Annotated in this window: 214 protein-coding genes, 7 tRNA genes and 1 other RNA gene (2 of these 222 running past the window's edge); 115 read left to right on the forward strand and 107 right to left on the reverse strand. The window is 62.1% G+C overall.

Features of this window, described 5'->3' with window-relative positions:
• Window positions 1-21 carry the start of a molecular chaperone DnaK gene (dnaK, locus tag MUY37_RS08315; protein WP_499194874.1) on the reverse strand. Its footprint begins 1,908 nt before the window's first position, so 21 of the gene's 1,929 nt are visible here — the first part of the coding sequence; it begins with the start codon at window positions 19-21; its stop codon lies off the left edge, out of view.
• 178 nt (window positions 22-199) lie between these two features.
• On the opposite strand from dnaK, the gene MUY37_RS08320 reads away from it, so the two are divergent.
• Together MUY37_RS08320 and MUY37_RS08325 are read left to right on the forward strand one after the other, a co-directional pair.
• Window positions 200-679 (forward strand): copper chaperone PCu(A)C, encoded by a 480-nt coding sequence (locus tag MUY37_RS08320; RefSeq protein ID WP_499194875.1) that lies wholly within the window; start codon window positions 200-202, stop codon window positions 677-679.
• An 80-nt stretch (window positions 680-759) separates the two neighbouring features.
• Entirely contained in the window at window positions 760-1,218 is a 459-nt protein-coding gene (locus tag MUY37_RS08325) for a vgr related protein (RefSeq protein WP_499195136.1), read from the forward strand.
• On the opposite strand, the gene MUY37_RS08330 is transcribed toward MUY37_RS08325, so the two are convergent.
• Genes MUY37_RS08330 through hrcA form a run of 3 tightly spaced genes read right to left on the reverse strand, consistent with a single transcriptional unit; the run spans window position 1,215 to window position 4,643 of the window.
• Entirely contained in the window at window positions 1,215-2,966 is a 1,752-nt protein-coding gene (locus tag MUY37_RS08330) for a DUF885 domain-containing protein (protein WP_499194876.1), read from the reverse strand. The genes MUY37_RS08325 and MUY37_RS08330 overlap by 4 nt on opposite strands.
• Before the next feature lie 23 nt (window positions 2,967-2,989).
• Window positions 2,990-3,586, reverse strand: coding sequence for a nucleotide exchange factor GrpE (locus MUY37_RS08335; protein WP_499194877.1), 597 nt, complete (start codon window positions 3,584-3,586; stop codon window positions 2,990-2,992).
• Window positions 3,587-3,599: 13 nt separating this feature from the next.
• Window positions 3,600-4,643: a heat-inducible transcriptional repressor HrcA gene (hrcA, locus tag MUY37_RS08340; protein ID WP_499194878.1), complete on the reverse strand. Its 1,044-nt coding sequence runs from the start codon at window positions 4,641-4,643 to the stop codon at window positions 3,600-3,602.
• 84 nt (window positions 4,644-4,727) lie between these two features.
• Here hrcA and rph point away from each other — a divergent pair, with 84 nt between their 5' ends.
• Together rph and rdgB are read left to right on the forward strand one after the other, a co-directional pair.
• Entirely contained in the window at window positions 4,728-5,444 is a 717-nt protein-coding gene (gene rph / locus MUY37_RS08345) for a ribonuclease PH (RefSeq protein WP_499194879.1), read from the forward strand.
• A complete protein-coding gene (gene rdgB, locus MUY37_RS08350) occupies window positions 5,441-6,067 on the forward strand; it encodes an RdgB/HAM1 family non-canonical purine NTP pyrophosphatase (RefSeq protein ID WP_499194880.1) in 627 nt (208 codons plus the stop codon). Before rph ends, rdgB begins: the two co-directional genes overlap by 4 nt.
• A gap of 3 nt (window positions 6,068-6,070) precedes the next feature.
• Here rdgB and MUY37_RS08355 read toward each other — a convergent pair whose 3' ends face one another.
• Window positions 6,071-6,667 (reverse strand): CAP domain-containing protein, encoded by a 597-nt coding sequence (locus tag MUY37_RS08355; protein ID WP_499194881.1) that lies wholly within the window; start codon window positions 6,665-6,667, stop codon window positions 6,071-6,073.
• A gap of 47 nt (window positions 6,668-6,714) precedes the next feature.
• On the opposite strand from MUY37_RS08355, the gene hemW reads away from it, so the two are divergent.
• Both hemW and MUY37_RS08365 read left to right on the forward strand, forming a co-directional pair.
• Window positions 6,715-7,869: a radical SAM family heme chaperone HemW gene (hemW, locus tag MUY37_RS08360; protein ID WP_499194882.1), complete on the forward strand. Its 1,155-nt coding sequence runs from the start codon at window positions 6,715-6,717 to the stop codon at window positions 7,867-7,869.
• On the forward strand, window positions 7,866-8,762 hold the full coding sequence (locus MUY37_RS08365) for a tyrosine recombinase XerC (protein WP_499194883.1): 897 nt from the start codon (window positions 7,866-7,868) through the stop codon (window positions 8,760-8,762). The genes hemW and MUY37_RS08365 overlap by 4 nt, the downstream gene beginning before the upstream one ends.
• Here the strand turns inward: MUY37_RS08365 and MUY37_RS08370 are convergent.
• The 4 genes from MUY37_RS08370 to rsmI are packed head-to-tail and all read right to left on the reverse strand — an operon-like array spanning window position 8,759 to window position 11,572.
• Complete coding sequence (locus MUY37_RS08370) at window positions 8,759-9,352, reverse strand: DedA family protein (RefSeq protein ID WP_499194884.1); 594 nt, start codon at window positions 9,350-9,352, stop codon at window positions 8,759-8,761. The two genes, MUY37_RS08365 and MUY37_RS08370, sit on opposite strands and share 4 nt — an antisense overlap.
• 19 nt (window positions 9,353-9,371) lie before the next feature.
• Window positions 9,372-10,340, reverse strand: a complete 969-nt coding sequence (gshB, locus tag MUY37_RS08375; protein WP_499194885.1) for a glutathione synthase — start codon at window positions 10,338-10,340, stop codon at window positions 9,372-9,374.
• A 33-nt stretch (window positions 10,341-10,373) separates the two neighbouring features.
• Window positions 10,374-10,724 (reverse strand): YraN family protein, encoded by a 351-nt coding sequence (locus MUY37_RS08380; protein ID WP_499194886.1) that lies wholly within the window; start codon window positions 10,722-10,724, stop codon window positions 10,374-10,376.
• Window positions 10,721-11,572 carry a 16S rRNA (cytidine(1402)-2'-O)-methyltransferase gene (gene rsmI, locus MUY37_RS08385; RefSeq protein ID WP_499194887.1) on the reverse strand — a complete coding sequence of 284 codons (852 nt, stop codon included), beginning with the start codon at window positions 11,570-11,572 and terminating at the stop codon, window positions 10,721-10,723. Before rsmI ends, MUY37_RS08380 begins: the two co-directional genes overlap by 4 nt.
• Before the next feature lie 37 nt (window positions 11,573-11,609).
• Between rsmI and MUY37_RS08390 the strand changes: the two genes are divergently transcribed.
• The 3 genes from MUY37_RS08390 to MUY37_RS08400 all read left to right on the forward strand — a co-directional run bounded on the left by MUY37_RS08390 (window position 11,610) and on the right by MUY37_RS08400 (window position 16,019).
• Window positions 11,610-12,770: a penicillin-binding protein activator gene (locus MUY37_RS08390; protein ID WP_499194888.1), complete on the forward strand. Its 1,161-nt coding sequence runs from the start codon at window positions 11,610-11,612 to the stop codon at window positions 12,768-12,770.
• Between the two features lie 65 nt (window positions 12,771-12,835).
• Window positions 12,836-14,812 carry a DNA topoisomerase IV subunit B gene (parE, locus tag MUY37_RS08395; RefSeq protein WP_499194889.1) on the forward strand — a complete coding sequence of 659 codons (1,977 nt, stop codon included), beginning with the start codon at window positions 12,836-12,838 and terminating at the stop codon, window positions 14,810-14,812.
• A gap of 226 nt (window positions 14,813-15,038) precedes the next feature.
• Window positions 15,039-16,019, forward strand: coding sequence for an alpha/beta hydrolase (locus tag MUY37_RS08400; RefSeq protein ID WP_499194890.1), 981 nt, complete (start codon window positions 15,039-15,041; stop codon window positions 16,017-16,019).
• Here MUY37_RS08400 and MUY37_RS08405 read toward each other — a convergent pair.
• Window positions 16,016-17,230, reverse strand: a complete 1,215-nt coding sequence (locus MUY37_RS08405; protein WP_499194891.1) for a bifunctional alpha/beta hydrolase/OsmC family protein — start codon at window positions 17,228-17,230, stop codon at window positions 16,016-16,018. The genes MUY37_RS08400 and MUY37_RS08405 overlap by 4 nt on opposite strands.
• Before the next feature lie 102 nt (window positions 17,231-17,332).
• Between MUY37_RS08405 and MUY37_RS08410 the strand changes: the two genes are divergently transcribed.
• Together MUY37_RS08410 and MUY37_RS08415 are read left to right on the forward strand one after the other, a co-directional pair.
• Window positions 17,333-18,187, forward strand: a complete 855-nt coding sequence (locus tag MUY37_RS08410; RefSeq protein ID WP_499194892.1) for an AAA family ATPase — start codon at window positions 17,333-17,335, stop codon at window positions 18,185-18,187.
• A complete protein-coding gene (locus tag MUY37_RS08415) occupies window positions 18,187-18,636 on the forward strand; it encodes a GFA family protein (protein WP_499194893.1) in 450 nt (149 codons plus the stop codon). The genes MUY37_RS08410 and MUY37_RS08415 overlap by 1 nt, the downstream gene beginning before the upstream one ends.
• Here the strand turns inward: MUY37_RS08415 and MUY37_RS08420 are convergent.
• On the reverse strand, window positions 18,621-20,024 hold the full coding sequence (locus tag MUY37_RS08420) for a methyl-accepting chemotaxis protein (protein ID WP_499194894.1): 1,404 nt from the start codon (window positions 20,022-20,024) through the stop codon (window positions 18,621-18,623). The genes MUY37_RS08415 and MUY37_RS08420 overlap by 16 nt on opposite strands.
• Window positions 20,025-20,150: 126 nt before the next feature.
• Here MUY37_RS08420 and MUY37_RS08425 point away from each other — a divergent pair, with 126 nt between their 5' ends.
• Both MUY37_RS08425 and MUY37_RS08430 read left to right on the forward strand, forming a co-directional pair.
• Window positions 20,151-21,335, forward strand: a complete 1,185-nt coding sequence (locus MUY37_RS08425; RefSeq protein ID WP_499194895.1) for a vWA domain-containing protein — start codon at window positions 20,151-20,153, stop codon at window positions 21,333-21,335.
• Window position 21,336: 1 nt separating this feature from the next.
• Entirely contained in the window at window positions 21,337-22,170 is an 834-nt protein-coding gene (locus MUY37_RS08430) for a DUF817 domain-containing protein (RefSeq protein WP_499194896.1), read from the forward strand.
• Here MUY37_RS08430 and MUY37_RS08435 read toward each other — a convergent pair.
• From MUY37_RS08435 to MUY37_RS08445, 3 genes are all read right to left on the reverse strand, one after another.
• Window positions 22,167-23,453: a spinster family MFS transporter gene (locus MUY37_RS08435; RefSeq protein ID WP_499194897.1), complete on the reverse strand. Its 1,287-nt coding sequence runs from the start codon at window positions 23,451-23,453 to the stop codon at window positions 22,167-22,169. The two genes, MUY37_RS08430 and MUY37_RS08435, sit on opposite strands and share 4 nt — an antisense overlap.
• Before the next feature lie 153 nt (window positions 23,454-23,606).
• Entirely contained in the window at window positions 23,607-24,809 is a 1,203-nt protein-coding gene (locus MUY37_RS08440; RefSeq protein WP_499194898.1) for an exo-beta-N-acetylmuramidase NamZ family protein, read from the reverse strand.
• Window positions 24,806-25,348, reverse strand: a complete 543-nt coding sequence (locus MUY37_RS08445) for a DOMON-like domain-containing protein (protein ID WP_499194899.1) — start codon at window positions 25,346-25,348, stop codon at window positions 24,806-24,808. The genes MUY37_RS08440 and MUY37_RS08445 overlap by 4 nt, the downstream gene beginning before the upstream one ends.
• A gap of 32 nt (window positions 25,349-25,380) precedes the next feature.
• On the opposite strand from MUY37_RS08445, the gene tyrS reads away from it, so the two are divergent.
• From tyrS to MUY37_RS08470, 5 genes are all read left to right on the forward strand, one after another.
• Window positions 25,381-26,610 carry a tyrosine--tRNA ligase gene (gene tyrS, locus MUY37_RS08450; protein ID WP_499194900.1) on the forward strand — a complete coding sequence of 410 codons (1,230 nt, stop codon included), beginning with the start codon at window positions 25,381-25,383 and terminating at the stop codon, window positions 26,608-26,610.
• Between the two features lie 113 nt (window positions 26,611-26,723).
• Window positions 26,724-27,062 carry a PilZ domain-containing protein gene (locus MUY37_RS08455; RefSeq protein ID WP_499194901.1) on the forward strand — a complete coding sequence of 113 codons (339 nt, stop codon included), beginning with the start codon at window positions 26,724-26,726 and terminating at the stop codon, window positions 27,060-27,062.
• A 74-nt stretch (window positions 27,063-27,136) separates the two neighbouring features.
• Complete coding sequence (locus MUY37_RS08460; RefSeq protein ID WP_499194902.1) at window positions 27,137-28,447, forward strand: MFS transporter; 1,311 nt, start codon at window positions 27,137-27,139, stop codon at window positions 28,445-28,447.
• Window positions 28,444-29,361 carry a cysteine synthase A gene (gene cysK, locus MUY37_RS08465; protein ID WP_499194903.1) on the forward strand — a complete coding sequence of 306 codons (918 nt, stop codon included), beginning with the start codon at window positions 28,444-28,446 and terminating at the stop codon, window positions 29,359-29,361. Before MUY37_RS08460 ends, cysK begins: the two co-directional genes overlap by 4 nt.
• Window positions 29,361-30,056: a dienelactone hydrolase family protein gene (locus tag MUY37_RS08470; RefSeq protein ID WP_499194904.1), complete on the forward strand. Its 696-nt coding sequence runs from the start codon at window positions 29,361-29,363 to the stop codon at window positions 30,054-30,056. Before cysK ends, MUY37_RS08470 begins: the two co-directional genes overlap by 1 nt.
• Window positions 30,057-30,108: 52 nt before the next feature.
• On the opposite strand, the gene MUY37_RS08475 is transcribed toward MUY37_RS08470, so the two are convergent.
• From MUY37_RS08475 to MUY37_RS08490, 4 genes are all read right to left on the reverse strand, one after another.
• On the reverse strand, window positions 30,109-31,914 hold the full coding sequence (locus MUY37_RS08475; protein WP_499194905.1) for an acyl-CoA dehydrogenase C-terminal domain-containing protein: 1,806 nt from the start codon (window positions 31,912-31,914) through the stop codon (window positions 30,109-30,111).
• A gap of 49 nt (window positions 31,915-31,963) precedes the next feature.
• Window positions 31,964-32,422, reverse strand: a complete 459-nt coding sequence (locus tag MUY37_RS08480; protein WP_499194906.1) for a MerR family transcriptional regulator — start codon at window positions 32,420-32,422, stop codon at window positions 31,964-31,966.
• Between the two features lie 32 nt (window positions 32,423-32,454).
• Complete coding sequence (gene hisI / locus MUY37_RS08485; protein WP_435867815.1) at window positions 32,455-32,787, reverse strand: phosphoribosyl-AMP cyclohydrolase; 333 nt, start codon at window positions 32,785-32,787, stop codon at window positions 32,455-32,457.
• Between the two features lie 410 nt (window positions 32,788-33,197).
• Window positions 33,198-33,950, reverse strand: a complete 753-nt coding sequence (locus MUY37_RS08490; protein WP_499194907.1) for a double zinc ribbon domain-containing protein — start codon at window positions 33,948-33,950, stop codon at window positions 33,198-33,200.
• A gap of 55 nt (window positions 33,951-34,005) precedes the next feature.
• Here MUY37_RS08490 and MUY37_RS08495 point away from each other — a divergent pair, with 55 nt between their 5' ends.
• Complete coding sequence (locus tag MUY37_RS08495) at window positions 34,006-34,764, forward strand: class I SAM-dependent methyltransferase (RefSeq protein ID WP_499194908.1); 759 nt, start codon at window positions 34,006-34,008, stop codon at window positions 34,762-34,764.
• A 67-nt stretch (window positions 34,765-34,831) separates the two neighbouring features.
• Here MUY37_RS08495 and ppdK read toward each other — a convergent pair whose 3' ends face one another.
• The 3 genes from ppdK to MUY37_RS08510 all read right to left on the reverse strand — a co-directional run bounded on the left by ppdK (window position 34,832) and on the right by MUY37_RS08510 (window position 41,186).
• The gene (ppdK, locus tag MUY37_RS08500) at window positions 34,832-37,498 is read right to left on the reverse strand and encodes a pyruvate, phosphate dikinase (protein WP_499194909.1); all 2,667 of its coding nucleotides are present in this window, start codon (window positions 37,496-37,498) and stop codon (window positions 34,832-34,834) included.
• A gap of 162 nt (window positions 37,499-37,660) precedes the next feature.
• Complete coding sequence (gene glyS, locus MUY37_RS08505; RefSeq protein WP_499194910.1) at window positions 37,661-40,135, reverse strand: glycine--tRNA ligase subunit beta; 2,475 nt, start codon at window positions 40,133-40,135, stop codon at window positions 37,661-37,663.
• Window positions 40,136-40,250: 115 nt separating this feature from the next.
• Entirely contained in the window at window positions 40,251-41,186 is a 936-nt protein-coding gene (locus MUY37_RS08510; RefSeq protein ID WP_499194911.1) for a glycine--tRNA ligase subunit alpha, read from the reverse strand.
• A 142-nt stretch (window positions 41,187-41,328) separates the two neighbouring features.
• Between MUY37_RS08510 and MUY37_RS08515 the strand changes: the two genes are divergently transcribed.
• The 11 genes from MUY37_RS08515 (at window position 41,329) to MUY37_RS08565 (ending at window position 50,710) form a co-directional block, all read left to right on the forward strand.
• Window positions 41,329-42,258 (forward strand): TraB/GumN family protein, encoded by a 930-nt coding sequence (locus tag MUY37_RS08515; protein ID WP_499194912.1) that lies wholly within the window; start codon window positions 41,329-41,331, stop codon window positions 42,256-42,258.
• 67 nt (window positions 42,259-42,325) lie between these two features.
• Window positions 42,326-43,213 (forward strand): TraB/GumN family protein, encoded by an 888-nt coding sequence (locus MUY37_RS08520; RefSeq protein ID WP_499194913.1) that lies wholly within the window; start codon window positions 42,326-42,328, stop codon window positions 43,211-43,213.
• Window positions 43,214-43,346: 133 nt separating this feature from the next.
• Window positions 43,347-44,027: a 50S ribosomal protein L25/general stress protein Ctc gene (locus MUY37_RS08525; RefSeq protein WP_499194914.1), complete on the forward strand. Its 681-nt coding sequence runs from the start codon at window positions 43,347-43,349 to the stop codon at window positions 44,025-44,027.
• 87 nt (window positions 44,028-44,114) lie between these two features.
• A complete protein-coding gene (pth, locus tag MUY37_RS08530) occupies window positions 44,115-44,678 on the forward strand; it encodes an aminoacyl-tRNA hydrolase (RefSeq protein WP_499194915.1) in 564 nt (187 codons plus the stop codon).
• Window positions 44,679-44,795: 117 nt separating this feature from the next.
• Window positions 44,796-45,008 carry a PEP-CTERM sorting domain-containing protein gene (locus MUY37_RS08535; protein ID WP_499194916.1) on the forward strand — a complete coding sequence of 71 codons (213 nt, stop codon included), beginning with the start codon at window positions 44,796-44,798 and terminating at the stop codon, window positions 45,006-45,008.
• Window positions 45,009-45,154: 146 nt separating this feature from the next.
• A complete protein-coding gene (locus MUY37_RS08540; RefSeq protein ID WP_499194917.1) occupies window positions 45,155-46,156 on the forward strand; it encodes an SDR family oxidoreductase in 1,002 nt (333 codons plus the stop codon).
• Window positions 46,157-46,220: 64 nt separating this feature from the next.
• Window positions 46,221-47,321 carry a redox-regulated ATPase YchF gene (gene ychF / locus MUY37_RS08545; RefSeq protein WP_499194918.1) on the forward strand — a complete coding sequence of 367 codons (1,101 nt, stop codon included), beginning with the start codon at window positions 46,221-46,223 and terminating at the stop codon, window positions 47,319-47,321.
• Window positions 47,322-47,331: 10 nt separating this feature from the next.
• A complete protein-coding gene (locus MUY37_RS08550; protein ID WP_499194919.1) occupies window positions 47,332-48,600 on the forward strand; it encodes an alkaline phosphatase family protein in 1,269 nt (422 codons plus the stop codon).
• A gap of 63 nt (window positions 48,601-48,663) precedes the next feature.
• A complete protein-coding gene (locus MUY37_RS08555) occupies window positions 48,664-49,461 on the forward strand; it encodes a DUF1206 domain-containing protein (RefSeq protein ID WP_499194920.1) in 798 nt (265 codons plus the stop codon).
• Window positions 49,462-49,497: 36 nt separating this feature from the next.
• Window positions 49,498-50,235 (forward strand): MauE/DoxX family redox-associated membrane protein, encoded by a 738-nt coding sequence (locus MUY37_RS08560; protein ID WP_499194921.1) that lies wholly within the window; start codon window positions 49,498-49,500, stop codon window positions 50,233-50,235.
• Window positions 50,236-50,251: 16 nt separating this feature from the next.
• Entirely contained in the window at window positions 50,252-50,710 is a 459-nt protein-coding gene (locus MUY37_RS08565; protein ID WP_499194922.1) for a MaoC family dehydratase, read from the forward strand.
• Between the two features lie 21 nt (window positions 50,711-50,731).
• Here MUY37_RS08565 and MUY37_RS08570 read toward each other — a convergent pair whose 3' ends face one another.
• Together MUY37_RS08570 and mutL are read right to left on the reverse strand one after the other, a co-directional pair.
• A complete protein-coding gene (locus MUY37_RS08570; protein ID WP_499194923.1) occupies window positions 50,732-51,217 on the reverse strand; it encodes a hypothetical protein in 486 nt (161 codons plus the stop codon).
• On the reverse strand, window positions 51,217-53,019 hold the full coding sequence (mutL, locus tag MUY37_RS08575; protein WP_499194924.1) for a DNA mismatch repair endonuclease MutL: 1,803 nt from the start codon (window positions 53,017-53,019) through the stop codon (window positions 51,217-51,219). The genes MUY37_RS08570 and mutL overlap by 1 nt, the downstream gene beginning before the upstream one ends.
• 195 nt (window positions 53,020-53,214) lie before the next feature.
• Here mutL and MUY37_RS08580 point away from each other — a divergent pair, with 195 nt between their 5' ends.
• From MUY37_RS08580 to MUY37_RS08625, 10 genes are all read left to right on the forward strand, one after another.
• Window positions 53,215-54,258: a rod shape-determining protein gene (locus MUY37_RS08580; RefSeq protein ID WP_499194925.1), complete on the forward strand. Its 1,044-nt coding sequence runs from the start codon at window positions 53,215-53,217 to the stop codon at window positions 54,256-54,258.
• Between the two features lie 14 nt (window positions 54,259-54,272).
• Entirely contained in the window at window positions 54,273-55,163 is an 891-nt protein-coding gene (mreC, locus tag MUY37_RS08585) for a rod shape-determining protein MreC (protein WP_499194926.1), read from the forward strand.
• On the forward strand, window positions 55,163-55,714 hold the full coding sequence (gene mreD, locus MUY37_RS08590) for a rod shape-determining protein MreD (RefSeq protein ID WP_499195137.1): 552 nt from the start codon (window positions 55,163-55,165) through the stop codon (window positions 55,712-55,714). The genes mreC and mreD overlap by 1 nt, the downstream gene beginning before the upstream one ends.
• Window positions 55,714-57,795 (forward strand): penicillin-binding protein 2, encoded by a 2,082-nt coding sequence (gene mrdA, locus MUY37_RS08595; protein ID WP_499194927.1) that lies wholly within the window; start codon window positions 55,714-55,716, stop codon window positions 57,793-57,795. The genes mreD and mrdA overlap by 1 nt, the downstream gene beginning before the upstream one ends.
• Window positions 57,792-58,910: a rod shape-determining protein RodA gene (gene rodA, locus MUY37_RS08600; RefSeq protein WP_499194928.1), complete on the forward strand. Its 1,119-nt coding sequence runs from the start codon at window positions 57,792-57,794 to the stop codon at window positions 58,908-58,910. Before mrdA ends, rodA begins: the two co-directional genes overlap by 4 nt.
• Window positions 58,911-59,207: 297 nt before the next feature.
• Window positions 59,208-59,480: a hypothetical protein gene (locus tag MUY37_RS08605; protein WP_499194929.1), complete on the forward strand. Its 273-nt coding sequence runs from the start codon at window positions 59,208-59,210 to the stop codon at window positions 59,478-59,480.
• An 87-nt stretch (window positions 59,481-59,567) separates the two neighbouring features.
• A tRNA-Lys gene (locus MUY37_RS08610) sits at window positions 59,568-59,643 on the forward strand.
• Window positions 59,644-59,756: 113 nt separating this feature from the next.
• Window positions 59,757-61,001, forward strand: coding sequence for a 3,4-dihydroxy-2-butanone-4-phosphate synthase (gene ribB / locus MUY37_RS08615; protein WP_499194930.1), 1,245 nt, complete (start codon window positions 59,757-59,759; stop codon window positions 60,999-61,001).
• 5 nt (window positions 61,002-61,006) lie between these two features.
• A complete protein-coding gene (gene ribH, locus MUY37_RS08620; protein WP_499194931.1) occupies window positions 61,007-61,429 on the forward strand; it encodes a 6,7-dimethyl-8-ribityllumazine synthase in 423 nt (140 codons plus the stop codon).
• Window positions 61,430-61,650: 221 nt separating this feature from the next.
• Window positions 61,651-61,896 (forward strand): hypothetical protein, encoded by a 246-nt coding sequence (locus MUY37_RS08625; RefSeq protein WP_499194932.1) that lies wholly within the window; start codon window positions 61,651-61,653, stop codon window positions 61,894-61,896.
• A gap of 75 nt (window positions 61,897-61,971) precedes the next feature.
• On the opposite strand, the gene eno is transcribed toward MUY37_RS08625, so the two are convergent.
• Window positions 61,972-63,261, reverse strand: a complete 1,290-nt coding sequence (gene eno, locus MUY37_RS08630; protein ID WP_499194933.1) for a phosphopyruvate hydratase — start codon at window positions 63,259-63,261, stop codon at window positions 61,972-61,974.
• Between the two features lie 162 nt (window positions 63,262-63,423).
• Here eno and MUY37_RS08635 point away from each other — a divergent pair, with 162 nt between their 5' ends.
• From MUY37_RS08635 to MUY37_RS08660, 6 genes are all read left to right on the forward strand, one after another.
• Window positions 63,424-64,074 (forward strand): hypothetical protein, encoded by a 651-nt coding sequence (locus MUY37_RS08635; RefSeq protein WP_499194934.1) that lies wholly within the window; start codon window positions 63,424-63,426, stop codon window positions 64,072-64,074.
• Window positions 64,075-64,096: 22 nt separating this feature from the next.
• Complete coding sequence (locus MUY37_RS08640; protein WP_499194935.1) at window positions 64,097-64,531, forward strand: phage holin family protein; 435 nt, start codon at window positions 64,097-64,099, stop codon at window positions 64,529-64,531.
• Window positions 64,528-64,845, forward strand: coding sequence for a hypothetical protein (locus MUY37_RS08645; protein ID WP_499194936.1), 318 nt, complete (start codon window positions 64,528-64,530; stop codon window positions 64,843-64,845). Before MUY37_RS08640 ends, MUY37_RS08645 begins: the two co-directional genes overlap by 4 nt.
• Before the next feature lie 48 nt (window positions 64,846-64,893).
• Window positions 64,894-65,424 (forward strand): hypothetical protein, encoded by a 531-nt coding sequence (locus tag MUY37_RS08650; protein WP_499194937.1) that lies wholly within the window; start codon window positions 64,894-64,896, stop codon window positions 65,422-65,424.
• Between the two features lie 106 nt (window positions 65,425-65,530).
• The gene (locus MUY37_RS08655; protein ID WP_499194938.1) at window positions 65,531-65,761 is read left to right on the forward strand and encodes a DUF4170 domain-containing protein; all 231 of its coding nucleotides are present in this window, start codon (window positions 65,531-65,533) and stop codon (window positions 65,759-65,761) included.
• Between the two features lie 8 nt (window positions 65,762-65,769).
• Complete coding sequence (locus MUY37_RS08660) at window positions 65,770-66,258, forward strand: GNAT family N-acetyltransferase (protein WP_499194939.1); 489 nt, start codon at window positions 65,770-65,772, stop codon at window positions 66,256-66,258.
• Here MUY37_RS08660 and greA read toward each other — a convergent pair.
• The 4 genes from greA to carA form a co-directional block, all read right to left on the reverse strand.
• On the reverse strand, window positions 66,251-66,718 hold the full coding sequence (gene greA / locus MUY37_RS08665; protein ID WP_499194940.1) for a transcription elongation factor GreA: 468 nt from the start codon (window positions 66,716-66,718) through the stop codon (window positions 66,251-66,253). The two genes, MUY37_RS08660 and greA, sit on opposite strands and share 8 nt — an antisense overlap.
• A 114-nt stretch (window positions 66,719-66,832) precedes the next feature.
• The gene (gene carB, locus MUY37_RS08670; protein WP_499194941.1) at window positions 66,833-70,156 is read right to left on the reverse strand and encodes a carbamoyl-phosphate synthase large subunit; all 3,324 of its coding nucleotides are present in this window, start codon (window positions 70,154-70,156) and stop codon (window positions 66,833-66,835) included.
• Window positions 70,140-70,904 (reverse strand): hypothetical protein, encoded by a 765-nt coding sequence (locus MUY37_RS08675; RefSeq protein ID WP_499194942.1) that lies wholly within the window; start codon window positions 70,902-70,904, stop codon window positions 70,140-70,142. Before MUY37_RS08675 ends, carB begins: the two co-directional genes overlap by 17 nt.
• Entirely contained in the window at window positions 70,901-72,079 is a 1,179-nt protein-coding gene (carA, locus tag MUY37_RS08680; RefSeq protein ID WP_499194943.1) for a glutamine-hydrolyzing carbamoyl-phosphate synthase small subunit, read from the reverse strand. The genes MUY37_RS08675 and carA overlap by 4 nt, the downstream gene beginning before the upstream one ends.
• A gap of 152 nt (window positions 72,080-72,231) precedes the next feature.
• Between carA and MUY37_RS08685 the strand changes: the two genes are divergently transcribed.
• The 6 genes from MUY37_RS08685 (at window position 72,232) to rpoD (ending at window position 78,478) form a co-directional block, all read left to right on the forward strand.
• Window positions 72,232-72,684: a GatB/YqeY domain-containing protein gene (locus MUY37_RS08685; protein ID WP_499194944.1), complete on the forward strand. Its 453-nt coding sequence runs from the start codon at window positions 72,232-72,234 to the stop codon at window positions 72,682-72,684.
• On the forward strand, window positions 72,681-73,439 hold the full coding sequence (locus MUY37_RS08690) for a hypothetical protein (protein ID WP_499194945.1): 759 nt from the start codon (window positions 72,681-72,683) through the stop codon (window positions 73,437-73,439). The genes MUY37_RS08685 and MUY37_RS08690 overlap by 4 nt, the downstream gene beginning before the upstream one ends.
• A gap of 4 nt (window positions 73,440-73,443) precedes the next feature.
• Window positions 73,444-74,136 (forward strand): hypothetical protein, encoded by a 693-nt coding sequence (locus tag MUY37_RS08695; protein WP_499194946.1) that lies wholly within the window; start codon window positions 73,444-73,446, stop codon window positions 74,134-74,136.
• A gap of 89 nt (window positions 74,137-74,225) precedes the next feature.
• Window positions 74,226-74,564, forward strand: a complete 339-nt coding sequence (locus MUY37_RS08700; RefSeq protein WP_499194947.1) for a GIY-YIG nuclease family protein — start codon at window positions 74,226-74,228, stop codon at window positions 74,562-74,564.
• Between the two features lie 3 nt (window positions 74,565-74,567).
• Window positions 74,568-76,421: a DNA primase gene (dnaG, locus tag MUY37_RS08705; RefSeq protein WP_499194948.1), complete on the forward strand. Its 1,854-nt coding sequence runs from the start codon at window positions 74,568-74,570 to the stop codon at window positions 76,419-76,421.
• A gap of 53 nt (window positions 76,422-76,474) precedes the next feature.
• Window positions 76,475-78,478, forward strand: coding sequence for an RNA polymerase sigma factor RpoD (gene rpoD / locus MUY37_RS08710; protein ID WP_499194949.1), 2,004 nt, complete (start codon window positions 76,475-76,477; stop codon window positions 78,476-78,478).
• A gap of 27 nt (window positions 78,479-78,505) precedes the next feature.
• On the opposite strand, the gene MUY37_RS08715 is transcribed toward rpoD, so the two are convergent.
• Window positions 78,506-79,741, reverse strand: coding sequence for a sensor domain-containing phosphodiesterase (locus MUY37_RS08715; RefSeq protein WP_499194950.1), 1,236 nt, complete (start codon window positions 79,739-79,741; stop codon window positions 78,506-78,508).
• A 117-nt stretch (window positions 79,742-79,858) separates the two neighbouring features.
• On the opposite strand from MUY37_RS08715, the gene rpiB reads away from it, so the two are divergent.
• From rpiB to MUY37_RS08740, 5 genes are read left to right on the forward strand one after another with little or no spacing between them, the layout of a single operon-like run.
• The gene (gene rpiB, locus MUY37_RS08720) at window positions 79,859-80,296 is read left to right on the forward strand and encodes a ribose 5-phosphate isomerase B (protein WP_499194951.1); all 438 of its coding nucleotides are present in this window, start codon (window positions 79,859-79,861) and stop codon (window positions 80,294-80,296) included.
• A gap of 37 nt (window positions 80,297-80,333) precedes the next feature.
• Window positions 80,334-81,611 carry a serine hydroxymethyltransferase gene (gene glyA, locus MUY37_RS08725; RefSeq protein WP_499195138.1) on the forward strand — a complete coding sequence of 426 codons (1,278 nt, stop codon included), beginning with the start codon at window positions 80,334-80,336 and terminating at the stop codon, window positions 81,609-81,611.
• Between the two features lie 11 nt (window positions 81,612-81,622).
• Window positions 81,623-81,847, forward strand: a complete 225-nt coding sequence (locus MUY37_RS08730; protein WP_499194952.1) for a hypothetical protein — start codon at window positions 81,623-81,625, stop codon at window positions 81,845-81,847.
• Window positions 81,848-82,318 (forward strand): transcriptional regulator NrdR, encoded by a 471-nt coding sequence (nrdR, locus tag MUY37_RS08735; RefSeq protein WP_499194953.1) that lies wholly within the window; start codon window positions 81,848-81,850, stop codon window positions 82,316-82,318.
• Window positions 82,305-83,033 carry an RNA methyltransferase gene (locus MUY37_RS08740; RefSeq protein WP_499194954.1) on the forward strand — a complete coding sequence of 243 codons (729 nt, stop codon included), beginning with the start codon at window positions 82,305-82,307 and terminating at the stop codon, window positions 83,031-83,033. Before nrdR ends, MUY37_RS08740 begins: the two co-directional genes overlap by 14 nt.
• Here the strand turns inward: MUY37_RS08740 and MUY37_RS08745 are convergent.
• Entirely contained in the window at window positions 83,023-83,334 is a 312-nt protein-coding gene (locus MUY37_RS08745; RefSeq protein ID WP_499194955.1) for a chorismate mutase, read from the reverse strand. The genes MUY37_RS08740 and MUY37_RS08745 overlap by 11 nt on opposite strands.
• A gap of 206 nt (window positions 83,335-83,540) precedes the next feature.
• Here MUY37_RS08745 and rpsD point away from each other — a divergent pair, with 206 nt between their 5' ends.
• On the forward strand, window positions 83,541-84,155 hold the full coding sequence (gene rpsD / locus MUY37_RS08750; protein WP_499194956.1) for a 30S ribosomal protein S4: 615 nt from the start codon (window positions 83,541-83,543) through the stop codon (window positions 84,153-84,155).
• Window positions 84,156-84,267: 112 nt separating this feature from the next.
• Window positions 84,268-84,900 (forward strand): NAD(P)H-dependent oxidoreductase, encoded by a 633-nt coding sequence (locus MUY37_RS08755; RefSeq protein WP_499194957.1) that lies wholly within the window; start codon window positions 84,268-84,270, stop codon window positions 84,898-84,900.
• Between the two features lie 220 nt (window positions 84,901-85,120).
• Here the strand turns inward: MUY37_RS08755 and MUY37_RS08760 are convergent, their stop codons facing one another.
• The 8 genes from MUY37_RS08760 to MUY37_RS08795 form a co-directional block, all read right to left on the reverse strand.
• The gene (locus tag MUY37_RS08760; RefSeq protein ID WP_499194958.1) at window positions 85,121-87,124 is read right to left on the reverse strand and encodes an alpha/beta hydrolase family protein; all 2,004 of its coding nucleotides are present in this window, start codon (window positions 87,122-87,124) and stop codon (window positions 85,121-85,123) included.
• A 246-nt stretch (window positions 87,125-87,370) separates the two neighbouring features.
• Complete coding sequence (locus MUY37_RS08765; RefSeq protein WP_499194959.1) at window positions 87,371-88,132, reverse strand: M50 family metallopeptidase; 762 nt, start codon at window positions 88,130-88,132, stop codon at window positions 87,371-87,373.
• A 25-nt stretch (window positions 88,133-88,157) separates the two neighbouring features.
• A complete protein-coding gene (gene tgt, locus MUY37_RS08770; protein ID WP_499194960.1) occupies window positions 88,158-89,282 on the reverse strand; it encodes a tRNA guanosine(34) transglycosylase Tgt in 1,125 nt (374 codons plus the stop codon).
• Between the two features lie 2 nt (window positions 89,283-89,284).
• Window positions 89,285-90,232 carry a DUF481 domain-containing protein gene (locus MUY37_RS08775; protein ID WP_499194961.1) on the reverse strand — a complete coding sequence of 316 codons (948 nt, stop codon included), beginning with the start codon at window positions 90,230-90,232 and terminating at the stop codon, window positions 89,285-89,287.
• 91 nt (window positions 90,233-90,323) lie between these two features.
• A complete protein-coding gene (locus tag MUY37_RS08780) occupies window positions 90,324-90,884 on the reverse strand; it encodes an outer membrane protein (protein ID WP_499194962.1) in 561 nt (186 codons plus the stop codon).
• 104 nt (window positions 90,885-90,988) lie between these two features.
• Window positions 90,989-91,753: an ABC transporter permease gene (locus tag MUY37_RS08785; RefSeq protein ID WP_499194963.1), complete on the reverse strand. Its 765-nt coding sequence runs from the start codon at window positions 91,751-91,753 to the stop codon at window positions 90,989-90,991.
• Window positions 91,750-92,691 (reverse strand): ABC transporter ATP-binding protein, encoded by a 942-nt coding sequence (locus tag MUY37_RS08790; RefSeq protein WP_499194964.1) that lies wholly within the window; start codon window positions 92,689-92,691, stop codon window positions 91,750-91,752. Before MUY37_RS08790 ends, MUY37_RS08785 begins: the two co-directional genes overlap by 4 nt.
• A 6-nt stretch (window positions 92,692-92,697) precedes the next feature.
• Window positions 92,698-94,128 carry an 8'-apo-carotenoid 13,14-cleaving dioxygenase gene (locus MUY37_RS08795; protein WP_499194965.1) on the reverse strand — a complete coding sequence of 477 codons (1,431 nt, stop codon included), beginning with the start codon at window positions 94,126-94,128 and terminating at the stop codon, window positions 92,698-92,700.
• A 45-nt stretch (window positions 94,129-94,173) separates the two neighbouring features.
• On the opposite strand from MUY37_RS08795, the gene MUY37_RS08800 reads away from it, so the two are divergent.
• Window positions 94,174-94,740, forward strand: coding sequence for a TetR/AcrR family transcriptional regulator (locus MUY37_RS08800; protein WP_499194966.1), 567 nt, complete (start codon window positions 94,174-94,176; stop codon window positions 94,738-94,740).
• On the opposite strand, the gene queA is transcribed toward MUY37_RS08800, so the two are convergent.
• The 5 genes from queA to MUY37_RS08825 all read right to left on the reverse strand — a co-directional run bounded on the left by queA (window position 94,741) and on the right by MUY37_RS08825 (window position 98,246).
• On the reverse strand, window positions 94,741-95,769 hold the full coding sequence (gene queA, locus MUY37_RS08805) for a tRNA preQ1(34) S-adenosylmethionine ribosyltransferase-isomerase QueA (RefSeq protein WP_499194967.1): 1,029 nt from the start codon (window positions 95,767-95,769) through the stop codon (window positions 94,741-94,743).
• Window positions 95,770-95,810: 41 nt separating this feature from the next.
• A complete protein-coding gene (locus tag MUY37_RS08810) occupies window positions 95,811-96,494 on the reverse strand; it encodes a peptidylprolyl isomerase (protein ID WP_499194968.1) in 684 nt (227 codons plus the stop codon).
• Between the two features lie 80 nt (window positions 96,495-96,574).
• Window positions 96,575-97,087: a pantetheine-phosphate adenylyltransferase gene (coaD, locus tag MUY37_RS08815; RefSeq protein ID WP_499195139.1), complete on the reverse strand. Its 513-nt coding sequence runs from the start codon at window positions 97,085-97,087 to the stop codon at window positions 96,575-96,577.
• Complete coding sequence (locus MUY37_RS08820) at window positions 97,084-97,974, reverse strand: polyprenyl synthetase family protein (RefSeq protein WP_499195140.1); 891 nt, start codon at window positions 97,972-97,974, stop codon at window positions 97,084-97,086. The genes coaD and MUY37_RS08820 overlap by 4 nt, the downstream gene beginning before the upstream one ends.
• A gap of 14 nt (window positions 97,975-97,988) precedes the next feature.
• On the reverse strand, window positions 97,989-98,246 hold the full coding sequence (locus MUY37_RS08825) for an exodeoxyribonuclease VII small subunit (RefSeq protein ID WP_499194969.1): 258 nt from the start codon (window positions 98,244-98,246) through the stop codon (window positions 97,989-97,991).
• A gap of 160 nt (window positions 98,247-98,406) precedes the next feature.
• On the opposite strand from MUY37_RS08825, the gene MUY37_RS08830 reads away from it, so the two are divergent.
• The 4 genes from MUY37_RS08830 (at window position 98,407) to MUY37_RS08845 (ending at window position 102,579) form a co-directional block, all read left to right on the forward strand.
• Window positions 98,407-99,087: a metal-dependent hydrolase gene (locus MUY37_RS08830; protein WP_499194970.1), complete on the forward strand. Its 681-nt coding sequence runs from the start codon at window positions 98,407-98,409 to the stop codon at window positions 99,085-99,087.
• Window positions 99,088-99,136: 49 nt separating this feature from the next.
• Window positions 99,137-101,371: a phosphoribosylformylglycinamidine synthase subunit PurL gene (gene purL / locus MUY37_RS08835; RefSeq protein WP_499194971.1), complete on the forward strand. Its 2,235-nt coding sequence runs from the start codon at window positions 99,137-99,139 to the stop codon at window positions 101,369-101,371.
• A gap of 4 nt (window positions 101,372-101,375) precedes the next feature.
• Window positions 101,376-101,783 carry a DUF3052 family protein gene (locus MUY37_RS08840; RefSeq protein WP_499194972.1) on the forward strand — a complete coding sequence of 136 codons (408 nt, stop codon included), beginning with the start codon at window positions 101,376-101,378 and terminating at the stop codon, window positions 101,781-101,783.
• Window positions 101,784-101,907: 124 nt separating this feature from the next.
• Entirely contained in the window at window positions 101,908-102,579 is a 672-nt protein-coding gene (locus MUY37_RS08845; protein WP_499194973.1) for a nitroreductase family protein, read from the forward strand.
• Between the two features lie 10 nt (window positions 102,580-102,589).
• Here the strand turns inward: MUY37_RS08845 and MUY37_RS08850 are convergent, their stop codons facing one another.
• Both MUY37_RS08850 and serB read right to left on the reverse strand, forming a co-directional pair.
• The gene (locus tag MUY37_RS08850; protein WP_499194974.1) at window positions 102,590-103,435 is read right to left on the reverse strand and encodes a Coq4 family protein; all 846 of its coding nucleotides are present in this window, start codon (window positions 103,433-103,435) and stop codon (window positions 102,590-102,592) included.
• Between the two features lie 56 nt (window positions 103,436-103,491).
• Window positions 103,492-104,388 (reverse strand): phosphoserine phosphatase SerB, encoded by an 897-nt coding sequence (serB, locus tag MUY37_RS08855; RefSeq protein WP_499194975.1) that lies wholly within the window; start codon window positions 104,386-104,388, stop codon window positions 103,492-103,494.
• Here serB and miaA point away from each other — a divergent pair.
• The 8 genes from miaA to MUY37_RS08895 all read left to right on the forward strand — a co-directional run bounded on the left by miaA (window position 104,381) and on the right by MUY37_RS08895 (window position 111,498).
• A complete protein-coding gene (gene miaA / locus MUY37_RS08860) occupies window positions 104,381-105,334 on the forward strand; it encodes a tRNA (adenosine(37)-N6)-dimethylallyltransferase MiaA (RefSeq protein ID WP_499194976.1) in 954 nt (317 codons plus the stop codon). The two genes, serB and miaA, sit on opposite strands and share 8 nt — an antisense overlap.
• Before the next feature lie 108 nt (window positions 105,335-105,442).
• The gene (gene ilvB / locus MUY37_RS08865) at window positions 105,443-107,194 is read left to right on the forward strand and encodes a biosynthetic-type acetolactate synthase large subunit (RefSeq protein WP_499194977.1); all 1,752 of its coding nucleotides are present in this window, start codon (window positions 105,443-105,445) and stop codon (window positions 107,192-107,194) included.
• Complete coding sequence (locus MUY37_RS08870) at window positions 107,194-107,493, forward strand: hypothetical protein (protein WP_499194978.1); 300 nt, start codon at window positions 107,194-107,196, stop codon at window positions 107,491-107,493. The genes ilvB and MUY37_RS08870 overlap by 1 nt, the downstream gene beginning before the upstream one ends.
• Window positions 107,490-108,005, forward strand: coding sequence for an acetolactate synthase small subunit (gene ilvN / locus MUY37_RS08875; RefSeq protein ID WP_499194979.1), 516 nt, complete (start codon window positions 107,490-107,492; stop codon window positions 108,003-108,005). The genes MUY37_RS08870 and ilvN overlap by 4 nt, the downstream gene beginning before the upstream one ends.
• 5 nt (window positions 108,006-108,010) lie before the next feature.
• A complete protein-coding gene (locus MUY37_RS08880) occupies window positions 108,011-108,661 on the forward strand; it encodes a class I SAM-dependent methyltransferase (protein WP_499194980.1) in 651 nt (216 codons plus the stop codon).
• A 12-nt stretch (window positions 108,662-108,673) separates the two neighbouring features.
• The gene (gene ilvC / locus MUY37_RS08885; protein WP_499194981.1) at window positions 108,674-109,708 is read left to right on the forward strand and encodes a ketol-acid reductoisomerase; all 1,035 of its coding nucleotides are present in this window, start codon (window positions 108,674-108,676) and stop codon (window positions 109,706-109,708) included.
• A 30-nt stretch (window positions 109,709-109,738) separates the two neighbouring features.
• Complete coding sequence (locus MUY37_RS08890) at window positions 109,739-110,347, forward strand: DUF6151 family protein (RefSeq protein ID WP_499194982.1); 609 nt, start codon at window positions 109,739-109,741, stop codon at window positions 110,345-110,347.
• Complete coding sequence (locus MUY37_RS08895) at window positions 110,344-111,498, forward strand: alpha-hydroxy acid oxidase (protein ID WP_499194983.1); 1,155 nt, start codon at window positions 110,344-110,346, stop codon at window positions 111,496-111,498. Before MUY37_RS08890 ends, MUY37_RS08895 begins: the two co-directional genes overlap by 4 nt.
• On the opposite strand, the gene MUY37_RS08900 is transcribed toward MUY37_RS08895, so the two are convergent.
• From MUY37_RS08900 to MUY37_RS08910, 3 genes are read right to left on the reverse strand one after another with little or no spacing between them, the layout of a single operon-like run.
• Window positions 111,495-112,448, reverse strand: a complete 954-nt coding sequence (locus tag MUY37_RS08900; protein WP_499194984.1) for an alpha/beta fold hydrolase — start codon at window positions 112,446-112,448, stop codon at window positions 111,495-111,497. The genes MUY37_RS08895 and MUY37_RS08900 overlap by 4 nt on opposite strands.
• Before the next feature lie 19 nt (window positions 112,449-112,467).
• Window positions 112,468-113,595 (reverse strand): epoxide hydrolase family protein, encoded by a 1,128-nt coding sequence (locus tag MUY37_RS08905; protein ID WP_499194985.1) that lies wholly within the window; start codon window positions 113,593-113,595, stop codon window positions 112,468-112,470.
• 2 nt (window positions 113,596-113,597) lie between these two features.
• Window positions 113,598-114,020, reverse strand: a complete 423-nt coding sequence (locus tag MUY37_RS08910; RefSeq protein WP_499194986.1) for a PaaI family thioesterase — start codon at window positions 114,018-114,020, stop codon at window positions 113,598-113,600.
• Between the two features lie 229 nt (window positions 114,021-114,249).
• Here MUY37_RS08910 and leuA point away from each other — a divergent pair, with 229 nt between their 5' ends.
• Window positions 114,250-115,932 (forward strand): 2-isopropylmalate synthase, encoded by a 1,683-nt coding sequence (leuA, locus tag MUY37_RS08915; protein WP_499194987.1) that lies wholly within the window; start codon window positions 114,250-114,252, stop codon window positions 115,930-115,932.
• Here the strand turns inward: leuA and MUY37_RS08920 are convergent.
• Window positions 115,929-117,731, reverse strand: coding sequence for a sensor domain-containing diguanylate cyclase (locus MUY37_RS08920; RefSeq protein ID WP_499194988.1), 1,803 nt, complete (start codon window positions 117,729-117,731; stop codon window positions 115,929-115,931). The two genes, leuA and MUY37_RS08920, sit on opposite strands and share 4 nt — an antisense overlap.
• A gap of 327 nt (window positions 117,732-118,058) precedes the next feature.
• Between MUY37_RS08920 and MUY37_RS08925 the strand changes: the two genes are divergently transcribed.
• Both MUY37_RS08925 and MUY37_RS08930 read left to right on the forward strand, forming a co-directional pair.
• Window positions 118,059-119,120, forward strand: a complete 1,062-nt coding sequence (locus MUY37_RS08925; protein WP_499194989.1) for an amidohydrolase family protein — start codon at window positions 118,059-118,061, stop codon at window positions 119,118-119,120.
• A gap of 81 nt (window positions 119,121-119,201) precedes the next feature.
• Entirely contained in the window at window positions 119,202-120,170 is a 969-nt protein-coding gene (locus MUY37_RS08930; RefSeq protein WP_499194990.1) for an NAD(P)H-dependent flavin oxidoreductase, read from the forward strand.
• Here the strand turns inward: MUY37_RS08930 and MUY37_RS08935 are convergent.
• From MUY37_RS08935 to MUY37_RS08945, 3 genes are all read right to left on the reverse strand, one after another.
• Entirely contained in the window at window positions 120,167-120,709 is a 543-nt protein-coding gene (locus tag MUY37_RS08935; RefSeq protein ID WP_499194991.1) for an AHH domain-containing protein, read from the reverse strand. The genes MUY37_RS08930 and MUY37_RS08935 overlap by 4 nt on opposite strands.
• Window positions 120,710-120,716: 7 nt before the next feature.
• Window positions 120,717-121,523 carry a hypothetical protein gene (locus MUY37_RS08940; protein ID WP_499194992.1) on the reverse strand — a complete coding sequence of 269 codons (807 nt, stop codon included), beginning with the start codon at window positions 121,521-121,523 and terminating at the stop codon, window positions 120,717-120,719.
• Window positions 121,524-121,624: 101 nt separating this feature from the next.
• Window positions 121,625-122,110: a flavodoxin family protein gene (locus tag MUY37_RS08945; RefSeq protein ID WP_499194993.1), complete on the reverse strand. Its 486-nt coding sequence runs from the start codon at window positions 122,108-122,110 to the stop codon at window positions 121,625-121,627.
• A 79-nt stretch (window positions 122,111-122,189) separates the two neighbouring features.
• On the opposite strand from MUY37_RS08945, the gene recJ reads away from it, so the two are divergent.
• From recJ to MUY37_RS09005, 12 genes are all read left to right on the forward strand, one after another.
• A complete protein-coding gene (recJ, locus tag MUY37_RS08950) occupies window positions 122,190-123,968 on the forward strand; it encodes a single-stranded-DNA-specific exonuclease RecJ (protein WP_499194994.1) in 1,779 nt (592 codons plus the stop codon).
• A gap of 84 nt (window positions 123,969-124,052) precedes the next feature.
• Window positions 124,053-124,127, forward strand: a tRNA-Glu gene (locus MUY37_RS08955).
• 46 nt (window positions 124,128-124,173) lie between these two features.
• Window positions 124,174-124,248 (forward strand) — tRNA-Glu (locus MUY37_RS08960).
• Window positions 124,249-124,310: 62 nt separating this feature from the next.
• On the forward strand, window positions 124,311-125,498 hold the full coding sequence (locus MUY37_RS08965; protein ID WP_499194995.1) for an ATP-binding protein: 1,188 nt from the start codon (window positions 124,311-124,313) through the stop codon (window positions 125,496-125,498).
• Window positions 125,499-125,634: 136 nt separating this feature from the next.
• Window positions 125,635-126,978, forward strand: a complete 1,344-nt coding sequence (locus MUY37_RS08970) for an OprO/OprP family phosphate-selective porin (RefSeq protein WP_499194996.1) — start codon at window positions 125,635-125,637, stop codon at window positions 126,976-126,978.
• A gap of 88 nt (window positions 126,979-127,066) precedes the next feature.
• A complete protein-coding gene (locus MUY37_RS08975; RefSeq protein WP_499194997.1) occupies window positions 127,067-128,113 on the forward strand; it encodes a substrate-binding domain-containing protein in 1,047 nt (348 codons plus the stop codon).
• A gap of 15 nt (window positions 128,114-128,128) precedes the next feature.
• Entirely contained in the window at window positions 128,129-129,514 is a 1,386-nt protein-coding gene (gene pstC / locus MUY37_RS08980) for a phosphate ABC transporter permease subunit PstC (RefSeq protein WP_499194998.1), read from the forward strand.
• Window positions 129,507-130,757: a phosphate ABC transporter permease PstA gene (gene pstA, locus MUY37_RS08985; protein WP_499194999.1), complete on the forward strand. Its 1,251-nt coding sequence runs from the start codon at window positions 129,507-129,509 to the stop codon at window positions 130,755-130,757. Before pstC ends, pstA begins: the two co-directional genes overlap by 8 nt.
• Before the next feature lie 38 nt (window positions 130,758-130,795).
• Complete coding sequence (pstB, locus tag MUY37_RS08990) at window positions 130,796-131,542, forward strand: phosphate ABC transporter ATP-binding protein PstB (RefSeq protein ID WP_499195141.1); 747 nt, start codon at window positions 130,796-130,798, stop codon at window positions 131,540-131,542.
• 13 nt (window positions 131,543-131,555) lie between these two features.
• Window positions 131,556-132,227: a phosphate signaling complex protein PhoU gene (gene phoU / locus MUY37_RS08995; RefSeq protein ID WP_115417876.1), complete on the forward strand. Its 672-nt coding sequence runs from the start codon at window positions 131,556-131,558 to the stop codon at window positions 132,225-132,227.
• 70 nt (window positions 132,228-132,297) lie between these two features.
• Window positions 132,298-132,984 (forward strand): phosphate regulon transcriptional regulator PhoB, encoded by a 687-nt coding sequence (gene phoB / locus MUY37_RS09000; RefSeq protein ID WP_499195000.1) that lies wholly within the window; start codon window positions 132,298-132,300, stop codon window positions 132,982-132,984.
• A gap of 63 nt (window positions 132,985-133,047) precedes the next feature.
• On the forward strand, window positions 133,048-134,025 hold the full coding sequence (locus MUY37_RS09005; RefSeq protein ID WP_499195001.1) for an META domain-containing protein: 978 nt from the start codon (window positions 133,048-133,050) through the stop codon (window positions 134,023-134,025).
• Here the strand turns inward: MUY37_RS09005 and MUY37_RS09010 are convergent.
• The 4 genes from MUY37_RS09010 to MUY37_RS09025 form a co-directional block, all read right to left on the reverse strand.
• Window positions 134,022-134,747: an extensin-like domain-containing protein gene (locus MUY37_RS09010; protein ID WP_499195002.1), complete on the reverse strand. Its 726-nt coding sequence runs from the start codon at window positions 134,745-134,747 to the stop codon at window positions 134,022-134,024. The two genes, MUY37_RS09005 and MUY37_RS09010, sit on opposite strands and share 4 nt — an antisense overlap.
• Before the next feature lie 141 nt (window positions 134,748-134,888).
• Window positions 134,889-138,623, reverse strand: coding sequence for an error-prone DNA polymerase (locus MUY37_RS09015; protein ID WP_499195003.1), 3,735 nt, complete (start codon window positions 138,621-138,623; stop codon window positions 134,889-134,891).
• Between the two features lies 1 nt (window position 138,624).
• Entirely contained in the window at window positions 138,625-140,088 is a 1,464-nt protein-coding gene (locus MUY37_RS09020; protein ID WP_499195004.1) for a UdgX family uracil-DNA binding protein, read from the reverse strand.
• A gap of 91 nt (window positions 140,089-140,179) precedes the next feature.
• A complete protein-coding gene (locus MUY37_RS09025; protein ID WP_499195005.1) occupies window positions 140,180-141,436 on the reverse strand; it encodes a putative DNA modification/repair radical SAM protein in 1,257 nt (418 codons plus the stop codon).
• Window positions 141,437-141,661: 225 nt separating this feature from the next.
• On the opposite strand from MUY37_RS09025, the gene MUY37_RS09030 reads away from it, so the two are divergent.
• Complete coding sequence (locus tag MUY37_RS09030) at window positions 141,662-142,384, forward strand: carbonic anhydrase (protein WP_499195006.1); 723 nt, start codon at window positions 141,662-141,664, stop codon at window positions 142,382-142,384.
• Between the two features lie 43 nt (window positions 142,385-142,427).
• Here the strand turns inward: MUY37_RS09030 and MUY37_RS09035 are convergent, their stop codons facing one another.
• Window positions 142,428-143,933: a Y-family DNA polymerase gene (locus MUY37_RS09035; protein ID WP_499195142.1), complete on the reverse strand. Its 1,506-nt coding sequence runs from the start codon at window positions 143,931-143,933 to the stop codon at window positions 142,428-142,430.
• Window positions 143,934-143,998: 65 nt separating this feature from the next.
• Window positions 143,999-144,742: a hypothetical protein gene (locus MUY37_RS09040; protein ID WP_499195007.1), complete on the reverse strand. Its 744-nt coding sequence runs from the start codon at window positions 144,740-144,742 to the stop codon at window positions 143,999-144,001.
• 172 nt (window positions 144,743-144,914) lie between these two features.
• Between MUY37_RS09040 and MUY37_RS09045 the strand changes: the two genes are divergently transcribed.
• Complete coding sequence (locus tag MUY37_RS09045) at window positions 144,915-145,400, forward strand: pyridoxamine 5'-phosphate oxidase family protein (RefSeq protein ID WP_499195008.1); 486 nt, start codon at window positions 144,915-144,917, stop codon at window positions 145,398-145,400.
• Between the two features lie 68 nt (window positions 145,401-145,468).
• On the opposite strand, the gene MUY37_RS09050 is transcribed toward MUY37_RS09045, so the two are convergent.
• Entirely contained in the window at window positions 145,469-146,899 is a 1,431-nt protein-coding gene (locus tag MUY37_RS09050) for a sodium-dependent transporter (protein ID WP_499195009.1), read from the reverse strand.
• A gap of 127 nt (window positions 146,900-147,026) precedes the next feature.
• Here MUY37_RS09050 and panB point away from each other — a divergent pair, with 127 nt between their 5' ends.
• Both panB and MUY37_RS09060 read left to right on the forward strand, forming a co-directional pair.
• Window positions 147,027-147,899: a 3-methyl-2-oxobutanoate hydroxymethyltransferase gene (panB, locus tag MUY37_RS09055; RefSeq protein WP_499195010.1), complete on the forward strand. Its 873-nt coding sequence runs from the start codon at window positions 147,027-147,029 to the stop codon at window positions 147,897-147,899.
• 18 nt (window positions 147,900-147,917) lie between these two features.
• Window positions 147,918-148,985 carry a DUF475 domain-containing protein gene (locus MUY37_RS09060; protein ID WP_499195011.1) on the forward strand — a complete coding sequence of 356 codons (1,068 nt, stop codon included), beginning with the start codon at window positions 147,918-147,920 and terminating at the stop codon, window positions 148,983-148,985.
• Here the strand turns inward: MUY37_RS09060 and MUY37_RS09065 are convergent.
• The 7 genes from MUY37_RS09065 to MUY37_RS09095 all read right to left on the reverse strand — a co-directional run bounded on the left by MUY37_RS09065 (window position 148,918) and on the right by MUY37_RS09095 (window position 158,461).
• Window positions 148,918-149,919 carry a bile acid:sodium symporter family protein gene (locus MUY37_RS09065; protein WP_499195012.1) on the reverse strand — a complete coding sequence of 334 codons (1,002 nt, stop codon included), beginning with the start codon at window positions 149,917-149,919 and terminating at the stop codon, window positions 148,918-148,920. The two genes, MUY37_RS09060 and MUY37_RS09065, sit on opposite strands and share 68 nt — an antisense overlap.
• A 40-nt stretch (window positions 149,920-149,959) precedes the next feature.
• The gene (locus MUY37_RS09070) at window positions 149,960-151,720 is read right to left on the reverse strand and encodes a tetratricopeptide repeat protein (RefSeq protein WP_499195013.1); all 1,761 of its coding nucleotides are present in this window, start codon (window positions 151,718-151,720) and stop codon (window positions 149,960-149,962) included.
• Window positions 151,704-153,071: a PEP-CTERM-box response regulator transcription factor gene (gene prsR / locus MUY37_RS09075; protein ID WP_499195014.1), complete on the reverse strand. Its 1,368-nt coding sequence runs from the start codon at window positions 153,069-153,071 to the stop codon at window positions 151,704-151,706. Before prsR ends, MUY37_RS09070 begins: the two co-directional genes overlap by 17 nt.
• Window positions 153,071-155,182 carry an XrtA/PEP-CTERM system histidine kinase PrsK gene (gene prsK / locus MUY37_RS09080; protein WP_499195015.1) on the reverse strand — a complete coding sequence of 704 codons (2,112 nt, stop codon included), beginning with the start codon at window positions 155,180-155,182 and terminating at the stop codon, window positions 153,071-153,073. The genes prsR and prsK overlap by 1 nt, the downstream gene beginning before the upstream one ends.
• Entirely contained in the window at window positions 155,179-156,564 is a 1,386-nt protein-coding gene (locus MUY37_RS09085) for a TIGR03013 family XrtA/PEP-CTERM system glycosyltransferase (protein ID WP_499195016.1), read from the reverse strand. Before MUY37_RS09085 ends, prsK begins: the two co-directional genes overlap by 4 nt.
• 136 nt (window positions 156,565-156,700) lie before the next feature.
• A complete protein-coding gene (locus MUY37_RS09090; protein ID WP_499195017.1) occupies window positions 156,701-156,994 on the reverse strand; it encodes a hypothetical protein in 294 nt (97 codons plus the stop codon).
• 84 nt (window positions 156,995-157,078) lie between these two features.
• Window positions 157,079-158,461: a helix-turn-helix domain-containing protein gene (locus MUY37_RS09095; RefSeq protein WP_499195018.1), complete on the reverse strand. Its 1,383-nt coding sequence runs from the start codon at window positions 158,459-158,461 to the stop codon at window positions 157,079-157,081.
• A 149-nt stretch (window positions 158,462-158,610) separates the two neighbouring features.
• Here MUY37_RS09095 and MUY37_RS09100 point away from each other — a divergent pair, with 149 nt between their 5' ends.
• Together MUY37_RS09100 and MUY37_RS09105 are read left to right on the forward strand one after the other, a co-directional pair.
• Window positions 158,611-160,209, forward strand: coding sequence for an isocitrate lyase (locus MUY37_RS09100; protein WP_499195019.1), 1,599 nt, complete (start codon window positions 158,611-158,613; stop codon window positions 160,207-160,209).
• Between the two features lie 20 nt (window positions 160,210-160,229).
• A complete protein-coding gene (locus MUY37_RS09105) occupies window positions 160,230-160,412 on the forward strand; it encodes a hypothetical protein (RefSeq protein ID WP_103023479.1) in 183 nt (60 codons plus the stop codon).
• 94 nt (window positions 160,413-160,506) lie between these two features.
• Here the strand turns inward: MUY37_RS09105 and MUY37_RS09110 are convergent, their stop codons facing one another.
• The 7 genes from MUY37_RS09110 to efp form a co-directional block, all read right to left on the reverse strand.
• Window positions 160,507-161,838: an amidohydrolase gene (locus MUY37_RS09110; RefSeq protein ID WP_499195020.1), complete on the reverse strand. Its 1,332-nt coding sequence runs from the start codon at window positions 161,836-161,838 to the stop codon at window positions 160,507-160,509.
• A gap of 115 nt (window positions 161,839-161,953) precedes the next feature.
• Window positions 161,954-163,654, reverse strand: a complete 1,701-nt coding sequence (locus MUY37_RS09115) for a sulfatase-like hydrolase/transferase (protein WP_499195021.1) — start codon at window positions 163,652-163,654, stop codon at window positions 161,954-161,956.
• Entirely contained in the window at window positions 163,651-165,414 is a 1,764-nt protein-coding gene (locus tag MUY37_RS09120) for an SLC13 family permease (RefSeq protein ID WP_499195022.1), read from the reverse strand. Before MUY37_RS09120 ends, MUY37_RS09115 begins: the two co-directional genes overlap by 4 nt.
• An 84-nt stretch (window positions 165,415-165,498) precedes the next feature.
• A tRNA-Leu gene (locus MUY37_RS09125) sits at window positions 165,499-165,583 on the reverse strand.
• A 67-nt stretch (window positions 165,584-165,650) separates the two neighbouring features.
• Window positions 165,651-165,989 carry a hypothetical protein gene (locus MUY37_RS09130; protein ID WP_499195023.1) on the reverse strand — a complete coding sequence of 113 codons (339 nt, stop codon included), beginning with the start codon at window positions 165,987-165,989 and terminating at the stop codon, window positions 165,651-165,653.
• 87 nt (window positions 165,990-166,076) lie between these two features.
• Window positions 166,077-166,898, reverse strand: coding sequence for an inositol monophosphatase family protein (locus tag MUY37_RS09135; RefSeq protein ID WP_499195024.1), 822 nt, complete (start codon window positions 166,896-166,898; stop codon window positions 166,077-166,079).
• A gap of 79 nt (window positions 166,899-166,977) precedes the next feature.
• Entirely contained in the window at window positions 166,978-167,541 is a 564-nt protein-coding gene (gene efp / locus MUY37_RS09140; RefSeq protein WP_499195025.1) for an elongation factor P, read from the reverse strand.
• 142 nt (window positions 167,542-167,683) lie between these two features.
• Here efp and MUY37_RS09145 point away from each other — a divergent pair, with 142 nt between their 5' ends.
• Window positions 167,684-168,052, forward strand: a complete 369-nt coding sequence (locus MUY37_RS09145) for an elongation factor P (protein WP_499195026.1) — start codon at window positions 167,684-167,686, stop codon at window positions 168,050-168,052.
• Here MUY37_RS09145 and MUY37_RS09150 read toward each other — a convergent pair whose 3' ends face one another.
• The 3 genes from MUY37_RS09150 to thiE are packed head-to-tail and all read right to left on the reverse strand — an operon-like array spanning window position 168,053 to window position 170,690.
• Window positions 168,053-168,748, reverse strand: coding sequence for a M23 family metallopeptidase (locus MUY37_RS09150; RefSeq protein WP_499195027.1), 696 nt, complete (start codon window positions 168,746-168,748; stop codon window positions 168,053-168,055).
• Window positions 168,749-168,765: 17 nt separating this feature from the next.
• Window positions 168,766-170,001, reverse strand: a complete 1,236-nt coding sequence (locus MUY37_RS09155) for a L,D-transpeptidase family protein (protein WP_499195028.1) — start codon at window positions 169,999-170,001, stop codon at window positions 168,766-168,768.
• A gap of 53 nt (window positions 170,002-170,054) precedes the next feature.
• Window positions 170,055-170,690: a thiamine phosphate synthase gene (gene thiE / locus MUY37_RS09160; RefSeq protein ID WP_499195029.1), complete on the reverse strand. Its 636-nt coding sequence runs from the start codon at window positions 170,688-170,690 to the stop codon at window positions 170,055-170,057.
• Window positions 170,691-170,771: 81 nt separating this feature from the next.
• Between thiE and MUY37_RS09165 the strand changes: the two genes are divergently transcribed.
• Window positions 170,772-171,161 carry a hypothetical protein gene (locus tag MUY37_RS09165; RefSeq protein ID WP_499195030.1) on the forward strand — a complete coding sequence of 130 codons (390 nt, stop codon included), beginning with the start codon at window positions 170,772-170,774 and terminating at the stop codon, window positions 171,159-171,161.
• A 3-nt stretch (window positions 171,162-171,164) separates the two neighbouring features.
• Here MUY37_RS09165 and MUY37_RS09170 read toward each other — a convergent pair whose 3' ends face one another.
• Window positions 171,165-172,052: a fructose bisphosphate aldolase gene (locus tag MUY37_RS09170; RefSeq protein ID WP_499195031.1), complete on the reverse strand. Its 888-nt coding sequence runs from the start codon at window positions 172,050-172,052 to the stop codon at window positions 171,165-171,167.
• A gap of 258 nt (window positions 172,053-172,310) precedes the next feature.
• On the opposite strand from MUY37_RS09170, the gene MUY37_RS09175 reads away from it, so the two are divergent.
• The gene (locus MUY37_RS09175; RefSeq protein WP_499195032.1) at window positions 172,311-173,069 is read left to right on the forward strand and encodes a flavodoxin family protein; all 759 of its coding nucleotides are present in this window, start codon (window positions 172,311-172,313) and stop codon (window positions 173,067-173,069) included.
• A 31-nt stretch (window positions 173,070-173,100) separates the two neighbouring features.
• On the opposite strand, the gene MUY37_RS09180 is transcribed toward MUY37_RS09175, so the two are convergent.
• From MUY37_RS09180 to tkt, 4 genes are all read right to left on the reverse strand, one after another.
• The gene (locus MUY37_RS09180) at window positions 173,101-173,556 is read right to left on the reverse strand and encodes a PaaI family thioesterase (protein ID WP_499195033.1); all 456 of its coding nucleotides are present in this window, start codon (window positions 173,554-173,556) and stop codon (window positions 173,101-173,103) included.
• The gene (locus MUY37_RS09185) at window positions 173,553-174,752 is read right to left on the reverse strand and encodes a phosphoglycerate kinase (RefSeq protein ID WP_499195034.1); all 1,200 of its coding nucleotides are present in this window, start codon (window positions 174,750-174,752) and stop codon (window positions 173,553-173,555) included. Before MUY37_RS09185 ends, MUY37_RS09180 begins: the two co-directional genes overlap by 4 nt.
• 92 nt (window positions 174,753-174,844) lie before the next feature.
• Window positions 174,845-175,852, reverse strand: coding sequence for a type I glyceraldehyde-3-phosphate dehydrogenase (gap, locus tag MUY37_RS09190; protein WP_499195035.1), 1,008 nt, complete (start codon window positions 175,850-175,852; stop codon window positions 174,845-174,847).
• A gap of 16 nt (window positions 175,853-175,868) precedes the next feature.
• Window positions 175,869-177,848 carry a transketolase gene (tkt, locus tag MUY37_RS09195; protein WP_499195036.1) on the reverse strand — a complete coding sequence of 660 codons (1,980 nt, stop codon included), beginning with the start codon at window positions 177,846-177,848 and terminating at the stop codon, window positions 175,869-175,871.
• A 178-nt stretch (window positions 177,849-178,026) separates the two neighbouring features.
• Here tkt and MUY37_RS09200 point away from each other — a divergent pair, with 178 nt between their 5' ends.
• The 6 genes from MUY37_RS09200 to MUY37_RS09225 all read left to right on the forward strand — a co-directional run bounded on the left by MUY37_RS09200 (window position 178,027) and on the right by MUY37_RS09225 (window position 181,182).
• On the forward strand, window positions 178,027-178,233 hold the full coding sequence (locus tag MUY37_RS09200) for a hypothetical protein (protein ID WP_499195037.1): 207 nt from the start codon (window positions 178,027-178,029) through the stop codon (window positions 178,231-178,233).
• Window positions 178,230-178,553, forward strand: a complete 324-nt coding sequence (locus MUY37_RS09205; RefSeq protein WP_499195038.1) for a cell division protein ZapA — start codon at window positions 178,230-178,232, stop codon at window positions 178,551-178,553. The genes MUY37_RS09200 and MUY37_RS09205 overlap by 4 nt, the downstream gene beginning before the upstream one ends.
• Window positions 178,554-178,563: 10 nt before the next feature.
• Window positions 178,564-178,734: non-coding RNA, 6S RNA (ssrS, locus tag MUY37_RS09210), on the forward strand.
• A gap of 176 nt (window positions 178,735-178,910) precedes the next feature.
• On the forward strand, window positions 178,911-179,483 hold the full coding sequence (locus MUY37_RS09215; RefSeq protein WP_499195039.1) for a 5-formyltetrahydrofolate cyclo-ligase: 573 nt from the start codon (window positions 178,911-178,913) through the stop codon (window positions 179,481-179,483).
• Window positions 179,480-179,695: a DUF2842 domain-containing protein gene (locus MUY37_RS09220; protein ID WP_499195040.1), complete on the forward strand. Its 216-nt coding sequence runs from the start codon at window positions 179,480-179,482 to the stop codon at window positions 179,693-179,695. The genes MUY37_RS09215 and MUY37_RS09220 overlap by 4 nt, the downstream gene beginning before the upstream one ends.
• A gap of 50 nt (window positions 179,696-179,745) precedes the next feature.
• Window positions 179,746-181,182 carry an MFS transporter gene (locus tag MUY37_RS09225; RefSeq protein ID WP_499195041.1) on the forward strand — a complete coding sequence of 479 codons (1,437 nt, stop codon included), beginning with the start codon at window positions 179,746-179,748 and terminating at the stop codon, window positions 181,180-181,182.
• Window positions 181,183-181,210: 28 nt separating this feature from the next.
• Here MUY37_RS09225 and MUY37_RS09230 read toward each other — a convergent pair.
• The 5 genes from MUY37_RS09230 to MUY37_RS09250 all read right to left on the reverse strand — a co-directional run bounded on the left by MUY37_RS09230 (window position 181,211) and on the right by MUY37_RS09250 (window position 186,168).
• A tRNA-Asp gene (locus MUY37_RS09230) sits at window positions 181,211-181,287 on the reverse strand.
• Between the two features lie 199 nt (window positions 181,288-181,486).
• Entirely contained in the window at window positions 181,487-182,779 is a 1,293-nt protein-coding gene (locus MUY37_RS09235; protein ID WP_499195042.1) for a dihydrolipoamide acetyltransferase family protein, read from the reverse strand.
• Window positions 182,780-182,784: 5 nt separating this feature from the next.
• On the reverse strand, window positions 182,785-183,846 hold the full coding sequence (locus tag MUY37_RS09240; RefSeq protein ID WP_499195043.1) for an alpha-ketoacid dehydrogenase subunit beta: 1,062 nt from the start codon (window positions 183,844-183,846) through the stop codon (window positions 182,785-182,787).
• Window positions 183,846-185,162: a 3-methyl-2-oxobutanoate dehydrogenase (2-methylpropanoyl-transferring) subunit alpha gene (locus MUY37_RS09245; protein WP_499195044.1), complete on the reverse strand. Its 1,317-nt coding sequence runs from the start codon at window positions 185,160-185,162 to the stop codon at window positions 183,846-183,848. Before MUY37_RS09245 ends, MUY37_RS09240 begins: the two co-directional genes overlap by 1 nt.
• A gap of 79 nt (window positions 185,163-185,241) precedes the next feature.
• Window positions 185,242-186,168 carry a thymidylate synthase gene (locus tag MUY37_RS09250; protein WP_499195045.1) on the reverse strand — a complete coding sequence of 309 codons (927 nt, stop codon included), beginning with the start codon at window positions 186,166-186,168 and terminating at the stop codon, window positions 185,242-185,244.
• Window positions 186,169-186,310: 142 nt separating this feature from the next.
• On the opposite strand from MUY37_RS09250, the gene MUY37_RS09255 reads away from it, so the two are divergent.
• Window positions 186,311-186,387: transfer RNA gene (locus MUY37_RS09255), tRNA-Pro, on the forward strand.
• A 152-nt stretch (window positions 186,388-186,539) separates the two neighbouring features.
• On the opposite strand, the gene MUY37_RS09260 is transcribed toward MUY37_RS09255, so the two are convergent.
• The 8 genes from MUY37_RS09260 to MUY37_RS09295 form a co-directional block, all read right to left on the reverse strand.
• Window positions 186,540-187,760 (reverse strand): esterase/lipase family protein, encoded by a 1,221-nt coding sequence (locus MUY37_RS09260; protein WP_499195046.1) that lies wholly within the window; start codon window positions 187,758-187,760, stop codon window positions 186,540-186,542.
• Between the two features lie 23 nt (window positions 187,761-187,783).
• Window positions 187,784-188,788: an alpha/beta hydrolase gene (locus tag MUY37_RS09265; RefSeq protein WP_499195047.1), complete on the reverse strand. Its 1,005-nt coding sequence runs from the start codon at window positions 188,786-188,788 to the stop codon at window positions 187,784-187,786.
• On the reverse strand, window positions 188,788-191,058 hold the full coding sequence (locus MUY37_RS09270) for a TonB-dependent receptor (protein ID WP_499195048.1): 2,271 nt from the start codon (window positions 191,056-191,058) through the stop codon (window positions 188,788-188,790). The genes MUY37_RS09265 and MUY37_RS09270 overlap by 1 nt, the downstream gene beginning before the upstream one ends.
• Before the next feature lie 69 nt (window positions 191,059-191,127).
• A complete protein-coding gene (locus tag MUY37_RS09275) occupies window positions 191,128-192,141 on the reverse strand; it encodes a helix-turn-helix domain-containing protein (protein WP_499195049.1) in 1,014 nt (337 codons plus the stop codon).
• 84 nt (window positions 192,142-192,225) lie between these two features.
• Window positions 192,226-193,593 carry an efflux transporter outer membrane subunit gene (locus MUY37_RS09280; RefSeq protein ID WP_499195050.1) on the reverse strand — a complete coding sequence of 456 codons (1,368 nt, stop codon included), beginning with the start codon at window positions 193,591-193,593 and terminating at the stop codon, window positions 192,226-192,228.
• Between the two features lie 2 nt (window positions 193,594-193,595).
• The gene (locus MUY37_RS09285; protein WP_499195051.1) at window positions 193,596-194,714 is read right to left on the reverse strand and encodes an HlyD family secretion protein; all 1,119 of its coding nucleotides are present in this window, start codon (window positions 194,712-194,714) and stop codon (window positions 193,596-193,598) included.
• Window positions 194,711-196,396 (reverse strand): MFS transporter, encoded by a 1,686-nt coding sequence (locus MUY37_RS09290; protein ID WP_499195052.1) that lies wholly within the window; start codon window positions 196,394-196,396, stop codon window positions 194,711-194,713. The genes MUY37_RS09285 and MUY37_RS09290 overlap by 4 nt, the downstream gene beginning before the upstream one ends.
• On the reverse strand, window positions 196,389-197,021 hold the full coding sequence (locus MUY37_RS09295; protein WP_499195053.1) for a TetR/AcrR family transcriptional regulator: 633 nt from the start codon (window positions 197,019-197,021) through the stop codon (window positions 196,389-196,391). The genes MUY37_RS09290 and MUY37_RS09295 overlap by 8 nt, the downstream gene beginning before the upstream one ends.
• 262 nt (window positions 197,022-197,283) lie before the next feature.
• Here MUY37_RS09295 and MUY37_RS09300 point away from each other — a divergent pair, with 262 nt between their 5' ends.
• Window positions 197,284-197,406 carry a hypothetical protein gene (locus tag MUY37_RS09300; RefSeq protein ID WP_255703634.1) on the forward strand — a complete coding sequence of 41 codons (123 nt, stop codon included), beginning with the start codon at window positions 197,284-197,286 and terminating at the stop codon, window positions 197,404-197,406.
• 5 nt (window positions 197,407-197,411) lie between these two features.
• On the opposite strand, the gene MUY37_RS09305 is transcribed toward MUY37_RS09300, so the two are convergent.
• The gene (locus MUY37_RS09305; RefSeq protein ID WP_499195054.1) at window positions 197,412-199,421 is read right to left on the reverse strand and encodes a TonB-dependent receptor; all 2,010 of its coding nucleotides are present in this window, start codon (window positions 199,419-199,421) and stop codon (window positions 197,412-197,414) included.
• A gap of 104 nt (window positions 199,422-199,525) precedes the next feature.
• On the opposite strand from MUY37_RS09305, the gene acs reads away from it, so the two are divergent.
• The 4 genes from acs (at window position 199,526) to MUY37_RS09325 (ending at window position 204,064) form a co-directional block, all read left to right on the forward strand.
• Window positions 199,526-201,475, forward strand: a complete 1,950-nt coding sequence (acs, locus tag MUY37_RS09310; protein WP_499195055.1) for an acetate--CoA ligase — start codon at window positions 199,526-199,528, stop codon at window positions 201,473-201,475.
• 83 nt (window positions 201,476-201,558) lie between these two features.
• Window positions 201,559-202,758, forward strand: a complete 1,200-nt coding sequence (locus MUY37_RS09315) for a diguanylate cyclase (RefSeq protein WP_499195056.1) — start codon at window positions 201,559-201,561, stop codon at window positions 202,756-202,758.
• A 39-nt stretch (window positions 202,759-202,797) separates the two neighbouring features.
• Window positions 202,798-203,271 carry a low molecular weight protein-tyrosine-phosphatase gene (locus tag MUY37_RS09320; RefSeq protein ID WP_499195057.1) on the forward strand — a complete coding sequence of 158 codons (474 nt, stop codon included), beginning with the start codon at window positions 202,798-202,800 and terminating at the stop codon, window positions 203,269-203,271.
• A complete protein-coding gene (locus MUY37_RS09325) occupies window positions 203,258-204,064 on the forward strand; it encodes a fructosamine kinase family protein (RefSeq protein WP_499195058.1) in 807 nt (268 codons plus the stop codon). Before MUY37_RS09320 ends, MUY37_RS09325 begins: the two co-directional genes overlap by 14 nt.
• Here the strand turns inward: MUY37_RS09325 and recG are convergent.
• Entirely contained in the window at window positions 204,061-206,124 is a 2,064-nt protein-coding gene (gene recG, locus MUY37_RS09330) for an ATP-dependent DNA helicase RecG (RefSeq protein WP_499195059.1), read from the reverse strand. The genes MUY37_RS09325 and recG overlap by 4 nt on opposite strands.
• 162 nt (window positions 206,125-206,286) lie before the next feature.
• Between recG and MUY37_RS09335 the strand changes: the two genes are divergently transcribed.
• Together MUY37_RS09335 and mfd are read left to right on the forward strand one after the other, a co-directional pair.
• Window positions 206,287-206,565, forward strand: a complete 279-nt coding sequence (locus MUY37_RS09335; RefSeq protein WP_499195060.1) for an FAD assembly factor SdhE — start codon at window positions 206,287-206,289, stop codon at window positions 206,563-206,565.
• Window positions 206,566-206,682: 117 nt separating this feature from the next.
• On the forward strand, window positions 206,683-210,174 hold the full coding sequence (mfd, locus tag MUY37_RS09340; RefSeq protein WP_499195061.1) for a transcription-repair coupling factor: 3,492 nt from the start codon (window positions 206,683-206,685) through the stop codon (window positions 210,172-210,174).
• Here the strand turns inward: mfd and MUY37_RS09345 are convergent.
• Complete coding sequence (locus MUY37_RS09345; RefSeq protein ID WP_499195062.1) at window positions 210,171-211,493, reverse strand: EAL domain-containing protein; 1,323 nt, start codon at window positions 211,491-211,493, stop codon at window positions 210,171-210,173. The genes mfd and MUY37_RS09345 overlap by 4 nt on opposite strands.
• Before the next feature lie 131 nt (window positions 211,494-211,624).
• Between MUY37_RS09345 and MUY37_RS09350 the strand changes: the two genes are divergently transcribed.
• On the forward strand, window positions 211,625-212,407 hold the full coding sequence (locus MUY37_RS09350) for an NAD kinase (protein WP_499195063.1): 783 nt from the start codon (window positions 211,625-211,627) through the stop codon (window positions 212,405-212,407).
• A 96-nt stretch (window positions 212,408-212,503) separates the two neighbouring features.
• Window positions 212,504-212,578, forward strand: a tRNA-Asn gene (locus MUY37_RS09355).
• 6 nt (window positions 212,579-212,584) lie between these two features.
• Here the strand turns inward: MUY37_RS09355 and MUY37_RS09360 are convergent.
• Window positions 212,585-213,325 (reverse strand): sulfite exporter TauE/SafE family protein, encoded by a 741-nt coding sequence (locus MUY37_RS09360; protein WP_499195064.1) that lies wholly within the window; start codon window positions 213,323-213,325, stop codon window positions 212,585-212,587.
• Window positions 213,326-213,389: 64 nt separating this feature from the next.
• On the opposite strand from MUY37_RS09360, the gene MUY37_RS09365 reads away from it, so the two are divergent.
• Complete coding sequence (locus tag MUY37_RS09365) at window positions 213,390-214,007, forward strand: GNAT family N-acetyltransferase (RefSeq protein WP_499195065.1); 618 nt, start codon at window positions 213,390-213,392, stop codon at window positions 214,005-214,007.
• A gap of 21 nt (window positions 214,008-214,028) precedes the next feature.
• Here MUY37_RS09365 and secA read toward each other — a convergent pair whose 3' ends face one another.
• The gene (gene secA, locus MUY37_RS09370) at window positions 214,029-216,788 is read right to left on the reverse strand and encodes a preprotein translocase subunit SecA (RefSeq protein WP_499195066.1); all 2,760 of its coding nucleotides are present in this window, start codon (window positions 216,786-216,788) and stop codon (window positions 214,029-214,031) included.
• A 97-nt stretch (window positions 216,789-216,885) separates the two neighbouring features.
• A complete protein-coding gene (locus MUY37_RS09375; RefSeq protein WP_499195067.1) occupies window positions 216,886-217,194 on the reverse strand; it encodes a hypothetical protein in 309 nt (102 codons plus the stop codon).
• Between the two features lie 50 nt (window positions 217,195-217,244).
• Between MUY37_RS09375 and argJ the strand changes: the two genes are divergently transcribed.
• Both argJ and MUY37_RS09385 read left to right on the forward strand, forming a co-directional pair.
• Entirely contained in the window at window positions 217,245-218,471 is a 1,227-nt protein-coding gene (gene argJ, locus MUY37_RS09380) for a bifunctional glutamate N-acetyltransferase/amino-acid acetyltransferase ArgJ (RefSeq protein WP_499195143.1), read from the forward strand.
• Window positions 218,472-218,515: 44 nt separating this feature from the next.
• On the forward strand, window positions 218,516-219,280 hold the full coding sequence (locus MUY37_RS09385; RefSeq protein ID WP_499195068.1) for an inositol monophosphatase family protein: 765 nt from the start codon (window positions 218,516-218,518) through the stop codon (window positions 219,278-219,280).
• Between the two features lie 77 nt (window positions 219,281-219,357).
• Here the strand turns inward: MUY37_RS09385 and trxA are convergent, their stop codons facing one another.
• The 7 genes in view from trxA to MUY37_RS09420 are tightly spaced (at most 51 nt apart) and all read right to left on the reverse strand, a layout consistent with a single transcriptional unit that may run on beyond the window.
• The gene (gene trxA / locus MUY37_RS09390; RefSeq protein ID WP_499195069.1) at window positions 219,358-219,678 is read right to left on the reverse strand and encodes a thioredoxin; all 321 of its coding nucleotides are present in this window, start codon (window positions 219,676-219,678) and stop codon (window positions 219,358-219,360) included.
• 51 nt (window positions 219,679-219,729) lie between these two features.
• Window positions 219,730-223,206 (reverse strand): double-strand break repair helicase AddA, encoded by a 3,477-nt coding sequence (gene addA, locus MUY37_RS09395; protein ID WP_499195070.1) that lies wholly within the window; start codon window positions 223,204-223,206, stop codon window positions 219,730-219,732.
• Window positions 223,203-226,214 carry a double-strand break repair protein AddB gene (addB, locus tag MUY37_RS09400; RefSeq protein ID WP_499195071.1) on the reverse strand — a complete coding sequence of 1,004 codons (3,012 nt, stop codon included), beginning with the start codon at window positions 226,212-226,214 and terminating at the stop codon, window positions 223,203-223,205. The genes addA and addB overlap by 4 nt, the downstream gene beginning before the upstream one ends.
• A complete protein-coding gene (locus MUY37_RS09405; protein WP_499195072.1) occupies window positions 226,207-226,929 on the reverse strand; it encodes a nucleotidyltransferase family protein in 723 nt (240 codons plus the stop codon). Before MUY37_RS09405 ends, addB begins: the two co-directional genes overlap by 8 nt.
• Window positions 226,926-227,915: an aminoglycoside phosphotransferase family protein gene (locus tag MUY37_RS09410; protein WP_499195073.1), complete on the reverse strand. Its 990-nt coding sequence runs from the start codon at window positions 227,913-227,915 to the stop codon at window positions 226,926-226,928. The genes MUY37_RS09405 and MUY37_RS09410 overlap by 4 nt, the downstream gene beginning before the upstream one ends.
• Window positions 227,912-228,349 (reverse strand): tRNA (adenosine(37)-N6)-threonylcarbamoyltransferase complex ATPase subunit type 1 TsaE, encoded by a 438-nt coding sequence (tsaE, locus tag MUY37_RS09415; RefSeq protein WP_499195074.1) that lies wholly within the window; start codon window positions 228,347-228,349, stop codon window positions 227,912-227,914. Before tsaE ends, MUY37_RS09410 begins: the two co-directional genes overlap by 4 nt.
• Window positions 228,346-228,868: the 3' end of a sensor histidine kinase gene (locus MUY37_RS09420; protein ID WP_499195075.1), read on the reverse strand. Its footprint extends 1,823 nt past the window's final position; 523 of the gene's 2,346 nt are visible here — the last part of the coding sequence; its start codon lies beyond the right edge, outside the window — the gene reads right to left on this strand; the stop codon is at window positions 228,346-228,348. The genes tsaE and MUY37_RS09420 overlap by 4 nt, the downstream gene beginning before the upstream one ends.

Here is a 228,868-nt window from a genome sequence, read left to right on the forward strand (position 1 = left end):
GATACCGATAACTTTGCTCATGGTTTCCCCATCTGTTTCAAGTCGTTGGACACCGCTTCGTTGGCTCCCCTTGTCCTGGCGGAACCGGTCGGCGGCTCTATCCGGTGGTGTGTTACCCGGGCGATATAGGTGCGGTTTTTCTTGGCACAAGGGAGAGGCGGCGCTAGTTTTTCGACACTACCAAGAGGGGATCAAATCCATGAAAATGACGCATTTCGCGCCCGTTGCGCTCGCTTGTGCCGCGATTGGACTGGCCGGTTGCGCCAGTGAAGGGGAAGAATCCACCGCTCCCGCAGCCGAAGGGGTTTCGCTGGAGGTCAGCAATGCACGGCTGATGCTTCCGGCGGTTTCGGACAGGCCCGGTGCGATTTATTTCGATGTCGAGAACACTGGCGACAGAAACTACGCGATCCGCCGTGCCGATGTGGAAGGCGCAGGGAATGCGGAGCTGCACGGCTCGATGGAAATGGACGGCCAGATGATGATGGACAGCGTCGGCCAGGTCCTTGTGAATGCCGGTGATACCGAAAGCTTCGAGCCCGGTGGATTTCATGTCATGGTCTTCGATCTCGATCCGTCGCTGGAAGCCGGGGGAACGACCGAGATGACGCTGACGGTTGTCGGCGGGAAGAAAAAATCCTTCCCGGTGGAAATCCGCGCGGCGGGTGACGAACGCTGAACGATGCGCGCGACAGCTTCGGGCTTGAGACTCACGACGAAGCTGTCGCGCCTTCTTGTCCGGCGGGCGGCGAACGTGCCCTGACACCGGGCGAAATTGCACTTGCACGGTCGGTGTTCGGCGACGTGATCGACTATGAAAAGGTCACGATCCGCCGCCGTAAATGGTTTCCGTTTCAGCCCCGCACGATCACCATGGCCCCGCGCGGCCACGTCCATTTCCACCCGCGCGCAGATGCCTATTGCGATGACTTCTCCAAGGCCGACATTCTGCGTCAGGGACTGCTGATTCACGAACTGGTGCATGTCTGGCAGGTCCAGACGCGCGGCAAGTGGTTCCTCGTTACCCGGCGCATGCCCTGGGCGCGATACGATTATTCGCTCAAGCCCGGATGGCCGCTCGAACGCTACGGCATCGAGCAGCAGGCCGAGATCGTGAAGCATGCTTTCTGGCTCCGCAACGGCATCAAAATCGCGGGGATTGCTGATCCCGCAGCCTACGATCTGCTTGTTCGCTTCCCCGGCGCGGATCGAGCCTAGTCGTATGTCACACCGGCAAGGCCCTGCCCGCCATCTGCAATGAAGGCATCGATCCGGGCTTCGAGCGCGGGCAGCGGCACCGAACCAAGCGAGAGCACGACATCATGGAATTTGCGGATGTCGAAATCCTTGCCCAGCGCCTCTTCAGCCTTAGCGCGCAGGCGGCGCATGGTCATTTCGCCCAGCTTGTAAGCCAGGGCCTGTCCCGGCCAGCTTATATAGCGATCGATTTCGGTCCCCACTTCCCGGTCCGAAAGGGCCGTATGGCGGGAAAGGTACTCAACCGCCTGCTCGCGGGTCCACCCATAATGGTGAATCCCGGTGTCGATCACCAGCCGCGCGGCACGCCACATCTCGTAGGATAGTTGGCCGAAACGCTCATACGGATTGCGGTAAATTCCCATCTCATTGCCGAGATACTCGACATAAAGCCCCCAGCCCTCGCCGAAGCCGGAGAAATAGGTTTGGCGGCGGAAGCGCGGTGCATCGTCGCGTTCGAGCGCGATGGCTGCCTGAAAGGAATGACCCGGCGCGCATTCATGCATCGTCAGCGCGGGAATGTTGTAGACCGGACGCGAGGGTAGATCGTGGGTGTTGATCTGGCAGAACTCCAGCCCACCCCTGCCCGCCGTATAGTAAGGCGCGATGGCCGGATCGACCGGTCGCAGGCCATGGCGATAGCGCGGCAAGAAACCGAAATATTCATCCAGCTTGTCGTCGACTCGCTTGGCCGTATAGGCCGCCACGCCCATCAGTTCGTCCGGCGTATCGGCCACGAATTGCGGATCGCTGCGCAGGAAGGCGATGAATTCGTCCAGCGTCCCGTCAAATCCGGCCTCTTCCTTCGCCGTTTCCATTTCGGCGGTGATCCGCGCCACTTCGTCGAGGCCGATCTGGTGGATCTCCTCAGCCGTCAGATCCAGTGTCGTGTATTGGCTGATCTGCTGGGCGTAATAGGCCGGGCCGTCGGGAAATTCGCTCGCCCCCAATGTGGTGCGGGTGTTGGGCAAATACTCATCGCGGAAGAAGGCCAGCCAGGCGGCATAGGCAGGGGTGACGCTTTCACGAATCGCTTCGTGTCCGGCTGCGCGCAAACGCTCCTGTTCCGCCTGGGGAATGTTGCGGGGCATATCGGCGAAAGGTGCCCAGAAGGGGCTCTGTTCCGGGTCTTCGACGACATAGGAACTGATCGAGACATCGCGCCCCTTCAGCGTGATCCGGGGAACGGAGAATCCGCGTTTGAGCCCTGCTTTTGCATTGGCTGTATGCTCGGCAAAATAGCGCGGAATATCGCGCATCCGGCCGATATAATTCTCATATTCCTCAGCCGTGGGAAAGCTGCTGCGCGCAGCAAGGTAAGACCAGAAATTGCTATCGCTGTCGAAAGGCATTTCCCATTCGGCAAAGCGCGCATCGCCAATTTCAGCTTCGAGCAGAGTGCGCAAAACCAGCGCATTGGTCTGCTCCGTCTCGCTCAACTTCGAGATATCGATCTTGTCGAGCTGGGCCAGATATTCGGCATATTGCGCAGCGCGCGCCCGCTGCGCTTCCGGGGCAACCGACCACAGCCGATCGCCCTGTTCGGTGCTGCCACTGGCATTTTCCGTCAACCCGAATTGTTCGAGCTGATAATCGTAATAGGCATCCGCCAGCGCCTCGAGCCGCTCATCGGCGCTCTCTTGCGCGGCAAGCGGCGTGGTGCAGGTGGCAGCGACGAGGACCGCCGCTCCGAAAATAGCAGTCCTCATCGTCTCTCCCCTACCCTATCGGATCAGTCTGGCTTCTTGGCCACGCCGACCATGGCCGGGCGCAGCAGACGATCCTTGATCATGTAGCCGGCCTGCATTTCCTGCACGATGACGCCAGGCTCCTCCTCGTCAGTCGGCACTTCCATCATCGCCTGATGCTGGTTCGGGTCGAGAGGCAGGCCCTTGGCTGCGATACGGGTGATACCGTTCTGGCCGAAAACCTTCTCCAACTCGCGCTGTGTCGCCTCGATCCCGGCAATGAAATTCTTCGCCTTCTCATGCTCACGAAGCTCTTCCGGCACGTGGTCGAGCGCACGGGCGAGGTTATCGGCCACGCTAAGAATATCGCGAGCGAAGCTGGTCGCACCATAATTGCGTGCGTCCTGAACGTCCTTTTCGAGGCGGCGGCGCACATTCTGCGTTTCCGCCCGGGCATACAGCACGTCCTGCATCGCGCTATCGAGATCGCCCTTGAGCTTGGCCAAAGCGTCTTCGAGGCCACTGTCTTCCTCGACCGCTTCGCCATCGTCGCGCAGATGTTCGGGCACACCTTCCATTTCGCGCGCCACTTCTTCGTCGACCGCCTTGTCGTGCGGCTCTTTGTTGTTCTCGTCGTTCACTGGAAAAACCCTGTTAGCCTATTCGTTTGCCCAAGGATCGGGCCGTGAAATCCACCATGGGGACGACCCGCGCGTAATTCAACCGGGTCGGACCGATCACACCCAGCACGCCGACCACTCTGCCCTCGCGATCGCGATAGGGCGAAGCGATCACCGAGGACCCGGAAAGCGAGAACAGCCGGTTCTCGCTGCCGATGAATATCCGCATCGCCTCCGCACGCCGCGCGCGATCGAGCAGGCTGGCGACCGATTGCTTGCTTTCCAGATCGTCGAGCAGCGAACGCACACGTTCGATATCCCCCAGGGCCACCTCATCGAGCAGATTGGCTTGGCCGCGCACGATCAGCACCGGTCGGTTGGTTGCATCCTCGCTCCAGGTTGCAAGTCCGCGCTGGACCAGGTCGCGGCTCGCTTCGTCGAGAGCGGATCTTCCGCTGGCGATTTCCTCTTCGACCGTGCTGGCGGCCTCGGCCAACGTCCGGCCGGAAGTGTGCGCGGTGAGATAATTGCTGGCCTGCTCAAGCGAGGTGCCGAGCGTTTCTACCGGCAGCGACAGAATGCGGTTCTCGATATGCCCATCTTCGCCGACGAGCACGGCGAGCACGCGGTTGGAATCTAGCGCGGTCAGCGAAACCTGAGACAACCGAGGTTCGCGCGTGGGCACCATGACCATCCCCGCAGCGCCCGAAAGATCGGAAAGAAGCGCGCTGGTTTCCTCAAGAGCGCGCTCGATTGGTCCCGGTTCGGCCAACCGCTGTTCGATGGCTGCGCGCTCCTGTTGAGACGGTTCGGCAACCTGCATCATCGCATCGACGAAAAGACGCAGGCCGCTTTCGGTCGGCATCCGTCCGGCACTGGTATGCGGCGCCGCCAACAGGCCGCGTTGTTCGAGCTCTGCCAGAACCGAACGGATTGAGGCCGGCGAGAGGTTCACTCCGCTCTCGCTCGCGAGAGCTTTCGATCCCACCGGCGCGCCGCTGTCGAGATAGCCTTCCACCACGAGACGGAAGATATCCCGTGCGCGGTCCGACAAATCAGTGAGCGGTGGAGAATTCATGGTGCCTATCTAACCACTCCCCTTGCGGCCTCAAGACCCATGCGCCACACGCGTCCCCGAGATTCGACTGCAATGGAGACCCCCATGCGACCTTCCGGCCGTGCGCCCGACGAAATGCGCGCCATCACCATCGAAACCGGTTACACCAAGCATGCCGAAGGTAGCTGCCTTATCAGCTTCGGCGAAACACGCGTGCTGTGCACCGCCAGCGTCGAAGAACGTATTCCGCCGTGGCTGCGCGGCAAGGGCGAAGGCTGGGTCACCGGGGAATATTCGATGCTCCCCCGCGCGACTCATACGCGCGGCCAGCGCGAGGCGGCCAAGGGAAAGCAAAGCGGCCGGACGCAGGAAATCCAGCGCCTGATCGGGCGGAGCTTGCGCGCCGTGGTCGATCACAAGAAGCTCGGCGAACGCCAGATCACGCTCGATTGCGATGTGATCCAGGCCGACGGCGGCACGCGCACGGCCTCGATTTCCGGCGCTTGGGTTGCCTTGCGTCTTGCGGTCGACGGGCTGATGAAATCCGGTGCAATCACCCAGGATCCGATTACGGCCAAGGTCGCCGCGATTTCCTGCGGTATCTATGACGGTACGCCGGTGCTCGATCTCGACTATCCCGAAGACAGCAATGCCGATGCAGACGCCAATTTCGTGCTCATCGAAGGCGGCAAGATCGCGGAGGCACAGGCCACGGCCGAGGGCGCACCCTATGACGAGGAAGCCTTCCTCCGGCTTCTGCGCCTGGCCCAGATGGGCTGCGCGGAAATCTTCAAAGCGCAGGACGCGGCGACGCGCTCGTGACTCGGCGCATCGGTTCGGGCTCGCTGGTCATCACCACGCATAACGAGGGCAAGCTGAAGGAAATTTCCGCTCTGCTCGAACCGCATGGCGTCAAATGTATCTCGGCCGGATCGCTGGGCCTGCCCGAACCGGCCGAGACCGGGACCACCTTCGTCCAGAACGCGCTGATCAAGGCACGTGCTGCGGCGGAGGCATCGGGTCTCGTCGCTCTGGCGGATGATAGCGGTTTGTCCGTCGATGCACTCGACGGACGACCCGGCGTTTACACCGCCGACTGGGCCGAACGACAGTGGTTCGAAGGCGATCCGGGGCGCGACTGGTACATGGCGATGGGCAAGGTCGAAGGCATGCTGCAGGAGAAAGGCGCCGAGGTCGATCGTTCCTGCGCTTTCCATTGCGTCCTCGCGCTTGCCTGGCCCGATGGCGAGCAAGCGGTCTATGAAGGCACCGCCCCCGGCACGTTAACCTGGCCGCCGCGCGGCACCATGGGGTTCGGATACGATCCCGTCTTCGTGCCCAGGGGGCGCGAGCAGACGTTCGCGCAGCTCGATCCGGCAGAGAAACACGCCATCAGCCACCGCGCCGATGCCTTTACCAAACTTGTTGCCGATCAATTCGACTAAGGGTCAGAAAGCTTTCCGACCCCAGACATTCCCCGCAGGCCAATACCGGCATACCAAGACATCATTGCCATGAGCTGTCGCCAGCGCGCAGCCGACCTCTTCGGTTTCGCGCCACACCACCTGGGTATAGTGTCCGACATCGGCCCAGTTCCCGGTCTTCGAGATGTTCGGGAAGTGGGCGTGGCGATAGTGCTTCTTTTCCTCGATGAACATGCCGACCATGGTTTCCACGGGCCAATGTCCAGCCGTGCCCATCCAGAGATTCTCGCCCGTCTGGTTGCGGGCCTGGCTGTCGGCATGCTGGAGCCTGCCTGTGCGTGAGAGACGATGCGCCCATTCCCGGGCCTCGCGTTCGAGGTGGACATTCCATTTCAGCGGGCGCAAGCGCAGTCGGGTCCGCTCCCTATTATGGACATTCAGAATGCGGGCCGCCATTGGCAGGTCGGACGTTTTTCGGGTATCGATCGAGTGTGATGCTGCATGGGCGGCGCGCAAGTCGAGCGGTTTCGACGCCCCGCTTGCGGCTGCAGCAGTCACCGTGGCACATAGCACGGCAATGGCGCCGCCCAGCGACGCGATCCACTTTTTCGACCCATCCATGACAGGTGGAATTCCGTTCCGATGATTAAGATTAGCTGAAGACATCCTTGGCCCGCGCTCTCTACATTCACTGGCCATTCTGTATCGCGAAATGTCCTTATTGCGATTTCAACAGCCATGTCCGGAAAACTGCGGATATCGAGCAATGGGAAGCTGCGCTGGTGGCGGATATGCAGCATGAGCATGGCCAGACACAGTCGCAAGAACCCCTCGCAAGTGTCTTTTTTGGCGGAGGAACTCCGTCTCTCATGCCCCCCACCCTCGTTGCCGCCCTGCTGGGACAGGCAGAGCGCTTGTGGGGGTTCGATCCGGCGATCGAGATTACGCTCGAAGCCAATCCCAGCAGCGTGGAGGCGAGCAATTTCGCCGAACTCGCGGCAGCGGGGATCAATCGCGTTTCGATGGGCGTGCAGAGTCTGCGAGACGAGGTGTTGCGTTTTCTCGGCAGGCTGCATGGTGTCGATGAAGCGCTGGAGGCGGTAGCGGTGGCGCAGCGGCATTTCGCCCGCGTTTCGATCGACCTGATCTATGCCCGGCCGGACCAGACGGAGGCGGACTGGCAAGTAGAACTGGGCGAGGCACTGGCGCTCGGTACCGATCATATGTCGCTGTATCAGCTCACGATAGAGCCCGCGACGCGCTTCGCGACCGATGTGCGGCGCGGCGTGTTTGAACCGCTCGGCGATGATTATGCGGCCGATCTGTTTGCTCTGACTCGCGAGATGACCGAAGCTGCCGGCCTCCCGGCCTATGAGGTCAGCAACCACGCGCGGCCGGGCCAGGAAAGCCGCCACAATCTGACATATTGGCGCTATCAGGACTATGTCGGTATCGGTCCCGGTGCCCATGGACGGCGGCGCGGCGTCGCGACCGTACGCCACCGCAAGCCCGAGAACTACCTCTCCGCAGTCGCGACGCAGGGGCACGGGATCGCCGAAGCGCGTCCACTCGCGCACGGAGAACAGGCCAGCGAAGCGTTGCTGATGGGACTGCGACTGGCCGAAGGGGTCGATCTCGCGGCACTTGCCCGCCGGTTCGACGCAGCGCCCGCGGCGTTGGTCGACGAGGCCAAACTGGCCCTGTATCGCGATCTCGGCCTGGTCTGGGCGGAGCAAGAGCGGATCGGCGTCACGCCGCAGGGCATGCCGCTGCTCGATGCCTTGCTTGGCGAAGTGGTCTGCAGCGACCTCGTGACATCATGAACAGGGCCGATCTGCTCGCGGCCTGGCACGATCACCTGGCGCTTGGATTGCGCCGCTCCCATCACACAGTGCGCGCTTATGACAAGGCGGCGGAGCGTCTTCTTACGCGAATGGGCCTTTCGTCCTGGGACGCCGTCGCCGAAATCACGGCAACACGTCTGCGCACGCATCTCGCCTCGCGCCGGGCAGAGGGACTTTCCAATGCCTCCGCCGCGCGTGAGCTGTCGGCGCTGAAGGGCTTCATTGCCTTCGCTCGGACGCAGGCGGGACATGCCGTTTCCGACCCGCCACGCCTGCGGGGGCCGAGGATAAAGAAAGGCCTGCCTCGCCCGGTCACGCCCGACGATGCAATCGGGCTCGCCGATGCGGTCGAGGCGCTGGCCGCTGAAGACTGGATCGGCGCACGCGATCGCGCGGTTCTGCTGTTGCTCTACGGCGCGGGGATGCGGATCGCAGAGGCGCTGTCGCTGACCGGCAGCGCGCTGCCGCTGGGCGAGAGGCTGACCGTCAGCGGCAAGGGCGGCAAACAGCGTGTCGTGCCGCTGCTCCCAATCGTGCGCGAGGCTGTCGCGGACTATGCCGCGCGCTGTCCCTACCCCATGGCGAAGGACGATGCGCTGTTTCGCGGCGCAAAGGGCGGGGCGCTGTCGCAAGGAATGGTTCAGAAGGCGACGGCACGAGCGCGCAAAGTACTGGGCTTGCCCGACAGCGCCACGCCCCACGCGCTACGGCACAGCTTTGCCACTCACCTGCTTGGCGCAGGCGCGGATTTGCGGAGCCTGCAGGAACTGCTCGGCCATGCCAGTCTGGGCTCGACGCAAATTTACACCAAGGTCGACGCGGCTCGGCTGCTCGATACGTATCGCAGCGCACACCCACGCGAAAAGGACTAGTCGCGCTTCCGCGGTTTCCAGGTCAGTACCCGCCACACATACCCACCGAACGCGGCCACGAAGATCGCCAGGACGAGCCAACCCAGCAATTCCTGCGAACGGGCCAGCCTGCGGCCCAGCTCGACCATCGCCAGGTTCCATACAAAGGCGCCTGCGAAGGTATAGACCAGGAACCGAACAGCCCCCATGTGCGATAATCCCGCGGGGATCGAGATGAGTGTGCGCAGGACCAGTGTAAATCGCATGGCGAAGACCACCCACGAACCATGCCTGCGAAAGAACGCCTGCGCGCGTTCGACATCGTGCCACTCCATCGTCAGCCAGCGACCGTGGCGGGTCACGAAGGGTTCGAGCCGCGTCCGCCCCCAGCGGTCGCAAATCCAGTACCACCAGTAATTGCCCAGCGTCGTTCCCGCGCTGCCCACCAGGAGAAGCGGCCAATACTCCATCGTGCCGCGCGCCACCGCAACCCCGCCCAGCCCCATGATCACTTCGGACGGCAGAGGCGGGAAGATGTTTTCCAACGCCATCAGCACGAAAATTCCCAGCAGACCGCCGAGCTCGATCGTGCGGATGATGAATTCGGTCATCGCACGCCAGCCGGCCAGGTCACATTGCCGCGTGACGCCGCTCGATCGCGTCCCAGATGAGGCCCGCCGTATCGGTGCCATTGAATTTGTCGATCGCAACAATGCCAGTGGGCGATGTTACGTTGATTTCGGTCAGCCATTTGCCGCCGATCACGTCGATACCGACGAAGACCAGACCGCGGCGCTTCAATTCCGGCCCCATTGCGGCGCAGATCTCTTCTTCGCGCGCCGTCAGCGTTGTCGCCTCGGCATGCCCCCCCTGCGCCAAGTTCGAACGAAACTCACCTTCGCCAGGGAAGCGATTGATTGCCCCTGTGAATTCTCCATCGACGAGCACGATCCGCTTGTCGCCTTCGCTGACTTCGGGAATGAAGGGCTGGACCATATGCGGTTCGGGCCAGGTCTGGTCGAAAACTTCGGACAGAGCCGAAAGGTTGGTCCCCTCCGCATCGATCCGGAAGATCGCCTTGCCCCCATTGCCGTGCAACGGTTTGACCACCACCGAACCGTGCTTCTTCTGAAAGTCGCGCAAATCGTCCAGATGCCGGGCGACGAGAGTTGGCGGCATATACTGGGCATAATCCAGCACGAACATTTTCTCGGGCGCGTTCACGACTTCGCGCGGGTCGTTGACCACCAGCGTTGTGCCCTTGAGCCGATCGAGCAGCAGAGCGCTGCTGATATAGCCCAGATGGAACGGAGGGTCCTGCCGCATCAGCACGACATCGATATCCCGCGCTAGGTCGATCCGCCGACGTTCGCCGGTGCTGAAATGGTCGCCCTCCACCCGCTGCACGCGCACCGGGGCAGCATGGGCCGTGATGTGGCCGCCGGGTGTCCCGTCGCTTTCATAGGCAAGGCTGGCGACATCGTAGTGCCACACTTGGTGCCCGCGCGCCTGCGCGGCCAGCATCAGCGCGAATGAACTGTCGCCCGCTATATTGATTGTATCGAGCGGGTCCATCTGGACGGCGACACGTAGCGGCATTCTAGTCTCCGATTATCATCGCCTGCCTTGCGGTTACGGCTGCCAGGCATTGGCGATGTGGCGAGGGAAGCTGCCCGGCGCAAGCAGGATCACGTCGATGCGGATGTCTTCGCCGTCCAGCGCGTAGCGATGCGCCACCGCTTCGGCGGCGGCGGCGACGCGCGACAGCCGGTATTCGTCGATCGCATGGTCGAGGTCGGCGCGCCTGCGTCGCCATTTGACCTCGACGAAGGCAATCACCCCGCCCCGCCTGGCGATCAGGTCGATCTCCCCCGCCGCTGTTTTCACGCGGCGGTCGAGGATCTGCCAACCCTTGGCCCTGAGCCACATTGCAGCGCGGGTCTCGCCTTCGCGGCCGCTTTTCTCGGCCAGTTGGCGTTTCATGCCGAGCGTAATTCCATCGCTCTGGCATAGAGGGTCTTGCGATCCATCCCCGTGGCCTTGGCCACCTGCGCCGCGGCTTGCGAAACCTTCATCGTGCGCAAGGCGTCGATCAGCATGGCGTCGGCATCCTCTTCACGGGCAACGCTTTCGGGCGGCGGCCCGACCAGCAAGACGATTTCCCCCTTGGGCGGATTGGCTTCGAAATAGGCGATCAGCCCGGCGGGAAGCCCGCGCCGCACTTCCTCGTGCAGCTTGGTGAGTTCGCGTGCGACGGCCACCTCACGGCCGTGAAAGGTTTCGGCTATCGCTGCCAGCGACTTACCGAGCCGGGGAGCCGTGTCGTAGAATATCAATGTCGCATCGACACCGGCCAGTTCCTCCAGCGCCTCGCGCCGGGCTTTGTCCTTGCTGGGCAGGAAGCCGCCGAACAGGAAGCGATCATTGGGCAGGCCCGACAGCGCAAGACCCGCAATGGCGGCACAGGCCCCCGGCACTACGGTCACTGGAATGCCCTCGGCACGGCAATCATTGACCAGGCGATAGCCAGGGTCGGATATCATCGGCGTGCCTGCGTCGCTGACCAGTGCCACCGCACGCTGACGCATCGAATCGACCAAGCGCGAACGGTCGCGATGTTCGCTGTGATCGTCGTAGCGCCACATCGGCCTGGAAATGCCGAGATGCTTGAGCAGTTTGCCGGTAACGCGCGTATCTTCGCAGGCGATGCCATCGCAGCGCCGCAACACGTCGACGGCCCGCAGCGTTATGTCACCAAGGTTGCCGATCGGGGTGGCGACGATATAGAGCCCCGGTGTAAGGCTATCTTCGGGAGGGGCTTTTTCGTTCACCCTCCTTCAATGAACATCAATGAGGGACGCGGCAAGCATGAAGCGCTGGAGTTTGAACCGTCGGACGATCGTCACCGTGGGCCTCGCGGCGTTGCTCGCCGGGTGTTCCACGATTCTCCCACGCGGGGCCGAGCGCGCCGAGCCTGTCGATCCCACACCGACACCGCAGCCGACCGAGGCGCTGCCCACCGACCAGACGCGACATCGTATCGCCCTGCTCGTCCCGATGTCGGGGCGGAATGGCCCGGTCGGCCAGGCGATCGCCAATGCCACGACCATGGCCTTGCTCGACACCAATGCGAGCAATCTGCGGATCACGACTTACGATACCGCGAAAGGCCCCGAGGCTGCCGCGCGTCAGGCAATCACAGAAGGAAACAAGCTGATTCTCGGTCCGCTGCTGGGGTCGAACATTCCGTCGGTCCTCGCTCCGGCGCGGGCGGCCGACATTCCGGTAATCTCCTTCTCGAACGATACCGGCGCGGCAGGCCCCGATGTCTTCATCATGGGCCATATTCCCGAACAGTCGATCATGCGCACCGTCGAGTATGCGCGCGAACGCGGATCGCAGAACTTCGCAATCATCGCGCCCGATGGCGAATACGGCGCGCGGGCCGAGGAAGCCATGCGGCGAGCAGTTTCGACTTATGGTGGTACGGTCACCTGGACGGAACGCTATGCGCGAGGCAACACTTCGGTGGTGAGCGCCGCCGAGAGGCTCAAGGCCCATGGCGGTTTCGATACCGTGCTGATCGCCGACGGACCGAGGCTTGCTGCGCAAGCCGCGGGCGTGCTGTTGCCTGGCGGTGGCGGTGCAACCCAATTGCTCGGCACGGAACTGTGGAGCGGTGAAGGCTCGGTCACGCGCGCCTCGGCGCTTCAGGGTGCTCTTTTCTCGGCCGTTTCCGATGATCGCTACAAGCGTTTCGTCGACAGTTACGAGGCCCGGTTCGGCAGCCAGCCCTATCGCATCGCGACGCTCGGATACGATGCGGTCCTGCTGACCTTGCGGGTCGCGCGCGACTGGCGGGTGGGGCGCGACTTCCCCGACCGGGCGCTACGCACCAGGGATGGCTTTCTCGGGCTCGACGGTGCCTTCCGCTTCGGACGCGACGGCCTGGTCGAGCGTGCTTTCGAAGTACGCGAGGTACGTGATGGAACGGTCGTGATTGTGGACAATGCGCCGACTCGGTTCTGAGCAGGGCGGATAACCCGCCTCGTCCGCTTGTGGCGCGGCGAAGCAGCGCGATATAGCTGGCAGTCATGTCCGACGATCTGTTCGAAAACACGCCCACCTCCAGCGGCGATTACGATGCCTCCTCGATCGAGGTGCTGGAAGGCCTCGAACCGGTGCGCCGCCGCCCCGGCATGTATATCGGCGGGACGGACGATCGGGCATTGCATCACCTCGTCGCCGAAGTGCTCGACAATGCCATGGACGAGGCGGTTGCAGGCCATGCGACGCGCATCGAAATGCGGATCGAGGAAGGCAACCGAGTCATTATCGCCGACAACGGTCGAGGCATCCCGGTCGACGAGCATCCCAAATATCCGGGCAAGTCGACGCTCGAAGTTATCCTCTCGACACTCCACTCGGGGGGAAAGTTCTCGGGCAAGGCCTACGCCACCAGTGGCGGCCTGCACGGCGTTGGTGTCTCGGTGGTCAATGCCCTGTCGAGCGATACGCGGGTCGAGGTGGCACGCGACAAGCAGCTCTATGCGCAGAGCTTCTCCAAGGGGCAGACGCTCGGCCCGATCGAACAGCTCGGCCCGACGCCCAACCGGCGCGGCACGACGGTCAGCTTCGTGCCCGACACCGAAATTTTCGGCGACCGCCAGTTCAACCCGAAGCGGCTGTTCAAGCTCGCGCGGTCCAAGGCCTATCTTTTTGCCGGGGTCGAGATCCGCTGGAAATGCGCGGACAGCCTTGTCAGCGAGGGCGTGCCTGCCGAGTCCGTGTTCAAGTTCCCCGGCGGCCTCGCGGATCACCTGGCCGAGCAAATCAACGGCCGCGAATGCGTAACCGCGCAGCCCTTTACCGGCAGTCAGGATTTCCCGGAAGAAGCGGGGCGCGTCGAATGGGCGATCGCCTGGCCGCTCTATTCGGACGGTTCCACGAGCTGGTACTGCAACACCGTGCCCACCCCCGATGGCGGGACGCACGAACAGGGCGTGCGCGCGGCGCTGACCAAGGGCCTGCGCGCCTTCGGCGACCTGACCGGGGTGAAGAAAGCCAAGGATCTGACCGCGGACGACATCATGGTCGGCGCCGAGGTGATGCTGAGTGTCTTCATCCGCGATCCGCAGTTCCAGAGCCAGACCAAGGACCGCCTGACTTCCCCGGAAGCTGCACGCCTGGTCGAGAATGCGGTGCGCGACCATTTCGACCATTTCCTCGCCGACAACATGGATCGCGGCAAGGCCCTGCTCGGCCAGGTCATGGAACGGATGGACGAGCGCCTGCGCCGCAAGCAGGAACGCGAGATCAAGCGCAAGACCGCGACCAATGCCAAGAAGCTGCGCCTGCCGGGCAAGCTCACCGATTGCTCGGGAGAAGGCGATGGCGAGACCGAGCTGTTCATCGTCGAAGGCGACTCAGCAGGCGGCAGCGCCAAGCAGGCGCGCAACCGGAAAACGCAGGCGATCCTGCCCATCCGCGGCAAGATCCTCAACGTCGCCAGCGCATCCGCCGACAAGATCCGCGCGAACAGCGAAATCGCCGACCTGACACTCGCCATGGGCTGCGGCACACGCAAGGATTGCGACCCGGAAAACCTGCGCTACGACCGCATCATCATCATGACCGATGCCGATGTCGACGGCGCGCATATCGCCACGCTGCTGATGACCTTCTTCTTCCAGGAAATGCCCGAAGTCGTTCGTGGCGGGCATCTCTATCTCGCCCAGCCCCCGCTCTATCGCCTGACCGCAGGCAAGGAGAGCCGCTATGCCCGCGACGACGCGCACCGCGCGGAGCTGGAAGAGACCGTGTTCAAGGGCAAGAAGGTCGATGTCGGCCGCTTCAAGGGTCTGGGCGAAATGAACCCCGCGCAATTGCGCGAGACTACCATGAATCCCGACACGCGCAGCTTGATCCGTATCACCCTGCCAGCGGAATTCGAACAGCGCGCCATGGTCAAGGAACTGGTCGACCAGCTCATGGGCCGCAATCCGGAACATCGGTTCAACTTCATCCAGAACAATGCCGGTGACATGGACCGTGAGATGATCGACGCGTAACAAGTCTATTGAACAGGTTTGCTACGCGGAGCATTTGTTCGATATGGTCTTCGCCGGCCAATAAAGGGGACGGATCATGAACGGTCGACTTTCCCTAATCGCAATTGCCATGGCCGGGGCGCTGGGTTCTTGCGGGGTCCCTGCCCCGAGCCTTTCGCTACGAAGTGCCGATTGCGACGCTCAATTCTCCTCAGGCGATGTCGTGCGCAGTCCGGACGTCTTTTTCATGGCCAGCAGCATGGCGGATTGTCGCAAACCGGAACTGCGGTTCGCCCCCTTCCGGTCGAACGCGCTTTCTTACGGTTTCGTAACGCCGAGAGGGAGCAATGATGAGCCCTGGCAGACCCACGACGCCAAGCTCTTGCGCGAAGGCGACTGGGTCGAAACCCTGGTCGACCAGGTCAATTCGTTGGGAGAGCAGCAGGAGCTCCTGATATTCATCCACGGTTATCGGAACAATTTCCACGACGGACTACAACGTGCTGTCACCGTCAGAAATCTATATCCGTATACGGTCCCGACCGTTTCGATCGTTTGGCCGTCCCGAAAGCGGTATCTTGGCTACATCTACGACGCGTCAAGCATCGGATGGGCGCAGAGCCATATAGATCGCCTCCTCCGAATGCTGGTTCACGAGGTAGACAACGTTACGCTGGTTGCGCACAGCATGGGTAGCCGTGCGCTGATCGGAGCGGTTGAGCGGTTGAACATGGAAGACGAAGCGGCGGCGGCCAGAATTCGAAAAATCATACTCGTTTCTCCCGATGTCGATCGCGACCGGGTATTGCGAAACGAAGGGTCAGTTGAAGCGCTGCTTCATGGAGGACGTTCCGTAACGATTTATTCCTCCCAGAAGGATTTCCCGCTTCGCACCTCCCGCCGTTTGCATGGATACAGCCGTTTGGGGAGTTCCGACTGCCGGTATTCCGTGAACTACGAGGAACGGGACCGGGGGCGCTACGGCGAGTGTCATCTCGGGCCGAATTTGCCGGGTCTCAGCATCGTGGAAACATCGGGTGCCGCATCGGGCGGCTTCAACCGGCATTCCGACGTGTTCGACACCTGTATCGGGCGCGCCGACCTCAAGGCCGTGCTCACGGATGAACCGACACCCTGGCGCGAGCGGGTAGAGCCGAGGGACGGGCGCACCGGCTATCGGCTGACGCAGGTGGCATACGATGCCGAGCGGGATGATTGCCCGCGCTAACTTCGAGTATGCACGTGCAGGTCCCCTTCAAGCGTGCGGTGTACCGGGCATTTGTCGGCGATTTCGACGATCTTGCGACGCTGATCTTCGTCGAGCGCATCGCCATGTAGTTCGATTCGGCGATTCAGTGCCTGCATCTGTCTGCCTTCTTTCATGGCCTCGACGTGATCGCATTCATCCCGGTGATTGCGTTCATGCGTTACCTGCACCGTCACACCCTCCAGCGGCCAGCCCTTCTTATCCGCATACATCTTCATCGTCATCGCCGTGCAGGTGCCCAGCGCGGCATTGAGCAGATCGTAAGGCGTCGGGCCGGAATCGTCGCCGCCATAGCTCTTCGGCTCGTCGGCGATGAAGCGGTGTGTCCTGGTATGAACCTCGGTGCCGAATTTGCCGTGCCCGGTCTTTATCACCACGCCCTGATCCGGCATGGGCCAGTCTTCCCGCATCGGGATGTAGCGGCTCGCCCAGGCGGCAATCACGCTGGCGGCGAATTGGGCGTCAGCCTGCTCCAACAGAAGATGATCGGCCCCTTCCAGGCTGACGAAACTCTTGGGATGCTTCGCGGCGCCGAACAGGGCGCTCGCATTTTCAATACCCACCACGGCATCGGTGGGAGAATGGAGAAACAGCAAAGGGCACCTCACTCGACCGACTTCCTCCAGCAGGTCGATATTCTCGACCTTCTCCAGGAAATCGCGGCTGAGCGCGAAATCGCGGCCGCCAATGGTCACCTGGCCCTCCCCCTCGCGGCGGATAGCCTCGATATCGCCATCGATTCGCTGAAGGACATGCGGTACGTCGCTCGGCGCGCCGATGGTCGCGATCGCCGCGACCTTGTCGAAACCGAGGTCGTTCGCCGCCGCGAGTACCGCTGCCCCGCCCAGACTGTGCCCCACCAGCAGAATAGGCTGCGCAAAGCGATCGAGCAGGGTTTCCGCCGCCGCGACCAAATCCGCGACGTCCGTCGCGAAACCGGCACGCCCGAAATCGCCTTCGCTGCCGCCCAGCCCGGTGAAATCGAACCGCAGGCAGGCAATGCCCTCATTCGCCAGCGCTCGCGCAACGCTCACGGCAGCCTTGCTCTGTTTGGTGCAAGTGAAGCAATGCGCGAACAGGGCCGCGCCGCGCACCAGGCCGGTGGGCAGTTCTATCGAACCTTCCAGAGCGTGTCCGGCATCGGTGGCGATGGTGATCTTTTCGGTCGGCATAGTTTCTCCACATCCGTAGGTCGGGGCCATCCGGTTACAACGCCCCCTTGCGTGTCTCGTGCCCGGCCCCTAACGCTTACGTAAAGTTGCAAGGGAAAACCGATGGCCGAACCGACCCGTTTCGAAGGTACGAAATCCTATATCGCCACAAACGACCTCAAGGTTGCGGTCAATGCCGCAGTCACGCTGCGCCGTCCGCTGTTGGTCAAGGGCGAGCCGGGTACGGGAAAGACAGTCCTCGCGCACGAGATCGCCAAGGCGATCGATGCACCGCTGATCGAGTGGAACGTCAAGTCCACCACCAAGGCCCAGCAGGGCCTTTACGAGTACGATGCGGTCGCTCGCCTGCGCGATGGCCAGCTGGGCGACGAGCGCGTTCATAACATTTCGAACTACATCAAGAAGGGCAAGCTTTGGGAAGCCTTCACCGCACCACAGCTTCCCGTTCTGCTGATCGACGAGATCGACAAGGCCGATATCGAATTTCCCAACGATCTGTTGCAGGAACTCGATCGCATGAGCTTCGACGTCTACGAAACGCATGAACGCATCGAGGCGAAGGAGCGCCCGATCGTGGTGATCACTTCGAACAACGAAAAAGAACTGCCCGACGCCTTCCTGCGCCGCTGCTTCTTCCATTACATCAAATTCCCCGATACCGAGACGATGCGCGAGATCATCGAGGTCCACTTCCCCGGCATCCAAAAGAGCCTCGTCACCAAGGCGATGGAAATCTTCTACGAAATCCGCGATGTGCCAGGCCTCAAGAAGAAGCCCTCGACCAGCGAATTGCTCGACTGGCTCAAACTGCTCCTCAACGAGGACATGCCGCTCGAGGTGCTGCAAGACGCGAACCCCAATGCCGCGATTCCGCCACTGCACGGCGCACTGCTCAAGAACGAGCAGGACGTGATGATGTTCGAACGTCTCGCCTTCATGGCGCGGCGGCAAAGCTGATGTCGCATCAAGGTGGCTGCCTTTGCGGCGCCGTTCGGTTCGAGATTGCCTCGGACCCGATCGGAGCACGGTACTGCTGGTGCCGCGACTGCCAGCGGATCGCGTCCGGAATGGCCACTGTGAATGTGTTGTTTCCGGCCGAAGCGGTCACCTATTTGGGCGAAATGACGGCGATGCGCCGGGTCGCGGACAGCGGCAATACCGTTGAACGGGCTTTCTGCGCAAAATGCGGTTCGCAAATGTATAGCAAGACGGTCATCGGTCCCGAGCAACCGATGCGCGTGCGCGCCGGAACGCTGGATGATCCCGAAATCTGCCCGCCGAGCATGATCATCTGGGGATCGAGCGCGCCGAGCTGGGCGCCCTTCCCCGATGGCATGCCGGTGCTCGAGGCCGGTCCGGGATCGCCAGAGTGGCGCCGCCCGGATTCCCCTCAAGAGAAGCTGTAAGCCAGCTCGAAATCGCCCCAACGGCGCCCGTTGACGATAAGCGGGACATAAACATTGCGCACTACGCGATAGGACTGGCCGTCATTTTCGTGACGATAGACCGCCATCATATAGCTCGCATCGCTCTTTTTCGCCTTCTGATCTATGGGATTGAAGATGATGCGGCCGTTACGGCAATACTTGGTGTCGTGAGCCAGATCACCGGTTGGCGCTTTTGAGTTCCGCGTGAGATGCGTCGGAAGATAACCGTTCACATCACTGCATACAGAACCGAGAATGTCGCCGCCCTCCGCGCCTGCCGCTGCGTCGAGCACGGGGCGCCAATGCTCGTTCGCCCATTCCATCAACCCGGTCCGGAAGCGTTGGGGGTTCGATCCTTCGATTGGGCGATAGTCCCGGTCGAAGAGCTGCTCGAGTGTCAGTTCGCCTTTGGCGATGGCTTCCTCGGCCATAACGATGATGTCCTGCGCATGGTCTTGCGCTTTCTCGACCATCGCGCTGTCTTGCGGCGAAAGGCCCGCCTTGACCAGCTTGTCGAACATTTCACTGGCGATCAGTTCAAGGCTTTCCATCCGGTCATGCGCATTCGCGAGGTTGTTCTCGTTTTCCTTGACCGAGCCATCGAAATTGCCGAGCACGTCCTGCACGCTGTGGACATGATCCGAGATCGTCGCGGTATTGCGTGCGATCTGGTCTTGCTGTCCATCGACTTCGAGCAGCAGCGCCGTAACACTGCGCATCGTATCCTCGATCGAACCGACCGAGTTCTTGGCCTGGCTGCTGGCGGCGGCACCGCTCTCGATTTTCTCGATCACCTGGCCGGCCTCTTTTCCGAGCATGTCGACCGTGCGGCCAATTTCTTCGGTCGCCTTGCGGGTTTCGCTGGCGAGCGACTTCACCTCGTTGGCGACGACCGCGAAGGTGCGCCCCTGCTCACCGGCGCGCATCGCCTCGATCGTGGCATTGAGCGCGAGGATATTGGTCGTCTCGGCGATTTGGTCGATTTCCTGGCTCGAACGGCGTACCTGATCCATCGCCGCAGCAAAGCCGGTGACATGCTCGGTCAGAGTCTCGACTAGGCTGAGCAGATTGCCGATCTCGTTGAGCGAATTGCTGATCATCAGCGAGCCATCGTTGAGCCGTTCGATCGCGCGTTCAGACAGCAGGCGCGCTTCGTCGCTAGCCTCGAGAACCTTGCGCTGATCGTCGTCAAGCGCGCGGACGGTTCCCTGCAGTTCGACATATTCTCGGCGCAAATGCCCGAAGGAATCGATGACGTCCCGCACTATGCCGGCGACATCCGAGCAGCCCACGGCAACTTTGCCGCAAGTCTCGGGTATCTGGTCGAGTGCCGATGCGCCCGGGGCATCGATCGCGCTAAGTTCCATTGTCCAAGTGACCCCTGAGTGGATTTTTGTGCGACCTGCGTAGGACAGGATGGTTAGCGGACGGTAAAGACAAAGTCGTAAATCGGGCACTGGTGCGGGCCGCAGGCACGCGCTAGACCCTCGTACATGTTCTTCAATTTCGTCGACGAGCTGCGCGCTGCGGGCATTCCCGCAAGCTTCAAGGAACACCTCACGCTGATCGAAGCGCTGGATCGCGATGTGATCGAGCAATCACCGGAAGCGTTCTATTATCTCAGCCGCGCGACCTTCGTGAAGGACGAAGGCCTGCTCGATCGGTTCGATCAGGTTTTCCAGAAGGTCTTCAAGGGTATCCTGACCGATTACGGGCAGAACCCAGTCGATATTCCCGAAGACTGGCTGAAGGCCGTCGCCGAGAAATTCCTCTCCGAGGAAGAGATGGAGAAGATCAAGAGCCTGGGCGACTGGGACGAGATCATGGAGACGCTCAAGAAGCGGCTCGAGGAACAGGAAAAGCGCCACCAGGGCGGCAATAAGTGGATCGGCACCGGGGGCACCTCGCCCTTCGGCAATTCGGGCTACAATCCCGAAGGCGTGCGGATCGGCGGCGAGAGCAGGCACAAGCGCGCGCTGAAGGTGTGGGACAAGCGCGAGTTCAAGAATCTCGACAACACCAAGGAACTGGGCACGCGCAACATCAAGATGGCGCTGCGCCGCCTGCGCCGCTTTGCCCGCGAAGGCGCGGCGGACGAGCTCGATCTCGACGCGACGATCGAAGGCACTGCCAAGCAGGGCTGGCTCGACATCCACATGCGGCCAGAACGGCATAATGCGGTCAAGCTGCTGTTATTCCTCGATGTCGGCGGCTCGATGGACCCGTTCATCAAGCTGTGCGAGGAGCTGTTCAGCGCCGCCACCGCCGAATTCAAGAACCTCGAATTCTTCTACTTCCACAACTGCCTCTACGAAGGCGTGTGGAAGGACAACCGCCGCCGCTGGCAGGAACGCACCAAGACATGGGACGTGCTCCACAAATACGGGCACGATTACAAGGTGATCTTCGTCGGTGATGCGGCGATGAGCCCCTATGAAATCACCCATCCGGGCGGCAGCGTCGAGCATATGAACGAGGAAGCCGGCGCCACCTGGATGCAGCGCGTGACCAACACCTATCCCGCGACCGTGTGGCTCAATCCGGTGCCCGAGAAACAGTGGGGTTATTCGCAGTCGACCAAGGTGATGAAGCAACTGGTCAACGACCGCATGTATCCGCTGACGCTCGACGGTCTCGACGATGCCATGCGTGAACTGAGCCGCAAAACAGGCGCCTGAGTTGAGACACAGCCGCTTCGAGGCGGTTCGCCTCCGCCTCGAACGCTTCGATCCGGGCACGGGCTGGCGGCTCTGGCTCTACGAATTCGTGCTGTTCGGTTTCAAACAGGCATGGGCTTGCCTGTTCGGCGGGTTGCTGCTGGCCCTGCTGCTGGCAACGCATTTCTTCTACCCGGAGAGCGCTGCGCTTCATCGCTACGACTTTCTCACCCTCTCCGCGATTTCGTTACAGGCGGCGATGCTGGCCTTCCGGCTCGAGACCTGGGCCGAGGCGAAGGTCATCCTGATATTCCATATCGTCGGCACTGTGATGGAACTGTTCAAGACCGCCGCCGGATCGTGGATTTACCCCGAGGCAAGTGTTCTCCACATCGGCGCGGTGCCGCTGTTCTCGGGCTTCATGTATGCGGCCGTCGGGAGCTATATCGCGCGCGTCTGGCGGATCTTCGACTTCCGCTTTACGAACTATCCCGCGCGCTGGGCCACACGGCTGCTGGCCGCCGCGATCTATATCAACTTTTTCGCCCACCACTGGCTGCCCGACATCCGCATGCTGCTGTTTGCGGTCACGATCCTCCTTTTCTGGCGAACGCGTATCCATTTTCGTAACTGGCGCGACCATCGCTGGATGCCCTTATTGCTGGGTTTCCTACTGGTCGCACTGTTCATCTGGGGCGCGGAGAACATCGGCACGTTCGCAAGAGCCTGGACCTATCCCGGACAGGAGGATGGCTGGAAAATGGTCAGCCTGGCGAAGCTCGGCAGTTGGTTCCTGCTGATGTTGATCAGCTTCGTCCTGGTCGAACTGGTTTCGCCCGCGCGAAAGCCCGATTAGCCCTTCTGGTCGAGCTCCTCGTTCAGCCGCAGCGAGCAGCGCCAGAAGAAGAATGCGGGAAGCAGGCCGAGGAAGGCCGCGCCATACAGCACGTAACGTACGCTTTCCTCGCCGAATTCCGGGCGCAACCAGTCCGACAACATGCCGAAGAAGAGCGGCCCCAGACCCAGCCCGATCAGGTTCTGGAAGAACAGCAGCACCGCCGCCGCGATCGCCCTTGCGCGCAACGGCACAAGCCCCTGAGCCGCCGAATAGGTCGGTCCATAGTAAAGCGAGTTGAACAGCGTGGGCAGAAACAGCAGCGTCAGCGCGAATAGCCAGTTTTCCGCCTGATAAGCGAAAAAGGCGAGCGGCACTGCCAGAGCCATGCCCACCGCCGGCGCAGTGAGGACGTGACGTCGATTTTCCGCCCCGTAGCGATCCGCCAGCCAGCCTCCGAGAAACGTCCCTGCGATGCCGGCGGCGCCGTTGACGACGCCGAACCAGAAGCCGACTTCACCCGGCGTCAACCCGTGGGTGCGCTGAAAGAAAATCGTGGTCCAGGTGGTCTTCCCGTAAGCAAGGAAAGCTGCGGCCGATCCCGCCACCAGCAGCAGTACGAATGCCTTGGACCCCATAACCGACCGAACCGCTTGCCCCAGGGGCATGGTTTGCTGCGCGTTCGACGCGGCTTGTGCTTGCGTCAGCTGCCGCCGCGGCTCCTTGAGTACCCAGGCGACGACAATCGCCAGCAGGACACCCGGCACTCCGACAATGAAAAACGCCATGCGCCAACCCACGAAATCGGCAAGCAGGCCACCGATCATCATGCCCAAAAGCGTGCCAACAGGTATGCCCAGGGCGTAGAAGGCCAGAGCCGAACTGCGCTTTTTCGGTTCGACCATATCGGCGATGAGCGAATGCGCGGGCGGTGTGCAACCGGCCTCCCCAATCCCTACCCCGATGCGGGCGAGCAGCAGTTGGACGAAATTCTGCGCCATGCCGCATAGCGCGGTCATTGCCGACCAGGTTGCGAGCGCCGCCGCGATCAACTTGGGCCGATGCGTCGTCGGACGGTCGGAAAACCGCGCGATCGGCAGGCCGAGAATGGTGTAGAACAGCGCGAAAGCCAGCCCTGTCATCAGCCCGATCTGCGTATCGCTCAGCCCCAGTTCGAGCCGGATCGGTTCGGCCAGAATGTTGACGATCTGCCGATCGATAAAATTGAAGATATAGACAATCAGCAGAATCCACAGGGTGACCCTGACCGATCCGCCGGTCTGGCGCGCTGCCGCAGTGACCATGAAAACTCTCTCCCGAAGCGCGGGTATGCCCGTCGCCGGGGCACAAGCTCTATGTCCAAGGCAATTCCGTCAACCCCGTTCGTCGAAAATCGAAGATCGGGTCGGTCAGCGCCCTACCGATATGGGGCGCCTCTTCATGGCTACGGTGCCGGATCAGCTATAGATCAGGTGGGGGGCGATCGCTTCGCGCCAGGCAGCCTCATCGGCTGCGGCGAGTTCATCGAGATCGTCGGGCATGGCCTCGCCGTCGTCGACCCATTTGCGCAGGCTTGGCCCCCCGTTGATGACATCGATGGCAAGCCGGTCGAACTCGTATTCATAGGGGAAGTCGCGCCAGATCGTATAATCCGGGTAAAGAGAGCGGATCGCCTTGAATGCCAGCGCCTGCAAGCGCCACGGCCGGAAAGCATGATGATCGTAGAACTTGCCTTCCGCATGGATCATCAAGCCGTTGCACAATGTGCCGGCATGTTTGTGGAAAGTCGGCTCGAACCAGCATTCGCGCAAGGCACAGCCGCGCAGCCATACGGGGGCCATGCGCTGCATTTCCGCAAGCACCGCCTTGGCATCGATGTCGGGCGCGCCGAACAGCACTTCGAGCGGCCTGGTCGTCCCCCGCCCTTCGCTCAAGGTCGTACCCTCCAGCATGACCGTCCCCGCATAGGCGCGGGCCATGTTGAGATTGGCGGCATTGGGGCTGGGATTGATCCAGATGCGATCTTCGGGCCAGCCATAACCCGGCGCCTTGCCCGGTTTCCAGCCTTCCATCTCGATCACCCGCAGCTCGACATCGAGCTTGAAATGATCGACGAACCAGTGCGCCATCTCCCCCATGGTGAGGCCGTGACGCATGACCATCGGTCCGGCTCCGACGAAGCTTTCCTGCCCCGGCAGGAGCAGAGTTCCCTCGACTGGCCCACCGGCCGGATTGGGACGGTCGAGCACCCACACGCTCTTACCCGATTTAGCGGCTTCTTCCAGCAGGTAGAGCAGCGTCGTGACGAAGGTGTAGATGCGGCAGCCAAGGTCCTGCAGATCGAACAGGAAGATATCGGCGCTGGACATCATCTGGCCGGTCGGACGCCGCACTTCGCCGTAGAGACTGAAAACGGGGATACCGTATCGCGGATCGGTCTCGTCCCCGGTTTCGACCATATTATCCTGCTTATCGCCCTTCAGCCCGTGCTGCGGCCCGAAAGCCGAGGACACGGTCACGCCGCGTTCGATCAACGCATCGAGCGAATGGTCGAGATTGGCGGTGACCGAGGCAGGATGGGCGATCAGCGCCACCCGTTTGCCCTCCAGTGGCTTGCGCAGTTCCTCTTCCGTGAGGAGGCGATCGATACCGAATTTCATGCGTCGTTCGGTGCCCCAAGCCGTGCGGTGAAGCAAGCCGGATCGTGAAAATCGGGCGCGGGGCCGTCATGCTCCAGCGCCCAGTAACTCTTTTGGCCACCGGCCTCCTCGATGACGCAGGCGAGCGCCATAGCACATTCTTCCTGCGGCAATCCTGCTGCCGGAATTGCCGCATCGAAGATGGCGAAAGCGCTGCCCGGTCGCATCGTGCACACCGGAGCTCGGGGCATGGTCCGTTCGGTCATGCCCGTCCGCCGGGCCGCGAAATCGTAAGCGTTCCAGCGTTCGGAAGGCGACAGGTTGAACTCCGAATAGGAACTGTCTCCCGGGGGCCTAAGAAACATTTCGAAACAGGTCGTCTGCCAGAGGTCATCTGCCCTGCCCTTGCCCGCAAATGGCGGGACCACCAGTTTGCCCGATCCTTCGATGCGCCAGCGAAGGTGCAACCAGTTCCGATCACGCCCGACGATCCGCGTTTCCACACTCGAAACAGCCAAAGGTGGATGGGCCGGATGCGGGCGCAATCGATACGTTTTCATGCCGCCTCTTACCTGCTAGCGGGCGCTTCGTCATGAGCAACTACTCCTCCGATCTCCTGCGCCTGCTCGAAGAGCGTGGCTACATCCACCAGATTACCGATTCGGAAGGCCTCGATGCGCTTGCCGCAAAGCAGATCGTGCCCGGCTATATCGGGTTCGATGCGACCGCGCCCTCGCTCCATATCGGCAGCCTGGTCCAGATCATGATGCTGCGCCGGTTGCAGCAGACCGGTCACAAACCCATCGTTCTGATGGGCGGAGGGACGACGCGGATCGGTGACCCCACGGGCCGCGACGAAAGCCGCAAGATGCTGACCGACGAGGCGATCGCGGCCAACATCGCCGGTATTCGCACAGTCTTCGAGAGGCTGTTGAAATTCGGTGACGGACCGACCGATGCGGTCATGGTCGATAACCAGGATTGGTTGAGCAAGCTGGGCTATATCGAGATGCTGCAGAAGGTCGGCACGCATTTCACGATCAATCGTATGCTGACGTTCGATTCGGTGCGCCTGCGGCTCGAACGCGAACAGCCGATGACCTTCCTCGAATTCAACTACATGATCCTGCAAGGCTACGATTTCCGGTACCTGTCGCAGGAAATGGGCGTACGTCTGCAAATGGGCGGCAGCGATCAGTGGGGCAATATCGTCAACGGGATGGAACTCGGTCGTCGGATGGACGGCGCTGAGCTGTTCGGGTTGACCACCCCGCTTCTGACCACCGCCGACGGCGCCAAGATGGGGAAGACCGCCGCCGGGGCCGTGTGGCTAAACGAAGCGCAGTTGCCGAGCTACGATTTCTGGCAGTACTGGCGCAATGTCGACGATCGCGACGTGGGCCGTTTCCTGCGCCTGTTCACCGATCTCCCGCTCGAGGAGATTGCGCGTCTCGAATCGCTCGGAGGTGCTCAGATCAACGATGCGAAGACGGTTCTCGCCAATGAGGTAACCAAGCTGGTGCGCGGCGAGGAAGCCGCCGTCCTGGCCGCGAGTACCGCTGCCGAAACTTTCGCCGGAGGCGGCGCCGGGGCCGACCTTCCATCACTCGACGTGGGCGATGACGGTATGCGGATCGGTGCGGTGCTTACTGCGCTTGGCTTCACCGCCTCAAACGGGGAGGCCAAGCGGAAGCTGGCGGAAGGCGCGGTCAAACTGGATGGAAAGCCGGTGACCGATCCGGGCTTTCTGGTCGCAATCGATGAAGGCACCGAATCGAAGCTCAGCCTGGGCAAAAAGAAACACGCGATCATTCGCCGCTAATTGTCGGTGAACCGTTCATCCATCGGGGATGAACCGCTGGACCGGTTTACCAATTGGCAGCCTTTTACGCCCATAAAGTCGGGCAATCGTTTCATCGCAGAGGGGCCGCCCGCATGAGTGCCGGAGCACAACTGAGCGTTACCGACCAGCGGCGCATGACGCGTCACCCGGTCGATTACCCGGTCATCGCCGAACATTTCGGCAAGGGCGATGTGCGCCTTCATATTGCCAATATTTCCGCCAATGGCTTCATGATCGACAATGCGGAAGCTATCGAGCGCGGTGAACGAGTGATCGTGCGCCTGCCGGTGATCGGCCGTATCGAAGCCTATTGCATCTGGACCCGCGACAATCGCGCGGGCTTTCAGTTCGAACGCATCATCCGGGTCGACGATTTTCTGGCGATGATCGACACGCTGCAACCCAATCCTCGCCTGCGTAAGCTGCGCTGATCCGCAACGCCTTCTACTAGAACGACAAGCAGGCCCGTCTTCACAAGTGAAGGCGGGCCTGTCATGCGTCCGGCGTGACCGAAACCGCCACCCCCGCCCCCGACCGATCGCCACTGCGGATCGCCAATTTCAGAGCGTACTGGGTCAGCCGCCTGTCGATGACTCTGGCGCAATACGCGATGATGCTGATCATCGGATGGCAGACGTACAATATCGCACGCGATGGGGGGATGAGCGTTGCCGAAGCCTCTGGCCAGCTCGCGCTTATCGGCCTGCTGCAATTTGTGCCGCTATTCCTGCTCACACCATTTTCGGGCTGGGCCGCGGACCATTTCGACCGCCGCAATATCGCGCGGCTTACCGTGCTGGCGCAATTGGGATGCGCAGGAGCTCTTGCCTGGCTGACCTGGAGCGGGAATCTCACCCTTCTCGCCCTGTTCGGGGTTGCCATCGTGCTGGGTATAGTCCGGGCCTTTAACGGACCGGCCCTGTCCGCTCTCGCGCCCAATCTCGTGCCCAAAGCCATCCTGCCCAATGCGATCGCGCTGTCCAGCATCGCCTGGCAGGTCGGGATGATCGTCGGCCCCGCGATCGGCGGATACACCTATGCGATCCTGCCTGCCCTTCCCTATCTGACCGCCTGCGTTCTCTTCGTGTTATCGCTGATTGCACTGACCTTTATCGGCAAAGTCCCGCAGCCGCCGAGGGAAGCCAACAAACGCCCGATCCATCAGATGGTAGAGGGGCTGCGCTATGTCGTGCGCAACAAAATGGTGCTGGGTGCGATCACGCTCGATCTGTTCGCCGTCTTCCTGGCCGGGGCGACCGCGCTGTTCCCGGTCTATGCGCGCGACATACTGGAGGTCGGCGAGACAGGGCTGGCCCAGCTCGCCATGGCGCCCGCCGTCGGCGCCGCGCTCACCGCATTGTGGTTCAGTTTCCGTCCCCTCAAGACCAATGTCGGCCCGAAGATGCTCTGGGCCGTTGCCATATTCGGACTGGCCACCGTAGTCTTCGGCCTCTCGACCTCGATGCCGCTCAGCCTCGCCATGCTGTTCATCGTAGGGGCGGCGGATATGTTCAGCGTCTATATCCGGCAATCGCTGATCCAGCTACACACGCCCGATGACAAGCGCGGCCGCGTGTCCTCCGTCAGTCTGCTCACGATCAGCGCCTCCAACGAATTCGGCGATTTCTTTTCCGGCAGCCTCGCTTTCCTGGTCGGCCCCGTGCTGGCGGTCGTCGGCGGCGGCGCGGGGGCGATCGTCACCGTCGCGATTTGGGCGCGCATTTTTCCGGTTCTGCGCACGACGCGAACCTTTGACCCACCAGAAGAATTGCTAGACACTCCCCCTGAAGAAAAATTGAAGGAGCAGATGCCATGAAAGCCGACTCCGTCCTCGCCACAATCGGCGGCACCCCCCACATTCGCCTGTCGCGCCTGTTTCCGGATCACGAGGTCTGGGTGAAGAACGAGCGCGCCAATCCGGGCGGTTCCATCAAGGACCGGATCGGCCTAGCCATGATCGAAGATGCCGAGCAGGCAGGCAAGCTGAGGGAAGGCGGCACGATTATCGAGCCGACCAGCGGCAATACCGGCATCGGCCTCGCCATGACGGCTGCGGTCAAGGGCTACAAGCTGGTCCTCGTCATGCCCGAAAGCATGAGTGTCGAGCGTCGCCGCCTGATGCTTGCCTATGGCGCGACCTTCGACCTCACGCCCAAGGAAAAGGGCATGAAGGGCGCCATCGAGCGCGCACAGGAGCTGGTCGAGCAGACCGAAGGGGCTTGGATGCCCAGCCAGTTCGACAATGAAAGCAACTGGAAAGTCCATGCCCGTACCACGGCCAGGGAGATCCTCGAGGACTTCGCCGACACGCCGATCGATGCTCTGATCACCGGCGTCGGCACGGGCGGCCATCTGACCGGCTGCGCCGAGGTCTTGAAGGAGACCTGGCCTGAAATGAAGGCCTGGGGCGTCGAGCCGGAACTTTCCCCGGTCATCAGCGGCGGCCAGCCCGGCCCGCACCCGATTCAGGGTATCGGAGCCGGCTTCATACCCGGCAATCTCCACACCGACGCAATCGAAGGGGCAATCCCTGTCGATGCCGCCGATGCCAAGGACATGGCCCGCCAATGCGCGGTCAAGGAAGGCCTGTTGGTCGGAATTTCGAGCGGTGCGACGCTGGCGGCAATCAAGCAGAAGCTGGCCGAGCTGCCTGCCGGTTCTCGCGTGCTCGGTTTCAATTACGACACCGGCGAACGGTATCTGTCGGTGCCGGACTTCCTGCCGGAGTGATGGAATTCGCGAAGGTCGGATACAGCGATGGGGCGCTCGGCCTGACCGGATTTCACGCGCGCCCTTCCTCGCCGCCGCGGGCTGCAGTTGCGATTTATCCGACCTTCATGAATTCGACGCCCGCCGTCGAAGCGAAAGCGCGGCAACTCGTCGATTCGGGTTTTGCCGTCCTGATCGCCGACTATTACGGACCGGAAGCGCCTTCCACCATCGATGAGGCCTTCACCGCGATGCGTATGCTGCGGGGCAATCCGCAGGCGATGCGGCAGAGATTGCGCCCTTCACTCGATCTTTTGCGAAAGCTCGAACCGAGCGCTCCGCATTTGGCCATCGGCTTCTGTCTGGGCGGCATGGCGGTGCTCGAAATGGCGCGCGACGGGCAGGATCTGGTTGCAGTCTGCAGCTTCCACGGCCTACTCGATACCGCTCTCCCCGCGAAGGAAGCGATCAGGCCGCGCATCCTGATCTGCCACGGCGATGCCGATTCCATGGTTCCACGGGATCGGGTTGTGGCATTCTGGGAAGAGATGGATGCAGTGAAGGCCGATTGGCATTTTCACAGCTATGCCGGGGTGGAGCACGGCTTTACCAATCCGCATACTCTCGATGGCGCACTGAACCCGGCCTACAATGCTAGCGCTGACCGCCAGAGCTGGGCGGCCATGCTCAGTCTATTCGACGAAGTTCTCGACTGACAAAAAAGCCCGGACGTTTCCGCCCGGGCCTTTCTTTCCGACAATGCGGAACTTACGCAGCGGTCGTGAAGGCGTCTTCACCCAACGCCATCATGCTGTCAGCACCGCTTTCGAGCTTGCGGCGCAGCGCGCCGACGTCGGGCAGGAACCGGTCCATGTAATAGCGCGCGGTGGCGAGTTTGGCTTCGTAGAACGCCTTGTCCTCGGTGCCGTCCGCCAGAGCGGCCTGGGCGACCTTGGCCATGCGCAGCCACATCCAGCCCAGCGTTACGATGCCCATGATATGCATGTAGTGATGCGCGCCAGCCCCCAAATGGTTGGGGTTCTGCATCGCATTGTTCATGAACCACATCGTCGCCGCCTGCTGCTGTCCGAGCGCCTTTTCGAGTTGCTCGGCCATCGCGCCGAGATTCTCGTCACCCTTGGCAGCGGCGATTTCGTCACCAACCGTCTTGAAGAAGGCCTGGATCGCAGCGCCACCTTTGCTGGCGAGTTTGCGGCCGCACAGGTCCATGGCCTGCACACCATTGGTCCCTTCGTAGATCTGGGCGATGCGCGCATCGCGGACGAACTGGCTCATGCCCCACTCTTCGATATAGCCGTGGCCGCCGAAGACCTGCTGCATATTGGTCGCGACCTCGTAACCCTTATCCGTGCCGTACCCCTTGATGACCGGGGTCAGCAGACCAATCATCTGGTCGGCTTCGGCGCGCTCTTCCTCGGTTTGCGCCTTATGGGTAAGGTCGACCTGCAGCGCGCCCCACAGGCACAGGGCACGCATGCCTTCGGTAAAGGCCTTCGCATCCATCAGCATGCGGCGCACGTCGGGGTGGACGAAGATGGGATCGGCCTGCGCGTCCGGATCGGCGGGGCCAGTGAGCGCGCGGCCCTGGCGGCGGTCGAGCGCATAGGCAACCGCGTTCTGGTACGCGACTTCCGCCTGGCTCAGCCCCTGGATGCCGACGCCGAGGCGCGCAGCATTCATCATGATGAACATTGCGGCGAGCCCCTTATTCTCCTCGCCGACCATCCAGCCTTTCGCCCCGTCATAGTTGAGCACGCAGGTCGAATTCGCGTGGATGCCCATCTTGTGTTCGATCGAACCGCACATGACGCCGTTGCGCTCGCCCACCGAACCATCTTCGTTGACGAGGAATTTCGGCACGACGAAGAGCGAGATGCCCTTGGTGCTGTCGGGCGCGCCGGGAGTCTTGGCCAGCACGAGGTGGATGATATTCTCGCTCATGTCATGCTCGCCGGCCGAGATGAAGATCTTGGTGCCGGTTATCGAATAGCTGCCATCGCTCTGCGGCTCGGCCTTGGTCCGGATCATGCCCAGATCCGTGCCGCAATGCGGCTCGGTCAGATTCATGGTGCCGGTCCATTCATTGGAGATCATCTTGGGGAGATATTTCTCCTTTTGCTCCTGCGATCCCTTGGCGATGAGCGCCGAGACCGCGCCGTTCGTGAGGCCCGGATACATGCCGAAAGCCTGGTTGGCGCTGGAAATGAACTCTTCTAGCACGAAGCCCAGCACGTGCGGCATGCCCTGCCCGCCGAATTCTTCCGGCTGCGACAGCGTTCCCCAGCCCGCCTCGCGAAACTTATCGAAGGCTTCCTTGAAGCCTTTCGGAGTGGTGACCGACCCATCGTCATGCCGGACGCATCCCTCCTGATCGCCCGACTGATTGAGCGGAGCGAGAACCTCCGCGCAGAACTTGCCGCCCTCATTCAGGACCGCGTCGGTCACATCGGGGCTGACCATCTCGAATCCCGGCAGATTTCCATAGCCGGCGAGATCGAGCAGTTCGTTGACGACGAACCGGGTATCGCGGGTGGGCGCTGAATAGATGGGCATCGGCGTGTCCTTGGATTTTGGGGCTGTTTAGGTGAGAATGGGGACTGGATCAGTCGAGATCGAGAGTTTCGATGTGTTCGATGAACTCGCTGAGTTCATTGATGGAGCTGTCGATATCGTCCCGCTGTTCCTTGAGCTTGGCGACATGCGCCTTGCACTTTTCGATCGTGACGCGGCGCTGCTCCACGCGACCATCGCCGAGATCGTAAAGGTCGATCATCTCGCGAATCTCGGTCAACGAAAAGCCGACATTCTTGGCGCGCATGATCCATGCAAGCCGTGCGCGGTCGCGTTTGGAATAAATACGCGTCAGGCCGACCCGCGACGGCGCGATCAGGCCCTCGTCTTCGTAAAAGCGCAAGGCTCGTGCCGTGCAGTTGAATTCGCTGGTAAGGTCCGAGATCGAATATTGCTCGCGACCGAGTTCGTCCGGCCGTTCGATATGGGCACCGGCATGACGCCGGTCGCCCGTTTCGGAAGGAACATCCTTGGGAAGCGGCTGTGTCATGCCCCTTCCATAATCGCACGTTTACGTAAGCGTCAAGTCTTGACGGGTTCGAGAACACCCTTGTCGAGACGCCGATAGAAACAACTGCGCGCTCCAGTGTGGCAAGTCGGGCCTGCCGGCTCGCACGCCATGACAAGCGCGTCCTGATCGCAATCGACCAGGATTTCCCGCACTTCGAGAACATCTCCGGATGTCTCGCCCTTCTTCCACAGCCTGCCGCGCGAACGGGAATGGAAATGCGCAAAGCCCGTTGCCTGCGTGGCCTCCAGCGCCTCGGCGTCCATGAAAGCGACCATCAACACCTCGCGCGTTTCATGATGGACCACGACTGCGCTCAGCAGCCCCTTCTCGTCAAATTTGGGCATGAAGGTTCTGCCCGCTTCGCGTTCGGTCGGTTCGCTCACCAAGGCGCCTTTCGATGTATTCCGGAACAAGATGTTTGTTGCAATATAACCACAAAGTCGACCCAAAATTAGGAACATCGGTAGATGACTGTTTGATGAAGGCCGCTTTTGGGGAACAAACGGTCTTGCAGGCAAGTGAGGCCTGCCCACCGGAGCAGCGGCGTCGCAGAGCGCCAGGTTCAGGGGGTCAATGGATCCGCTGCCGCGAACGAGGGTGTACGCGGCGCATCCGACAACGATGAGGGATGGACCCAGGTGCATGCTGGGGGGCTGCACCGCCGCCGCGAGGCAGGTCCGGTAATATTCGTCACGTGGCGCCCGGGATCGCAAGGTTCCGGGCGTTTCGTTTGTCGGTTACATCCCGCGCAATCTTAGTTCACAAGCGCTTCGTCGAGTACCCGCGAGAAACAGGCGATCGTCACCCGCCGGGCGCCGGCTCGCTTGAGCGCCTTGACGCAGGCCGTGCTGGTCGCCCCGCTGGTGAGCACATCGTCGACTAGCAGAATCTCGCGGCCAGCGATCGCCATCCCGCGCTTGGGATTGATCTTGATCGCCCCCGACAGCGCCCTTGCGCGCGCCTTGCGCCCGAGCCCGCCGAGGCTCGGTGTCGGCTTCGTGCGGAGCAGAGCGTCGACCTGCATGGTTCCGTGCCCGGCTTTTTCCAATTGCCGACCGAGCAAGACCGCCTGATTGTAGCCGCGCTGCCACAACCGGCGACGGTGCAGGGGCACGGGCACGATCACCCGGCTGTCATCCGGTTCGGGCAATCGCGCGGCGATAAGCCTGGCCAGCATCGGTGCGAGCGCGATTCGGCGGCCATGCTTGAGGGCCAGCACCAGCTTGCGCGATACCTCGGTGTAGAGCGTGGCCGCCGCGATCCCGTCATGCACGGGCGGATGGGCAAGACAGGCGGCACAGGTCGCGCCTTTGCCGGGGCCGCGATCGCCAAACGGCCTCTGACAGCTTTCGCAGCAGGGATCGGACGGGATGACCAGTTCGTCCCAGCATTCGGCGCACAGCCCGCCCTGCTCGCCGACCGCACTGCCACAGGCCGGACAGCGGGGCGGATAGACGAAGTCGAGCAGCGGCGCGAGGCTGGCGGCGAGGAGGCGGCTTGTCGACACATTGGCATGCTGCCCCGCTTGCGCCAGGCTGGCAAGCGCGGCAGGGCGTGGCGCGATGGCAAACCAGGTCCCTCCGCAGATTTTCTCACGCCGCCGCCGGATCGCCGGATTGCGCCGCGCCCGCGTGAGGCAGGCGAAGCGCGATGCGGCGCGCTACATCCTCGACGACATGGTGGAGGACGTGCTCGACCGGCTCGAATTCATCCGTATGTCACCGACCCGCGTTCTGGTTATCGGCGACTGGACCGGAACGCTGGCCCTGTCGCTGCGCGGCGGCGGATCGGATGTAACCGAACATGACGTCGCCACGCTCGACGAAGAACATCCGGTGGAGAGCAAGCCCTACGACCTCATCGTCAGCCTGTGCTCGCTCGACCGGGTGAACGACCTTCCCGGCGCGCTGGTCCACCTGCGCAATGCGCTGGCGGAGGGCGGGATGATGATCGCCAGTTTCCTCGGCGCGGGAAGCCTCGTCAATCTCCGCCGCGCCATGCTGGCCGCCGAGCCGGACAGGCCCGCGGCCCGCATGCATCCGCTGGTCGACAATCAGGCGGCTTCCGCGCTGATGCAGCGCGCGCTGTTCAAGCGGCAGGTGGTCGACAGCCGCACGCTCACTGCATCCTTCGGCTCACTCGACCGGCTCGTGTCGGACCTGCGCGATCAAGGCCTGGGCAGCGCCTTGGCAAATCCGCCCCCTGCTCTCGACAAAGCGGCGAAAGCGCGTGCGGCGGCAGCGTTTCTTGACACTGCCAACGATAAAGGTCGGGTCCTCGAAAGCTTCGAGATAATGACCTTAACCGGCTGGAAAAATTAACTTCTTTCTATTTTCTCAGCCGTCGCCGTTCGGCATTTCAGGCTGAGTTCCCTGGCTTCGCAGGCGATCAGTCTTTCAGGCTCGCCTGTGCCGCTGCCAGTCGCGCGATCGGCACGCGATAGGGCGATGCGCTGACGTAATCGAGCCCGGTCGCCTCGCAGAAAGCGATGCTGGCGGGATCGCCGCCGTGTTCGCCGCAAATGCCCAGCTTGAGCCCGTCGCGTGTCGCCCTGCCCCGCTCCGCCGCCAGTTCGACCAGTTGGCCAACCCCGTCGATATCGAGGCTGACGAACGGATCGCGCGCGAAAATGCCCCTGTCGACATAGGTCGTGAGGAAGCGCCCTGCATCGTCGCGGCTGACGCCCAGCGTCGTTTGCGTCAGGTCGTTGGTGCCGAAGCTGAAGAACTCGCCCACTTCGGCAATCTCGCCCGCCATCAGCGCGGCGCGCGGCAGCTCGATCATCGTACCGACGAGATAATCCACCGTGCAGCCCGTGGCTTCGAACACCTCGCTCGCGACACGGTCGACCACTGCCTTGAGCAGTTCCAGCTCGCGGCGAGTGGCCACGAGCGGGATCATGATTTCGGGCACCGGCGCTTCGCCGCTTTCCTTGGCGACCTGGCAGGCGGCTTCGAAGATCGCCCGCGCCTGCATCTCGTAGATTTCGGGATAGGTGATCCCGAGCCGGCAGCCGCGATGGCCCAGCATCGGGTTGAACTCGTGCAGTTCGCCAGCACGGCGACGCAGCTTCTCGATCGGTACGCCGGTGGCCTCGGCCAGTTCCTCGAACTCGGTATCGCCATGCGGGAGGAACTCGTGCAGCGGCGGGTCGAGCAGGCGGATCGTACACGGCAGGCCCGCCATGACCTCGAAGATGGTCACGAAATCGCTGCGCTGTTCGGGCAGCAGCTTGTCGAGCGCGGCGCGGCGACCGGCCTCGCTGTCGGCGAGGATCATCTCGCGCACTGCACTGATCCGGCTAGCATCGAAGAACATATGCTCGGTCCGGCACAGGCCGATGCCTTCGGCGCCGAACTGACGCGCCATGCGGCATTCGGTTTCGGTCTCGGCATTGGTGCGGACCTTCATCCGGCGATGCCGGTCCGCCCATTCCATCAGCGTGGCGAAATCGCCCGCGAGTTCGGGCTCGATTGTCGCAACTTCGCCCGCCATGACCTGACCGTTGGCGCCATCGATGGTGATGACATCGCCTTCCTTCAATTCGCGCGAGCCGATTGCAAGCGTGCGCCCTTCGCGTGCGATCGAGACCTGCGAGGCGCCCGAAACACAAGGCCGCCCCATACCGCGCGCGACCACGGCGGCGTGGCTGGTCATGCCGCCGCGCGCGGTGAGAATACCGGTCGCCGCGTGCATACCGTGAATATCCTCGGGGCTGGTCTCGACACGCACGAGGATGACCTTCTCGCCGCGCCCCGCCCACAGTTCCGCCGTATCCGCATCGAGCACGATCTTGCCGCTAGCCGCGCCGGGCGAGGCCGGCAGGCCGGTGGTCAGCACATCGCGCGGTGCATCCGGGTCGAGCGTCGGGTGGAGCAACTGGTCCAGCGCCATCGGGTCGACGCGCAGGATCGCGGTCTTCTCGTCGATGAGCCCCTCGTCCACCATGTCGACCGCCAGCTTGAGCGCGGCCTTGGCAGTGCGCTTGCCATTGCGGGTCTGCAGCAGCCACAGCTTGCCCTGCTGCACGGTGAACTCGATATCCTGCATGTCGCGATAGTGCTTTTCGAGCAGGTCGAAGAGATGTGCCAGTTCGGAAAAAGCCTCGGGCATGGCCTCCTCCATGCTCGGCTTGTCGGCCCCGGCTGCCTCGCGCGCCGCCTTCGTCAGATATTGCGGCGTGCGGATGCCCGCGACCACGTCCTCGCCCTGCGCATTGACCAGCCATTCGCCGTAATAGGCCTTCTCGCCGGTCGAGGGATCGCGCGTGAAAGCGACGCCGGTGGCACTGGTTTCGCCCATATTGCCGAAGACCATCGCCTGCACGTTGACCGCCGTGCCCATGTCATGCGGTATGTCGTTCAGGCGGCGGTAAATCTTGGCGCGTTCGGTATCCCAGCTATCGAACACGGCGCTGATCGCGCCCCAGAGCTGTTCGACCGGGTCCTGCGGGAATGGCTTGCCCAGCTCTTCCTCGACGATGGACTTGTACTGCGCGACCAGGGCCTTCCACTCCTCGGCGGAAAGCTCGGTATCGGCGTAATAGCCATTGTCTTCCTTGGCGATTTCGAGCGCTTCCTCGAACAGGCCGTGATCCACGCCGAGCACCACATCGCCATACATCTGGATGAAGCGGCGATAGCTGTCCCAGGCGAAGCGTTCGTCGCCGCTGGTTTTGGCAAGGCCTTCGACCGTCTCGTCGTTGAGGCCGAGATTGAGCACGGTGTCCATCATCCCGGGCATCGACACTGCCGCGCCCGAGCGGACCGAGACGAGCAACGGATCGGCGGGATTGCCGAAATCCTTGCCCACGGTCTTCTCGACATGGTTCAGCGCTGCGGCGACGTCGCTGCGCAGCTTTTCCGAAAAGTCCGAACCGCCCGCGAGATATTTGAGGCATTCCTCGGTCGCGATGGTGAAGCCGGGAGGGACGGGCAGGCCGATGCTGGCCATTTCGGCCAGATTGGCGCCCTTGCCGCCGGTAACGGTCTTGTCCTTCTGCCTTGCATTCGTATGCGGCGCGTCGCCGCCGAAGGTGAAGACTGTTTCCGACATGAAAGCTCCTGTCCCGGTGCCTGTAGGTGACACGGGGTTACAGGGGTGTCACCCTAATTCCAACAAAAGAAAGCACCTGTTTTCAGGTGCTTGTAATACATTTCGGTGCCCAGGGTGACAGATCGGCCGATTTTTCTTCCCGACACCCGGAACACGGCCGACCTAACCCTCGATACGCGAGAAATCGGCCACTTTGTGCACTGCAGCACGGAAGGCTGCAAGCAGGTTGAGGCGATGTGCCCGCTTGTTTTCTTCATCCGCGTTTACCGTCACTTCATCGAAGAAACGGTCGATCGGGGCGCGAAGACCTGCAAGCGCAGCCATCGCGGCCGAGAAGTCTTCCACCTCGATCGCCTTGGCGGCCTCCGGTTCCGAAGTTGCCAGAGCATCCATCAGCGCCTTTTCCGCCGGTTCGGGCGTGTAGGAAAGCTGTTTCGCCTTGGCGGCTTCGGCATAGATTTCACGCATTTGCGGGTCGTCGACATTTTCCAGCGGGTCTTCGTCGCCGGTATGTTCGACTTCATCCCCGTCATTCACGCGAAGGCGGAAATCCCGCTTGTCTTCTGCGGTTGCATCCGAAGGCAGCGGGACCCCCGCCTGCGCGGGGGTGACGGCGGAGGATTTGAGCCAGTCTTCCTTCTTGAGAATGTTGGCCGCACGCTTGTAGCCCGCGAGGAGGTTTGCGCCGTCTTCGGTCTCCATGAAGGACTGCAGCGCCTTCACGCGGGCGAGCAGGCGGACGAGATCGTCCTCTCCACCTAACGCGAAGACCGCGTCGATGAGGTCGTGGCGGACGCCTGCTTCGCGCTGCTGGACCTTGAGGCGGTCGGCGAAGAAGTCGACACTACGTTGCTCAGACGACTCTACAAGATCTGCCCATTTGGTATCTGTCCAAAGTTCGCGAAATTCCGAGAGGGAGAGACCATAGAATAGCTTGCTTTTATCGTGGGGGTTGGGCCTGCCCAAAATGGTTTCTGAAATGCCCAACTTTGCTTGATTCTTTAGCCAGTCGCACTTTTCTTGGTCGAAGTAGGCTTCCCAGCGCGTGAGGAGACCACCGAGCGACAAGTTGAGTTTACCCACGTTCAAAAGTTGGATGATGCCAAGCGCAGCCCGACGCAAAGCAAACGGATCTTTCGAACCCGTGGGATACTCTCCAATTGCGAAGAAGCTTAGGAGCGTATCCAGCTTGTCCGCCAAACTCACCGCCACCGTAACCGGCGCGGTCGGCACATCGTCGCCCTGCCCGACCGGCTTGTAGTGATCGCGGATGGCGTCGGCGACTTCGTCGGGCAGGCCCTCGGCGCGGGCGTAATAGCCGCCCATCAGACCTTGCAGTTCGGGAAACTCGCCGACCATTTCGGTGACGAGATCGGCCTTGCACAATTCAGCGGCCTGTTGCGCCCAGTCCGCCAATTGCTCCTTCGTCACCCCGGCCCCCGAGCCGGGGTCGTGCTTTTCTTCTGCAGCGCCTGAAGAAGCACCACCCCGGATCAAGTCCGGGGTGACGATACCCTCTTCGACCAGCCACCTTGCCAGCTTCGCCACGCGGTCGACCTTGTCGGCGACGGTGCCCAGCTTTTCGTGGAAGGTGATCCGCTCCAGCCCCTTGGCATGTTCCGCCAGCGCTTTCTTGCGGTCGACATCCCAGAAGAAGCGCGCATCGGACAGGCGCGCGGCGAGGACCTTGCGGTTGCCGTCGACCACACGCGCGCCGCCATCCTCCGCCTCGATATTGGCGGTGCAGATGAAGGCGTTGGCGAGCTCGCCCTGCGCGTCTTCGCAGACGAAATACTTCTGGTTCACGCGCGCGGTGAGCTGGATAGTCTCGGGCGGGACCTCGAGGAAATCCTCCTCGAACCGGCCGAGCAGGGGGACGGGCCATTCGGTAAGGCCGGCGTTCTCCACCACCAGCCCCTCATCCTCGACCAGCGTGAGGCCGGCTTCGGAAGCGACCTTTGCGGCGCCCGAACGGATCATGTCCTGCCGCTCCTCGTGATCGACGATGACATGGCCCGCGCGCAGCTTCATCGCGTAGTCGTCGGCATTGCCGATGGTGATGTCGCCCGAGTGGTGGAACCGGTGGCCCAGCGTGACTGCACCGGAGGTAACGCCATGCACTTCGCACTCGACCACATCGTCACCCAGCAGCGCGACGATGCCCGAAAGCGGACGTACCCAGCGAAGGCTCTCGGTGCTGATCGAGGCGGCGCCCCAGCGCATCGACTTTGGCCATGAAAAATCGCGGATGATCGCGGGGATTGCCTCGGCGAGCAGGTCTTTCGTTGCCCGGCCGGGGACGTTCTTGACGGCGAAATAGGTCGCCCTGCCCTTCACCTCGCGCGTTTCCAGATCGCCGCGTTCGACACCGGCCTTGCGGCAGAACCCGTCGATCGCCTGGTCGGGCGCGCCGACCGGCGGCCCCTTCAGTTCCTCGCTCACAGCCTCGGTGGCTTCGGGTAGCCCACGCGCAATCAGCGCAAGGCGGCGCGGGGTCGACCAGACGGTGATCTCGCCAGTCGCGACACCGGCGGCATCCATCTCGCGGCGGAACAGCTTGTCGAGCTCTTTGCGCGCACCGGCTTGCATCCGGGCGGGGATTTCTTCGCTGCGCAGTTCGAGGAGGAAGTCCCTCATTGCTCGCTCTCCCAGTCATTGCGAGGCGCCGCAGGCGGCGCGGCAATCCAGATAGTGCGGGACTGGATTGCTTCGCTCCGCTCGCAATGACTGTGGATGGGTTGGATGGTCAGGCTCATTTCGACCACTCCGGATATTTCTCGGCCCACGCGGGCGCTTCCTTTTCCATATGCGCTTCGCACGATCCGCGTGCGAGGTCGCGGACGCGGCCCATATAGCTGGCGCGTTCCTGGACGCTGATCACGCCGCGCGCCTGCAGCAGGTTAAAGATGTGGCTCGCCTCGACCGCCTGCTCGTAGGCGGCGATGGGCACGTCGTTGGCGAGCGCGTTCTTGCACTCGGCCTCGGCCTTGTTGAACAGGTCGAACAGCGCATCGGTCTCGGCGACCTCGAAGTTCCACTTCGACATCTGCTTCTCGTTCTCGAGAAAGACGTCGCCGTAAGTCACGAGTCTTTCGCGTCCTACCGCTTCGCTACTTGAGGACGTGCCCCCGTTGAAATTCAGGTCGTACACATTGTCGACGCCCTGAATATACATGGCGAGGCGTTCGAGCCCGTAGGTCAGCTCGCCCGCAACAGGCTTGCAGTCGAACCCGCCCATTTGCTGGAAATAGGTGAACTGGGTGACTTCCATCCCGTCGCACCAGACTTCCCAGCCGAGGCCCCATGCCCCCAGGGTCGGGCTTTCCCAGTCGTCTTCGACAAAGCGGATATCGTGCTTCAAGGGATCGATGCCGATGACTTCGAGGCTCTTGAGATAGAGGTCCTGGATGTCGGGTGGGCTCGGCTTGAGGATCACCTGGTACTGGTAATAATGCTGCAGCCGGTTCGGGTTCTCGCCATAGCGGCCATCGGTCGGGCGGCGGCAGGGCTGGACGAAGGCGGCGTTCCACGGCTCCGGCCCCAACGCGCGCAGCGTGGTCGCGGTGTGGAAGGTGCCCGCGCCCATGCGCATGTCGTAAGGCTGAAGGATAAGGCACCCTTGCGCGGCCCAGAAATCGTGCAGCGCGAGGATCATGTCCTGGAAGGATTTTTGCGGATTGCGGTCCATGGCGCGGGGCAATGGCGCAAGCGAATTGCACGGTCAATGCCGCAGCGCAGCGATAGCAGCACACACCGCTCAAGCACCCGGCTTGGCAAATGCGGCGCAGCCTCGCTATCGCGGGAAACCAATCCAAAAGGAATCGCAGCGCATGACCCGTCCTACCGTTCGCCAGGCCATTGCCTGCCTTGCCCCGCTGACGCTCGCCCTGCAGGGATGCGCGGCCTATCCGGAAACCGATGTCGCGGCCGCACCCGTTATGGCCGAACCCCCGGCCGCGAAAGGGCCGGGCCTGTGGAAGGTCACCGACGAAGACACCACGATTTACCTTTTCGGGACGGTCCATGCACTTCCCGAAAGCGTCGAATGGTATGAGGGGCCGATAGAAAGCGCGCTGGCCGCTTCGCAGGAACTGGTGACCGAAATCCCCGATGGGGCCGCGAAAGACCCGGCATCGCAGCAGATGGTCATGGCCAAAGCCTTGCTGCCCGCCGACGAATCGCTGCGCGATATGCTTAGCGAACCGGATCGGACGAGTTACGAGATCGCGCTGACCAGGCTCGGTATGCCGCCCGCCGCATTCGACCGTTTCCAACCCTGGTTCGCGGGAATGACGCTGGCCGTGGTTCCGTTGATGCAGGCGGGCTATGCCGCCGAAAGCGGTGTGGAAACGAAGCTGGAGGAGCTGGCGCCCGCCGATGCGGCGCGCGGCGCATTGGAGACGCTGGAGTGGCAGATCGAACTTTTCGACACGCTGCCGGTCGAATCGCAGCTCGCCTTTCTGATGGCGTCGGCGGACAATATCGACGAAGTCGTTCCAATGATGGACCGGATGGTTGCCGAATGGCTCGAAGGCGATGCCGATGGTCTGGCGGTGCTCATGAATGAAGGGCTGACCGATCCGGTGCTGGCCGATGCCCTGCTCTACCAGCGCAATAAACGCTGGGCAGAGTGGATCGACGAGCGGCTCGATCGGCCCGGCACCGTGTTCATCGCGGTGGGTGCAGGCCACCTTGCCGGTCGGGACAGTGTGCAGGATTATCTCACCGGCAGCGGACTGACCGTGACGCGGGTACAGTAACCGTCCCATGTCCGGTCAGGCGTCATTGCAGGCTTGCCAGCGCCATCGAACCATGCACTCGGACAGCATGACCTCGCGCTTTCTCCTTGGCCTGACTGCGGCCCTGACGTTCCTGCTAGCCGCCTGCGGCAAGCAGGCCGATACCGTCAAGCCCGAAGGACCTTATCCCGCCCTGTGGGAAATTGTCGACGGCAGGGGCGTGACCGAAGGCTGGATGTTCGGCACGATCCACGCTCTGCCCGATGGCACCCGCTGGCGCTCCGAACGGCTCGATACGGTGGTGGACCGGGCCGACATGCTGGTGGTGGAGGTCGCGAATCTCGAGAATGGCGAGGCGCTTTCCGCCTTGTTCGAGCAGATGGCCTATGATCGCCCGGCCGGACCGATCGCCGAACGGATCGATCCCGAGCTGCGCGGCGAGTTCGAGGAATTGCTGGTCAAGGCCAAGGTGCGGCGCGCCTATTTCGATCCCATGGAAAGCTGGGCCGCGGCGCTGGCGCTGGCGCAGGTGGCGCAAACGGCGAAGGCCGAAAACGGGGCCGATCGCGTCCTGCTTGCGGCTTTCGACAAACGCGAAGTGGTCGAACTGGAGGGCGCGCAGGGCCAGCTTGCGATCTTCGACAGTTTGCCCGAAGACGAGCAGCGCGATCTGCTCAATGCGGTTCTGGAAGAGTCACGCGATCATCGGGGCGAGATCGGGACGCTGGCAAATGCCTGGCTGGAAGGCGATACCGAACGGCTTACGCAATTGACCCGTCGCGGAATTCTGGCCGACCCCGAACTGGCGCAGGTCTTACTGCGCGATCGCAATGCCGATTGGGCGGCGCAGATCGAAAACCTTCTCTCGGCCCGCGACAAACCGCTGATCGCGGTCGGCGCCGGGCACCTGCTGGGCGACCATGGCCTGCCCGCCCTGCTCGAAGCCCGCGGATATACGGTTCGCCGGATCGAATAGGGCGCCCTGCCCCGCACCTTCGCGCTTGCTTTTCGCGCACGCCCTGCTAAGCGCGCGCCCTTCGGCACCATGGTCATCCCTGGAGGCGTGGTGGACCGAACATGTAACCAACGTATTTCGAAAGGTAAGCGACATGAGCGATGCTCTGACCCTGCCGGCCGAGACGCGCGAACGGGCTGGCAAGGGAGCCTCCCGTGCACTGCGTCGCGAAGGCCGCATCCCCGCCGTGATCTATGGCGGCAAGGAAGAACCCACGATGATCCACGTGGAAGAAAAGGAGCTGGTCAAGCAGCTCATGACCGGTCACTTCATGAACTCGATCGTCGAGATCGAGCTGGGTGGCAAGAAGGTCAAGACGCTTCCCAAGGACGTGTCGCTTCACCCGGTCACCGACCGACCCGAGCACGTCGACTTCTTCCGCCTCGCCAAGGGCGGCAAGATCGAAGTCTCGGTCCCTGTCGTTTTCCTCAATGAAGAAGACAGCCCGGGCCTCAAGAAGGGCGGCGTCCTCAACGTGGTTCGCCACGAGCTCGAACTGGTCTGTGAAAACGACAAGATCCCCGGCGAAATCGAAATCGACGTGACCGGCAAGGAAGTCGGCGATTCGATCCACATCAGCGAAGTGACCCTGCCCGAAGGCAGCGAGAGCGCGATCACCGATCGCGACTTCACCATCGCCACGCTGGTCGCTCCCTCGGCGCTCAAGAAGGCCGAAGGCGACACCACGCAGGAAGGCGACGAGGTCGAAGAAACCGAAGTCACCGAACAGAATGCCGAAACCGTCGAAGGCGAAGCCGACCAGTCCGACGACTGATCCGCACTTCCGGTATCGCAATCGAAGCGCCGGTCCCGCAAGGGGCCGGCGTTTTGCTTTTGGGAACAGCGAAGCTAAGGGGCGCGCATGCAGATCTGGACAGGCCTTGGAAATCCCGGACCCAAATACGCGCTTCACCGGCACAATGTCGGCTTCATGGCGGTGGACGTCATCGCGGAAACATACGGATTCGGCCCGGTGCAGAAGAAGTTCTCGGGTTGGGTTCAGGAAGGGACAATCGCCGGTGAGAAGATTCTGCTTCTCAAACCAGCGACTTTCATGAACGAAAGCGGCCGTGCGGTGAGCGAGGCGCTACGCTTCTATAAGCTCGGCACCGATGCGCTAACGGTGTTTCACGATGAACTCGATCTCGCGCCGTTCAAGGTAAAGGTTCGCCGGGGCGGCGGCCTTGCCGGTCACAACGGACTGCGCTCGATCAACCAGCATCTCGGCCCCGATTTTCGCCGGGTGCGGATCGGGATCGGACATCCGGGCTCGAAAGAGCGCGTCCATGGGCACGTTCTGGGGAATTACACGAAGTCGGAGATGGACCCGCTGGCTGCGATGCTGGGAGCCATCGCGGCGGAGGCCGAATGGCTGGCAAAAGACGACGATCCCCGTTTCATGAGCGAGCTTGCCCTGCGGATGTAAGGAGCTTGTTCACGACTTGCGTAGTACATGTCCCACCAAGAAACAGTCCGGATACGGGCAGTGCGCCCGATACCGTAGTGCGATAGCCGGTCTTTCCTGACCACGGAGAATTCAAGAATGCGTGTTTGCCAGATTGCACTCGTTTGCGCTTCGTTACTCGCGGCGGCTGCACCGGCCGCTGCTCTTACGAAGCCGCCAAGCGAACCCGGCGGAGGCGGAGGCACTTCCGTACCCGAACCCGGCGCTCTTGCAATGATGGGAACCGGCGTGGCTGGATACGGCGCAGCGGTTGCCCTGTATCGCCGCAAGAAGCGCAAACAGAAGAATTGAAGAATTAACGCATAAGCGCCGCCAGCTCCGGGAAACACACCCTTGCTAGCGGCGCCGATCGTCGTTCGAGAGTAGAACGCACCAGGCCCGAACCACTGGCCATTTCCTCCGCCCCGGGGGATGATGCGCGCGAGAGGTGACCAACGATGCCCGATCTCACCCGCCGCACCCTGCTTGCCGGAGCCGCCGCCACCGGTGCCCTGGCCGCGTCCGCGTCGCTGGCCCAGACCGATCAGCTCGCCACCGCACCGAAGCTGACGGGCAAAGCGATCTTGATTACCGGATGCTCGTCCGGTTTCGGGCGGTTGATGGCGGAAGATTTCGCGCGCAAGGGCGCCAGGGTCTTCGCCACCATGCGCAACCTGCCCCGTCCCGAAGCCGACGAATTGCGCGCACTGGCCGCTACGGAAAACCTCGATCTCCATGTGATCGAGATCGACGTCACGGACGATGCCCAGGTTGCCGCAGGCGTTGCCGAAGCCGAACGTATCGCGGGTGGCGCGCTCGATGTCCTGGTCAACAATGCGGGTATTTCCACCGCCGGACCGATCGAAATCCAGGACATGCAGGCCACGCACTCGCTGTTCGATACCAATGTCTATGGCCCGCACCGGCTCGCTCGCGCCGCCCTTCCCGCGATGCGGGCGCGCAAATCGGGGCAGATCTTCAATGTGACTTCGCAGCTCGGACGGGTCATCGTGCCGGGATATGGTCAATACTCGCCCACCAAATTCGCGCTAGAGGCGATGAGCGAGCAGATGGCCTATGAGCTGGTGCCGCATGGCATCGACGTGACGATCATCGAGCCGGGCGGCTATCCGACCAAAATCTGGGAGAATGCCAATCGCCTGACGCTTGTCCTGCTCGACCGCGCCGACGAAACACACCTCGCAGGGTATCCCGCGACGATCGACCAGTTGCGCGGGCGCGGTGGCGGCGGTGGCGGCGGATCGACCGATCCGATGGACGTGCCCAATGCCATCGCCGCGATCATTGCAATGCCGCCCGGCACACGCCCGCTGCGCAAACCGGTGCATCCCGGACCGAAGCCGCAAATCCCGATCAACGAAGTCAGCGCCAAGGTACAAGTCGGCTGGCTGGGGGAATCGCCCTTCGGGCCGATGATCAAGGCCGTCCACAACGTCTGATCCTCTGGCATTTCGTGTAACGCGCGGCTAAGGCGCGCGCCACACACTTTTTCCGGAGTTTCTGATGGGTTTCCGTTGCGGGATCGTCGGCCTGCCGAATGTCGGCAAGTCCACCCTTTTCAATGCATTGACCGAAACGCAGGCCGCGCAGGCAGCGAACTATCCGTTCTGCACGATCGAGCCGAATGTCGGCCAGGTTGCCGTCCCCGACGAACGGCTCGACAAGATCGCCGCCATCGCCGGATCGGCCAAGGTGATCCCGACGCAGCTTGCCTTCGTCGATATTGCCGGTCTGGTAAAAGGCGCGAGCCAGGGCGAAGGCCTCGGCAACCAGTTCCTCGGCAATATCCGCGAAGTCGATGCAATCGTCCACGTGCTGCGCTGCTTCGAGGATGACGACATCCAGCACGTCGCCAACAAGGTCGATCCGCTGGCCGATGCCGAAGTGGTCGAAACCGAATTGCTGCTAGCCGATCTGGAAAGCCTTGAAAAACGCGTCCCCGCCGCAGCCAAGCGCGCAACCGGCGGCGACAAGGAAGCCAAGCTGATGGCGTCGGTTCTCGGGCAGGCGCTGGACCTGCTCAAGGACGGCAAGCCCGCCCGCCTCACCGAGCCGAAGGACGAGGAAGAAGCCCGTGTCTTCCGCCAGGCGCAATTGCTTACCGCCAAACCCGTGCTCTATGTCTGCAATGTCGCCGAAGAAGACGCCGCCACCGGCAATGCGCTGTCGGAACAGGTTTTCGCCAAGGCTGCGGCGGAAGGGGCCGAAGCAGTCGTGGTATCGGCCGCGATCGAGGCCGAACTGGTCGCCATGCCGGCCGAGGACCGGGGGGAATTCCTCGCCGAACTCGGCCTCGACGAAAGCGGCCTGAGCCGCGTGATCCGGGCGGGCTACAAGCTGCTCGGCCTGCAGACTTTCTTCACCGCCGGTCCGAAGGAAGCGCGCGCCTGGACCTTCCCCGTTGGCGCCAAGGCACCGCAGGCCGCTGGCGAAATTCACACCGATTTCGAGCGCGGCTTTATTCGCGCTGAAACAATTGCCTTCGATGATTACATCGCTCTCGGCGGTGAAAGCGGTGCGCGCGAAGCGGGCAAGCTGCGGCAGGAGGGCAAGGATTACCTCGTCCAGGATGGCGATGTAATGCTGTTCAAATTCAACGTCTGAGGACAAACCCATGAACCGGATCGCCGCTGCTCTCGCCCTTGGCCTTGCCAGCGCTCTCGGCGGGTGCGCCACTTATGCCGAGCCGCCGATCGTCAGCGCCCCGGTCGAACAGCGCGATCCCGTTACCATTCTCGTATCGATCGACGGGTTTCACCCCGACTATCTCGAACGCGGATTGACTCCCACGCTCTCCCGTCTCGCGGCGGACGGGGCAAGCGCCGCGATGCGCCCGTCCTTCCCGACCAAGACCTTTCCCAACCACTGGACGCTGGTAACCGGGCTGGTGCCCGACCATCACGGCATCACCGCCAACCGGATGGAAGATACCGGAAGGCCGGAAGACCCCTTCACCATGGCCACGGTCGATCCCTATTGGTGGAGCGAAGCAAAGCCCGTCTGGGTCGAGGCCGAAGAGGCAGGCATCCGCAGCGCGGCCATGTTCTGGCCCGGCTCGGCGGTTCCCTGGGGCGGCACCGCCGTACGCTACGGACCGGTGACCGACGGCATCATGGCGAGCGACTGGCAGGCTTTCAGCATGCAGGTATCGAACACCCAGCGGGTCAATTCGGTGCTCGACTGGTTGCGGCGCCCCGCCGATATCCGTCCAGAATTCGTGACGCTCTATTTCGACACCGTGGACAGCGCCGGCCATGGCGGAGGGCCGGAGAGCCAGCAGATCGAGACCGCCCTGCGCGATATCGACAGCCATATCGGCGATCTCGTCGCCGGTCTCGAAACGCTCGGCCAACCTGCCAATCTGGTGATCGTCTCCGATCACGGCATGGCCGCGACGGGTTCCGACAAGATGATCGTGCTTGCCGATATCATCGACCCCTCGCTCTATCGTCTGGTCGAAGGCGGAGCCTATGCCACCTTCGAGCCGACCGAAGGCAACAGAGCCGCGCTGGAAGCCGCGCTTCTGCGCGATCACGATCGAATGGAATGCTGGCGCAAGGGCGAGATCCCGACGCGCTATCAATACGGGACGCATGACCGGATCCCGCCCTATTTCTGCCTGCCCGAAACCGGCTGGACGATTTCGGCCACAGCTTCCGGCACAAGCTGGAGCGGCGGAAACCATGGCTATGATCCCTTCTCGCCGGAAATGGCCGCGCTGTTCATTGCCCATGGTCCGGCTTTCCGCAGTGGCGCAACACTGGCACCGTTTCAGAACACCGCGGTCGCGCCGCTGCTGCGCCATCTCGTCGGCCTTCCCCAGACAAGCCGCGCGGACGGCGATCTTGCAGATGTCGCACCGGCGCTCGCGGGGCAAAATTAGAGGCCCAGCGGAACGAGCACGCGCCCTCCCCGTTGCCATTCAAAGTTCAACGGGGAGACGACCGTGGTCGATAAATCGGAAAAGTTCAGTACATTGGTGCGCGTCGGCTATTTCAGCCGCGCGATACTCTATTCGGTTCTCGGCCTCATCGCGCTCACCAGCGCAGGCAAGATCAGCCAGGGCACGAACGGCATTTTCGAAGCGATCCACGAATTCCCGCTCGGCACCGCCATTCTCTGGCTGATGGTCGTGGGATTGTTCGCCTATGCCCTGTTTCGATTTGCCTCGACCTTCTTCGATATCGAAAATCACGGCAGCGACACCACCGGCTGGGCTCATCGTATCGGGCACGCGGGGAGCGCCATCGGCCACCTGGCGCTGGCCTATTCGGCGTATAAGTTCGCTACCTCCGGCAGCGACAGCGGTAGCGGCGCACAGGATGCGGCTTCGGGTGTTCTTTCGATGGAATTCGGCGGCGCATTGCTGGGCCTCCTGGGAATTGCCTTTTTCATCACTGCCGTATTCCAGGCGAAGAAAGGGCTTACAGGCAGCTTCATGAACCGCATCAGCGGCGCGGCCCCTTCGCAGACACGGATGATAGGGGGCATCGGTTATGTCGCCAGGGCGGTGGTGTTCCTCGTCATTGGTTGGTCGCTGTTCAAAGCCGGCTTTCTGTCGGGCTCGGCGGGTCAGATCAAAACGCTGGGCGATGCCGTCGCCAGCCTGGCAGGAGAAGGTGTGATCTTCACGCTGGTTGCCATCGGGCTGCTTGCATTCGGTCTCTTCAGCCTCGTGCTGTCGCGCTACAGGATCATTCCGGACATGGGCTCCGACGGCCGGATTCCGCAATTTCGCGCCTGACTTGATTTATACCCCCTGGGGGTATAATTGGCGCGCATGGAAAAGACCGCCACACTTTATCGAATGGTGATGGACAAACATGTCTGTCCCTACGGGATCAAAGCCAAATGGCTGCTTGAACGCGAAGGGTATCGGGTCGAGGATCAACACCTTACAACCCGTGAAGAAACCGACGCGTTCAAGCAAAAGTTCGATGTATCGACGACGCCGCAGGCCTTTATCGCCGACGAGCGTATCGGAGGATACACCGATCTGGCCGAACATTTCGACCGCGCGCGCGATCCGGAAGCCACCAGCTACCGCCCGGTGATTGCGGTCTTTGCCGTCAGCGCGGCCCTCGCCCTTGCCCTCAGCCAGTTCGTATTCGAAACCCCGTTGACGATCCGCACCGCCGAGTGGTTCGTGGCATTTTCCATGGCCATGTTGGCCATGCTGAAGCTGCAGGACGTGGAACAGTTCTCGACCATGTTCGTCGGCTACGACCTGCTGGGGCAGCGCTGGGTTCGCTATGCCTATGCCTACCCCTTTCTCGAGGCAACCGCAGCCGTCCTTATGGCCGGTCGATTGCTGCCCTGGCTGTCGATCCCCATCGCCCTGTTTATCGGCACGGTCGGGGCTGTCAGCGTGTTCTATGCCGTCTATGTGCAAAAGCGCGAAATCAAATGCGCCTGCGTGGGTGGCAGCGCGAATGTGCCGCTCGGCTTTATCTCGCTGACCGAAAACCTTGCGATGATGGGCATGGGAATTTGGATGTTGCTTCGCCCGGCATTGTGATCCATTGCAATTTGCAATGCAGTTCTACGAAGACATCGAGATCGGGCGGGAGCGCGCCTTCGGCCGGTATCAGGTCACGCGCGAAGAGGTGATGGAGTTTGCCTCCAAATACGATCCGCAATCGTTCCACCTCGACGAGGAGGCGGCAGCGCAGACCCATTTCGGCAGGCTGTCCGCGAGTGGGTGGCATACATGTTCGATGACCATGGCTATGATGGTCGAGAATATGAAACAGGAGAAATCGGCCGGCCTCGGATCTCCGGGTATCGACCATCTACGATGGAAAAAGCCGGTCTATCCCGGGGACACTCTGCGCTGCGAGACGGAGGTGATCGAGAAGCGCCGCAGCCAATCAAGACCTGAGATGGGCATTTTCAAAACCCGGATCAGGACGCTTAACCAGCATGACGAAGTGGTGCTGGAAATGCAGTCCAACGGACTGATCCGTACGCGCGATCCCAACGGGGCCGACTAGGCCAACCTAGTCTAGGCTGGCCTAGGCTCCGCATTGGGCGATGCCATCCTTGCGGTAGACGATCCGGTCGGCCGCATCGCGGATCGTCAGCGTCGCGGGAAAATCACTGACTTCCTCGCCCACCTGTTCACCCTCGGCCTCATCCAGGTCGAGGGTCATAGAATATTCCGTGCCATCATATTTGCGCCGCGCGAGATAGGGCAGTTCCGCGCTCCCCTTGTCTGCAGCCAGCGTCATTAGTTCGCCGCCGCGCAGGAAATGCCCGGTCTCCGCCATGGCCAGCGCGACCGCCGACAAACCGCCGCCTTCGGGCGCGAAGCTGCATCCGGCGCCATAAAGATCGTGCTGTTCGATTTCCCGATACCGGATCGCGCCGAGCTCGAGGTTTTCGGGCGCCGGTGTCTGGTTGGCCTTCACCTCGGCCACGGCAGCCTGCCGTTCCTCCTCGGTCTGTTCGTTCGAGCAGGCGGCCAGTGCCACCACAAGCAAGAGAATTCCGGCGCGCATCAATGCCTCCCGAAGAGTTTCTCGACGTCTTCCATCGACAGTTTCACCCAAGTCGGGCGGCCGTGATTGCACTGGCCCGAACGCGGCGTACGCTCCATTTCGCGCAGCAGTGCATTCATTTCGTCGACCCGCAATACACGCCCTGCCCGCACCGAACCGTGGCAGGCCATGGTCGCCAGCACGAGGTCGAGCTTCTCGCCCAGCAGCAGCGCCTCGCCATTGAGGGCAAGATCGTCGTCGATATCGCGGAGCAGTTTGTCGGGATCGGTCCGCGCGATGGCGTGCGGCAGACTGCGCACCAACATGGCGGAGGGTCCGAAGCGTTCCAGCGCGAGCCCGTGCTCGGCAAGCTTCGGCGCGGCTTCCTCGAGCCTGTCGCAGCTCGTCTCGTCCAGTTCGACGACTTCGGGGATGAGTAGCGCCTGGCTCCGCGCCACCGCCTCTTCCGCCCCGGCAGCGCGCAACCGTTCGAGTACGAGCCGCTCATGCGCCGCATGCTGATCGACCAGCACCAGCCCGTCCTTGGCCTCGGCAACGATATAGGTTTTCGCCACCTGCCCGCGCGCGATACCGAGCGGATAGTCTTCGGTGTCCTGGGCGACCGGCGCGGCCTCCTCGGCGCGGCCATGCGGCTCGGCCATGACATCCGCCTCCACCGCGCGCCACGCGGCATTCGCTTCCGACACGCGATGCTGCGGGCCGGCCCAGTCGCGGCCGTTGAAGATCGAGCGAAGCGCCGGGGCCGGTTCGTCTCCGGTCGGCTCCTGCTGCCAGCGGGCCATGGCACCCGCATCGGGGGTTTGCGCGCTGCGCTTGTCGCCCGTGGCCAGCGCCTGTCGCAAGCCCGAAACGATAAAGCCGCGCACCCCCTGCGAATCGCGAAACCGCACCTCGGTCTTGGCCGGATGAACGTTGACGTCGACATCCTCGCACGGAAGGTCGAGGAACAGCGCCAGCACCGCATGGCGATCGCGGGCCAGCATATCGGCATAGGCGCCGCGCACCGCGCCGGTCAGCAGACGGTCTTTCACCGGGCGGCCGTTGACGAACAGATACTGGTGGTCGGCAACGCCGCGATTATAGGTTGGCAGGCCGGCAATCCCGGTCAGCCGCATCGCGCCCCGTTCCATATCGATGGCGACCCCATTGTCCTTGAGTTCGCGGGCGATCAGTTGCGCGGCCCGGTTAGCGAGCCCTTCCCCGCCCTGCAGTCCGAATATCCGCCGATCGCCATGGTCTAGCGTGATTGCGATATCGGGCCGCGCCATGGCGAGCCGAAGGACCACATCCTTGCAGGCGGCATATTCGCTGCGCGGTGTGCGCAGGAATTTGCGCCGCGCCGGGATTTTGCCGAAGACGTTTTCCACCCTTACCCGCGTACCCGGTGGCAGGGCAGCCGGGCCTTCGGCTACGGTTTCGCCGTGATCGACAACCCGGCGCCAGCCCTGTTCCGCATCATGCGGGCGGCTTTCCAGAGTAAAGCGCGAAACGCTGGCAATGCTCGGCAAGGCTTCGCCGCGAAAGCCCAGGGTGGACACCTGTTCGATCGCATCGTCGGCCAGCTTGGATGTGGCGTGACGTTCCAGCGCCAGGGCCATCTGTTCGGGCGACATCCCGCATCCGTCATCAGTCACTTCGAGGCTGTCGAGACCGCCTTCGACCAACTTCACGGCAATGCGCGAAGCACCCGCGTCGATCGCGTTTTCGACGAGCTCCTTGAGCGCGGATGAAGGGCGCTCGACCACTTCGCCGGCAGCGATGCGATTGACGAGATTTTCAGGCAGGCGGCGGATTTCTGGCATGGGCAAGGAAGTGTAGCGGCGAAGTGTCGCGAATCCGAGATGGCGCGTTCATCTATCCCCCGCAGGAATGACGGAAATTTTTGGCATTCGAAGCATTATATCGCTAAGGCACCGCCACCATTCCTACCGGAGAGGTGCGAGCGGGCCGCATCCCCTCTCGCCGGATCACGCGACATAACGGAAAATCGAATAACAATGGGCTTCTGGAACAATCTCTTCAAATTCGGCGTGCAGAATATGGCGATCGACCTGGGGACTGCCAATACGCTGGTTTACGTGCAGGATCAGGGTATTGTCCTGAATGAACCGAGCGTGGTCGCGCTCGAGACGATCAACGGTATGAAGCGCGTCAAGGCCGTGGGCGACGATGCGAAGATGATGATGGGCAAGACGCCCGACAGTATCGAGGCCATTCGCCCGCTGCGCGACGGCGTGATCGCCGATCTCGACGTGGCCGAAGAGATGATCAAACACTTCATCCGGAAGGTGAACGGGCGCAAGAGCCTGATGCGCTATCCCGAAATCACCATCTGCGTTCCCTCCGGTTCGACCAGCGTCGAACGCCGCGCGATCCGCGACGCGGCTTCCAATGCCGGCGCCAGCCAGGTCTACCTCATTCTCGAACCCATGGCCGCCGCCATCGGTGCCGACATGCCGGTGACCGAACCGGTCGGTTCGATGGTGGTCGATATCGGCGGAGGCACGACCGAAGTTGCCGTCCTGTCACTGCGCGGTCTCGCCTACACGACTTCGGTCCGCACTGGCGGCGACAAGATGGACGAAGCGATCGTGTCCTATGTCCGCCGACATCACAACCTGCTGATCGGTGACAGCACCGCCGAACGCATCAAAAAGGATTTCGGCGTCGCGCGCTCGCCCGAAGACGGCGTTGGCGAAAGCATCACGATCAAGGGCCGCGACCTGGTGAACGGCGTGCCCAAGGAAATCTCCATCAATCAGGGCCACATCGCCGAAGCGCTGTCCGAACCGATCGGTGCGATCGTGGAAGGCGTGCGCATCGCGCTGGAAAACACCGCTCCGGAACTGGCGGCCGACATCGTCGACCAGGGTATTGTGCTTACCGGCGGCGGTGCGCTGATCGGCGGGCTCGACGAATATCTGCGCGAAGAAACCGGCCTGCCGGTAACGATCGCCGAAGATCCGCTATCCTGCGTCGCGCTCGGCACGGGGCGCGCGATGGAGGACCCGATCTATCGCGGCGTCCTTATGACAGCTTGAGAAAGGCATAGGGGATGGCGCCGACAGGCTCACGGCGCTCGGGATATTCTCGAAGGGCGCAATACAACCTCTTCACCGGCTACGTGATCGCGGGCGTGGGCGCGCTGATTGGCGCCACGCTGCTGGTGTTGTCTTTCTTTCAGCCGCATCTCTTCGGCGGGCTGCGCGGTGCGGCGCAGGATGGGGTATCTCCGGCGACAGAAACCGCCGCGACCGTGCGCACCGGCTCCAAAGGGTTCTGGGACACGGTCAGCGGGTATTATCGGGCGGGCTCGAAGAACGCCGAACTCAAGCGCGAGATGGAGATCGCCCGTATTCGCCTGGCCGAAGCCGAGGCGGTGAAGCAGGAAAATGCCCGCCTCAAGGGCCTGCTCGACCTTCAGGATGACGAGCGGAAACCTGTGGTGGTTGCCCGGCTCGTCGGATCTTCCGCCTCCAGCAGCCGCCGGTTCGCCTATCTCGGCGCAGGCCTGAACGATGGGGTGAGCGTCGGAATGCCCGTGCGTTCACCGCGCGGCGTGGTTGGCCGCATTCTCGAAGCCGGTGGCGACAGTTCGCGCGTTCTGCTGCTCACCGACAGCGAAAGCGTACTTCCGGTGCGGCGCGCAAAGGATGAAGTCGTGGCGTTTGCCGAAGGGCGCGGCGACGGCCTCCTGCGAATCAGGCTGATCAATCTCGGCATCAATCCGCTTGAGCCCGGAGACGTCTTCGTTACCAGTGGCGCGGGCGGTTATTATCCGCCCGGCATTGCTGTGGCGATACTGACCGAAACCACCGATGATGGAGGGCTCGCCCGTATCGTCAGCGATCCGGCAGCAACCGACTTTGTGAGCGTGGAGCCGATTTTCGAACCGGAAGCGGCACTGGGCGCCACCACCCCGGTCGAGCGCGAGCTGTCCGAGTGATGGAGCGCAATGACCCGCGTTCGCGCAGCGACGCTTATGGTAGCCGGATAAACCGCTCGCACTCTCCGATCATTGCCAATGCCGTCCCGTGGATATCGATCGTCATCGGGTCGATCCTGCCGATCTTCGCCATCGCCGCGGCTCTTCCGATGGTGCCGCCGCTGGGGCTTCTCATGCTGCTTGCCTGGCGGCTGGTGCGCCCCGGTCTGCTGCCCGTATGGGCCGGAATGCCGCTTGGTCTGGTAGACGATCTGTATAGCGGTCAGCCGTTCGGTTTCGCCATTTTCACCTGGTCGCTGATCATGATCGCTATCGAACTGATCGAAAGCCGATTGCCATGGCGGGCCTTCTGGCAGGACTGGTTCAGTGCCGGTATATTGATCCTGTCCTATCTGCTAGCAGGTTGGTTGCTTTCGGGTGGCCAACCCAATGTCCATTCCCTCGTCGCTCTCGTTCCGCAACTCGTGTTTACCATCCTTCTCTTCCCAATAGCGGCCCGTATCGTCGCCATGCTCGACCGGTTCCGGCTCCATCGCTGGAAGGCTGTCTGATGCGTCTGCGCAAGCGGAGCCGACCGCGCGAAGTCGTCACCCATTCAACGCTCGACAATGCCTTCGATCGCCGGACCTTCGTCATCGGGACCGCGATGGGCGGTCTCGGTGTGCTGCTGGCGGCGCGCATGGGTTACATTGCGATCGCCGAGAACGAGAAGTACGAGCTGGAAAGCGAAAGCAACCGGGTCAACCTGTCGCTGATACCCCCGCGCCGCGGTTGGATTCTCGACCGCAATGGCGCGCCCCTCGCATCGAACCGCGCGGATTTTCGCGTCGACATAATCCCCGAGCGCACACCCGATTCCGATGCGACGATCACCGCGCTCGCCAATCTTCTCAATCTCGACGAGAATCAGGCTGCGGACATTCGCAAGCGCGTCGATGATGGTCCCGGCTATCAGCCGGTGGAAATCGCCTCGGGCATTAGCTACGATCAGTTCGCCGCCGTCAGCGTGCGCCTGCCCGATCTGCCGGGCGTCGTGCCGCAGCGCGGATTCTCGCGTTTCTACCCGACCGGCCCCAGCGTCGGGCACCTGATCGGCTATGTCGGAACGGCCAATGCCGAGGAATATGCCGAGCAGGATCGCAACCCGCTGCTGGTCACGCCCGGCTACAAGATCGGCAAGGATGCACTCGAAAAGCAGTTCGAGCAGGATTTGCGCGGGATCCCCGGGGCACGGCGGGTGGAGGTCACCGCATCGGGACGCATCGTGCGCGAACTCGAAACGCGGGACGACATTCAGGGCGATCCGGTTCGCCTGACGATCGACGGGCCATTGCAGGATTACGCCGCACGCCGCATCGGTCTGGAAAGCGGTTCGGTTGTGGTAATGGACTGCGAGAGCGGCGACCTTCTGTGCATGGCATCCATGCCAAGCTTCGATCCCAACAGTTTTTCGCAAGGCATCGGCCGGGTCGAATATGCCATGCTGCGCGATGACGAGCGCGTGCCGTTGCGCAACAAGGTGCTCAAGGGGCTGTATCCGCCCGGATCGACCGTCAAGCCGATGCACTGCATGGCTTTTCTCGATGCCGGCGTGAAGCCCGAAGAAACGATCATGTGCAATGGCGGGCGCCGGATCGGCAACCGTTTCTTCAACTGCTGGAGCAATCACGGCCGGGTCGACATGGCCAAGGCCATCTATCAAAGCTGCGACAGCTATTTCTATCACTTCGCCCAGCAGGTGGGTTTCGCAAAGGTCGCCGAATGGGCGCACAAGATGGGGCTCGGCGAAGAGTTCCCGCTTCCGGTGCAGAGCCAGTTCTTCGGCACAGTCCCCTCGCCCGAATGGAAGCAGCGCCGCCACGGTAGCGCGTGGCAACCCTACGATACGGTGAACTCGTCGATCGGCCAGGGCTATTACCTCACCAACCCCCTGCAGCTTGCGGTCATGAGCGCGCGCATGGCGACCGGCTTCAAGGTCATGCCGCGCCTGCGCATGTCGGACAAACAGCCGCGTTTCGAACATTTCGATTTCAGTCCGGAAGAGATCGGCTATGTCCGCCAGGCAATGAGCGATACGGTCAATGGCCCGGGCACTGCCGGGCGGGCTCGCCTGCCTTTCGAAGACATCAAAATGGCCGGCAAGACGGGCACCGCGCAGGTTGTCTCGCTCAGCGTCTCGGACGGGCGCAGTGGTCCATGGAAGTATCGCGACCACGGGCTGTTCGTGTTTTTCGCCCCGTTCGATAAACCGAAATACGCCGGTGCGGTGGTGATCGAACATGGGGGCGGTTCGGGCGCGGCCTATCCGATCGCGCGCGATGTGATGACCTTCATGTTCGACCCCGCCAAGGGGATGGATGCCCTGCGCGCGCTCGAGGAACAATGGGGCGGCAATGCGCAGCAGCGGCTGAATTCCAAATACCGGGCCTATGCCGCGGCGCAGGGCGAATCTGTCCCGCCGGTTCCGGCGCGCGACGAAGACATTTTCGACCGGGTCGAGGCCGAAGCCCGGCTTGCGGCGCGCCAACCCGAAGGACTTGCCGAAGAATCCAATCCCTCGCGCGTCGACGATCGCACGCCCGAAGAGATCTCGCGCACATCCGCCGCCGCCAATGCGGAGCCGGAACAATGAACGGCATCGTCCCCGCGCCGATCGCGCGGCAGCCATGGCAGATGCTCTTACCCCTGTTCGTGCTGATCGCTTTCGGCGCGCTGGTTCTGTTTTCGGCCGCTGCGGGAAGTTGGGAACCCTACGCATCGTCGCATGTGATCCGGTTCGGCATCTTTCTGGTCATGGCCTTTGTGCTCAGCCGGTTTTCCCGCGATCTGGCCATGTTCTTCGCCTTCCCGATCTATGTGATCGTGCTCCTGATGCTGGGCGCGGTGGAGGTGATCGGTTTCGTAGGCGGCGGTAGCCAGCGCTGGCTCGACCTCGGTTTCATTCAATTGCAACCGTCCGAGGTGATGAAACCCGCCATCGTGCTGATGCTGGCGCGATTTTACGCGACGCTTCCAGTCGGGATGGTGCCAACCTGGCGGGCTTTGATCCCGGCGGTCGCCTTGATCCTGACACCGGTGGCCCTGGTCCTTCTTCAGCCAGACCTTGGGACATCCCTGGCCATAACCTTCGGCGGCGCCATGGTGATGTTCGCAGCCGGACTGCCATTGCGCTGGTTTCTCGGCGCGGGACTGGCCGCCGCCCTCCTCGCGCCCCTCGCCTTTTTCTTCGCGCTGCAACCCTATCAGCAGAAGCGGGTCTTCACCTTTCTCGATCCCGAAAGCGATCCGCTCGGCGATGGCTATCACATCACCCAATCGAAGATCGCGATCGGCTCGGGCGGCTTTTCCGGCAAGGGCTTCAACGAAGGATCGCAGAGCCATCTCGATTATCTTCCCGAGCCTCATACCGATTTCATCTTCGCGACCATGGCCGAAGAATGGGGCTTCCTGGGCGGCCTCGTCGTATTGGGCGCATTCGCCATGATCCTTGGCTGGGGACTGTCGGTGGCCCGCGCGAGCACCGAGCGCTTCGACAAGCTGTTGGCCTTTGGAATGACCGCCTCGATCTTCTTCTACGTCGCGATCAATCTGATGATGGTCATGGGCCTCGCCCCCGTCGTAGGTATTCCCCTGCCCTTTATGAGCCACGGGGGCAGCTCCATGCTGACCAACATGGTGTGCATCGGATCCCTGATGATGGTGAATCGCTGGAACCGGACGGCGCCGCGCACGGGGCTGTTGCGATAGGCTTCAAGCGAAGCCGATTTTGCCGCCTTCCGGGGCCGCTGCCTACAGGTCTTCGCTCTTCTGGCGGCATCGTGCCGCCAATGGCACCATCATCAGCGACTCCGCAGTGTTGCTTCGCCGATAGGCAAATGTCACCCGCTTGAGGGACTCGATTCTCATACCCATTCGGCTACCTGCCCGGCGAAACAGCAAGCGGAAACCGGGGGGAGGTTCCGCGAGGTAGGGACGCACTCACTTATGACCCCCGAGAAGCCCCGGCGACGAGCCGGCGACGAACTCGATTCCAATCGCAGCGATGTGGCCGACACGGTCGCCCACGAGGCCCGCAACAGGGTTCTGCTCGAAGTTTGGCACGCCAACCAACAAGGTACGCCGATAACGATCTGGGATCTGCCGCAGCCGACCGGCCTGCCTTTGCGCGCCGCTTTTGCCGCCGCACGCAAGCTTGAATCCGACCGCCTCGTTGCCATTGGGGACAATCCATCCGACCCTTTCGGCGCAACGCTGAGGGTGCGGAAAGCCGCCATGCCGCATCTACGCAAGCTGTATCCGACCCGATCGGTCATTTAGGGCTTTTCATCTCGAAAGAGCCCGCTATATGAGCGCCTCCCGAGTCGGGAACGCCTCCTTCCACGAGGTCGCGGCATGCCGCAGTGTGGACGCATAGCTCAGTTGGTAGAGCAGCTGACTCTTAATCAGCGGGTCCTAGGTTCGAGCCCTAGTGCGTCCACCAATCCCTCCCCCAATCCCGTACATTCGTCTCCTCGCAGGCGACATGTATTCACGTCACACGCAATGTGATATGCAGCATTGGCAATCACATTTTGATGTGATAGCCAATGCTGCATGGATACGATCGAAAAAGTTCGCACACTTGTTTCGCAAGGGCTGATGACCCGTGCCGGCCTTGCCCGTGCAGCGGGCCTTCATGCTAATACGCTGCGCGATTGCAACGAGGAAAGCTGGAATCCCACCGCCGAAACCCTCACCAAGCTCGAAGCCTTTCTCGAAGCCAATGACGATACGCCGGTCATTGTGAGCGCCGAGGAAATCATTGACGAGGCGCGCAACGGCCGGATGTACATCCTCGTCGATGACGAGGACCGCGAAAACGAAGGCGACCTTATCATTCCCGCCCAGATGGCGACGCCCAGCGCAATCAATTTCATGGCGACACATGGCCGCGGCCTGATCTGCCTCTCACTCGATCGCAAACGTGTCGAGGCGCTCGGCCTCGAGCCGATGAGCCGCGACAACCGCGAAAGCATGCAGACCGCCTTCACCACTTCGATCGAGGCGAAAGAAGGCGTCACCACGGGGATCAGCGCGGCCGACCGCGCACGCACCGTTTGCGTGGCGATCGATGCGACCAAGGGGCCGGACGACATCGTGACGCCCGGCCATGTCTTCCCCCTCGCTGCGCGTGATGGCGGTGTGCTGGTCCGTGCGGGCCACACCGAGGCTGCCGTCGACATTTCGCGCCTAGCAGGTCTCAACCCCTCGGGTGTCATCTGCGAGATCATGAACGAGGATGGCACCATGGCGCGCCTCGACGATCTGATCGGCTTTGCGCGCAAGCACGATATGAAGATCGGCACGATCCGCGACCTTATCGAATACCGTATGCGCCACGATCATCTGGTCGAACGCGTCGGCGAAGACAGTTTCGAATCCGATTATGGCGGCGAATGGCGCCTGCTGACCTATCGCAACACCGTCGACGGCAGCGAAAGCTACGTCCTGCAGAAGGGCCATGTCGTCGAGGGGCAGCCCACCCTCGCCCGCGTGCATCCGATTTCGATCTTCGAAGACGTGCTCGGCAGGCCGGGGCCGCGCAAGCGCACGCTTCAGCGCTCCATGCATGCGGTCGGCGAGCACGGAGCCGGTGTGATCGTGCTGATTACCGGACGACCGGCGTCGAACCGGGGCTATAGCGAGAGCGATGCTCAGCGAAACGTCGGCATCGGTTCGCAGATCCTTGCCGATCTCGGTATCGAGGACATGATCCTGCTCAGCAATTCGCAACCCAATGTCGTGGCGATCGAAGGCTATGGCCTCAACATCGTCGATCATAAACCTATCCCGGAGTGACACGCATGGCCCGTTTCCTGATCGTCGAAGCCCGTTTCTACGACCATCTCAACGATATGCTCGTCGCGGGTGCCCGCGCCGCTCTCGAGGCGGAAGGGCACGAGGTCGAAGTGCTGACCGTGCCGGGCGCGCTCGAAGTGCCCGGAGCGATCGCCCTGGCTTCAGAAAGTGGGCAGTATGATGGCTATGTCGGCATCGGTGTGGTCATCCGCGGGGAGACCTATCACTTCGAAATCGTCGCGGGCGAAAGCGCGCGCGGGATCATGGCGCTGACCATGGACGGCATGGCTATCGGCAATGGCATCCTGACGGTCGAAAACGAGGAACAGGCGCTGGTTCGTGCCGATCCGGCACAGAAGGACAAGGGTGGCGAAGCGGCCAAGGCGGCCATGACCCTGCTCGATCTGCAGACGCGCTTCGCCGCCTGAGGCCATGGTCGAAATCGCCGCGCTGATGATCAATCCATAGAGGGGGAGCACGGTCGTCAAGCCGGACGGGATAAGCTCGCCGGCCGCGTGTCGCGAGGGTGGATCGCCCTTTGTCGGCCCTGCCCGAAAACCCCCCTTTGCCCTCATCGGTCTTTTGTAAAGCGGTTCCCGGAACGCAAAGCGGCGCCGCGCGTCATGCCCATCATGCAGGGGACATTACCATGAACGGCCCTTTCGAATGGGTCGCATCGATCGGGGCGGTTATTGCCGCCTCGATGATCGCCTTCGATCTGGGGCGCCGCGCAACCGCCTGGGGTTTTGTTCTGTTCTGCGTCGTCTCGGCGCTGTGGATCTATATTGGCCTGACCGAAGACGCGATGCCGCTGGCAGCAATGAACGGCGTGCTGCTGCTGATCAACGCCTGGGGCGTATGGCAATATTGGTTCCACCCGAAGAACCGAAGCTGATCGTCGGTAAAGGCGGACGTTTCAGACCGTTGAGCCAAGTTGGCCGAAGTCCCCGTCTACACGGGGACCTCCGCTTCAAGCTCCGATACGTCCGAAACAATGGCGACCGGCATAATGTGCGCTGTCGCCCAGCTCTTCCTCGATACGGATGAGCTGGTTGTACTTGGCGAGTCGATCCGAGCGCGCCAGGCTACCGGTTTTGATCTGACCGCAATTGGTGGCGACTGCCAGATCGGCGATCGTCGCATCTTCGGTTTCCCCCGACCGATGCGACATCACGGCGGTATAGCCTGCGCGATTGGCGATGCTGACCGCGTCGAGCGTTTCCGACAGGGTGCCGATCTGGTTGACCTTTACCAGCAGCGAATTGGCAAGACCCTGGTCGATCCCTTCGCGCAGGCGCTGAGGGTTGGTCACGAACAAGTCGTCGCCGACCAGTTGGACGGTGTTTCCGATCCGGTCGGTCAGCGCCTTCCAGCCTTCGAAATCGTCTTCGGCCATGCCATCCTCGATCGAACGGATCGGATAGTCGCGGCAAAGCCTGTCCAGATATTCGGCCATTTCGTCACCACTGAGCGAAAGGTTTTCGCCGGAGATCTCGTATTTGCCGTCCTTGAAGAACTCGGTCGATGCGCAGTCGAGCGCAAGCGCGATGTCCTCGCCCGGCTTGAAACCGGCCTGCTCGATCGAGGCCATGATGAAATCAAGCGCGTCGCGCGTACTGGCGAGGTCGGGGGCAAAGCCGCCTTCATCACCGACCGAAGTCGCCAGACCCTTGTCGTGCAGCTTCTTCTTGAGCGTGTGAAACACCTCCGCACCCCAGCGCACTGCTTCGGCGAGACTGTCCGCGCCGACCGGCATGACCATGAATTCCTGAATATCGATCGGATTGTCGGCATGCTCGCCGCCATTGATGATGTTCATCATCGGAACAGGAAGCACATGGGCCGAAACGCCCCCGATATAGCTGTAGAGCGGGAGGCCGCGCGCATTGGCCGCCGCCTTGGCCACTGCCATGCTGGTCCCGAGAATGGCATTGGCGCCGATCCGGCCCTTATTGGGCGTTCCGTCGAGTGCGATCATCGAAAGATCGATGTCGCGCTGATCTTCGGCATCGAAAGCGCCCACCAGCATGTCGCGGATCTCGGAGTTGACCGCTTCGACAGCCTTGATCACACCCTTGCCCAGATAGCGACCCTTGTCCCCGTCGCGCAGTTCCACTGCCTCGTGCGCGCCGGTGGATGCGCCGCTGGGAACCGCCGCGCGACCGAAGCTTCCATCGTCGAGTAGCACATCGACCTCGACCGTGGGATTGCCCCTTGAATCAAGGATTTCGCGGGCGTGGATGTCTATGATCGCGGTCATGGGTGCTGGTGCTCCGGGGTAAAGGTGTTGTAATCGTCTAAAACACCCCCAGATGGGGAGTTGGCAGCGCTCTATTCGCCGGAACATTGGCGCGCAAGTTGCGTTGCAACATCGAAGGCCATTTCGCCGAACGAATATGAATTGAGGGCAAGGACGACTATCATGGCAGAAACCACCGCAGGCAACGCGCCCAAGAAGCGCAAAACTCCTGCCAGCAAGAAACCCGCAGCCTCGAAATCCACAAGCGCCGAGGCGCCGCGCAAGACCGTGGCGAAGAAGGGCGCAGCGAAGGAGATGACCCCCGTGACCGATACAGCACCCCAAACCCCGCCCACCGACAACCGCGCCGAAGCGAAATCCCGCTTCAACGCGGCTCTTGAAGAAGCAAAGGCCGGTGCTGCCGCGCTCAAGGCAGAAGGCCGCGACCGCGCCACCGCCTACCGCGATCAAGCCAAGCATAAGGGCGACGATCTGGCGGCCGAAGCCAAAGCCTATGGCGAAGAAGCGAAGGTGAAGGGCCGTGAACTTGCGACCGAAGGCAAGCTCAAGGCCGGTGAAGGCCTCCGCTCGCTCAGCAGACTGGTCGACGAGAACGCCCATCAGGTCGACGAGAAGCTTGGCGCGAAATATGGCGATTATGCACGCAGCGCCTCCAAATCCCTGGACGGATACGCCGCCAAACTCGACGAGAAGAGCGTCGACGATCTCGTGGAGGACGGTCGCGAATTCGTCCGCAAGAGCCCCGGCAAGGCACTCGGGATCGCAGCCATTGTCGGCTTCATGCTTTCGCGTCTATTCCGCGGCTCGCGTTGAGCGAGCGATGACGGGGGTTTGAATGCGAGACGATAACGACGAGCGGGTCGATGAGTATTCCGGCCCGCTCGATTTGCCCGACGAGCACGAGTCCCCCGATGAGGAGGATGAAGGCGGTCGGCAGTTTTCCTTGACCGACGATGTTCTCGCGCTGATCGAGGATGGGAAGACCTATGCCGAAGCGGAGCTGCGTTTCCAGAAAAGCCGCGCGGGCTATATCGGGAACCGGTTCAAGGGTGCCCTCGCCTTCGGGCTTGGCGCTTTCGGCGTTTTTCACCTCGCACTGATTGCGGCCACGGTTGGGCTCGTCATCGCGCTCGCGCCCATCGTCGGACCTTGGGGCGCGACCGCCATCGTAACGCTCGCGCTGATTGCGGGCGGGGTATTGCTCTTGCGACTGCTGAAGGGGCGCCTCGACGATATCCGGGACGCATTCGAAGAGAAGGAAGCCGAATGAGCGATCGGCGGATCCGAATGCTGGAAGACAAGTATATGCGCGATTCCGCTCGCGCATTGGTCGAAGCCGATATCGAGCATCTCAAATGCGACTTCGCCCATAAAGGGTTGGGAGAACGCGCTATCGAGCGCGTGAAAGAAGGTGCCACCGATCTCTACGAAGAAGCGGCCGATATGGCCGAGGACAACAAAGGTGCTCTGGCAGCTCTGATTGCGGCGATATTCGTCTGGTTCGCACGCAATCCAATCATGGAACTGTTCGGACGGGACCCCGATGAAGGGGATGACGCCGCTACCGAAAATCCGGAACATTAGCGCCCTTCCAACCATTATTCCGACGAACACGCATTGCGGAGAAATATCATGGCAGACACGGCCAAAGACAATGTCACCCCTATCAGCGCCGACAGCAAATTGAGCGATGAGCAGAAGCGCGAACAATTGCGCGCTCGCATCGAGTCCGGGGAAAAGCGCAACGAGGAGCGCAGCCTGGCCGATCAGGCGAAAGACGTTGCCGACAGCGCGATCGAATTCACCAAGAAACACCCATTCGCTGTCGTCGGCGGCGTACTCGTCGCCGGGCTTGCGATTGGCGCCATGACACGCCCGGGCCGCAGACTCGGTCGACGCGGGAGTATTTGGGCCGGTCTCGCCGCAGATGCCGCCCTCGCCTACGGCGCGCGAATGATCGATGGCGTCGTCGATGGCGCTCAATATGCAGGCGACCGGGTGGAAGATCTCGGAGACAGCGCGGCGACCGCCGCTCGTGGTCTGCGCCGCGATACGGCCTATAAGCTCGATGTCGCCGGTGATGCCCTGCGCAGCTCGAGCCGCAAAGCAAGCCGCAAGGGCAGCCGTGCCTATCGCGCGTTGCGGACCCGCATCGCTCACTGAAAATCATAATTCGGTAGCATGCCGTAGCGGCGCGACGGGGTTGCCTGTCGCGCCGCTTTCGCTATGGCGCGCAACGATTCATTCCTCCCTAGAGAAAGATAATCCGATGGAAGAAACCGAGAGCAAGCAGACGCTCTATCTGGTCATGGGCGGCCGTGTCGCAGACCCGCGCAGCGTCACCTTCGCCGATCCTGAGAGCCTTCACGTCGCCGGCGTGTTCAGCAGCTACGATGCTGCCGTCGATGCCTGGCGCTCGAATGCCCAGCGCACGGTCGACGATGCCGAAATGAAATATGTCATTGTCCACCTGCACAAGCTGCTCGACCCCGGCGCCTGAACTGGCCCATGGCCTATTCCATAAGGCCATATCGGGACGATGACGCCGAGGCGTTGGCCGAGGTGATCGCCGCGGCGATTGCCGCCATTGGCCCGCACGCTTACTCACCCGAGCAGGTCGCTGCCTGGAGCGCGCGACATCCCGGTGCCGGACGGTACCGGGAGCGTGTGGCGGAAGGTCATGTGATCTTCGTAGCCACAGGCGCGGACGACCGCCCGGTCGCTTATGTCTTGATCGAGCCCGACGGTCATCTCGACCATCTCTACAACCACCCCGACCACACGCGGCGCGGTCTGGCGACGCAATTGCTCGCGCGCGCGGAAATCTATGCACAGGCACACGGCGTAGAGCGGCTCTATACCGAGGCGAGCGATCTCGCCCGCCCCGCTTTCGAGCGAGCAGGTTATGTCGTGACGAAAAAACGCGAATTCACCATCGCCCACGAGGGTCGGGATGTCCCGATCCACAACTGGGCGATGGAAAAGCGGCTCAGATGAACTCGATCTTGTCGATCAGGTAGAACTTGTCTCCGGACGGAACGGTCACTTCCACCTCTTCTTCGAGCTGTTTGCCGATCAACGCCCGTCCGAGGGGCGAATTGTAACTGATGCGTCCCTTCGCGGCATCGGCTTCGGTCTGCCCGACAATCTGGTATCTCACCGGTTTGTCGTCTTCGTCGAGCAGAGTGACCGTAGCGCCGAAGATCACCTTGTCGCCCGACAGCGTCGTCGGGTCGATGATCTGGGCGCGGCTGATCTTGTCTTCCAGCTCGCCGATCATCGCCTCCACCTGGCCCTGACGTTCCTTGGCGGCGTGGTATTCGGCGTTTTCAGACAGATCGCCATGCGCGCGCGCTTCCTCGATCGCATCGACGATCTTCGGGCGTTCGGCACGCAAGGTTTTCAGGTCCGCCGTGAGCTTTTCATAGCCCTCGGCCAGCATCGGCACTTTTTCCATCGGACCCCTTTTGTCCTTCCTGTTCGGCGCCTTCCGGGACAATTCGGACCCGGCCCGCCGGATTGCGGAAGCCGATCGATACGAATGTCGGGAGGGATAAGCGCGTGTTCTTCGTTAGCTATAATAGTCTTGCAACGAACGCACTTCAAGCTGATCGGGTGAAACCTCGGCCACGGCCTGCGCAACCGCGAGCGAGGCCGCCGCCGTGGTGTAATAAGGCAGCTTCTTTTCAAGCGCCGCCTCGCGGATGGATTTGCTGTCGAGCAGCGACTGCCAGCCCTCAGTCGTGTTGAAGATCAACTGCACCTCACCATCGATAATCGCATCGACGATATGCGGGCGGCCTTCAGCAACCTTGTTGACCGGCTCGACCGCCAGACCCTGCTCGGCAAGATAGGTCTGCGTGCCCCCGGTGGCGATGACCCGGAAGCCCTTGTCGAGCAGTGTCCGAACTGCGGGCACGATCAGCGGCTTGTCGGTATCCTTGACCGAAACGAACAGCGTCCCCGATTGCGGCGGTTTCATCCCCGCGCCAAGCTGCGACTTCAGGAAGGCCGGCGCAAAGCTGCGGTCGATGCCCATGACTTCGCCGGTCGATTTCATCTCGGGCGACAGGATCGGATCGGCCCCCGGGAAGCGCGCAAAGGGGAAGACCGCCTCTTTCACCGCCATGTGATCGGGAGTGAGATCGAAGGGCTCGAAAGTGTGCAGTTCCTCACCCGCCATGACGCGCGCGGCGACCTTGGCGATGGGCCGACCGATGGCCTTGGCGACAAAGGGCACCGTGCGGCTGGCGCGCGGGTTCACCTCGATCAGATACACTTCGCCTTCCTTCACCGCGAACTGCACGTTCATCAGGCCGCGGACCTCCAGCGCCTTGGCCAATTCGGTCGCCTGACGGGACATTTCCTCGATGATGTCGGCGGGAAGGCTGTAAGGCGGCAGGGTGCAGGCGCTGTCGCCCGAATGGACCCCGGCTTCCTCGATATGCTGCATCACACCCGCGATGCGCACCTCGTTGCCATCGGCGACCACATCGACATCGCATTCGATCGCATCGCGCAGATACTGGTCGACCAGCACCGGGCTGTCGCCCGAGACGTTGACCGCCGTGTTGATGTAATCATCGAGCTGGGCTTCACTGTCGACGATTTCCATCGCCCGCCCGCCAAGCACGTAGCTCGGACGCAGCAGCACCGGATAGCCGATCCGCGCGGCCACGGCGGCGGCCTCGTCGCGGCTCTTGGCGATACCGTTCATCGGCTGCATCAGCTTGAGCTGGTTGACCAGCTTGGCGAAGCGTTCGCGGTCTTCGGCCAAATCGATCGCATCGGGGCTGGTGCCGAGGATCGGGATGCCTTCGCGTTCCAGCGCGGCGGCGAGCTTGAGCGGGGTCTGCCCGCCGAACTGGACGATGACGCCGACGACTTCACCCCTCGACATTTCGACGCGCATGATTTCGAGCACGTCTTCTTCGGTCAGCGGCTCGAAATAGAGGCGGTCGGACGTATCGTAATCGGTCGAGACAGTTTCCGGGTTGCAGTTGACCATGATCGTCTCGAACCCGGCCTCGGCCAGCGCGAAACAGGCGTGGACGCAGCAATAGTCGAACTCGATCCCCTGCCCGATGCGGTTCGGGCCGCCGCCGAGGATGACGATCTTCTTGCGGTCGGAGGGCATCGCCTCGTCTTCGGGCTCGCCGAAGCTGGGCGCTTCGTAGGTCGAGTACATATAGGGCGTGATCGCCTCGAACTCGGCGGCGCAGCTGTCGATGCGCTTGTAGACCGGATAGACGCCGAGCTTGCGGCGCAGATCGCGCACCTCCTGCTCGCTGGTCGCGCCCGCCATGGCACGCAATGCGTCGTGCAGCAGGCCCGAACGCTTGGCCTGGGTCTCGCCCAGACCGCCCGCGACACCCACCGAACGCACCGCCAGCGTGGCAAGGCGCTTGTCGGAAAAGCCCATCGCCTTGAGGCGGCGCATTTCGGCGGCATCGCGCGGCAGGCCGTTGTGGCCGATCATCTTTTCTTCATAGATGATCGCTTCGATCTGGCGCAGAAACCACGGGTCGAAACCGGTGATCTTGGCCACTTCCTCGACCGTGAAATCCTCGCGGAAGGCCTGGGCGATCTTGAGGATGCGGTCGGGCGTGCGCTTGCTGAGCGAGGCAGTGATGACCTCGCGGCTGACGCCTTCGAATTCGGTGATGCGGTTGAACCCGTCGAGCCCGGTTTCGAGGCCGCGCAACGCCTTCTGCATCGATTCGGCGAAGCAGCGGCCGATCGCCATGACCTCGCCAACCGATTTCATCGCGGTCGACAGCTCGTTCTTCGATCCCTTGAACTTCTCGAAGGCGAAGCGCGGGATCTTGGTGACGACGTAATCGATGGTCGGTTCGAACGATGCAGGAGTTGCGCCGGTGATCTCGTTCTGGATCTCGTCGAGCGTGTAGCCCACGGCAAGCTTCGCCGCGACGCGCGCGATGGGGAAGCCGGTGGCCTTGGATGCGAGCGCCGAGGACCGCGAAACGCGCGGGTTCATCTCGATCACGATCAGGCGGCCATCCTTCGGATTGACTGCGAACTGTACGTTCGAACCGCCTGTTTCCACACCGATTTCGCGCAGCACATTAATGCTGGCGGTGCGCATGATCTGGTATTCCTTGTCGGTCAGCGTCAGCGCCGGCGCGACGGTGATGGAATCGCCCGTATGCACGCCCATCGGATCGACGTTTTCGATCGAGCAGATGATGATGCAATTGTCCTTGCGGTCGCGCACCACCTCCATCTCATATTCCTTCCAGCCAAGGAGCGATTCCTCGATCAGGACTTCGGTGGTGGGCGATGCATCGAGACCCTCGCGCACGATCTTGTCGAACTCTGCCTTGTTGTAGGCGATGCCGCCGCCCGTCCCGCCCAGCGTGAAGCTGGGACGGATGATGGCGGGAAGGCCGGTGCGTTCGAGAACGGCGAAGGCCTCGTCCACCGTGTTCGCCACGCCGCTGCGCGCGCTTTCGAGGCCGATTTTGTCCATCGCCTCACGGAAGCGCTGGCGGTTCTCGGCCTTGTCGATGGCGTCGGCATCCGCGCCGATCATCTTCACGCCGAACTTCTCCAGCGTGCCGTCGTTGAACAGCGAGAGCGCACAATTCAGCGCCGTCTGCCCGCCCATCGTCGGCAGCACCGCGTCGGGGCGTTCCTTCTCGATGATCTTGGCGACGATCTCGGGCGTGATCGGCTCCACATAGGTCGCGTCGGCCATTTCCGGATCGGTCATGATCGTGGCGGGGTTGGAGTTGACCAGGATGACCCGGTAGCCCTCCTCCTTCAGCGCCTTGATCGCCTGCGTGCCGGAATAATCGAACTCGCACGCCTGGCCGATGATGATCGGCCCGGCGCCAATGACGAGGATCGAGGAGATGTCAGTGCGTTTGGGCATTATCTTTTCTCTTGGAATTGGAGCGAACCGCCATCTCAACCCCGCTTTTGGGTATTACAAAATACCTTCCATCACTATCGAATGGAGGGCCCTCGCAGGAAGTAAGAATGGAAGCGGTACCCACCCAAACAACATACTCGATACTATCGCACCGGTTTGATGCCTCGCTTGGCAGGGTAGGAGAATTGCTTCGTGAAATCGTAATTTCGGCCGAGCGGAATGCTGACGAGAACGAGAAAAATGACAACGCTAAAAAGATGGCTAGAAACGAGAAAAACACCCTTACCGTCTTGTCGCCTCGATAAAGCCTGAGCGTCGGACTAATGGACAAAGAGACCAAGAAAATTCCAGAAGTAGTAAGCAATGGTCGCTGAAGCTCAGACGCACCGACGAGGGCCATGATATCGTAGAAAGGACTCGATTTAAGCGTCGTGATGAGAAACAGGCCGCCCAAAGTAAACAACAATGCGGCGTGCAGGCGCTTCGAAATCCAACCGAATGCGAATCTTCCAAGCGAGTAGCCTAGCAGCACCGCGAGTAGCGGTAGGCCAAGCACTCCGAAGGCCTCGAGCGCACCAATAATAACATCCGATGGACTAGCGACAATTGAGTAGCTAAGCCCCCAATTGGCAAATAGGATTACGTTCGAAGCAAACGAAAAGCCAGTGGCCAAAACCGAAAAAACGGCAACATACTTAATCGATTTCTCGAGCAGGTTCGTGGCGGGACTCTCTTGCTCCACACTCACCCCAACATCCCCACGAATTTCTCGAACAGGTAGAAGCTGTCCTGCGGGCCGGGGCTTGCCTCGGGATGGTATTGCACGCCGAAGGCCTTCTTGCCCTTGATCGAAATGCCGCAATTGGTGCCGTCGAACAGCGATACGTGGGTCTGCTCCACATCATCGGGCAAGGTATCGGCGTCGACCGCGAAGCCGTGGTTCATGCTGGTGATCTCGACGAGGCCCTCGCTGTCGCCCCAATCGCTCCCGACGCGCTGGACGGGGTGGTTGGCGCCGCGGTGGCCCTGGAACATCTTGGCGGTCTTCGCACCCGCCGCAAGGCCGAGCATCTGGTGGCCGAGGCAAATGCCGAACAGCGGCACGTCCGCGTCCAGCAGCGCCTTGATCACTGGAACGGCGTATTCGCCCGTCGCCGCCGGATCGCCCGGACCGTTCGAGAGGAACACGCCATCGGGCTTCAGTGCCATGATCTCGTCGAAAGAGGTCCGCGCAGGCACCACGGTCACCTTCGCCCCAGCCTTCACGAGGTTGCGGAAGATATTGTCCTTCGCGCCGTAATCGATCGCGACGACATGCGGCTTCTCCGCACTGCCGTTGGTATAGCCGAAGCCGAGTTGCCAGTGGCCGCCGGTCCAGTCTTCTTGGGCCTCGCGCGTCACGCCGGGGACGAGGTCGAGCCCTTCGAGCCCGCTCCATTCGGCGGCCTGCTTTTTCAGCGCCTTGAGGTCGAATTCACCCCGCGGACTGTACGCGATCACCGCATTGGGTGCGCCCGAAATACGGATGCGGCGGGTCAGCGCGCGCGTATCGACGCCCGACAGGCCGATCTTGCCGTGATCCTTCATCCATTCGACGAATTCGTTCTGCGCGCGGAAGTTCGACTGCGGGGTCACTTCCTGCCGCGTGACGCAGCCGACTGCGCCGAGGCCGCGGCTTTCGTGGTCTTCCTCGTTCGCGCCGACATTGCCGATATGCGGGAAGGTGAAGGTGACGATCTGACTTTCATAGGAGGGATCGGTCATTACCTCCTGATAGCCGGTCATCGCGGTGTTGAAGCAGACTTCGCCCACAGCGGACCCGGTGGCGCCGAAGCCCTTGCCCCAAATGACCGTGCCGTCGCCCAGAACGAGGACTCCCGTGGCATCTTTAGGTTGCGCGTGCGAAGATGCGGACAGGGCCATGGGCGCTCCGGGATAAAAAGGTTTCCAGCGATGTGTGCTAAGACCCAGCCGCTAGGGACCTGCACGAGTCCCGTCAAGCGGAACCCTTGGCTTATGGGCACACTGGTCTAAATGAGCCGGTGAAATCAGACACCAACCACCCGGGAAACCCAATGCTGCGCGAAAAAATCCAGGCCGAAACCGTCACCGCCATGAAGGCCAAGGACAAGGAACGCACCGCCGCGCTGCGCCTGATCGGCGCCAAGATCAAGGACCGCGACATCGAACTGCGCACGGCGGAGACCAAGCCCGAGGACGACGCATTGGTCACCGACGTGCTGCTCAAGATGGCGAAGCAGCGCCGCGAATCGATCGAGATGTACGAGGACGGCGGCAGGCAGGAACTGGCCGATAAGGAAAAGGCCGAACTGGCCGTGATCGAAGAATTCCTGCCCAAACAGATGAGCGAGGAGGAGACCCGCGCCGCGATCGCCGCGATCAAGGCCGACCTCGACGCCGAGGGCATGAAGGACATGGGCCGCGTGATGGGGGAACTTAAGAGCCGTCACGGCGCTACTCTGGACATGAGCAAGGCCAGCGGGCTGGTAAAGGAAGCGCTTTCATGAACAGGATTTCGGTCGCCCTCCCCCTCGCCCCGGCGCTCGCTCTGATGCTGGCCGCCTGCGGTTCCGATGCGGACGATCCACCGACCGATCTTGAAACCGCCGAAAGCGACGGCGCTGCTGAAGCGCTGGCGCGCAATATCGAGGCGGTAGATTTTCTCGATCTTGCACTGGGTGCGAAGATCGTCGGCCCACAGGGGCCGGAAGTGGAAGCCGCGCTGTCCAATCCGGAAGGTAATTTCGCCGATATGCGTAGTTATGTCGCCTGCCCGGCGGGCATGGCCGAATGCGACCCGGCGACCGCGCCCGAGGGCACGGTCTACACCTATGTCCACGTGGTCTATCCGGGCGAGGACAACCAGCCCGACAGTGGTAGCGGCGAAGGCGCGGATTCCTCCGATGTCGAGCGCGCCACGGCTTTTCGCATGACGCGCCCGGCCATCGGCTTCACAGGCGCGGTCGGCTACTCCAAGGACGAGGCGATGGCCGCGATCGGCGCCAAGGCCGATGTCGTGATTACCTGCGACGATGGCGCATTGGTCTGGACCGTCAGCGCAGGCGATGGCGGCGACCAGTGGGAACAGGCCGAACCGCTTACCTTCTGGTGGCAATCGACGGTGCCGCCTGCCGGTCCGGTCGAGGCTTATGCGATCGAGGCCAACTATACGATGGCCATGGGAAATGGGCCTTACCCCGGCGAGGCACCCGATGCGGTCAATGCCTGCGATCGCGACACCGTTCCCGGTCGCGAAGGATGACCCGATGATGCGCTTCGTGTCCCTTGCCGTATCCGGAATTGCCTTTGCCCTGGCCTCGTGCGGCTCTCCCGAGCCGGAGCCCGCGCCTACCCCGACCCCGACCGTCGCTGCACCGCGCACCCTCGTCGGCGCAGATCTCGATCTGTCGACGCTCGGCGCGAAGATCGCCGGGCCGCAAGGATCGGAGGTCGAAACTGTCCTCAGCGCACGCAACCGCCAGGTCGGTACGCTGGTAAGCTACGTCGCTTGCCCCGCCGGTGTGGAGGACTGCAAGCCAGGCGAGATGCCCGAAGGGACAGTCTACACTTATGTTCACACGGTGACGCTGGCAGAAGAAAGCGACACCAGAGACGCTGACGACGGCCCCGAAGTCGTGGAAGCCCCACCCACCTTGTTTCGCACGATACGCAAGGCAGCGGGCTTCAACCAGTCGATCGGGTATTCCACCGCCGAGGCCGAGGCCGTGCTGGGCGATCCCGATGCGATCTCGATCAGCAACGATAATGGCAGCCTGATCTGGCGCGTGGTTCGCGGATCGGGATGGAAGCCCGGCGGCACGGTGACCTTCTGGTGGCAATCGACCTTGCCCCCGCAAGGACCGGCAGAAGCCTATCTGTTCGAAGTCGACGGCAATCAGGTCGCGGCGACAGGCCCCTTCCCGCCTGAGGATAAGCCTGTGGAGGGCTCGCGCAACTAATTGCACGGACCACTCGACTTCGCTCGAGGCGAACGGCACACTGGTGGAATCCCAAAACATCCGTTCGTGTCGAGCGCAGTCGAGACACGTTGCCCTGGACAACCGCGATGCCCTTCTGGTGCTACATTCTGAAATGCGCTGACGGGAAGTATTACACCGGCCCTACCGACGATCTTGATCGCCGAATTGCCGAGCACCATCAGGGTGGATATTACAGCTTCACGACTCGGCGCCGCCCCGAGAAACTGGTCTGGGCCGACGAATTCCCAACGCGTGACGAAGCGCTCGAAAGCGAATTGCGCGTGAAGAAATGGTCTCGCGCGAAGAAGGAAGCGCTGGCGTCAGGGGATTGGGATCGATTGTCCCATTTCGCCAAACCACCGCGCGAGCGTGTCTCGACTGCGCTCGACATGAACGGATATGGGTAAGCGGTGCTAAGTCCCCAATGGCTCGACGAATTGCGCATGCGGACCACGCTTTCCGCCGTGATCGGTCGCACCCTGCGGCTGACCAAGGCAGGGCGCGAGTTCAAGGCCTGCTGTCCGTTCCATAACGAGAAGACACCCAGCTTCTATGTCAATGACGAGAAGGGCTTCTACCACTGCTTCGGCTGCGAGGCGCATGGCGATGCGATCCGCTGGCTGACCGACCAGCGCGGCATGCCCTTTATGGATGCAGTGAAGGAATTGGCCGCGGAGGCCGGGATGGAAGTCCCCGCCCCCGACCCTCAAGCCGCCAAGCGAGCGGAAAAACGCGCCAGCCTGCACGATGTGACCGCCGCCGCGCAGGAGTGGTTCGAGAGCAATTTGCGGGAGGCGGATGGCATTCAGGCACGCAGCTATCTCGGGCGGCGCGGATTTTCCGATGCGACCATCCGCGAATTCGGCTTCGGTTATGCGCCCGAAGACCGGCAGGCGCTGAAGCGCGCGCTGAGCAAGTTCGAGGAGCCCATGCTGATCGAAGCGGGCATGCGGATCACGGTCGAGGACAAGGAACCCTATGACCGCTTTCGCGGGCGCCTGATGCTGCCGATCCACGACACGCGCGGGCGCGTGATCGCCTTCGGCGGGCGCATTCTCGACAGCGATGCCAATCCCAAGGCGCCGAAATACCTCAACAGCCCCGACACGCCGCTCTTCGACAAAGGCCGCACGCTCTACAATCTCCACCGCGCCGCGCCCGCAGCGCGGCAAAGCGGGCGGATGATCGTGGTCGAAGGCTATATGGACGCGATCGCGCTGGCCAATGCGGGTATCCGGGAGGCGGTTGCTCCGCTCGGCACGGCGCTGACCGAAAACCAGATCGAGCTGCTGTGGCGGCAGGTCGAACGACCGATTCTGTGTTTCGATGGCGACAATGCCGGCCAGCGCGCTGCCATGCGGGCGATATCGCGCGCGCTGCCGATGCTGCGGCCCGGCCATTCGCTGGCGATCGTGCGCCTTCCGGCCGGGCTCGACCCGGACGATCTGATCCGCGAGAAAGGCGTCGGCGCGCTCGAGGAACTGCTCGCGCATCCCGCGAGTCTGCTCGACACGCTGTGGGATTTCGAAAAGGCGGCGGCGCCGCTCGATTCCCCGGAGGAGAAAGCGGGCCTCAAAGCGCGGCTTCTCGGCCATGTCGACAGCATTCAGCACCCCGATATCGGTCCGCTCTACAAACGCGAACTGCTCGAGCGCTTCTCGGCCTTCGCCTTCCCGCCCCGCCCACAGCGCGAATTCCGGTCTCGCGGAGACTGGAAGAAGGGGCAATTCAAACAACCCGCGCCAATGCTGTCGCCCGAAGCGCGCGATAGCCTGACCCGCGCGATGCAGGGCGGTGCGCGCGATGCGCTGACCCGCGCGGTGATTGCGGGACTGGTCAAATATCCCGACCAGATCCTGCGCCACGAAGAAGCGCTCTCAGAACTGGCCAGGCGTGACCAAAATGTCGGTCCGGCGCTCGATTCACTGCTCGAAGCCGCAGAGACGCTTGATTTGTCCGCGCAATCGACCATATCGCTCGAACGAGGCCTTCCCGCCCCACCGGCAAAAGCTCATTTCGCCTTCCTCGATGAAGGCACCGACCCGGTTGATGCGCGCGAGGATCTGGCCGAGGCCGTATCGTTGCTGGTCGAAAGACCGGCGCTGGAGGCTGCGCTTGGCGCGGCCACAGTGCGTTTCGAACGCGATCCGGAAGGCTCCATCGCTGAACAGGCCCGATTGCGCGAGCGGTTGCTGGCACTAAATGAGCGGTTGAAGCGTTTTGGTCGCAGGAAAGCCGCAGCGGACGGCGAATCGGATACTTGACCTTGGCGGGATCGCGGCCCGCCCAAAGCGAATAGACTGGATTTGAAATCTCTATGGCCACCAAGTCGAAGACCAAGGACGATGGCGACGCTCCCCTGATCGATCTCAACGAGGCGTCGGTCAAGAAGCTCATCACCAAGGCTAAGAAAAAAGGTTACGTCACATATGACGAGCTCAACGACGCCCTGCCTCAAGGCGAGATGAGTTCCGACCAGATCGAGGATATCCAGTCCGCCCTCTCCGACATGGGCGTGCAGATCGTCGAAAACGACGAGGAAGCCGAAGCGGCTGCGGAAGAAGCAGCCGAGGTCGAAGAAATCGCGACCGACGCCAAGAAGGACAGCAAGGCAGCGGCAAAGCCGGCCGCCAAAAAGACCGCCACGGGCGAGCGTACCGACGATCCGGTGCGTATGTATCTGCGCGAAATGGGCGCGGTCGAGCTGCTCAGCCGCGAGGGCGAGATCGCGATTGCCAAGCGCATCGAGGCCGGCCGCGACATGATGATCATGGGCCTGTGCCAGAGCCCGATTACCTTCCACGCCATCATCCAGTGGTCCGAAGCCCTCAACGCCGAGGAGATGCAGCTACGCGAAATCCTCGATCTTGATGCCATGTTGTCGAAGGAACCTCCGCCCGAGAAAATGGCCGAGGAAGAGGAAGACGATGACGGCGAAATTTCGGAAGAAACCGCCGGCCCTTCGATCCGCGACGATGAAGACGACGACGACAGCGAAGACGAGGACGGCGAAGAGGGTTCGTCCAAGAGCGACGACGACGAGGACGAGGACAACACCATGTCGCTCGCCCAGATGGAAGCCGCGCTCAAGCCCGACGCGATTGAACGTTTCGCCCGTATCACCGACCTGTTCGGCAAATTCGAGAAGCTCCAGAAAGAGCGCGTCGATGTCATGGCGAAGGGCGACGCTTTCCCACCCGCCAAGGAAAAGAAATACGAAGCGCTGTCCGAACAGCTTACCGCGGAAGTGGAAAGCGTCCAGTTCCATGCGACGAAGATCGAATTCCTGGTCGACAACCTCTATGCGTTCAATCGTCGGCTGACCGCTCTGGGCGGCCAGATGCTGCGCCTGGCCGAACGTCACAAGGTCAAGCGGATCGATTTCCTCGATGCCTATATCGGCAACGAACTCGACGATAGCTGGCTCAAGGCGCGCGCGAAGAAAGACAAGAAATGGGCCGCCTTCGCCGAGAAGGAAGCAGATGCGGTCGAGCGCATCCGCGCCGAAATTTCCGATATCGCTGCGCAGACCGGCATGGCACTGGAGGAATTCCGGCGGATCGTCAACAAGGTCCAGAAGGGCGAGCGCGAGGCGCGGATCGCCAAGAAAGAAATGGTGGAGGCGAACCTGCGCCTGGTGATCTCGATCGCCAAGAAATACACCAATCGCGGTCTGCAGTTCCTCGACCTCATTCAGGAAGGCAATATCGGCCTGATGAAGGCGGTCGACAAGTTCGAATACCGCCGCGGTTACAAGTTCAGCACCTATGCGACATGGTGGATTCGCCAGGCGATCACCCGCTCGATCGCCGACCAGGCACGCACGATCCGCATTCCGGTCCACATGATCGAGACGATCAACAAGCTGGTGCGCTGCTCGCGCCAGTTTCTGCACGATCAGGGCCGCGAACCGACGCCCGAAGAGATGGCGGAGAAGCTCTCCATGCCGCTCGAAAAGGTGCGCAAGGTGATGAAAATCGCTAAGGAACCGATCAGCCTAGAGACGCCGATCGGCGACGAGGAGGATTCGCACCTCGGCGATTTCATCGAAGACAAGAACGCTATCATCCCGGTCGACGCGGCAATCCAGGCCAACCTCAAGGAAACGGTCACCCGTGTCCTTGCCAGCCTGACCCCGCGCGAGGAACGCGTTCTACGCATGCGCTTCGGCATCGGCATGAATACCGATCACACGCTGGAAGAAGTCGGCCAGCAGTTCTCGGTGACGCGCGAACGTATCCGTCAGATCGAAGCCAAGGCGCTGCGCAAGCTCAAGCACCCGAGCCGCAGCCGCAAGATGCGTTCGTTCCTGGATCAGTAGTGCCGGGCGGGGCCGTTTGCGGTCCCGTCAAGCATGGTCCCGTAAATGACGTGATGCGGCGTCGACCGACATGGGTGCGGCGAAATGGTAGCCTTGGCCGTAATCGATTCCTATACGGGTCAGCATATCCAGCTCGTTCTGGCATTCGATGCCTTCGGCAATAACCTTGCTACCGATTGCTCCGGCGAAGCTCACGATCGCCTTTGCCAAGGCCTGACGCGCCAGGTCTTGATGAATGTTCCGGGTCAGGCTCATATCGAGCTTCACCAGGTCGGGCGCCAGATCGACTAGGTAGCGCAGCCCTGCATAACCAGCACCGACGTCGTCCACGGCTATGCGCGCATATTTTGCAATCTCTCTGAGTGAGTCGCGCAGCCGTATGAAATCACTGACCTTTTCGTGCTCGGTCAATTCGAGCACTATGTTGCGACCGCGATGCTTTTCGATGAGGGGCACGATTTCGCCCGAAAGCACGGTTTCCGGCGAAGCGTTGATGGAAACATACGCGCCTGGAGGAACATGTTCCACCGTCTCGAGGGCCAGCTCGATCGCCGCCAGCTCAAGCTCGACGCCACGTCCAACCGCGACGGCTTCTGCAAACCATTTGTCGGGACCGCGAGATTGCGCGTCTTCGAAACGTGATAGACATTCGACGCCTACCGCACGCTGCGTCCGCACATCATGAATCGGCTGTTGTACAATGTTGATCGCACGCCGTCCGATAGTATCCGAAATCCTCCGATCGAGCCGCATTGATTGCTCGTCTTCGGCAATCGAACTCTCGATATGCTCGGCTGCGAGCCTTCCGAACGCGCGAAGGACATTCATGTCGCGCTCGGTTACGGTCCTATCGGCTTGGCGGCTGACGCAGCAGAAGCTTCCGAAGACGGCTCCATCGGAAAACCGCAGTGGGACATTCAGATGGCACCCCACGGGCAGCATGTTGGTAACCGGCAAGGTCTTGGCAAGCTCGTAGTCGGCGGCGTCCTGAATGAGCTCGGGCAGGCGTCCTTCTAGGATATGCCAGCAGAAACTGTCTTCGCGCGGCTCGCGAAAGCCCGCTCCCATCGGCAGGTCAAGATCGGTATCGACGTGCATTAACTCACGCTGATCCCCATCGACGTAGCGTCCGACGAAGGCGATTTCGGCTCCGAGATGTTCACGGGTTGTATGCAATATCCGCTGGATCGATTCACTCTCGACCGCTTCGAACCGCAGGGGCCGCGCTTCCGCAGGCAAGGCAAGCTTGAGATCAATCGACATGGAATCACTCTTAAGCGCGATTGGTTAACGGATATTTCACGATCACCACGGCTTTTTACCGCTGCCAAAATCCGATTTGCACTGGAAGCTAGGCGTTCGAAACCCTATGCCGCCCCCATGCGTATCGCCATTGCCTCCGACCATGCCGCCATCGACCTCAAGACCGAGCTGCGCGACTGGTTGATCGAGCAGGGTCATGAGGTCGCCGACCTCGGCCCCGAGACCTCCGACAGCGTCGACTATCCCGACTTCGGCTACAAGCTGGCGAGCGTCGTTGCAGACGGCACAGCCGAGCGCGGCGTCGCCTTGTGTGGCTCGGGCATCGGCATTTCGATGAGCGTAAATCGCAACCCTGCCGTGCGCTGTGCGCTGGTCTCGGAACCCCTGTCCGCATCCCTTGCGCGCGAACACAATGATGCGAATTGCATCGCCATGGGTGCGCGCCTGACCGGCAGCGACATGGCCAAGGCCTGCCTTACAGCCTTCCTTGAAACCGAATTCGCCGGCGGCCGTCACCAGCGCCGCGTCGACAAGCTTTCCAATCCGGAGATCTGAATTGGCTACCCAGCCCGCAAACACCGACCGCGACCCGATGGACCGTTTCTGGCACGACACGCTCGCCGAGGCCGATCCCGAGATTCATGCCGCGATCCGCAAGGAACTTGCCCGCCAACAGGACAAGATCGAGCTGATCGCGAGCGAGAACATCGCGTCGAGTGCTGTGCTCGAAGCCACGGGCTCGGTATTCACCAACAAATATGCGGAAGGTTATCCGGGCAAGCGCTATTATGGCGGTTGCGATTACGCCGACGTGGTCGAAACGCTGGCCATCGATCGCGCGAAGCAATTGTTCGGCTGCAACTTCGCCAACGTACAGCCCAACTCTGGCAGCCAGATGAACCAAGCAGTCTTCCTCGCGCTGCTGCAACCGGGCGATACCTTCATGGGACTCGATCTCAATTCGGGGGGCCACCTGACCCACGGATCGCCGGTCAATATGAGCGGCAAATGGTTCAATCCGGTGAGCTATGGCGTGCGCAAGGATGACGAGCTGATCGACATGGACGAAGTCATGGCGATCGCGAAGGCCAACAAGCCCAAGCTCATCATTGCCGGCGGTACAGCCTATTCGCGCGTGTGGGACTGGGAAGCCTTCCGCAAAGTGGCAGACGAGGTCGGCGCCTATCTGATGGTCGACATGAGCCACATTTCGGGCCTCGTCGCCGGCGGAGCGCATCCCAATCCTTTCCCCCATGCGCATATCGTTACTACCACGACCCACAAGAGCCTGCGCGGTCCGCGGTCGGGCGTGATCCTGTGGGACGACGAAGAGCTGACCAAGCCGATCAATATGGCGGTATTTCCCGGCATGCAGGGCGGCCCGCTGATGCACGTGGTCGCTGCCAAGGCGGTCGCATTCGGTGAAGCGCTGCGTCCGGACTTCAAGGACTATGCGCACCGCGTCGTCGAAAACGCGCGTGCGTTGGCCGAAGGCATCGAAGCGAACGGACTGCGCGTTGTCTCGGGCGGGACGGACAATCATTCGATGCTGGTCGATCTCACCGCCAAGGATGTCACGGGCAAAGCGGCCGAAGCCGGTCTCGATCGCGCCTGGCTGACCTGCAACAAGAACGGTATTCCCTACGACACCCGCAGCCCCTTCGTAACCAGCGGCATCCGCCTCGGTACGCCTGCGGGTACGACGCGCGGTTTCGGCCCCGAGGAATTCCGTCGGATTGGCGCGCTGATCTGCGAAGTGGTAGACGGGTTATCGCGCAATGGCCCCGAAGGTGACGGACAGGTCGAAGAGCGGGTGCGCGGCAAGGTCGCCGAGCTCTGCACCGCCTTCCCCGTCTATCCGGGCCGCTGAGGAGACGAGCGATGGACGATAAAGAACCGCAGCATCAGGATCACGATCTGGTTTCCGACGCAGGTGCGGAAATCAAGGACATGGCAAAAGAAGGGCTCAGCCACCCTTCGACCAAACCGGTGCTGACCGGCGCCGCCATCGGCGCCCTGGCCGGCGGGATACTCCCCGTGGTGACATGGCCGCTTGGTCTTGTCGCGGGCGCTGGCTTCATGCTCTACAAACGCCTGCGACCGTAAATGCGTTGCCCTTTTTGCGCCCACGACGACAGCCAGGTAAAGGACAGTCGTCCGACCGAGGATTCGACGTCGATCCGCCGCCGCCGTCAATGCTCGAGCTGCGGCGCCCGGTTCACGACTTTCGAACGCGTGCAACTGCGCGAAGTGACCGTGGTCAAGAGCGGCAACAGGCGGGAATCCTTCGATCGAAGCAAGCTGGAACAGTCGATCGCGCTCGCTTGCCGAAAGCGCGACGTGCCCCAGGAGAGAATCGACCAGCTTGTCAGCGGCATTCAAAGACAAGTGGAAACCGCCGGAGAGGCTGAAATCCCCTCTCAGCGCATCGGTGAAATGGTGATGGACGGGCTGCGGGGTCTCGACAGCGTGGCCTATATCCGCTTCGCCAGCGTCTATCGGGACTTCAGCGAGGCTCGCGATTTCGAGGAATTCGCCAGCACGGTGCAGGAAGCGGCTGCCCATGAGCACGGCTGAGACCGACAAACCGATCATCGTTCTCGTCAGGCCGCAACTCGGCGAGAACATCGGCAAGGCCGCTCGCGCCATGCTCAATTTCGGCCTTGTCGAAATGCGCCTCGTCGAACCCCGCGACGGGTGGCCCAATCCCTCGGCGGGTCCGGCGGCCGCGGGCGCGGATGTCGTTCTGAATCAGGCCTGCGTATATGCCACCACTGCCGAGGCCGTTGCCGATTGCGCGCATGTCTACGCAACCACGGTTCGCAAACGCGGGGTCACCAAGCCCGTCGTCACTCCGGAAGAGGCAAGCCGGGAGATTGCCGAAGCACAGGGCCGCAGCGCAATCCTTTTCGGCCCGGAACGGTCGGGGCTGGAAACCGAAGACGTCGCCCTTGCCCGCGCCATCCTGACCGTTCCGATCAATCCGGAATTCGGATCGCTCAATCTGGCGCAGGCGGTGATTCTATGTGCTTACGAGTGGTCCAAGCACGAGGAACTCGTGCAGCCGCCGCAGGAAGACCTCCTCCCGCCGGCACCGCAGGAGGAGCTCGACGGCCTGATCGGGCATGTCGAACGACTGTTGGAGCCAAAGGGCTATTTTCTGCCCGAAGCCCGCGCGGAAGCAACCCACCGGACCCTGCGGGGTGTCCTCACCAAGCCGGGCTGGAACCATCTGGAGGTGCGAACCCTGCGCGGCGTATTGTCCAGTTTGGAACGCGAACCTAAGTCCTGATCCGGTCCCATTCGACCAATTCGTAGGCGATCGAGGTTTCGACGAGATCGTCCCAAATTCGCGCAAGCTCTTCTGCTGGCAGCCCGCGGCGGTCGGCATCCGCCCGTGCGTTTTCGATCACCTCGGCCTTGCGGGCTTCGTCACGCACCACGTTGCGATCCGGCTTGATCCGGGCGGCGGCGCGCATATAGCCGAACCGACGGTCGAGCAATTCCATCAACTCACGGTCTGTCTGGTCCACCCCGATCCGTACTTCCGCCATGTTCGTGCAGGTCTCGGGCAGTTTGAAATTGTCATTCATGGCCCAGCGCCCTGCCCCGCTTGATCGTACTTGTCGAGCGCCTATCTTACCGCTTGACGCGCTGCACAATATTGCTAGGAGCGCGCCTTCGCGAATTGGCTCCGCACCCCGGTGAAGCGGTAGCCGCGCTGGAACACCTTCCAGCGGTGCGATGCCGGGTTGGATGGCCACCATCGGGGTGGCTCAGCAAATTGAAGGAAAGACCTATGTCGAAGCGCAAAAGCGCCAAGTACAAACTCGACCGCCGGATGGGTGAAAACATCTGGGGTCGCCCGAATTCTCCGGTCAACAAGCGTTCCTACGGTCCCGGCCAGCACGGTCAGCGCCGCAAGAGCAAGATGAGCGACTTCGGCCTGCAACTGCGCGCCAAGCAGAAGCTCAAGGGTTATTACGGCGACGTGACCGAGAAGCAGTTCAAGCGCACCTACAAGGAAGCGTCGGCCATGAAGGGCGATACCGGTCAGAACCTGATCGGTCTGCTCGAACAGCGCCTCGACATGGTCGTGTATCGCGCCAAGTTCGCACCGACCATTTTCTCCGCCCGCCAGATCGTGAGCCACGGCCACATCTATCTCAACGGCGTGAAGACCAACATCGCCTCGGCCCGCGTCAAGGTCGGCGACGTCGTCAGCCTCGGCAAGAAGGCTCAGGAAATGGCGCTGGTTATCGAAGCACAGAGCCTGCCGGAGCGCGAAATTCCCGACTATGTCGCGCCCGACGGTAACGACAAGGTGACCTTCACCCGCGTGCCGAAGCTCGATGAAGTGCCCTACCCGGTCACGATGGAACCGAACCTCGTGGTCGAGTTCTACTCGCGCTAAACCGCGAAATCTGCGGCACGAAAAAGGCGGTCCCTTGCGGGGCCGCCTTTTTCTTTTGTCCGAAGCAAATCGGTGCAAGAAGCAGTCAATCACTGCCCGGGAGTGTCCGACGATGAAGATTCTGCTGCTCGACGGACATCCCGACCGCGACCGGTTTTCGTCCCATTTGCTCGATCTCTATCGGCAAGCCTTGCCCCCTGACGTCGACGTGGAGGTGGTCGCCATCCGCGACATCACATTCACGCCCATCCTGCGCTACGGTTACGCCCGTAGAACCGAATGGGAACCAGGGTTGCGAGCGCTCGCGGCCAAACTCGATGCCTGCGATCACCTCGTTGTTGCCTTTCCCATGTGGTGGGGAAGCGAACCGGCAGAACTCAAAGGGTTGCTCGATCGCCTATTCCTGCCCGGCTTCGCTTTCGCCTATCGCGAAGGCAGTTCCTTGTGGGACAAGCTGATGGTCGGCCGCTCGGCCGATGTCATCGCGACGATGGACACGCCGCCTCTGTTCCTGCGTCTGATGTATGGGAACGCCCTGGTGAAGCGCTGGAAACGACAGGTGCTCGGATTTTGTGGCTTCAAACCCGTTCGCGTATTGGCATGCGGGCCGATCAAGAACGGAGCTTGGGAAAAAGGGCTTTCGAAATGGCGCGGAAAGATCGAACGCATGGCGCGCTCGATCTCGCAGGCAAGTCCGCAAGAGAAACGCGCAAGGCTTCCGGATTTCCTTGAGCAACAACGTTAGTGCGTCGAAGTTGGCGCTGATCGCCCTCGAAACGCGGTCTCACATTCCCGGTTATCCCGCGCTTCCGCCCGATACGTTGTCGAAGTCCGCAAACACTGCGTGCGGCGTGGCAAGAATCTGCCCATCAAAGATTGCCCCATGCGAGCCTGCAAGCGCCACAATAGGGAGAGGGGGGGGTCATGCAAGACCACCCTCTCCTGCTACGGCTAATCCAATTCGCCTAACCACCCAACGCCTTGGTCAGAAATGCGTCGATCTCCAGCAGCATATCCGTCCTTACTTTACTGTCGGACAGGTTGTGCTGGAGGTCCTCGTATTCACTGTAGCTGACCTGTTTTCCGGCTTTGCGGAGTTCGCGCGCCATGGCACGAGAGTGCCGCACATCGACATTGAGATCGAGTGTTCCATGAAACAGCGCGACCGGTGATGAGAATTTTTCCGCGTGTCGTAGCGGGCTGCCTGCATCGATATGCGGGCCTTCACCGATGAAGCGGCTCACAACGCGGGCATTGGTATATCCCCGCGCATCCTCGCGGATAAACTTGAGATCGGTAACCGGTGCGATTGCAACAACCGCCTTGAACAGTTCGGGATCGAGCACTTGGGATTGCAGCGCGGCATACCCTCCGTAAGACCAACCCGCGATGGCGAGCCTTTCCGGATCGGCAATGCCCTGGCTGACAAGCCAGCGACCGGCATCGTTGACATCGCCGATCGCGACATCCCAGGCCTTGAAGCCATTCCGGCCATACCACGCTTCACCATAACCAGAAGATCCGCGATAATTCGGCTGTAGAACAGCATACCCCCGCGCGACGAAGAACTGCACGATCCAGTCAAACCCCCACTCATCGCGAGCGGAGGGCCCCCCGTGTGGCAGGACAATTGCGGGTAGTCCCACCGCTTCTTTCCCGGGCGGCAGTGTGAGGTAGCCAGGGATACGGGTCCCATCCGAAGCCGGATAGGTAATCGAAGTCATCGCTCCCATCGTCCGATCGACCAGGTAATTGCGAATCGCGAGAAGCGGCTCGAGGCTCTTTGTTTCCTTGTCGAAAAGATACGAGGTTCCAGGCTGGGTATCGCTGGAAGCGACAATCAACAGCCGGTTTTCATCCGCGCTCGCACCGACGATGTTGATGAGCGGCGTGTCCGGCAAGGCTTGCGAGAGACTGCTGGCCAGGGCCTTCAGCTCCTTGTCGAAATATTCGACCTCACGCTTTTCCGTGGCGTAACTGGCCCCGACTACCCTGCGCTGGCGACCAATCCTGATCAGCCTGTCCACGTCTACGTCATCCCGTGCGAGAAGCACCCTTCCTTTGGCCGATCCGTCAAGCGTCACTTCGGCCAATGCATCGAAGCCATCACGAGTTACGAACCCAAACGCGACGTCCCTATCGCTATCAACTGCAACAGCTGTGAAACCGTTGACAGTTTCTCCATCAATATTGATGTCTTCTAGACGTTTCCAAGCATCGCTATCCTTCGTGCGGTACAAATAAGTCTGACGCCCCTTGAGTATCCCCCCACCATCGACAAGGGAACGGACTTTTATTCGAACTCTCCCAGTTTGATCTGCGATGTAGCGGGTCGCCTCTGCATCGGGCCGCTCCAGCGGGCGGCGGCTACCGTCGACGACATCGATCAAGTCTACACCCAACCCCTCCTTTTCATTGGCGGTCCGCGTTCCGGTCGAAAACTCTTTCACATATTCACGCGTCATCAGGATATGGCCATCCTCGCCGGCCACATCCAATGCGACGATGTCGCCGCCATCCTGCCTGATACCTAAAGCGCTCGAACTACGCCGCTCGGTCAACAATTTGGATTCCGACCCGTCATCATTAACCGCGAACATGCGGTCATACGGTAACAACAGTCCCCGATCATTCTGTGTCATCACCCAGACTTTACAGACAAGCCGGGATTCCGTCGCCCACTCGCACCGAGTCATATCGGCCTTGATCTCGGTGTTCCCGGCAATCGTCTTGACCGATGCATCGCCGGAAAGATCGATCACATTCAACACTTCCGAATGCTGCGGACCCGGTGCAATGAACGCGATTTTGTTACCCGATGGCGAAAGACTGATGTCGAGAACCGACGCACGAACCCCGTAGCGTGCGGCTGTTTCTTCGCGGGTTTCTGCTTGGGCAGGCAGGGCAATCGCCGTTCCTCCAAGCGCAAGGAGACTGGCGGCCACGACCGCCTTCGACAGTATCTGCATAATCTTCGACCCTCACATCCTGAATTTTGAGAATAAACAGGGGCTGGCAGATCTGACAATCTAATATTTAAAGAAATTTCATCAGTCCTGATGGGCCGCGCTAAAGCGAAATTCGGGGATAAAACGAACCTCGTAGAATCGCATAGTTCGATTACGGAGAACTTCCATAACTTAGGAAGAAGGTCGCGCTCCTTCGATCGATCCCATGTCCAACAGTTCGAGAACTGCCGAGGCCCTGGCCATCTATCAATAGCGGCCGGCAATCTGTAGCGACTTCCACACCATCGCGACAATCGCGATAGTGATCGCGCCGCCCCAGAACCAGTACGGGAGGAAGAGCGCTTCGGCGATACGGCCTGTATCCGACAACAAGAACTGACCGCCCACTACACCTCCCGGGCTAAACAGGTAGCCAAGGTCTTGATAGACGCTAACCGCGCCTTGCACGCCGGTAAACTCTACCGAAATACGCTGCCATCGCTCGTTTCCGCGCAGCGCGATACAAACCGCAGCGACAGCGAAGAGCGGCAAAACGATCCACCCGGCAATCGATCGCACCCAAATCACCGTGCTGATCGCCAGCGCCAAGCCCAGCACCAGCAAGCCCCATCTGGTTGCACGGCGGGACCGCGCGGCGATAATCATCAGGCAACCTGCGATTGTCGGTCCCAGCAGCCCGATTGCCGCCACGATCGCTTGGCCAACATCCCCCAACGTACCCGAATACTCAGCGAAACCCGAACCGTTCGCGTAAATCACGAGCCGCTCAAAATCCGCACCGAGAGCCGCAGCCGTAAGGCCATGCGCCATTTCGTGAAACCACGTCGCGAGCAAAGTGAACGGCATCAATGCCAGCGTTCCGATTTCGGTCTGCCAGGCGATCATCGTCAGCACCGCGAAGGCGACGATATAGCTCTGTTCACGCTGTATGGCCGGTTTCACGTCATCCTCCGCGAAAGGCAGGCCCCATTTGGCTGGAACGATGAGTGGCCGGGGTTTCTCTTCCATCCAGCGAGAGTATCGCCAGACGGGTCTAACGCAAGTAATCCCTGCGAAATTCACGCGCGAACGCGGCAAAGCGCCCCTGCCCGATCGCCTCGCGCATGGCCTGCATCAGTTGCTGGTAGAATGCGATGTTGTGTTCGGTCATCAGCATCGCGCCGAGGATTTCCTGCGATTTGACGAGATGGTGAAGATAGGCCCGCGTATAGGTGCCGCAGGTGTCGCAGGCACAACGACTGTCGAGCGGCTGCTGATCCTCGGCAAAGCGCGCATTGCGCAGGTTTATCGGGCCGTTCCAGGTGAAGGCCTGACCGTTGCGGCCGGATCGGCTCGGCAGGACGCAGTCGAACATGTCGACACCGCGCTCCACCGCGCCGACGAGATCATCCGGCTTGCCCACCCCCATAAGGTAACGCGGGCGGTCCTGCGGCAGTTGGCCGGGCGCGAAATCAAGCGTGGCGAACATCGCCTCCTGCCCCTCGCCCACGGCCAGCCCGCCAATGGCATAGCCGTCGAAGCCGATGTCGGTGAGTTTGTCAGCACTGATCTTGCGCAGTTCCTCGTCGAGCGCGCCTTGCTGGATACCGAACAGCGCGGCACGCTCGGCATGCTCCCCCCCCGCATCGAAACCTTCGCGACTACGCTTTGCCCAGCGCATGCTCATTTCCATGCTCGCCGCGATCTCCTCTCGCGGGCGGTCTGCGCGCGGGCATTCGTCAAAGGCCATCACGATGTCGCTGCCGAGAAGGCGCTGGATTTCCATGCTTCGCTCAGGCGTCAGCATGTGTTTCGATCCATCGATATGACTGCGGAATTCCACGCCCGTTTCGGTCAACTTGCGCAGTTCCGACAGACTCATCACCTGATAGCCGCCGCTATCGGTGAGGATCAGACGCTGCCAGTTCATGAAATTGTGGAGTCCACCCAGCTTGGCCACACGCTCGGCCCCCGGCCGCAGCATCAGGTGATAAGTATTGCCGAGAATGATGTCCGCACCCGTCTTTCGCACCGTTTCGGGTTTCATCGCCTTGACGGTAGCTGCCGTCCCGACAGGCATGAAAGCAGGCGTGCGGATCTCTCCCCGCTGCATTTCGATACACCCCGTGCGCGCGGTGCCATCGGTTGCCCGGATGGAAAAGGAGAAGCGTTCGAGCATGGTCAGAAACCGTAAATCAATGTCGCGCGGGTGTGCGTATCGGTGCTCACTTTTCCCGGCGGAGGGTTGCTGTCATATTCGACCTGATAGGACAGGCGCGAACGCAAGCGATCGTTAACCTGGAAATCAAGACCGGTGACGAGATTGATCGAGGTATTGGCCCTTTCCAGAATGATCGTCGCTTCACCGCCGGTTTCCGCCAGTGCATTGAGATCCTGCGTCAGCTTGAGCCGATCGAGCAATTGCCAGTCGAAATCGAAACCGGCCAGCGCAGCCAGGCTGTTCGAGCTCGTCCCGTCGGTGAATTCGGTCACCCGATAGGCCGGTCCGGCCTTGAGCGATAGCTGAAACGTCTTGCTGTCGACGATCTTGTAGCCGAGCCCGCCGGAAACCGAATAGCGGCCGGAAAAACCCTGAATTCTGTCACGCTCGAACTGCACGAGACCGTAGGCGAAGATATCGTCGTCGAACTGCCAGCGCGGTTCGTATGCGGCAAGGTACTGTTCGCGGTTGGTCGCCCCGTTCTGGCGGCGGTAATCGGCGCGTAGACGAACCAGATGAGTCCAGTCGATGCCCGTGCGCTTAAGCTTGAGCGAGGCCGCGATGCCAACCGAATCCGTATTGCCACTCGACTGGAAGGCCCCAAGCTCGCCCTCCCCGCTCCAGCGCTCGAAGAGGCCCGCATTGCGGAGGGCCTGCTGCGCCTTTTCCGCCGCTGCTGCCTCTCTGGCAGCAAGGGTGGAGCGAAAGTCGTTCTCGATAGCGTCGATTTCCGGGCGATCTTCTGGCCAGGTGTTCCGCGCCAGTTCGATAACCGTGGCCACCTTCGCTTTGTCGCCCGTGGCGATGGCGGCATCGATCATCGCCTGAGCACCTTCGGGCAGTTCGGCCTGGGCGGGTGCCCCCGCAAGCAGCGACATAGCTGAGAGGGAAAACAGAACAGTTCGCATGGCGCGCGCGTAGCGGCTCCCTAGCCGCACTGCCACCCCGCAATCGTAGAGAGACGTCCGGACCGCTTTTGCGATCCGGACGCCGATATGTTCAGAAGCGAAGACCGACACCTGCCGTGGCGCGCATGGTATCGAAGGAAATCGTGTCGAGGTTGGCGCGGACGAAAGCCTTGCCCACGGGGACGTCGACGCCGATTCCGGCGAGAAAATCGCTTTCGGTATCGTCAAAAGCATCGAAGTTCACCGTATCGTCGTCGATTATCTCGTTATAGTCGACCTTGATCGCCTGATATCCGGCGCGGCCATAGATTTTCACGCCGCCTGGGGCACGGAAACCGAGACGGGCCGATGCGCCATAATCGCCATCGAGCGCGTCCGTGCCGAAGTTGTAATTCGCTTCGACGCCGGCGAACAGGCTCTGACCGAGGGGGAAATCATATCCGGCGAAAACGCCGAAGATCGGGCTGGAATCGTCGATATCGAGGCCGGGAACGACGGCTTCCACCTCGTCGTCCAGACCGAGGCTGTGCACGCCAGCGGACACGCCGATAAAGCCTTCACCCGGGACGGCGGCTTGAGCCTGAGCGGCGGAGGGAAGAGCGATTGCAGCACCGGTTGCGAGTGCTGCGGCAAGGAGGTTCTTGGTTTTCATTAATGTCCTCATTCGGTTTGCCCGTCGATCACGGGCTGAGAGGACATGTGTTGGCGCGCGACTTACGGCGGGCTGAACGGAACGGATAAAAACGGCGAAGGGAATTACGCCCGCAATCGCCATCCGGTCTTGAAGATATAGGCGATCACCCCGACGCAGATCGCGAGAAAGCCCAAGGTGATGGAGAAGCTGATCCAGATGTCGACATCCCCAGATCCGTAGAAAGTCCAGCGCAAGCCGCTGACCAGATAGACGATCGGGTTGGCCAGCGCGATCGTGTCCCAAGGTTTGGGCAGCATGTCGATCGAATAGAAGGTTCCACCAAGGAAGGTCAGCGGCGTCAGAAACAGCATCGGAATGATGCCGAGTTTCTCAAAATTGTCGGCCCAGATGCCGAGAATGAAACCGAACAGGCTGAAGGCCGCGGCAACAAGCATGATATAGAAGACCGCGAGCAAGGGATGTGCAATCGAATAATCGACGAACAGGCGGGCAGTCAGCAGGATGATCGTGGCTAGGATCAGGCTCTTGGTCATCGCCGCGCCGACGAAGCCGATCAGCGTTTCGGCCACGCCAACCGGCGCACTGAGCAATTCGTAGATCGTTCCGGTGAACCGCGGCATATAGATACCGAAGCTGGAATTGCTGGTGGTCTCGCCAAGCAGCGTCAGCATCAGCAGGCCGGGAATGATGAAGGCCCCGTAATCCACTCCGCCAAGGTCGGGCATCCGCCCGCCGATCGCAGCACCGAAGACAATGAAGTAGAGAGAGGTCGTCAGTACCGGAGCGAGTACCGACTGGAAGGCGGTGCGCAGAAAGCGCATCAGTTCGCGGGTGTAAATCGACCATGTCGAACGCCAGGAGATCATGCCGCGCCCCCCTCTTCGCCGAGAAACGTAACGAAAATGTCCTCGAGGCTGCTCTCGCGCGTATCGATCCCGGTATAGTCTATACCTGCCGCGATCAGCGCCTTGGTGAGATCCGCGACTTCGGTCTTGCCCTTCCCCGTGCCATCGCCGCCGCGATAGCGCAGAGAGGTACCGCTTTCTTCCAGCTCCACCGGGAAACGCGCGATTTGCGGCGGCAGGGAGCTTCGCGGTTCGGCGAGCGTGATGTGTGCTTCGGTCCGCCCTAGCCGCGCCATCATCGCATCCTTCTCGTCGACCATCAGGAGACGCCCGCGATTGATGATACCGACGCGGTCGGCCATCATCTCGGCTTCCTCGATGTAATGCGTGGTCAGAATAATGGTGACGCCGCGCGAACGCATCTCGTCGATGATCGCCCACATACCCTTGCGCAATTCGACATCGACCCCGGCGGTGGGCTCGTCGAGGAAGAGCAGATCAGGCTCGTGGGCCAGCGCCTTCGCGATCAGCACGCGACGTTTCATCCCGCCCGACAGCGCCATGATCCGCTCGTCGCGTTTGTCCCACAGGCTCAGGCTGCGAAGGATTTCCTCGATCCGCGCCTTATCGGGGGCGAGGCCGAAGAGCCCGCGCGAATAGCTGACTGCCCTATGGACCGGCTCGAACATGTCGGTGCTGAGTTCCTGCGGCACGAGGCCGATCCGGCTGCGCGCCCCGCGCCAGTCGCGCGCCATGTCGTGCCCGAAAGCGCGGATCGTGCCGGAACTCGGCCGCACGAGGCCGCAAACCGCACCGATCAGCGTGGTCTTGCCTGCCCCGTTCGGCCCGAGCAGCGCGAAAATCTCGCCCTTGCGAATGGTGAGATCAACATCGTCGAGCGCCTTCAGCCCGCCGGGATAGACCTTCGACAGGCCGCTGAGTTCGAGAATCGGGTCCACATATCCCTAGCTAGCGGCGATCCAGTTGCCGTGGAACCCCGGCGGAATAAGGTGCGGAATGTGGACTGAGGCGACGAGATCGAGGCTCATCGCATCGAGAATCTCGAGCGCACTCGTGCCCTGGTTGCGATCGATGACGTAACCCATCACCCAGCCCTCGCCCTCCGGCGCATCATCGCTGCGGGGCACGAAGACGAACTCGCCCGGAATGCGTCCCTCGCCGAAATCGCGCTGGACGCGCTGGCCCGTTTCAAGATCATGGCGGTAAAACGGCATCGGCGCGACGAATTCCAGATCGCCATCCTCGGGCAGACCCATGGCCCACAGATAGCGGTACGGCTTCGTGAAGTAACGCTCGTCGGGACGGGGAAATTCCTGGCCGGCCGCATCGAGCGTATCGCGAACCACTTTCCCGCCCTTGCCGTCGACGGTCCAGCGCTCGAGGCCCAGCGCCTTCCCATAGGGTCCGGCCATCTCGCCATCGAAGATCGTCTCGTAAGCGCACAGATCGATGATCACACGTCCGTCATTGTCCTCGAAGCTATTGCCGACATGGAACACATAACACGGGTCGATCTCGTGCCAGACGACCTCGTCGCCACTGCCGTTGCGCGGCAGCAGGCCGACACGCGCCTTGTGTTCGGGATTCCAGCGATACGGAAACTTATGGCCCCCAATCAGCGCCTGCATCGAAAAGGTCACCGGCAGATCGAGAATCACGATATAGTTCTCGGTCAGGGCGCAATCGTGAATCGAAGGGCCGTGACGCACGGCAATCTTGGTCTGCCGTAAGACCGTGCCGTTGCGATCTATCGCCACGTGACGAATGGTGTCCTGCGACGTTCCCTCGTAGCAGATCGCATGAAACTCGCCGGTCGTCGGGCATTGATGTGGGTGAGCGGTGAATGAGCCGGTGAGGCCGCCGCCGAAATCGGAATAAGCCACGCTCTCGAAATTTTCGTCGAGCTCGACCGGGAAGCTGCTCGCCTCGACCAGCGCCATGATCTTTCCGCCGATATTGAGAACGTTGGTGTTGACCATGTCTCCCATGCCGCGACGGGGACCGCCAACGGCGGCCGGGCCGCCTTTGGCTTCAAGGTCGCGCGAACGGATGAAGCGGTTGCGGTACCATTCTGCCTTGCCATTTTTCAGCCGCACACCGTGGACCATCCCATCGCCGAGAAACCAGTGATGACCCTTGGTGCCCTCCCCAAACGGGTTGGGGCCGATGCGGGCATAACGACCGTCGAGCTCGGCAGGAATTGTTCCGGTGACGACCAGGTTTTCGAGCGTGAATTCCTCCTTCAAAGGAGTGTGCACGCCTTTGAGAAACGGGTTTTCATCGGCACGTGGCAGTCGTGCACGGTTGATGCTGGCGACAGCCTGAATGGCCGGGGTGACCGCCTTACGGATGGTTTTCTCGATTACGCTTGCCATGCCCGATTCGCTCCGGTTAAAGTGAACGGTGTAAACATAGAGGCAATGATAACAGTGTCAACATCACCTGCGACCTATCATCATGGGAATTTGCATGACGCCCTGGTCGTTGCCGGACTGCGCGCGTTGGAAGGGCAAGAAGGAAAGGCTCCATCCCTGCGCGAACTCGCCCGTGTGGTCGGCGTGTCTCCCACTGCGGTTTACCGGCATTTTCCGGACAAACAGGCTTTGGACGCGGCTTTGGCGCAGGAGGGTCTCAAGCTGCTCGCCAAGGAACAGCAGACCGCCGCTGCGAAAGCCGGTGGCGGCTCGGCTGGCTTCGCCGAAACCGGGCGAACCTATGTTCGCTTTGCGCTCGCCCATCCCGCCCTGTTTCGGCTAATGTTCACGCAGGGTCACCCTGTTGCCGACAGTGATCGACCCGACGAAGCACGCGCACTCCTCACCGCCTATACGCAGGCTCTGGCCAGCAACCCGGAACGGGCCGAAACGCTCGCTCTGCAAGCGTGGTCGATCGCACACGGGATCGCGATGCTCATGCTGGATGGCCGCATCCCGACCGACGATGCGCTCATCGACAGACTGCTCAACACCGAAAACCTGTTCTCGTGATCAGGGAAGCAATAGCGAAGAATCGCCGTAGCTGTAGAAGCGATACTCATTGGCGATGGCGTGTTCATAGGCGGCCATCATGCGTTCCCGACCCATCAGTGCACTGACCAACATCATCAGCGTCGATCTGGGCAAATGAAAATTGGTCATCAGCCCGTCGACCGCCCGGAAATTGTAGCCCGGCGTGATGAAGATGGCGGTGTCGCCTGCGAAGGGCTGGATGACGCCGTTCTCGCCCGTCGCGCTTTCGAGGAGGCGCAGGCTAGTGGTGCCGACGGCGATGACCCGACCTCCTGCCTTGCGCACCGCATTGAGCCTTTCGGCGACTTCCGGCTCGATCCTTCCCCACTCGGAATGCATCGCGTGATCGTCGGTATCGTCGGCCTTGACCGGCAGGAAGGTCCCCGCCCCGACATGCAGCGTCAGTGTCTCGCGCCCGATCCCCGCCTCGTCGAGCGCGGCGATCAACTCGGGCGTGAAGTGCAAGGCGGCGGTCGGAGCGGCAACCGCTCCGTCCTCTGCCGCGAACATAGTCTGGTAGTCCTCGCGGTCCTGCGCATCGGTTGCGCGCTTGCCCGCGATATAGGGCGGGAGCGGCATCCGCCCTGCCCGTTCGAGCAGCACCTCGACCGGCTCCTCGCCTTCGAAGAACAGGATGAAGCTGCCATCGCCAAGGCGCTCCTCGGCAACTGCCGTCACCCCGCCGCCGAACTCGGCCACATCGCCGATCCGCAGGCGCTTGGCATTGCGCACGAAGGCCTGCCAGCGCCTGAGGTCGATACGCTTGTGCAACGTTGCACCGATCTTCGCCTCGCCCCGCCGCCCTTCGAGCTGGGCGGGAATGACGCGGGTATCGTTGAAGACGAGCACGTCGCCTGCACGCAGCATCTGCGGCAGGTCGCGCACGCCGCGATCCTCGAACGCGCCCCCGCCGCGCACCACAAGCATGCGCGCGGCATCGCGCGGACGTGCGGGGCGAAGCGCGATCCGCTCGGGCGGGAGTTCGAAATCGAAAAGGTCGACCTTCATGACCCGCGCCGCTTAGGGACGCAGGCCGCGAGGCGCAAATGCTATTCCGAGATCGGCGCGTTGAGATCGTCAACGCTGATCTCGTCGGCGGCGCGCGGCGCGGTATTGACCGGCACGGGCTTGTTGTCTGAGGCAATCGATGCCTGGAGCACGCGCGTCGGGTTTGCAGGCGGTTCGCCGCGCTGGATTGCATCGACCGCGGCCATGTTCGAAATCACCCGGCCGAAATTGGTGTAGTTATTATCGAGGTTAAGGCGCGGATAGAAGACGATGAAGAACTGGCTGTTCGCGCTGTCTTCGCTCGCAGCGCGCGCCATCGAAACGGTGCCACGAACATGCGGCATGCGGTGGAATTCCTGACCGATGTCGGGAAGGTCCGAACCGCCGGTTCCGGTGCCCGTCGGGTCGCCCGTCTGCGCCATGAAGCCGTCGATCACGCGGTGGAAGATCACCCCGTCGTAGAAACCCTGACGCGTGAGCGTCTTGATCCGGTCGACATGGTTCGGCGCCCAGTCGGGCTTCAAGCGGATTGCGACACGCTCGCCGGTCGAGAGATCGAGCAGCAGAATGTTTTCGGGGTCTTCATTGACGTTGAAATTGACCGGAGTGAATACCCGCGCATCGACGGCCGGTTCGGCGGCGGCGCTTTCGTCCTGCGCCTGGGCAGCGAAGGGCGTCGCGGCGAGCGTTAGTGCGGCAGCAAGGGCAAGCGAAGTCTTAAGCATCGTCATTCCGTGGCAATGTCCTGGATTGCGGAGCCTCTAGCGGGAGGCGTCTGTCCGTTCAATGAATAGGTTATGCGCGATCAACGCCCGCGCCGCCCCAGCTTTTCCACCCGCGCCTCGACATCGGCGCGCACGGCAGGGGTGACGAATTTGTCGATCGGGCCACCATAGAAGGCAATCTCCTTGACCAGGCGGCTGGCGATCGGCTGCAGTTCGATATCGGCCATGAGGAAAACCGTCTCGATTTCCTCGTTCAACTGGCGGTTCATGCCCGTCAGCTGATATTCGTACTCAAAATCGGTGACGCCGCGAATGCCGCGAATAACGATCCCGGCATGCATCTCGCGCGCGAAATCGACCAGCAGTGAGTTGAACCCGACCACGCGAACACGCTCACATTCGATCCCGGCCACCTCGCGTTCCACCATGGCGATGCGTTCGTCGTCGTCGAACATGGGCGATTTGGCGATATTGGTAGTGACGCCGATAATGAGTTCGTCGACCAGCTTTGCGCCGCGCTCGATAATATCCATGTGGCCGAGTGTGATCGGGTCGAAGGTGCCCGGATAAATGCCGATGCGTCTGGTCATCAGTGATCTCTCTTCACGATGAAATGCGCCAGTTCGACCAGCAACCGCGCCTCCTCACCATAGCTGGCGAGATGGCGGCCCGCCTGGTCGACAAGCATTTCCGCCTGCGTTCTGGCCTGTTCGCGCCCCATCAGGGTCACGAAGGTTTGCTTGCCCTGTGCCTCGTCCTTGCGCAGCGCCTTGCCTGCCCTTTCTTCATCACCTTCCACATCGAGGAGATCGTCCGCGATCTGGAACGCTAGGCCGATATCGCGGGCATAGGCACGCAAATGGGTCCGCCCCTCGGGTGGCACGCGGCCGAGAATGGCACCCATTTCCACGCTGGCGGCGAGCAGGGCACCGGTCTTGAGTTGCTGCAGACGAGTGACCTGCCTCAGATCGTATTCTTCCTCTTCCGAGACGATATCCATCATCTGCCCCCCGGCCATGCCGTCATGTCCGCTGGCCCGCGCGAGAGTGGCGACGAGTTCGGCCCGAACGAAGGGATCGGTGCTGGTGTCGGCTTGGGTCAGAATGTCGAAGGCCAGCGCATGGAGGCAGTCACCCGCCAGCACCGCGACCGCCTCGTCAAAGGCTTTATGAAGCGTGGGTTTGCCATGCCGAAGATCGTCATCGTCCATGCATGGCAAGTCATCGTGAATCAGCGAATAGGCATGGATTGCCTCGACCGCGCAGCCCGCATTGATCGCGGCATTGCGACCGACGCCGAAAAGTTCGGCCGTCGCAACGACGAGCAGTGGGCGAACCCGCTTTCCACCGCCGATCGCGGCGTAGCGCATGGCCTCGATCAAGGGGGCGCGCGTATCGTCCGGGACAGGCAGGAAAGCGTCGAAAGCGCTGTCGACCTCTTCCTGAACCCGCTCAAACGCTTCGCCAAGCAAATCGGGCATCGCCATCGTCACGCTCACGCGTTGCCATCCACGTCGAAAGGCTGCGTTCCCGCAGGCTTACCATCGGTTCCGGCAACGATTTTCTCGATCCGCGCCTGCGCCGCGTCGAGACGGGATTGGCAAGCCTTGCGCAATTCTTCGCCGCGTTCGTAAAGCGTAATGCTCTCATCGAGCGGCACATCGCCGCTTTCGAGCCGCCGGACCACGCTTTCGAGTTCGCGCAATGCCTGCTCGAAGCTCATTTCCGAAATCTGTGACTGTTCCTCTGCCATTGCAGGCAAGCATTGACGGCCCGTCTGCGCGCGGTCAAGTAAACCCCAAAACAGGGGGCGATTATGACGTGGATTGTCGCTGCTATCGCTGCGGCACTGGTGTTCGGGGCGCTGGATGCAGACTTGGTGAGCCGGGTCGGCAGCAAGGTCGGATAGGGCCATGTTCATCGGCCATCTCGCGCCTGCACTCGCGGCACGCGCAATAACGGACGAAGCGCCAAAACTCGGCGTTCTGTTTCTAGGCGCCCAGCTCGTCGACATAGCCTTCTTCTCGTTCGCGCTGGTGGGAATCGAGAATTTCCGGATTTCGCCGGGCATTACCGCCATGAGCCCGCTCGATCTTTACGACTATCCCTTCACGCACAGCCTGCTCGGCTCCGCGATATGGGCAATCGGCTTCGCGATCGTGATCGGCTTGGCGCAGCGCAATCTCGTCGCGGCAAGTTGGGCCGGTATCGTGGTCATATCGCATTGGGTGCTCGACTGGCTGACGCACCGCCCGGACCTGACGATTTCAGGGAGCGGGCAGACTTACGGACTTGGCCTGTGGAATTACCCTCTGGCAGCTATCTCCATCGAACTCGGCTTTTTCGGCGTGGCGTTCTGGCTGTATTTGCGCCGAACCAAAGGTCCCGTGGGTCCGCCCTTCATCATGCTCGCACTATTGCTGGCGATGCAGACCTTTGCCTGGTTCGGGCCGGAACCGGTATCCGCAGGGCCGGGCTTCATGATTCTTGGCCTGATATCTTTCGCCCTCATGATATGCCTTGGAACGTGGGTGTCCTCAACGCGCTGGCACCGCACGACTGTCGGCCTGGGGGTTGCCAGCCCACCACCGTAACGCGCTGCCGTATTGCACCTCGCGCCGCTGCACCGTAAGGGCGCGACCCATGAGCGAAATCACTCCCGAAGTCGTCGAGCAACATGGGCTCTCTACCGAGGAATACGAGCGCGTCCTGCACGCGCTGGGCCGTGAGCCCAATCTGGTGGAGCTGGGCATCTTTTCGGTCATGTGGTCGGAGCACTGCTCGTACAAGTCGAGCCGCCTGCATCTCAAGAAGCTGCCGACCGAAGCGCCATGGGTCATTTGCGGCCCCGGTGAGAATGCGGGCGTGATCGACATTGGCGATGGCCAGGCCGCCATCTTCAAGATGGAAAGCCACAACCACCCGAGCTACATTGAACCCTATCAGGGCGCCGCGACCGGCGTCGGCGGCATTTTGCGCGACGTTTTCACCATGGGCGCGCGCCCGGTGGCGAACGCCAATGCGCTGCGCTTCGGTCGTCCCGAGCACCCGAAGATGAAGCACCTCGTGCAGGGCGTGGTCGCGGGCATCGGCGGCTACGGCAACTGCGTCGGCGTGCCGACGGTGTGCGGCGAGACCAATTTCCACCCGGCCTATGACGGCAACATCCTCGTCAATGCGATGACGGTGGGCGTCGCCGATGCCGACAAGATATTCTATTCGGCGGCCACCGGCGTCGGGAACCCGATCGTTTATGTTGGCTCGAAGACCGGCCGGGACGGCATTCACGGCGCGACCATGGCCAGTGCCGATTTCGAGGAAGACGCCGACGCCAAACGCCCCACTGTGCAGGTGGGCGACCCCTTTACCGAGAAGCTGCTGATCGAAGCCTGCCTCGAGCTGATGGCGACCGATGCGATCGTCGCCATCCAGGATATGGGTGCGGCGGGTCTCACCTCCTCCAGCGTCGAAATGGCGACCAATGGCAAGGCGGGCATCCGCCTCGACATGGACAAGGTTCCGTGCCGCGAAGAAGGCATGACGCCTTACGAAATGATGCTGAGCGAAAGCCAGGAGCGCATGCTCATGGTCTTGAAGCCCGGCAAGGAAGAGATGGCCGCGGCCATCTTCGAAAAGTGGGAGCTCGATTTCGCAGTTATCGGCGAAGTCACCGACACGCAGCACATGGTGCTCGAATTCGGCGGCGAGGTGGTGTGCGACATTCCGCTCGGTCCGCTTGCGGCCGATGCACCCGAATACGACCGCCCCTACCTTTCGAAGGAAGACTACACCGCCTGGGCCGGTATCAAACCGATGGCCGAGCGCCCGGACACGGACGATGTCGGCGGCGATTTGATGAAACTGCTCGCCTCGCCCAATCTGTCCTCGCGCAAGTGGATTTCGGAGCAGTATGACAGCCAGGTCGGCGCGGACACGCTCCAGACCGGCGGCGATGCGGGCGTGGTCCGCGTCCACGGCACGAAAAAGGCGCTGGCCATTAGCACCGATTGCACCCCGCGCTATGTCCATGCCGATCCCTATGAGGGCGGCAAACAGGCCATTGCCGAGGCCTATCGGAACCTGTGCGCGGTTGGCGCGCGTCCGCTGGCGGTGACCAACTGCCTCAATTTCGCCAATCCGCAGCGCCCGGAAATCATGGCGCAGTTCGTTCATGCCCTCGAAGGCATGGGCCGCGCCTGCCGCGTGCTGGACTTCCCGATCGTGAGCGGCAATGTCAGCCTCTATAACGAGAGCAAGGCAACCGGTGGCGGTTCGGCGATCCTGCCCACCCCGGCCATCGGCGGCGTGGGCCTGATCGACGATTACGACCGCATGATGACCATGCCGTTCAAGGCCGAGGGCGAGGCGATCTACCTCATCCATGCCGAAGAATGGGCCACCGCCGATCCCGAGCGTTCACATCTCGGCAAGTCGCTGTGGCTCAGCGAAATTCACGGTCGCGACGAAGGGCGAACCCCACCCACCGATCTCACCGTCGAGAAGAGCGCAGGCAGGATCATTCTACAGCTCATCGCCGAGGGCCTGGTCAGCGCGGTTCACGACGTTTCGGATGGCGGTCTCGCCATCGCGCTTGCCGAAATGGCCATGGCCGGCGGCATTGGCGCCGATGTGGAGTGGAACGAGGAATATTCACAGGCCGCATGGTGGTTCGGCGAGGATCAGGGCCGCTATGTCGTGACCGTTCCCGACACGGAGGCACTCAACCAAGCCCTCGCCAAGGGCACGGAGAACGACGAGACCGCCTCCATCGGTATTCGCCGCATCGGTAAGACGGGTGGCAACATGTTGTTCGGCAACACGGTTGCAGACATGCGCGCTGCGCATCGCAGCTTCTTTTCCGATTGGATGGAGCGGTAAGGCCGTGGCGGCGGGCTATTCCGGAACGCCGCTCGCCAAGAAGCTCAGCCTGCGCGATGGACTGCGCGTATGGTTCGACGCGATGCCCGAGAGTATCCAGGACGAGATCGGCGAATATGCCCTGGAACTGACCTTCGTCAGAGGGCCGGAGGAGACACCGGACGCTGCGCATATTTTCGTCACCAAGCGCACAGACCTCGAAGCGACACTGGGCGTCCTGCGCGAGCATATGGCCCGCGATGGGCACATCTGGGTGAGCTGGCCGAAGAAAGTCGGGACGGTGCAAACCGACATCACGGAAGACACGATCCGCGAGATCGCGCTTCCCATGGGCCTTGTCGATACCAAGGTCTGCGCGGTCGACGAGGTCTGGTCCGGCCTCAAGCTCGTGATCCGCAAGGAATTGCGCTGAAGCCAAATACCCGTAATCGTGACAACAGATTCGAGCTGCCTGCCGCGCTCGACCGGGGATATCCATTCGACCGCTTCGAACCAGGGGGTCGAGCCGCGCGGCATCATGCGATAGGTCTGGGATTATGCGCGATCACGAAACCGTTCCCTACTCACTTCCCGATATTACAGACGATGAAAGCATCGCCCGGGCGCGATCCATGCGTGACCGGCTGAAGCAGCGGCGCACATGCCGCTATTTTTCAGACGAGCCGGTGCCACGCGAAGTGATCGAGGCCGCAATCGAAGCTGCCGGGACAGCGCCGAATGGTGCCAATCACCAGCCCTGGCATTTCGCGGTTGTTTCCTCGTCCGAGAAGAAGCGCGCCATCCGCGAGGCGGCGGAAGAGGAAGAGCGCAATTTCTACGCCGGCAAGGCCAGCGATGAATGGCTGGATGCCCTGGCCCCGCTCGGTACCGACGAAGACAAGCCGTTTCTCGAGACGGCGCCCTGGCTGATCGTCGTCTTCGCCCAGCGCAAGGGCGGCATCGAGGAAGATGGCAAAACGCAGAACTACTATGTCAATGAAAGCGTCGGCATCGCCTGTGGGATGCTGATCGCCACGCTCCATGAAGCAGGTCTCGCCACGCTGACACACACACCCTCGCCCATGGGTTTCCTGCGCAAAATGTGCGGACGCCCCGATTGGGAAAAACCCCTGATGGTCGTAGTCGTGGGCCATCCCGAAGAAGGGGCCACCGTCCCCGCCCACGCCCTGAAGAAAAAGCCGCTGGATCGGATCGCCAGTTGGTTATGACACGCTGCGATCAGGCGGCAGCGGCCAGTTCCGGTTCCTGCTGCGCCAGCAGATCGTAGGGGTCGATTCCCTCCTCGCGCCAGATTCGATGGCATTCGCGGTACCGGTCGGGCTCGGGAATATTGAGCTCGGCGCGCGCTTGCCGCAAATCCTTCGCCAAGAGTTCACGGATCGAAAGGCCGACCAGCGGCGGACATGCCTTCCCTGTACGATGGGCCTGGCGCACCGCCTTCATCACCGGGGCGGCGCTTTTCACCAGCTTCTTGAGGTGCACGGAACCGGCATAGCCCAACAGCAGATGCCCGTGGCTCGGGCTTTGCCCGTGCGTAAATAGCAGCACGCATTGCTCGCCCAGCGCATCGCGGCCATATCCCGTCAGCACATGCATAAGATCATGCGTGTCCCGCTGGCGAAAGCCGAACCATTGAATCAAGTCGTCGTAAACAGGTTGGTCGGCTTTCTCGGATTCCTCGACCAGACCTGCTGCCGACAGACCTTCGCGTTCCATGAAATCGCAATAGGCATGTGCGACCGATCCCTCAGGGAGTCTGCGCAAGGCATCATGGTCGTCGAGGATTGTCGGAAGATAGGGTTCGCTCGCGCGCAAGGCTTCACCATGGGGGCTGAGCGTGAGCGCGCGAACACGCGGTATGAACTGTCCCGAGGGGAGCGCGTCGTAGATCCGGAAGACTTCGGCGGTGTTTTCCTTGTCCTTCAACAATTCGCGAAAATGCCTGATCGCAGTCAGGGGGCGATAGCGTGCCCTTGGCCGACGGGGATGACGCAGCGGCGTACCATCGCGGGCGGTTTCGAAATCGGCAATGGCGGAGGCGCTGGCGTTCATCTGCTTGTTCATAGATGTAGGTCCTTAACGGAAACTCACCCTACACAATTGGAAAAGCGCGCCAAGCCTCACGCAGGCGCGGCCTCGTCGATCCATTCACGTTCCGGAATGCCCAGCAATTTGAGTATCGTCGTCAGGCTCCGGCTCTCGATCCGTCCGTTCGCGGCTTCGCGTGCCTTGGGTTTCGCACGGTAGGCGAAGCCGTAATCCGCCGCTTCGATCATGGGGATATCGTTGGCCCCGTCCCCCGTGGCAAGCACGCGAGCGCCCTCGCCCAATTGCGCGCGCTCCTCCTCCAGCGTCGCCAGCTTGGTCGATGCATCGCTCACCGGACCGGCGAGCAGCCCGGTCAGCGCTCCGCCCGCAACACCAAGGCGATTGCCGACCACGCGTTCGAACCCCAGTTGCTCGGCAACCGGATCGGCGAAGTGGTGGAAGCCCCCGGTTACGAGCACGGAGCGACAGCCTTTGCTCCGCAACGTCGCCACCAGCGTCCGGGCGCCTTCGACCGGTCGGATCCTGTCGGAGAGACACCGCTCGATAGCGGCTTCCTCCAGACCTTCCAGCAGCCCTACGCGTTCTTTCAGCGCGCTTTCGAAGTCGAGTTCGCCCCGCATCGCGCGTTCGGTTATCGCGGCGACCCTGTCCTTGAGATCGGCGAAATCGGCGAGTTCGTCGATACATTCCTGACCGATCATCGTCGAATCCATGTCCGACACGAACAGGCGCGGGACCTCGATCTCGTGATCGGCCAGGAGCAGGTCGCACTCGCCGAAATGCTCGGCGAGCGTTCCTGTCAGCCGTGCCCGATCGCCCTCGGGAAGCGAAAGCTGCAGCACATCGCCGCAGAAATCCAGCATGCCTGCCATGGCCACCGGCATGTTAGCGATGGCGAGCGCGCTCATCGCCGCATCGAGCCGTGTTTCCACGCTGTCCATGTCTGCTATCAGCCGGGCGATGAGCACCAAAACGTCTCCATATCAAAAACCGGTCGCGCTCATCGCAGGGCCGACGGCGAGCGGCAAGAGCGATCTCGCGGTCAGGCTGGCACAGCGACTCGAACGGGATGGCCGCCGGGGGGTGGTCGTCAATGCGGATAGCCAGCAGGTCTATCGCGACCTGCGCATTCTGTCCGCCCGCCCGACGGAGGAAGAGATGGGCGGGATCGAGCATCGCCTGTTCGGAACCTGGGACGGAGCCGAGATTTGCTCGGCCGCCGAATGGGCCGATGCGGCGAAACAGGCGATCACACAGGCGCATGCGGAGAACGCCGTACCGATCCTGTGCGGCGGGACAGGCCTGTACCTGCGCACGCTGCTCGACGGTATCGCTCCCGTTCCCGAGATTGCACCCGACATTCGCGAGACCGTGCGGGCTTTGGCGCAAACGGAGGCGCGCATTGCCCTTGAAGCCGAAGACCCGGAAGCAGCGTCCCGCCTCGCCCCCGCCGATGTCACGCGGACCGCGCGGGCGCTCGAAGTGGTCCGTTCGACCGGACGGACGCTGAGCGAATGGCAGAAGCACAAGTCCGGCGGCATCGGGCAGGACATCGCGCTGCACCCGCTGGTTCTCCTGCCGGATCGCGAATGGCTTTTCGCGCGATGCGACCTGCGGTTCGAACGCATGCTCAATGCCGGGGCCATTGAGGAGGTCGAAGCGCTTCTTGCCCGCAACCTCGATCCGGGCCTGCCCGTGATGCGCGCCATCGGCGTGCCGGAAATCGCCGCCCTCCTCCAAGGCGAACTATCGCGGGCTCAAGCTATCGCCGCTGGCCAGACCGCGACGCGCCAGTATGCCAAACGGCAGTACACATGGTTCCGTAACCAGCCACCGGAAAACTGGCTGCGCACGGATAACAAAAATGATGCGGAATGCGATTTTTTTGTTTCATTATTTCAAAATGACGGTTGACCGTGAAATTCAACACATCTATCTGAGCAAAGTCGGTCCGGCGCTATAGACCCCAGCGCCGGGCCGATTTGTGTCTCTTGAACACCGTGAAACGGGTCGGAGGGTAAAGTGAACAAAGAGCGCAGTGGCGCCGCTATCCTGATCGAATGCCTCAAACGGCAGGATGTCGAATTCGTCTTCGGCTATCCCGGCGGTGCCGTGCTGCCGATTTACGACGAGCTGTTTGCCGACCAGGACATACGCCACATCCTCGTGCGCCACGAAGCTGGCGCGGCCCATGCCGCCGAAGGCTATGCCCGCTCGACTGGCAAGGCGGGCGTGGTGCTCGTGACCAGCGGCCCGGGGGCGACCAATGCGGTCACCGGCATCGCCGATGCCTATATGGATTCGATTCCCATGGTGGTGATCACCGGGCAGGTGCCCACCGCGCTCATCGGCACGGACGCCTTTCAGGAAGCGGACACCGTGGGGCTGACCCGCCACTGCACCAAGCACAACTACCTCGTGAAGGACCCCGAACGCCTTGGCGCGACGATCGAGGAAGCCTTCCGCATCGCCACTTCGGGCCGCCCCGGTCCGGTCGTGATCGATATTCCCAAGGATGTGCAGATTGCCTCGGCGCGATGGTATGAGCAGGACGATACCCCCCTGCCCTCGCACCGCTACCAACCGCGCATGGTCGGCGCGGCGGACGAGATCGCCGAAGCTGTCGAAATGCTCGCCACGGCAGAGCGTCCCGTGCTCTATACCGGTGGCGGCGTTATCAATGCCGGTCCCAGGGCCAGCGAGTTGCTGCGCCAGTTACAAGCAGCGACCACCGCCCCGGTGACGAGCACGCTGATGGGCCTCGGCGCGTTTCCCGCCGATCATCCGGACTGGCTCGGCATGCTGGGCATGCACGGTACCTACGAAGCGAATATGGCCATGAACCGCGCCGATTTGATCGTTGCGGTCGGAGCCCGTTTTGATGATCGCGTGACGGGGCGGCTCGATGCCTTCGCTCCGCAGGCGAAGAAGATACATATCGATATCGACCGTGCGAGCATCAACAAGATCGTGCCGGTCGATCTCGGAATCGTTGGCGATTGCGCGCATGTCCTCGAGCAGTTGGTGGAGGCATGGGGCAGCCGGAAGGGGCGCGACCTGTCCGAATGGAAGGCCCGCATCCTTGGCTGGAAGGCGCGCGATTGCCTTGCCTACCCCGAGCGCAGCGGCGATCTCATCATGCCGCAGAAGAGCATCGAACGCCTGTTCGCGCTGACGAAGGATCGCGACCCCATCATCACCACCGAAGTAGGCCAGCATCAGATGTGGGCCGCGCAGTATTTCGGTTTCATGGGGCCGAACAAATGGCTTACCAGCGGCGGTCTCGGGACGATGGGCTACGGCCTGCCCGCTGCCATCGGTGCGCAATTGGGCAATCCCGACAGCCTCGTGATCGATATCGCGGGGGAAGCCTCGATCCAGATGAATATCCAGGAACTGGGCACGGCAAGCCAGTATCGCCTGCCGGTGAAAGTCTTCATCCTCAACAACGAATATATGGGCATGGTCCGCCAATGGCAGGAGCTGACCTATGAGAGCCGGTATTCGAACAGCTATTCGGACAGCCTGCCCGATTTCGTGAAGCTTGCCGAAGCTTACGGCTGGAAGGGCATCCGGATCGAGGATGAAAGCCAGCTCGACGCCGGGATCGAGGCCATGCTGGCGCATGACGGGCCGGTAATGGTCGATTGCCAGGTGGCCAAGGAAGCCAATTGCTTCCCCATGATCCCAAGCGGTGCCGCCCATACCGAGATGCTGCTTTACGGCGATCAGGTCGAGGGCACCATGGACGACAAGGCGAAGGCACTGGTGTGATGGGTATGCAACCGAAATTCCCGTCCCAATTCGCGGATCGCGCGGAACGCCGCGTCTGGTTCAATCGCCAGGATGCCGGGCGACTGCTCGACTGGATCGAGGATACCGGGCAGCGCTTCCTCGGCATGGAGGTTGCCCAGAAGCAAGCGGACGAGGCGTGGGTTCTCCTGCCCGACAGCCTCGACCTCAGCCGCCAGACAGATAACTTCGAGGCAGTACGCATGGGCCGCGTCTTTCTTGCCGAATATGACGGCGATGGGCGCATGTTCGAACCTGTGTGGCAGGATCGTGAACAATGAAGATCGAAGAACAGACCGCCGAACGGCACGTTCTCAACGTCATCGTGGACAACGAAGCCGGTATTCTCGCCAAAATCTCCGGCCTGTTCACCGCGCGGGGCTACAATATCGACAGCCTGACCGTGGCCGACATATCCGAAGACCACGCGATCAGCCGCATCACCATCGTGACGCGCGGACCGGAACCGGTCATCGACCAGATCCGCGCGCAGCTCGAACGGCTGGTCCCGGTGCACAAGGTCATCGACCTCACCGAGGAAGGCGCGCATGTCGAGCGCGAGCTCGCCCTGGTGAAGGTCGCCGGCAAGGGCGACAACCGCGTCGAGGCGCTGCGCATCGCCGAACTGTTCCGCGCGAATGTTGTCGATACCACCACGCAGAGCTTCGTGTTCGAACTGACCGGCGCGCCGGAAAAGATTGACAGTTTCATCGCCCTGATGCGCGAGCTCGGGCTGGTCGAGGTCGGCCGCTCGGGGATCGTCGGGATGATGCGCGGCGCGGGCGCGGAGTGACGGCGATGGCAGATCGCGACTTCACTCCCGCCGCAGGAAAACTGGCCGGGGTCGGCAGCTACGACGCGCTGATCCGGCTGTTCACGCGCGAGAACCGCTGGCGTCCCCAATTGATCGGCCGCATCGATCCGCGGCCAGGACAAAGACTGCTTGAAGTCGGCTGCGGCACTGGCACACTCGCGATTGCGGCAAAATCCCTGTGTTTCGAAGCCGAAGTCATCGCCATCGATCCCGACCCGCAGGTACTCGCAATTGCCCGGAACAAGGCAGCCGAACAGGGTGTCGAAGTGGATTTCCGCGAAGGTTTTCTCGATCAGCAATCCTTCGAGGCGGCCAGCTTCGATACAATCTACTGCAGCCTCGTCCTGCACCAGGTCCCGCCTGAGACCAAAACCGAATTGATCGACGGCATGATCGCGCTGCTGAAACCTGGCGGCGCGCTCCAAATCGCGGATTATGCCAAACAGAGCGGACTGATGCGGGGTCTGTTTCGTCTGACCGTCCAAATGACCGACGGGGTCGCCGATACGCAGCCCAACGCCGACGGCCGGCTGGAGGAATTGTTGCGGGACGAACGCCTGCAAATTTCGCAGCCCGATGGCTCGCTAGCCACGCCTTCGGGACGCATTTCTCTCTTCTCACGAACACGAAAATAGGAATTTTTTTCGATGCAAGTTTACTACGATGCCGATTGCGACCAGCAACTGATAAAGGACAAGAAGGTCGCCATCGTCGGATATGGCAGCCAGGGTCATGCCCATGCGCAGAACCTGCGCGACAGCGGTGTCGGCGAAGTCGTCATCGCGCTACGCGAAGGCTCGGCAACGGCCAAAAAGGCCGAAGGCGCGGGTTTCACCGTGAAGACTGTCTCGGACGCGGCGGATTGGGCCGACGTGCTCATGATCCTCGCGCCCGACGAGCATCAGGCCGCAATCTATGCCAATGAAGTCGCGGGCAAGATGAAGCCGGGCAGCGCGCTCGCCTTCGCGCACGGCCTCAACATTCATTTCGGCCTGATCGATCCGCCCGCCGATATCGACGTCATCATGATCGCGCCCAAGGGTCCCGGTCACACCGTGCGCGGCGAATATATCAAGGGCGGCGGCGTCCCGTGTCTCATCGCCGTCCATCAGGAAAGCGAGCAATCGGGCGGCCAGGGTTTCGCCAAGCAGCTTGCCCTGTCCTACGCCAGCGCGGTTGGCGGCGGCCGCTCGGGCATCATCGAAACCGACTTCAAGGAAGAGTGCGAAACCGACCTTTTCGGCGAACAGGCCGTGCTGTGCGGCGGTATCACCCATCTCATCCAGGCCGGGTTCGAAACGCTGGTCGAGGCTGGATACGCGCCCGAAATGGCCTATTTCGAGTGCCTCCACGAAACCAAGCTGATCGTCGACCTCCTCTATGAAGGCGGCATCGCCAACATGCGCTATTCGATTTCGAACACCGCCGAATACGGCGACATCAAGACCGGCCCGCGCATCATCACCGACGAAACCAAGGCCGAAATGAAGCGCGTTCTGGCCGACATCCAGTCGGGCCGCTTCGTGAAGGACTTCGTGCTCGACAACCAGGCCGGGCAGCCCGAGCTGAAGGCAAGCCGCAAGGCCGCAGCAGCGCATCCGATCGAGCAGACCGGCGCCCAGCTGCGTGCCATGATGCCCTGGATCGGCGCCAACAAGCTGGTCGACAAGGATAAGAACTGAGCTAGGATCGCGCTCATGGAGGGAGAGACCATGAGCGCGACCGACAGCCTGCCCTTTGCGTGCAAATGCGGTGCCGTGACCGGCGTCGTTCGGAAGGCCAGCGCGTCCGAAGGCGATCGGGTGGTATGCCACTGCGTCGATTGCCGCGACCTTGTCCGCCATCTTGGACAGGAAGAGCGCGTGCTCGACGATCTGGGCGGCACCGATCTCTACCAATCCCGCTGCGCCCGGGTCGAATTGCATTCCGGCCGCGAAAACCTCGCCAGCCTGCACATGACGGAAGGCAAGACACTACGCTGGTACACGACCTGCTGTAACTCGCCGCTGTTCAACACCTACGCCAATGGCAAAGTGCCCTATGTGACAACGATTCTCGCAAACACCGATCCCGCACGGTGCGATGCTCTGCTGGGCAGCCCCATCGGCCATGTCTTTCTCGAACAGGCAACAGGTGATGCAAGCGCTCTCACCGCCATGCCGTTCAACCGCCTGATGCGCCGGTTCTTCGGACGGATGATCAAGGATATGCTGAGCGGCGATCGTCGGCGAAGCGCCCTGTTCGATGCCGAAACGCTTGAACCCATCGCCCCGCCGCGCCACCTGTCGCGGGCCGAACAGCAGGCGCTCGGCCGCATATGAAGCTCACCGACTGCCACAATATCGACGACTTCCGGAAGCTCGCGAAACAACGCCTGCCCTGGCCGGTGTTCGACTATATCGACGGCGCGGCGGATGACGAGATCACGAAGGCGCGCAATACCAGCGCCTTCGACGCGGTCGACCTGGTGCCCGACGTGCTGGCAGGCGTCGCCGAAATCGACACCTCCCGCACAATTATGGGCCGAGAAAGCGCCCTTCCCCTGATTCTCAGCCCGACCGCGTTGCAGCGCGCCTTTCACCGCGATGGCGAGCGTGCGGTGGCGAAAGCGGCGGAGAAATTCGGCGTCTGGTTCGGCATTTCCAGCCTCGCCACGCACTCGATCGAGGAAATCGCCGCGCTCACCAGCGGCCCCAAGCTGTTCCAGCTCTACGTCCACAAGGATAGGGGCCTCAACACCAGCATGATCGAGCGCTGCCAAGCGGCCAAGTTCGATGCGCTCGTATTGACGGTCGACACGATCGTTTCGGGCAAGCGCGAACGGTGCCTGCGCTCGGGCTTCACCACCCCGCCTCGCTTCACCGCCAGCGCATTGTGGAGCTATGCGACACGCCCGCGCTGGACGCTGGACTACGTTTTCGGCCCGAAATTCCGCCTGCCGAACCTCGACAGCCATGTACAGGAAGGCTCAGGCAAGGCCGTCAGCATCCAGGACTATTTCAACACCATGCTCGACACGAATATGGACTGGGATACCGCTGCCCGTATTCGGCAGGACTGGGGCGGCACTTTCGCGCTGAAAGGCGTGATGAGCGCTGCCGACGCGCGCCGCGCGGTCGAGATCGGCGCGGATGCGATCTGGATATCGAACCATGGCGGCAGGCAGCTCGACGGTAGCCGTGCGCCTTTCGATCAACTTCGCGAGATCGTCGACGCGGTCGGCGGCGAAATCGAAATCATCCTCGACGGAGGCGTTCGGCGCGGAACGCATGTTCTCAAGGGTCTTGCCGCTGGCGCGACGGCGGCTTCGGGCGGGCGCCTGTATCTCTATGCCCTCGCCGCAGCCGGTCAGGTCGGGGTCGAGCGTGCGCTGACCATCCTCAAGGAGGAAATCGAACGCGCTATGCGCCTGATGGGCGTGACCTCGGTCGACCAGCTAAACCCCGACCGATTGCGCTATCGCCAGGGCTAGTTAGACCGTTCAACGCTTCGGGAAAATCGGGCGATCTCTTGGGAAACGGCTTCCTCGCGTCCAACCCACACATGCCCCCCAGTCTCGTAGAGCACGAGCCGGGAGTTCGGCATGATCCGACTGAGCTGACGCGCCGTCCCGGCGGTTCCGAACAAATCATCCTCTGCCGAGATGATCAGTGTTGGTACATCGATCGCACCGAAATCGAGATCGGTCGGTGATCCGGCAAGACGGCCATCGGCCAACATCCCCGCGGTTCTCCGACTGATGGGCAACATTCCTTCCGCAATGTCGCTCACGCGCTCTCGCTGATCCCTCGTGGCGCCACCCACAAGTGTCGGATCGGTCGCGAGCAGGGTCTTGGTGACTTGGCCCGGAGCAAGGCTCAGAAGAGCCCAGTACAGAAAGTCGGACCCAGCGAGACGAGCGACGAGCGCCTTCTCCCATGCGGCCATTTCGACCGGGTCGCGGTCATTCAGATTGCTGGCGGGAACGAGCAATACCAGTGCCCGGCACCGTTCGGGATGGCGCAGGGCAAATGCCGCGGCAAAGTTGGCGCCTGCCGACCCGCCGACCACGACCGCGTCCTGGACTCCCAACTCGTCGAGCAGCGTCGCGAAGGCGTCGGCCTGAAGCTCTGGCGCGATGGGGTCAGGCGCGCTCCGCAAATAGCCGAACCTCGACGGTGCGATGACACGAAAACCGCGTTCGTGAAGATCGCCGGAGAAAAGCAGCCCCTGGTCGAACCCGCCACCCGTTCCGTGAATCATTAAGAGCGGGCTGCCCGTTCCCTGCTCGGCATATTCGAGAGGACCCTGCGGCGTTTCGATGACCCTGCTGCGGCCGGTCAGCCGCTCTTCGGCGGCGGTCAGATCCCAGTGATAACGAACACCGACCGCCATCGTGACGAGGAGGACAGCAACGAGAGCGACGACCCATATCCGCCTCAAGGTCCGAGCACGCCCCATCCTATCGCATCCTTGCGAAACATGCGCGCAACTCCGCAACGAACAGTTCGGGTTGCTCCCACGCCGCGAAATGGCCCCCCGCGTCGAGATCGTTCCAGTAAACCAGATTGGTCAGCGTGCGCTCCACCCAGGCGCGCGGTGCGGGCAGTATCTCTTTCGGAAAGGCGCTGACACCGGCAGGGATGGCCACGGTGCCTCCACCGAGCTTGGCGAAGCTTTCCCAATAGAGCCGCGCCGCCGAGGCGCCCGTCTTCGGCAGCCAGTAAAGCATGATGTCGTCCAGCACCTGATCCATCGACAGCGCATCCCAGGGCGAGCCGTCATTGTCGGTCCAGTAATAGACCTTCTCGAGTATCCACGCGGCAAGACCGATGGGAGAATCGACCAGCGAATAGCCGATCGTCTGCGGGCGGGTGCTCTGCTGCTTCGAATAGCCGGAATCCCATTCCCGATAAAAACCGAGACGCCGCATCGCTTCGAGCACGTGAGGGTCCTCGCTCTGCAGGTCCTCCGGTCCGGGCCTGCCGATCGGCATATTGAGGTGAATACCGTTGCACCCCTGCGGTGCAAATTGCCCTATGGCGGTCGTCACGGCAGCGCCCCAATCGCCGCCTTGGGCCACCCAACGGGTGTAACCGAGGCGCTGCATGAGTTCGGCCCATGCGCGCGCGATTCGCTCGACACCCCAGCCCGTCGCGGATGGCTTCTGCGAAAAACCGTAACCGGGCAGCGAGGGAGCGACTACGTGAAAGGCCATCGCCTCCGGGTCCGTGGGTTCGGCCAACTCATCCATGACATCGAGGAACTCGACCACCGATCCGGGCCAGCCATGGGTGATCACCAGCGGCAATGCGTCTTCGCGGCTGGAGCGCCTATGCAGAAAATGGATATCGAGCCCGTCGATCTCGGTCATGAACTGACCGATCTCGTTCAACCGCGCCTCGCAGCGCCGCCAGTCGTATTCGATCCTCCAATAGGCGACCAACTCCTTGAGCGCTGCCAGCTTCGTTCCTTGCGACCAGTCATGGACCGGCTCCTCCTCGGGCCAGCGAGCATGGTCGAGCCTGTCGGCAAGCGCCACCAGTTCACCGTCCGGAACAGTCAGCTCAAACGGCCTGATTGCGCTCATGCCTACTCTCCGGTCGCCTTTTTGGAAGCCGCGACCACTCGGCTCATATCGGCCAGCAGAATCGTGCTGGTCGCCTTGGCGAGTATGGTTCCGTTCGCATCCTTGAGGTGCCCCTCGTAAAAGCTGGTGCGCTTGCCGTGGCGTTCAACCCAAGCCTCCGCGATCACGGATCCGGGCCGCGTCGGCGCGAAGAAGCTGACCTTCAGCTCCAGCGTCATCGGCACGATGCCCTGCCCGTTCTTCGCCATCGCTGCGTGGGCCATGGCGGCGTCGATCCATCCACTGATGAAGCCACCCTGTACCACGCCGCCCGAATGGCACTGTTCCCGCTTGGCCTCGTATTCCAGGCTCGCACGCCCTTCCGGGTCGGTGGAGACGATACGCACCAGCCCCATCGTTTCGTGTAATGAATGTCCGTCTGCCATGCACGCTCCCTTCGCGAAACAATATGTCACGCGATGCCCAAGCTTCTTTTGCTTTACAACCCCGAGGAAGGGCACCATAGCGATGGCCATGCACTACGCACTCGGTCTGATTATCCTGCGACTTACACGCCCTTGGGCGTGATAGCTGGCGTGCCTTTCCCGGTGCGCTGAGCGCCCAAGGGACCAACTACCGCCCCGCAAGCTTCCGCAAGACCAGAGACCCCCCGTAATGTCCATGCTCCACAACCCGAGCACCAAATATTCGCCTTTCCCACAGGTCGCTCTGACCGACCGGCAATGGCCGAGCCGAACCATCACCACGCCCCCACGCTGGCTCTCCACCGATCTTCGGGATGGCAATCAGGCCATTGTCGACCCGATGGATGCGCACAAGAAGAACCGTTTCTTCGATCTGCTGGTCGAGATCGGGGTGAAGGAAATCGAAGTCGGCTTTCCCAGCGCGGGTGCGACCGAATTCGACTTTATCTCCGGCCTCGTGCAATCGGGCCGCGTTCCGGACGACGTGCTGGTCCAGGTGCTCACTCAGAGCCGCGAAGATCTCATACGCACCAGCTTTGCCAGCCTGACCGGAGCGCGGGCAGCAATCGTCCACCTCTATAACGCGGTCAGCCCCGCATGGCGCGAAGTCGTGTTCGGCATGACCACCGAGCAGGTGCGCGACATCGCGGTGCACGGTGCCAAGGTGATGCGCGACGAGGCAGGCAAGCAGCCGGAAACCGATTGGCATTTTCAATACAGCCCCGAAACCTTCTCGACCGCCGAACTCGATTTCAGTCTGGAAGTTTGCGAGGCGGTGATGGAGGTGCTCGCGCCGACACCCGAGCACCCGATCATCCTCAATCTGCCTGCCACCGTCGAGGCGGCGACGCCCAATATCTACGCCGATCAGGTGGAGTATTTCATCCGCAACCTGCCCAACCGGCAGAGTGCGGTTATATCGCTGCACACGCATAACGATCGCGGGACCGGGGTCGCGGCGGCGGAACTGGCGCTGATGGCGGGTGCAGACCGCGTCGAAGGTTGCCTGTTCGGCAATGGTGAACGGACGGGCAATTGCTGCCTCGTGACCATGGCTCTCAACATGTACACACAAGGCGTTGATCCAAAACTCGATTTCTCGGACATCGACCGTGTCATCGAGACGGTGGAATATTGCAACGAACTGCCTGTCCACCAGCGCCACCCCTATGGCGGGGAGCTGGTCTACACGGCATTTTCCGGCAGCCACCAGGATGCGATCAAGAAGGGATTCGCCGCGCTCGAGACTCAGAACGATCCGCATTGGCGCGTGCCTTATCTGCCGATCGATCCCGCCGATCTCGGCCGCAGCTACGAAGCGGTCATCCGGGTGAATTCACAATCCGGCAAAGGCGGCTTCGCCTGGGTTCTCGAGCAGGATCAGGGCCTCAAGCTGCCCAAGCGCATGCAGGCCGATTTCAGCCCCCACGTCCAGCGCATGGCGGACGAACTGGGCCGCGAACTCGATGCCGCCGACATATGGGAGGCCTTCAAGGCCGCTTATCACGTCCAGACGGCTGACAAGCATTTCCAGCTTGTCGATTACGACGAACGCCGCGCCAGCGACGGGACCCGCCTGTTCACCGGCACCATCGCGGTCGAGGGCAAGGAGCAGACCGTTTCGGGCCGCGGCAACGGGCTCATTTCCAGCGTGTTGACGACGATCGAGGACGCTTTCGGCCTGTCGCTCGAAGTGGTCGATTACAGCGAACACGCGCTCACCACAGGCCGCGACAGCCGCGCCGCCGCCTACCTCGAATGCCGCGCCAAGGATGGCCGGACTATCTGGGGGTGTGGCATCGACGAGGACGTGGCCACGGCGAGCGTGCGGGCGGTTCTCAGCGCTGCAAATTCGGCGGTCGAGAAGATTTAGGTATTCGCGGCCACCCGGCTGTCCTCCAGCGGAGGTTTCCGGTTTTCGCCATGTCGGCCCATGTCCTGTGCATGACGCAGGCGATTACGTCCCGCTGCCTTGGCGGAATAAAGCGGGCCGTCGGCAGCCTGCATCGCCATCGAGGAACTGCACCGTTCGGCGATACGTGCGATCCCGAGCGATGCAGTGATGTTGAACGTGCCGCCATCATTGTCGGTCATGACATGACGCTGGATAGCGAGACGCAGCCTCTCACATATGATCGCGGCGGTATCGCGCGCCGGACCCACGGCGATCATGCCGAATTCCTCGCCACCGAGGCGCGCAAAAAAACAATTGTCATTAGCGCTTTCGCGCATGATTTCAGCAACCTGCTTGAGCACAGTATCCCCGACCGCATGGCCGTAGGAATCGTTGACACGCTTGAAATAGTCGAGATCGACTAGCGCCAGGGCAATGGGCTCCTCGTCGGCAAATTCGAGCTGGTCTTCGAGCACATCGAGGAAGGCCCGCCGGTTGGGCAGACCGGTGAGCGCGTCGGTACGCGCTTCCCGAGATGCCTGGATCTCGTCGAGCTTGCGGTCAGTGACGTCGCGGATCGTAACCACATAGGCGCAGGCTTGGTGGTTCGAGGAATCGATGGCGCGTAGCTTGGCTTCCAGCCAGCGGGTCTGGCCGCCCCTTTCGACGGACCGTTCGATGATTTCCGTATGTCCGGGATATTGTGCCGCAGATCGTAGAGTTCCATCCACGATTTCCTTGTCGAACTCGCTGAAAAACGCGGTGAGATGAAGGTCGACCACCTTGTCGCGACCACTCAACCGGATGGAGGCAGGCGAGGCGAAGCGGATCATGCCATCCTGGTCGAGCTGCAGCAGGGCATCGTCGGAATGATCCGCGATAAGGCGCTGCATCGCCTCACGATTGGCGAGTTCTTCCATGAACCGCTGCCGCTGTTTGAGCGCCACGGCGAGCGGGAAGGAGAGGAGCACGAGGATGCTGAGATAGAATTGCAGGAACAGGGCTTTCTGCCACAATGGAATGGTCAGTTCCGCAAAGACGCCGGTGTTCATGCCGAGCGTTCCAGCCGACATCAGCGTGATGAGCAACACCGTGATCGCTGCACCGAACCGGCCGAAGCGAAAACTGGCGAGTACGAGCGGCACGACCGGAAGAAACAGCGTGGGGAAGGTCGATTGCAACAAGGCAACGGCGGAAATCCCTATGGTCAGCAAGGTGATGCCGATGAAGGGCAGTATCCGGTCTCGTTTCAACATCCGCGCGAAAATGGGCTTTTTATACGATGCCAGGAGCAGTGTGAGCGGCATCACCAGGAGTGTGCCCAATCCATGGGCGATAAACCATGAAAAGGAATGCTCCTGCCAGCCCCCGGGGATGACTTGCGAGGCCAGTATGCCTCCGGGAATGGAAGCTGCCAGCGGCCCGACGATCCCCGCCAAAAAGCCCAGCCAGACGATCCCAATTTCGCTTTCGACATAGTCCCGTTGCGGCCGGAAACGAACCAGCAGCCATGCGATCAGCCAGGCTTCGAAGACATTCACGAGGGCGAATGGAATCGCCCAGACCGGCCCCAAACCGAACAGTGCGGTAGCGAGAGTGCTAAGGACTGCGAGGGTCACGGCGGCAGCCGAGGAGTGGGAGCGCGGAATTGTAAGAAACAGAGCCGCAGCGATGGCCGCGCCCGGCCACACCAGCGCAAGCCCCCCGGAAAACCGAGACCAGACGATGGTCAGGGATGTGACACAGAAGAAGACCGCACCGTAGGTGACGATTTGCATCACAGGATTCAGCGCCCTGGAATGCATCATTTGTTCAACCACTCCATACCAGGTCGCTAGACCGGTAAGCTTAACGCGGCAAAGGCAGTTGTGTACGTATTTCCACTTATGCGCTCGCAAAAAAGCGAGGAACTGGGCCGCTTCGACGCTCCCCTGATTCTTAACCTTTCCGTTTCGTCGGGACGCTCGCCATCGATAGGAGATGTAACGCCGCCCGTCGAAACCACCACTTTTCCTTGTCAGCACCGTGGTCCATGTGTTCCATCGCGAAGGCTTTGCCATGGGTGAAGATCACGCCGAGCGCGCCAAATAGGGAGAGTGCCGCCGATGACCGAAGATATCCTCGAACCCGACCTGCCGATCATCGATCCGCACCACCATCTCTGGGACCTGCGCCCGATGATGGCGGCTTTTCCGGAACCGAGACACGATTTCATCGAAGCCGTCGCCGGAGCCGCTTACTACACCTTCGACGAACTGCATTCGGATACGCATTCGGGACACAAGGTGATCGGCACGGTGTTCATGGAATGCGGCGCCTTCTACGACGCCGCACGCGCCGACGCGATGAAACCGGTGGGCGAAGTCGAATTCGCCAATGGTGTCGCGGCACAGGGAGCCAGCGGCCAGTACGGCGATTATCGCCCCTGTGCGGCAATCGTCGGGCATGCCGACCTGACGCTTGGCGATGCAGTCAGGCCCGTTGTCGAAGCCCTGGTCGCTGCCGGCAACGGACGCTTCAAGGGTATTCGCCATGCCGCAGCATGGGATGCGAATCCCGATGTGCTTGGTCCTCCTTTTCATGCACCGGAGGGCCTCTACCGCTCGGACGCCTTCCGCGCCGGTTTCGCGGCTTACTCGGATTACGGACTGATCTTCGATGCCTGGTTGCTCGAGCCCCAGCTCGGGGACCTGATCGACCTCGCCAAGGCGTTTCCGGAACAGCAGATCGTTCTCGATCATTGCGGCACGCCGCTCAATATCGCGAGCTATCGCGGCAAGCTGCAGGAACGCTTCGATGTCTGGCGCCGTTCGATCCATACCCTTGCCGAATGTCCCAATGTAGCGGTGAAGCTGGGCGGTCTGGCGATGGCGTTCTGCGGTCTGCCCGAGGATGGCCCCGCCAAGGGACACGGTTCCGAATATCTGGCGGCGTTGTGGCGGCCATACGTCGAAACCTGCATCGAGGCGTTCGGTCCGGGGCGCGCAATGTTCGAATCCAATTACCCGGTGGATCGCTGGGGCGCCAGCTATCCGACTCTTTGGAATGCCTTCAAGCGGCTTACCGCCGGGTACAGCAAGGAGGATAAGCGCGCGCTCTTTGCGGCTACGGCGGCACGGATTTACGACATCGAGCATATTCTCGAGCTCGCACCGACAAACGCTTGACGTTTACGTAACGTCACTCTCGACAAGCGCCTCGACGCACCATAGGCCCTCGCCTCCACAGTTCTCAGAGGAGCCTCCCGCATGACCCTGCCCGCCCCGTTCGACAAGTTGCGTATTCCCGTAATCGGATCGCCGCTGTTCATCGTTTCCGGGCCGGAACTCGTGATCGCCCAGTGTAAGGCAGGTATTGTCGGCGCGTTTCCCGCGCTCAATGCCCGCCCTCAAAGTCAGGTCGATGAATGGCTCCACCAGATCACCGAAGAGCTGGCCGCGCATAACCGGGACAATCCCGACCGTCCGGCAGCACCCTATGCAGTGAACCAGATCGTTCACAGGTCGAACGATCGCCTCGATGCCGATATGCAGACCTGCGCGAAATGGCAGGTTCCGATGGTGATTACCTCGCTCGGCGCACGCGAGGAGGTTTTCAAGGCCGTGGATAGCTGGGGCGGAATCACGCTGCACGACGTCATCAACGACCGCTTTGCTCGCAAGGCGATCGAGAAAGGCGCGTCCGGCCTCATTCCTGTCGCAGCAGGTGCGGGTGGTCATGCCGGCACGCTCAGCCCCTTCGCGTTGATGCAGGAAATCCGCGAATGGTTCGATGGTCTGGTGGCGCTTTCGGGCTCCATCGCTCATGGACGCTCGATCCTGGGCGCGCAGGCTCTGGGCGCGGACTTCGCCTATATCGGTTCACCGTGGATCGCTGCGAGCGAGGCGAATGCGGATCAGCGTTACAAGGACGCGATCGTCGAAGGCCGTGCCGACGGCATCGTTTACACCAACCTCTTCACCGGAGTGCATGGGAATTATCTGCGGTCGAGCATCGAGGGCGCCGGGCTCGACCCCGACAATCTGCCTGAAAGCGATCCCAGCAAGATGAACTTCGGCAGCGGCGGCAACACCAAGGCCAAGGCCTGGAAGGACATCTGGGGGTCGGGCCAGGGCATTGGCAGCGTGACCAAGAGCGCGCCGGTGGAGGAAACGGTCGCCCGGCTCGAACGCGAATATATCGCCGCGAAGGAAGCGCTCGCGAAGGTGACCGCTTAAAGCACCACGGCGGTCCCGGCGGCCCATAAAACCTCGGCCATCGCATCGAGGTCGGAAAAGTCCACTCCCCCGCCCAGCGGGTCCTTGCGATTGAGCCGAAAGGGCTTTCGCTCGTCCAGTAGCCTTTGGCGCAAGGCCCGCTGCAACAGCGCCAGCCGCATCAGCGCGGTTTCGGCGGCGTGGATCGGATCGGACGTGGATTGGCGCGCCCATTTGCGTTCGATGCGGCCGACCCGTTCGATGACCATCGCATTGTAGTCACGATGCGGCCCGCGGTGGAGCGGAAGGGCCAGGCGCCGCGCAGCCTCCTCACGCGCGGGGAGCAGCAGACCATTCCTGCGAAAGTCGTCGAAGCCGATCCGGTCGGCGCCCAAAGCATCGAACAAGGCTTCGAAGCACGCCTCGCCGAGCAGTTGGCGTGGCAGCAAGTGATGCCTCTGCAACGCCGGATCGTGCTGGGGAGAGCCGCGTCGGTTTACGGCCCGGAATGGAAGGTTGCGACGATTGGCGCCCAGGGTGGCTGGCAGGCGATAATCCATCCCGCAGTCAGGCTGGAAGAATCCTGAGCAGACCGGCTGGGCGATCCGGTTCCAATTTCAGAATTGTCCCGTCTTCGGTCGCAAACTCGCAAGCGCTATCCGGCAGATCGAAACCGATCAATTCCTGGACGACACGCACAGCCAGGCGCGTAGCGGCGGTTCGATCGCGGCACAGGGCGGGATCGAGCCACAATTCGCAATCGGTGAAGAAGTTTAGCCCCTCGCTAAGCAGTGCCCCCTGCCCGTCGAACCGGATACCGAGCAGGCCGAGTGCGGGAAACGGTCCGCCGATGAGCCAGCTTTCGGTCGTTCTGGCGAAAAACTTCGGCGCGATGGCAGAGCGTGCGGGAGGCCAGTACACCGCATTCACGCCGCCCAGCGATCGGACCAGCGCGGCGCCGATCCCCAGTAGGCTTCGCACAATCGGAAGTGCATGGGCGCCCTGCGCTATATGCGGTCCCGGATACAGTCCGAGCGCCTCGCTCCCCTCCTCGCGGTCGACCTGGACGTTGAACAGATAGCCGATGTCCGGCGTGGCCAGCGCGGGGCCTGGTCGCAAGCCGAGCAAATCGAAGGTCAGCCCGTCGGCGAGCAGTTCGACCCAGTCGATATCGCTGTCGTTCGGCAAGGCGGCGCCGTTTACCGGGTCAAGTCTCTCGGCTGCGATGGGATCGTGGCTGATCGCGATGCGCGTCTGGTCCGAAAGGGCGGCAAGCAGGTCGGTGCGATCCGGCCTTTTACCCTTGTCGAACAAGAGGATGAGGCCGGAACCGACTGCGCTGCCTTCGCCAATGCTTCGCTCACCGGCCGCCACCAGAATACGCCGTCCTTCTCCCTGCGAAGAGCAAACCTTGGCTGCAATCCGGCAGGCCGTCGAGTCCACAAAACGCTAATGCTCGAAAGCGGACCCTTTTTTCAGAAGATCCCCTGCGCGATCCCTTCGGCCAGACCCGCGCCGAGCTCGGTCGCCTTGGCAAGCGTCTGGGGCGCAACGGTTTTCGGGGCGAGAATCGCTTCCGGTTCCTGCGCATCGGTCATTTCGATCCACGGATCGGTCACTCGCTTCAACCGCCAGCCCGTGGCGATGCGGTCGATCTGCCGCTGTGCACCCTCCCCATCCGATCCGGCGGCTATGACCGTGGCATAGGGCCTGCCTTCGATCCGCCCCAGCACCGGGTAATAGCAGCGGTCGAACATTTCCTTCATTTCGCCGCTCATACTGGCGAGGTTTTCCGGGCAGCAGAACAGGTAACCGCCAGCCGCAAGCAGATCCTCCGGCGTAACGTCGGACGCCCGCTTCAGTATCCCGCAGTCCCCGGCCCCCTCACTGGCGGCACGAGCGATCTGCTCGCTGGTACCGGTGCGGCTGTGCCAGACGATGAGCAGAGACGTTGTGGCCATCGGCAGAGCATCGCCAACATCTGTCGATTGTCAATCTCCCGAACTTCCGCGAAGATCATGCACAAGCTATTGCCATCCCATGGCATCGCAGGCCCTCTCCTACGTATTCGGTGTTTCCTCCTCGCTTACCGGCCGTGCCTGGCGCTGGCGTGGCGGGAATATGGAGCTCGGCAACACGCCGGGCCTGGGCGACGATATCGTGCGTCAGCTCTTGCTTTCACGCGGAGTCGCCGCAGAGGAAATCGAGCGACATCGCAATCCGACATTGCGGAATTTCCTGCCCGATCCATCCCTATTCCGCGACATGGATGTTGCCGCCTACCGCATCGCGCAGGCCGTGATCGCGGGCGAGAAAATCACCATTTACGGTGATTACGACGTCGATGGGGCGACCAGTTCCGCGCTATTGATCCGCCTGCTGCGCGAACTGGGCGTGGAAGCGGGCTATTACATTCCGGACCGGCTGCTGGAAGGCTACGGACCGTCGGGCGAAGCTCTGGTCAAGCTCGGCCAGGCGGGTTCCAGCCTGATCGTCACGGTCGATTGCGGCGCGATGGCGCATGAGGCGCTGGGCATGGCGCATGAGGCGGGCATCGACGTGATCGTGGTCGACCACCACAAATGCACTGCGGACCTTCCCAAGACGGTGGCGCTGGTCAACCCCAATCGCCTGGATGAAGAAGACGAGGCGGCAGCGCATGGACACCTTGCCGCAGTCGGGGTGGCATTCCTTCTGGCGATTGCCCTGGTCCGCACTCTGCGCGAGCGCGATTTCTTCGCCGCGCGCAAGGAACCGGACCTGCTCGCGCTGCTCGATGTCGTCGCTCTGGGTACGGTCGCCGATGTCGCCGCGCTACATGGTCTCAATCGCGCCTTCGTCTCGCAGGGCCTCAAGGTCATGGCCAAGCGCGACAATATCGGCATGTCCGCCCTCATCGATGCAAGCCGCCTCAAGCGCGCCCCGGCATGTTCGGACCTCGGCTTTGCGCTTGGCCCGCGCATCAACGCCGGCGGTCGCGTGGGAGAATCGACGCTAGGCGTCAGGCTGCTCACCACGCAGGATCCCGAAGAAGCCCGCGAAATCGCAGCGCAATTGTCCGCGCTCAACGAGGAACGCCGGGCGATCGAAGCGGAAGTGCAAGAAGCCGCCGAAGAGCAATTGGCAGCGCAGCACAATCGCGCGGTGCACCTCGTCGCAGGCGAAGGCTGGCACCCCGGCGTGATCGGCATCGTGGCCGGGCGCATCAAGGAAAAGACCGGCAAGCCTTCGCTGGTGGTCGCGCTCGACGGCGAGACTGGCAAGGGGTCCGGGCGCTCGATCGCCGGGGTCGACCTTGGCGCCGCCATCATCCGCGCCCGCGACGAAGGATTGCTGGTGGCGGGCGGCGGACATGCCATGGCTGCGGGATTGACCGTGGCCGCAGACCAGGTCGATGCGCTGGCCGACCGGCTCGACAGCATGCTCGAAGGCCAGGTCGCCCGCGCTTCGGCAGAGCGGGCCATGGCGCTGGACCTTGCGGTCGCCCCCGGTGGTCTGACGCCCGACCTGGTCCACGCGCTCGAGGAAGCGGGGCCGTATGGCGTCGGCTGGCCCGGCCCTCGCGTCGCCGTGGGTCCGGTGCGGCTCGTCAAATGCGATATCGTCGGAACCGATCACGTTCGCCTGATCGCCGCAGGCGAAGATGGCAAGAGCTTCAAGGGCATCGCTTTCCGCGCCGCCGATAGCAACATGGGCCAGGCCCTGCTGCACGGTTCGCGTGGCCGCCGCCTGTGGCTGGCAGGCCGGGTAAAGATCGACGATTGGGGCAATCGCCCCCAAGCGGAACTGCACCTCGAGGACGCCGCGTGGGCCGATTGAATCATTTGCATGCATTCGAGGGTTGACGGCCCGCAACCCCACGCCTAATTGGCCCGCCACGCCACCGACCCGCAACGCGGGTGTGGCCCGTTCGTCTAGCGGTTAGGACGCGGCCCTTTCACGGCTGAAACACGGGTTCGATTCCCGTACGGGTCACCACGGTGGCGGTATTGCATCTGCAATCCGCGCAAAGCGCCACATATGTGGCCCGTTCGTCTAGCGGTTAGGACGCGGCCCTTTCACGGCTGAAACACGGGTTCGATTCCCGTACGGGTCACCATCTCTCCACATCTTCGCAAAGCGGGTAGCGCCTCTTGCCGGGCAAGGGTAAGGCGCGCGGCAATGAGCGAGCGCAGCTTTCCCTGGCCCGGATTCGCAGTGGCGGTTGCCGCCTGCATCTTTCTTGCGATTCTCGGTGTCGACCTGGTCTATGTGGGGGTTCTCTTCCTCGTCTGGACGGGATCTCTCCATCTGGTCTCGGCGCGACCGCCCGAGAACAAACCCGTTGCCACCGGCCCCGCTTTCACTCGCGACAATATGGCGGACCTGTTCGAGCACTCCGAAACGCCGGTTGTGATCACCGAACGCGATCGGGTGATCGTGGCCAATCTCGCGGCCCGCAAACTGCTCGGCGGGCACATCGTCGGACAGGACGTACGCATGGCGCTGCGCCAGCCCGAAGCCATCCGGCTGCTGGCGCGCAAGGCGGATGGCGGAGCGGTCGTGCGCGGGCTGGCACGGCGCACGGACATCTGGCGGATCAACCGCAAAAGCCTGCCCGGCGGCCTTGCCGTCATAGAATTCGTCAACAAAACCGCCGAAGCCGATATTGCCCGCGCGCATACCGATTTCGTTGCCAATGCCAGCCACGAACTGCGCACGCCGCTTGCTTCGATCATTGGCTATGTGGAGACGCTGCGCGAAGACGTGGACCGGCTCGACCCCCGAATGGCCGACAAATTCCTCGGTACTATCCAGCGCGAAGCCAAGCGGCTGCAGGATCTTGTCAGCGATCTCATGTCCCTGTCGCGAATCGAAGCCGAGAAGCACGATCTCCCCAGCAAGACACTCGATCTCTCCAAGCTGGTGGAACGCGCCGCTCACGATGCGGCGAGCGGCGAGCGGGCATCATTGCTCGATTTCGAGACTGCGCAGGCGTTCGAGGTGCTAGGTGACCGGCAACAGCTCGAACAACTCGTCCGCAACCTCGTCGACAACGCGTTCAAATACGGGAGCCCGGGCGAGCGGGTCACCGTGCGCTTGCATCCAAGAGGTGACAGCCGTGTGCGCCTGACCGTTACCGACCGCGGCGACGGCATATCGCCGGAACATATTCCCCACCTCACCCGTCGCTTTTACCGTACCGATCCCGGTCGCAGCCGGGCATCGGGGGGAACCGGGCTGGGCCTTGCGATCGTCAAGCATATCGTGGAGCGGCATCGTGGCAGACTCGACATCGACAGCACGCCTGGCGAAGGCACGAGGGTCACTGTCACCCTGCCGATCGAAAAAGCCGACGAGACTGTCTGACCTTACACCCTATCGCGAACCCCCGCAGCGCATCGCGCCGGTACATCCGCTTGCTCGCAGCCTGTCATCGAAATGTAATTTAACGGTCATAGAGGCGTCGTCGCACCGTAACTCCCCGTTCAAAGGATTCGTCCCGATGACCCGTACTTACCGCCTGTCGCTGGCGGCTGCGGCGCTCTGCTGCACCATGGCCACCCCGCTGTTCGCCCAGGACGCAACTGTCACGACCGACGAACTGGCCCAGATGCGCGCCCAGCTTTCCGCGATGAATGCGCGGATCGACCAGCTCGAAAACGAATTGGCAGCCGCCAGGGCTGCGAATGAGGCGCAGGACGCAACCATCGCGGCCAATACTGCAGCCGCTGCGGCGAAGCCCGAGACGGCTGTCGCCACGCTCGAAAAGGGAGATGGCTGGAGTTTCAAGCCGCGCGGCCGCCTGATGTACGATGCCGGGTGGACCAATGCCCCGGAATCGACTGGCGCCAGCGATGGTTTCGGCAATGAAGTGCGCCGCGCCCGTCTCGGCGCTTCGGGCGATATCCCGGGCGGCTTCGGCTACAAGGTGGAGGTCGATTTCGCCGGGAACGAGGTGGAGATGGCCGACGCCATCCTGACTTACGAGGACGGCCCGCTCGAAATCGCGATCGGTCACCACAACAACTTCCAGTCGCTGGAAGAGCTGACCAGCAGCCTCCACACAACCTTCATCGAGCGCGCGGCCTTCACCGACGCTTTCGGCTTCGAGCGCCGCATCGGTGCATCACTGACCTATTCGAAAGGCGCGGTCCTGGCGCAGGCCGGCGTCTTCACCGACAATTTCGACGACACGTCGAGCAAGAATCGCGGAGTCGATGCCCGTCTGGTCTTCATGCCCAAATCGGGCGACGCGCAGCTCCACTTCGGCGGCTCGTTTCATTACAACGATATCGACGATCCGGCTGCGACCGTACGCTATCGCCAGCGTCCGCTGGTTCATTTCACTTCCGAGCGGTTCGTCAATACCGGCCGACTCGGCGCGAAGAGCGAGACCGGATTCGGGCTCGAAGGCGCTGCGATCGCCGGACGGTTCCATGCCGCTGCGGAAGGGTATTGGCAGAAGGTCAACATGCCCGGCGCGGCAATGGCCCCGACCTTCTTCGGCGCCTATTTCGAAGCCGGTGTTTTCCTCACCGATGACAGGCGCGGTTACAAGGCAGGCAAGTTCGACCGTACCAAACCGAGCAATCCGGTGGGAGAAGGTGGTTTCGGCTCGCTCCAGCTCAACCTGCGCTACGATCACCTCGATCTGAACGATGGCGGTATTCTGGGCGGTCAGCAGGCCGGCTATCTCGCCTCGCTCATCTGGAAGCCCACGGATTATACGGCCTTCATGGTCAACTACGGGCGGCTCCAATATACCGATGCTGTTCTGCCGACCGCCAATGGCGATACCTCTTACGGCGTGGACGCCGTGGGTCTGCGCGCGCAGGTCGATTTCTGACCTGCGAAAAAGCCAGTCAAACGATTGTCGCAACCCTGTAACATTGAGGCGCTTTGGCGCCGCTAGCTATCAACCCAAGGGGCTACCCATGACCAAGACCAAATCCATCATATTCGCCGCAGTTTCCGCCGCCGCCCTCGCCGCATGCGGTGGCAGCGGTAGTGACTCCGCTTCGCGCGATTCGATCCGCGCGGTCGGTTCCTCGACCGTCTTCCCCTTCGCCAAGGCGGTTTCGGAAGCCTTCGTGCGCTCCAACCCCGAATTCCGCTCGCCGATCATCGAATCGACCGGCACGGGCGGCGGCATGAAGCTGTTCTGTTCCGGTGTCGGCGCCGATACGCCCGACATGACCAATGCATCGCGCCGCATGAAGGCCAGCGAATTCGCCGACTGCCAGGCCAATGGCGTGACCGATGTGATCGAACTGCAGGTCGGTCTCGATGGCATCGCCTTCGCTTCGGCCAAGGGTGGGATCACCATGAACCTGACCCCTCAGCAGGTTTACGAAGCGCTGGCCGCATCGCCCTATGGCGGCGAGCAGACAACCAAGACCTGGTCGGACGTCGATCCTTCGCTGCCCGATCAGCCGATCCTGGTCTACGGCCCGCCCTCCACCTCGGGCACGCGCGATGCGCTCAAAGAACTTGTTCTCGAAGCCGGTTGCAAGACCAACGCGGACATGAAGGCACTGAAAGAGACCGACGAAGACCGTTATGACCAGCTCTGTACCGAAGTGCGGTCGGACGGGGCCTATGTCGACCAGGGCGAGCAGGACAATCTCATCGTCCAGAAGATCGAGGGCAATCCCAACGCCGTGGGCGTCTTCGGCTACAGCTATCTCGAAGAAAACGCCGACAAGGTTCAGGGCCTCAACATGAATGGTGTCGCCCCGACCTACGAAAATATTTCGAGCTTCGAATATCCCGGCGCTCGCCCGCTCTACGTCTATGTGAAGAAGGCCCATCTCGACGCGATCCCCGGGCTCAAGGAATATCTCGCCCAGTGGACCAAGATGTGGGCAAAGGATGGCGATCTGGCAAAGATCGGCCTTGTGGCTTCGCCCGATGACGTTATGGCGGCCAACCAGAAAGCGGCGACCGAGTTCACGACGCTCGACGGCGCCCAGCTCAAGTAAGGTTGAATGTAACGCATGTCGCCAGCCATCTTGCTCCTCCTGGCCCTCGGGCTCGGGCTCGCCGGATGGTTGGCGGCTCGTGCACGTGCATGGACCTTTCGGCGTGAAAGCGCCAATGGCAGGCTTGCCAGCCTGCCTACCTACCACGCGTGGTACGTCGCGCTGTGGATTGTGCTTCCGGTACTGGTATTCGTGGCGCTTTGGGGTGCGATAGCTCCGGGCCTCGTCAGCCAGTCGGTCTTGGCCGATCCCGCAGCGGCCGACCTTCCCGTATTCGGATTCGAACGCCAGACGATCCTCAACGAGGCCCGCGCAGTCGCGACGGGGGCGGCGCCTGCCGTGTTCAATCCCCAGGCTGCCGCGCTTGTCGAACCCTATCGGGATGCGCTGTCGCATTACAACCTGATCGGGATCGCGGTCACGGTGCTGATCGCGTTTCTCGGCGGTGCCTACGCCTTCCTGCGCCTGCGCCCGGATTTCGCAGCCCGCACCAAGGTCGAGCGGATCGTCATGTCGATCTTGCTGGGTGCTTCGCTGGTGGCGATCCTGACCACCATCGGCATCCTTGCCAGCCTTATTTTCGAAACCGTCCGGTTCTTCGGCATGGTTTCACCGATCGATTTCCTTTTCGGCACGCATTGGGGTCCCGACCCCATGGCCAATCCCGACAATCCCGATCCATCCCGCTATGGCGCGGTGCCGCTGTTCTGGGGGACACTGTTCATCGGTGCGATCATCGCCATGATCGTCGCCATCCCCCTCGGCCTCATGAGCGCGATCTACCTCACCCAATATGCCAACCCCCGGCTGCGCAAATGGATCAAGCCGGCGCTCGAGATTCTCGCCGGCGTGCCGACGGTCGTCTACGGATATTTCGCCGCTCTGACGATCGCACCGGCCATTCGCGATATCGCCCTGAAGCTCGGCGTGACGAACCCTTCGACCGAGAGCGCACTCGCCGCCGGTCTGGTCATGGGTGTGATGATCATTCCCTTCGTATCCTCGATGGCCGACGACAGCATCACCGCAGTTCCGCAAGCAATGCGCGACGGTAGCCTGGCCATGGGGGCGACGACCAGCGAGACGATCCGACGCGTTCTGGTTCCCGCTGCCCTGCCCGGCATCGTGGCCGGGATCATGCTGGCCATCAGCCGCGCGATCGGGGAAACCATGATCGTGGTGATGGCGGCATCGACGGCGGCCAACCTGTCGGCCAACCCCCTCGACAGAATGACGACTGTGACGGTCCAGATCGTCAAGATGCTGACCGGCGAAGGGAGCTTCGACCACCCTGCCACGCTCAGCGCCTTTGCCCTCGGCTTTGTTCTGTTCCTCGTCACCCTCGGCCTCAACTTCATCGCGCTCAGCGTGGTCAAAAGGTATCGCGAAGCATATGACTGAGCGTGTCGCCCCCACTCGCACGCCCGCCTTCGAGGCGCGCCTCAAGAAACGCTACGCTGCCGAACGCCGGTTCAAGGCGCTTGGCCTGTCGGCGATCCTGTTCTCGATCGCCGTGCTCATACTCCTGCTCGCGACAATGACCTTCAACGGGATTGGCGGGTTCCAGCGCGTGGAAGTGCAGGTCCCTGTCGATTTTGCCGAATCCGGTATCGCGGCCGATCCCACAGCCATGGCACAGCCGGGTGCCCTCGCCTCGCTCGAGGCACAGGGCCTGCGCGACGTGGTCCAATACTTCGCGGAAGAACATCTGGGCGAAGATGGTGCCGAAGAGCTCGGCCCCCAAGCCTGGCGCGACGTTGCCGCGGCGATCATCGCCGATCCGGCAATTCTGCGCGAAGAGATCACGTTCTCCCTTCCCGCATCGGCCGATCTTGCTTCGGGTTATGAAGGTGAAGGCTCGCAGGACATGCAGGCGCTCGCGGCGCAACTGGCGCAAGAAGGGCAGATCGAGAAGAACTTCGATGTCGGCTTCCTGACCCGCTCTGATGCGACAAACCCGCAGCAGGTCGGTATCTGGGGCGCGCTCAAGGGCTCCATGCTGACGATGGTCGTCACCCTCCTGCTAGCATTCCCGATCGGCGTTCTCGCGGCACTCTATCTCGAAGAATATGCGCCCAAGAACCGGTGGACCGACTTCATCGAGCTGTCGATCAACAATCTGGCCGCCGTTCCATCGATCATTTTCGGCCTGCTGGGCCTCGCCGTATTCCTGACGCTGTTCCCCAATTTGCGGTCGGCGCCGGTGATCGGCGGTATGACGCTCGCCCTGATGACCATGCCGGTCATTGTGATTTCGGGCCGCAACGCCATCAAGGCCGTTCCGCCGAGCATTCGCGATGGCGCGCTTGCAGTGGGTGCCTCGCCCGTCCAGGTCGTGTTCCACCACGTCCTGCCGCTTGCCTTGCCGGGCATCCTTACGGGCACGATCATCGGCATGGCACGCGCTCTTGGCGAGACCGCGCCGCTGCTGATGATCGGCATGCGCGCCTTTGTCGCCACCCCGCCCGATGGTTTTACCTCGCCCGCGACCGTCCTGCCGATGCAGATCTTCCTGTGGTCGGACGAAATCGACCGCGGTTTCGTGGAACGCACCAGCGCGGCGATCATCGTGCTATTACTGTTCCTGCTCGTGATGAACGGGCTCGCCATCTACCTGCGTAACAAATTCGAGAAAACCTGGTGACCGTAGTCCACGACAACCTCGAGCCCACCGAAGCCAAGATGAGCGCCACCGATGTGTCGGTTTTCTATGGTGACAAGAAGGCGATCGATTCGGTTTCGATCGACATTCCGACCGAATACGTGACCGCCTTCATCGGTCCGTCCGGTTGCGGCAAGTCCACCTTCCTGCGGACTCTCAACCGCATGAACGATACCATTCCCACGGCCCGGGTCGAGGGGATGATCGAACTCGATGGCCAGGATATCTACCGCTCGGGCATGGATGTCGTGCAGCTTCGCGCCCGGGTCGGCATGGTTTTCCAGAAGCCCAACCCCTTTCCCAAATCGATCTATGACAACATCGCATACGGCCCCAAGATTCACGGTCTGGCCGAAGGCAAGGACGAACTCGATGCCATCGTCGAGAAATCGCTCAAGCGCGCCGGGTTGTGGGAAGAAGTGAAGGATCGCCTTCAGGACAGTGGTACGGCGCTGTCCGGCGGCCAGCAGCAGCGATTGTGTATCGCCCGCGCCATTGCGGTCGATCCCGAAGTGATCCTGATGGACGAGCCGTGTTCCGCGCTCGATCCGATCGCCACCGCGAAGATCGAGGAACTCATCGCGGAACTCAACGGCCGTTACGCTATCGTCATCGTAACCCACTCGATGCAGCAGGCCGCCCGCGTCAGCCAGCGTACCGCCTTCTTCCACCTCGGAAAAATGGTGGAATACGGCCGCACATCTGACATATTCACCAATCCGCACGAAAAGCGCACCCAGGATTACATCACGGGTCGCTACGGATAAGGCCATGAATTCCATGCAAGAACATACAGTAAAGGCCTTCGATGAAGACATCACCCGCCTGCGCGGCCTGATCGCCGAAATGGGCGGATTGGCCGAAGCGGCGGTCGCCCAATCGCTCGAAGCGCTCGTCAAGGGCGACGATGAGCTGGCGGACAAGGTCGTCAAAGGCGACAAGAAGATCGACGCGCTCGAAAGCGAGGTCGACAAGCTTGCCGTGCGGATCATCGCGCTGCGTGCCCCCATGGCCGACGATCTTCGCGAAGTGATCGCCGCCCTCAAGATCGCCGGCGTGGTGGAACGCATCGGCGATTATTCGAAGAACATCGCCAAGGCGAGCAAGCAGATCGGCGGCAATCGCAAGCAGTTCGAACCGCTCACATTGCTGCCCGCCATGGCGGAAGTCGCTGCCGAAATGGTCCATGACGTGCTGACCGCTTACGCCGCCCGCGATGCCGAGCTGGCCCGCGAGGTGATCGCGGCCGATGAGAAGGTCGACGCCTTCTACAATTCGATTTTTCGCAATCTCGTCAGCCACATGGTCGAAAACCCTTCCACCATTTCGAGCGCGGCGCAGATGCTGTTCATCGCACGCAATCTCGAGCGTGTCGGCGATCACGCCACGAATGTTGCTGAAATGGTGCACTTTGCGGCAACGGGCAATTATCCGCCCGATGAAGACGGTTGACACAAAACTGTAGCGCGAGGGTCATAAAGCTTTGCCGACCGAGACTGAGAATTCCCGGAAAGGCAAAGATTTGCACGCCGCCAAACTGCTTCTGGTAGAGGACGATCCAGCCCTCTCCGAACTGCTCGAATATCGTTTTTCCAACGAAGGCTATCAGGTTCGCACGACCTCCGATGGTGACGAGGCCTTGTTGCTCGCTTCAGAGGACGTGCCCGACCTCGTTATCCTCGACTGGATGATCGAAGGGACCAGCGGAATCGAAGTGTGTCGCCGATTGCGCCGTGACAAGGATACCGCACACGTTCCGATCATCATGCTGACCGCCCGCGAGGCGGAAGACGATCGGGTGCGCGGCCTCGATACGGGGGCGGACGATTATCTGACCAAGCCGTTCAGCCCACGCGAACTGCTTGCCCGCGTGGCTGCGGTCATGCGTCGTATCCGCCCTGCGCTGGCGGGGGAAAGCATCGAGGTCGGCGATATCACGCTGGACCCGGTGGCGCACAAGGTGACCCGGCGCGGCCGCACCCTCCAGCTCGGCCCGACCGAGTACCGCTTGCTCAAGTTTTTCATGGAAAGTCCGGGGCGCGTGTTCAGCCGCGGGCAGCTCCTCGACGGGGTCTGGGGTACCGAAAGCGAAATCGAACTGCGCACGGTCGACGTCCATATCCGCCGCCTGCGCAAGGCGATCGAGATCGAGGGTGCCAAGGACCCGGTACGCACCGTGCGCAGTGCCGGCTATTCGCTCGAAGCCTGATCTGGCCGTTCAGCCAGGAAACAGAAGCGGCCCGCTATCGTTCTTCCTCTTGGGAGAATGCCAATGCTGGAAAGACCCATTGCCGCCTTGCTGGCCTGTTGTTCCACGGCCCTGGTCTTCGCTTGCATCCCGGCGGTCCAAAAGGGGGAAGCCGAAGAAGGCGATCTGCCCGCCGCAGAGGGTAGCGTGGCTCCGGCCACTGCTCCGGTCACCGACAGCCGGGAAATCGAAGGCAAATGGGATATCGTGCGCTTCGATGGCTACGAGCCTGCCCGTTTGAACGGACCGACGCGGGTCGCCTTTGCCGATTTCACCGATCGCGGTGTCGCGTTGCGGATCGAGTGTAATTATTCCGGTGCAGCGGGTTTCGTCGTCGATGGCCGGTTTCGGCCCGAACCCGGCGCCGCGTTTCAGACCGAAATGGGGTGCGGCGCGGTTCGCGAGGCGCGTGACACCGCGCTGTTCTCTTTCTTCGGAAAATCGCCGAGCGTCGAACGCCTGGCGGACGGCAAGATACTGCTTCGCGCAGACGGGAAGGAACTGCTGCTCCAGCGCCCGGACGAGCGGCGGCTCGACTTCCTCCCTCGCCCGGAAGAGCTCGCAGGCGAATGGCGGCTGATCGGCGTGACGCGCTATCTGGAAGGCAATGGCCATGCGGGTATCGGGCTGACCGATGTGCCGGGTCGCGTCGTCCTTACGGACACGACGGCCAGTTACACACGCTGTCCGCAATATGATTTCGGATATCGCTATACGGAAGAAGGGCGGCTGCTGAAAACGTCCGGCCCGGCAATTCCCGCCAGCCCCGCCTCCTGCGCGGAGCTTTCGGAACCGCAGCGCGGTTCGGACGATATGCCGACCCAGTGGGATGCCATGAGCGTGCTGCATGCCAGCCCGCTGATCGAATGGGCCGGGAAGGAAGAGATTCTCCTGTCGACTGATCGGATCGGGCTGGTTCTTTCCCGTGCCCCTTGCCGGACGATCGAGCAGTCCGACGATCATTCGGAAACGAAAGAGGTCGATTGCGCTTCGCCGCGTTAGCGGCAGATACCCCGCCAGCGCGGGCTCATGTCGAGGTGGAAGTGATCGGCATGCGCGGCATTGTAGTCTGGTGACAGGACCGTTGCGAAGCTTTCGCAAGCGCCGTCTCTCGCGACGCGGAGAAATCGCGCTTTCTCGCCCTCGCCCGGCCAGTCGCGCAGCACATTGATGCGTGTACCATTATCGAGAACAAACCCGGCGATGTCGATGGCGTTGGCGCTCGCATGCTCGCTCCACGGGCCGGTGTCACGGCCATAGAGTCGGCGGCAGGAATAGGCTCCAAGATGCTCTATCCGGGCGATTTTCGATCCGAAAATATCCACGGCCAAGGGATTCAAAACGCCTCTTTCCCACAAGAGCAGAGCAATCGATGCAGGGCACGTCACAGGCGGGGTTCGTGGCGAGAGAGGAAGACTGTTCAGCCGGATGCGGTCTTCGCGGCGGCAGGCTCCCTCGCCGGCCGGTTCGAACACGTCATGCGCGATTCCGCTGCGGTCGAGTACGGCGCGGCATTCGGCCACGTCGTCGCGCAGGGCGAGCAGCTTTGCCTCGGTTGCCCAGCCCACCGGATCGCGCAGATCGAGCGGCGCCCATGGATTGTGTTCGGGATGGTCGGCCAGCCATGCCCGCCCCGCCAATAGCAGGCCGATTGTGACGAGCAGCAGCAGTGCGCGCCTGTCGCCGGTGAAATTGCCGATGCGGCGCGATACCCTCGGTTTCATAGACCGCCGCCGTGTCATTGCAGAAACACGAAGACCGAAATTTCGGGATTGGCAGTTCCAGCACTGCGCCCGCCCCTTTTGCAGGCCGTAGCGCAGTTCATCGGGAAGGCGGGCGTTTCGGTATCGATCATCGGGCGCGTCCTAATGAAAGTCACGGCTCGGGGGAATGATCCGCACATTGCGCGGGTGCCCGCCATGCCACCCGCATTCGCGATTACCCGGTGCAGGTTCCTGCCATGGTTCGACAGGCCGGTAGGGATCGTCCCTCCCTTCCCTGAGGTTGTCGCGCGGATTGAACTTGTCTGGCAAGGGCGATGTGACGTGATCGGCGCGCGCGACAGGTGCATCCAGCATATCATCCGAGAGGCGATATAGCTGGTGCGTCGCATCCTCCATATGATGCGCTATCACGTGTATGACCTCATCGTCATATTCCACCCGCCCGCGCACTTCCATCAGGCGTGACCCCATCACGACACGGCGCTGTTTTTCCTTGAGATCCGGCCAAACGACCAGATTGATGACCCCGGTCTCATCCTCCAGCGTGATGAAGCACACGCCCTTCGCCGATCCTGGCCGCTGACGGATCAGTACCACGCCCGAGACATGGACCATGGAGCGGAATTTGCGCTTGCGCAGATCGCAAGCGCGCACGAAGCCGCGTTCGGCAAGGCTGGCACGCAGAAACGCCATCGGATGCGCCTTCAGGCTGAGGCGCGTGGTCTGGTAATCCGCCACGACCTCCTCGCTCAATGGCATCTGCGGAAGCTGCGTGGGTGAAACCTCGCCGCCTTCGTCGCGCGCCGCCGCTGCGGCGAACAACGGCAGATCCGGACCGCCGACGATGCTCCTCGCATCCCACAGGGCCTGACGGCGCGACAGGTGTAGCGAGCCGAAGCAATCCGCGCTCGCGAGCCGCTCGATATGCGCCGGGGCGAGACGGGCACGGTCCCTGAGCGCCATGACGTCGCCGTAATGCCCCCGTTCCTCGCGCTCGGCAATCAGCCGTGCCGCCACGGCTTCCGGCAGCCCGTCGACCTGTCTGAGGCCCAGGCGCAGGGCGATTTGGGTGCCGAGGCGCCCGCTATCCTCCCCAGAATGGGGAGGGGAACCGCGACGCGCAGCGGCGGGGTGGAGGGGCACCCCCGATTGTTCAAGACCTCGGCTACCCAGATCATCTCTACTTGCCCCTCCACCATGCTGCGCATGGTCCCCCTCCCCGTGCCGGGGAGGATATTCCTCCAGCGTGCAGTCCCACTGCGACCCATTGACGTCGGCAGGCAGCACCGTGACGCCATGCTCTCGCGCATCGCGGACGATCTGCGCCGGAGCGTAGAAGCCCATCGGCTGCGAATTGAGCAGCGCACAAGCGAAAGCTGCGGGGAAATGGCATTTGAGCCAGCTCGACACATAGACGAGATGCGCGAAGCTGGCCGCATGGCTCTCGGGGAAGCCGTATTCGCCGAAGCCGCGGATCTGGTTGAAGCAGCGCTGCGCGAAATCGCGATCGTAGCCCCGGTGGACCATGCGCTCGACCATCATGTCCTGCAATTCGTCGACCATGCTGCGGCTGCGGAAGGTCGCCATGGCCTTGCGCAGGCGATTGGCCTCGGCGGAATTGAAGCGGGCCGCATCGAGCGCGATCTTCATCGCCTGTTCCTGGAAGATCGGCACACCCAGCGTCCGCTCGAGGATGCTGGACAGTTCGTCGGGCGGGCCATGCTCGGGCGATGGCGCGGGAATGACCACCTGCTCTGCCCCGCGGCGGCGTTTGAGATAGGGATGCACCATGTCGCCCTGGATCGGCCCGGGCCGCACGATGGCGACCTGGATCACCAGATCGTAGAATTCGCGCGGGCGCAGGCGCGGCAGCATGTTCATCTGCGCCCGGCTTTCGACCTGGAACACGCCGAGCGAATCGCCCTTGCGCAACATGGCATAGGTTTCCGGGTCCTCGCGCGGGACGCTGGCCAGCGTCAGCGGGCGATTGTGATGATCGTCGAGCAGGTCGAGGCACTTGCGGATGCAGGTCAGCATGCCAAGCGCCAGAACATCGACCTTAAGGATGCCCAGCGCCTCGATATCGTCCTTGTCCCACTCGATAAAGCTGCGCTCGGGCATGGCGCCATTGCCGATCGGCACGGTCTCGGTCAGCGCGCCTTCGGTAAGGATGAACCCGCCGACATGCTGGGATAGATGACGTGGCATACCAATTATTTGCTCGGTCAGTTTGAGGACACGTCGCAGGTGTGGATCGCGCACGTCCATGCCTGTCTCGGCAGCATGTTTGTCGCTGATCTCACGCCCCCACCCGCCCCAGACGGTCTTGGCCAGCGCGGCGGTGACATCCTCGGTCAGCCCCATCGCCTTGCCCACCTCGCGGATCGCCATGCGCGGGCGATAGTGGATCACCGTGGCGCATAGTCCGGCGCGGTGGCGGCCGTATTTGCGATAGATGTACTGGATCACCTCCTCGCGCCGCTCATGCTCGAAATCGACGTCGATATCGGGCGGCTCCTTGCGCTCTTCGGAGATAAAGCGGTCGAACAGCAGCGCGTGCTTGGCCGGGTCGACCGAGGTGATGCCGAGGCAGTAGCACACGGCCGAATTGGCTGCGCTGCCGCGCCCCTGGCACAGGATCGGTGGATCGACGCCGCTCCGTGCGAAATCGACGATGTCCTTGATGGTGAGAAAGTACCGCGCCAGCTCGAGTTTGCCGATCAGCGCCAGCTCGCGTTCCAGCGTGGCGCGCACACTGTCGGGCAGACCACCGGGATAACGCCATTGCGTGCCTTTCCATGTCTCGCTCTCGAGGAATTGCTGCGGGGTCTGGCCGTCGGGATAGATTTCCTCCGGATATTCGTATTGCAGTTCGTCCAGGCTGAAGTCGCAGGCATCGGCCACCGCGCGCGCAGCGGCAATGGCGTGGGGCCAGCGTTCGAACAGCTTCACGATCACCTCGGGCGGCTTCAGATAGCGTTCGGCATTGCCATGCAGCAGGTGCCCGGCGGCAGCGACGGTGGTCTTGTGCCTGATCGCGGTCATCACGTCCTGCAGCGGCCGCTTGTCGGGCGTAGCGTAATGCACGTCGTTGGTGGCGAGGATGGAGAGGCCGTTCGCCTTCGCCAGCGCATCGAGCCGCTCGATCCGCGCAACGTCGTCGCCGGTGTAGAGATAGCTTGCGGCGATGTGGTGGAGCGTGGGAAGCTGGGTTGCGAGGTGGGGGAGGATGTCGGCTAGGGTGACTTCCATCTCCACCTTCCCAACGTCACCCCGGCCCCCGAGCCGAGGTCCCGTCTTTTCCGGTGTCGCGCTCGAAGAAGAGCGGGCCCTCGGATCAAGTCCGGAGTGACGAAAAGGGACTATGTTGCTCTCGACCTCAATCGCAAACTTCGCGCCCAGGTCGCGCGGCGGCAGGAGGATCAGTTGCACGCCCTCGGCATGCGCGGCGAGCATGGCGAGACTGATGTCGCACGCTCCTTTCTCCTGCCACTCGCCGTCGAGTGTCTGCATGCGCCCTGCGCTGATGAGTCTGCACAATCGTCCATATGCCGCCCGGTCGATCGGATAGGCGAGGAAGGCCAATCCTTCGACGGTTTCTATCCTGCAGCCGATAAGCGGCTTCAACTTAAGCGTTTTCGCCTCGGTATGGATGCGCACGACGCCGGCTATTGTGTTGGCATCGGCAATTCCGATGGCATCATAGCCGAGCGCGCGGGCCTGCATTACGAGATCCACCGCATCGCTCGCCCCGCGCAGGAAGCTGAAGCAGGAGGCCACGCCGAGTTCCACGAAGGCGCTGCGCGGCGGCGCGTCTATGCTTTCCGGATCGAGTTCGATCGTACGCTTGGGAATCTGGAGGTCGTTGTCGGGCATCTCACCCCGCCACCTCCCTGAGCCTTGCCTTCACCGCTGCCAAATCGGCATCGAACAACCGCGCCTGTTCCTCGCGCGCAGGGCCATCGAGGCGCAGAAGGTAGGAAGGGTGCGCGGTGACCCACAGCTCGCTGCCGTCCTCCAGCGGGATCGGAGCCCCGCGCACTTTCGAAATGCTCACCGTCCTGCCGAGCAGCCCGCGCGCCGCGCTCGCGCCCATGGCGAGCACCAGTTTCGGCTGCACGATCGCGCGCTCCGCTTCGATCCACCAGCGGCAGGTGTCGATCTCTTTCGCTTGCGGATTTTGGTGCAGGCGCCGTTTGCCGCCCCGAACGATCTTGGGGACATATTTGAAATGCTTCACCGCATTCGTCACATAGGCCGAACGGCGGTCGATTCCGGCCTGATCAAGATGCTGATCGAGCAACTTTCCGGCAGGCCCGACGAAGGGACGGCCCGCCTGATCCTCATGGTCGCCCGGCTGCTCGCCAACGATCATCAGCGCCGCATCGCACGGCCCCTCGCCCATCACCGCATGATTGTCGAGCGCGCCGATCGGGCACTTGCGGCAGGCATGAATCGCTTTGTCGATCGCCTCGAGCGTGTCGGGCCGCTCCTCGAATTCGCCAGAGAAAACCGATTTGCCCTTCGCCACCATCGCCGCCTCGCGATTCTGCGCGCCCGCGATAAGATCAGGGATTAGAGCAGCTTCGGGCATGTTCTTCCAGTATTTCTTCGGCATCTCCTTCAGCATCGCGCCCACTTTCAGCCGCGCGGGGTTGAAGATCGCAGCGTAATAGCTGCGCCAGAGATCCTCCATCGGATCGCCGCCCGGTGCATCGCTGCGCTGCGCGGGCGGGCCTTCGGACATGGTGCTGCCGTCCCAGTGCAGGCAGCCGCGCGGGGTCAGGATCGACCAGCGCATGTTGGAAAAGCGTCGCATGAAGAAGCCCGCATTGGCGCGCAGGATGTGATGCTCCGGCTCGAACCAGGCGACATAGTGCTCACCTGCCTCCTCTTCATCGGCTTCCACCAAGCGGAAGCGGACGAAAGCGTGCATCTTGTGGCTGTCGCGGCGGACGTTCTTGGCAAGTTCCTCCACCCGCCGCACGTCGGAATCGGCCTTGTCCTCCATCATGCGCGGATTGGCCTGAAACCGCCACAGCAGGCGATAGAGCAGCGCGAAGCGTTCTGGGTCGGAATGGAGGATCGTATTCCTCGCAAGGCTCACGAAACGGCGGTTCGCGCGCACGGGTCGTGCATCGGCGGGCGGGATCGGCATGTGCCGGTCACCATGTGCAAACAGATCGCCGCTGCCGCCCGGTTCCACCCAGGCAATCCGGTCAGGCGGCACCTCGCACTGGACCAGCGCCCGCGCCCGCTCACGCCAGAAATCGTAATCGTCCGGTTCGGGCAGCTGCACCGTGTAATAGGTGCCGGGTTTGACGTGCTGGAGCGCGGTCACAGCCACCTCCATTCGCCGCGAGCGCAGTCGAAAGGCATTCGGGCAGAGTGTCTCGACTTCGCTCGACACGAACGGAAGGAAAGAACGAACCTCATGCGGCAAACAGCTCCAACTGCTCGGTCTTTGGCGCGAGCAGGCTGCGCAAATCGGCGCGGTCGGTCAGCATGACAGGCCGCCAGTCCACGGTGCAGATGAAGGGCCGAACCTTGGTGATCGACAGCGTGAGGCGCGCCACATCGTCCAATCGCAACGCGCGGTGGCGACGACTGGTGAGGATCTTGCCCACAGCCTTCACGCCGAGACCCGGCACGCGCAGCAACTCCTCTTTCGACGCGCGGTTCACATCGACCGGGAATGCCCCGCGAAACTTCAAAGCCCAGGCGAGCTTGGGATCGATATCAAGCGGCAAATTCCCATCCGCCCCGGTCGCCTGCATCACATCCGTCGGCTTGTAGCCATAGAAGCGTATCAGCCAGTCGGACTGGTAGAGCCGGTGTTCGCGGATCAATGGCGGGCGCTTCAGCGGCAGCACCGCACTGGCATCGGGAATGGGCGAGAAGGCGCTGTAATAGACGCGGCGCAGCTTGAAGCTATCGTAAAGTCGGCTTGCCTTGCTGACGATATCGCTGTCGGTCGCGGCATCGGCGCCGACGATCATCTGCGTCGACTGGCCAGCGGGCGCGAAACGGGGGGCATGCTTGAAACGCTTTCGCGCATCCTTCGCCTCGACCAGGTCGGCCTTCACCTTGCCCATCGCGCCTTCAATCTGCGCCGCATTCTTGTCGGGCGCGAGGCGGGTCAGGCCGCTGTCGGTCGGCAGTTCGACATTGATCGACACACGGTCGGCATAAAGACCGGCCTGATGGACGATCTCCGCATCCGCCTCGGGAATGGTTTTCAAATGGATATAGCCGTGAAAATCGTGTTCTTCCCGAAGGATGCGCGCGACTTCTACCAATTGTTCCATCGTATGGTTCGAGCTTTTTACAATGCCCGAGGAAAGGAACAGCCCCTCGATATAATTGCGCCTGTAAAAGGCCAGTGTGAGGTCGACCACTTCCTGCGGGGTAAACCGTGCCCGAGCCACATTCGAGCTTTTGCGGTTCACGCAGTAATGACAGTCGAAAATGCAGTGATTGGTCAGCAGGATCTTGAGCAGCGAGATGCAGCGTCCATCGGGTGCATAGGCGTGGCAAATACCCATTCCCTCGGTCGAACCGATCCCCCCACGTCCATTTGGGCCGCCCATCGAATTGCGCTTCGCCGTGCCCGAAGACGCGCAGGAGGCATCGTATTTCGCGGCATCGGCGAGAATTTCAAGCTTCTGAAAGATAGATTGCGCGGCCATTCGTTCCTTATATGTTCCACACAGCTTTTCGCCAATGTCAAATGACAAAGGATGGAACTTTTGGTCGATTTCTGCATAATGCATGTACGGACCGGGCCCCTCTGGCGAGTACATATGTGCTCGTGATGTCGGACGTACGTAACGCCGACGGCCTGACCAAATTCTTACGTGATCGTCGGCATACCTACACCTCGCGGCCACCAGGTCGCCTGTCTGGAGTATGCAATGAAATATCTCACTTCTCTTGCCATCCTCGGCCTTGCCACCGCACCTCTTGCCGCGGCGGAAAAAGACTGGAATTTCGGTGACGGCACCAGCCCCGAACGTTGGGCCAGCGTGAACGCGGCCTATGCGCTGTGCGATGTCGGCCTCAACCAGTCACCCATCGATCTCGGCACACCCAATGCTCGCGGCGATGTTCAGCTCGATACCAATTTCGGCGATGCCGACGGCACTATCGCGCTTGGCGAAGAAAAAGTGCAGGTCGACTTCGCAGCCGGGCTCGGCATGAATTCGGGCGGCAAGGAATTCAACCTGATTCAGGTGCATTTCCATACGCCTGCCGAACATGCGGTCGATGGCGAACGCTACCCGCTGGTGGCGCATTTCGTGCATGCCACCGAAGCCGGTGAACTGGGTGTGCTTGGCGTGATGTTCGAAGAGGGCACGGCCAATCCGGCGCTGACCACGATCGTCGACGGTGTCGGTAAAGGCAAGGGAACTGCCGTGTCTTTCGACGTGAACGATATGGTCCCCGAAGAGCTCGACGTCTATCGCTATATGGGCTCGCTCACCACGCCGCCATGCAGCGAAGGTGTGAACTGGCATGTCGCCGAAACTCCGATGACCGCCAGCGCCGAACAGATCGCCGCGATGGAAGCCAATCTTGGTCCCAGCGCCCGCTCTCTACAACCGCTCGGCTCGCGCCTTCTGGTCGCGCCGGAATAAGTATTCTGCCACCCGGCCCAGGCGGTCGGGTGGCACTTTATCGTCAGGCGTATAGCCCCTGCAGATACCAGTTAGGCGGACCGCCGCGCCCGTCGCCGATGATACCCAGGCGGTAAATCCAGTAACGCCGCCCTTTCTCGTCCTCGATCCGGTAATAGTCGCGCAGACGGGCACCTCCGCGCTCGCACCACCATTCTGGTGCGATACGCTCAGGTCCCTCGACGCGCACAACATCATGGACCTGCCCCCGCCAGCGGAAACGCTGCGGATAGCCGTCGGGCGTCGCATAGAGCACCGCGATTTTCTCCGGAGTGTCGAGCAGCTTGAGCGGCCGCGCATGGAAGGCCAATTGCCCCTGCGAAGCAGGTTCAGGGCTGAGCGGCGGCTGCCAACGCTGCGCTCGCTCGGGGATATGGCTGGCGAACGGCATCGGACGGTTGATCGCCTGTGCACCGAGCCGCACCGTCAGCCTGTCGATACAGGCCGCAAGACTGGTTCCACGGTTTTCCGTCGCCGCCTCGATATCGGCCTGCTCCAGCGCCAATGGTTCGGCCCAGCTGGCGCGCAGGCGCAGCATTTCGATCCCGAAGCCAGCATCTATATCGTCGAGACGGACAGCGAAGAGCCGCACGATATGCTCTGGGTCGCGCGTGGCCTCGGCCATTTCAAGGCGGCGAACCACCACTTCGTCATCCACGCGCCACAAGCCCAGTTCGAGCCGCCGCGCACCCTGCCCCTGCCCCTCGAGTTCACGTGCCATGTCCTCGGCAAGGTCGGCAACCACCCGGTCGAGCAATTCGCGATGCCGGATCGGTTCGACCAGGCGGCGCTGAACCAGCGGCATTTGTTGCGGGATCACCGGCAATAGTGGTTCGGGTACACGGCCAAACAATTGGTCGAGCCGGATCAGAGGGTTGGCGGCAGGCGATTTACGATTGCGAAAACGCCTCTGGATCGCATCGCGGCCAATGGTGCCAATCTCGCCCAGGCGCTTGAGGCCGAGGCGGCGCAGAACGGTCAGCACATCCCGATCGAGCCGCAGCGCGGCCACGGGCAGGTCGGCCAAGGCCCGCTCGATTGGCTCGCCCCGCTCCACAATTGCCCTATCCGGGCCGAAATGGGTCATGGCCCAGGCTGCTCCGGCAGTCGGGGCGATGGCGGCACGAATGGTCAACCGCCGTCTGGCGAAGGCTTCGTACACATCGTCCAGCAGGCGTTCCTCGCCACCGAACAGATGCGGTACCGCGGTCACATCGACCAACAGGCTATCGGGTACATCGAGCGCCGACCACGGCCCCCAACGCTGAGCCCACACGGCGAGACGCTCGAGAAAGAGGAGATCGCCGGCCGGATCGCTCGGCGCGGTGACGATTGCGGGGCACAATGCGCGCGCATCGGCAAGCATCATACCCTGGCGCGCACCAGCGGCAGTCGCGGCGCAATTGACTGCCTCGATCCGTGGACCATGCGCATGATCCGCAATCAGAACTAAAGGCTCGTCCCGAACAACCTCTGCCTTCCTCCCCTTGCCCATTTGCCAGCGATCCATCGCCAGCGCGGGAAGCCAGATCGACAGGATACGGCGGGAACGCGATACACCCGCAGGCTGGGCGCTCACGCCCGTAGCGGCGGATGCCGCAAGCGCAATCCCGCCGTCCAGTCGGCCCCCACTTCGTCTGCTTTGCGCTGCACCCTGCCCTGCTCTTCGCCCAGCACCCATTCGCCCGGCGCATGCATGCGTGCACGGAATAGCTCAGCCCGCCAACGCGGTGCTCCGGGGGCCTGACCGTTCCAGCGCGGGGCAGGCGATGGGGCCGAAGACACCTCCCACCGCATGCGCGCAGAAGAGAGATCGCGTACCGCATCCAGTCTCACGAGAAACAGGGGCACGCCATGCTTTTCGCTCGTCAGTGTCAGGCGACGCGACGCAGTGAAATCGAGCGCTGTGGGATTGCCGACGATTTCCCCGATCACAAAAGCGAGTTCGTGGCAGCGCAGCCCTTCCTCGATGGCGAAGAGAGCATCTTCCGCCTTTTCCGCCCATACATGGACGATCCGGGCCTGCACATCTTCGGGCAAGCCCGCGCGGTATGGGCGGCCAACGCGCCGCACCGCTTCGCGTGTCTGGACCCACAACACGCTGCGCCGGTCATGCACCTCGCAAGCCTCGGCGCGGGGAAGGCTGCGCCAATCGTCCAGCGCCAAGCTCAGGGCGAATCCCGCTCCCACCCCCTCGCGCGAGGAGGCGAAAACCTCGTTGTGCAGCGCGAGACCCTGCCTTGCAGCCAAGCCCGGACACCAACGTATGCTGCGCTGCGCAGAGAGAGCAGCAACGTCTTCGAAGGCTGTGGACGGCATGGAGGCAGAGTCGGATCGGGACATAGGGAATCAAGCTGATTGTTCCCATTATGTTCCATATCCAATCGATTCGCAATTCGTCCTTCCACCGCCCCGTTCCGGCGCACCCAAGGGAACTCTGAATCACGCGCATTCGTTTGAAAACCAAACGTAATTATGAAAGGCGAATTCCATGAAATATTCCGACGGCAATTCCGAAGAACTCAAGAAAAAATTCTGGTTGGCGCTTGCCGACTCGCCCTTCCTTTTCCTCGAATTGGACGGTCAATCGCAGACATCGGTGCCGATGACCGCCCAGCTCGACGAAGACGCCAACAGCTCAATCTGGTTCTTCACTCAAAAAAACTCGACCTTTGCCCAGCTCGGCAAGGTCAAGGCCAGCTTTGCCGGTAAGGATCATGACATGTTCGCCCGCTTCGATGGTACGCTTGCCGTCGAAACCAACAAGGAACGCTTCGACCAATTCTGGAACAATTTCGTCGAGGCCTGGTACGATGGCGGCAAGGATGATCCCGACATCCTCTTCCTGCGCATGGATCTTGGTGAAGCCGAAATCTGGAGTGGCGATCTCGGCCTGCTCAACACCGCCAAGATGGCGCTCGGCATGAATGTCCATGACGAAGCCGAAGAACGCCACGCGGAATCGGTCGACATCTAACCGCGACCTCACGCCGAAAATAAGGTGGTCAACGGGCCGCTCCCCACGGGGGCGGCCCGTCTTGTATTCTACGTCCCTAGAATACTCGGGAACAGACCAGTTACCAGAATGGTGGCTACCGCAAGCGGGCACAGCCAGGCGAGCAGGAAACGCCACACATTGAAGGCCCAGGGCGAGAGGCCTGTCGTCGTACGCAGCAAATTCGCATCCGCCTTCCAGCCAATGAAAATGGAAGTCAGCAGAGCACCGACAGGCAGCATGACCTTCCCGGTGAAGCCGTCTACCGTGTCGAGAATATCCGTGTTCTCGAACAGCGACCAAAAGCCGAGCGGGCGCACATCCGACCAGACATTGTACCCGAGCAAACAGGCGATCCCAATGAGAAACGCGCCGCCACCGAAAATAAGCGCCGACTTCGGACGGCTCCAGCCGCGTTCGCCGATGCCATAGGCCGTAGGAACCTCCAGCAGCGAAATCGAACTCGTAATCGCCGCCACCAAAATCAGGACGAAGAACAGGAAGCCGAACAGGGCGCCTGCCGGCATTGCCTGGAAAGCGAAGGGGAGCGTCTGGAAAACCAGCGTCGGCCCGGCTGCGGGATCGAGCCCCACCGCAAGGACGATGGGAAAGATCATCAGCCCCGCCAGAAGCGCCACGCTGGTATCGGCAACCGCGATCATTGCCGCTGTCGGTCCCAATCCCCCGCCTTCCTTGATGTAAGAGCCATAGGTGATCAGCCCCGCCACACCCAGCGACAGCGAGAACAGTGCCTGCCCGAGAGCAGAATTCATCACCTGCGGCGTCAGCTTCGACCAATCGGGCGTGAACAGAAAGGCCACGGCATCACCAATATCGCCCTCGATCGCACCATAGACCACAAGGCCTACAAGCAGGACGAAAAACATTGGCATGAGATAGGTTGCCGCTCTTTCGATGCCCGAACTGACACCCCGCGCCACGATGTAAAGGGTCGCGCCCATGAACAGGAAGTGGACGCCCAGAAGCAGCCCCGGGTTGGCAAACATGTCTCCCAGGCGCTGCTGAATCTGTTCCTGGCTTTCACCCACCAGCGCACCGCGGAAGGGATCACCGGCCGCGATGGCGGAGAGAAGGTCGGCACCCATGATGGCAGCGTAATAGAGCACCCAACCGGCGACGACCGAATAGAAAGAGACGATCAGAAAAGCCGCCACTGCCCCAATCGCGCCGAAGATCGACCAGCTTGGCGCTACGTGCGATTGCGCCGCCACACGGCGGATCGAGCCGATCGCATCTGTTTGCCCGACTTTGCCGATGAAAATTTCGGAAAGCACCAGTGGCAGACCCAACAGGAACACGCAGCCGATGTAGAAAATCACAAAGGCCCCGCCGCCGCTTTCCCCGGCAAGTGTCGGGAAACGCCAGATATTGCCAAGCCCTACGGCGGCACCGACCGCCGCGAGGATGAATGCGGTGCGCGAGGACCAGCCCTCGCCCGTCGTAGTCGTGGTGGCGACCATGTTCAGATTTTTCCTCTCCAGACGCGGCGACCCCTGCCGCGTATCACAAGAGCGCCCTTAAACACGCAATTCCGCAGGATTCCAAGCTTCGCTTGGCCATCATCCACGCGCTTGCTAGTGGAGCCGCATGTCGACGACCTTTCAGCTCGATACGAGCACCAGCCGGGCCAACCCTACACCCCAGCCGATGAAGCGGCTGACAGTGCCGAAAATCCGTGCGCACAAAGCCGATGGCGAGACCCGCGACCCACTCGTCATGCTGACCGCATACACCGCACGGCAGGCACAACTGCTCGACGCGCATTGCGATATACTGCTGGTGGGGGATTCGCTGGCCCAAGTCATCTACGGCCTGCCGACGACCATACCCGTGACGCTGGATATGATGGCCAACCATGCCGCCGCAGTGGTGCGCGGCAGCTACCATTCGGTGGTCGTGGTGGACATGCCGTTCGGTTCCTATGAACAGTCGCCACAGCAAGCCTTCGAAAGCGCGACCTTCCTGCTCAAGCAATCGGGTGCGGCGGCCGTGAAGCTCGAGGGCGGCGAACAGATGGCTGAGACGGTTTCCTTCCTCAACCAGCGCGGCATACCGGTCATGGGACATGTCGGGTTGACCCCGCAGGCGGTCAACGTCCTTGGCGGCTATACCGCGCGGGGGCGGGACGATGCGGAAGCCAAGAAGATCGTCGGCGATGCCAAGGCGCTGGACGACGCCGGTGCATTTGCCATCGTGCTCGAAGGGGTGCTCGAGCCGATTGCAATCGAGGCCACCAAATCGGTTTCCTGCCCTACCATCGGAATCGGTGCCTCGGCCCAGTGCGACGGACAGGTGCTGGTGACCGAAGACATGCTCGGCATGTTCGATCGCGTGCCCCGCTTTGTGAAAAAGTACGAAGACATCGCCAGCGTCATCGAAAAAACCGTGGCGCAATATGCCGAGGAAGTGCGCGCGCGCAGCTTCCCGACCGAAGACCAGACCTACCAGCCCAAACGCTGAATTCAGGGATCTCGAAACATGGCTACGCTTTGGCGTTTCTACGGCTTTTCGCTCGTCTTCACCCTGTTCTGCCTCGGTCTTGCGGTGTGGTACGGCTGGGCAAGCACCGCCTCGGTCACGGGCACGTTGTCGCTCCTCTGGATCGTCGTGGTCCTGTCGGTGCTCGAAGTCTCGCTCAGCTTCGACAATGCGGTCGTCAATGCGTCCGTTCTCAAGGAGATGGACGAAGTCTGGCAGCGCCGCTTCCTGACCTGGGGCATCGCATTCGCCGTATTCGGCATGCGGATCGTATTCCCGCTGGCGATCGTTGCGATCGCGGCGGGCCTGGGGCCGGTGGAAACGGTCAATCTCTCGCTGAACGACCCCCAGGAATACGAACGCATCGTTTCATCGGCCCATGTCGGCATCGCCGGTTTCGGCGGCGCTTTTCTCGCCATGGTCGGCCTCAAATTCTTCTTCGATCTCGACAAAGAGATTCACTGGATCGCCGTCGTCGAGCGCCACCTCGCCAAATTCGCCGCGCTGCCGGCAGCCGAGATCGCATTGCTGCTGCTCGTCCTTTGGGGCATTTCCACAACGCTCGATCCGGATCAGGCACTGACCTTCCTTGTCGCCGGGATTCTCGGTCTCGTGACCTTCATCGCGGTCGAAGGGATCAACGCCATCCTGGAAATGAAAGAAGAAACCGCCAAGCTTCACGGTGCTGTCGTGCGCAGCGGGCTCGGCGGATTTCTTTACCTCAATGTCCTCGATGCCAGCTTCAGCTTCGACGGGGTTATCGGCGCCTTCGCGTTATCCAACAACATGATCGTCATTGCGCTGGGCCTGTCGATCGGCGCGATGTTCGTCCGCTCGATGACCATCCACCTCGTGCGCAAGGGCACGTTGGCGGCTTATCGTTTTCTAGAACACGGCGCTTTCTGGGCCATCATAGTGCTGGGCGCGATCATGCTCATTTCGGCGAAGATCCATATTCCCGAAACCGTCACCGGATTGATCGGTGCCATTCTCATCGGCCTCAGCTTCTGGTGGTCGGTGCGCTATAACCGCCGTCACCCGGACGTGGAGACTGTGCCAGCCGAGTAGCAATCGGTGCCGCTACGACCAGTTGGAAGAAGTGATAGAGCAGCAATGCGATCACGATGAATCCAGCCTCCTCCGGCGGAAACAGAATGGTCGCGAGGGGAGCACCCACAGCAGCGCTTTTCTGCGCTCCGGCGAAAAGAAAGGCGGTACGGTCGGGCCGTTCCAGCCGGAGCGCTCCGCCGGCCAGCCACGCGCCCAGATTGCCGGCCACGAGAAATGCCGCGACGAGAAGGCCTATGACTGCCCAGTCGGGACCATCCACGCGCGACCAGATCCCCTGCTCCACTGCCCCGGAAAAAGCGACGTAGATCGCGGCTGAAATCGCAAACCGATCCACCCATACTATCCTTGGCCCGTGTCGAGCCACGAATGGACCGGTCAGCCCCTGAACCGCCTGTCCGATGGCGAATGGCAGGATCAGCAGCACCATGATCTTGCCGATCGTTTCGAAACCCACCCCGCCGCTTCCGCTGCCGCCCAGCGCCAGAAAAATCGGCACCGTGACGAACACGCCCAGAATGTTGAGCAAGGCCGCACCGACCACGGACAGAGCCACATTGCCTCTCGCCAGCGCAGTGTAAGATGTTGCGGACTGAACCGTCGAAGGAAGCGTGCCGAGATAAAGGAATCCCAGTGCGACAGAAGGCGCCAACCACCCTTCGGCCAGCGATGCAAGACCCGCGCCCATGACGGCCATTGCGCCGAACACCCATACAACCAGGGGAAGCAGGAACCGCCAATTCACGAAACCGGCAATGATATCACGCCGGGCGATACGCATTCCGTTGAGCAGAAACAGAATAAAAATCGCCGCATTCGCAACGGTTTGCGCAACACCTCTTGCGTCTTCGGTCGCAGGCAACAGCGCGGCAAGAGCGATCGCTGCGGCAAGCATCCGCAGCATCGGATCGGCAAAAACGGTGCGAAATGTCATGGCGTGCAGTTGCCGCCGGAACACGACCTTGTCGAGGGGTTCACTCGGGACGCAGCGAATGCAACTTCGCTTCGAGTTCCCGCCGCGCCCGCTCTTCCCCCTCTGGAAGCGCCGCGATCAGGGCGGAGATCGCGAACGGATTCATCGGCTGCAAATCATGCGCCGCCAGCGCGAAATCCAGTGCCTCTTCGGGATTGTCGAGTTGGAGCGCCCCGACGCTGCGAGCGGCAAGTACCCAGGGCACCCGCCCCAAGCCGAGACCCATCGCATGATCGAGCAATGCGACAGCGCGCATCCAGTCACCTTCAGCCGCAAGCGCATCGGCGAGGATGGCCGCCGCGTCTCCGTTCATCGGGTTCTCGCGCACATAGGCCGTTAGCAGTTGGCGAGCACGTGCCGGGTCTTCCTGCGCGCCCGCAAGTCGCAAGGCCAAGGGCCAAGGCCGCCGCACCTGTGCGGAGCGTCGATACGCCTCGCGGGCTGCGCGCTTGTTGCCCCGTGCGAATTCGGCATCCCCCAAAATAGCCTGTGCATCGGCCGACCCGGGAAACCTTCTGGCGAATTCGCGCCCCTTCCGAAGCGCGGCGACGGCCTCTCTCCCGGCTATCGCATTGCGAACATAGTCACGGACCTGTTGCCCTCCCTCGCCTTCGGATATCGCCAGCAGTTCGGGTGGCGTAAGGCTGGGGAGTACCGAAAAATTCCCGCCGCCAAGCGCAGCAAGGTCGATATAAATTGCCGCCCGCTCACGATTGCCGAGGGCTTCGTAGGCGCGACCGACCAAAACCCGCAAATAGGCCGAACTCGAATTGGAAGCCGCCATTCCGGCGAAACGATACACCAGCTCGCGCTCACCACCATCGCGATACAGGGCATAGGCGAGCAGATCGCGGATACGCGGATTATCCGGCTGCCGTGTATATAGCCGGTCCAACCCCTGCGCTGCGCTGGCGAAGTTTCCTTCTTCCAGATCGATGATTGCCGAAAGAAGCTTGGCGGATGCAACGTCGTCCTGTTGCAGGCCAGATCTCGACAGGAGATCGCGGGAAAGGCGAAAATACCTGCCGCGCGCCGCCAGAACCGCCTGGACGAAAAGGCCTCTGGGGGTTGTCGCAGCCGAAGAATTCGTGCCGCGCAAGACTTGCAAGGCTTCTTTAGCACGCCCCGCATCGCCCAGCGTCGCGGCATATTCCACGCGGAGATCGATGTCTTCGGGCCGGGATTGTAGCGCCTTGCCCAACAGCTTCGCCCCCGCTTCCATACCTTGGGCATCGCGCGCAAGCTGCCCCTTGAACCGGAGAGCTTCACCATTGGCCGGGTCGATGGCGAGCGCATGGTCGACCGCTTCAATCGCTTCGAACTGCTCTCCACCACGATAGCGCAGGCGGCCGATATCCACCCACAGCTCGGCATTCTCCGGCTCGACAGCATGTGAACGATCAAAGGCCGCCCCGGCAGCCCGCAGGTCGCCCTCGGCCATCTCCAATCGGCCCAGCATACGAAAGCCGAGCGCTCTTGTCGCATCGGAAAACTCTTGCGGGGCGAGCCATGCGCGCGCCGCCGCCAAATCGCCCGCGAGAAGCTCGACTTCCCCGAAAAGCGCGGCCAGTTCCGCCCGATTCGCTCCCTCGTCCAGCGCACGCTCGAGATGAAGACGAGCAGCGCGTGGATCATCGCCGTCCACGCCCGCGCGCGCCTGGTCTATTCGCGAGCCTTCGAAGCCTTCCTCGCTACATCCGCCCAGTGGCGCGAGGCCAAGAACGAGAGCCGCGACAATACCGAGATCACGTCTGAAGATCATACTGCTTGAGCAGATCGTACAGAGTCGGCCGGCTGATGCCGAGGAGCTTTGCGGTGTTCGAAATATTCCCCTCGGTTCTCGCCAGGGCCTGTCGTATCATACGCCGATCGGCCTGTTCGCGCGCTGCCTTGAGATTCAGAGCAACGTCGGCACCACCGTCATCCGACTGGGAGAGATCGAGATCCTCGGCGGAAATCTGCTTGCCTTCGGCCATGATCACCGCCCGTTTCACGCGGTTTTCGAGTTCGCGAACATTGCCGGGCCACCTCCAGCTATCGATGGCGGCTAGTGCATCCGGAGCGAAGCCCTTCACCTGGGGGTTCATCTCTTTCGCGAAGCGGGCCATGAAGTGCTTTGCGAGCAGGATTGCGTCACCCGGCCGCTCGGCGAGAGTCGGAACCCTCACGACAATCTCCGCCAGACGATAGAACAGGTCCTCGCGGAACGTCCCCTCGCCGATCATCGATTCAAGATTTTGATGCGTGGCGCACACGATACGCGTGTCGACCGCAATCGGCTTTCTTCCACCAATGCGTTCGATGGTGCGCTCCTGCAGGAACCGCAAGAGCTTGACCTGCAACGCAAGCGGGATGTCGCCCACTTCATCGAGAAACAGCGTACCGCCATCGGCCATCTCGATCTTGCCTTCGGTTGTCTTGACGGCACCGGTGAAAGCACCCTTCTCATGACCGAACAGCTCGCTCTCGAGCAGATTTTCGGGAATAGCCGCGCAATTGATGGCAACGAACGCGCCTTGTCTGCGGTCGCTGCAATCGTGGACGCCCCGTGCCAGCAGTTCCTTGCCGGTACCGCTGGCCCCCAAGAGCATGACCGAAACATTGGTCGGCGCCACGCGCTCGATGGTTCGCGCAACCTTGGCCATTTCCGGTGCGGCAGTGACCATCGAGCCCAGCACCGTCCGGTCTTCCCCGACCTTTTCCGCAAGGCGCCGGTTCTCGCTCTCGATATGATGCAACCGATAGGCGCGCTGCACGATCAGCCCCAGCGTATCGATGTCCACGGGTTTCTGGTAAAAGTCGTAGGCCCCCTGTTCGACGGCTCGCAAGGCGCTTTCGCGCGCGCCATGCCCGGAGGCCACGATGACCTTCGTGTCCGGTTTCATGGCCATGATCGCTTCGAGAACTGCGAAGCCCTCGCTCGTTCCATCAGGATCGGGGGGAAGCCCAAGATCGAGCGTTACGACCGCCGGCTCCTCCGAGCGTAGGGACGCAAGAGCCGCATCGCGGGTGCCGGCAATCACAACGTCGAAATCGTCATAGGCCCATTTGAGCTGGGCCTGTAAACCTTCATCATCTTCTACGATCAGCAGTTTGGGCTTGGCCTCTGCCATTATGCGACCTCGTTTTTTTCGCGGGTTTGGTCGCGCCCGATGATCGAAGCAGCCGATTTCAGCGGCAAGCTGATCGTAAAACGCGTCCCCAGCCCCTCGCGAGACTGAACATCCAATCTCCCGCCCATCGACCGAACAAGCTCGCGGGATTCGAAAGCCCCAATGCCGAACCCGCCCGATTTGGAGGAGACGAAGGGCTCAAACAGTCTGTTGCGAACGAAATGGGGCGACATTCCTTCGCCATTATCGATGATAACGACCTTGCCGGAAATTCCGTCGCTATACGCCTCGAGCATGACCGAGCTGTCGGCATCGCTCGCATCGATGGCATTCTGCACCAGATGAGTCAGCGCCTGTTCAAACGCTTCGGGACTTCCTTCGACCATAACCGGTTCGGCCCTCAGCACCGTCAATGGGTGCGCTTGGCCGAGGCGTTGAGTCACCTGACCTACCGCCGTGGCAAGATCGAACCGAACGGCCCTGTCCGATTGCGGCGGGCCATAGCGCCCCAAACGGGCGAGGAGGGAATTGAGCTTGTCGGCGCTGTTGCGGAGCGTGACCAACATGTCCTTGCGAAATTCCGGTTTGTCGGCATGCTTTTCGGCATTGCGGAGGAGCAGAGACATCTGGCTCGACAGGTTTTTTATGTCGTGCATGACGAACGCCATACGCCGGTTGAATTCATCGAACCGGCCCGCTTCGAGCAGTGCGGCCTGACTGGCTTGTTCTGCCAGATAGCTGGCGAGCTGCCGCCCGACCACGGACAACAGATCGAAATCCTCCCAATCGAGCTTGCGTCCGATCAAGGGCCTGGCGAGCACCACGATGCCGACAAGGCGATCGAAATGCAGCAGGGGCACCGCCGCCCAGGCCCGGTGATCCTCGCGCAGCCAATCGGGGACGAGCGCCAGTTCGCCATGGTGGTCAATACCCTCGCGTACTTGGTCGAAATCGATAATCAGCTCGTTGCTTTCAAGCGCATCCCCCAATGCGGTAGAGGCTGCGTGGGCGGGGATACTCGATTTGTGCCATAGCCAATTTGCCTCAACTTCGAAGGAGCCCTCATCACCCGGGACAAGCAGAATGCCGGAAGGACTATCGACAATATCGGCGAGCGCCTTCACCGTACGCTCTTGCAGAGTGGAGTTGTCGAGACCTGTCGTGCCGATGGTGTTGGTGAAGCGTATCCATTCGTTCCGGTAATCGTACCGATGCTTGAACAGGTGCTTGATCGCGGTGACCCGTAGCCAGCCTCGCAGCCGCTCCGATGGCAACCAGATCAAGGCCAAGGCGCCCGCCGCGATGATCAGGCCGACCTGGGTCATTCGTGCAAGATCGCCGGTGAGCATGTCCAGCCAGCGCGCCAGTGCGAGCATCAGCCCGAGATACGCCCCGATAACCATGAGCGAGAGAAACCGAAAAGTCGCTGCCCGAGAGGGGCGAAACTCCAGATTCGACGAGCTTTGGTTGAACCCCATCGCAAAGGGTATCGCGACAATCGCAGCCGCGACCCCACGCAGAGCGGCAAGCTCTACCGGCACCTCGCCAATGATGTAGCCGACGGTGAAATAATTGAGGTCGAATGCCCAAAGCCCGGCAAGCGCAGCGGCATTCCAACGCAAGATCCGACGCGAGGATACCGCCGCGCCGACATAGAGATTGTGCAGCAGCACGAGCGCCCCGACAGCGACCATGATCCTGAATAGGGTTCCGGTCTCGAACACCAGCGTCGCAAGTTCGGGTGTTACGGCATAACGCCGGGCACTCAGCAACAATGCGAACTGCAGGACTTCGACGAAGCCGAGGGAAAATGCCGCCGGTCGTACCAGCCGCAGCGTTTCGTCGCGTCCGTCATTGGCGAACAAGCGGAAAAGGGTAAAAAGCCAGGCCAGATTTCGCGCGATCTCGGTCAATTCGACGATGGGGCGACCGGGTTCGAAACTTGCCGAGGCGAAACACCAGTTAGCCGTCAACGCCAGGGCCACGATGGCCGGCGTACGATCGCTGCGCGAGCTGTCGCCCCGACGAGCTATCCAGACCGCCGCCAGGGCACAGACAATCGCGCCGAGGGTGTAGGCAATATAGGAGAAGGTACCGATCAAGCCGGTCATCGCGCACCCTCCGGCCAGAGGATTACGCGCGCGGTCTGCAAAAGGATGAGCACATCCAGAAAGGGTGTGTAGTTTTTGGCGTAATAGAGATCGTATTCGAGTTTGTGCCGCGCATCCTCGATACTCGCGCCATAGGGATAATTGATCTGCGCCCAGCCGGTGATTCCGGGTTTGACCACATGGCGCTCGGCATAGAATGGAAGCTCTTTCTCAAGTTCGACGACGATTGCCGGCACTTCGGGCCGCGGACCTACAAAGCTCATCTGACCTTTCAGCACGCTCCAGACCTGAGGGAGCTCGTCGATGCGAACCTTGCGGATCAAGCGGCCCACGCGGGTGACTCTTGGGTCGTCCTTCTCCGCCCATTTCGCTCCGCCCGCCTCGGCATCCACCCGCATCGAACGCAGCTTCCAGAGGGTGAAATGCTCGCCATACAAGCCAATGCGGGTCTGGCGGAAGAATGCCGGCCCCTTGGTCTCCAGCTTTACCAGCACTGCAAATATCGCGATCAGCGGAATGCCTACGATCAGAATGAGAAGGCTCACGAAGATATCGAACAGGCGCTTGCCTATGCTCGATAATCGCCGACCAGCGGAAAACCCGTCGGAGAAGATCAGCCAGCTTGGGTTGAGGGTATCGAGATCCACCCGGCCCATTTCCCGCTCCAGAAAGCTGGAGAAATCGCTCACCTGAACGCCTTTGGTCTTTACGCGGAGCAGGTCTTTGAGTGGCAACGCATTGCGTCGTTCCTGGAGCGCCAGGACCACTTCGGTCGCTCCGACACGCTCCACGAACCGGCCAAGGTCTATAATCGAATCGCGCGAGACGGCGGTATCGATCACCGGAGTCACCGCGTCCATGGCGACGAAGGCGGCCACGGCAAAGCCGCTTTCCCGTCGGTGCGAAAGCTTGAGAAGCCGCTCCGCCCGCTCGCCGGCGCCTAGAACCAGGACCGTCCGACGAAAGACTACTGGTCCCAGAAGTCGGTTCGCAAGAATCCGATTTGAAATCAGAAAAACGATCGAGAAGCCCATCGCATAGAGCAGAACCGAGCGCCACAGCGCGGAGCCAGGCAGGAAAAAATTCAGCAGCGAAATCGCGAGTACGCCGAGACTTACCGCGACCAACAGCCTTGCAGTGGCGAAGCGGATCGATCGCAGGGCTTCAGGCCCATAGCCACCGACCGCGATCATCGCCAACCAGATCACGCCCGAAAAGCCAACGATCTCCAGCGCTCTTTGAGAAAAGTCACCTACGCTCACGCCGATCTGCGCCACACGTAGCCGCCAGGCCACTTCGCCAGCGAGGGCGAGCAGCGCGAGATCTATCAAGGACAGCAGCACGACATTGTAGGAAATGTAATGCTTGAACAGGCGGAGCATCCGGTCCGGCTCGCAAATTGCTAGTGTCGGAATTCTTGACTAGCAGAGAGGAATGAACCGTCGGTAAATTTTACACTTACGTAAAAAAGGGCGATGCGCCGTCGACGCATCGCCCTTTTCGGTATTCGAGAAGGTGTCAGTTCTCGACGGCGTTTTCTACCGCTTCTCCGGCGCTTTGCGCAGCATCGCCTACCTGGTTCGCGGCTTCGCCAACTTCGCTTGCTGCCTCGGCGACTGCATTGTCCTTGGCCACTTCGGCGCTATTCATCTGTGTCAGCAGGAAAATTCCCACTATCGCGACGGCCAGAACGATCACGATCAGCACCCAGTTGGTGCCACCGCCTCGCGATTCTCCGTCGGTCACCACGGTATGGGTGGTATGCGTATTCCCCGTAGCGTCGGTCGTTTCCGTAATGCGTTCTTCGGTCATCGCCTTCTCTCCTCGAGACAGAGGTTCTGCGCCCGATAACGCCTGCCCGAGAATGCCGGTTCCCTGAACCGGTGCGATTTGTCCTTAATCACGGGTGAATTCGAAAGGGGTCACCCCCCTGCGAACCCTGTCGAAAGCCAGTTTGCGTCCGATCGGCGGTAGCGAGCGCTGACTGCACTGGATTCGATGACATCGTGCACAACCGGGACCAATAGGCTGAGCATCATCGGTGCGCAGCGAAACTCCACGGGCCTGTGCCAATTCGTTGGCCAGAACCGCCTCGACGCCCAGCACCACGACAAACTGCGCCTCCCCCGGCGCACCGCTGCCTTCGACTGTTCGTGCCATGGTCAGCCAGCCGCCATCCCGATCCCCCGAATTGTCGAGCGCGACGAACTGGACCTGCAGCTCACCGGCACGATCGAAGGCGCGATGGGCGTGCCACAGGGGACAACTCGCACCGGATTCGACAAACCGCGCGGTACTGGCTCCGATGAAGGTTTTCGAAAACTGGCCCGCACGGTCGATCCGAACCATGAAGAACGGCAAACCGCGTTGCCCGACGCGCTGCAACGTCGTGAGCCGATGGCCAAGCTGCTCGAAACTCACGCCGAAGCGCCGTTCCAGGACAGGCAGGTCGTAGCCGGTCGCCTCGCAAGCGCGCAGAAAGCGACCATAAGGCATCAGCAGGGCTGCCGCCACGTAACCTGTCAAGTAACGAGTGAAGAGCGCGCGAGCCGCCTCTTCGTCGAATTTGACCGCATTGGCGACGGCAGCGATCGCCTCGGTGAATTCCAGTTGGGCTAACTGGATCGCCAGTTGGAAATTCCGCGAAGCAACGCTCAACATCTCGGATAGCTGGACCTGCCGTGCATGCAGGTCGAGCCGGCGCAGGCTGTCGGGCATGACCTCTCGCGGCAAAATGCGAACGGAGAGCTGGTGCCGTTCGCGCAGGCGTTCGGTGAGGGCGATGCCGATGTCTCCCCGCGAAAGCCGCATCTCGTCGGCCAGTTCCTCCGCCGCCACGTCGAGGTCCGCGAAATGGTTGCGCCACCGCTCGATCTCGCGCCGGGAAGCCGACATAGGGTCATCGGGCTGGACGTCGGCGGAGCCGGCACTGTCATACAGCCGTGCGAAAGCCGCCGCGGCCTGAGGGGCAGCAGCCAGCAATTCCTGCATTTCATCGCGATCGATGCCGAGGTCCGCGAATCGCTCGTCTGCAAAACGTGTAGCCAGCCCGTCGATCCCGCCGATCGCCTCGTCTTCGCGCAGCGAACGTGGATCGAAATCGAACTGTTCGACCAAGCGCATCATAACGCGCGCGCTGACCGGCCGCTGGTTACGTTCGATCAAATTGAGATAGCTGGGGGAGATATCGAGCCGGGCAGCGGCGGCGGCCTGCGTCAGCCGTTCACGCTTGCGAAGCCGACGAACGGCTGGACCGGCAAATAGTGCTTCCTCTGCCATGTGTAACTTTCTTTACAACTTTACTGGATCAATAAGCGAACTACGCCCGCTTAGACAAGAAATTTTGTAAATTGCCCTGTCACGCCCCGCCGAGTTCCGGCACAGAGGTGTCAGACGATAACGCCCCACACACGACTAAGGAGCACCCCGTGACCTACCAGGCCCGGATCGAGGAACTGAACGAAACCATCGCAGCCAACGGTGCGCCCTGGGCTGCAATCGACGCCGAAAGCGCCGCGCGCATGGTTGTCCAGAACCGTTTCCGCACGGGGCTCGACATCGCACGTTACACCGCGAAGATCATGCGCGAGGACATGGAAGCCTACGACCGCGATCCGGCGAACTACACCCAGTCGCTCGGCACGTGGCACGGCTTCATCGCTCAGCAGAAGATGATCTCCATCAAGAAGCATTTCGGCAGCACCAAGCGCCGTTATCTCTATCTTTCGGGCTGGATGGTCGCCGCTCTGCGCAGCGAATTCGGCCCACTGCCCGATCAATCGATGCACGAGAAGACCTCGGTTCCCGGACTGATCGAAGAGCTCTACACCTTCCTGCGCCAGGCCGACGCCCGCGAACTGGGCGGTCTGTTCCGTGAACTCGACGAAGCCAAGGCAGCAGGCGATGCGGTGAATACGCAGCGCCTGACCAAGGAAATCGACGAGCATGAAACGCATGTCGTGCCGATCATCGCCGATATCGATGCCGGGTTCGGCAATGCGGAGGCGACTTATCTGCTTGCCAAGAAGATGATCGAGGCTGGCGCCTGTGCCCTGCAGATCGAAAATCAGGTGTCGGACGAAAAGCAGTGCGGCCACCAGGATGGCAAGGTCACCGTTCCCCACGAAGAGTTCCACCAGAAGATCCGCGCGATCCGCTATGCCTTCCTCGAACTCGGCGTTCCCGACGGCATCATCGTTGCCCGCACCGACAGCCTCGGTGCAGGCCTCACCAAGTCGATCGCCTATTCGAAGGAACCGGGCGACCTCGGCGACAAGTACAACAGCTTCCTCGATTGCGACGAAGTCGACGCAGCCGATATTAAGAACGGTCAGGTCTTCATCAGCCGCGACGGTAAGCTGCTGGCCCCGAAGCGCCTGCCCAGCAATCTCTACCAGTTCCGTTCGGGAACCGGCGAGGATCGCTGCGTGCTCGACTGCATCACCGCACTGGAAGCGGGTGCCGACCTGCTGTGGATCGAGACCGAGAAGCCGCATGTCGAGCAAATCGCCGGCATGGTGGACCGGGTGCGTGAGGTCATCCCCAATGCCAAGCTGGTCTATAACAACTCGCCCAGCTTCAACTGGACGCTCAACTTCCGTCAGCAGGTCTACGATGCGTGGACCGAAGCGGGCAAGGACGTCTCGGCCTATGATCGCGACAAGCTGATGAGCGTCGATTACGATGGCAGTGAACTGGCCGCCGAAGCCGACGAAAAGATCCGCACCTTCCAGGCAGATGCCGCGAAGCGCGCCGGTATCTTCCACCATCTCATCACGCTGCCGACCTATCATACGGCTGCACTGAGCACCGACAACCTGGCTCGCGAATACTTTGGCGAACAGGCGATGCTCGGCTACGTCAAGAACGTCCAGCGCGAAGAAATCCGCCAAGGCATCGCCTGTGTGAAGCACCAGAACATGGCCGGGTCGGACATCGGTGACGACCACAAGGAGTATTTCGCCGGCGAAGCAGCCCTGAAAGCGGGCGGTAAAGACAATACGATGAACCAGTTCGCCGCTGCGTAAGGAGAGGAAGGATGACGACCATGACAGACGACACTCCGAAGACAGAGCCCGGCCGCGCCCGCGCGCTGTTCTCAACCGCCGACTTCCGGCTGCTGCGTACTGCCCTGACGCATTATGCAAGGCAGACCGAGGACCGGGAGGAACTGGCGAAGATCAACGCCCTTCACCACCGCCTGGGCACCTACGTCCCTTCGGACGGGTAAGCGGAATATAACCCGGTTTAATCATTTCTCCTGGGGAGGAGAAAACGGCCGCCGAAGCGTCCCCAACGCTCCGGCGGCCACTCTTTTTTGGTGACTAGTTCTCGCCGATGGGCATCAGATCGATGGCGGCACTCGCTAGGGCTTCCGCTCCGGCTGCTACGACCTTGTCCGCATCGGGAGCCCAGAAAGGCGAATGAAGCGAGGGCAGCGGAGTTCCGTCCTTCTCCAGCGCATCGAGCATCGATTGCGGTGTGCCGCTGATCCAGAAGATCATCGATTTGACATCTTCGGGCGCGGCCCGGCGATACTGGCTGAAATCCTCGCCGCCCATAACTGCGGGCCATTCCATGACACGATTTTCACCGAAACGCTGACGAAAGCCCGCAGCGACCTTCTCGCTGAACTCGGGATCGTTGAACGTCGACGGCGTGTGAGGGTCCTTGACCGTCACTTCGGGCATCAATTTCTCGGGCAGGCCGGCCGTGATTGCTTCGCCCCGCGCAACGCGGCGAATACCGTCCAACAGAAGCTGCCGACTCTCGTCGGAATAACTGCGCACGGTCAACTGGAGCTTTGCTTCGTCGCTGATGATATTGTGCTTGGCGCCGGCATGGAAACTGCCCACGGTAATGACGGCCGGGTCCAGCGGCGAGGAATTCCGGCTGACGACGGTTTGCAGCTTCATGACGATCGCGCTGGCGAGAACGACAGGATCGATCGCCGTATGCGGATAGGCGCCATGCCCGCCGACACCCTTCACCGTGATATCCACGCTGTCGACATTGGCCAGTGCATAGCCAGGAGTATAGCCGATGGTCCCCGCAGGGGCTGGCGCTGCCGCATCATGAAATGCCAGCGCGTAATCGGGTTTGGGAAAGCGGGAGTATAGCCCGTCTTCCAACATGGCGAGCGCGCCGAGACCCAGTTCTTCCGCAGGCTGAAGCACCATGACCAGCGTGCCCTGCCACGTGTCTTTGTGCCCCACCAGAAGCTGCGCCGCACCGATGAAGCCGGCCATGTGGGTATCGTGACCGCAGGCATGCATCACGCCTGTGGTGACGCCGCTGGCCGGAGTCGCGGTGACTGTCGAGGCATAGGGCAGCCCAGTCTGCTCGATCACCGGAAGGCCGTCCATGTCGGCGCGCAGTAGCACCGTCGGGCCATCGCCGTTGCGCATAACCGACACCACGCCAGTCTTGCCCACGCCTTCGGTTACCTCGAAGCCCAGCGCCTTCATCCGCTTGGCGAGCTTGGCCGCGGTCTCGAACTCCTCGAAGCTGAGCTCGGGATGGGCGTGGAGATCGCGGTAGAGCTCCATCAGCTCGGGCATGTCGGCGGCCAGATCGTCGCGCAGTTCGTTGGCGGCGGCGGGCGCTGCCAGCAGCATCGCCAGCGCGGCCAGGCTTGTTGGAACGGTTTTGGACATCGGCACTCGTCTCCCTACACATGGACCGCATGGACCACGGTCCATTGGCGGAAAATCCTGCTCTCGTTTGCGAGGGGTCTTTTCGCAGAATGACGCGCGGTAGGAAAGGGCGGGCCTATTCCTTCGCGGGACCATCATCGGGGACCGCCACGAAATCGGCCTCGTCCACCTTCTGCCACTGCGGTTCGCGGTTGAGACGGGCGTTGAACAGCATGTTAAACGTTCCCGGATCGGTCGAGGGTTCGTCGAGCGCTCCGCCATAGCGTGCCCGCACTGCTGCACGCTCGTATCCCATCGCGGCAAGCAGGGTCGGTGCAATCATGTAGTGGCTGGCGGGACCGTTGGGCACGAAATCAAACGGCCCGCCCTCGCCCTGCATTGCGACCAGTGGAACCGCACCTTCTTCGGGACGGGGCGAGGATGAGCAATGCGTTGTCGTCCCTGCCTCGCGATCCTCGTGCAGATCCTGCCCGTGATCCGAGGTGTAGATAACCAACGCCCGGCTCAGGTCGGCGTTGCGCAGGAAATCCGCAAAGAACTCGCCCGTGCTCCAGGCAAGTGTGTTGCGATAGGAATTGCGGTAGCGCTTCCACTCTTCCTTGCTGCCGCCGAAACCGGCTCGCGAGCCTGTATCGACGATATTCGTGTAAGATCCTTGAGCAAGGTTAGGCAGGTAGAGCGCACGATCTGCCGGGTACTTGTCGTGCACCGGGAAATGCGCGCCGACTTTGTTGGCGATAATGAAGCTCGAGCGCTCGTCCGAGAGGAGTTCGGCGAGCGTCTCGCCCAGCGCCATATCGCGCTCGACCACGGGGACATCGTCGAATTGGATGAAGCGGTCGATCTCGGCGAACTCTTCTGCATCCATGCCGTTCTGAAGAGCACCGCCGGTCCGCTGGGCATCGAGATAGACCGTCTCCAGTCCCGCCCCCTTCGCATAAGCCCAGAGAGACGGTCCGACCCCGATGTCGCGGCGGTAGGTGTCGCGCGTTCCGGCATAGCGCAGGGCGATGTTCGAACCGGTGCTGCAGTTGGTGATGGCCGCCGCAATGCCGAAATTGGCGAGGGTGATGCCTTCACCCGGGGCGGTCAGGCCCGAGGACACGCCCGCAGGTGAATTGATATCGAGGTAGTGCGCCGTGACGCTCTCGTCGATAAGCAACACGATATCGCGGTAGAGCGGCTTGGCGGCCTGCGCGATTGCCACCGCTTCCCGCGGGCCCAGGTCGCCCGTCAACCGTTCGTATCCGGCAAGCAGTGTGTAGGTCAGCGCGGGATAGCTGCCCGGAACGCCCTTCAGCCCGTCACCGCCTCGCAGAAACGCAAAGCCGGTGAAAAGGGCTACTATTGGGAGTGGCACGAGGGGAACGATTGGGCCGAGACGGCCGTGCATTTGAAAAGCGCCCGTTGGCTTTAGACCGATGGCCAGCAAGAGGAGCAGCGCGCGCGGGATTGCCGCGGATAGCGCCCGGCTGTTCTGCTCGATGGCATCGCCTGCAAAACCGGTCGCGTTTACGAGGTCGATGTAGACCGCATAGGTCATGAAATCGAGCGAGGAGCGCTCGTAGCTCTCCATGAACCAAGAGCCGACGGCGAACAGGATTGCGAGCGCCCAGCGCAGCCATGCCGGGCGTGTCCATGCGGCGCCCACGATCCCGATGATTGCAAGCGCGAACATGCCGACAAAGGCGATCTTGCCGCCCATCCCCCCGATATCGGCGATCCGGTCCAGGACTCCGGGAGTTAGCGACAGGATGTAGGTAAGCAGCGCCAGCGGCTTCGCAGCTGCCGACAGCCACGCACCGCGCTTGTTCACAATCCGTAGGTCACGACGAGGCCCAGCGAAAGCATCGCAACCATGATAAGGACCAGCGGCACCCCGGTACGAACGTAGTCCTTAAACTCGTAAGACCCCTCGGCCATGATGAGCATGTTGGTCTGGTAGGCGATGGGTGTCGCGTAGCAGAGGTTGCTGCCGAACAGCACGGCTAGGACAAGCGGTTCTGGCGGAAGGCCCAGCTTGGTCGCGATTGCAAAGGCGATGGGCGTACCGACGGTTGCTGCCGTGGCATTGGACGCAAAGTTGGTCAGGAAAGTCATTGCGAGCATGATCGCTGCAAGCGCGGCGGCGGGGGACAGATAGTCGAGCCCCGCGGCAAGCACGGTTCCGATCCAGTCGGCCGCCCCGCTATCCAGGATGATGCGGCCAAGGGCGATACTCGCCGCAACGAGTACGATGACACTGCCCGAAAGACCGCGCCCGACGCGGTCGAATTTCACGCAGCCGGTAACGAACATGAGGATCGCACCTGCCAGCGAGGCAATGGCGATGGGGACCAGACCGACCGAAGCGAGAGCGATGGAGCCGCCCATGATCGCGGCAGCCAGGGTCGCCTTCGAACGGCGGGGCAGCTCGCGCATTCCTTCGAGCTGCAACAGGCTGTCGGCCCGGGCAAAATGCTGCATGTCGTCGGGCAGGCCCATGACCAGGAGTACGTCACCTTCGGCAAAGCGATGATCGCCACCCTCTGAGAACTTCTCCTTTTCGCCTACAAGTCGCTCGGGCCGATGGGTCCCGATGATTGCGACACCGTAAAGATCGGCGATCCCCGAGCTGGGCAAGGTCCGGCCTATAAGGCGGGAGTCGGCGGTCACGATCATTTCACCGACCGCGATATCGGTGCGCGTCTCGCTCGACCGGCGCCGGATGCGGTCAAGCACCCAACTGGGGGCGGCATCGCCGCGCAGCGTCGCCATGGCTTCTTCGATTGCCTCGTGGGTGCCCGTCATGCGCAAGCGATGCTGAGGTCTTAGCAGGCCGGGAGGAACGTCGTGGAATTCGATACCCGTGGGAAGACGGGTTTCGAGCTCGGACAACTCCCGTCCGTTGAGCATCGAATTCTCGGTGACTCTCAACCGGGTTTCGAACAGACGCTGCGCGTGTACGGTTTCGACCCGGTTGTCCCCCAGCATGCGGGGCATCACGATCCAGACAAAGGGGAGCGCGACAAGAGAGGCAAACAGGACGATCGGCGTGAAATGGAACACGTCCATTTCGGGCATTCCGAGATCCACCGCGATCGAAACGACGAGAATATTGGTGGAAGTGCCGATGGTCGTGGCAAGACCGCCCATCAGCGATGCCGCGTTGATCGGGATGAGCGCCTTGGATGCCGGTAACAGCCCACGAAGGGCAAGTTGTACGAAGATCGGAATCAACAGCACCAATACGGGCGTGTTGTTCACGATCATCGACAGAAAGAAGGTCACCAGCAGGGAAAACAGCAGCCCAAGCTGGAGATTGATCTTGAAGAGCCGTTCGAGAAATCGCGCTGCAGGTTCCAGCGCGCCGGTCACCACCAATCCCCGCCCCATGATCATCAGCGCGCAGATGGTAATCAGCGCGTAATGGCCGAAACCCGAAAAGGCGAGACTAAGGCCATCGGTTGGCTGAGTGTCGGGCAGAGGGAAGAAATAGAGGCCGACCGCGATCACCGCGATAGTCAGCAGCGAAATGATCTCCACCGACATGCGCCCGCGCGCAAAGGCGACGAACATCGCGATGGTGATGATCATCGCTGCAATCGCGTGGTATGAAGGAGGCCCGATCATCCAGTGTCAAAAATCCCAGTTTATTCACCGATGTGCAAGGATTTAGTTTGGTACCCCTGGCCGGACTCGAACCGGCACTTCGTAAGAAACTCGATTTTGAGTCGAGCGCGTCTACCAATTCCGCCACAGGGGCACTGGGTCGGGAGCGCGGCGGATAGCTCGTGGCACGGCGCGGTTCAAGCGGCGCGTTGCATTGTCCCTTAAAAATCCATGCCGATCGCAATATGCGCAAGCCGCGGCGCATCTTTGAATTTGGCGCCCATGGCGCCCATGGCCAGTATGGGGCCGTCTTCGACGAGCTGAAATGCGAGCGAGGGCGGTCTGAAGTCGGGCTCCGCCGGTTCGGGCTCGTGCAGCGTTGAGGAGATCGGGCGCTGGCGGTCGGTGACCATTCGGCCATCCTTGACGAGCGTGCTTGCGAGATCGAATTCGTGCGGCAACGAACCTATCGATTGCTCGGCCTTGCCCTGCCCTTCGGCCCCCACGGCCGGAACCGCGCAAGCGGCACATACAGATGCGATTGCCAGCTTCGTGGACATGGGCGACCTCTCCATTCCTGTGTATGGAGAAGAGACGTATGAAGGTTCGCGTCGGTTCCCGATGCCTGTGCTGGAACGCGCTGGCTGCTACGCCTTGAGGGCACCGACAAGCAGCTTGTGGAGCTTCGAATGCAGCGCGTCATTTCCCGCCAGTACCTGGGCGGAATGTATCGGCTGCGAACGCCCACGGAAATCCGAAACGAAACCGCCCGCTTCACGCACGATGAGGCAGCCGGCAGCCGTGTCCCAATCGTTGAGGCCGCTTTCCCAGAAACCGTCGAATCGACCGGCCGCGAGCCAGGCGAGATCAAGTGAGGCTGCACCGAAGCGGCGGACCCCAGCCACCTGCGGACCGATAGCCCCGAAGATCTTGGTCCATTCACCAAAATCGCCGTGGCCCTGGAACGGGATACCTGTAGCAATCAGTGCCTCGGGGAGATTGCGGCGGGCCGAGACACGCAGACGGCCATCATGCAACCATGCTCCACGACTTTTCTCGGCCCAGAAGGTCTCGTCGGTAATCGGGTTGTAGATCACTCCGGCTGTGACATCACCCCAACCACCGCCGCCAAGCTTGGGCTCCTGTACCGCAATACTGATCGCGAAATGCGGAATGCCATGGAGAAAGTTGCTCGTCCCGTCGAGCGGATCGACGATCCAGCGCGGCTTGCTTTCATCGCCTTCGATAATGCCGGCCTCTTCCATCACGAAACCCCAATCGGGGCGCGCAGAGAGAAGTTCGTCATAGATCGTGCGTTCGGCGATCTGATCGGCTTTGGAAACGAAGTCGGCCGGTCCCTTGCGACTGACCTGGAGATGCTCGACCTCGCCAAAGTCGCGGCGCAGGCGGCCACCCGCCTTGCGCGCGGCTTTCTCCATTACGCGGATGACACCCGATAGAACGGCCATGGAAACTCTCTTATTCGGTCAGGGCGCGGATCGTGCGCGCCGGAAAGTGGACGGTGGCCCGATCGCGGGCCACGCGCAATCAGTTGGCCTTGCCGACGTAGCTCTGCTCGTACACGTCGACGATGATCCGTGTACCGCTTTCGATATGCGGCGGAACCATGATACGAACGCCATTATCGAGCACGGCAGGCTTGTAGCTGGACGAGGCGGTTTGTCCCTTCACCACCGCGTCGGCCTCGACGATTTCGGCTTCGACCTGCTGCGGCAGCTCGACCGAGATGGGCTTTTCCTCCCACAGCTCGAGCTTTACCTGCATGCCATCCTGCAGAAACGGGCGCGCATCGCCGAGCAGGTCGCTCGGCAGGTTGATCTGTTCGTAGGTATTCTGGTCCATGAAGACGAGCATCTCGCCGTCCTCGTAAAGGAACTGGTAGTCCGCCGTATCGAGACGCACCTTTTCCACCGTATCGGCGCTGCGGAAGCGGACATTGGTCTTGCGGCCGTCCTGCAGGTTCTTCATCTCGACCTGCATATAGGCGCCGCCCTTGCCGGGCTGCGTATGCTGGATCTTGGCGACCTTCCAGATGCCGCCTTCGTACTCTATGATGTTGCCCGGACGGATGTCCACGCCGCTGATCTTCATGGGGAAGCTACCTTCGACTTGTAAAAGAGCGCATCCGCCAAAGGGCGGGTATGTGCGGCGCGCCTTAGCCGAGCCGCGCCTTCCGGGCAAGCGAGTGGAAAAGGAGCGATGCATTCGCTATATGGCTTTGCGGACAAAGCACATGAAACATGCCAAAAACACAGCCCTTTTTGCCGCGGTGGTGAGCCTCGCCGGGGCACCTGCATTCGCGCAGGGCCGTCTCTCGCTGCTCGAACAGGGGGAATATGTCTGCGCTTTACCCGGCGATGTGACCGGTGCCGCGTGGGTCGAACAGGAAGGCCGCGACTTCGCGATTACCGGCGGATCGAGCTACCGCACCGCCAAAGGCAGCGGGACCTATCTCATGGAGGGCAAGCGAGTGCTCTTTACCCGCGGTCCCATGCGCGGCGCGCGTTTCATGCGGCTGGGATCGCGTCTCTTGCAAGAGGTCGGACGCGATGGAAAGCTGGGCCGCCTGCGCTGCCATCGCGCCGGGCCGCTCAAGAACTGATCAGCGGCTGGTCAGTAACGGGTAGGGATTCACCGCGTTGGCGGGCTCCCACCACGCGGCTTCTTCGGTCGTCTGCAGAATTGCGAAATGCAGGTGCGGCGCATCATCGGAGGCATTTCCCGAGCTGCCAACCGTACCGAGACGTTGGCCGCGCCGTACCCGCTGCCCCTCCTTGAGACCCGGCGCATACTCATCGAGATGGGCGTAATAATGGATCGTGCGGCGGTCGGGCGAGCGAACATAGATCGTCAATCCACCGGCATCGCTTTCAAACAGCTTTTCGATCTCTCCCGGCCCCGCTGCCACGACGCTGGTGCCTTTGGGCGCCATAATGTCGATCGCCTCATGCAGGCGCGATCCGTCCGCGCGCGAATCGCTGAATGTATCCGTCAGCTCGCTCGGGCGGACGTTGAGCACGGGAACGACCAATTCGCGACCGCTACGCGCATCGGGTACGGAAGTAACCGATGAATCGAGCGCTGTGGCAGCAGCGGTATCGCTCCCCTCTGTCTGAGGCTCGGCCCCTTGATCGGCGGTCGCCGCGTTCGGACTTGGCGCGGCCTCTGCCGGACGTGTCCGGTCGCGCTGGCTCACACTGGAGGCATTCTCGATGAGGCTTCCTCCCGCGACGATCCAGACCGCGCTCGTAATCGTGGCGGTGACGATGATGGTGAGAATGCGATCGATCAAGTTCATGTTCGAACCCTAGCGCCTTATGGTTCGAAAATCACCTGCGTCGATTGCGACACCATCCCGGCGAGCCGCGCCGCATCCCAATTCGTCAGGCGCACACAACCGCTCGACTGAGCCCGACCGATCGTTTCGGGGTCGGGCGTCCCGTGGATACCGTAATGCTCCTTGCTGAGGTCGATCCACACCACGCCGACGGGCGAGTTGGGTCCTGGAGCCAAAGTGTAAGTCTCCCCCTCGCCTTCGCCGAGCACTTCGGGATCGTAGCTATAGGGCGGATTGTAAGCCTCGCCGAGGATATCCCATTCTCCGATCGGGAGCGGGAATTCGCTGGAGCCCGAACTCACCGTGAACAGCGCAACCAGCTCGTCACCGCGATAGGCCTTCAATGTCTTGCCCGCCTTGCTCACGACGATGCGGTCCACCTCGGGCTGTTCGGTTCCGACCCCCAGCGAGGCGAGTGTACGCTGCCAATTGCCGTCCTCGATCGATCCCGGCGCAATGCGGTCGCCACCGATATTGGGAACGCGGATCCGTTGGCCCGCCCGGAAATAGCTCGGCTCTTGCCCGTCCGGGCGCGCGACCTCGGGCGTGGGAGTAGGCTGCGGATTGGGCCTCTTGGCATCGGCTGCTGTGGCTGGCCGCCCGTTCGGATTGAGCTGCTTAAGCACGTCGACCGTGGTATGGAAGCGCTCGGCGAGGCGTTCGTCGAGCGATGCGTAGCCGAGGCGTTCGAGCTCAGCCTTCTCCGCAACGTCTTCCGGCATATCGGTATAGCTTTCCTCGCCCCAGCTTGCGGGGATCGTGACCACACGGGTCGCCGGTATCCGCTCCCAATCGGCGAGCGCGCCCTTGGTCGCTTCGTCGAGCTTGCCGGTCATCTCGAGACCGTTTGCTTCCTGGAAGCCCCGAAGGGCGTTTTCCGTACTCATTCCCATCTTGCCGTCGATCACGCCGGGACCGAACCCGACGCGGTCGAGCACAACCTGTGCCTGCATGATCGGGCGCTCTTCGGCATCGGGCAGTTCGGAAGGCTGCGCCTGCTCGCCTCCGGCATCCCCGCCGATCTCGTTCCGGTAGCGATCATCGTTGGAGGCCATGGTATCGGCGAGGTTGTCGTCGCCATAGGTCTCGTAGCCATAATCCCTGCCGCTGTTGCTGCTGGCAACCGGATCACCTTCTTGCTCATTGTCCTGCCCCTGCATGCCGCATGCGGCGAGGGCCAACGAGGAAACGGCGGCAAGAACGAATATACGCATGGGGACCCTTCCTGAAACGCGGGACGCAGCTTCGTCCCTTCAGGCCACCCAACTCACGCGGCGGCGATTTGCTCCGCAAAAGCTTTTATCGCGCCAACTTCGTCGCCGTTCCACACCGCACCCGACACGGCGAGGAAGTCTGCCCCTGCCTCTACCAGCGGCCCGCAATTGTCGGGCGTGATCCCGCCAATCGCGACCGAGGGCAGTTCGACCATCTCGCTCCACCATTCCAGCAGTTCGAGTTCGGCGCGATGCTCGGTTTCCTTCGTGGTGCTGGGGAAGAAAGCGCCGAAAGCGACGTAGTCTGCCCCCGCCTCGCCGGCTTCGAGCGCGAGATGGCGCGATGCGTGACAAGTCACGCCGATCTGCGCCTCGCGGCCAAGCTGCTTGCGCGCGTCCCTGGGATCGCCGTCGCCCTGACCGAGATGGACCCCGTCTGCTTTGAGGCGCTTTGCCAGCGAAATATTGTCGTTGACGATGAAGGCGACATCGCGCGCCGCGCAAATAGCCTGCAAAGGTTCGGCGAGCGCTGCGGCCTCGTGCTGGTCGATACCTTTTACTCGGAATTGAAAGGCAGTGACGAGACCGGGTCCGGCATCGAGCGCGCGTTCGAGCCGCGCTGGGAAATCGCCCGACACGTCGAGCGGCGAGATGAGATAGAGCTGGGTCGAGGGTATGGTATCGGTCATCGGAGGCGCTCTGTAGAACGCCGATCGCATTTCGTCACGCATTCAGACCTGCGAAAGCGTCCGGCACGTCTAACGGCAGGCATGAAAACACTGTTTGCCGCTGCGCTGCTTATTCCCCTCACCGCCTGTACCATCATTCCGGATACGCCCATGTCCGGCAGCGAGGCAGCAGCGCAGGGGACGCCGGTCGCGATGGTGCAGCCCGTCTGGGCGGGCGATGCGATCCTGACACCCCTGGAGGTTAAGGAAGACAGCCGCTGCCCGGTAAACGCTCGCTGCGTCTGGGCGGGCAAGCTCACCGTCTCGACACGCATTGCCGCCACGCACTGGACGCAGACCGCCCCGCTCACCCTGGGCGAACCCTATGAGGTGATGGGGCGCACCTACGTGCTGGTATCAGCTACGCCGGAGCAGACCACTGACGGCCAAATCGCTCCCGGCGATTATCGCTTTATCTTCGAGCGGCGTTGAGCCTCAGGCGACGCTGGCCGCGTGGATCTGGTCGATCGCGCCCGAGAGGGTTCGGTCGAACTCCTCATCGCTCTGCGTGGCGCGCAGGTCCTGCAGCAGACCGCGGCTGAAGCTGGCGATCATGCCCGGGTTCTTGGCCAGCTCGCGGCAGGCCTCGTCGGTCGAATATCCCCCCGACAGCGCGACAACGCGGAGCACTTTGGGATGCTTGGTCAGGTCGGAATAAAGACCCGCTTCCTTGGGGATCGACAGTTTGAGCATGACCTGCTGGCCTTCGGGCAGCGCACCGAGCCCTTCCTCGATCGCTTCGAGCAGGATTTTTTCGCCTTCGGCACGATCGTCGGCAGTGATGTCGTATTCAGGCTCCAGCATCGGGACGAGGCCGCAGCTAAGGATACGTGCGCCTTCGGCGAACTGCTGGTGGACGGCTTCCTTGATTCCGACCGGATTGGCAGACTTGATGACGCTACGCATCTTGGTACCGAAAACGCCGAGTTCCCTGGCGCGATGGCACATGGATTCGAGGCCCGGGTTGGGCTTCATCAGTTGTGCGCCGTCGCGCTCCTCCTCCAGCCCCTTGTCGACTTTGAGGAACGGCACGATACCGCGCTCCTTGAGGCGCGCCGGAACCGGCTTACCGCCACTCGCCCCTTCCATGGTCTTTTCAAACAGAATTGCACCGATCACCTTGCCATTGCCGAAGCTGGGCGCTTCGATAATGCGCTGGCGCATTTCATGGATCAGGCCGAACATTTCGTCTTCCGTGCTCCATGCGGTATCGTCCACCCCATACCCCTTTAGCGCCTTGGGAGTTGAACCGCCCGACTGGTCGAGTGCTGCAATGAAGCCCTGGCCTTCGGCGATACGCGCCTTCATCTCATCAAAAGTCATCTGGAAAACCCCGCGTCTGGTACTGATCGTGCATTCGTTTGCGCGCGCCATACAAAAGCGATTTCCCGCCTGCAACAGCGGTAGATGACTTATTGGCGAGCCAAGGTTCAGCTATCGCCGAGACGGTGCAGGAAGCGAGTGTGCTGCGACATTCGGGCCAGCGCCAGATAACTGCGAGCAGCCCCGCCACGGCGAGCACCGGCAACTGTAACTATCTCGGCCCTCAAACGTATTTCTCGACAGACATTGGGAAATTGCATGCTCGACGAGATCCAGCAGAAGCTCTGCGACAAAAGCGCGTCCGACTTTTCGGACCTCAAGGCCTTGACGATAAACTGTACGTTGAGGCCGACGCCGCAAGGTTCGCACACCGACAAACTGCTCGGCGTGGTGGAGGCAATTTTGGTGCGGAACGATGTCGCGTTAGAAAGCGTGCGGCTTGTCGACCACGATATCGCCCCGGGCGTGTATCCCGATATGACCGAGCACGGCGCCGAGCGCGACGACTGGCCGACAATCTGGGAAAAGGTGCGTGCAGCCGACATCCTTGTCGTCGGAACACCGATCTGGCTGGGCGAGAAAAGTTCGGTCTGCCAGCGCCTGATCGAGCGGCTCTACGGCCATTCGGGCGAGACCAACGATCGCGGCCAATATATCTTCTACGGAAAGGTCGGTGGTTGTATCGTTACCGGCAATGAAGACGGAATAAAGCATGTCGGCATGGGCGTGCTCTATTCCCTGCAGCATGTCGGCTACACCATCCCGCCCCAGGCCGATGCCGGCTGGATCGGCGAGGCAGGCCCCGGGCCGAGCTATGGCGACGCGAAGGAAGATGGGTCGGGCTATGTCGGTTTCGACAATAATTTCACCCGCCGCAACACGACCTTCATGACCTGGAACCTGATGCACATGGCGCGTATGCTCAAGGACGCAGGCGGCATCCCCGCGCATGGCAATTCGGTTGATCTGTGGAACGAGGGGCGCCGCTTCGACGCCCCCAATCCCGAATATCGCTAGCGAGCGAATTTCGCCAAAAAAGCACGCGAGCCTATCTTCTGGTGATCTTTCGGATGATCCCGTTGAAACTGAGCACCGGGGCACCATCGGCCCGGATCATGCCGACGACATAGATCGTCTTGCCGCCCGCGCGCACAACCTCTCCGCGCGCCTCGATCAACTGGCCGACGAGCGCCGGATCGAGGAAGTCGCCCGCCAAGTGCATGGTCACGCCATGCGAACCGGCAAGAGCATCGGTCGCGATCGTGAAGATAGCGCTGTCGGCGAAGGTCATCATACAGCCACCGTGCATGAAGCCTGCGCCATTCATATGGCGTTCCTCGGCGCGGAAGGCAGCAACCATCGAGCCATCGTCCTCGCGACGCTCGTAAAACGGCCCCGCGCGCTGCTCGAAGGCGTCACCCTGCCATACCGACCATCCCGCCCAGTCCCCTTCGGTGACAAGCACGAGACCACCGCTTGATCCTACCGCTTCGTTCTCGCTCATGCGGTCAGCGCCGCAACACCTGGCAGATCCTTGCCTTCCATCCATTCCAGGAAGGCGCCGCCCGCGGTAGATACGAAGGTGAAGTCATCTTTGACCCCGGCTTGCGCGAGCGCGGCGACGGTATCGCCGCCGCCAGCTACCGAAATCAGCGAACCATCCTGCGTCAGAGCAGCCGCCGTTTTGGCCAGGGAGACCGTGGCCGCATCGAAAGGTTCGGTTTCGAATGCACCCAGCGGACCGTTCCACACCAGCGTACGGCAGGTTTTGAGGACATCGCCCAAGGCTTCCACCGCCAGCGGACCGATATCGAGGATCATTTCGTCCTTGGCGACCTCATGGACGTTGGATGTGCGCAGAGATGGCGGGTTGGCAGCAAATTCTTTCGCCACCACCACGTCATACGGCAGGTGGACGGTACAACCGGCATGATCCGCTTCATCCATGATCCGGTTGGCCGTGTCGGCAAGGTCATGTTCGCACAGCGATTTGCCGACATCGACGCCCTTCGCGGCAAGGAAGGTATTGGCCATGCCCCCGCCGATAACGAGATGCTGGACCCTGCCCACCAGGTTGTGGAGCACGTCGAGCTTGGTCGAGACCTTGGCCCCGCCGACGATAGCGGCCACCGGCGCTTCGGGGTTGCCAAGCGCGGCATCGAGCGCCTTCAGCTCGGCTTCCATCGCACGGCCGGCATAGGCCGGGAGATAATGCGCCAATCCTTCGGTCGAAGCATGTGCGCGATGCGCGGCGGAAAAGGCATCGTTGACGTATAGATCGCCATGCGCCGCGATACCTTTGGCGAATTCAGGATCGTTGGCCTCCTCGCCCGGCCAAAAACGGACATTGTCGAGCAGACCGATATCGCCGTCCCGCAGGATACCGATCGACTGTTCGACAACCGGCCCCATCACCTCGGGGATGAACATAATCTCTTTGCCCAGCACCTTTTCGACATCGCCCTGCACGAAGCTGGTCGACATCGTGGAATGGCGCTGACCCTTGGGGCGACCAAAGTGAGCAAGCAGCAAGACTTTGGCGCCCTTATCGGCGAGTTCGAGAATGGTGGGCTTCACCGCCTCGACACGGGTGACGTCGGTGGCCGAACCGTCCTTCATCGGAAGGTTGAGATCGACGCGCAGAAGCACGACCTTGCCGGTAATATCGCCAAGGTCGTCCAAAGTCTTGAAGTTACTCATATTTCCAACCTATCCGTTCGGTTCGAGTGAAGCCGAGAACCGCTGGCCTGGCCGTGTCTCGACTTCGCTCGACACGAACGATGATCTGACTCTTACAGGAACTTCGCCATAACGCCGGCGGTGTCGATCATGCGGTTCGAGAAACCCCATTCATTGTCGTACCAACTAACGACGCGGGCAAGCTTGCCTTCCATCACGCTGGTTTCGAGGCTGTCGATGGTCGAGCTGGCCGGATAGTGGTTGAAGTCGCTGCTGACGAGCGGCTGGTCGGTATAGTCGAGCACACCCTTCATCTTGCCTTCGGCGGCCGCCTTGAGCGCGGCGTTCAGTTCCTCGGCGCTGGTGTCGCGGCCGGGCGTGAAGACCAGGTCGACGAGGCTGACATTGGGCGTCGGCACGCGGACCGAGCTACCATCGAGCTTGCCGGCAAGTTCGGGAAGCACGAGGCCAACCGCGCGGGCTGCGCCGGTGGTGGTCGGGATCATGTTCTGCGCACCGCCGCGGGCACGGCGCATGTCGCCGTGCATCTGGTCGAGCATGCGCTGGTCGTTGGTGTAGCTGTGGATCGTGGTCATGAAGCCGCGCTCGATGCCCACGGTGTCGTGCAGCACCTTGGCCATCGGCGAGAGGCAGTTGGTGGTGCAGCTGGCGTTCGACACGATCACGTCGTCGGCAGTCAGCGTTTCGTGGTTCACGCCGTAGACGATCGTGGCCGAGACGTTCTTGGCCGGAGCGGAGATCAGCACGCGCTTGGCGCCCGCCTTAATATGCGGTTCGGCCGCTTCGTGGCTCTGGAAGAAGCCGGTGCACTCCAGCACGATGTCGACACCCATGTCGCCGTGCGGGAGGTTGCCCGGATCGCGCTCGCTGGTCACCGCGATCGACTTGCCATTCACGATGATCGCATTGTTGCCGACTTCGACCGTGCCGGGGAAGCGGCCGTGCGTGCTGTCGTACTGAAACAGCAGGGCGTTCGACTTGGTGTCGGCCAGATCGTTGATCGAAACGAGGTCGAGGTCGTGATCGTCACGCTCGAGGATAGCGCGCGCCACGAGGCGTCCGATACGTCCGAAACCGTTGATTGCAACCTTGGTCGCCATTGGTGAGAACTCCTGCTTAACCGTTCAATTTATTCATGATTTGCGGTACGATGGCGTCCGCCGTGAGACCGAATTTCGCGAACAGATCGCCAGCCGGGGCGCTGGCGCCGAATCGGTCGATGCCGAAGGTCAACCCATCGGTCCCGACATAGCGTTCCCAACCGAAGGTAGTGCCCGCCTCGATCGAAACCTTGAGCGTGCTATCGGGCAAAATATCGCTGCGATACGCATCGTCCTGCTCGTCGAAAAGCTCGGTGCAAACCATCGAGACGACCTGCGCGCCAACGCCCTGCTTTTCGAGCTGTTCAGCACATTCGAGCGCCACATGCACTTCGCTGCCGCTTGCGACCAGCGTGACTTTGGGAGCATTGCCGTTCTTCTTCAGGCGATAGGCGCCCCTTGCGCACAAGCCGGTCTCTTCGGGTGCGTTGCGGACTTGCGGCAGGCCCTGACGGCTAAGCGCGAGAACCGTTGGACGATCGTTCTGGCGCAGGGCAATCTCCCAACATTCGGCCGTCTCGACAGCGTCGGCCGGCCGCATCACCAGCACATTCGGCATCATCCGCAGCGACTGGACATGCTCGACAGGCTGGTGGGTCGGACCGTCCTCACCAAGCCCGATGCTGTCATGCGTCATCACATAGACGACACGCTGCTGCTGCAGAGCCGAAAGACGAATGGCTGCACGGCAATAGTCGGTAAAGACGAGGAACGTGCCGCCATAGGGAATAACGCCACCGTGCAACGCCATGCCGTTCATCGCGGCGGCCATCCCGAATTCGCGGATGCCGTAATACACGTACCGGCCCGAATAATCGTCGGCGGTGAAGGCGGTGATGCCGCCCGCCTTGGTATTGTTCGATCCGGTCAGGTCGGCGCTGCCGCCGATGGTGTCGGGCAATTTGCCATTGATCTGCGCCAAGGTCGTTTCGCTCGCCTTGCGGGTCGCGACCTTCTGCGGCTCGGCCATCAGCGACTGGATATAATTGTCGAGATTGAAGCTTGCGGGCAGTTCGCCTGCCATACGGCGTTCGAATTCGGCCTTTTCGGAGCTGTTCGAGAGACGCACGTCCCATTCGGAATGCATCGTCGCGCTGCGCTCGCCAATGTCGCGCCAATCGGACAGAACCTGTTCCGGCACTTCGAACGGTTTGGCATCCCAACCCAGCACATTGCGCGCAGCGGAGATTTCATCCTCGCCGAGCGGCGCACCATGAGTGGCACTGGTGCCCTGTTTGTTGGGCGCGCCCTTGCCGATGACCGTCTTACAGGCAACGAGGGACGGGCGTTCGTCGGCGACAGCTTCGTCGATCGCGCGGCGGATATCGTCAAAATCGTGGCCATCGCAGCTTACGACGTGCCATCCGGTCGCTTCGTACCGGGCTTTGATGTCCTCGCTGGTGGATAGATCGGTCGTACCGTCGATGGTGATGTTGTTGTCGTCCCACAGCACCACCATGCGGCCGAGCTTCAAATGTCCGGCCAGGCCGATCGCCTCGTGATTGATGCCTTCCATAAGACAGCCATCGCCCGCGATCACCCAGGTACGGTGATCGACCAGCTCGTCGCCGAACGTCGCATTCAGGTGACGTTCCGCCATCGCCATCCCGACAGCCATTGCAAGACCCTGCCCAAGCGGCCCCGTGGTGCTTTCCACGCCATCGAGAAGGAAGTTTTCCGGATGCCCGGCGCAGGGGCTGCCGAGCTGCCGGAAGTTGCGGATGTCTTCCATCGTCGGGCGGGCATACCCCGACAGATGCAACAGGCTGTAGATCAGCATCGAGCCGTGACCCGCCGACAGCACGAAACGATCGCGGTCGGCCCAGTCGGGCGCCTTGGGATCGTGCTTTAGATACTCGCTCCACAGGACGGTCGCGACATCGGCCATGCCCATGGGCATGCCGGGATGCCCCGAATTCGCCGCCTGCACCGCATCCATAGAAAGCGCCCTGATGGCATTGGCCATCTGGACCATGCGAGCAGTGTCGAGACTCATAGAATATATTCTCCGGAAAACAGGGCCGATTCGACGCGCGCGAAGCCTTCGCGGAGCGCGCGCGCGAGGTCAACCCGCGCGCGCAGCCATTCTCACCGCACATCTGCTCATCCCACTTGTCAACAGAAGGACCCAAGCCTTTGCATGACAGCGGCTATCTTGGTACTCAGTCCCAGCCATGAATTCCGAACGTATTCAAAATGCTCTTGACCGGATCGATCGTGCATTGGCGCGGATCGAGACTCAGGCAGCGCTTAAGGCGCATTCCCCGGTATCGAGCGGGCCATCCAATGCCGAACTCGTCGCCCGCCATGAAGCGCTGCGCGAAAGCGTAGCGGCCAGCATCGCGGAACTCGACGGGCTGATCAAAGGGCTCGAGGTATGAGCAATGTCACGCTCGCCGTTGGCGGTCGCAACTATACCGTCTCCTGCGAAGACGGGCAGGAAGACCACGTCCAGCGGCTTGCCGGCATCGTCGACGCCAAGCTCGGATCGATGGGTGCCAATCTTTCCAATCAGGAAGCAAAGAACCTGCTCTTCGCCGCGCTGTTTTTGGCCGACGAACTCGACGAAGCAACGAAAGTGGCTGTCGATCCGGCGGAACCGGCGATCGACGCGGAAAAACTGGCCGGTCAACTCGAACGCATTGCGATCGCGCTTGAGAACGCAGCCTCCACTCTTGAGAGTGGAGCGAGCGCATCCTAAATAGGCCGAGGCGGGGCTGCCCGGCACGAGCCGCATGAATATCCCTGAGGCTATAAGCAATCCAAGGGAGCTGTCCCTGCCCTGGTCCACCGGTTCGGCCGTGGGATTGGGGCATACGGCACCCACCTGACGTTTTAGGCGTCAGAGGATTTCGCCGGAAACGACCCATGGTGGTCCCGCCACTTTTCCAGCTTGGTGCGGTCAGGGCATCCGTCCTTATCTTGCTGTGCCATCCCGCTTCCCCTCCCGACCACCCATAAGGAACGGTCCCGTGGGTGGCCGGGAGGGGGAGCGGGATAGAGCGACCGTAAGGGAGCGAATAGACGCCAAGGAAGTCTAACCCTAGAGAGCTCTGCCGTGACCAAAGACGAACTCCGCAAAGAACTCCGCGCTGCGCGCCGCGAGCATGTGGCCGCGCTGCCTGCCAGCATGCGCACACTCGTTTTCATGCGCCCTCCCGCGCCCTTGCTGGAACTGGTTCCTGACGACGCCATCATCGGACTTTATCGGGCGACAGCCTCCGAGGCGCCCGCAGCGGCCTACGCCCGTTATTTCCTCGAGCACGGCCACGCGATCGCCCTCCCCCGGTTTGCGGACAAGCGCGCAGCGATGGATTTGGCACGCTTCACCGATCCCTTCGAGGAAAGCGATCTAGAGAGCGGTCCCTTCGGCATTATGCAACCGAGCGCCGACGCAGAACCGGTAGCGCCGAAGGTCCTCTTCGTCCCGCTGGTCGGGTTTACCGTAGACGGCGCGCGGCTCGGTCAGGGCGGAGGCCATTACGATCGCTGGCTCGCCGCAAATCCCGGCACGACCGCCATCGGCCTTGCCTGGGACACGCAACTGGTAGACGAATTACCGATCGAGCCGCACGACGTCCCGCTGTCGGCCATCGTCACTCCAACCCGCATCTATGGACCCTTCGCATGAGGAAAGAACCCACCTGGCGCATTCCGGTCGGCCTGCTTGGCCTCCTGCTGGGGCTTTCGATCTATGCCCTCGTCATTGCTCGTTATGCGCCAGGGGTAATCGGCGATTGGCCGACCCTCGTGCAGACGGTGATCTACATCGTGCTCGGCCTCGTCTGGCTGCTGCCGCTCCGCCGCTTTCTGATCTGGATGGAAACCGGCCGCTGGGGCTGATTGCCAAGCGATACCGCCTGCCCTAGCCTTTTCCGTCAAAGGGAGAGGGCATGACCACACAGGCAGCGGAGGCCGACAAGCCGTCGGTCTGGCTCAAGCTCGCGCATGGATCGGGCGCGGCAGCTTTCGGCATAAAGAACAACGGCTTCGACTATTTTCTGCTGTTGTTTTACGGCACTGTGATCGGTCTCGAGCCGGGTCTGGTCGGTCTCGCCATCCTCATCGCCCTGGTGGTCGACGCCATCAGCGATCCGCTGGTTGGCTATTGGTCGGACAATTTCCGCAGCCGCTGGGGCCGCCGCCATCCCTTCATGTACGCCGCCGCCCTGCCCGTGGCGCTGAGTTACTTCCTGCTGTGGAATCCGCCCGACTGGGGGCAGAGCGGACTGTTCCTGTACCTGACCCTGCTCGCGGTCCTGATCCGCACGTGCATTACCTTTTACGAAACACCGAGTTCGGCGCTAATTCCCGAACTCACGAGCGATTACGAGGAACGCACCAGCCTGCAGGCCTACCGCCTATTCTTCGGCTGGTCGGGCGGCAACATCATGAGCATCGTTATGTTCGGCGTGCTGCTGACCGGCCCGTTGGGCATGCGCGATCAACAGGCCTATGTCACCTACGGCATTATCGGCTCGCTCCTGATCTTCGCCGCGATCATGATTTCAGCACTCGGCACGCACAGCCGCATACCGCATTTGCACCGCCCGGTCGAAACCGGCGAGCGCTACAGCATCCGCCGCATATTCAGAGAGATGGTTGAGACGCTGAGCGAGAAAAGCTTCCTGGCGCTGTTTCTCGCCACGGTGCTGTTCGCCATCGCGACAGGGCTGTCCGCCGCTCTGGCGTTCCTCATACTCCGCTATTTCTGGGGCTTCAGCGAATTCCAGATCTTCATCTGGACCTGTACGGTGTTCTTTTCGGCACTCCTGGGATTTGTCATCGCCCCCCGGGCCACGCGCAGGCTGGGCAAGAAGCAGGCGACAATCGTCCTGGGGCTGCTCGCCTTCACGATCCAGCCTGCCCCTGTTCTGCTTCGGCTTGCCGGGCTGATGCCCGAAAACGGCGATCCGCGGCTGTTCCCATTGGTATTGAGCATCAATGTCATCGATCTGGCGCTGATCATTGCAGTGCAGGCAGTCGCCTATTCGATGATCGCCGACCTCGTCGAGTCGAACCAGGTAAAGACCGGGAGGCGTTCCGAAGGCGTCTATTACGCCGCGATGACCTTCACGCGGAAGACAACGCAAGGCCTCGGCGTGCTGAGCGCGGGATTGATCCTGTCGCTGATCGCTTTTCCCGAAGGTGCCGATCCGGCGAGCGTCGAGCCCGAGATCCTGTGGAATCTGGGCGCGTTCTATGCGCCGTCATTGCTGGTGCTGTGGCTGACCGCGCTGTTCTTCGTCTCGCGCTACCGGATCGACAAGGAAGACCATGAGGCGAATCTGCGCAAGCTGGCGGAAGCGCGGAAATCCGCGACCGGCTGACGGTTTGCGATCGGAAGCAAAACCCAAGTGGCGCGAGTGACGGGACTCGAACCCGCGACCTTCGGCGTGACAGGCCGACACTCTAACCAACTGAGCTACACCCGCGTAGCCACTTGGGAGCCGCGCATCTACGGGCGGCTCCGATTTCTGTCAATGGCCTATATCGCGCTTTTTTTGCTCTTTTTGCGAGGAGCGATTTGGCGACCCGTTACAAGCGGTATTCGGGTACGAAAAAGGGCACCGGAGCCGCGCTCCGGTGCCCTTTTTTCGATCCTTCCGCTCACCCCGGGATTGGGGAGACCTGTCAGTCGACGAGGATAAGCGCCGGGGTTTCCAGCAGCTTCCTGAGCGCCTGTACAAAGCTCGCCGCATCCCAGCCATCGACCACGCGGTGGTCGCAACTGATCGAGATGTTCATCAGCTTGCGCTTCTCGATCCGTTCCACACCGTCGGTGCCGGTCACGTACATCGGGCGCTCAATGATGCGGTTCGGGCCGATGATGGCGACTTCCGGACGGTTGATGACCGGTGTCGTCGCCACACCGCCGAGCGGACCGAGCGAGGTAACGGTGAGCGTACCGCCCTGCATTTCTTCCGACTTGGCCGTGCCGGCACGGGCTGCATCGGCCAGGCGAGAAATCTCGTTCGCAAGCTGCCACAGGTTTTTGGCCTGCGCATTCTTGATGACCGGGACCATCAGGCCCGCATCGGTCTGCGCGGCCATGCCCAAATGCACTGCTCCATGACGCGTGACCACGCCCGCTTCATCGTCATACCGCGCATTGATCATCGGGAAGTCGGGCAGCGTCTTGCAGATCGCGGTGATCAGCAGCGGCAGGATGGTCAGCTTCGGCTTGTCGCCGCGATTGGCGTTGAGCTGCGCGCGCAGTTCCTCCAGCGCGGTAACATCGCACTCCTCGACATATGAAAAGTGCGGGATGTTGCGCTTAGATGCGGCCATGTTCTCGGCGATGCGGCGGCGCATGCCGATGACCTTCTTTTCCTCGTCCGCGCGGGTCTTGGCGGCGGCGCCATATCCCGAATTGTAGGACAGGAACTGGTCGAGATCGCCGTGGCGGATGCGACCGTCTTCGGCGGGCTTGACCTGGGCGAGATCGACGCCGAGATCCTTGGCGCGCTGGCGCACCGCCGGGGTAGCGAGAACCTTAGCCTGCCGCGTCGGCTCGGGCGCCGGGGTCGGTTCCGGAATGAGTTCGGGCTCGGGATCTGCGGCGAGCGCATCGTCGGCATCGCTGGCGTCCGAAGTCTCGACCTCGATGCGCTCTTCGACTTCTTCCGCCTTGGGAGCAGGCGCGGGGGCCGGAGCCTCCTCGGCCACGTCGTCGGGTACCTCGCCCTCGACCTCGATCACAACCAGCATCGAGCCGATCGAGACCATGTCGCCTTCAGCACCCGCAATTTCCAGGATCTTGCCGTCGACCGGGCTTTCCATCGGCACGGTCGCCTTGTCGGTCATCATGTCGACGAATTCCTCGTCTTCCTTGACCGTGTCGCCGACCTTTTTGTGCCATTGCACGATTTCGGCCTCGGCGATGCCTTCGCCGATATCGGGCATGTTGAAGGTGAATTTCGCCATGAGGATCAGTCCTTGAGGATCTTGTCGATGGCCTCGCCGATGCGGATCGGGCCGGGGAAATAGGCCCATTCGAGGCTATGGGGATAGGGCGTGTCGAAGCCGGTCACACGTTCGACCGGGGCTTCGAGATGGTAGAAGCAACGCTCGGTAACGAGCGCCGAAAGCTCGGCGCCGAAACCGCTGGTGCGCGTGGCTTCATGAACGATCAGGCAGCGTCCGGTCCGCTCGACCGAAGCTTCGATCGCCTCGATATCGAGCGGGACCAGCGTGCGCAGATCGAGAATGTCGGCTTCAACACCCTTCTCCCTGCACACCGCTTCGACCACATGAACCATCGTGCCATAGGCGAGGATGGTGAGCTGTTCGCCCTCGGTAACGTGGCGCGCTTTGCCGAGCGGGATTTTGTAATAACCCTCGGGCACGACGCTCGCGTCGAATTTTTTCCACGGCTGTACGGGTTTGTCGTAATAGCCGGAAAACGGGCCGTTATAGATCCGCTTGGGCTCGAAGAAAACGACCGGGTCATTGTCCTCAATGCACGAGATCAGCAGACCTTTGGCGTCATAGGGTGTTGCCGGGATTACCGTCTTGAGGCCGGAGACGTGGGTGAAGATCGCTTCCGGGCTCTGGCTGTGCGTCTGGCCGCCGAAGATGCCTCCACCGAAAGGCGAGCGCACCGTCATCGGCGCAATGTACTCTCCCGCCGATCGGTAGCGCAGGCGCGCCGCTTCACTGATTAGCTGATCCAAACCGGGGTAAATATAATCGGCGAACTGGATTTCGGGCACCGGGCGCAAACCATAGGCCCCCATCCCCACGGCCACCGCGATAATGCCGCATTCGTTGATCGGCGTGTCGAACACGCGCGTCTTGCCGTATTTCTCTTGCAGGCCCGCAGTGCAGCGGAATACGCCGCCGAAATAGCCGACATCCTCGCCCATAACGACGACATCCTCGTCGCGGCCCATCGAGACGTCGAGCGCATCGTTGATCGCCTCGATCATGTTGAGGCGGCGTTCGGTTGCGCCTTCGGTAGCGGGTGCGTCCTGGGTTGCGGTCTCGCGCATCAGCCCTGCACTCCCTTGGTCGGCAGCCCTTCCGGGAACTTGGTTTCACGCTCGCGCACGGCCTGGTTGGCCTGTTCCTGGAGGTGCCACGGCAACTCCTCGAACACGTCTTCGAACATGGTGCGGAACGGGTGGTGCAAGCCGTGACCGAGAATGCCGTTGGCTTCGGCCTCCTTGGTGACTTTCTTGACGTGCTCGGCCGCCTCGAGGTCCATCTTTTCCTGGCGCTCCTCGTCCCATTCGCCGATCGCGATGAGGTGGTTCTTGAGGCGCATGACCGGATCGCCCAGCGGCCATTCCTCGCGCTCCTGCGCACTGCGATAACCGCTGGGATCATCCGAGGTGGAATGACCTTCGGCGCGATAGGTGAAGAATTCGATCAGCGTCGGCCCGGCATTGGCGCGCGCACGATTGGCGGCCCATTGCTCGGCGGCGTAGCAGGCAAGCGCATCATTGCCATCGACGCGCAGCCCGGCAAGCCCATAACCCAGCGCGCGCGCGGCGAAGGTCGTGCGCTCCGCTCCGGCAAAGCCGCTGAAGCTCGAAATCGCCCACTGGTTGTTGATAACATTGAGGATAACCGGTGCATTATACACCGTGGCGAAGGTGCAGGCCGAATGGAAGTCGCCTTCTGCGGTACTGCCCTCGCCCACCCAGGTCGCGGCGATGCGGCTGTCGCCCTTCATCGCGCTCGCCATCGCCCAGCCCACCGCCTGCGGTGTCTGCGTCGCAAGATTGCCGCTGATGGTGAAGAAGCTGTGTTCGCGGCTCGAATACATGATCGGCAGCTGGCGGCCCTTCAGCTTGTCGCCCTTGTTCGAGTAGATCTGGTTGATCATCTCGATCATTGGATAGCCGCGCTGGATCAGGATGCCCTGCTGGCGGTAGCTGGGAAACACCATATCGTCTCCCGCCAGCGCCATGCTGGCCGAAACGCTGGTCGCCTCTTCGCCGGTGCACTTCATATAGAAGCTGGTCTTGCCCTGCCGCTGGCCGCGAAACATGCGTTCGTCGAAAGCGCGGGTCATCGCCATATGGCCGAGCATGGTACGCAGTGTGTCCGGGTCCAGTTTCGGGTCCCAGGGACCGTGGGCCTGGTCGTCATCGCCCAGCACTCGGACGAGGCCGAAGGCCATCTCGTGCATATCCGACGGATCGCAGGCCTCGTCGGGACGCGCCATGCTCCCGGCCTCGGGCACGTCGATATGCGAGAAATCGACCACGTCGCCCGGTCGATACTTCGGTTCGGGAACATGCAGCGACAATTTGGGGCGATTATCGCCCCTGGCTGCATTACCCTCGGGCCTGTCGGCCATAGAATCGTCTCCCAGACGCAATCTTACGCTTGCGCGTTATTTTATTTCGTCGACGGGAAGCGGTCAAGTCATCGCCGCATCACACGGCGACGGGCGCTTTGATTGGCCCGTGCGGCGCGTAGTCGTGAACCGCGAAATCCTCGATCGCATAGTCGAAGATCGAAGGCGGGCGCCGCACTATTTCAAGCCGCGGAGCGCCTTGCGGTTCCCGCGAAAGCTGCTCGCGGATCAGATCTTCGTGATTGAGATAGAGATGCGTATCGCCCCCCATCCAGACCAGCTCGCCGGGTTCGAGATCGACCTGCTGTGCAATCATCCGCTGGAGCAGCGCCGCCGACCACAGATTGAACGGGAGGCCGAGCGCGACATCACAACTGCGCTGGTAAAGCAGACAGTTGAGCCGAGTGTCGGCGACATGGAACTGGTAGGTCTTGTGGCACGGCGGCAGTGCCATCCGGTCGAGCTCGGCGACGTTCCAGCCCTCGATGATGTGACGCCTGCTCCCCGGGTTGTTGCGCAGTGATTCGACGACTTCGGCGATCTGGTTTACGCCCTCGCCCGGTTCGTAGAGGCCATCCTCCCGCCGACGATAGGTTGGCCAGTCGACCCATTGCTTGCCATAGACCGGGCCGAGATCGCCCCAGCGCTCGGCGAAGGCTTCGTCGTCAGCGATGCACTGGACGAAATCCTCGAGCGCAATCGCATCGCCAGTCTCCTTCACATAGCGCGCGTGCGGCCACTCGTTCCATATCTTCACGCCCTGCAACACCAGCGGGCGGATATTGGTGTCCCCGGTGAGGAACCAGAGCAGCTCGCGCGTGGCGGTCTTCCAATAGACACGCTTGGTCGTGATCAGGGGCATGGCACCATCGCACAGATCGAAGCGCAGCATCGCGCCAAAGACCGAACGTGTCCCCACACCGGTGCGGTCCTTGCGCTCGTCCCCCTCGCACCAGATGCGGCGCATGAGGTCGAGATATTGCTGTTCGTAATGCGGTTGGGGCACAGGGTTTCGGCTCAGTTACGGGGTGAGGCGCCTGTACCGCGCTTTTGTCGCAATTGCCCGCTTGCACGGCCCGCAATCCACACCTATAGGGCGCGCCTGCCTCGCAGCCGTGGCCTTCGCAGATGGCCCGGTCCGATCCGGTCGGGGAGTAGCTCAGCCTGGTAGAGCACTGTCTTCGGGAGGCAGGGGCCGGAGGTTCGAATCCTCTCTCCCCGACCAATTTCAAGCACTTGCGCGGTTGCCGATGACGTCGGCACCGCAGCCAGCCTGCGGCTGGGACAAGGAAAGCTTGAGCCGGGCGATTGGTTTCGCTTTGTCGATACCGACATCGCCCATCCCCCTCGCCCGGCTCTAGCGCGCGCTTTCTCGGATCAAGGCGCCGACAGATATTGCCTGATATAGCTGGTCGACGTGCTGACCCATCCCAGTTCCAGGTGGTTCACCGCTGTCGTAACGCTGCCACCATGCGTCGTCATTCCGGTCGTGTCGCGGCAGCTCGCGATGAAAACCACCCCGTCCGACGGTCCGGTATGCTCGTTATGCAGAAGAGCTATATCGGCCTGGTTGCCGCAGATATTGTGGATCCGCACAGCCGAGGGTGACGGGGCCTGACGGATCACATCGACCAGCGATTCGGGCAGATAGGCAGAGAGACCCGGCCCGGCGCTGTAGAAGCCCTGCCCGCCGTGGAAAGTGGTGTACCAGTCCTGCTCGTAAGTCGGCAGTCCATACGTCCCCGTCCAGTCCTTGAGCAACTGGGCCGAGCCCGGGAAATAGGGCGAATCATAAGTCCATTCCGAGCCGGAGCGCCAGAGACCATAGCAGATCAGTTTGTCGTGCGGGGTCGGCCCATTGATGACGCCACCGCAGGCGGGATAGACGGTCAGGCTGAAAGTCCATCCATGGCGGAAGGACAAGTCGATACCGTTGTTCGCCGACCCCAGCAGGATCAGACGGCGGACATCGCCGCGATAGGCCGTACCCCATGATTTGCGCACGCCCGAGACATACATGCGCGCGTTCGATGCGGCCTTGGACCAGGCAACCACATCAACCTGCCCTGCGCCGGTACGGGATTTGATGATCGCAATCGCATCGGCGATCTGCTCGGACCAGAAGTAACCGTCGCCATTCTTGTGCGGCAATCCGAGAGCGAAGACGCGGTAGCCCCGGCCCGACAGATCCTGCATGAGACCGGTCGACGGGCAGCTCGACCGGCCGCAGCCATAACTGCCCGCTTCGTTCGGATCGGCCCAGGCAAGATCGGCATCCTGGTTGGCACCATGCACCAGCAGCACCGGCACCTTCGTACCCACGTTCCAGTTCGGCGCGTAGTACAGAAGAAATCGCGAGCTATGAGGCCGCGCCGTTCCGAAAAAGGTCGCCCGTTGGCCCGTCTGATCGCCGCGCCCGTCGCTGGGAAAGCTCTCTTGAGTGAAGGCGGTCAGAGTGTCGCGCCACCGTTCGACGCGTACCCATCCGTTATCGATCCCGGTGGAGTATGTCGCCTCCAGCGTGGTCGATCCGGCATGGGCAGAAGGCCCCCAGGCCAGCGCACACAGCGCCAGCAGCAGTATCCAAACGCGCTTCATCGTCCCTCTCCTTCAGATTTGCCTTATGGTTTTGCGAACTCCATCTTCCGATGAAGGTAATCGGCGATCCTGCGACGCATGTCCTGAGCGATGTCGAGCACTCCGAAGGACAGGAAGGCGTGAATGGTTTCCTCGGCACAGTGATGGATACTGTCGATACCGGCGGTCCGAAGCTTGTCATGATAGGCGATGGCTTCGTCGCGCAAGGGATCGCACCCCGCCGTCACGATCATCGTGGGGGCCAGATTCGCGGGGACGGGTGCAAGCAGCGGCGAGATGCGCGGATCGCCCGCCAGGCCGACATTTTCACCGAGGTAATTGTCACGCGCAAATTCGATCGCTTCGCTGACCAGGAAATAGTCTCCCTGCCCAAACCGGGTACGAGAGGGAAACCTGGCGTGAGGGCTGGCGATATCGGTCATGGGATAGATCAGGACCTGACAGGCCAGAGGCGGGGCATTGCCGAGGGCGGATTCCCGTGCGAGCACTGCGGCGAGATTGCCCCCGGCACTATCGCCGATGACCGCCAGCCGACCGGGATCGCCGCCGATGCTCGCGCCGTGGCGATATAGCCAATCGAGCGCGCACAGCGCATCGTTCAGTCCGTCGGGGAAGCGGTGTTCGGGAGACAGCCGGTAATCGAGGCTGAGGATCGCCACATTGCCGAGCGCGGCCAGCGAACCGGCCAGCCCGTCATAGGCGGGAATTCCCCCGAGCGACCAGCCGCCCCCGTGAAGGAACAGCGCCAGCGGTGCGGGTGCACCATCGGCAATCGCCGGACGATAAAGCCGCGCACTGCGTTCCCCATCGCGGCACGGCACAGCGAGATCGACAATCTTCGCCGGCGCGATGTCGCGATCGGGACCGCGAAAGCGATCGAAGACAGCATCGGCGAAAGCTCTTGATGCAGCCATGCCTTCCGCTTCGATGCGCGGCGTCCATTCGCTGCGCATCGCATCGTAATCGCGCAGCAGCGCCCGGGACTGCCGGTCGAGCGGTCCCTGTTCCTCAGGCGTGGTCCGGGTCATCAGAAGCGCAGGACGAAACGCAGATCGTAGGTTGCCGACGCGCCGTAGAAGCCAAGCTGCACCCCCGGAAAATCGGTCAGGTTGAACCCCTGAACGCGCACGGCATTGTCGGTGAGGTTCTCCACACCGGCACGAAGCTCCCAGCGCTCGTCCAAATCGCCGATGGCGACGAACCCGTTGATACGCTCATAGCCGGGTTGGCGCAGCACTGGAGAATCGGTGATCTCCGTCGCCACTTCCGACCGGTACGATCCGTCGATATGGATCGTCAGAGCCAGATTGTCGGATATCGGCCGCTGCCAGGTCGCGCCCAGGCTGGCGTTGAAATCGGGCGCATTGACCGGCCGCCTGTCGCTGACGTCGGTAACCGCACCGCCGACCAGAATGTCGAACTCGCGGTATTTCGCATCGAGCAGACCGAGCGATCCGGTCAGGGTTAGCTCGTCGGTCGGACGGGCGGAGAGCTCGAGTTCGGCGCCATAGGCGCGCGACGACGCGGCATTGGTGAACAGGCTGACGAACACACCGGTCACCGGATCGGAGCCGAAGGACGTCACCTGCACATCGGTATAATCGTTATAGAACAGCGCTGCATTCACCATGAGGCGGCCATCGAGCCAGCTCGTCTTGGCCCCTGCCTCGTAGCTCCAGACATATTCCGGACGGAACGGTCTGAACCCGAAATCGGTATTCGCCCGCCCGTCGAACCCGCCACTCTTGAACCCGCGCGAGGCGGACAGGTAGATCATGGCCTCCGGTGTCACGTCATAGCTGATCGAAGCGCGCGGCGTGAAGGCCTCGAAGCTCGCCTCGCCGGAGATCGGCGTCCCGGCTACACCTACGCCCGTCAGGAAATCGGGCGTGTTCTCGATCACCGAGACCGTGGGATCGAAGAAGTTTTCGAACAAGCGCGCCGAAGTGCGGTCTTCCCACGTATAGCGCGCACCGGCCGACAGGGTGAGCCGCGGGGTCAGCGCATAGGTGAGATCGGCGAAGATCGCATAGCTATCGGTCTTCTGGCGGGTTTCCGCGAGGCTCGACGTTGGAAACCCGAAAGCGGTGACCGGAAAGCCGAACAATGTTGCTGCGCCATTATCGACCCCTGAGAAGGTCGTGTCGTCATCGTGGAAGTAATACAGGCCAGCAGTCAGGCTGAACCGGTCCCGATCGTCGTAGGTCAGCCGCAGTTCCTGGCTGAACTGTTCCTGTTCCTGAAGCAGCAGGATATCGAGGATGGGCAAGGGCGATCCATCGGTGTCGAGATTCAGGTCGAATTCGAACGACCGGAAAGCCGTGATCGATTCCAGCGTGATCCGGTCGCTGGCATCGAACCGGCTGGTCAGCGCAAACCCATAGCCGGTCTGATCGTTGAGACCGTTGGCATTCACATCGACGCGGTAGGGATCGTCCGATGCGGGATAGGTGATATTGCCCGTCCCATCGAAACCGGTGATCGGCGTCTCGCGCACGGGGCTGCGCGAGGTATCCGGCCGGTCGATCCGAACATCGCCGCTGAGCAGGAATTCGAGAGTGTCGGTCGGCTGGAACAGCAGGGTTGCCCGGCCCGCAAACGTCTCGACGTCGCCGTCATCTTGGCCGGTGACGCTGTTGCGCGCATACCCGTTCCGCTTGGTATAGGCTGCGGCCAGTTTGCCTTTCAGCACATCTCCCGCGATCGGGCCGCTGATCCGTCCCTTGGCGGTGACGAAACCGAAATTGCCAGCCCCCGCCTCCATATATCCCGACAGGTAATTGGTCGGCCGGGTGGACACGAACTTGATCGCACCGCCGATCGTGTTGCGGCCGTAAAGCGTGCCTTGAGGTCCACGCAGCACCTCGATCCGTTCCACATCGAACAGTTCGAGAAACGCCGCCTGCGAGCGGGCGATGAAGACATCGTCGACATAAACCCCGACCCCGGGATCGGCGAAGGCAAGCGAATCGTTCTGGCCGACACCGCGGATATAGATGACAGCATTCCCGGCATCGCCCTGGTCGAGATACAGATTGGGCGTGGCGTACTGGATACCCGACAGCGTATCCGCCTGGAGGTTGGAAAGCGCCTCGTCGTCGAAGGCAGAAATCGCGATGGGCACTTCCTGAAGCGATTCCTCCCGCCGGCGGGCGGTGACGATGATGGTGTTGGCATCCTCGGCAACCGGTTCGGCCCTCGGCATTTCCTGCTGCGCCAAGGCCGGAAGGGCCTGGATCAGGGCCGTAGTGGCACACAGGGTGCTTACCAGACGCGCCCGCTTTTTCGCGATATTCATAGATGTCCTCCCATTCGGTCGCGTCTATTTGGCGTCCGCTATTTACGGGAGACAGTGCGCGGAAGCTGGCTATGGTGTCGAGGACGCGCTCGCGCAATCCGAGAGGACATTTTCGCTCACGACATCGGCAGCAAAGCGCGCGGGAGTCGTTCCAGTCCATTGCTTGAAGGCCCGCGCAAAACTGCGAGCGTCGGCGAAACCCAGCAGGTCGGCGACCGCTTCCGGCGAGCGCCCCGCCCCCAGCAGGCGCCTCGCGCGGCGATCGAGCATTTCGGCCCGGAGCTGGCGGAAACCATGGCCGGTCTCGGATAGCTTTCGGCGCAGGGAGGCCACGCTCATGCCGAGTGCTTTTGCGACCTGGCCTTGATCGTCCAGCCCGCTTTCAAGCTTGCTGCGAACTCTTGAGACCAAGTCGCCCGGCTGGTGTGCATCCGCTCCATCCGGGCGAGTCAGAGCGGCCAGGATGCGATCATAGACATCGATTGAATCGAGCGTCTGAGCCGTAGAGCCAGGGGTGAGATCGCCTGCCGCTCCGGCGTATTCAAGCATATAGGCGGGCGCTCCCAATCGGACGGGCACCGACCAGTAGCCCAGCATGGCATCGCCTCCGCGCCGGGATCGGCGACTGTGTACCGCGCGCAGATGCGAGGTCAGCTCGCGTCCTGCCCACATCTCCAGCAATGTGTGAACGAAGATCAGGACTCCTTCCATCACTGTCGCGCGTGTGGAAGGGCCGCCAGCGAAGGTGAAGGGAAATTCCGCATCGTCCATCCGGTAGAGGATGCGGTTGCCCTGTCGTTCGATACGATTGTAGCTCCCGCCGTGGAGGAGATTATAAGTCTGCGCGGAAAGGCGCATGGCATCGGCAAGGCTGGCCGCATCGCGGATACGTTCGCCAACGAGATTGGTCGCACCGAGCAAGAGCGGCCTGCTCGACAGAGCGCAGGTCTCGTCCTCGATTTCCGCGAGCCTGACCCGCATCATACTGAAATATTCGCAAGGCGAGAGATTGGGATCGATAGCGTATCTGCAATCCGCCGGATCGCGATGCTCACCCTCACCGATCGAAGCTCGTCCTGGCATTGGAAAATGCTAGGTCCCTGGCCCGCAGGCGTCAATTCCCTGCGGGATTGCCCGATGCGCCGCGCAACGACACGCTCATCCTGCCTAGCCGGGCGCGCCGCCGACTGCCTGATAAAGCCCGACAAGAGTGGTGAGTTCGTCAGCCCTCGTCTGGACGAGCGACAGTTCCACACCCAGCAAGGCACGCTGCGCATCGACTTGCTCGATATAGGGTGTGTAGCCCGCTCGATAACGGTTGCGGGCATGGCGCAGCGCATCGGCAACCGCAGCGCGCTGCGCCTGAAGGGCTGCTTCCTGCTCGTTCAGATGCGCCAGAACAGCCATGCGGTCTTCTACCTCACGCAGGGCATTGAGCACCGCCGAACGATAGGCCCATGCCGCCTGGTCACGCTGCGCGGTCGCGCCTTCGAGCTGCGCTTCGAGCCGCCCGCCTTGAAAGATCGGCGCCAGGATACTGCCGCCCAGCGACCAGATGCCGATTGGGTTGGCGAGCAGATCCGACAGGGCGACGCCTGCTTGGGCACCGAGATCGATCGATGGCAGGAAATCGGCTCGGGCCGCGCGCATTTGCGCATCCGCGGCCACGATCCGATATTCCGCAGCGGCGATGTCGGGCCGACGCCGCAAGAGCTCGGATGGAAGAGCTGCCGGAGGCGCGGGCACGCGCAGATCGTCGAAAGATCCGCCGCGCTCGATTTCACCCGGCGACCGGCCAGTCAGAACCGCAAGGGCGTTTTCCTGGCGCGCGATCTGCGCCTTGAGCTGGGGGACCAGTTGCGCCGTCGCCTGGTATTCGGCCTCGGCCTGTCGCAATTCGAGTTGCGAGGTGTAGCCGACTTCGGCCCGGTCGCGCGCGAATTTGAGTGCTTGGCCACGAGCGTCGAGAGTCTGTTCGAGCACCGCCAGACGAGCGTCGAGTGCGAGCAAGGTGATGTAGCCGCTGGCTGCAGCCGCTGTCACCGAAAGGCGCGCGGCTTCGGCGCCAGCGATGCTCGCGGCAACACCCGCCTCCGCCGCATCGATACGCGCGGCGTTCTTGCCGAATAAATCGATCTCGTAGGATGCGCGAAACGCCGGTTGCACAGCTACCGATTCCTGCGCTCGCCCGAACGGCGAAACCTCGCGCCGAATACCGCCGTCGACCCCCACGCCCAGCGCAGGCAGAAGCAAACCGCGCGAGCCACGTTCGGTAGCGCGCGCTTCCTCCACCCTAGCTGCGGCGAGCTGCACATCGGGATTGTTGCGGCGTGCTTGCTCGACAAGTCTGGAGAGCTGGGGATCCCCGAAGCTTTCCCACCATTGGGTATCGACAGGCACGGCCACGCCCAGCGACGTGCGCCAATCGGTGGGGGGACCAACTGCCGTGCCCGGCGGCGCATCCTGCAGCGTTGGCGCGCAGGCGGACAGGAACAGTGCAGAGGTTGCGAGGTAAAGACTGGCTCGGCGGATCACGGTCAATCCTTTGTGTGAACGGTTGCGATGACAGACATCCCAGGGCCAAGTCGCGCCGCCGCCTCTTGGCCGCGATCGAGAACGATGCGCACGGCTATGCGCTGCGGAACCTTCACGAAATTGCCCGCGCCCGTGTCCGGTTTTACCAGGCTGAACTCACTGCTTGCCGCCGGCGCAATGCTTTGCACGCGACCGGTGAGTTCGAGCCCGCCGAGCGCATCCACCGCGAGTGTGGCACGTTGCCCCACAGTCATATCCGCCGTCTGCGTTTCCTTGAAATTCGCCACCACCCACAACTCGTCCGGGACGATGTACATGAGCTGCGTACCGGCGGTGACCAATTGCCCCACGCGGGCGGTTACCTCGCTCAGCCTGCCCGGACGCGATGCACGGATTTCGGTGCGCGAAAGTTCGAACTCGGCGAGCCCCTTGGCGGCCTCGGCACCGGCGACCTGCGCTTCCAGCGCACGTCGGCCCACATTCACCGATCGCACATTCTCGAGCGCGATGGTGCGCTGCGCCCGTGCCTGCCGAACAGCCGCCTGTGTCTGCTGGAGAGCAGCCCGTGCCTGATCGCGTTCACGCAGAGATACCGAACCCTCGTCGACCAATTCGGCAATGCGGTTCATGTCCGCCTGCGCCCGTTTCAGAGCGGCTTGGGCACTCGCCACCGCAGCATCCTGCAACTCGACTTGGGCCATTGCCGAACGCCGACTCTGGTCGTTGTTCGCCAGCGATGCCTTCTGCGCGGCGGTGTTAGCCACACCTTGCTGCACCTTTTCCCGAAACGGCGTGTCGTCGATCCGGGCCAGCAGGTCGCCTTTCTCGACGCGTTGGAAATCGGTGACCGGTACGTCGACCAGATATCCCGCCACCTGCGGGCTGACCACCGTCGTCCGGCCGCGAACATAGGCGTTGTTCGTGGTCTCGTCTCCATCCGCGAAGGGCGGGAGATCCCAGGCGAAAAGCGCGGCGAGAATGCCCGCCAGAATGAACAGGACCGCAACGCCTATCCGGCGGCGCGAAACATTGGGCGACCAGCCCTTGTCCGTCTGCGGTTCAAGCGGTTCGTCCTCTATCACCTCGGCATCGGTCGGCGACGGGGGAGCGGGATTCGTCATTTGCTAGTCCTTGCAAGCATGGCCTCGAGAAAAGCCAGTTCCTTGGCGAGCGGATTGCGCCCGCGAAACTTGTTGATCAGCCAAGGCACGACCAAAATCGCGAAAGTCGCGGTGGCCAGCGTGCCGATGAGAAAGAAGACATCGTTGAACGCGAGCACGGCTGCTTCGCGCCCCACCTGCTGCGAGATATTTGACGCTGCCGCTTGCTGCTGCAGCGCAGGGTCTGCCTGCGCAGGGGCAACCCGCTGTACGGCATTCGACAGAGCCTCCGCGAACCGTGCATTCCCAAGCGTCAATGTGTCTCCGGCATCGATGAGATGGGTCTTCAACCTGATGGTATGGAAAGCGGACAGCAGCGAGATCCCCGCAAGCCCTCCGATCGATTGCGAGAGCGAAAAGACGGCGATGAAGCTGATCACATAGCTTTGTCCCGCCGCCAGCGCACGAAGCATGCCTTCCATCATGATCGGCCCCATGGCGAAAACCGCGGCGAATGCGATGGCCGCCTGGGTGGCATACAAATCCTGCGGGCGTGTCATCACACCGGTTCGCGTATCGGCGAATGCAGCCAAACCGATCACCGCAACGGCGAAGAGAACCGGCCGCGTAAGATCCTTGGGGTCGAGCCGAACGACGGAAAGGACCATGCCGCCGAAAGTCGCACCGGCGAGTATCCAGAAATATCCCGTCAACTGCTCATTGCCATAGCCCAACGCGGCGAACAGGCCGCTTGCGCCGAAGCCCTGTTCAGCGACGAGAATGCGGACCGTCGCGCCAATCGCTGCAAGACCCAGAATGGCGCGGCTCGACAACCAGCTCAAATCCAGCATCGGGCTTTTGCGGTTGGCCTCGATAAGAAAACACCCGCCGAGGCCGATGATCGCTGCCACGAGAGCATAGCCGAGCCACGGCGTGTCCCACCACTGGATACGTCCCTGGACGAGGAATGCGCACAGTGCCCCCACCCCCAGCATGAACAGGGCGATACTGGGTATGTCGAGTTTTTCGAAAGTGCCTTTGCGCAGGCCGGGTGGCAAACGCAGCCAGTAGACCAGGCCGAAACCCAGCAGGGACATCGCGAACTGGAACTGAAAGACGTGATCTATATCGCCGTCCACGAGAAGCGCGGGGGATATGGCCCGCGTCAACGGGAAGGCGAATTGGATGAGCCCCAGCGAGATGATCAGACCGCCGACCCGCAAGGCAGGCGGCAACCCTTGCATGAGATAATAGACCGACAGTGCGGACAGCCCGCTCGCGGCAATTCCCGCCACGGCCCGCGCGGCGAGTTCCGGGTAATAACCAGGTCCCATCATCTGGACGAAGTTAGCGGCCACCAAGCCCGCCATGGCCCAGCGAACGAAGGGCTGAACGCCAAACTCCTGCCGGACACGAAAAAGCAGCATGCTCATACAGGCATAGGTCGAATAGAAGGCGACGGTCAGCCACCCCTCCTCGACCGGAGTCAGCGCGAAACCGGCTCGCAAGGCGGGTGAATTGGCGATCAGAAAACCGTTCTGCGCGCCCCCGATCAGCCCCAGCAGGATGCCGATCCCAAGATAGGCCGCGCGCCGCCCCGCAGGATGGTCCGGGTTGGCGGGTGATCCGGGCAGGATCGGCAGCTCGTGCGGCTTGAAGCGATAGCCGTCAACGTCATCGACAAGGGAGTGGCGGTCAGTCACCCGGCAATACTCCGTCGATCAGGGTCGTCACCAGCGCCTCTTCGAATGCCGCATCGTCCGCCAGGCTTTCGACGAGCTTGGCCAGGCGTTCGCGCCGCGCGACCGTGCTGGCCGCCGAATAGATGAAATTGGCGATCCGGAACTGCATATGCGAAGGCGGGTTTGCAACGCTGCCTGCCGCAGATTGCGCCAGTTCGAAAAAATGCCGATGGAGCGGCGTCGTCAGTTCGTCGAGAAGCCACCGGGATCTATCGGTATCGACAGTGATATCACGCAACAGCAGACGCGGCACTTCGGGTCGGATCAGAAGGTAGGCCAGAAACGCCTTCATCGAAGACCGCAGGCGTTCGACATCCGTCTCCGACTCTGAATTCGAAAGCGCATGGACAAGGGCATTCCGCAAGTCGGAGGCGGCGTCCGACACGATCGATTTCCACAGACCCGCCTTACCGCCGAAACGGTAGGAAATAAGCGCGACATCGACATTCGCGTCGGCTGCGATTTCGCGCAGGGATGTGGCCTCATACCCTTGCGTGGCAAAGCGCAGCAGCGCCGCCCTGGACAGGGCCTGACTCGTGTCCTGATCGGTTTGTCGGGGCCGCCCGCGGCCGCGTCGCTGCACCATCTATCACTCCTTGGAGGAGACGATATAGGGCAGCTGACCATATATTCAATACACGTTGAATATATGGTCAGCTCGCTTCTCGCAATGCAGGGCTGGAAGCGCAGTCCACGACACAAGTCATATTGCAACGCCGCACATGCGTGCCATCTTCAACAGCATTGTCGAACGTCCAGCTCCCCTTCATCGTACAGCAAGCATCCATGCGCGATGGCGCGCGCGTCGCAAGCCTGCGGCGTTCGAAATAAGGGACGGAAACCAGTCGATGCGACGCGCAACCATCGCCGCACTTCTCACGGCAACGCTTATCCTCGGCGGATGCAACACTGTTCGCGGGCTTGGCGACGACCTGAAATCGGTCGCAAATGCGGTCGATGAGGAGACCTGAGCGCTCTAGAACCCGAACCGCACCCCGCCCCACACGGTTCGCGGAACGCCCAAGTCGATCGAACCGCCCTGATTGCGCGTGACGATCGTTTCGCCAGTCAGATTCTCGCCGCGAAAGACGAGGGATATCCCGTCTGAGATCGGAACGCGGGCGAAAGCATCGAGCGTCGTTGCGGCGGGTAGAATATCGGTTTCCAGATCGTCCTCGAACTGCGCGCCGACATGGCGCAAGCTCATGGAAAACACCCAGTTCTCCGCCGGTCGGTAAGACAAGGTGGTCGCGCCAACGAAGCGGGGCGTCTGCGACGGACGGTTTCCGTCGAGGGCAGCGGCAAAGCCGGACCCTCGCGATTCCGCATCGGTCCAGGCCGCAGATGCAATCGCATCGAAACGCCCGAAGGTCGCTGACGCGGAAAGCTCGATCCCGCGCGCATGGATCGCATCGATGTTACGGCGTTGGCGCAAATTCGTACCAAGGGTGACATTGGCGATAGCGTTCTTCACACGGTTGTCGAAGGCAGTGACCGAAATGACCATCCCATCGGTCGGCGTCAGATCGACACCGGCCTCGCCCCCTTCGAGCCGCTCGTTTTCAAGGGCCGCATTGGCTTCGGTCACGACCGGGAAGACGACGAATGGCCGGTAGAGTTCGTTCAGCGTGGGCAAGCGCAAGCCCGAATAGGCCGCCGCGCGCAGAGCGATCGCATCGCTGGCCCGGAAAAGTGCCCCGCCCCGGAACGAGGCATCCCATCCTGTTCGGTCGGAATAGGCACGCGAAACAACCGAAAACCCGTCCCCATCGCGCTCGTCGAAGAATCCGTCACGGATGGTCCAGCGGTCGAGCCTGGCACCCGCGGTCAGGACGAGCGAGCCGATCGTCCAGTCATTCTCCACGAACAGACCGAGATCGGTGTTGGTGCCGCCGGCATTGCGCCGAGCGCGGACCACGCCGGTGAAGGCGCTGATCGCATTCTCGTACAATTCCCCATCCGACCGGCGATAATCGACACCCAGCCGCAAGACGTGCGCATCGCCTACCGGTGGGCGCAATTCGAGCTTGCCGCCAAGGCCCGTGGCCGGGGTGTTGCGCTGGTCGAGAACGGGGACGAAGCGCGTTGAGGAGATAATCCGATTGGTGAAGTTGCGCGCCTGGACATAGGCAATGGCATCGAATTGCCAGGGGCCGCGTCCGATCAGACGCAAGCTGCCATCTTGCCCTTCGATAGTGCTGTCCGCACCTTCGAAGCGGAGCGTCCGTTCATCGCGATAGGCCAGCCCGCGAAACTGGAGTTCGATATCGTCTGCCAGCGGGGCAACGCCGCGTATCTGCGCCGACCAGCCATCGAAGGCCGCCCGCGCGGAGAGGGGAACGCGATCTGCCCCGGGCGTGGAGAAGAACCCCTTCCCGCGATCCCATCGGCCCGATGCGGCGAGAAAACCGCTCCCCAGCCGCGTTGCGGCAGTGGTCGAGACTTCGGTCTCTCCGCGATCGTTGGCGAGGACCTGTCCAGCAACGCCTTCCAGCACGTCGATCCCGGCGCTTTCCAGTTCGATCGTACCGGCCAGCGCCCCGGCGCCGAACGGCCCGGAACCGCCGCCCCGCGTAACACGGATCTGCGCCAACCGCTCCGGCGCAAGCGCGCTAAAGGGAATGTAGCCGAAAAAGGGATCGCTCATCGGCACTCCGTCGAGAAGCACCAGGGCGCGGCTGGTCGCATTGCCGCCAAGCGCACGCAGCGTAACACCCTGAGCCGAGGCATTGGCCGAACGGCTGTCAGAGCGGCGGAACTGCTGGAATCCGGCAATCGACGAAAGGGCATCCTCGATCCGTCCCGAAGGCACCGACATAAGCGTTTCGCGGTCGATCGTCCGTGTGTCGTAAGCAGGCGCGGCCGGTGTTTCGTCGAGACCTTCGCCAGTGACGACGATCATCGGCCCGCCATCCTCGGCCGAAAGCGGTGTGGCCATGGCCAGCGCGAGGCCGGTACCGGCGATCCAGTGTCGGGACATAGGCATTGCTCTGCCTCCTAACGGGTGATCCTCGACAATGCGAGAGCAAGCTAGGCGATTGCACCTTCGCGGCGATTGCCTAGAGATGAGGGTGGAAGAGGAGAGATGGAATGGCCGAGGCAGGTGAGCGTGCGGAATGGGTCAAGCGGCCCGCCGCAGCGATCGAGGGGACAAATTGCACGCTCGGGGATTATCAGTCTCTCTATGCGCGCAGCGTCGAAGACACGGACACATTCTGGGCCGGCCAGGCCGAACGTCTCGACTGGTTCGCCCAGCCGACGAAAATCGCCAACTGGTCCTTTGATCCGGTGGCGATCAAATGGTTCGAGGACGGCGCCCTCAACATCTGCCACAACGCGGTCGATCGTCATGTCGATGCGGGCCATGGTGATCGGCTGGCGCTGATTTTCGAACCCGATGCACCCGATGGCGAAGTCCGCCGCATCACCTATGCGGAATTGCAAGCCGAAGTCATTCGCATGGCCAACACGCTCAAGGCGATGGGCGTCGCGAAGGGCGACCGGGTCACGATCTACATGCCGATGGTGCCAGAAGGCGCCTACGCCATGCTCGCCTGCGCGCGGATCGGCGCGATCCATTCGGTCATATTCGGCGGGTTCAGCCCCGAGGCGATTGCGGGCCGGGTGGAAGACTGCGAAAGCGAATGGATCGTCACCGCCGATGAGGGTCTGCGCGGCGGCAAGCGTATTCCGCTGAAGGCCAATGTCGATGCGGCACTGGAAAAGATCGCGGTAAAGGCAGTCCTGGTGCTGCGCCACACTGGCGGCGATGTTTCGATGACCGAAGGCCGCGATCACTGGTATCACGAACTGTCGGCAGACGGCTCCGCCGAATGCCCCTGCGAGCCGATGAACGCGGAAGATCCGCTGTTCATTCTGTACACCTCGGGTTCGACCGGGAAACCGAAGGGCGTGCTTCACACAACAGGCGGCTATGCCGTTTGGACCGAAACCACCTTCCGCTACATCTTCGACTATCGCGAGGGCGAAGTGTTCTGGTGTACGGCGGATATAGGCTGGGTCACCGGGCACAGCTACATCGTGTACGGTCCGTTGCTAAACGGGGCGACGGCGGTGATGTTCGAAGGCGTTCCGACCTATCCAGACCACGACCGCTTCTGGGCGATATGCGAAAAGCACAAGGTCAACATCTTCTATACCGCCCCGACCGCGATCCGCGCTTTGATTCGCGAAGGTGATAGCCACGTGCTGAAACATGATCTTTCCGCATTACGCCTGCTCGGGAGCGTCGGCGAACCGATCAACCCGGAGGCATGGCGCTGGTATCACGAGACCGTCGGCAAAGGGAACCTGCCGGTGATCGACACCTGGTGGCAGACCGAAACCGGCGGCTGCATGATTACCACCCTTCCCGGCGCACACGATATGAAGCCAGGCAGCGCGGGTCGCCCGTTTTTCGGGGTCTGTCCGCAACTGGTCGATAATGAGGGCGAGGTGCTCGACGGGGCGACCTCGGGCAATCTGTGCATCACCCGCAGTTGGCCCGGCCAGGCCCGGACGGTCTATGGCGACCACGAGCGGTTCGTGCAGACATATTTCAGCACCTACACGGGCAAGTATTTCACCGGAGACGGCTGCCGCCGGGACGAAGACGGCTATTACTGGATCACCGGGCGCGTCGATGACGTGATCAATGTGTCGGGGCACCGCATGGGCACCGCCGAGGTGGAAAGCGCGCTGGTGCTGCATCCCGACGTGTCGGAGGCTGCGGTCGTCGGCTACCCGCACGACATCAAGGGCCAGGGAATCTATTGCTACGTTACACTCAATGCGGGGGTCGAAGAAAGCGGCGAGCTGACGGCAGAACTGCGCGCCCATGTGCGCAAGGAAATCGGCCCGATCGCAACCCCCGACCACCTGCACTTCACCCCCGCCCTTCCCAAGACCCGCAGCGGAAAAATCATGCGCCGGATCCTGCGAAAAATTGCCGAAAACGAATTCGGCTCGCTGGGCGACACCTCAACCCTTGCCGACCCGGGTGTAGTTGCGGCCCTGATCGATGGCCGACGAAACCGATAGCCGGGCTCCGTGAAGCGCATGGAGTTATAGGGCGATTAACCCCGGTTGTGGCATAGGGTCCCTATGTACGAGGCGCGGCTACAATGTGGATCGTAAAGCAGATCGTTTCGCGTACTCCTAAATCGGGCTGGCGCGGTTTCTTTCTCATCGGCTGCGTCGTCCTTCTCGCTTTGCTTCTCGCAGGCACGAGCTGGAGCGCGTGGCGCTCCTCGATAGAGCGTGCCGCTGCCGACGAACGACAATACAATACCATCGAGGTCCTGTTAGCGACCGGTAAATTGCGGGCCGCAGCACTGCAGCAGATTCGCGGTGGACGGGGATATCTCCTCACGGGGAACCCCCTTTTTCTCGAACCGCATGCCCTTGGCAGGCAAGAGGCCAAGACGGCACAGGCCCAGCTCGCTGAGCTAGTCGGAAGCGATAGCGAGCAGCAAGCACGTGTTGAAGCGCTCGCTATACATCTTGCGCATCTGGACGGGGTTAGCGGGTCGATGATCGACAGCATGGGAAAAGGCGAGACGCGCAATGCGTTGGCCACCATGCGCAGCGGGAGTGACCGCGATGCGATAGAAGCGATACTGCGCACTCTCGACGCGATCGAGGCCGCCGAACGCGCAGCATTGGACACCCAGACCGCGATCGCGCGACAACACGCCATAGCCAATGAGCGCTACCAATACCTTCTGGCCATCGCTGGCCTTGGCCTGCTCGTGCTATCGATCCTCGCTACCATCTATGTGCGAAGAGCACTCGATGCCGAGTATGCTGCGCGAAAGCAGCTCAAGCACTTTGCAACGACCGATCCGCTGACGTCCCTGCCCAACCGTCGAGCTTTCATGGAAGCCGCCTCTCAGCATATCAGACAATCGCAGGGCGACCTCGAGCGCAAGCTCAGCCTCGCTATTTTCGATATCGATCACTTCAAGCGCATCAACGATCGATTCGGCCATCCGGTTGGCGATGAGGTTATCAAGGAAGTCGGCCAGAGGGCGATCGCCGCGCTGCGCAAGCACGATTTCGTCGGCCGGATCGGAGGCGAAGAATACGGTGTTCTCCTCCCACGAACCGATCTTCAGACCGCCCGCACCGTTTGCGAGCGTCTGCGTGAAGCCATTGCCGGTTCGCCGATCGTCCGGAACGACGCGATCATACCGTTCACGGCCAGTATCGGGATCACCGAGTTCCGGCCCCGTGATGATATCGACCATCTGCTGGCCCGCGCGGATTCAGCCCTTTACGAGGCGAAGACCGGGGGGCGCAACCAGGTTCGTGTCGCAGCCTGACCCTTGCGCTTCGAGATGTGGGCGGCCTAAGCGCGCTCCATGGCAAACCATCGCATATTATTCGTCTGCCTCGGTAATATCTGCCGGTCTCCACTTGCCGAAGCGGCCTTCAAAAGGGCCGCGGGCGAAGCCGGGCTGGACGCCGAAGTCGAGAGTGCCGGGACAGCCGACTATCATGTCGGCGAGCCGCCCGACCCGCGCAGCATCCAGGAGGCCGAGCGCCGTGGGATCGACATAACCGGCTATCGCGGGCGCCAGTTGAGCGTACGCGACTTTCACGAGTTCGATTTCATTCTCGGCATGGATCGATCGAACATGACCGATATCGCTCGCATCGATCCGGGAGACGGCAAGGCTCGGATCGCGATGCTGCTCGACCTCGTACCAGGCCAGGAGGGGCGCGAAGTGGCCGATCCCTGGTACGGCGGACCGGAAGGCTTCGCGACGACATGGCACGAAGTCGATGCCGGTGCCCGCGCCTTGCTCGCGGTACTGCTCGATGAAACGGCTTGAGGACGCCGTAGAGCATATCTGCGGGACGCAGGTCGCTGCGACCCAGCCCCTCGCAGGGGGCGATATTTCGGGAGCGTCCAGAGTAACGCTGGCAGATGGCCGCAGCGTCGTGGCCAAGCACGGCCCACTGACCGGCAGGGAAGCGGTGATGCTTCAGGCCATGGCACAGCTTGGCGCGCCCGTTCCCGCGGTGCTGGGCACAATGCAAGGCTGGCTGGTCATGCAGGATGTGGGACCGGCGCAGCGGTTCGATGATGCGGCCTGGCGCTTTCTCGCCCATGCCCTTGTGCCGTTACAGTGTGCCGCGCAGGTTGAGACTTTCGGATGGCATGAGGAGTACGGATTCCGTGATATTGCCGTTCGGAACGCGCGCCATGCCAACTGGGCCGAATTCTGGCGTGAGAACCGCTTGCTGTGCCATGTCGCAGCGCTCGACATGTCGCTTGCACGCAGGGTCGAAGCGCTGGCATCGCGCCTGGCGGAATTGATTCCCGAAAGGCCGGAGGTCAGCCTGCTGCATGGCGATCTGTGGGGCGGCAATGTCGTCTGGAACGGCACAAGGGCATGGCTGGTCGACCCTTGTGCCTATTACGGCGACCGCGAGGTCGATGTGGCCGCGCTCACCGTCTTCGACAATCCGCCCAATGCGTTTTTCGACCGGCTTGCGCTGGAGCCGGGGTGGCAGGACCGCCTGCCGATCTATCGCCTGTGGATGTGGCTGGTCCACGTTCGCCTGTTCGGCGACAGCTATCGTGCAGCGGCAGAGCGGGAACTCGATGCGCTGGGTTTCTAGCCCCCGCGCAAAGTCTTCACCCCGAAATCGCGTTCGAACAGATAGAGCAGCACCCTCGCCGCCTCGCCTCGCTTGCCTTCCAGCCCGCCATCGCGTTCCATTAGCAGGCGCGCATCGTCATAGGCCTTCGGCAGCAAATCGGTGATCTGCTCCAGGCTCGCGATGCTGAACGGCGTGTCGCCGGACTGCCGCGTCCCGAGCAACTCACCACCACCGCGCAGGCGCAAATCCTCTTCGGCCAGATAGAAGCCATCCTGGCTTTCGCGCATCAGGGCCAGGCGCTTCTGCGCGGTTTCCGACAAAGTTTCGCCGTGCAGAAGGACGCAAAAGCTCTTCTCGCTCCCTCGCCCCACACGGCCGCGTAGCTGGTGCAATTGCGCCAGACCGAAACGCTCGGCCTGTTCGATTACCATCAGCGTCGCATTGGGTACGTCGACCCCGACCTCGATCACCGTGGTCGCCACCAGCAGCTTCGCCTCGCCGCGAGCGAAGCGCTCCATCGCCGCATCCTTGATTTCGGGCGCTAGCTGGCCATGGACCATGACCACATCCTCGCCGAACCGCTCCCTCAGCGCTGCATAGCGCGCTTCGGCGGCGGCGATATCGTCCGGCCCGTCGATCTCGCGGACCATCGGGCAGACCCAATAGGCCTGACGGCCCTCTGCAATTTGGGCGGCCAGTCGCTCGACCAGAGCGCCGATCTTGGCCTGCCCCATGACGACCGTGTCTATCGCCTGCCGACCGGGCGGCAATTCGTCGAGCTTGCTCACGTCCAATTCGCCATATTGCGCCAGTGTGAGAGTGCGCGGGATCGGCGTCGCGGTCATTGCAAGCACGTGCGGCGCGCGCTTTCCCTTGCTCGCCAACATCAGCCGCTGACCGACGCCAAAACGGTGCTGTTCGTCGATCACCACCATGGCAAGGTTCTTGTAAGCGACCTTGTCCTGAAAAATCGCATGTGTGCCGACGACGATGTCGATACTGCCATCGAGCAGGCCCATCAGCGTCGCCTCGCGCACCTTGCCCTTGTCGCGGCCAGTCAGCAGCGCGACCCGCGCGCCGGTGGGTTCGGCCATGCGCCGCAGGCTGTCGAAGTGCTGGCGGGCGAGGATTTCTGTCGGCGCCAGCATGGCTGCCTGCGCCCCGGCCTCGACCGCGATCAGCATGGCTTCGAGTGCGACCACCGTTTTGCCGGCACCGACATCGCCTTGCAGCAGCCGCAGCATCGGGGCTTCCTGCGCCATGTCGCCCTCGATCTCGGCGATCGAACGCCTTTGCGCGCCGGTCAGCGGGAACGGCAGGTCGAGCCTGCCGCGATAGCTGCCGTCGCCTCGCAAGGGCTGCCCCTTGCGCTTACGATTATCTGCCCGCACCAGCATCAGCGCCAGGCTGTTGGCGAGCAATTCGTCATAGGCCAGCCGGTTGCGCGCGGATGTATTCTCCCCCTTATGCGCCAGCACGAGCGCATCGCGCCAGGTGGGCCAGCCCTCCTTGTCGAGCTGCGAGGGCTCGATCCATTCGGGAAGTTCGGGCGTACGCGCCAATGCCTGTTCAACCAGCCCTGCGATCTTGGGCTGGGTCAGTCCCTCGGACAGGCGGTAGACAGGCTCATACAGCCGTTGGAGCGTCTCGCCGCCTTCCTCGACCACATGGTCGGGATGGACGATCTGGAGCATGTCGCCGAACCGTTCCAGCTTGCCCGCCACCCAGCGCGTTTCGCCGACCGGCAACTGTTTCTTCGCCGTATAGGACGCACGCCCGAAATAGGTCAGCGCGAGGACGTTGCCCACGCTGTCCTGCGCCAGCACGCGATAGGGCGCGCGTGGGGACCGACCGCCGCGATGCTCGGTGACGGTCAGCCTGACCACGATCTGCTCGCCCTCGCCCGCCTCGTCGACATTCTCCACTGCCCGGCGCGTCACGAAACGTTCGGGCAGGTGGTAGTCGAGATCGCGCACCCGCGTCAGGCCGAGCCGGTCAAGCGGTTTTTTCATTTTCGGCCCAACGCCCTCGAGCGTTTCCGTCTCGGCAAACAGCGGATTGAGAATATCGGGGCGCATGGCTGCTCGCTACCAACTTCCGCCAGTCATTGCGAGGAGCCGACGGCGACGCCGCAATCCATCTCACAAGCTGTCCACAATCGCGAGGTCGGGCGATGGATTGCCGCGCTTTGCTCGCAATGACAGTTGAAAGGCGGCTGTGCCTGCCCTACCCGCACCCTCATGCCCGATCTGCTCACTTTCGAAGGCCGCAAGCAGCGCGCGAAATTCCGCGCCTGGCACCGCGGCACCCGCGAGGCCGATTACATGATCGGCGGATTCTTCGACCGCTACCATGCACACTGGGGCGAGGAGGAACTCGCCTGGTTCGAAGCCCTGCTGGAAGAAGACGATGTCGATGTGATGGCCTGGGCGCTGAAAACGCAGCCCACACCGCCGCACTTCGAGGGCAATCTCATGCGCGCGATGCAGCAGCTCGATTACGTCGATATTCCGCGTTGACGCCCTGCCCCCGGGCACTATCTCGCCACTGACGAATTTCCCCAGCACCCCTTCCCATCCGGGCAAGGGGGCAATCGTGCGTGTGCAACCCGCAGCGCCCCGAACGCCAGGACCCCGATGCCCGATCTTTCCCGCATCCTGAACGCCAATACCTCTCTCACGCTGGCGCAGGTTGCGCGCGGCGCACAGCCGCTCGTCATGGCCGACCTCGCCCGCGCCAGTTCGGGTCGCGCGGTGTTCATCGCGCCCGACGATGCGGCGATGCGCGGGATCGTCGATGCAGCGGCCTTTTTCGCTCCCGAACTGGAAGTGATCGAATTCCCCGCATGGGATTCGCTACCCTATGACCGCGCAAGTCCCGCCCTCGCCATCAGCGCGCGGCGGCTGGCCGCGCTGTTCCGGCTTCAGGCAGGCAAGGCCAAGGCGCAGCTCGTCGTCACCACGGCCAACGCGGTACTCCAGCGTGTGCTTACGCCGTTTCGCATTCGCGAGAGTGTGCGGGAGTTCAAGCCGGGTATCGAGATCAGCCGCGAGAGTCTGTCGCTATTGTTGCAAAAGCAGGGGTACAGCCGGACCGATACGGTGATCGACAAGGGCGAATATGCCGTACGCGGTTCGATCGTCGACATTTTCCCCAGCGGGATGGACGAAGCGCTGCGGCTCGATTTCTTCGGCGACGAGCTGGAGTCCCTGCGCACTTTCGATCCCAATACGCAGATGAGCACCGGGCGGCTCGACTCGCACCTGCTGCTCCCGGCGAGCGAAGCGCTGCTCGACGAGGACAGCATCAAGCGCTTCCGTAGCCGCTACCGCGAGATGTTCGGCGCCCATGCGACGCAGGACCCGCTCTATGAAGCGGTCAGCGACGGTCGCCGCCTTGCCGGGATGGAGCACTGGCTGCCCCTGTTCGAGGACAAGCTGACCACGCTTTTCGATCACTTGGGCAAAGACGACCTCGTCGTGATCGATCAGGCGTCGCTCGCCGCAGCCGACGAGCGTGTTAGAGACGTGGCCGACTATTACGAGCAGCGCACGGCCATCACCGGGCAGGCCAAGGGCAATTACCGCCCTCTCGAACCTGATGCGCTCTACCTGACGAGCGAGGAGTTCAAGCAGGCTCTCGCCAGCACGCCTGCCCACCGCGCCACGCCCTTCGATGAACCCGAAAGCGATAGCGTCGTGTCCTTCGGCTTCCGCTCAGGCCGCGATTTCGCGCCCGAACGCGCACGCGGCGACAATGTCTATCCGGTACTGGCCGAGCATCTGAAGACGCTTTCGAAAACGGGCAAACGGCCATTGCTGGCGGCCTATTCGAAGGGCAGCCGCTCGCGTATCGCCTCGATTCTCGAGGAAGCGGGTACGCCGGTGCAGCTCGCCGACACTTGGCAGGAGGCGCTGGGCCTGTCGGCCAAGGGCAAACCGGTCGCGATGGTACTGCCGATCGAGGCCAGCTTCGCGAACGCCGAGATGGAGCTGCTGACCGAGCAGGACATTCTCGGCGACCGGCTCGTCCGCCGCAAAAAGAAGCGCAAGGATGCAGACGCCTTCCTCGCCGAATTGCAGGCCCTCAGCGTCGGTGATCTCATCGTTCATACCGAACACGGGATCGGCAAGTATCTTGGCCTCGAACCGATCCCGGTGGGCAAGTCGAAACACGATTGCGTCCAGCTCGAATATAAGGGCGGCGACAAGCTGTTCATTCCGGTCGAAAACATCGACGTTCTCAGCCGCTATGGTTCATCCGAAGAAGCGGTCATGCTCGACCGGCTGGGCGGCGAGGCCTGGCAGAAGCGCCGCGCACGCCTGAAAGAGCGCATCCGCGAAATCGCGAGCGAGCTGATGCAGGTCGCCGCGCAGCGCGCACTCAAGAAAGCACCGGTGCTGGAAGTGGAGGATGGACCGTACAACCAGTTCCTCGACCGTTTCCCGTGGGAGGAAACCGACGATCAGGAACGCGCGATAGAGGACGTGCTGCGCGACCTCGAAAGCGGCAAGCCGATGGATCGGCTCGTCTGCGGCGATGTTGGATTCGGCAAGACCGAGGTCGCGCTACGCGCCGCTTTCGTGGCGGCGATGAACGGACAACAGGTCGCGGTGGTCGCCCCCACCACCCTTCTCGCACGCCAGCACTTCGAGAATTTTGCAAATCGGTTCCGTGGTTTCCCCTTGAAAGTTGGCAGGCTTTCCAGGCTCGTTCCCGCCAGGGAAATGAAGGAAACGCGCGAGGGGCTGGAGAGCGGTCAGGTCGACATCGTCGTCGGCACGCACGCCATCCTTTCGAAGCAGACCAAGTTCAAGAACCTCGGCCTCGTCATCGTCGACGAGGAGCAGCGGTTCGGCGTCACGCACAAGGAAAAGCTCAAGCAGCTCCGCGCCGACGTGCACATGCTCACGCTTACCGCCACGCCGATCCCGCGCACGCTGCAAATGGCGATGACCGGTCTGCGCGAGCTGTCCACCATCCAGACCCCGCCGGTCGATCGCTTGGCGGTGCGTACTTATGTCATGGAGTGGGACGACATGGTGATGCGCGAGGCATTGCTGCGCGAACACCATCGCAGCGGACAGAGCTTCATCGTCGTGCCGCGCATTTCCGACATGGAAGCCATCGCCGACTGGCTGCATGAACATGTGCCCGAGGTAAAATTCGTCTCCGCCCACGGCCAGATGAGCGCGGGCGAGATCGAGGAGCGGATGAGCGCCTTCTACGAGGGCAAGTACGAGGTGCTGCTCGCCACGACAATCGTCGAGAGCGGGCTCGACCTGCCGAGCGCGAACACCATCATCATCCACCGCGCGGACATTTTCGGCCTCGCCCAGCTCTATCAGCTGCGCGGTCGGGTGGGCCGCGCGAAGCTGCGCGCCTATGCCTATCTGACCTACGCCTCCGATACGCAGTTGTCCGAAGTGGCGGAAAAGCGCCTCAAGGTATTGGGGGATCTCGACAGCCTCGGCGCGGGCTTCCAGCTCGCCAGCCACGATCTCGATATTCGCGGCGCGGGCAACCTGCTCGGCGACGAGCAGTCTGGGCATATCCGCGAGGTCGGCTTTGAACTCTATCAATCGATGCTCGAGGACGCGATCCTTGCCGCGAAGGCGGGCGAGCTGGGGCTGGAAGCCAAGCCCGAGAAGATCAGCCCGCAGATCACGGTGGATGCCCCGATCATGATCCCGGAGGATTACGTTCCCGACCTGGCAGTGCGCATGGCGCTCTACCGCCGCCTCAACGATGCCGAAGACAAGGCCGAGATCGAGGCGCTCGCCGCCGAAATGATCGACCGTTTCGGCGACTTGCCGCCCGCGACGGCGAATTTGGTCAAGCTGATCGAGATCAAGCACCAGGCGATCGACGCCAATATCGCCAAGATCGATGTCGGCGCGCAGGGCACGCTGGTGACCTTCCACAATGACGATTTCCCCGACGGCCCGGGCCTGATCGCCTATGTCGACCGGCTGCAGGGCACCGCCAAGCTGCGCCCCGACATGAAGCTGGTCATCAGCCGCGCGTGGAATTCGCCGGAAAGCCGGCTCAATGGTCTGTTCCAGCTCACCAAGGGACTATCGGGAATCGTAAGGAAAGCGAGAAAGCGCGACAGGAAAGCGGCTTAACTCTCTACGGTTTCGAGAAATTCATCAGCGCTCATCGGCTGGGCGCGCAGAAACCCCTGATAGGATTCACACCCTTCGTTGCGCGCCAAATCGCGCTGCGCCTCGTTCTCGACTCCCTCGACCAGGACTTTCAGGTCGAGCGCCACGGCCATTGCCAGTATTGCGCGGAACACGGCAAGGTCGCGCTCGTCATCGAGCACACCGTCGAGCATCGAGCGATCCAGCTTGATGCAGTCGATCGGCAGGACCTTGAGATAGCGGAAGTTGCAGAACCCCGCGCCGAAATCGTCGAGCGCGATCCGGATGCCGAATAGTTTAAGCTGGTCAAGCACGCGGCTGACACGGTCGAGATCGGCAAGCAGAACCTGCTCGATGATCTCCAGCGTAATCCGTTCGAGCGGAAAGCCGATCTCTTCCGCCATTCCGGCGAAATCGAGCGCGAAATTGTCCGCTGCAAGATCTGCGGGCGTGATGTTGAGCGAGAGTCGTAAGCCGTCCGGCCACTCGCGAGCCTTTTCCAGCGCGCGCTTGGCGATGTGCCGCGACAGATGCGCTACGTGGTCGGCGCGTTCGGCGATCTGGAACAGCGTTCCGGCACCGATCCGGCCGATGACCGGATGGTCCCACCTGGCCAATGCTTCGGCACCAACCATCCGATCGTCTGCGAGTGCATATTGCGGCTGGAACAGGATCTCGATCTCGTTGCGGTCGATCGCTTCGAGAAGGTCGGCCTCGAGCTGCTGGTTGGACCGCCCGGCGCGGGCCACTTGCCCGGTCGACCAGTCGATCCGTCGCCGATTGCTTTCGCGCATGCGCGCAGCCACTTCGGACAAGCGGTCGAGCACGCTGTCGGGATCGTCGTTTTCGGTCACGCGCATCAAGGCTAGTCGCGGCCACAAGCGCAAGCTCGCCCCGCCTTCCGGATTGGCGATCGGCATCGCGATCGCGTCGGCCAGCGCTTCGGCCAGCCATTGCCAGCGTTCGCGGCTGCATTCCTGCCGCGCGACCAGGAGGAAATTCCCGCCGCTCAGCCGCGCCGCGAACCACGCGCTCGAGCTTTCCAGCTCGTCTCCCGCGAAATGCTTGATGCGCTGCGCGACCTCGACCAGCGCGCCATCGCCGGCAGTCTCGCCGAACGCGACGTTCACCGTGTCGATCCGGCCAAGCGTGATCATCATCGCCTGCATCGGGCAGGCGATCGATTTGTGCGGCCAGTCACGCTGCCATTGCGCGATGGTTTCGCGCGCTTGCGCCTGATCCGCCAGGCCGGTGAGCGTATCGCGGGTTTCGTAGATCATTTCTTGGGACAAGCTCGCCATGCAGCGTTCCTTATCGCGGCCTTCGCCGAGCTTTGCCAGTTTTTCCGGCATGTTGCCAAATGGGACGCGCAACCATAGGTAGCGCGGCGTGCCCGGATAGGCTTGGCCGGGACGGAAGGATACGAGGGACGATGTCCGAATTCAGTCGCTTGGCTCTGGTCGTGTCCGACGCGCCGCTAGCGCGCGAAGCCGCCGAAACCGAATTTACCAATGTCACGGACTGGGTTCCGCTCGACGAAGCCGACGCCGTGGTGGTGCTCGGTGGCGACGGATTCATGCTGCAGACACTGCATGGCATGCTCGATTCGGGTCGGATCATCCCCGCCTACGGCCTCAACCTTGGCACGGTCGGGTTCCTGATGAACCGAAACCGCAATCCCGAAACCCTGGTCAAACGGATCAATAAGGCCAAGCCGCACCATATCGCCCCCCTGCGTATGTGCGCCGTCACGCAGGACGGCGAGAAGCATACCTTCTGCGCGATCAACGAAGTCAGCCTGCTGCGCGAAACGCGCCAGACCGCCAAGCTCGAAGTGATGGTCGACGACAAGGTGCGGATCCCCGAACTGGTCTGCGATGGCGTGCTGCTCGCAACCCCTGCGGGATCGACCGCCTACAATCTCTCGGCCGACGGACCGATTTTGCCGCTCGATTCCAACTTGCTGGCGCTGACTCCGATCAGCCCCTTCCGCCCGCGCCGCTGGCACGGGGCGATCCTGCCCGATCGCAGCCGTATCTCGCTGCGTGTGCTGGAAGAGGAAAAGCGGCCGGTCTCGGTGGTGGCCGACCAGCGAGAACTGCGCGACGTCGCCCGGGTCGACCTCGAGATCGCGCGCGACAGCGAATTGACTCTGCTGTTCGACCCCGGCCATGCGCTCGACGAACGCATCGTGGCCGAACAGTTCGTGGTCTGAGAACACTTTCTCACCGCGCCGCACAATTTTTGGCATTTGCCCGCTTGCCAAACCGGAATCGCGCCCATATAGGCGCACCCCTGCCCAGCGGGCTGCTCCCCGATAGCTCAGCGGTAGAGTAGGTGACTGTTAATCACTTGGTCGTTGGTTCGAATCCAACTCGGGGAGCCACTTTTCTCACAAATTCAACAGCAAGCGCCCGCCCACCCAGGCGGTAAGCGCGGCTGTGCCAAGCCGGATCCAGCGTTGCGGCAGGTATTTGAGTGCCAGCAGGCTGCCGATCTGACCACCGATGGCCACCGCAACGATGAGCGGGAGGCCGAGGTCCACAGCCGCGCCCAGGCGTCCCGCCCCTCCTTTCAGTAGCTGTCCGGCGAGACCAAACAGCGAATTCACCAGGATGAACAGGCTTGCAGTAGCCGCAATGGCCCGCGCGCTGTCCCATCTCGCAAGATGAAGAAACGGCGCGAGGAAAATCCCGCCACCTATGCCGACCAGGCCCGCAAGATAACCGAACGATGCCGCGAGCAACGGCATCACACCGGCAAGGCGCGTCGGATGTTTTTTCGGCGTTTCCTGCACAGGCACGAGCAGCGTCAACGCCGTGAGAACCAGGCTGACGCCAAGTATTCCCAGAAAGGCTTTTTCCGAAATCGGAGTAAGCCCGCCGAGAAGCGCCGCCGGCGCTGCGATCCCGGTGAGGACGAGCGCTCCACGCCAGGGCGTTATCCCTGCGCGGGCGAAGCGCAGCGAGCTACCCGCAACGACCACGATATTGCAGGTCAGGGCGAGCAGGGGGAGAAGCCGGTAGTCCACCTGCGCAAGCGCCAGCAGAGCCGTATAGGTCGATCCTCCGCCGAAACCGACACTGGCATACAGCAGAGCTGTGACGAAAAATGCGACGGCAAGTGAGGGCATATATGTCGTCTAGACCGACATTTCGGTGCGGGCTAGCATGTGCAACCGAGGGAGGAGACTGAATTTGCTGCCCAGCGATATCGAACTGGACGAAAAGCTGGTGCGTGCCGCGCCCGGCGATGCCGGAATGATCGGCGATATCACCGCCGACGCTTTTCGCCAGGATCCGTTCAACCTATGGCTTTTCCGCAAATTTGCCGGGATCGAACATCTCTTCCGATTACAGGCGCGCCGCATCTATGTCCCGCGCGGTTTCTGCTATGCTCGGGGAGATGAGGGCGCCTGCATGTGGATGCTGCCCGGCGGAGACGGGAACTTCGGGCTACGGGACTATGCAGCTTTCGTCTTGCCAACCCTGCTACATTGCGGTCTCGGCGCCGTGAGCCGCGCCGTTCGGACGGGCAAAGCGATGGAAGCCCGGCACCCGACTTTCGAACACGCCTATCTTTTCAGCATCGGTGTTCGCCCCTCGGCACGCGGCAAGGGGCTTGGCCGCAAGCTCATCCAGCCCGTGCTGGATGCTTGCGACCGCCAGGGACTTCCCGCCTATCTCGAAAATTCGAACCCGGCGAACACCGGATTCTATGCGTCATGCGGATTCGAACCGCTCGGCCAGCCAATCCATCCCGAACCGGGCTGTCCACCGCTCATGCCTATGGTGAGGCAGCCCCGGCGCGTCTAGTATCGGGGCTGCCATGCCCGCTCACGCCTTTGCGATGATCGCTCCGTGGCAGTGCTTGTATTTGTTGCCCGAACCGCAAGGACATGGCGCATTGCGGCTGATATCCATTTCGGCATAGGGATTCTCTTTCGCCGAACCGCCGGGACCGACGGCTGCGCGGGGGCTGCCGGCCAACGCGCCGAACAGGGCTTCGCGCCCCCGCGAGCCATCGTCATCATCCGAATTGTCGATGCCGGTAAGCGGGTCGATATGTCCGGTCAGGAAGTCGGGAAGCTCGGGTAAATCGACGTCCGGCAGCGGGGTCGGCTCGACCAGCTCGAGGCGGATCAGCTTGTTCGTCACGGTTTCGCGCAACTTGTCGAGCATGGATTCGAAGAGACTGAACGCTTCCTGCTTGTATTCGTTGAGCGGCTGCTTTTGCGCATGGGCGCGCAGGCCCACAACCTGGCGCAGCGCGTCGAGCGTGGCGAGATGGTCTTTCCACTGCCCGTCAAGCTCCTGCAACAGGACGCTTTTCTCGATCCGGCGCCAGAGTGAAGGGTCCGCCGCCGCAATCTTGTTTTCCATGATGCGATCAGCCTCGGCAGCCAGGCGTTCCTCGATGATCTCGGGTTCGACCTGGTCCTCCTCGACCCATTGTTCCACTGGCGCATCGAAATTCAACACTTCGTGCACGCGTTCCTTGAGACCCTCGATATCCCACTGTTCGGGATAGGAGCCCGGCGGGCAGGCTTGGGACACGATCGAATTGATCGCATCGTGGCGCATGTCGGCCACGACGTCGTCGACCGCTTCGCTGTCCATGATTTCCGCGCGCTGTTCATAGATGACCTTGCGCTGGTCGTTCATCACGTCGTCATATTGCACGACCTGTTTGCGGATTTCGTAATTGCGTGCCTCGACCTTCTTCTGCGCGGTCTCGATGGCCTTGGACAGCCATTTCGAGCCGATCGCCTCGCCATCCTCGAGGTTGGAATTCATCATCTTGGCAAACAGCGTGTCGGGGCCGAAGATGCGCAGCAGATCGTCTTCGAGGCACAGATAGAAGCGTGAAAGACCCGGATCGCCCTGACGGCCCGAACGGCCACGAAGCTGGTTGTCGATACGGCGGCTTTCATGCCGTTCGGTGCCGAGCACGAAAAGACCCCCTGCATCGAGCACCTTCTGACGCTCCGCAGCGACTTCGGCCTTGATACGCTCGATCTCAAGATCCTTCTTCGCGCCTTCTTCCATGTCGCGGAGTTCATCGTCGATACGGAAATCCACATTGCCGCCGAGCTGAATATCGGTCCCGCGACCGGCCATGTTGGTGGCGATGGTCACGGCCCCGATGCGGCCGGCCTGGGCCACGATATGGGCCTCCCGCTCATGCTGGCGCGCGTTGAGGACTTCATGTTCGACGCCTTCCTGCCTGAGGAATTCGCTGAGCAGTTCCGATTTCTCGATCGAGACGGTGCCGACCAACACCGGCTGCCCTATGGCGTTCTTCTCGGCGATCGCCTTGGCGATTGCTTTGAACTTGTCTTGCGTGTTTTTGTAGAATTCGTCGTCCTCGTCGATGCGCGCGACGGGAACATTGGTCGGGATCTCGACCACATTCATCTTGTAGATGTCCCAGAATTCCGCCGCCTCGGTCGCCGCAGTACCGGTCATGCCCGACAACTTGGGATACATGCGGAAGTAGTTCTGGAAGGTGATCGAGGCGAGCGTCTGGTTCTCAGGCTCGATCTTCACGCCTTCCTTGGCCTCGACCGCCTGGTGGAGACCGTTCGACCAGCGGCGACCATCCATCATGCGGCCGGTGAATTCATCGATAATGACGACCTTGTCGTCCTTCACGATGTAGTCGGTATCCTTCTTGAACATGTGCACCGCGCGCAGCGCCTGGTCGAGGTGATGAACGACCTGTGTGTTCTCCACATCGTAGAGATTCTCGGTTTCGAGCAGGCCCCGCTCGATCAACAGCTTCTCGACCTCTTCGGTGCCTTCCTCGGTCAGCTGGATGTTGCGCTGCTTTTCATCCTTCTCATACCAGTCTTCGGGGAAGGTCTTCACCACCTCGTCGATCGAGATGTAGAGATCGGACTTGTCCTCGGTCGGGCCGGAGATGATCAGCGGCGTGCGGGCTTCGTCGATCAGGATCGAATCGACTTCGTCGACGATGGCGAAGTTGAAGGGGCGCTGGACCATCTGGCCCCGCTCGTGCTTCATGTTGTCGCGCAGATAATCGAAGCCGAGTTCGTTGTTGGTCGAATAGGTGATGTCGGCATTATAGGCTTCGCGGCGCTGCTGCTCGCTCAGGTTCGGGATAATCACACCCACGGTCAGACCGAGGAATTTGTGGAGACGCCCCATCCATTCCGCATCGCGCGCGGCAAGATAGTCATTGACGGTGACGATGTGGACGCCCTTGCCTTCGATCGCGTTCAGATAGGTCGCCAGCGTCGCGACCAGCGTTTTGCCCTCGCCGGTGCGCATCTCGGCAATCTCGCCGCGATGGAGAACGATACCGCCGACCATCTGCACATCAAAATGCCGCATTCCGAGCACACGGACCGAGGCTTCGCGCACCGTCGCGAAGGCTTCGGGCAAGATGTCGTCGAGCGTTTTGCCATCGGCCAGCTGGGCGCGGAACTTGTCGGTCTGTGCCGCCAGTTCCTCGTCGGTCAGCGCCTGAAGCTGCGGTTCGAGCGCGTTGATCTGGTTGACGATCTTACCGAGAGATTTGACGTAGCGGTCGTTGGAAGAGCCGAAAACGGCCTTCATGATGGAATTGAGCATGGGGTGGCCTTCGAGCCTTCCTGATGAATCTATGGCGGAAATACCCGCGCACATTAAGAGTGGCGGGAAGAAATCGGATGCTGTGGAAAAGCGCGCGCTATTCGTAAGCGCGGTCGATACCGAACTGTACGGTCGGAATGAAAACGGTAACAGAGGGATCGGGCTTGCAGGGCTTCGCGGTGCGCGGGCCGTCCAGCGACCGGCGGGCCGCAGCACGGCGTTCGCATGCCTCGCCCTTGCAGGTTTTTTCCGCCCCGGTAGCAACTTCGACACCCGATGCAGCGGTATAGACCACCGCGTGCGCGGGCGCACCAGCGGCCGCAAGTCCGGTCAGAAGCGCAAGCAGGGTAATCAGGCGACGAAGCATTGCATCGCTCAGATAGGGCGTGTCACCGAGCGCGTCCACCCCGCTTGACCGTTTACCCCGGGCCGGTCTGCCCCTATTCGGCATGCGCAATGGAACTCGATCGCTCTCCCCTCGCCCGCCCTTTCCCCGAATTGCCGCACATCGACGGCGTGACGCTGCGCGTGGCGCGCGCCGGTTACAAAGCGTGGGAACGTGCCGACCTGACCTTTGCCGAACTGGCTGAAGGCACAGCGGTGGCGGGCGTCTTTACCAAAAGCGCCTGCGCCTCGAGCGAGGTCGAGATGGGGCGCGAGCAGATCGCGAAAGGCCGTGCCCGCGCGCTGATTGTGAATGCGGGCAATTCGAATGCCTTCACCGGCTATCGCGGACGCGAGGCGGTCGAGCAGATCGTCGAGCAGGTTGCCGGTGCGCTGGGCTGCGAGAGCCAGCAGGTCTTCGTCTCCTCGACGGGTGTGATCGGCGTGCCGCTGCCCAAGGACAAGGCGCGCAGCGGGGTCGAAGCCGTCCTCGCCGCCGAACCCTGCGGATGGGAAGCGGCAGCTACCGCCATCGGCACAACCGACACCTTCACCAAAGGCGCCGGTGCCTCCGCGATGCTGGGAGAAACGCGGGTCGAACTGGCGGGTTTTATCAAGGGCAGCGGGATGATCGCGCCCGACATGGCGACGATGCTGGGCTATATCTTCACCGACGCCGCCGTGGAGTCCGCTTTTCTGCAAGCCATGCTTGCCAAGGCCAATGCGGCGAGCTTCTCCTGCATCACCGTGGATGGCGACACCTCGACGAGCGACACGGTCCTGCTGTTTGCGACCGGTAAGGCGAGCAACGCTCCGCTGACTTCCTGGGACGATGCGGGAGCAGACGCCTTCTATTCCGCTTTGCTTCAGCTGTGCCGCGAACTGGCACAATTGGTCGTGCGCGACGGAGAGGGCGCGCAAAAGTTCATCGAGATTGCGGTCAGCGGGGCAGCGGACGACACCAGCGCGCGCCGCGTCGGGCTCTCCATCGCCAATTCTCCACTGGTGAAGACCGCGATCGCGGGCGGCGATGCCAATTGGGGCCGTGTGGTCATGGCGGTCGGCAAGGCAGGCGAAGCGGCGGACCGCGACAAGCTCTCGATCGGGTTCGGCGGCACTTGGGCGGCGAAAGACGGCCAGCCGCTTGCCGATTACGACGAGGCACCGGTGGCAAAACACCTCGAAGGGCAGGACATCAGGGTCGACGTCGATCTCGGCGTCGGCGAAGGGCGCGCCACCGTGTGGACCTGCGACCTCACCCATGGCTACATCTCGATCAACGCGGACTACCGGTCTTGAACCGGCAGCAAAGCCAGGCCCTCGATAAAGAGATTCTCGCGCTGATGCGGCGCGTAACGGAGCTGGCGATCATACCGCGGTTTCGCAATCTTGCTGCAGGCGAAGTCGAGGACAAGGGCGGCAACGATCCCGTGACCATCGCCGACAAGGAAAGCGAAGCACTGCTGCGCGAAGGCCTGCTGCAAATCGACAGCACGCTGGCCTTCGTCGGCGAGGAAGTGGCTCATGCCGATCCTACGGTGCTCGGCCGGCTCGACACGCCCTGTTGGATCGTCGATCCGGTCGACGGAACGCGCAATTTCGCCACCGGCAAACCGCCCTTCGGAATCATCATCGCGCAAGCCCTTGACGGCGAGGCGCAATCCGGGTGGATTTACGATTGCCTGTCGGGCCGCTTCTGCGCCGCGCATAAGGGTAAAGGCGCCACCATCGACGGCGAGCAAATCGTTGCGCGACCGACCGGAAAGACGCCGCCGATCGGCGCAATCTCTCTGATCTTCATGCAAGAGGAACGCCGCGAGGCCACAAGCCGCCATATTTCGCCCAATTACGAACTGGTCGACATTCCATTCTGCGCGGCGGAGCAATATCCGCGCCTCGCGCTGGGGGTGAACGATGTGTCGATCTTCGAACGCACGCTCGCCTGGGACCATGCGGCGGGCGTTTTGTGGCTCAACGAAGCAGGTGGCAGGGCAGCGAGGCCCGATGGCTCACCCTATCGCGTGGACGAAGTGGGCCGAACGGGCTTGCTGGGTGCGGCGAGCCCCGCCCTGTGGGACGAGCTCGCCGAACTGTATGCAAAGCTCTGATCCCCGGCAAAGGCCGGGGTCTCAGGCAGAATGGCGCTTAGCTTGGTCAGGCTTCCGCCTTCGCGGGAAATCGGCTGTTAAAGTGCGCCTTCAAGCCACTGCTTGAGCTGGCCTTTTGGCGCTGCGCCGCGCATTTGCGCCGCCGGTTCGCCATTCTTGAACAGCACCAGATAGGGAATCGACTGGACACCCATCGCGCCGGGCACATCCGGATTCGCCATGATGTCCATCTTGGCGATGGTGACCTGGTCGCCCAGTTCCTCGCTCAGTTCCTCGAGCGCGGGAGCGATCATCTTGCACGGACCGCACCAGTCGGCCCAGAAATCGACCAGCACGGGCTTGTCGCTTTCGAGAACGTCGGACTTGAAGCTGGCATCGGTAACGGCGGTGGTTGCCATGGGGTATCTCCTGGAATTTCGTGTTGCTGACGATTTGGGCAGCAGTCTCGATTACTCAACGGGCGGCAGGGCAAAACTTTCCTGCGTCTCCGCAAACGCGCCCTTGTAGGCAGCGAGGCGCGCGGGCGGCAAGGCGAAGAGCTGCGGCGTCTGGGTATAGAGAACCGCGGCCTCGACCATGCGCCCCGGATAGATGATCTCCAGCGCGGCGACATAGGCCGCCATCTGCTTCATCGTGCTGGCAGGGATGGCATCGAGCGATTGCGGCGGACGGCGTGCGGTCTTGAAATCGAGCACGATGACTTTCTCGGGCATGACGAGCAGCCGGTCGGCGGTACCCATGACCACCTGCCTCTCGACCGTCGCGGCAAGCGGGACCTCGGCCAGTGCCTGCGGCCCGAAAACCTCGGCAAATTGCGGATCGTCGAGTACGGCCAGCGCGCTGCCGAGCATTTCCTCACGCTCGCCTTCGTCCAGATCGGCGGCCTGCCGCGCCAGCCATGGGCGCGCTTTCTCTGCCCGCGCACCGGGCGAAACCTGCGGCATACGTTCGAGCAAAGCGTGGATCAGCGTGCCGCGCCGCGCAGCCTCGCTCGCCTGACCGGGCGGGAGCGGCGGGTCACTGCCCTCGATTTCACCCAAACCAGAGGGAGCCAGCGGACGCGGCGGGCGTGGCTCGGGACCGATTGGCGTGGTGGCCCAGGCCGGAAGATCGGCTTCGGAGCTTGCGGTCACGTCCATCGGGGCTGACATGGACGGCACTCGCTCGCCGATCTCCCAGCGCGCGCCCCAGATATCGTCGGCCAGCCCCTCATCCTCGCCGAACAACGGCTTAAGTCGGCCGTACCAGCTATCTTCGTGAGGCCCGTTCTTGGCATCACGCGGGCCGAGCGAGCCGGTGACGAACAGCGCTTCCTGCGCGCGGGTCAGGGCGACATAGAGCAGCCGCCAGTGCTCCTGCATTGCCTTGGCCGCCTCGGCCTCGTCGGCCAGCGCGACGGGGCCGACCTTCTCGTCCTTCCCTAGCCCCGGCAGCGGCACCTCCCGAGGGCTATCGTTCCCCGGCAGCTCCTCGCGCAACACGAGATCGCCCGCGCCATCGGGACGGATCGCGGCATCGGCGAGGATGACGATGGGCGCCTCCAGCCCCTTCGAGCCGTGGACGGTCATCACGCGAACCTGGTCGCCGCCCTCGCCCGCCTCACGCTTCAATTCGCCATCACCCGCATCGAACCAGCGGATGAAGCCCTGCAGGCTCGCCACATGCGCGCTGGCATAGGCATGGGCAGCGTTGAGCAGTTCGTCGATCGGATCGTTCGCCTCGCGCCCCAGTCGCGCGACCAGCGCGCGCCTGCCGTCCATCGGCCCAATCAGCATCCAGTGAAGCAATTGCTGCGGGCTGTCGTAGTCGGCGCGACGCAGGATTTCGCGCAGGGTCGCGACCGTTTCGGCAACAAACGGCGTATCACTTTCGCGCAAATGCTCCCACAGGCGCTTGCCCCTTGGCCGATGACCATGGGCAAGCAAGTCTTCCTGGCTCCAGCCGAGGAGTGGTGAGACCAGCAGGCTCGCAAGCGTGAGATCGTTGAGCGGCTGCGCTGCAAAGCGCAGTGCGGCCATCAGGTCCTTCACCGCCAGCGGATTGCCCAGTCGCAGGCGGTCGACGCCCGCCACCGGCACGCCGTAACGATAAAGCCGCGCCACGATCAGCGAGGCGAGTTCGCGGCGCTTCTGGACGAGGATCATGACATCGCCTGCGGTGGCGCGCCGCTTCCTTCCCTTGGATAACGTGAAGCCCTCGCCTTCCGGGTCTAGCCATGCGGCCACCTGCTTCGCGATATTGTCCGCTAGCTTCCGGTCGTGGCGGGCGAGCCAGCCCTCGCGTTCGCCCTCCTCGTCCTCTTCCTCGGCGACGCGCACCACCTGCCACAGGCCGACGAGACCCGGCTCACCGCTGCCGCTGTGCGGGTCGGAGGGCGTATCGAGACCGAAAGCATCGTAGCCGATCGCATCGATCGCGCGGTCCACAAAGCCGAGCACCTGCTGGTTCGTGCGATAGCTTTTTCCGAGGCCGTATTTCTCCAGCGGACGAATCCGCGGGCCGCCGCGGATCGAGCCGGCCGCTTCCGCCGCACCGCTGATCTTCGCGTCGAAATAGTCGCGCGCGTCGCGAAAGTTTTCCGGGCTGGTGCCCTGGAAGCCGAAGATCGCCTGCTTGTAATCGCCGACCGCGAAGATGGTGCGAACCGCATCGCCCTGCGCGCCCTCGCCGTCGAAATAATCGTCTGTCAGCGCCTTCACGATCGCCCATTGCGCGGCATTGGTGTCCTGCGCCTCGTCGACGAGGATATGGTCGAAGCTGCGGTCGAGCTTGTAACGGATCCAGTCCGCCATTGCCGTGTCGGACAGCAGGGTCGCGGCGCGGGCGATGAGGTCGTCGAAATCAACCAGCCCCTCGCGCTCCTTGGCCTTGTGCCATGCCAGCGCAAAGGCACGTCCTGACTCGAGCTGCGGAGCGAGGAAAGCGGCGAGGTCGAGCAGAGCAGCGCGAGTACGCACTGCAGCGACCGCCTCGGCAATGGCCTGCTGGTTGTCGGGGAAGGATGGGTCGGCCTTCTCTGCCCCGCCCATCTTGCGCGGTGTGCCGTCCTTCTTGAGCAGCGTGTCGAGGAAGCCGTCGAGCGTCGCCAGACGTGCTTCCGCATCGCCTCGAAGCCAGCCGTCTATGAAGTCTGCCGCCGCCTGGCCGGTCTTTGCCGACCACGCGCGCGTAGCCGCCTCGCAGGCTCGCAGCGTAGAGATGGGGAAAGCCTCGTCCGAGCACGCTTCCGCCACCCAAGCCTCGTCCGCATCGGCGGGAATGCCGAGCAGGCGATGCACCCGCGGCGCCATCGGCGGCTGCCATGCGCCGGAGCCTTCCCACATTTCCATGTGCCGCGCGCAACGCATCAGCCAGCCGCGCACAGCGTCGGGGCCTTTGCGCTTGCTCATCTCGGCAATCGCTCCGGCCACGCGCGGATCGCCCTCGGCGAGGAGATCGGCAAGGACATCGCGGCTCAACAAGTCGCGCTCGCGGTCCTCGATCGGGCGCGAACCAGGCATAATCCCGGCTTCCCCCGGAAAGGCTGCGAGGAGGTATTGCGCAAAGGCATGGATCGTATCGATCCTGAGGCCCCCGCCCGGGCAATCGAGCACACGGGCGAAGAGGGAACGCGCACGAGCCTGTGTTTCGGGATCGATAGGCGCACCGAGATAGCCAAGCTCTCGCGCAAGATCGGTGCTCTTCAGCCGCACCCAGCGCGCGAGCACTGCGTTGACGCGGACCGCCATTTCCGCAGCGCCTGCCTTGGTGAAGGTCAGGCAAAGCACCTGCGAGGGATCGACGCCCGGCTCCAGCAGCAGGCGCAGCACGCGGGCCGACAGCACCTGTGTCTTGCCCGTCCCCGCACTCGCCGAAAGCCAGACGCTGCCCAGCGGATCGACCGCAAGGCGCTGCTTGTCCTGTAGCTCGTAGACAGTCCCGCTCATGCCTCGTCCCCACCATCCTGATGGGCGATCCATTCGTCGAGACGCATGAGCTGGTCGAAGGTGTCATAGGCAGGATAATCCGGATTCTCGCGCGCGGTGAAGGGATCGCGCCCCTTGATGAAGCGGTTGATCGCGAGCGCAAGCTTGGCGGCGGCGAGCGGCAGGAAATCCTCGGGCAGCACGCCCGAGGTCTTGCGCCCGACCTTCAGCGGAACCTCGACATAGCCGAAGCCGTGCGGGTTATCGTCCTTCGCCTTGCCCATAGACCAGTATTCGTAGCCCGTCGGATCGCCCGCCAGCCCTTCGAACCCGCTCTTTTGGGCAATCAGGCCAAGAATACCGAGTTGCAGCGCAAAACCCTGCTCGACCATCGCCGCGCTGGGCGGTTTACCGGTCTTGTAGTCGATAATCGCGAGGCTGCCGTCTTCCAGTCGGTCGATCCGGTCGGCGCGCCCGTGGACCTGTACGCCTTCGAAGGTCATCCGGCCTTCCTTTTCGACTGCAAGCACGCGGCGCCCCTCGTAGCTCTCGACCTCGTGCTCGATCCAGCGCAGCGCCGCTTCGAGCCGCGGTTGCCACAGCCCGCGCATCAGCGGGTCGGCATTCTCCTCCTCGAGCACGGCCTCCATGATCGGCCCAAGCGGCGCGCTATCATCCTTCTCGCGCGCCCGATGCCAACGCTCGAGGATGGTATGCGCGACATTGCCCTGCCACAGCGCCGAAGGCTCGGCATCGAGCGTGTCGAGATCGGACAGGCCCATAATCTTGCCCGCGTAGAACTGGTACGGATCGCCCAGCAGCCGGTCGAGCGCGGTGGCGGAAATGTCGACGTCGCGCTGCTCGGGCGACGGATCGGGCGCAGGACGCGGATAGCGCCCCGCCGCCGGTGCTCGGGTCATGGCGCGGGCCAGATCGACCGCGTCCCTTTCCTCGTAGCGCTCGAGCATGTCGCCAAGCAGCGCCTGAACGCGCAGCAGGAAACGCGACGGGATGGCAGGCCCGGCCTCGTCGCGCTCGGAACGGGAAAGCACGACCTGGGGCGCCCCCATGGCTCCGGCGAGATCGTGCGCGGACAGGCCGATGCGGAAATCGGAACCGGGCACGCCCAGCGCGCGCAGGACCGGCGGTGCGAGCAGCGCATCGACCCCGCCGCGCGCGGGCCAGACGCCCTCGTTCAGTCCGGCGCAGATCACCAGCTCGGCCCGATTCATCCGGCTTTCGAGGAGGCCGAGGATCTGCACGCGCGCATGGCCGCCATAGGGTGGCCGCACCGCGACCTGTTCCATCGCGTCGCGCAAGGCAATGGCGGCATCTCCGGGTGCGAGGGTAAAATCCGCCTCGCGCGCATGAAGGCGAAAATCCTCTACGAATGCGGCGACCGCGCGGCCATCTTCCTTGGCCCACAGCTTCTCGCCGCATAGCGCCTCGCCGGTCGCGGCCAGCATGTCGAGCAGTTCGGCGAGGGAAACGTGCGGCTGATCGCTCAGCGCCAGCAGCGGATCGAGCGCCCTTTCGACGAGGGCAAACCACTCCCCGGATCGCGCGTGCCGTTCGGCCAGTCTGCCAGCAATCTCGCCGATCGGTTTGAGGCCGCCCGCCCTGCGCGGTCCGCGCAGTTTGCGTTCGACGCGGCGCAGCTGGCGCAACCACACGCCGCGTTCCATTCCGCCATCGACGAGCGGGTGCGCCAGAAGTGCCATCAGTGGCACGGGAGGAGCCTTGTCGGCCATTACCTCGGCGAGCAGCAGCAGCAGGCGACCGGCGGGTGTCTGCGACAGTGGCCGCCCCGCGGAATCATCGGCTGCGATATTCCAGCGGTCGAGGTGATGGACCACGCGCCGCGCCAGAGCGCGGTCGGGCGTGACGACGGCCACACGCTTTTCCGGTTCCTCCAGCGCCTCGCGCACCAGCAAGGCAATGGCCTGCGCCTCCTCCTCGGGATTGGCGCAGGTCATTATCCTGACGCCCGACAGGCGACGCTTCTCGGCGGGCAGATCGACCCAGCTCTTGCTCGATTCGGGCGGGAGGAACAGCGACCCGATCGCGTGACTACGCTCGGGCGGCGCGGCGGCCAGGCCCTTGCGGTGCCAAGGCTGCACTTCCTCCCGCCCGATGCCCATGCGATTGAGCAGCAGCTTGAGATGGTATTGCGGGTGAGTCACAGCATCGTCGCGTGCGAAAGGCGTATCGCGAGGCTCCGGTGCTGCACCCGCCCGGCCCAGTTCGTCCCACACCGGCTGGGATATGGTGAGATCGAAATCGGGCAGGATGACAGCGCCGTTTTCCAGATTGGCGATGACCCGCAGCAACTTCGCCAGCGAAGGCGCCGCGCTGGTCACACCGGCAGCGACGATGGGTGTTTCCGGAGGATTGTCTTTCCACCGCCGTCCGACCCATTCGAACAGGCGGTTGCGGCGCGCGGCGGCATCAAGCAGCCCCTTGCGCGCAAGCTCCTGCTTCCACAAGATCTGGACTGCCGAGAAATCCCGCAGGCTGTTCTGCCAGTGGGCGGATAGATCGGGATAAATGCCCGTCACCGCATCATCCAGCAGGTCTGCGGGATCGATATCTTCCACCAGGAGCCGATCCATCGTCGCCCCCGCCTCCCGCGCGAGGCGCAGCAAGGTTGCCCCCTTGGGTGCGCGTTCGCCCATCACGCCGGTCAAGAGCTTCGCCAGTTCGAACAGGCGCCGCTGAGGATCAATGGTCGGCGGTATGTCCGCCGCGCCCAATGGATCGAGCAACGGCCCGAGCGTTTCATCGAGGTCGAGATCGCCAACCACCGCCATGCGCGGCATCAGCAGCCCCGGTCGGCCCATTTCGCCCGCGTGACGGATGAAGGCTTCGGAAATCGTCCGGCGCGCACGGCTGCTAGGCACCAGCATCGTCAGCCTCGCCAGCCCGAATTCGGCATCGGCATAGCGCGGGACGAGCCCCGCAACCAGCGCATCGGCGAAACCGCGATGCGCGGCGATCGAATAGACCTTCGGCTGGGCGCGCTCAGCCACCCGTGAGCGCCTCCTCGGTCGGGCGGATATGGGCGGGCGTGCCGACTTCGTACCACTGGCCGGTAAAGGCCAAACCATAGAGCCGACCTTCCTCGATGGCGCGATCCCACAGCACGTTGGTGGAGAACTTGCCATCGGGCGCATCGCGCAACAGGCGGTGCGAAACGATCTGGATGCCGGTATAAATGAACGGCGCGATCCGGCCCGGCAGCTTACGCTTCAATTGCCCCGAACCATCCATATAGAAATCGCCCGTGCCGTCGAAATTGAAGGCGCGCGAATGCGTTACGACGAGCAGCAGCGCATCCATCTTTTCCGGGTCCCAGCGCGCCGACAGATCGGCAAGCGCGTTGCACGGGCCATCAAGCCAGATGCTGTCCGCATTGCAGGCGAAGAACGGGTCGGGAAGCAGACCGTCCGCGCAGGCTTTCACCATGCCGCCGCCGGTTTCGAGCAGAAGATCGCGCTCGTCGGAGAAGGTAATCGCGGGAGCCTTGCGCTGCCCGACATGCGCCTCGATCGCATCGGCAAGATAGTGGACGTTGACGACCGCCCGGCCCACGCCCGCTTCCTCCAGCCGGTCCAGCGCGCGGTCGATCAGGGGCCTTCCCGCAACCCGTACCAGTGGCTTGGGCGTGGCGGCAGTCAGCGGGCGCATACGCTTGCCCAGTCCGGCGGCCATCAGCATGGCGGTATCGGAAGCGAGTGTCGTCACTGGATTCCCCCCCCGAAAGTCTCGCGAATTTCCTGCGGGATGTTGGCCGCGAACCACTCGGCCACGGGTGCCATGCCCTCATGTGCAAGATCGCGTTCCATCGCCTTCCAGACCCGCGGGATCATCGCGAGATAGCGAGCCTTGCCATCACGCTTCCACAGACGGGTGAAAATGCCGACGATCTTGGCATTGCGCTGCGCGCCCAGCCGCGCATAATCCGCGTCGAAACTCTCGTCCGGTTCCGCCGCGGCCCGGTACCGTTCGAGCATTGCGGTTTCGAGGTCCTGCGAAACGTCGCGTCGCGCATCCTGGAGCAGGCTGACCAGATCGTAGGCCGGATGGCCGACCAGAGCGTCCTGGAAATCGATAAGTCCCTGTTCTCCGCCCGCTTCACCGGGTTCGAGCAGCATGATGTTTTCCGCGTGGTAATCGCGGAGCACGGTGACGCCGGGCGTCTGGCGTTCGAGCAGCGGGGTGAGCGCACTTTGCCACGCCGCGCTCCACCCTTCGCGGTCCACTTCGAGCCCCATGGCCGGGCAGTACCATTCGACGAACAAGTCCACCTCGCGCAGATAGACGGATAGATGATAAGCTTCGAACGGCCCCGGCGGGAGCTTGTGCAAGGCTACGAGTGTATCGATCGCCCTGGCGTAGACAGGACGTTCGCCGTCCGTGTGGTCGTCGATCCATTCGCGCATACGCTGATCGCCGAAATCCTCGATCAGAACCCAGCCTTCCCCTGCGTTTTCTGCGAAGATATGCGGAGCGCGCATCCCGTTGTTCTCGAGCCAGTGCGCGACATGGAGGAATGGCTTCGGGTCCTCGTGCGGCGGCGGCGCATGCATCAGCATTGCGCTCCGTCCGGCCATACGCAGGCGGAAATAGCGGCGAAAACTGGCATCGCCGACAAGCGGGGCGATTTCCGCCCCTTCCCATTCGGTATCGCCAAGAAAGCTATGTAGCCCGTCGGGCAGCGCGTCACTCATGGCCAACGGCTTTGCCAAGATGTACCGGGCGTTACAACGGCTTCGCGCCCGTCTCCCACTTTTTCGAGCGCTATCGAAAGGCAGCCCGCCTCGTGCGCGAAACCACCTGCGTGATCGGGCCATTCGGCAAGCAGCACGGCCCCTTCGCGATAGTCATCGAGGCCGAGTTCCTCGACTTCGGACGGATCTTCCAGCCGGTAGAAATCGGCGTGAACGAGCGGCAGCCGCGTGTCGTCATAGGTCTCGATAATCGTATAGGTGGGCGACGGCACTTCGCCGACATGGCCGAGCGCCGCGACGATCGCTCGCGCCAAGGTCGTCTTGCCGGTCCCCAAAGTCCCCGAAAGCGCGATCACATCTCCCGGAGCCAGTTTTCCGGCGATCCGGCGGCCGAAAGCGTCCATGGCCACAAGGTCGGGAAGTGCGATCCTCATGGCAGGGTGATGGTGGCGGTGGTTCCGCCATTCTTGCGGCTTTGAATGTCGAGCGTTCCATCATGTGCCTCGATCAGCTGCCGTGCGAGCGGGATGCCCAGGCCTTGCCGACGTTCGATACCCTTGCCGCCCGGCGCCATCCGAATCCCTTCGAGTGCGCGCGCCAGTTCATGCTGGCTCATCCCACGCCCATTGTCGGATATAATGATTTTCGTTTCGCCGCGCTTGCGCCCGATATCGACAACGATCCGGCCACCCCGCGGAGTTCCTTTGATGGCATTGTCCAGCAATTGGGAAATCGCGCGGCGCAGTTGTTGTGGATCGGCCGTCACCGACTTGTCGGGGTTGCCTTTCAAATCCAGCGTCAGTTCGCCATCGAGAATGCGGCTTTCCTGCTTGCGAACGATCTGGGTGATGAAGGGCAGCAGCTCGAGCTCGATCTTGCGCAGCGGCATGAGGCCCGCTTCGGACTGCGACAGGTCGAGCACGTTCTCGACCTGCTCGGTAAGTTTGCCGACC

This window comes from Qipengyuania sp. ABI-127-1 (assembly GCA_022953095.1).
In the GTDB taxonomy this organism is placed as follows: Bacteria; Pseudomonadota; Alphaproteobacteria; order Sphingomonadales; family Sphingomonadaceae; genus Qipengyuania.

Coding starts and splice junctions, on each gene's coding strand:
- MUY37_RS08320 (WP_499194875.1), top strand. CDS start 200: ATGAAAATGACGCATTTCGCGCCCGTTGCGCTCGCTTGTGCCGCGATT.
- MUY37_RS08330 (WP_499194876.1), bottom strand. CDS start 2,966: ATGAGGACTGCTATTTTCGGAGCGGCGGTCCTCGTCGCTGCCACCTGC.
- hrcA (WP_499194878.1), bottom strand. CDS start 4,643: ATGAATTCTCCACCGCTCACTGATTTGTCGGACCGCGCACGGGATATC.
- rph (WP_499194879.1), top strand. CDS start 4,728: ATGCGACCTTCCGGCCGTGCGCCCGACGAAATGCGCGCCATCACCATC.
- MUY37_RS08355 (WP_499194881.1), bottom strand. CDS start 6,667: ATGGATGGGTCGAAAAAGTGGATCGCGTCGCTGGGCGGCGCCATTGCC.
- MUY37_RS08365 (WP_499194883.1), top strand. CDS start 7,866: ATGAACAGGGCCGATCTGCTCGCGGCCTGGCACGATCACCTGGCGCTT.
- MUY37_RS08370 (WP_499194884.1), bottom strand. CDS start 9,352: ATGACCGAATTCATCATCCGCACGATCGAGCTCGGCGGTCTGCTGGGA.
- gshB (WP_499194885.1), bottom strand. CDS start 10,340: ATGCCGCTACGTGTCGCCGTCCAGATGGACCCGCTCGATACAATCAAT.
- MUY37_RS08380 (WP_499194886.1), bottom strand. CDS start 10,724: ATGAAACGCCAACTGGCCGAGAAAAGCGGCCGCGAAGGCGAGACCCGC.
- MUY37_RS08390 (WP_499194888.1), top strand. CDS start 11,610: ATGAAGCGCTGGAGTTTGAACCGTCGGACGATCGTCACCGTGGGCCTC.
- parE (WP_499194889.1), top strand. CDS start 12,836: ATGTCCGACGATCTGTTCGAAAACACGCCCACCTCCAGCGGCGATTAC.
- MUY37_RS08400 (WP_499194890.1), top strand. CDS start 15,039: ATGGCCAGCAGCATGGCGGATTGTCGCAAACCGGAACTGCGGTTCGCC.
- MUY37_RS08405 (WP_499194891.1), bottom strand. CDS start 17,230: ATGCCGACCGAAAAGATCACCATCGCCACCGATGCCGGACACGCTCTG.
- MUY37_RS08410 (WP_499194892.1), top strand. CDS start 17,333: ATGGCCGAACCGACCCGTTTCGAAGGTACGAAATCCTATATCGCCACA.
- MUY37_RS08415 (WP_499194893.1), top strand. CDS start 18,187: ATGTCGCATCAAGGTGGCTGCCTTTGCGGCGCCGTTCGGTTCGAGATT.
- MUY37_RS08420 (WP_499194894.1), bottom strand. CDS start 20,024: ATGGAACTTAGCGCGATCGATGCCCCGGGCGCATCGGCACTCGACCAG.
- MUY37_RS08425 (WP_499194895.1), top strand. CDS start 20,151: ATGTTCTTCAATTTCGTCGACGAGCTGCGCGCTGCGGGCATTCCCGCA.
- MUY37_RS08435 (WP_499194897.1), bottom strand. CDS start 23,453: ATGGTCACTGCGGCAGCGCGCCAGACCGGCGGATCGGTCAGGGTCACC.
- MUY37_RS08440 (WP_499194898.1), bottom strand. CDS start 24,809: ATGAAATTCGGTATCGATCGCCTCCTCACGGAAGAGGAACTGCGCAAG.
- MUY37_RS08445 (WP_499194899.1), bottom strand. CDS start 25,348: ATGAAAACGTATCGATTGCGCCCGCATCCGGCCCATCCACCTTTGGCT.
- tyrS (WP_499194900.1), top strand. CDS start 25,381: ATGAGCAACTACTCCTCCGATCTCCTGCGCCTGCTCGAAGAGCGTGGC.
- MUY37_RS08455 (WP_499194901.1), top strand. CDS start 26,724: ATGAGTGCCGGAGCACAACTGAGCGTTACCGACCAGCGGCGCATGACG.
- cysK (WP_499194903.1), top strand. CDS start 28,444: ATGAAAGCCGACTCCGTCCTCGCCACAATCGGCGGCACCCCCCACATT.
- MUY37_RS08470 (WP_499194904.1), top strand. CDS start 29,361: ATGGAATTCGCGAAGGTCGGATACAGCGATGGGGCGCTCGGCCTGACC.
- MUY37_RS08475 (WP_499194905.1), bottom strand. CDS start 31,914: ATGCCCATCTATTCAGCGCCCACCCGCGATACCCGGTTCGTCGTCAAC.
- MUY37_RS08480 (WP_499194906.1), bottom strand. CDS start 32,422: ATGACACAGCCGCTTCCCAAGGATGTTCCTTCCGAAACGGGCGACCGG.
- hisI (WP_435867815.1), bottom strand. CDS start 32,787: ATGCCCAAATTTGACGAGAAGGGGCTGCTGAGCGCAGTCGTGGTCCAT.
- MUY37_RS08495 (WP_499194908.1), top strand. CDS start 34,006: ATGGCAAACCAGGTCCCTCCGCAGATTTTCTCACGCCGCCGCCGGATC.
- ppdK (WP_499194909.1), bottom strand. CDS start 37,498: ATGTCGGAAACAGTCTTCACCTTCGGCGGCGACGCGCCGCATACGAAT.
- glyS (WP_499194910.1), bottom strand. CDS start 40,135: ATGAGGGACTTCCTCCTCGAACTGCGCAGCGAAGAAATCCCCGCCCGG.
- MUY37_RS08510 (WP_499194911.1), bottom strand. CDS start 41,186: ATGGACCGCAATCCGCAAAAATCCTTCCAGGACATGATCCTCGCGCTG.
- MUY37_RS08515 (WP_499194912.1), top strand. CDS start 41,329: ATGACCCGTCCTACCGTTCGCCAGGCCATTGCCTGCCTTGCCCCGCTG.
- MUY37_RS08520 (WP_499194913.1), top strand. CDS start 42,326: ATGACCTCGCGCTTTCTCCTTGGCCTGACTGCGGCCCTGACGTTCCTG.
- MUY37_RS08525 (WP_499194914.1), top strand. CDS start 43,347: ATGAGCGATGCTCTGACCCTGCCGGCCGAGACGCGCGAACGGGCTGGC.
- pth (WP_499194915.1), top strand. CDS start 44,115: ATGCAGATCTGGACAGGCCTTGGAAATCCCGGACCCAAATACGCGCTT.
- MUY37_RS08535 (WP_499194916.1), top strand. CDS start 44,796: ATGCGTGTTTGCCAGATTGCACTCGTTTGCGCTTCGTTACTCGCGGCG.
- MUY37_RS08540 (WP_499194917.1), top strand. CDS start 45,155: ATGCCCGATCTCACCCGCCGCACCCTGCTTGCCGGAGCCGCCGCCACC.
- ychF (WP_499194918.1), top strand. CDS start 46,221: ATGGGTTTCCGTTGCGGGATCGTCGGCCTGCCGAATGTCGGCAAGTCC.
- MUY37_RS08550 (WP_499194919.1), top strand. CDS start 47,332: ATGAACCGGATCGCCGCTGCTCTCGCCCTTGGCCTTGCCAGCGCTCTC.
- MUY37_RS08560 (WP_499194921.1), top strand. CDS start 49,498: ATGGAAAAGACCGCCACACTTTATCGAATGGTGATGGACAAACATGTC.
- MUY37_RS08565 (WP_499194922.1), top strand. CDS start 50,252: ATGCAGTTCTACGAAGACATCGAGATCGGGCGGGAGCGCGCCTTCGGC.
- MUY37_RS08570 (WP_499194923.1), bottom strand. CDS start 51,217: ATGCGCGCCGGAATTCTCTTGCTTGTGGTGGCACTGGCCGCCTGCTCG.
- mutL (WP_499194924.1), bottom strand. CDS start 53,019: ATGCCAGAAATCCGCCGCCTGCCTGAAAATCTCGTCAATCGCATCGCT.
- MUY37_RS08580 (WP_499194925.1), top strand. CDS start 53,215: ATGGGCTTCTGGAACAATCTCTTCAAATTCGGCGTGCAGAATATGGCG.
- mreC (WP_499194926.1), top strand. CDS start 54,273: ATGGCGCCGACAGGCTCACGGCGCTCGGGATATTCTCGAAGGGCGCAA.
- mreD (WP_499195137.1), top strand. CDS start 55,163: ATGGAGCGCAATGACCCGCGTTCGCGCAGCGACGCTTATGGTAGCCGG.
- mrdA (WP_499194927.1), top strand. CDS start 55,714: ATGCGTCTGCGCAAGCGGAGCCGACCGCGCGAAGTCGTCACCCATTCA.
- rodA (WP_499194928.1), top strand. CDS start 57,792: ATGAACGGCATCGTCCCCGCGCCGATCGCGCGGCAGCCATGGCAGATG.
- ribB (WP_499194930.1), top strand. CDS start 59,757: ATGGATACGATCGAAAAAGTTCGCACACTTGTTTCGCAAGGGCTGATG.
- ribH (WP_499194931.1), top strand. CDS start 61,007: ATGGCCCGTTTCCTGATCGTCGAAGCCCGTTTCTACGACCATCTCAAC.
- MUY37_RS08625 (WP_499194932.1), top strand. CDS start 61,651: ATGAACGGCCCTTTCGAATGGGTCGCATCGATCGGGGCGGTTATTGCC.
- eno (WP_499194933.1), bottom strand. CDS start 63,261: ATGACCGCGATCATAGACATCCACGCCCGCGAAATCCTTGATTCAAGG.
- MUY37_RS08635 (WP_499194934.1), top strand. CDS start 63,424: ATGGCAGAAACCACCGCAGGCAACGCGCCCAAGAAGCGCAAAACTCCT.
- MUY37_RS08640 (WP_499194935.1), top strand. CDS start 64,097: ATGCGAGACGATAACGACGAGCGGGTCGATGAGTATTCCGGCCCGCTC.
- MUY37_RS08645 (WP_499194936.1), top strand. CDS start 64,528: ATGAGCGATCGGCGGATCCGAATGCTGGAAGACAAGTATATGCGCGAT.
- MUY37_RS08650 (WP_499194937.1), top strand. CDS start 64,894: ATGGCAGACACGGCCAAAGACAATGTCACCCCTATCAGCGCCGACAGC.
- MUY37_RS08655 (WP_499194938.1), top strand. CDS start 65,531: ATGGAAGAAACCGAGAGCAAGCAGACGCTCTATCTGGTCATGGGCGGC.
- MUY37_RS08660 (WP_499194939.1), top strand. CDS start 65,770: ATGGCCTATTCCATAAGGCCATATCGGGACGATGACGCCGAGGCGTTG.
- greA (WP_499194940.1), bottom strand. CDS start 66,718: ATGGAAAAAGTGCCGATGCTGGCCGAGGGCTATGAAAAGCTCACGGCG.
- carB (WP_499194941.1), bottom strand. CDS start 70,156: ATGCCCAAACGCACTGACATCTCCTCGATCCTCGTCATTGGCGCCGGG.
- carA (WP_499194943.1), bottom strand. CDS start 72,079: ATGGCCCTGTCCGCATCTTCGCACGCGCAACCTAAAGATGCCACGGGA.
- MUY37_RS08685 (WP_499194944.1), top strand. CDS start 72,232: ATGCTGCGCGAAAAAATCCAGGCCGAAACCGTCACCGCCATGAAGGCC.
- MUY37_RS08690 (WP_499194945.1), top strand. CDS start 72,681: ATGAACAGGATTTCGGTCGCCCTCCCCCTCGCCCCGGCGCTCGCTCTG.
- MUY37_RS08695 (WP_499194946.1), top strand. CDS start 73,444: ATGATGCGCTTCGTGTCCCTTGCCGTATCCGGAATTGCCTTTGCCCTG.
- rpoD (WP_499194949.1), top strand. CDS start 76,475: ATGGCCACCAAGTCGAAGACCAAGGACGATGGCGACGCTCCCCTGATC.
- MUY37_RS08715 (WP_499194950.1), bottom strand. CDS start 79,741: ATGTCGATTGATCTCAAGCTTGCCTTGCCTGCGGAAGCGCGGCCCCTG.
- rpiB (WP_499194951.1), top strand. CDS start 79,859: ATGCGTATCGCCATTGCCTCCGACCATGCCGCCATCGACCTCAAGACC.
- glyA (WP_499195138.1), top strand. CDS start 80,334: ATGGACCGTTTCTGGCACGACACGCTCGCCGAGGCCGATCCCGAGATT.
- MUY37_RS08730 (WP_499194952.1), top strand. CDS start 81,623: ATGGACGATAAAGAACCGCAGCATCAGGATCACGATCTGGTTTCCGAC.
- nrdR (WP_499194953.1), top strand. CDS start 81,848: ATGCGTTGCCCTTTTTGCGCCCACGACGACAGCCAGGTAAAGGACAGT.
- MUY37_RS08740 (WP_499194954.1), top strand. CDS start 82,305: ATGAGCACGGCTGAGACCGACAAACCGATCATCGTTCTCGTCAGGCCG.
- MUY37_RS08745 (WP_499194955.1), bottom strand. CDS start 83,334: ATGAATGACAATTTCAAACTGCCCGAGACCTGCACGAACATGGCGGAA.
- rpsD (WP_499194956.1), top strand. CDS start 83,541: ATGTCGAAGCGCAAAAGCGCCAAGTACAAACTCGACCGCCGGATGGGT.
- MUY37_RS08755 (WP_499194957.1), top strand. CDS start 84,268: ATGAAGATTCTGCTGCTCGACGGACATCCCGACCGCGACCGGTTTTCG.
- MUY37_RS08760 (WP_499194958.1), bottom strand. CDS start 87,124: ATGCAGATACTGTCGAAGGCGGTCGTGGCCGCCAGTCTCCTTGCGCTT.
- MUY37_RS08765 (WP_499194959.1), bottom strand. CDS start 88,132: ATGGAAGAGAAACCCCGGCCACTCATCGTTCCAGCCAAATGGGGCCTG.
- tgt (WP_499194960.1), bottom strand. CDS start 89,282: ATGCTCGAACGCTTCTCCTTTTCCATCCGGGCAACCGATGGCACCGCG.
- MUY37_RS08775 (WP_499194961.1), bottom strand. CDS start 90,232: ATGCGAACTGTTCTGTTTTCCCTCTCAGCTATGTCGCTGCTTGCGGGG.
- MUY37_RS08780 (WP_499194962.1), bottom strand. CDS start 90,884: ATGAAAACCAAGAACCTCCTTGCCGCAGCACTCGCAACCGGTGCTGCA.
- MUY37_RS08785 (WP_499194963.1), bottom strand. CDS start 91,753: ATGATCTCCTGGCGTTCGACATGGTCGATTTACACCCGCGAACTGATG.
- MUY37_RS08795 (WP_499194965.1), bottom strand. CDS start 94,128: ATGGCAAGCGTAATCGAGAAAACCATCCGTAAGGCGGTCACCCCGGCC.
- MUY37_RS08800 (WP_499194966.1), top strand. CDS start 94,174: ATGATAACAGTGTCAACATCACCTGCGACCTATCATCATGGGAATTTG.
- queA (WP_499194967.1), bottom strand. CDS start 95,769: ATGAAGGTCGACCTTTTCGATTTCGAACTCCCGCCCGAGCGGATCGCG.
- MUY37_RS08810 (WP_499194968.1), bottom strand. CDS start 96,494: ATGCTTAAGACTTCGCTTGCCCTTGCTGCCGCACTAACGCTCGCCGCG.
- MUY37_RS08820 (WP_499195140.1), bottom strand. CDS start 97,974: ATGCCCGATTTGCTTGGCGAAGCGTTTGAGCGGGTTCAGGAAGAGGTC.
- MUY37_RS08825 (WP_499194969.1), bottom strand. CDS start 98,246: ATGGCAGAGGAACAGTCACAGATTTCGGAAATGAGCTTCGAGCAGGCA.
- MUY37_RS08830 (WP_499194970.1), top strand. CDS start 98,407: ATGTTCATCGGCCATCTCGCGCCTGCACTCGCGGCACGCGCAATAACG.
- purL (WP_499194971.1), top strand. CDS start 99,137: ATGAGCGAAATCACTCCCGAAGTCGTCGAGCAACATGGGCTCTCTACC.
- MUY37_RS08845 (WP_499194973.1), top strand. CDS start 101,908: ATGCGCGATCACGAAACCGTTCCCTACTCACTTCCCGATATTACAGAC.
- MUY37_RS08850 (WP_499194974.1), bottom strand. CDS start 103,435: ATGAACAAGCAGATGAACGCCAGCGCCTCCGCCATTGCCGATTTCGAA.
- miaA (WP_499194976.1), top strand. CDS start 104,381: ATGAGCACCAAAACGTCTCCATATCAAAAACCGGTCGCGCTCATCGCA.
- MUY37_RS08870 (WP_499194978.1), top strand. CDS start 107,194: ATGGGTATGCAACCGAAATTCCCGTCCCAATTCGCGGATCGCGCGGAA.
- ilvN (WP_499194979.1), top strand. CDS start 107,490: ATGAAGATCGAAGAACAGACCGCCGAACGGCACGTTCTCAACGTCATC.
- MUY37_RS08880 (WP_499194980.1), top strand. CDS start 108,011: ATGGCAGATCGCGACTTCACTCCCGCCGCAGGAAAACTGGCCGGGGTC.
- ilvC (WP_499194981.1), top strand. CDS start 108,674: ATGCAAGTTTACTACGATGCCGATTGCGACCAGCAACTGATAAAGGAC.
- MUY37_RS08890 (WP_499194982.1), top strand. CDS start 109,739: ATGAGCGCGACCGACAGCCTGCCCTTTGCGTGCAAATGCGGTGCCGTG.
- MUY37_RS08895 (WP_499194983.1), top strand. CDS start 110,344: ATGAAGCTCACCGACTGCCACAATATCGACGACTTCCGGAAGCTCGCG.
- MUY37_RS08905 (WP_499194985.1), bottom strand. CDS start 113,595: ATGAGCGCAATCAGGCCGTTTGAGCTGACTGTTCCGGACGGTGAACTG.
- MUY37_RS08910 (WP_499194986.1), bottom strand. CDS start 114,020: ATGGCAGACGGACATTCATTACACGAAACGATGGGGCTGGTGCGTATC.
- leuA (WP_499194987.1), top strand. CDS start 114,250: ATGTCCATGCTCCACAACCCGAGCACCAAATATTCGCCTTTCCCACAG.
- MUY37_RS08920 (WP_499194988.1), bottom strand. CDS start 117,731: ATGCAAATCGTCACCTACGGTGCGGTCTTCTTCTGTGTCACATCCCTG.
- MUY37_RS08925 (WP_499194989.1), top strand. CDS start 118,059: ATGACCGAAGATATCCTCGAACCCGACCTGCCGATCATCGATCCGCAC.
- MUY37_RS08930 (WP_499194990.1), top strand. CDS start 119,202: ATGACCCTGCCCGCCCCGTTCGACAAGTTGCGTATTCCCGTAATCGGA.
- MUY37_RS08935 (WP_499194991.1), bottom strand. CDS start 120,709: ATGGATTATCGCCTGCCAGCCACCCTGGGCGCCAATCGTCGCAACCTT.
- MUY37_RS08945 (WP_499194993.1), bottom strand. CDS start 122,110: ATGGCCACAACGTCTCTGCTCATCGTCTGGCACAGCCGCACCGGTACC.
- recJ (WP_499194994.1), top strand. CDS start 122,190: ATGGCATCGCAGGCCCTCTCCTACGTATTCGGTGTTTCCTCCTCGCTT.
- MUY37_RS08965 (WP_499194995.1), top strand. CDS start 124,311: ATGAGCGAGCGCAGCTTTCCCTGGCCCGGATTCGCAGTGGCGGTTGCC.
- MUY37_RS08970 (WP_499194996.1), top strand. CDS start 125,635: ATGACCCGTACTTACCGCCTGTCGCTGGCGGCTGCGGCGCTCTGCTGC.
- MUY37_RS08975 (WP_499194997.1), top strand. CDS start 127,067: ATGACCAAGACCAAATCCATCATATTCGCCGCAGTTTCCGCCGCCGCC.
- pstC (WP_499194998.1), top strand. CDS start 128,129: ATGTCGCCAGCCATCTTGCTCCTCCTGGCCCTCGGGCTCGGGCTCGCC.
- pstA (WP_499194999.1), top strand. CDS start 129,507: ATGACTGAGCGTGTCGCCCCCACTCGCACGCCCGCCTTCGAGGCGCGC.
- pstB (WP_499195141.1), top strand. CDS start 130,796: ATGAGCGCCACCGATGTGTCGGTTTTCTATGGTGACAAGAAGGCGATC.
- phoU (WP_115417876.1), top strand. CDS start 131,556: ATGCAAGAACATACAGTAAAGGCCTTCGATGAAGACATCACCCGCCTG.
- MUY37_RS09005 (WP_499195001.1), top strand. CDS start 133,048: ATGCTGGAAAGACCCATTGCCGCCTTGCTGGCCTGTTGTTCCACGGCC.
- MUY37_RS09010 (WP_499195002.1), bottom strand. CDS start 134,747: ATGAAACCGAGGGTATCGCGCCGCATCGGCAATTTCACCGGCGACAGG.
- MUY37_RS09015 (WP_499195003.1), bottom strand. CDS start 138,623: ATGCCCGACAACGACCTCCAGATTCCCAAGCGTACGATCGAACTCGAT.
- MUY37_RS09025 (WP_499195005.1), bottom strand. CDS start 141,436: ATGGCCGCGCAATCTATCTTTCAGAAGCTTGAAATTCTCGCCGATGCC.
- MUY37_RS09030 (WP_499195006.1), top strand. CDS start 141,662: ATGAAATATCTCACTTCTCTTGCCATCCTCGGCCTTGCCACCGCACCT.
- MUY37_RS09035 (WP_499195142.1), bottom strand. CDS start 143,933: ATGGATCGCTGGCAAATGGGCAAGGGGAGGAAGGCAGAGGTTGTTCGG.
- MUY37_RS09040 (WP_499195007.1), bottom strand. CDS start 144,742: ATGCCGTCCACAGCCTTCGAAGACGTTGCTGCTCTCTCTGCGCAGCGC.
- MUY37_RS09045 (WP_499195008.1), top strand. CDS start 144,915: ATGAAATATTCCGACGGCAATTCCGAAGAACTCAAGAAAAAATTCTGG.
- MUY37_RS09050 (WP_499195009.1), bottom strand. CDS start 146,899: ATGGTCGCCACCACGACTACGACGGGCGAGGGCTGGTCCTCGCGCACC.
- panB (WP_499195010.1), top strand. CDS start 147,027: ATGTCGACGACCTTTCAGCTCGATACGAGCACCAGCCGGGCCAACCCT.
- MUY37_RS09060 (WP_499195011.1), top strand. CDS start 147,918: ATGGCTACGCTTTGGCGTTTCTACGGCTTTTCGCTCGTCTTCACCCTG.
- MUY37_RS09065 (WP_499195012.1), bottom strand. CDS start 149,919: ATGACATTTCGCACCGTTTTTGCCGATCCGATGCTGCGGATGCTTGCC.
- MUY37_RS09070 (WP_499195013.1), bottom strand. CDS start 151,720: ATGATCTTCAGACGTGATCTCGGTATTGTCGCGGCTCTCGTTCTTGGC.
- prsR (WP_499195014.1), bottom strand. CDS start 153,071: ATGGCAGAGGCCAAGCCCAAACTGCTGATCGTAGAAGATGATGAAGGT.
- prsK (WP_499195015.1), bottom strand. CDS start 155,182: ATGACCGGCTTGATCGGTACCTTCTCCTATATTGCCTACACCCTCGGC.
- MUY37_RS09085 (WP_499195016.1), bottom strand. CDS start 156,564: ATGCTCCGCCTGTTCAAGCATTACATTTCCTACAATGTCGTGCTGCTG.
- MUY37_RS09090 (WP_499195017.1), bottom strand. CDS start 156,994: ATGACCGAAGAACGCATTACGGAAACGACCGACGCTACGGGGAATACG.
- MUY37_RS09095 (WP_499195018.1), bottom strand. CDS start 158,461: ATGGCAGAGGAAGCACTATTTGCCGGTCCAGCCGTTCGTCGGCTTCGC.
- MUY37_RS09105 (WP_103023479.1), top strand. CDS start 160,230: ATGACAGACGACACTCCGAAGACAGAGCCCGGCCGCGCCCGCGCGCTG.
- MUY37_RS09110 (WP_499195020.1), bottom strand. CDS start 161,838: ATGTCCAAAACCGTTCCAACAAGCCTGGCCGCGCTGGCGATGCTGCTG.
- MUY37_RS09120 (WP_499195022.1), bottom strand. CDS start 165,414: ATGATCATCACCATCGCGATGTTCGTCGCCTTTGCGCGCGGGCGCATG.
- MUY37_RS09130 (WP_499195023.1), bottom strand. CDS start 165,989: ATGTCCACGAAGCTGGCAATCGCATCTGTATGTGCCGCTTGCGCGGTT.
- MUY37_RS09135 (WP_499195024.1), bottom strand. CDS start 166,898: ATGGCCGTTCTATCGGGTGTCATCCGCGTAATGGAGAAAGCCGCGCGC.
- efp (WP_499195025.1), bottom strand. CDS start 167,541: ATGAAGATCAGCGGCGTGGACATCCGTCCGGGCAACATCATAGAGTAC.
- MUY37_RS09145 (WP_499195026.1), top strand. CDS start 167,684: ATGAAACATGCCAAAAACACAGCCCTTTTTGCCGCGGTGGTGAGCCTC.
- MUY37_RS09150 (WP_499195027.1), bottom strand. CDS start 168,748: ATGAACTTGATCGATCGCATTCTCACCATCATCGTCACCGCCACGATT.
- MUY37_RS09155 (WP_499195028.1), bottom strand. CDS start 170,001: ATGCGTATATTCGTTCTTGCCGCCGTTTCCTCGTTGGCCCTCGCCGCA.
- thiE (WP_499195029.1), bottom strand. CDS start 170,690: ATGACCGATACCATACCCTCGACCCAGCTCTATCTCATCTCGCCGCTC.
- MUY37_RS09165 (WP_499195030.1), top strand. CDS start 170,772: ATGAAAACACTGTTTGCCGCTGCGCTGCTTATTCCCCTCACCGCCTGT.
- MUY37_RS09170 (WP_499195031.1), bottom strand. CDS start 172,052: ATGACTTTTGATGAGATGAAGGCGCGTATCGCCGAAGGCCAGGGCTTC.
- MUY37_RS09175 (WP_499195032.1), top strand. CDS start 172,311: ATGCTCGACGAGATCCAGCAGAAGCTCTGCGACAAAAGCGCGTCCGAC.
- MUY37_RS09180 (WP_499195033.1), bottom strand. CDS start 173,556: ATGAGCGAGAACGAAGCGGTAGGATCAAGCGGTGGTCTCGTGCTTGTC.
- MUY37_RS09185 (WP_499195034.1), bottom strand. CDS start 174,752: ATGAGTAACTTCAAGACTTTGGACGACCTTGGCGATATTACCGGCAAG.
- gap (WP_499195035.1), bottom strand. CDS start 175,852: ATGGCGACCAAGGTTGCAATCAACGGTTTCGGACGTATCGGACGCCTC.
- tkt (WP_499195036.1), bottom strand. CDS start 177,848: ATGAGTCTCGACACTGCTCGCATGGTCCAGATGGCCAATGCCATCAGG.
- MUY37_RS09200 (WP_499195037.1), top strand. CDS start 178,027: ATGAATTCCGAACGTATTCAAAATGCTCTTGACCGGATCGATCGTGCA.
- MUY37_RS09205 (WP_499195038.1), top strand. CDS start 178,230: ATGAGCAATGTCACGCTCGCCGTTGGCGGTCGCAACTATACCGTCTCC.
- MUY37_RS09220 (WP_499195040.1), top strand. CDS start 179,480: ATGAGGAAAGAACCCACCTGGCGCATTCCGGTCGGCCTGCTTGGCCTC.
- MUY37_RS09225 (WP_499195041.1), top strand. CDS start 179,746: ATGACCACACAGGCAGCGGAGGCCGACAAGCCGTCGGTCTGGCTCAAG.
- MUY37_RS09235 (WP_499195042.1), bottom strand. CDS start 182,779: ATGGCGAAATTCACCTTCAACATGCCCGATATCGGCGAAGGCATCGCC.
- MUY37_RS09240 (WP_499195043.1), bottom strand. CDS start 183,846: ATGCGCGAGACCGCAACCCAGGACGCACCCGCTACCGAAGGCGCAACC.
- MUY37_RS09245 (WP_499195044.1), bottom strand. CDS start 185,162: ATGGCCGACAGGCCCGAGGGTAATGCAGCCAGGGGCGATAATCGCCCC.
- MUY37_RS09260 (WP_499195046.1), bottom strand. CDS start 187,760: ATGAAGCGCGTTTGGATACTGCTGCTGGCGCTGTGTGCGCTGGCCTGG.
- MUY37_RS09265 (WP_499195047.1), bottom strand. CDS start 188,788: ATGACCCGGACCACGCCTGAGGAACAGGGACCGCTCGACCGGCAGTCC.
- MUY37_RS09270 (WP_499195048.1), bottom strand. CDS start 191,058: ATGAATATCGCGAAAAAGCGGGCGCGTCTGGTAAGCACCCTGTGTGCC.
- MUY37_RS09275 (WP_499195049.1), bottom strand. CDS start 192,141: ATGCCAGGACGAGCTTCGATCGGTGAGGGTGAGCATCGCGATCCGGCG.
- MUY37_RS09285 (WP_499195051.1), bottom strand. CDS start 194,714: ATGACGAATCCCGCTCCCCCGTCGCCGACCGATGCCGAGGTGATAGAG.
- MUY37_RS09295 (WP_499195053.1), bottom strand. CDS start 197,021: ATGGTGCAGCGACGCGGCCGCGGGCGGCCCCGACAAACCGATCAGGAC.
- MUY37_RS09300 (WP_255703634.1), top strand. CDS start 197,284: ATGCGACGCGCAACCATCGCCGCACTTCTCACGGCAACGCTTATCCTC.
- MUY37_RS09305 (WP_499195054.1), bottom strand. CDS start 199,421: ATGCCTATGTCCCGACACTGGATCGCCGGTACCGGCCTCGCGCTGGCC.
- acs (WP_499195055.1), top strand. CDS start 199,526: ATGGCCGAGGCAGGTGAGCGTGCGGAATGGGTCAAGCGGCCCGCCGCA.
- MUY37_RS09315 (WP_499195056.1), top strand. CDS start 201,559: ATGTGGATCGTAAAGCAGATCGTTTCGCGTACTCCTAAATCGGGCTGG.
- MUY37_RS09320 (WP_499195057.1), top strand. CDS start 202,798: ATGGCAAACCATCGCATATTATTCGTCTGCCTCGGTAATATCTGCCGG.
- MUY37_RS09325 (WP_499195058.1), top strand. CDS start 203,258: ATGAAACGGCTTGAGGACGCCGTAGAGCATATCTGCGGGACGCAGGTC.
- recG (WP_499195059.1), bottom strand. CDS start 206,124: ATGCGCCCCGATATTCTCAATCCGCTGTTTGCCGAGACGGAAACGCTC.
- MUY37_RS09335 (WP_499195060.1), top strand. CDS start 206,287: ATGCCCGATCTGCTCACTTTCGAAGGCCGCAAGCAGCGCGCGAAATTC.
- mfd (WP_499195061.1), top strand. CDS start 206,683: ATGCCCGATCTTTCCCGCATCCTGAACGCCAATACCTCTCTCACGCTG.
- MUY37_RS09345 (WP_499195062.1), bottom strand. CDS start 211,493: ATGGCGAGCTTGTCCCAAGAAATGATCTACGAAACCCGCGATACGCTC.
- MUY37_RS09350 (WP_499195063.1), top strand. CDS start 211,625: ATGTCCGAATTCAGTCGCTTGGCTCTGGTCGTGTCCGACGCGCCGCTA.
- MUY37_RS09360 (WP_499195064.1), bottom strand. CDS start 213,325: ATGCCCTCACTTGCCGTCGCATTTTTCGTCACAGCTCTGCTGTATGCC.
- secA (WP_499195066.1), bottom strand. CDS start 216,788: ATGCTCAATTCCATCATGAAGGCCGTTTTCGGCTCTTCCAACGACCGC.
- argJ (WP_499195143.1), top strand. CDS start 217,245: ATGGAACTCGATCGCTCTCCCCTCGCCCGCCCTTTCCCCGAATTGCCG.
- MUY37_RS09385 (WP_499195068.1), top strand. CDS start 218,516: ATGCGGCGCGTAACGGAGCTGGCGATCATACCGCGGTTTCGCAATCTT.
- trxA (WP_499195069.1), bottom strand. CDS start 219,678: ATGGCAACCACCGCCGTTACCGATGCCAGCTTCAAGTCCGACGTTCTC.
- addA (WP_499195070.1), bottom strand. CDS start 223,206: ATGAGCGGGACTGTCTACGAGCTACAGGACAAGCAGCGCCTTGCGGTC.
- MUY37_RS09410 (WP_499195073.1), bottom strand. CDS start 227,915: ATGAGTGACGCGCTGCCCGACGGGCTACATAGCTTTCTTGGCGATACC.
- tsaE (WP_499195074.1), bottom strand. CDS start 228,349: ATGAGGATCGCACTTCCCGACCTTGTGGCCATGGACGCTTTCGGCCGC.